Origin of the sequence: Flectobacillus major DSM 103 (assembly GCF_000427405.1) — a bacterium.
Lineage (GTDB): Bacteria > Bacteroidota > Bacteroidia > Cytophagales > Spirosomataceae > Flectobacillus > Flectobacillus major.
The window spans coordinates 4537214-4723332 of sequence record NZ_KE386491.1; the positions used below are offsets into that span (position 1 = coordinate 4537214).

At 37.1% G+C, this 186119-nt stretch carries 159 protein-coding genes, 2 tRNA genes, 2 pseudogenes and 1 riboswitch; of the genes and pseudogenes, 94 read left to right on the forward strand and 69 right to left on the reverse strand.

The genetic code is table 11. The features are described from left to right. Window positions 1–44: 44 nt before the first annotated feature. Window positions 45–899, reverse strand: coding sequence for a carboxylating nicotinate-nucleotide diphosphorylase (gene nadC / locus FLEMA_RS0150940; RefSeq protein WP_044173374.1), 855 nt, complete (start codon window positions 897–899; stop codon window positions 45–47). Window positions 900–1092: 193 nt separating this feature from the next. On the opposite strand from nadC, the gene FLEMA_RS73600 reads away from it, so the two are divergent. The 5 genes from FLEMA_RS73600 (at window position 1093) to FLEMA_RS73620 (ending at window position 8835) form a co-directional block, all read left to right on the forward strand. Next, window positions 1093–1458, forward strand: coding sequence for a hypothetical protein (locus FLEMA_RS73600; RefSeq protein ID WP_144080150.1), 366 nt, complete (start codon window positions 1093–1095; stop codon window positions 1456–1458). 141 nt (window positions 1459–1599) lie between these two features. Then, a complete protein-coding gene (gene secDF / locus FLEMA_RS73605; RefSeq protein ID WP_044173379.1) occupies window positions 1600–4572 on the forward strand; it encodes a protein translocase subunit SecDF in 2973 nt (990 codons plus the stop codon). Between the two features lie 147 nt (window positions 4573–4719). Beyond that, complete coding sequence (locus FLEMA_RS73610; RefSeq protein ID WP_044173381.1) at window positions 4720–6201, forward strand: APC family permease; 1482 nt, start codon at window positions 4720–4722, stop codon at window positions 6199–6201. 249 nt (window positions 6202–6450) lie between these two features. Further along, window positions 6451–8052, forward strand: a complete 1602-nt coding sequence (locus FLEMA_RS73615) for a peptide chain release factor 3 (RefSeq protein ID WP_044173383.1) — start codon at window positions 6451–6453, stop codon at window positions 8050–8052. 324 nt (window positions 8053–8376) lie between these two features. Further along, the gene (locus tag FLEMA_RS73620; RefSeq protein ID WP_044173384.1) at window positions 8377–8835 is read left to right on the forward strand and encodes a TM2 domain-containing protein; all 459 of its coding nucleotides are present in this window, start codon (window positions 8377–8379) and stop codon (window positions 8833–8835) included. 60 nt (window positions 8836–8895) lie between these two features. On the opposite strand, the gene FLEMA_RS0151140 is transcribed toward FLEMA_RS73620, so the two are convergent. The 7 genes from FLEMA_RS0151140 to FLEMA_RS0151185 form a co-directional block, all read right to left on the reverse strand. Then, window positions 8896–9669, reverse strand: a complete 774-nt coding sequence (locus tag FLEMA_RS0151140) for a hypothetical protein (protein ID WP_026997131.1) — start codon at window positions 9667–9669, stop codon at window positions 8896–8898. Between the two features lie 37 nt (window positions 9670–9706). Continuing rightward, window positions 9707–10609, reverse strand: coding sequence for a tetratricopeptide repeat protein (locus FLEMA_RS73625; RefSeq protein ID WP_144080151.1), 903 nt, complete (start codon window positions 10607–10609; stop codon window positions 9707–9709). Window positions 10610–10613: 4 nt separating this feature from the next. Continuing rightward, window positions 10614–11036, reverse strand: a complete 423-nt coding sequence (gene yidD, locus FLEMA_RS76305; RefSeq protein WP_052354242.1) for a membrane protein insertion efficiency factor YidD — start codon at window positions 11034–11036, stop codon at window positions 10614–10616. After that, a complete protein-coding gene (locus tag FLEMA_RS0151155; RefSeq protein WP_044173389.1) occupies window positions 11017–11736 on the reverse strand; it encodes a LolA family protein in 720 nt (239 codons plus the stop codon). The genes yidD and FLEMA_RS0151155 overlap by 20 nt, the downstream gene beginning before the upstream one ends. 229 nt (window positions 11737–11965) lie before the next feature. Further along, window positions 11966–12496, reverse strand: coding sequence for a hypothetical protein (locus FLEMA_RS0151170; protein ID WP_026997134.1), 531 nt, complete (start codon window positions 12494–12496; stop codon window positions 11966–11968). 202 nt (window positions 12497–12698) lie between these two features. After that, complete coding sequence (locus tag FLEMA_RS0151180) at window positions 12699–14453, reverse strand: phospho-sugar mutase (RefSeq protein WP_026997135.1); 1755 nt, start codon at window positions 14451–14453, stop codon at window positions 12699–12701. Between the two features lie 283 nt (window positions 14454–14736). Then, window positions 14737–15681: a 3-oxoacyl-ACP synthase III family protein gene (locus FLEMA_RS0151185; RefSeq protein ID WP_026997969.1), complete on the reverse strand. Its 945-nt coding sequence runs from the start codon at window positions 15679–15681 to the stop codon at window positions 14737–14739. 565 nt (window positions 15682–16246) lie between these two features. Here FLEMA_RS0151185 and FLEMA_RS73635 point away from each other — a divergent pair. Then, window positions 16247–17512, forward strand: a complete 1266-nt coding sequence (locus FLEMA_RS73635) for a glycosyltransferase family 4 protein (RefSeq protein WP_044173391.1) — start codon at window positions 16247–16249, stop codon at window positions 17510–17512. A gap of 6 nt (window positions 17513–17518) precedes the next feature. Then, window positions 17519–18277: a glycosyltransferase family 2 protein gene (locus tag FLEMA_RS73640; RefSeq protein ID WP_044173393.1), complete on the forward strand. Its 759-nt coding sequence runs from the start codon at window positions 17519–17521 to the stop codon at window positions 18275–18277. Here FLEMA_RS73640 and FLEMA_RS73645 read toward each other — a convergent pair. From FLEMA_RS73645 to FLEMA_RS0151320, 9 genes are all read right to left on the reverse strand, one after another. After that, window positions 18252–18686, reverse strand: coding sequence for a hypothetical protein (locus FLEMA_RS73645; RefSeq protein WP_044173395.1), 435 nt, complete (start codon window positions 18684–18686; stop codon window positions 18252–18254). The two genes, FLEMA_RS73640 and FLEMA_RS73645, sit on opposite strands and share 26 nt — an antisense overlap. Before the next feature lie 86 nt (window positions 18687–18772). Next, complete coding sequence (locus FLEMA_RS73650) at window positions 18773–20419, reverse strand: DUF2326 domain-containing protein (protein WP_218918545.1); 1647 nt, start codon at window positions 20417–20419, stop codon at window positions 18773–18775. Window positions 20420–20483: 64 nt separating this feature from the next. Then, complete coding sequence (locus tag FLEMA_RS77380) at window positions 20484–20711, reverse strand: ABC-three component system middle component 6 (RefSeq protein WP_026997970.1); 228 nt, start codon at window positions 20709–20711, stop codon at window positions 20484–20486. Between the two features lie 122 nt (window positions 20712–20833). Continuing rightward, window positions 20834–21652, reverse strand: coding sequence for an ABC-three component system protein (locus tag FLEMA_RS73655; protein ID WP_218918546.1), 819 nt, complete (start codon window positions 21650–21652; stop codon window positions 20834–20836). Window positions 21653–21909: 257 nt separating this feature from the next. After that, a complete protein-coding gene (locus FLEMA_RS0151295; RefSeq protein ID WP_026997137.1) occupies window positions 21910–22962 on the reverse strand; it encodes a sugar phosphate isomerase/epimerase family protein in 1053 nt (350 codons plus the stop codon). Window positions 22963–23046: 84 nt separating this feature from the next. Next, window positions 23047–23439, reverse strand: coding sequence for a four helix bundle protein (locus FLEMA_RS73660; RefSeq protein WP_229359512.1), 393 nt, complete (start codon window positions 23437–23439; stop codon window positions 23047–23049). A 68-nt stretch (window positions 23440–23507) separates the two neighbouring features. Beyond that, the gene (locus FLEMA_RS0151305) at window positions 23508–24653 is read right to left on the reverse strand and encodes a Gfo/Idh/MocA family protein (RefSeq protein ID WP_026997138.1); all 1146 of its coding nucleotides are present in this window, start codon (window positions 24651–24653) and stop codon (window positions 23508–23510) included. A gap of 66 nt (window positions 24654–24719) precedes the next feature. After that, window positions 24720–25703: a polysaccharide deacetylase family protein gene (locus FLEMA_RS0151310; protein WP_052354243.1), complete on the reverse strand. Its 984-nt coding sequence runs from the start codon at window positions 25701–25703 to the stop codon at window positions 24720–24722. A gap of 178 nt (window positions 25704–25881) precedes the next feature. Next, window positions 25882–27069, reverse strand: coding sequence for a Gfo/Idh/MocA family protein (locus FLEMA_RS0151320; RefSeq protein ID WP_026997140.1), 1188 nt, complete (start codon window positions 27067–27069; stop codon window positions 25882–25884). Window positions 27070–27633: 564 nt separating this feature from the next. Here FLEMA_RS0151320 and FLEMA_RS73665 point away from each other — a divergent pair. Continuing rightward, window positions 27634–28854 carry an MFS transporter gene (locus tag FLEMA_RS73665; protein WP_044173397.1) on the forward strand — a complete coding sequence of 407 codons (1221 nt, stop codon included), beginning with the start codon at window positions 27634–27636 and terminating at the stop codon, window positions 28852–28854. Window positions 28855–29064: 210 nt separating this feature from the next. On the opposite strand, the gene nhaA is transcribed toward FLEMA_RS73665, so the two are convergent. The 4 genes from nhaA to FLEMA_RS0151410 all read right to left on the reverse strand — a co-directional run bounded on the left by nhaA (window position 29065) and on the right by FLEMA_RS0151410 (window position 34297). Continuing rightward, window positions 29065–30282 carry a Na+/H+ antiporter NhaA gene (gene nhaA, locus FLEMA_RS73670; protein WP_044173399.1) on the reverse strand — a complete coding sequence of 406 codons (1218 nt, stop codon included), beginning with the start codon at window positions 30280–30282 and terminating at the stop codon, window positions 29065–29067. Between the two features lie 598 nt (window positions 30283–30880). Further along, window positions 30881–32257, reverse strand: coding sequence for a sensor histidine kinase (locus FLEMA_RS0151395; protein WP_026997144.1), 1377 nt, complete (start codon window positions 32255–32257; stop codon window positions 30881–30883). A 5-nt stretch (window positions 32258–32262) separates the two neighbouring features. After that, window positions 32263–32940 carry a response regulator transcription factor gene (locus tag FLEMA_RS0151400; protein WP_026997971.1) on the reverse strand — a complete coding sequence of 226 codons (678 nt, stop codon included), beginning with the start codon at window positions 32938–32940 and terminating at the stop codon, window positions 32263–32265. Window positions 32941–33079: 139 nt separating this feature from the next. Further along, window positions 33080–34297 carry a cation:proton antiporter domain-containing protein gene (locus FLEMA_RS0151410; RefSeq protein ID WP_044173401.1) on the reverse strand — a complete coding sequence of 406 codons (1218 nt, stop codon included), beginning with the start codon at window positions 34295–34297 and terminating at the stop codon, window positions 33080–33082. Window positions 34298–34454: 157 nt separating this feature from the next. On the opposite strand from FLEMA_RS0151410, the gene FLEMA_RS73675 reads away from it, so the two are divergent. Together FLEMA_RS73675 and FLEMA_RS73680 are read left to right on the forward strand one after the other, a co-directional pair. Continuing rightward, on the forward strand, window positions 34455–35330 hold the full coding sequence (locus FLEMA_RS73675) for an alpha/beta fold hydrolase (RefSeq protein ID WP_044173403.1): 876 nt from the start codon (window positions 34455–34457) through the stop codon (window positions 35328–35330). A gap of 23 nt (window positions 35331–35353) precedes the next feature. After that, entirely contained in the window at window positions 35354–35941 is a 588-nt protein-coding gene (locus FLEMA_RS73680) for a peptidylprolyl isomerase (RefSeq protein WP_081681381.1), read from the forward strand. A 285-nt stretch (window positions 35942–36226) separates the two neighbouring features. Here FLEMA_RS73680 and FLEMA_RS0151460 read toward each other — a convergent pair whose 3' ends face one another. From FLEMA_RS0151460 to FLEMA_RS0151485, 5 genes are all read right to left on the reverse strand, one after another. Next, the gene (locus tag FLEMA_RS0151460; protein WP_026997148.1) at window positions 36227–38647 is read right to left on the reverse strand and encodes a TonB-dependent receptor domain-containing protein; all 2421 of its coding nucleotides are present in this window, start codon (window positions 38645–38647) and stop codon (window positions 36227–36229) included. Further along, entirely contained in the window at window positions 38625–39965 is a 1341-nt protein-coding gene (locus tag FLEMA_RS0151465) for an HTTM domain-containing protein (RefSeq protein ID WP_026997972.1), read from the reverse strand. The genes FLEMA_RS0151460 and FLEMA_RS0151465 overlap by 23 nt, the downstream gene beginning before the upstream one ends. A 7-nt stretch (window positions 39966–39972) precedes the next feature. After that, complete coding sequence (locus FLEMA_RS0151470) at window positions 39973–41121, reverse strand: imelysin family protein (protein WP_026997149.1); 1149 nt, start codon at window positions 41119–41121, stop codon at window positions 39973–39975. Window positions 41122–41201: 80 nt separating this feature from the next. Next, on the reverse strand, window positions 41202–42374 hold the full coding sequence (locus FLEMA_RS0151475) for a DUF4856 domain-containing protein (protein ID WP_026997150.1): 1173 nt from the start codon (window positions 42372–42374) through the stop codon (window positions 41202–41204). 288 nt (window positions 42375–42662) lie between these two features. After that, entirely contained in the window at window positions 42663–43199 is a 537-nt protein-coding gene (locus FLEMA_RS0151485; RefSeq protein WP_026997151.1) for an NUDIX hydrolase, read from the reverse strand. A gap of 213 nt (window positions 43200–43412) precedes the next feature. On the opposite strand from FLEMA_RS0151485, the gene FLEMA_RS73685 reads away from it, so the two are divergent. Beyond that, window positions 43413–44276 carry a DUF2911 domain-containing protein gene (locus tag FLEMA_RS73685; protein ID WP_044173405.1) on the forward strand — a complete coding sequence of 288 codons (864 nt, stop codon included), beginning with the start codon at window positions 43413–43415 and terminating at the stop codon, window positions 44274–44276. A 250-nt stretch (window positions 44277–44526) separates the two neighbouring features. On the opposite strand, the gene FLEMA_RS73690 is transcribed toward FLEMA_RS73685, so the two are convergent. The 3 genes from FLEMA_RS73690 to FLEMA_RS0151540 form a co-directional block, all read right to left on the reverse strand. Then, window positions 44527–46062, reverse strand: a complete 1536-nt coding sequence (locus FLEMA_RS73690; RefSeq protein ID WP_052354247.1) for a bifunctional metallophosphatase/5'-nucleotidase — start codon at window positions 46060–46062, stop codon at window positions 44527–44529. A 49-nt stretch (window positions 46063–46111) separates the two neighbouring features. After that, window positions 46112–46981, reverse strand: coding sequence for an aldose 1-epimerase family protein (locus FLEMA_RS0151520; RefSeq protein ID WP_026997973.1), 870 nt, complete (start codon window positions 46979–46981; stop codon window positions 46112–46114). Between the two features lie 316 nt (window positions 46982–47297). Continuing rightward, entirely contained in the window at window positions 47298–48986 is a 1689-nt protein-coding gene (locus tag FLEMA_RS0151540) for a sodium:solute symporter family protein (RefSeq protein WP_026997974.1), read from the reverse strand. A gap of 370 nt (window positions 48987–49356) precedes the next feature. On the opposite strand from FLEMA_RS0151540, the gene FLEMA_RS73695 reads away from it, so the two are divergent. The 4 genes from FLEMA_RS73695 (at window position 49357) to tig (ending at window position 53248) form a co-directional block, all read left to right on the forward strand. Continuing rightward, a complete protein-coding gene (locus FLEMA_RS73695; RefSeq protein WP_044173407.1) occupies window positions 49357–50124 on the forward strand; it encodes an SDR family NAD(P)-dependent oxidoreductase in 768 nt (255 codons plus the stop codon). Window positions 50125–50441: 317 nt separating this feature from the next. After that, window positions 50442–51539, forward strand: a complete 1098-nt coding sequence (locus FLEMA_RS73700) for a sialidase family protein (protein ID WP_044173409.1) — start codon at window positions 50442–50444, stop codon at window positions 51537–51539. 144 nt (window positions 51540–51683) lie between these two features. Then, window positions 51684–51765 (forward strand) — tRNA-Leu (locus tag FLEMA_RS0151630). Between the two features lie 145 nt (window positions 51766–51910). Then, window positions 51911–53248 (forward strand): trigger factor, encoded by a 1338-nt coding sequence (gene tig / locus FLEMA_RS73705; RefSeq protein ID WP_044173411.1) that lies wholly within the window; start codon window positions 51911–51913, stop codon window positions 53246–53248. Between the two features lie 138 nt (window positions 53249–53386). Here tig and FLEMA_RS0151670 read toward each other — a convergent pair whose 3' ends face one another. Further along, the gene (locus tag FLEMA_RS0151670) at window positions 53387–53800 is read right to left on the reverse strand and encodes a helix-turn-helix domain-containing protein (protein WP_026997975.1); all 414 of its coding nucleotides are present in this window, start codon (window positions 53798–53800) and stop codon (window positions 53387–53389) included. A gap of 405 nt (window positions 53801–54205) precedes the next feature. On the opposite strand from FLEMA_RS0151670, the gene FLEMA_RS73710 reads away from it, so the two are divergent. The 3 genes from FLEMA_RS73710 (at window position 54206) to FLEMA_RS73720 (ending at window position 57491) form a co-directional block, all read left to right on the forward strand. After that, window positions 54206–54907, forward strand: a complete 702-nt coding sequence (locus FLEMA_RS73710; RefSeq protein WP_081681382.1) for an ATP-dependent Clp protease proteolytic subunit — start codon at window positions 54206–54208, stop codon at window positions 54905–54907. Between the two features lie 358 nt (window positions 54908–55265). Then, window positions 55266–56519: an ATP-dependent Clp protease ATP-binding subunit ClpX gene (clpX, locus tag FLEMA_RS73715; RefSeq protein WP_044173416.1), complete on the forward strand. Its 1254-nt coding sequence runs from the start codon at window positions 55266–55268 to the stop codon at window positions 56517–56519. A gap of 246 nt (window positions 56520–56765) precedes the next feature. Then, on the forward strand, window positions 56766–57491 hold the full coding sequence (locus tag FLEMA_RS73720; RefSeq protein WP_044173417.1) for an alpha/beta fold hydrolase: 726 nt from the start codon (window positions 56766–56768) through the stop codon (window positions 57489–57491). A 168-nt stretch (window positions 57492–57659) separates the two neighbouring features. On the opposite strand, the gene FLEMA_RS0151780 is transcribed toward FLEMA_RS73720, so the two are convergent. The 3 genes from FLEMA_RS0151780 to ade form a co-directional block, all read right to left on the reverse strand. Continuing rightward, window positions 57660–59099, reverse strand: a complete 1440-nt coding sequence (locus FLEMA_RS0151780; RefSeq protein ID WP_026997976.1) for a SusD/RagB family nutrient-binding outer membrane lipoprotein — start codon at window positions 59097–59099, stop codon at window positions 57660–57662. Window positions 59100–59176: 77 nt separating this feature from the next. Then, window positions 59177–62422, reverse strand: coding sequence for a SusC/RagA family TonB-linked outer membrane protein (locus tag FLEMA_RS0151790; protein WP_026997163.1), 3246 nt, complete (start codon window positions 62420–62422; stop codon window positions 59177–59179). 470 nt (window positions 62423–62892) lie between these two features. Then, window positions 62893–64539 (reverse strand): adenine deaminase, encoded by a 1647-nt coding sequence (gene ade, locus FLEMA_RS0151805; protein ID WP_026997164.1) that lies wholly within the window; start codon window positions 64537–64539, stop codon window positions 62893–62895. A 111-nt stretch (window positions 64540–64650) separates the two neighbouring features. Here ade and cmk point away from each other — a divergent pair, with 111 nt between their 5' ends. From cmk to FLEMA_RS73770, 11 genes are all read left to right on the forward strand, one after another. Further along, window positions 64651–65334, forward strand: a complete 684-nt coding sequence (gene cmk / locus FLEMA_RS73725) for a (d)CMP kinase (RefSeq protein ID WP_044173418.1) — start codon at window positions 64651–64653, stop codon at window positions 65332–65334. 116 nt (window positions 65335–65450) lie between these two features. Beyond that, the gene (locus tag FLEMA_RS73730; protein ID WP_044173419.1) at window positions 65451–66542 is read left to right on the forward strand and encodes an NAD(P)/FAD-dependent oxidoreductase; all 1092 of its coding nucleotides are present in this window, start codon (window positions 65451–65453) and stop codon (window positions 66540–66542) included. A gap of 104 nt (window positions 66543–66646) precedes the next feature. After that, a complete protein-coding gene (locus FLEMA_RS73735) occupies window positions 66647–69898 on the forward strand; it encodes a hypothetical protein (RefSeq protein ID WP_044173421.1) in 3252 nt (1083 codons plus the stop codon). A gap of 150 nt (window positions 69899–70048) precedes the next feature. Continuing rightward, a complete protein-coding gene (locus tag FLEMA_RS73740) occupies window positions 70049–71683 on the forward strand; it encodes a CotH kinase family protein (RefSeq protein WP_044173423.1) in 1635 nt (544 codons plus the stop codon). Between the two features lie 278 nt (window positions 71684–71961). Then, complete coding sequence (locus FLEMA_RS73745; protein ID WP_044173425.1) at window positions 71962–73236, forward strand: glutamate-5-semialdehyde dehydrogenase; 1275 nt, start codon at window positions 71962–71964, stop codon at window positions 73234–73236. A 248-nt stretch (window positions 73237–73484) separates the two neighbouring features. Next, a complete protein-coding gene (locus FLEMA_RS0152015) occupies window positions 73485–75230 on the forward strand; it encodes a DNA polymerase III subunit gamma/tau (protein WP_026997977.1) in 1746 nt (581 codons plus the stop codon). Between the two features lie 347 nt (window positions 75231–75577). Next, window positions 75578–75952: a BlaI/MecI/CopY family transcriptional regulator gene (locus FLEMA_RS73750; RefSeq protein WP_044173428.1), complete on the forward strand. Its 375-nt coding sequence runs from the start codon at window positions 75578–75580 to the stop codon at window positions 75950–75952. 57 nt (window positions 75953–76009) lie between these two features. Beyond that, window positions 76010–76513, forward strand: coding sequence for an ExbD/TolR family protein (locus FLEMA_RS73755; RefSeq protein WP_044173430.1), 504 nt, complete (start codon window positions 76010–76012; stop codon window positions 76511–76513). Window positions 76514–76544: 31 nt separating this feature from the next. Further along, window positions 76545–77870 carry a M56 family metallopeptidase gene (locus FLEMA_RS73760; RefSeq protein ID WP_081681383.1) on the forward strand — a complete coding sequence of 442 codons (1326 nt, stop codon included), beginning with the start codon at window positions 76545–76547 and terminating at the stop codon, window positions 77868–77870. Window positions 77871–78193: 323 nt separating this feature from the next. Continuing rightward, window positions 78194–79018: an energy transducer TonB gene (locus tag FLEMA_RS73765; protein ID WP_044173434.1), complete on the forward strand. Its 825-nt coding sequence runs from the start codon at window positions 78194–78196 to the stop codon at window positions 79016–79018. 465 nt (window positions 79019–79483) lie between these two features. Then, entirely contained in the window at window positions 79484–79792 is a 309-nt protein-coding gene (locus FLEMA_RS73770; protein WP_044173436.1) for an isoamylase early set domain-containing protein, read from the forward strand. A 66-nt stretch (window positions 79793–79858) separates the two neighbouring features. Here the strand turns inward: FLEMA_RS73770 and FLEMA_RS0152145 are convergent, their stop codons facing one another. The 4 genes from FLEMA_RS0152145 to FLEMA_RS0152180 all read right to left on the reverse strand — a co-directional run bounded on the left by FLEMA_RS0152145 (window position 79859) and on the right by FLEMA_RS0152180 (window position 85821). Then, complete coding sequence (locus tag FLEMA_RS0152145; RefSeq protein ID WP_026997978.1) at window positions 79859–80968, reverse strand: acyltransferase family protein; 1110 nt, start codon at window positions 80966–80968, stop codon at window positions 79859–79861. Between the two features lie 132 nt (window positions 80969–81100). Then, window positions 81101–82045 carry an alpha/beta hydrolase gene (locus tag FLEMA_RS0152160; RefSeq protein WP_026997979.1) on the reverse strand — a complete coding sequence of 315 codons (945 nt, stop codon included), beginning with the start codon at window positions 82043–82045 and terminating at the stop codon, window positions 81101–81103. 259 nt (window positions 82046–82304) lie between these two features. Continuing rightward, on the reverse strand, window positions 82305–83222 hold the full coding sequence (locus tag FLEMA_RS0152175; RefSeq protein WP_026997169.1) for a hydroxypyruvate isomerase family protein: 918 nt from the start codon (window positions 83220–83222) through the stop codon (window positions 82305–82307). Window positions 83223–83409: 187 nt separating this feature from the next. Then, window positions 83410–85821 (reverse strand): TonB-dependent receptor, encoded by a 2412-nt coding sequence (locus tag FLEMA_RS0152180; protein ID WP_026997170.1) that lies wholly within the window; start codon window positions 85819–85821, stop codon window positions 83410–83412. A 261-nt stretch (window positions 85822–86082) separates the two neighbouring features. Here FLEMA_RS0152180 and FLEMA_RS73775 point away from each other — a divergent pair, with 261 nt between their 5' ends. After that, window positions 86083–87300 carry a peroxiredoxin family protein gene (locus FLEMA_RS73775; RefSeq protein WP_052354250.1) on the forward strand — a complete coding sequence of 406 codons (1218 nt, stop codon included), beginning with the start codon at window positions 86083–86085 and terminating at the stop codon, window positions 87298–87300. A gap of 60 nt (window positions 87301–87360) precedes the next feature. Here FLEMA_RS73775 and FLEMA_RS0152230 read toward each other — a convergent pair whose 3' ends face one another. From FLEMA_RS0152230 to FLEMA_RS0152260, 3 genes are all read right to left on the reverse strand, one after another. Beyond that, entirely contained in the window at window positions 87361–87861 is a 501-nt protein-coding gene (locus FLEMA_RS0152230; protein ID WP_026997171.1) for a YMGG-like glycine zipper-containing protein, read from the reverse strand. Window positions 87862–88159: 298 nt separating this feature from the next. Further along, window positions 88160–91222, reverse strand: a complete 3063-nt coding sequence (locus tag FLEMA_RS0152245; RefSeq protein WP_044173438.1) for a PVC-type heme-binding CxxCH protein — start codon at window positions 91220–91222, stop codon at window positions 88160–88162. 212 nt (window positions 91223–91434) lie between these two features. Continuing rightward, window positions 91435–92238, reverse strand: a complete 804-nt coding sequence (locus tag FLEMA_RS0152260) for a M48 family metalloprotease (protein ID WP_026997981.1) — start codon at window positions 92236–92238, stop codon at window positions 91435–91437. A gap of 378 nt (window positions 92239–92616) precedes the next feature. Between FLEMA_RS0152260 and FLEMA_RS73780 the strand changes: the two genes are divergently transcribed. From FLEMA_RS73780 to FLEMA_RS73800, 5 genes are all read left to right on the forward strand, one after another. After that, a complete protein-coding gene (locus tag FLEMA_RS73780) occupies window positions 92617–93507 on the forward strand; it encodes an outer membrane protein assembly factor BamD (RefSeq protein WP_044173440.1) in 891 nt (296 codons plus the stop codon). Window positions 93508–93588: 81 nt separating this feature from the next. Then, window positions 93589–93909, forward strand: coding sequence for a DNA-directed RNA polymerase subunit omega (locus FLEMA_RS73785; protein ID WP_044173442.1), 321 nt, complete (start codon window positions 93589–93591; stop codon window positions 93907–93909). A gap of 153 nt (window positions 93910–94062) precedes the next feature. After that, on the forward strand, window positions 94063–95268 hold the full coding sequence (coaBC, locus tag FLEMA_RS73790; RefSeq protein WP_044173444.1) for a bifunctional phosphopantothenoylcysteine decarboxylase/phosphopantothenate--cysteine ligase CoaBC: 1206 nt from the start codon (window positions 94063–94065) through the stop codon (window positions 95266–95268). Between the two features lie 82 nt (window positions 95269–95350). Then, window positions 95351–96268: a type IX secretion system protein PorD gene (porD, locus tag FLEMA_RS73795; protein ID WP_044175196.1), complete on the forward strand. Its 918-nt coding sequence runs from the start codon at window positions 95351–95353 to the stop codon at window positions 96266–96268. Window positions 96269–96561: 293 nt separating this feature from the next. After that, on the forward strand, window positions 96562–97656 hold the full coding sequence (locus tag FLEMA_RS73800; protein WP_052354252.1) for a glycoside hydrolase family 130 protein: 1095 nt from the start codon (window positions 96562–96564) through the stop codon (window positions 97654–97656). Window positions 97657–97731: 75 nt separating this feature from the next. Here FLEMA_RS73800 and FLEMA_RS0152375 read toward each other — a convergent pair whose 3' ends face one another. Further along, complete coding sequence (locus FLEMA_RS0152375) at window positions 97732–98541, reverse strand: ion transporter (protein WP_026997176.1); 810 nt, start codon at window positions 98539–98541, stop codon at window positions 97732–97734. A gap of 145 nt (window positions 98542–98686) precedes the next feature. Further along, a complete protein-coding gene (locus tag FLEMA_RS0152385) occupies window positions 98687–100474 on the reverse strand; it encodes an ABC transporter ATP-binding protein (protein WP_026997982.1) in 1788 nt (595 codons plus the stop codon). 270 nt (window positions 100475–100744) lie between these two features. On the opposite strand from FLEMA_RS0152385, the gene nusB reads away from it, so the two are divergent. The 6 genes from nusB to coaE all read left to right on the forward strand — a co-directional run bounded on the left by nusB (window position 100745) and on the right by coaE (window position 104601). After that, a complete protein-coding gene (gene nusB / locus FLEMA_RS73805; RefSeq protein ID WP_044173445.1) occupies window positions 100745–101902 on the forward strand; it encodes a transcription antitermination factor NusB in 1158 nt (385 codons plus the stop codon). Between the two features lie 34 nt (window positions 101903–101936). Then, on the forward strand, window positions 101937–102236 hold the full coding sequence (locus FLEMA_RS73810) for a YtxH domain-containing protein (RefSeq protein ID WP_044175200.1): 300 nt from the start codon (window positions 101937–101939) through the stop codon (window positions 102234–102236). 98 nt (window positions 102237–102334) lie between these two features. Beyond that, window positions 102335–102772: a DUF1573 domain-containing protein gene (locus tag FLEMA_RS73815; RefSeq protein ID WP_044173447.1), complete on the forward strand. Its 438-nt coding sequence runs from the start codon at window positions 102335–102337 to the stop codon at window positions 102770–102772. Between the two features lie 89 nt (window positions 102773–102861). Next, window positions 102862–103173, forward strand: coding sequence for a preprotein translocase subunit YajC (gene yajC, locus FLEMA_RS0152460; RefSeq protein WP_026997179.1), 312 nt, complete (start codon window positions 102862–102864; stop codon window positions 103171–103173). 108 nt (window positions 103174–103281) lie between these two features. Continuing rightward, window positions 103282–103956 carry a YbbR-like domain-containing protein gene (locus FLEMA_RS73820; protein WP_044173449.1) on the forward strand — a complete coding sequence of 225 codons (675 nt, stop codon included), beginning with the start codon at window positions 103282–103284 and terminating at the stop codon, window positions 103954–103956. A 6-nt stretch (window positions 103957–103962) separates the two neighbouring features. Then, window positions 103963–104601 carry a dephospho-CoA kinase gene (gene coaE / locus FLEMA_RS0152480; protein ID WP_044173451.1) on the forward strand — a complete coding sequence of 213 codons (639 nt, stop codon included), beginning with the start codon at window positions 103963–103965 and terminating at the stop codon, window positions 104599–104601. Between the two features lie 40 nt (window positions 104602–104641). Here the strand turns inward: coaE and FLEMA_RS73825 are convergent, their stop codons facing one another. Further along, on the reverse strand, window positions 104642–105280 hold the full coding sequence (locus FLEMA_RS73825; protein ID WP_052354253.1) for a T9SS type A sorting domain-containing protein: 639 nt from the start codon (window positions 105278–105280) through the stop codon (window positions 104642–104644). Window positions 105281–105565: 285 nt separating this feature from the next. Further along, window positions 105566–107278, reverse strand: coding sequence for an OstA-like protein (locus FLEMA_RS0152500; RefSeq protein WP_229359518.1), 1713 nt, complete (start codon window positions 107276–107278; stop codon window positions 105566–105568). A gap of 33 nt (window positions 107279–107311) precedes the next feature. On the opposite strand from FLEMA_RS0152500, the gene tilS reads away from it, so the two are divergent. The 7 genes from tilS to FLEMA_RS73860 all read left to right on the forward strand — a co-directional run bounded on the left by tilS (window position 107312) and on the right by FLEMA_RS73860 (window position 114022). Beyond that, window positions 107312–108640, forward strand: coding sequence for a tRNA lysidine(34) synthetase TilS (gene tilS / locus FLEMA_RS73830; protein WP_044175205.1), 1329 nt, complete (start codon window positions 107312–107314; stop codon window positions 108638–108640). Window positions 108641–108963: 323 nt separating this feature from the next. Next, on the forward strand, window positions 108964–109455 hold the full coding sequence (locus FLEMA_RS73835; RefSeq protein WP_044173455.1) for an RNA polymerase sigma factor: 492 nt from the start codon (window positions 108964–108966) through the stop codon (window positions 109453–109455). An 85-nt stretch (window positions 109456–109540) separates the two neighbouring features. Then, window positions 109541–110131 (forward strand): hypothetical protein, encoded by a 591-nt coding sequence (locus FLEMA_RS73840; RefSeq protein WP_044173457.1) that lies wholly within the window; start codon window positions 109541–109543, stop codon window positions 110129–110131. Window positions 110132–110185: 54 nt separating this feature from the next. Further along, on the forward strand, window positions 110186–110614 hold the full coding sequence (locus FLEMA_RS73845; protein ID WP_044173459.1) for a hypothetical protein: 429 nt from the start codon (window positions 110186–110188) through the stop codon (window positions 110612–110614). After that, window positions 110607–111482 carry a TraB/GumN family protein gene (locus tag FLEMA_RS73850; RefSeq protein ID WP_044175207.1) on the forward strand — a complete coding sequence of 292 codons (876 nt, stop codon included), beginning with the start codon at window positions 110607–110609 and terminating at the stop codon, window positions 111480–111482. The genes FLEMA_RS73845 and FLEMA_RS73850 overlap by 8 nt, the downstream gene beginning before the upstream one ends. 184 nt (window positions 111483–111666) lie before the next feature. After that, window positions 111667–113067 (forward strand): MBL fold metallo-hydrolase RNA specificity domain-containing protein, encoded by a 1401-nt coding sequence (locus tag FLEMA_RS73855; RefSeq protein ID WP_044173461.1) that lies wholly within the window; start codon window positions 111667–111669, stop codon window positions 113065–113067. A gap of 115 nt (window positions 113068–113182) precedes the next feature. Beyond that, entirely contained in the window at window positions 113183–114022 is an 840-nt protein-coding gene (locus tag FLEMA_RS73860; protein WP_044173464.1) for a universal stress protein, read from the forward strand. A gap of 166 nt (window positions 114023–114188) precedes the next feature. Here FLEMA_RS73860 and FLEMA_RS0152695 read toward each other — a convergent pair whose 3' ends face one another. After that, window positions 114189–115022, reverse strand: a complete 834-nt coding sequence (locus FLEMA_RS0152695) for a universal stress protein (protein WP_044173467.1) — start codon at window positions 115020–115022, stop codon at window positions 114189–114191. Window positions 115023–115222: 200 nt separating this feature from the next. Between FLEMA_RS0152695 and FLEMA_RS73865 the strand changes: the two genes are divergently transcribed. The 5 genes from FLEMA_RS73865 to FLEMA_RS73885 all read left to right on the forward strand — a co-directional run bounded on the left by FLEMA_RS73865 (window position 115223) and on the right by FLEMA_RS73885 (window position 118717). After that, complete coding sequence (locus FLEMA_RS73865) at window positions 115223–115516, forward strand: thioredoxin family protein (protein WP_044173469.1); 294 nt, start codon at window positions 115223–115225, stop codon at window positions 115514–115516. 171 nt (window positions 115517–115687) lie between these two features. Further along, the gene (locus FLEMA_RS76310) at window positions 115688–117187 is read left to right on the forward strand and encodes a L,D-transpeptidase scaffold domain-containing protein (protein WP_052354255.1); all 1500 of its coding nucleotides are present in this window, start codon (window positions 115688–115690) and stop codon (window positions 117185–117187) included. A gap of 130 nt (window positions 117188–117317) precedes the next feature. Continuing rightward, entirely contained in the window at window positions 117318–117725 is a 408-nt protein-coding gene (locus FLEMA_RS73875) for a hypothetical protein (protein ID WP_044173471.1), read from the forward strand. A 170-nt stretch (window positions 117726–117895) separates the two neighbouring features. Beyond that, on the forward strand, window positions 117896–118306 hold the full coding sequence (locus FLEMA_RS73880) for a hypothetical protein (RefSeq protein ID WP_044173473.1): 411 nt from the start codon (window positions 117896–117898) through the stop codon (window positions 118304–118306). Window positions 118307–118336: 30 nt separating this feature from the next. Then, a complete protein-coding gene (locus FLEMA_RS73885) occupies window positions 118337–118717 on the forward strand; it encodes a hypothetical protein (protein WP_144080153.1) in 381 nt (126 codons plus the stop codon). 115 nt (window positions 118718–118832) lie between these two features. Here FLEMA_RS73885 and FLEMA_RS0152825 read toward each other — a convergent pair whose 3' ends face one another. Both FLEMA_RS0152825 and FLEMA_RS0152830 read right to left on the reverse strand, forming a co-directional pair. After that, window positions 118833–121079, reverse strand: coding sequence for a xanthine dehydrogenase family protein molybdopterin-binding subunit (locus FLEMA_RS0152825; protein ID WP_026997192.1), 2247 nt, complete (start codon window positions 121077–121079; stop codon window positions 118833–118835). Between the two features lie 9 nt (window positions 121080–121088). Continuing rightward, window positions 121089–121556, reverse strand: coding sequence for a (2Fe-2S)-binding protein (locus FLEMA_RS0152830; protein ID WP_026997193.1), 468 nt, complete (start codon window positions 121554–121556; stop codon window positions 121089–121091). A 346-nt stretch (window positions 121557–121902) separates the two neighbouring features. On the opposite strand from FLEMA_RS0152830, the gene FLEMA_RS73890 reads away from it, so the two are divergent. After that, window positions 121903–122817, forward strand: a complete 915-nt coding sequence (locus FLEMA_RS73890) for a helix-turn-helix domain-containing protein (RefSeq protein WP_044175211.1) — start codon at window positions 121903–121905, stop codon at window positions 122815–122817. 4 nt (window positions 122818–122821) lie between these two features. After that, window positions 122822–123676, forward strand: a complete 855-nt coding sequence (locus FLEMA_RS73895; protein WP_044173477.1) for an aldo/keto reductase — start codon at window positions 122822–122824, stop codon at window positions 123674–123676. 130 nt (window positions 123677–123806) lie between these two features. Here FLEMA_RS73895 and FLEMA_RS73900 read toward each other — a convergent pair whose 3' ends face one another. From FLEMA_RS73900 to FLEMA_RS73915, 7 genes and pseudogenes are all read right to left on the reverse strand, one after another. Continuing rightward, window positions 123807–124964, reverse strand: a complete 1158-nt coding sequence (locus FLEMA_RS73900; protein WP_044173480.1) for an HlyD family secretion protein — start codon at window positions 124962–124964, stop codon at window positions 123807–123809. 11 nt (window positions 124965–124975) lie between these two features. Next, window positions 124976–127131: pseudogene (locus tag FLEMA_RS73905) on the reverse strand (peptidase domain-containing ABC transporter). 75 nt (window positions 127132–127206) lie between these two features. Next, a complete protein-coding gene (locus tag FLEMA_RS73910) occupies window positions 127207–127452 on the reverse strand; it encodes a YbaB/EbfC family nucleoid-associated protein (protein WP_044173483.1) in 246 nt (81 codons plus the stop codon). 43 nt (window positions 127453–127495) lie between these two features. Next, on the reverse strand, window positions 127496–129895 hold the full coding sequence (locus FLEMA_RS0152905; RefSeq protein ID WP_044173485.1) for a DUF5686 family protein: 2400 nt from the start codon (window positions 129893–129895) through the stop codon (window positions 127496–127498). Between the two features lie 62 nt (window positions 129896–129957). Continuing rightward, entirely contained in the window at window positions 129958–130089 is a 132-nt protein-coding gene (locus tag FLEMA_RS77295) for a hypothetical protein (RefSeq protein WP_262486525.1), read from the reverse strand. Between the two features lie 17 nt (window positions 130090–130106). Beyond that, entirely contained in the window at window positions 130107–130247 is a 141-nt protein-coding gene (locus FLEMA_RS76990) for a hypothetical protein (protein WP_159102725.1), read from the reverse strand. 141 nt (window positions 130248–130388) lie between these two features. Beyond that, window positions 130389–130634 carry a helix-turn-helix transcriptional regulator gene (locus FLEMA_RS73915; RefSeq protein WP_044173489.1) on the reverse strand — a complete coding sequence of 82 codons (246 nt, stop codon included), beginning with the start codon at window positions 130632–130634 and terminating at the stop codon, window positions 130389–130391. Window positions 130635–131018: 384 nt separating this feature from the next. On the opposite strand from FLEMA_RS73915, the gene FLEMA_RS73920 reads away from it, so the two are divergent. Beyond that, window positions 131019–131321, forward strand: coding sequence for a hypothetical protein (locus FLEMA_RS73920; RefSeq protein WP_144080154.1), 303 nt, complete (start codon window positions 131019–131021; stop codon window positions 131319–131321). 95 nt (window positions 131322–131416) lie between these two features. Here FLEMA_RS73920 and FLEMA_RS73925 read toward each other — a convergent pair whose 3' ends face one another. Further along, on the reverse strand, window positions 131417–132454 hold the full coding sequence (locus FLEMA_RS73925; RefSeq protein WP_044173492.1) for a 2-hydroxyacid dehydrogenase: 1038 nt from the start codon (window positions 132452–132454) through the stop codon (window positions 131417–131419). Window positions 132455–132631: 177 nt separating this feature from the next. Next, window positions 132632–132727, forward strand: a riboswitch (TPP riboswitch). 221 nt (window positions 132728–132948) lie between these two features. Between FLEMA_RS73925 and thiS the strand changes: the two genes are divergently transcribed. The 9 genes from thiS to FLEMA_RS73970 all read left to right on the forward strand — a co-directional run bounded on the left by thiS (window position 132949) and on the right by FLEMA_RS73970 (window position 141514). Then, complete coding sequence (thiS, locus tag FLEMA_RS73930) at window positions 132949–133152, forward strand: sulfur carrier protein ThiS (RefSeq protein WP_044173495.1); 204 nt, start codon at window positions 132949–132951, stop codon at window positions 133150–133152. A gap of 57 nt (window positions 133153–133209) precedes the next feature. Beyond that, entirely contained in the window at window positions 133210–135069 is a 1860-nt protein-coding gene (gene thiC, locus FLEMA_RS73935; RefSeq protein ID WP_044173497.1) for a phosphomethylpyrimidine synthase ThiC, read from the forward strand. A 49-nt stretch (window positions 135070–135118) separates the two neighbouring features. Then, window positions 135119–135739: a thiamine phosphate synthase gene (locus FLEMA_RS73940; protein WP_052354257.1), complete on the forward strand. Its 621-nt coding sequence runs from the start codon at window positions 135119–135121 to the stop codon at window positions 135737–135739. Between the two features lie 23 nt (window positions 135740–135762). Next, window positions 135763–136419 (forward strand): thiamine phosphate synthase, encoded by a 657-nt coding sequence (locus tag FLEMA_RS73945; RefSeq protein WP_044173500.1) that lies wholly within the window; start codon window positions 135763–135765, stop codon window positions 136417–136419. 193 nt (window positions 136420–136612) lie between these two features. Next, window positions 136613–137380, forward strand: coding sequence for a thiazole synthase (locus tag FLEMA_RS73950; protein WP_044175217.1), 768 nt, complete (start codon window positions 136613–136615; stop codon window positions 137378–137380). A 39-nt stretch (window positions 137381–137419) separates the two neighbouring features. Then, window positions 137420–138538: a 2-iminoacetate synthase ThiH gene (thiH, locus tag FLEMA_RS73955; RefSeq protein WP_044173502.1), complete on the forward strand. Its 1119-nt coding sequence runs from the start codon at window positions 137420–137422 to the stop codon at window positions 138536–138538. A 96-nt stretch (window positions 138539–138634) separates the two neighbouring features. Further along, the gene (locus FLEMA_RS76315) at window positions 138635–139492 is read left to right on the forward strand and encodes a LytR/AlgR family response regulator transcription factor (RefSeq protein WP_052354258.1); all 858 of its coding nucleotides are present in this window, start codon (window positions 138635–138637) and stop codon (window positions 139490–139492) included. Between the two features lie 190 nt (window positions 139493–139682). Beyond that, window positions 139683–140768 (forward strand): BamA/TamA family outer membrane protein, encoded by a 1086-nt coding sequence (locus FLEMA_RS73965; protein ID WP_159102726.1) that lies wholly within the window; start codon window positions 139683–139685, stop codon window positions 140766–140768. Window positions 140769–140779: 11 nt separating this feature from the next. Beyond that, window positions 140780–141514 (forward strand): CPBP family intramembrane glutamic endopeptidase, encoded by a 735-nt coding sequence (locus tag FLEMA_RS73970; RefSeq protein ID WP_044173504.1) that lies wholly within the window; start codon window positions 140780–140782, stop codon window positions 141512–141514. 54 nt (window positions 141515–141568) lie between these two features. Here the strand turns inward: FLEMA_RS73970 and FLEMA_RS0153205 are convergent, their stop codons facing one another. Together FLEMA_RS0153205 and FLEMA_RS0153210 are read right to left on the reverse strand one after the other, a co-directional pair. Next, window positions 141569–142891 carry a beta-helix domain-containing protein gene (locus FLEMA_RS0153205; protein WP_026997202.1) on the reverse strand — a complete coding sequence of 441 codons (1323 nt, stop codon included), beginning with the start codon at window positions 142889–142891 and terminating at the stop codon, window positions 141569–141571. Between the two features lie 65 nt (window positions 142892–142956). After that, window positions 142957–145773 (reverse strand): TonB-dependent receptor, encoded by a 2817-nt coding sequence (locus FLEMA_RS0153210; RefSeq protein ID WP_026997203.1) that lies wholly within the window; start codon window positions 145771–145773, stop codon window positions 142957–142959. Between the two features lie 379 nt (window positions 145774–146152). Here FLEMA_RS0153210 and FLEMA_RS73975 point away from each other — a divergent pair, with 379 nt between their 5' ends. The 26 genes from FLEMA_RS73975 to FLEMA_RS74080 all read left to right on the forward strand — a co-directional run bounded on the left by FLEMA_RS73975 (window position 146153) and on the right by FLEMA_RS74080 (window position 174248). Then, window positions 146153–146410: a hypothetical protein gene (locus tag FLEMA_RS73975; protein WP_044173506.1), complete on the forward strand. Its 258-nt coding sequence runs from the start codon at window positions 146153–146155 to the stop codon at window positions 146408–146410. Between the two features lie 60 nt (window positions 146411–146470). Beyond that, a complete protein-coding gene (locus FLEMA_RS73980; RefSeq protein WP_159102727.1) occupies window positions 146471–148108 on the forward strand; it encodes a tetratricopeptide repeat protein in 1638 nt (545 codons plus the stop codon). A 190-nt stretch (window positions 148109–148298) separates the two neighbouring features. Continuing rightward, window positions 148299–148372 (forward strand) — tRNA-Asp (locus tag FLEMA_RS0153290). Window positions 148373–148548: 176 nt separating this feature from the next. Then, window positions 148549–149730, forward strand: a complete 1182-nt coding sequence (locus FLEMA_RS73985; protein ID WP_044175221.1) for a site-specific integrase — start codon at window positions 148549–148551, stop codon at window positions 149728–149730. A gap of 7 nt (window positions 149731–149737) precedes the next feature. Next, window positions 149738–150526, forward strand: coding sequence for a hypothetical protein (locus FLEMA_RS73990; RefSeq protein WP_218918547.1), 789 nt, complete (start codon window positions 149738–149740; stop codon window positions 150524–150526). Between the two features lie 714 nt (window positions 150527–151240). Beyond that, window positions 151241–153877 carry a DUF6371 domain-containing protein gene (locus FLEMA_RS74000; protein WP_044173514.1) on the forward strand — a complete coding sequence of 879 codons (2637 nt, stop codon included), beginning with the start codon at window positions 151241–151243 and terminating at the stop codon, window positions 153875–153877. 337 nt (window positions 153878–154214) lie between these two features. Next, entirely contained in the window at window positions 154215–154439 is a 225-nt protein-coding gene (locus FLEMA_RS0153440) for a hypothetical protein (RefSeq protein WP_026997211.1), read from the forward strand. 169 nt (window positions 154440–154608) lie between these two features. Next, window positions 154609–155169: a hypothetical protein gene (locus FLEMA_RS74005; protein WP_044173517.1), complete on the forward strand. Its 561-nt coding sequence runs from the start codon at window positions 154609–154611 to the stop codon at window positions 155167–155169. Then, the gene (locus FLEMA_RS74010; protein WP_044173520.1) at window positions 155162–155596 is read left to right on the forward strand and encodes a hypothetical protein; all 435 of its coding nucleotides are present in this window, start codon (window positions 155162–155164) and stop codon (window positions 155594–155596) included. The genes FLEMA_RS74005 and FLEMA_RS74010 overlap by 8 nt, the downstream gene beginning before the upstream one ends. A gap of 446 nt (window positions 155597–156042) precedes the next feature. Continuing rightward, complete coding sequence (locus FLEMA_RS74015) at window positions 156043–157599, forward strand: type I restriction-modification system subunit M (RefSeq protein WP_044173522.1); 1557 nt, start codon at window positions 156043–156045, stop codon at window positions 157597–157599. After that, the gene (locus tag FLEMA_RS76995; protein WP_044173524.1) at window positions 157589–158788 is read left to right on the forward strand and encodes a restriction endonuclease subunit S; all 1200 of its coding nucleotides are present in this window, start codon (window positions 157589–157591) and stop codon (window positions 158786–158788) included. The genes FLEMA_RS74015 and FLEMA_RS76995 overlap by 11 nt, the downstream gene beginning before the upstream one ends. A gap of 178 nt (window positions 158789–158966) precedes the next feature. Then, window positions 158967–160127: a Thoeris type III anti-phage system protein ThcB4 gene (gene thcB4 / locus FLEMA_RS74025; RefSeq protein WP_044173526.1), complete on the forward strand. Its 1161-nt coding sequence runs from the start codon at window positions 158967–158969 to the stop codon at window positions 160125–160127. An 8-nt stretch (window positions 160128–160135) separates the two neighbouring features. After that, on the forward strand, window positions 160136–160795 hold the full coding sequence (gene thcA, locus FLEMA_RS74030; RefSeq protein WP_044173529.1) for a Thoeris type III anti-phage system protein ThcA: 660 nt from the start codon (window positions 160136–160138) through the stop codon (window positions 160793–160795). Window positions 160796–160799: 4 nt separating this feature from the next. After that, on the forward strand, window positions 160800–161375 hold the full coding sequence (locus FLEMA_RS74035) for a TIR domain-containing protein (protein WP_044173533.1): 576 nt from the start codon (window positions 160800–160802) through the stop codon (window positions 161373–161375). Beyond that, window positions 161375–162067: a TIR domain-containing protein gene (locus FLEMA_RS74040; RefSeq protein ID WP_044173535.1), complete on the forward strand. Its 693-nt coding sequence runs from the start codon at window positions 161375–161377 to the stop codon at window positions 162065–162067. Before FLEMA_RS74035 ends, FLEMA_RS74040 begins: the two co-directional genes overlap by 1 nt. A gap of 1 nt (window position 162068) precedes the next feature. After that, window positions 162069–162650, forward strand: coding sequence for a TIR domain-containing protein (locus FLEMA_RS0153620; protein WP_044173537.1), 582 nt, complete (start codon window positions 162069–162071; stop codon window positions 162648–162650). Window positions 162651–162726: 76 nt separating this feature from the next. Continuing rightward, window positions 162727–163455 carry a DUF6088 family protein gene (locus FLEMA_RS74045; protein ID WP_044173539.1) on the forward strand — a complete coding sequence of 243 codons (729 nt, stop codon included), beginning with the start codon at window positions 162727–162729 and terminating at the stop codon, window positions 163453–163455. Then, the gene (locus tag FLEMA_RS74050; RefSeq protein WP_044173541.1) at window positions 163452–164435 is read left to right on the forward strand and encodes a nucleotidyl transferase AbiEii/AbiGii toxin family protein; all 984 of its coding nucleotides are present in this window, start codon (window positions 163452–163454) and stop codon (window positions 164433–164435) included. Before FLEMA_RS74045 ends, FLEMA_RS74050 begins: the two co-directional genes overlap by 4 nt. Window positions 164436–164437: 2 nt before the next feature. Further along, window positions 164438–167650 carry a type I restriction endonuclease subunit R gene (locus FLEMA_RS74055; RefSeq protein WP_044173544.1) on the forward strand — a complete coding sequence of 1071 codons (3213 nt, stop codon included), beginning with the start codon at window positions 164438–164440 and terminating at the stop codon, window positions 167648–167650. Window positions 167651–167752: 102 nt separating this feature from the next. Then, entirely contained in the window at window positions 167753–168604 is an 852-nt protein-coding gene (locus FLEMA_RS74060) for a hypothetical protein (protein ID WP_044173546.1), read from the forward strand. A 152-nt stretch (window positions 168605–168756) separates the two neighbouring features. Beyond that, on the forward strand, window positions 168757–168999 hold the full coding sequence (locus FLEMA_RS0153755; RefSeq protein ID WP_044173548.1) for a ComEC/Rec2 family competence protein: 243 nt from the start codon (window positions 168757–168759) through the stop codon (window positions 168997–168999). Window positions 169000–169117: 118 nt separating this feature from the next. Continuing rightward, the gene (locus FLEMA_RS0153765) at window positions 169118–169306 is read left to right on the forward strand and encodes a hypothetical protein (RefSeq protein WP_026997225.1); all 189 of its coding nucleotides are present in this window, start codon (window positions 169118–169120) and stop codon (window positions 169304–169306) included. Between the two features lie 361 nt (window positions 169307–169667). Continuing rightward, window positions 169668–170615 carry a vWA domain-containing protein gene (locus tag FLEMA_RS74065; RefSeq protein WP_044173551.1) on the forward strand — a complete coding sequence of 316 codons (948 nt, stop codon included), beginning with the start codon at window positions 169668–169670 and terminating at the stop codon, window positions 170613–170615. A 54-nt stretch (window positions 170616–170669) separates the two neighbouring features. After that, complete coding sequence (locus FLEMA_RS74070) at window positions 170670–173150, forward strand: protein kinase domain-containing protein (RefSeq protein WP_044173554.1); 2481 nt, start codon at window positions 170670–170672, stop codon at window positions 173148–173150. A 219-nt stretch (window positions 173151–173369) separates the two neighbouring features. Further along, window positions 173370–173648, forward strand: a complete 279-nt coding sequence (locus FLEMA_RS74075; protein ID WP_044173555.1) for a hypothetical protein — start codon at window positions 173370–173372, stop codon at window positions 173646–173648. A gap of 15 nt (window positions 173649–173663) precedes the next feature. After that, window positions 173664–174248, forward strand: coding sequence for a hypothetical protein (locus FLEMA_RS74080; protein ID WP_044173557.1), 585 nt, complete (start codon window positions 173664–173666; stop codon window positions 174246–174248). A 50-nt stretch (window positions 174249–174298) separates the two neighbouring features. On the opposite strand, the gene FLEMA_RS74085 is transcribed toward FLEMA_RS74080, so the two are convergent. Next, a complete protein-coding gene (locus tag FLEMA_RS74085; protein WP_026997229.1) occupies window positions 174299–174622 on the reverse strand; it encodes a hypothetical protein in 324 nt (107 codons plus the stop codon). A gap of 85 nt (window positions 174623–174707) precedes the next feature. On the opposite strand from FLEMA_RS74085, the gene FLEMA_RS74090 reads away from it, so the two are divergent. Further along, window positions 174708–175463 carry a protein phosphatase 2C domain-containing protein gene (locus tag FLEMA_RS74090; protein ID WP_044173562.1) on the forward strand — a complete coding sequence of 252 codons (756 nt, stop codon included), beginning with the start codon at window positions 174708–174710 and terminating at the stop codon, window positions 175461–175463. Next, window positions 175460–176638, forward strand: a complete 1179-nt coding sequence (locus FLEMA_RS74095; RefSeq protein WP_044173564.1) for a phospholipase D-like domain-containing protein — start codon at window positions 175460–175462, stop codon at window positions 176636–176638. The genes FLEMA_RS74090 and FLEMA_RS74095 overlap by 4 nt, the downstream gene beginning before the upstream one ends. Window positions 176639–176812: 174 nt before the next feature. Here the strand turns inward: FLEMA_RS74095 and FLEMA_RS0153935 are convergent, their stop codons facing one another. From FLEMA_RS0153935 to FLEMA_RS0154000, 8 genes are all read right to left on the reverse strand, one after another. Further along, window positions 176813–177067: a hypothetical protein gene (locus tag FLEMA_RS0153935; protein WP_026997232.1), complete on the reverse strand. Its 255-nt coding sequence runs from the start codon at window positions 177065–177067 to the stop codon at window positions 176813–176815. 2 nt (window positions 177068–177069) lie between these two features. Next, window positions 177070–177489, reverse strand: a complete 420-nt coding sequence (locus tag FLEMA_RS74100) for a hypothetical protein (RefSeq protein ID WP_044173566.1) — start codon at window positions 177487–177489, stop codon at window positions 177070–177072. Window positions 177490–177880: 391 nt separating this feature from the next. Then, window positions 177881–179023, reverse strand: a complete 1143-nt coding sequence (locus FLEMA_RS74105; protein ID WP_044173568.1) for a hypothetical protein — start codon at window positions 179021–179023, stop codon at window positions 177881–177883. Then, window positions 179001–179288 carry a hypothetical protein gene (locus tag FLEMA_RS0153975; protein ID WP_026997236.1) on the reverse strand — a complete coding sequence of 96 codons (288 nt, stop codon included), beginning with the start codon at window positions 179286–179288 and terminating at the stop codon, window positions 179001–179003. Before FLEMA_RS0153975 ends, FLEMA_RS74105 begins: the two co-directional genes overlap by 23 nt. A 5-nt stretch (window positions 179289–179293) precedes the next feature. Next, the gene (locus FLEMA_RS77300) at window positions 179294–179419 is read right to left on the reverse strand and encodes a hypothetical protein (RefSeq protein WP_262486526.1); all 126 of its coding nucleotides are present in this window, start codon (window positions 179417–179419) and stop codon (window positions 179294–179296) included. Continuing rightward, window positions 179416–179748: a helix-turn-helix domain-containing protein gene (locus FLEMA_RS0153985; RefSeq protein WP_026997237.1), complete on the reverse strand. Its 333-nt coding sequence runs from the start codon at window positions 179746–179748 to the stop codon at window positions 179416–179418. Before FLEMA_RS0153985 ends, FLEMA_RS77300 begins: the two co-directional genes overlap by 4 nt. Before the next feature lie 139 nt (window positions 179749–179887). Continuing rightward, window positions 179888–180901 carry a hypothetical protein gene (locus tag FLEMA_RS0153995; protein WP_026997238.1) on the reverse strand — a complete coding sequence of 338 codons (1014 nt, stop codon included), beginning with the start codon at window positions 180899–180901 and terminating at the stop codon, window positions 179888–179890. 26 nt (window positions 180902–180927) lie between these two features. Continuing rightward, window positions 180928–182517: a reverse transcriptase domain-containing protein gene (locus FLEMA_RS0154000; protein ID WP_052354260.1), complete on the reverse strand. Its 1590-nt coding sequence runs from the start codon at window positions 182515–182517 to the stop codon at window positions 180928–180930. 391 nt (window positions 182518–182908) lie between these two features. Between FLEMA_RS0154000 and FLEMA_RS74110 the strand changes: the two genes are divergently transcribed. Further along, window positions 182909–184087, forward strand: a complete 1179-nt coding sequence (locus FLEMA_RS74110) for a WYL domain-containing protein (protein ID WP_044173573.1) — start codon at window positions 182909–182911, stop codon at window positions 184085–184087. Between the two features lie 60 nt (window positions 184088–184147). Here FLEMA_RS74110 and FLEMA_RS0154030 read toward each other — a convergent pair whose 3' ends face one another. From FLEMA_RS0154030 to FLEMA_RS76325, 3 genes and pseudogenes are all read right to left on the reverse strand, one after another. Next, window positions 184148–185242: a PDDEXK nuclease domain-containing protein gene (locus tag FLEMA_RS0154030; protein ID WP_044173576.1), complete on the reverse strand. Its 1095-nt coding sequence runs from the start codon at window positions 185240–185242 to the stop codon at window positions 184148–184150. 1 nt (window position 185243) lies between these two features. Then, the gene (locus FLEMA_RS74115) at window positions 185244–185897 is read right to left on the reverse strand and encodes a site-specific integrase (RefSeq protein WP_159102729.1); all 654 of its coding nucleotides are present in this window, start codon (window positions 185895–185897) and stop codon (window positions 185244–185246) included. 30 nt (window positions 185898–185927) lie between these two features. Then, window positions 185928–186103: pseudogene (locus FLEMA_RS76325) on the reverse strand (phage integrase SAM-like domain-containing protein); the annotation flags it as partial. Between the last annotated feature and the right edge of the window lie 16 nt (window positions 186104–186119).

The following is a 186119-nucleotide window of genomic DNA, read 5'->3' on the forward strand; positions in this document are numbered from 1 at the left end:
CTACACGCTACATATTTTAGGAATTTAATTCGTTTTCTCATTGACTACATAGCCTTCAAACTTAAATCTAGGCTTTTGATTTGATGTGTCAATGCTCCGCTCGAAATATAATCAACTCCACATTCGGCATATTGCCTGATAGTGGTTTCATCAATTCCTCCAGAGGCTTCGGTGAGGTATTTGCCATCGATAAGCCGAACAGCTTCTTGTAAATCTTCAAAACTAAAATTATCAAGCATAATTCTATGGATTTTACCAATAGCCAAAACCTGCTGTAGCTCGTTGAGGTTACGTACTTCAATTTCTATTTGAAGCTGCCGATCTGTGTGTTGTAGGTATTCGTTGGCCTGCAAAATAGCCTTTTCGATACCCCCAGCATAGTCGACATGGTTATCTTTAATCAAAATCATATCGAACAAAGCATAACGGTGATTTACAGCACCTCCAATTTTGCAAGCCCATTTTTCACACAAACGGAAATTAGGTGTTGTTTTGCGGGTATCCAGTAGCTGGGTTTTTGTTCCTTCCAAAAGCTGTACCATTGAATGCGTATGAGTAGCAATACCCGACATACGTTGCATACAATTCAAAACAAGGCGCTCGGCCTTTAAGATTGACTGCGAAAGCCCCGAAACGGTTAGTACGATTTGTCCTTTTTGAATAGGGGTTCCGTCTTGTAAAAGGAGCTCAACCCTAAGACTAGGGTCAACTTCTGCAAAAATCATAACTGCTAGCTCGGCACCAGCCAAAATACCTGTATCTTTTACCAACAATCGGGCGCTGCCAGTGGCATCTTTAGGAACAGTTGAAAGGGAAGTGTGGTCGCCATCGCCTACATCTTCAGCCAAAGCACTTTGGATGAAATTGTGGATATATGTGGGGTCTAAATAATTAAACATGCTAGATGATGATTGTTTTATGCCTCAAAAGTAAGAAAATAATTCAATTGTACTTTTGAAATTTTTATCAAGCTATTTACGCCTAATGTTATGATATTCCTAAGATTATTGTGTGGAAGTAGGCTATAGGCTTTGAAAATTTGGTATAAAGTTTGCAATACTTCATCAAAACTTGCTACTTTTGCAGTCAACAATGCAGAAAACAACTCATATATCACGTTTATTTAGCACCTTTTTTATGTGCCTGATGCTGATGTTTACCGTTTTTGGTAAAACATTTTCAGCCTCTCAGTTACATTATTCGGTATCTAAGCAAACCAAAACAGAACAATCTGAAAAGCAAAGAAGAGCTGCCAAAGAGTGTTCGGTAAGTGAGTTGTCGGTTATGCAAACGTCGTCGTCGGTAACGATAGATATTTCGCAAGATTTTATTTTTGAATTACCGTCTATTACGATACCCGTTGTGGCTAAGCAAATAGCACCAAAGGCTATTGGTTTATGCCAAAACACATTCTACGAGATTCTATTCGAGCATTTTATATCCACAAACGCTCCCTGATTTATTCCTTTTCCCTTATTGATTTTATCGCGGCAAACCCTGTTTGCTATTTTCTGGATTGAGCTAAATACTTGTAGCCCATGCTATAAGCGGTTTGCTCCCTAGTTTCGTTTCACATTCATTTCTTAATAACTAAAACAAATGCGTTACAAAGGTGCCATTATTTGGCTGACTGGTATCATTTCAGCCTTATGTTTATTCTTTTTATCATTTACATGGAAAGCTAGTTCGGTTCGTGAAGATGCAATTAATTATGCTACTTCAAAAAGTGGTGAATTAGACCCTGCTAAAAAAACTCGTTATATCGACTCTTTGTGGAAACAGCCTATTTATTTGGGCTTTACTCTACAAGAAGTAACGAATTATGCTCTTCACAAAGGCCTCGACTTGGAAGGCGGTTTGCATGCTGTGTTGGAAGTGTCGCCAGTTGAAATCTTGCGTGCTTTGTCAGGCAAAAGCAATGACCCTAATTTTGAGAAAGCTTTAGAGAACGCTTCAAAAGCACAAGTAAACTCAACCAAACCATTCAACGAGATTTTCTATGAGGAATTTGCAAAAATAGCTCCTAATCAAAAATTGGCTACCATTTTTGCCAACTCTGTAAACCGTGAAAAATTAAACTCAAACTCGTCGGATGCACAAGTGAAAAAAGTAATCAACGACGAAGTGGATGGTGCTGTTGACCGTGTTTATAAAATTATTCAGGCTCGTATCGACAAATTTGGTGTTGCCAACCCTAACATCCAACGTTTGCCAGGAACAAACCGTATTCAGGTAGAATTACCAGGTGTAGATAATCCAGATCGTGCTAGAAAATTATTGTCGGGTGCTGCAAAATTGGAATTTGTAGAAGTAGCAGAAATTAATGAGTGGGGACAAGGACTTAACTCTTTGGGAGAATATTTGGCTGCAGAAGAAATTGCGAAAAAAGCTTCTATTGCTTCAGCAGCGGCAGCTCCTGCCAAAACAGATTCGGCAAGTAAAGATGGCGGTTTGGCAAGCCAATTGGCTTCTGCTGGAAAAGCTGCCAAGAAAGATACTGCCAAAAAAGATACTACAGCAGGTGCAGCTTTAACAAAACTATTTTTGCCTCTTGACAACCAAGGTAGAAGCTGGGGTGTTTTCCGTAAAGATACGGCTCGTGTAAACGAATTGTTCCGTCGCCCAGAAGTACGAGTTATGTTTCCTTCAAACCTAACTTTTGTATGGTATGCCAAAGGTATTCCAGCTACAAATGGTGATGAAATTATCCAGATTGAAGCTATCAAGAAAAGTGAAGGACAACCTGCGCCACTAGAAGGAGATGTAATTACAGATGCTGCTCAGGATTTTGACCAAAACGGTCGCCCAGAGGTAACAATGACGATGAACGGAACAGGTGCACGTATCTGGAAAAACTTGACCGCAGCTAGCATAGGTAAAAGAGTTGCTATTGTGCTTGACAACTATGTATATTCTGCCCCAGTAATCAATGGCGAAATTCCAAACGGTCGTTCTTCAATTTCGGGGTCATTTACAGTAGAAGAAGCTAAAGACTTAGCAAATGTATTGAAAGCAGGTAAATTACCTGCACCAACACGTATCGTAGAAGATGCCTTCATTGGGCCATCGTTGGGTCAGGAAGCCATCAACCAAGGTTATACTTCAATGGGCATCGGTTTGTTGTTGGTAATTATCTTCATGATTGGTTACTATGGTAGTCCAGGCTGGATGGCCAACGCCGCATTGTTGTTCAACGTATTCTTTATTGCAGGGGTATTGGTACAAATTCAAGCAGCTTTGACATTGCCAGGTATTGCAGGTATCGTACTAACCTTGGGTATGGCTGTAGATGCCAACGTATTGATTAATGAACGTATCCGAGAGGAATTACACAAAGGTAATAGCTTGTTAGACTCAGTGAAATTGGGTTATGAAAAAGCCTTATCGGCTATTATCGACGGTAACGTTACAACCATTTTGATTGGTGTTATCTTGATTATCTTTGGGTCGGGTTCTGTAAAAGGATTTGGTGTAACACTTTGTATTGGTTTGGTTACTTCAGTATTTACAGCCGTATATGTGTCGCACGTATTTGTTGATTGGATGGTTAGACGTAAAATTGCTGCTGGAAAAGACCACGAAGTAACTTTTGAAACATTTATCTCAAAAGACCTATTCAAAGGATTCAACTTTGACTTTATTGGTAAACGTAAATATTCTTACTGGTTCTCGTGGGGCTTAATTGCTTTTGGTGCAATTGTATTGGTAGCTCAGGGTGGTTTCAACTTAGGAGTAGACTTCAAAGGTGGTCGTTCTTATGTAGTAGAATTTGCAAAACCTGTAGATACTGGCGAAGTAAAAGAAGCTTTGAAAGATGATTTTGAAGATAAAGGTGTAGAAGTAAAGACTTTCAATGGTGATACCAAATTGAAAGTAACAACGGCTTATTTGGTAGATGATGAAACAACAGCCGCTAACCAAAAAGTACGTAAAGCTTTGGAAACTGGCCTAACTAAATTTGCCGATGCAAAACCAGTTATCTTGTCGGAGTCGAAAGTAGGAGCAACAATTGCAGATGATATTTTAAGACAATCATTTGTTTCAATTGCCTATGCTTTGGTTGCTATCTTTATTTATATTTTGTTGCGTTTCCGTAAATGGCAATATTCATTGGGTGGTATAATTGCCTTGTTGCACGATACCCTAGTAGTATTGGGTATGGTAGGTATTACACGTTTGTTTGGTTTTGAGCTAGAAGTTGACCAAATCTTTATTGCTGCTATTTTGACCGTAATTGGTTATTCTATCAACGACACCGTGGTAGTATTTGACCGTATTCGTGAAGAAATCGGTATTGATGCAGATTTATCTAACAAGGAATTGATGATTAAAACCATCAATACGTCAATCAACCATACCATGAGCCGTACTGTAATGACCGCAACAACGGTATTCTTGGTAGTAACAGTATTGTTGTTATTGGGTGGCGACGTATTGAGAGGCTTCTCATTTGCGATGTTTATTGGTGTTGTGTTTGGTGCATATTCATCAATTTTCGTAGCAGCTCCAATTGTTATTGACCTAGGAACAGGTAAAAAGAAAGATACAGTAGCAGGAACAGTTACTAAGTAATTATCCTCAAAGACCTCACAGCCCTAAAAAGCTGTGGGGTCTTTTTTTGTTTAAAGACGAAATATTGACTATCTTGAAACGCGGTTTATGAAATTCTATTCTGTAATTACCTTCAATCACAATAAAATAAACTAAAACCTTTTCTTTATGAGTAACAGTATTTGGCGAAAAAAACCACTAGAAGCGTATGCCGCTGACGTGAAAAACAACCAGTTGAAACGGGTGTTGGGCAAATGGGCATTAACTTCACTTGGTATTGGAGCAGTTATCGGCGGGGGGATTTTTACCTTGACTGGTATTGCTGCACACGACTGGGCAGGGCCAGCACTGGCATTGGCTTTTGTAATGGCGGGTGTAGCATGTACATTTGCAGCACTTTGTTATGCTGAGTTTGCATCTATATTACCTGTTGAAGGCTCGGCTTATGCCTATTCTTATGGTACTGTTGGTGAATTTTTTGCATGGTTTATTGGCTGGAATCTTATTTTGGAATACATGATGGGGGCTACTACAGTAGCGGTAGCTTGGTCAGGTTATTTTGAAAAACTCCTCCATTTATTCAATATTTCATTACCGATATATTTGACAAACGACCCCGTTACGGCTGCCGAAAAAGCTGAAAAATTAAGAGCTGCAGGCGAAGTTGTTCCTGATTTTGCTTTTGCTATTAACTTGCCAGCATTTTTGATTGTATGGGTAGTAACTTATATCTTGGTAAAAGGTATCAAAGAAGCTGCAAGTACCAACAACCTTATTGTAATTATGAAAGTAGCTGCTGTAATCTTTGTGATTGTAGTAGGTGCGTTTTACGTTGATACTGCCAACTGGCATCCATTTATTCCAGAACCAGTAACTGATGCTTCAGGTACAGTACATTATGGTTTCAATGGTGTAGTTACGGCGGCCAGTATTATCTTTTTTGCTTATATTGGTTTTGATGCTGTATCTACTCAAGCTGGTGAAGCAATCAACCCAACCAAAGATATTCCATTTGCTATTATCGCTTCGTTGTTGATTTGTACATTGTTATATATCTTGGTTTCTTTGGTATTGACAGGTATGGTTCGTTACGATACACTTGACTTGAAAGCTCCTGTTGCTTCTGCTTTTGCAGGTGCTGGTTTGCCTATTGCCATGTATATTGTTACTATTGCAGCTACAGCGGGTTTAACTTCTGTAATGTTGGTAATGATGCTTTCTCAAACTCGTATTTTCTTGGGTATGGCCAAAGACGGTTTGTTGCCAAGAGGCTTGTTTGGGGCAATTCACCCAACTTACAAAACACCTTGGAAATCAACCCTTTTTGTAGGTGGAATTGTGTCGGTGGTGGCAGCATTAACCCCAATCGACAAAGTATCTGAAATGTGTAGCTCTGGTACATTATTGGCTTTTGCTATGATTTGTGGGGCTGTTTGGTTATTGCGTGTTCGTGAGCCAAATATTGAGCGTCCATACAAAGCTCCATTTTTACCAGTGGTTGCTACTTGTGGTATTTTGTGTAACCTTTACTTAATGTGGGGTTTGCGTACAGAAACAAAAATTTCATTCTTGATTTGGGGTACACTCGGTATTATAGTATATTTTGCTTATAGCCGTACTCACAGTAATTTGCACAACAAAGGAGAATAGAAGTTGGTAAAAGATATACTAGAAAGTCCTCATGGTGTAATCACCATGAGGACTTTTTGTTGTTAAAAGCCCTATTCTTAGGCGTTCTGTTGTTCATGTTCTCTAAAACCTGTGGCAGTTAATTATTTTTAGCGTAATTTTGTGAGAAATTAATTTCATATCCCCATTAAGTTAGGCTGATACATAGCACAAAAATATATAATTCAACCTTAGCTGAAGGCATCAACCCCAAAGCTACTGAATATTCCGATGGCAAACATACACGAAGAAATACAAAAACGCCGAACCTTTGGCATTATATCGCACCCCGATGCTGGTAAAACAACCCTTACCGAAAAACTACTTTTGTTTGGTGGGGCAATCCAAACGGCAGGGGCTGTAAAATCAAATAAAATTAAAAAAGGAGCTACCTCCGATTTTATGGAAATAGAACGCCAAAGAGGTATTTCGGTAGCCACTTCGGTAATGACTTTTGAGTACAATGGCGTAAAAATTAATATCCTTGATACGCCTGGTCACAAAGATTTTGCCGAGGATACTTACAGAACCCTAACTGCTGTCGATTCGGTGATTTTGGTTATCGACTGTGTAAAAGGGGTTGAGGAACAAACCGAAAAATTGATGGAGGTATGCCGTATGAGGAATACCCCTGTGATTATCTTTATCAATAAAATGGACCGTGAAGGGCAAAACCCTTTTGATTTGTTGGATGAGTTAGAACAAAAACTAAATATCAGTGTTCGCCCGCTTACTTGGCCTATTAATATTGGGTCAAATTTTAAAGGGGTGTATAATCTCTACGACAAATCGTTGAACTTATTTAGTGCCAATAAAACCAAAATAGAAAAAGAAGTTGTAGCAGTAGATATTTGGTCGGAAGAGCTTGATAAAAGAGTAGGTGAAAAAGATGCTAATCAGCTACGTGAAGACGTTGAGTTGATTGAAGGCGTTTATGAAGATTTTGACCGAACAACCTACCTATCGGGCAATGTAGCTCCTGTGTTTTTTGGCTCGGCTGTTAATAACTTTGGGGTACAAGAGCTTTTGGATACTTTCTCAGAAATAGCTCCAAGTACCCAACGCCGTCAAACTGACGTTAGAATTGTAGAGCCTGATGAGAAAAAATTTACAGGTTTTATCTTCAAAATACACGCCAACTTAGACCCCAAACACCGTGATAGAATCGCTTTCTTGCGAATTTGTTCAGGTATTTTTGAACGAAATAAATTCTATAAACACGTTCGGTTAGATAAAAATGTTCGTTTTAATAACCCTTACAATTTCATGGCTCAGGACAAAGAGGTTGTTGATGAAGGTTTTCCGGGTGATGTAATTGGTTTGTACGATACAGGTAACTTCAAAATTGGCGATACGCTCACCGAGGGTGAAAATCTATTCTATCAAGGTATTCCAAGTTTTTCTCCCGAAATATTCAAGGAATTGATTAACCTTGACCCAATGAAGGCAAAGCAGCTCGAAAAAGGGATTGAGCAGCTTACCGATGAAGGGGTAGCCCAATTATTTACTCAAAGCCAGTTAGGTAATCGTAAGATTGTAGGTACAGTAGGAGAGCTTCAGTATGAAGTAATTCAGTACCGCCTTGAGCATGAATACGGAGCCAAATGTCGCTTTGACCATCGTGATATAGCCAAAGCTTGTTGGATAACATCGGAAGACCCCAAGAAATTAGCTGAGTTTATTCGCTTAAAAGGTCAGCAAATAGCTACTGATAAAGATGGTAACAATGTTTTTCTAGCTGAATCTGATTGGATATTGAGAATGAATATCCAAAATAATCCAGATATATTATTCCACTTTACATCCGAGTTTAAGAGAGCCGTAGAAGCCTAATTCATAATATAAAAAAGCCTCTTGAGTAGTTAATATTCAAGGGTTTTTTTTATAACAAAACGATAATGATAAATATCAAGAAGAAGTAATGGGTTTGTAAAATAAAGCTATACTTTGATTTATTATTGTATTCATCTTTTATGTTGATTATTCTGCATTTATTTTGTATTTTTTCCTTAATTTGAGTTATCGGCTCAGTATTTCATCCATTTAGAATGAACCGTTCAAAAGGTATTAAACAATTGTAACAGTATTCTTTGGAAAATAATTATAAATTGCAATTGTTTAGTAAATATTGATCCATTTAATAAGCTCTTTTTGATTATGAAAAAAATTGTTATCCTTTCTTCAATGCTGTTTATGACAGTATGTACAAAATCATTAGCTTCAACTTCTGAGTATTTTGTTGATGATGCCGCTATTGAAACAACGTTAAATCAAGGTGTAGAAGTAAATTACTTGACACCTGTGTCCAACGTAGAATCATCTACGCAAAATAGCCTTATGGCGGTAAGTAATGCTATGGCTTCGACATCGTCGGTAGCTGCTAGCAAAGACCCCGCTGTAGCATTCATTCTTGCTACATTTTTAGGAGGACTCGGTATTCACCGCTTCTATATGGGTACTGCTACACTAACGGGTGTGGGCTATATCTTAACCTTGGGTGGTTGTGGTATCGTAGCGTTTGTTGACTGGGTTGTATTGTTAATTGCCTTGGTAAATAACGAAGGTATCAGCAAATATGAAGATAACCCTAAGTTCTTTATGTGGGGAGGAAAATAATTTGAAAACTTTCAATCAGTAAAAAATTGAAATGCCGAGAATGTGATTTCTTGGCATTTTTTATTTGACTAAAGCATTTTTTACTTGTTGATAATATCGTTGTTTGAGTTGTTCGTTTTTTTGTTGAACCAATACGCCACTTCGCCGAACCCCACCAAAATAAAAGGCTTGGAAGAGACCAAAACCAGTAAAAAATCCTGAAAAATAATAGCCATCAACAACACTATAGATACCAAACCCGAGTGTTGCGGCCTGAAATACTAGCGAAATGACACCTTCGGCGGTATTGCCACTATAAAGCATTCCTGCTCCAGGTATAAAAGTAGCTAAGGTTTCAGCTTTTTTTACACTCCTAAAACGAGGTTTTTGAGCAAATGCAAATACATCATCAACATTTACTATAAGATGATGTTGTTGGGCATATTCTACCAATAAAGGCTTGGCTTCATCGTATCGAGCCAGTTTGGTTAAAGCCAGTATTTCCCAAAGTAAGGCTTTTTGGGTTAGGGTACTGTCTTTTACAAAGTATTTGAGCTGTTGAATATTGGTATAGCAATCTTCATACATATCGGCCAAAAAAGTACAAACAACCGCCTCGTACCGAAATAGAAATTGGCTGGTATCGGAAAGGTTGTTGAAATCAAACCTTTGTACGGTTTTTACAGCTTCATCAAATTGTCCTGCTGCTTTTTGGCCATACACTTTTTTTAGCAAGCATTCATTTTTTTGCCAAGCTTTAATATCGGCCGAAAGGCTGTCTGAATCGTTGTCTATTAATTCAAAATAACATTGTTCGTATGCTAAAATGGCTTCCTCAAATTGCTTATTTTTCAATAAACTATCGGCTTTTTGAAACCTTTGAGCATTTAGTTTAATTGAAAATTGTACGCAAAGGAATATGCATATCAAAAAGAATTTGTTCGTCAACTTTCTCATTAAATTCTTGTCGTTTTATTTTAACACTAAGGGCACTTCCCCAAATATTTCCTAGGTAAAAAAGGCTAAAAAGTCCACCATAAACAATAAACCTTGGGCTAGTAACACCATCTTTTCTAAGCCCTTCATAAGCCTGCAAGCCCAACAAGGTGTTTTGTAAAAAAGTAGAAATCGCTTGCCCAAGTTGCCCACCTGCATATATTTTGCCCGAGCCAGGAATAATAGCCGAAAAAAGAGCCGCCTTTAAAGGTGATTTTTTTTGTTGTTCCCGAATTGTTTTTTGGTAGTCGATAAAATTACCTTGTTGCTTCTGCAAAGGGTAATAGGTTTCGTTAAATTGTTTCTTGAGTGAATCAAATACCGTATGATTGCGTCGTAGCAAAGCTATTCCAGCCAACTCAAAAGTTTTGATAGGAGTACTAAGGCTGTCGGGGGCAATTGCCTGTAAAGTTAGCTCGGCCTCGCTGTAACGCTGTAAATAGCTATAGGAAATACTGGCAAAAAATAACGATTTGGTATAATTAAGACTGCTTTTGGGTACTGCCGAAAAATACTTGGTAGACGAATCTAATTGTCTAAGCGAATAATGCGAAAAACCTTTCCAGTAGTTTAAGTCCAAATCTTGTTGTAGACTTTGAGGGTATTTTCTTTGCCACTGGCTCAGCAACGTGAGGGCTTCCCTATGTTGGTCTTTTTCTAATAGGTATTGTAAAAATAAGCTATCTTTCTTGATTTGAGCCAAAGCAGTATGTCCGAGTATGAGCCAAGCTATCAATAAGCAATTGGGCTTTATACAATAGACAAGAATCGTTTTGAAATTCGATAAAATATACGTCATGCTATCATTTATACATTTTGGGCGTGTCTATTACCTTGCCTTTTTGATTAATTCGGAAAGGATTAATAGTAGTAGCACTAATACGATTACAGCGGGCAAGGCGGTCGGCACTAAGGGCCAACCCTTTGAGAATACCATATTCTTTGATGGCTTCTCGGCTAAATCTTGAGCAAGATAATTCGTAAAGGCAATTGGCCGAAAACTGGGGTGAAATAACCTTTTGATAAACCGTTAAAGAGCCATTGAAAAACCAAAGCAGTGGGTTGTAGCGTTGAGTTTTAGGGCTAGCCTGTGTAACAGTGCTAGATACGCTATCTTTAGTTGACAAGTAAGATAAATCGGTATCAAGGTTCTGAGCCAATAAATAGCCATTGCTCAAGAAGGTTACTATTGCCACGAGTAAGCCTTTATTTAACCACTTTTGCATTGTTAGGAATGGTAAAATTCAACAAATTGTTATTTACGGCCTCGTTCACTTTTACATCTGAATAGGTCGTTTTGGAAATAACAGAGTCTTTTGCTGTGAAAAAATCTATTTGAGTAATAGCCAAAGGAAAGGTTATATCACCGATATTCTGGTAATTATAATAATAAACCTTTTTCATAACTTGCCCATTGGCATCTATATACTTGGTATAGATAGGATTTGAGCCATTATGCACCAATTCTACTTGCTTGATACTTTTGCTGAGTTTGGATGGTGCAAGCCAAGTACTAATCATAAGATTTTTGTCAAACTTGGTGGCTTTATTAACAAAGCCCATGCCTCTAAGCCCTAAATCAGATTTTTGGTTGTTGAGAAAATAGAAAAACTGAGTAGTTTCGGTGCTAAACATATAATTGACCTGTTGCATCACCGTATTTTTGGCAGGGTCATAAATACTAACCTCGCCCTTAGAGTTGTTGATAATATATTGGTCGTTGGGTTGTGTAAAATGGCTTATCATTTTACCACCAGCCAATTGATACCCAATTTCGGCTTTGATGGTAGCAGTTTTCCCTGATTTGCTTGAGCGGGACACCATATTAACGCTAATTTTCTTGACACTATTTGAAGATACAATCAGGGCTGAGGATACAAGCCCAATAAAGCTCAATACAGTAAATAATGATATTTTTTTTGACATAGTTATAGGAAATAAAAAACCAAATTTACTTTCTTGGATACATAAAAGAAAGCAAATTTGGTTTTATGTAATAGTACTTCTTCGGATTAATTAGCAGGGGAGCATTACAATTGCTGGGTTTTGAGCCTAAATGCTTAATTACCAGGCCATTATTGAGGTTGATGATTCAGATTTGTACTACTCCATTACTTGCTGATTAGTATATGATAGTTTTTTGAAAATCAGATTGTTAGAAATTAAAAGATACGCCAGCCTGTATCCATGAGCCTCCCCAACCTACTTCGGCATAACCTCCAAGGTTTTCGGACAGAGGCATTCGTACACCTGCTCTTGGATTAAAAAACGGTAGGGTACGGTTGGCATAGGTAACTTGACCGTTTTGGTTGTTATAAACATAGTTATTTCTATCAAACAACAAGCCCACACTTAGAGCCACGTATGGGTCTATCGAGTTGTCGTTGATTCTGAGGGCATCACCCAAGTGATATGCTCCTCTGGCACCCACCCGCAACTGACCGTAATTGTAGTTGCCACTATACCCTGTCAATAGGCCTGCATTATAGTAAGTATAGCCAATCATGGGGCCAATACCAATGTTGTCTTGAATCCCAAATTCGGCGTTGGCATATCCTCCAAAAGCAAGTAATCCTATGCCTGCATTGATGATTCTGTCGCCTTGTTGCAAAGCTTGTGAAGATGCTAAATAAGGTGTAATCATTAACAAAAATGCCACCAAAAAAGATTGGATGTGTTTTTTCATTGTATAAATTGATTGTAAAGTTTAATAAATGCTTACGTTTATTAAAAACTTGTAGAAAAGATAAATTATTATTGAAAATCGAGTAAACGGCATTGAATAGCAAAAAATAATGCTTTTGACCACCTATTTATACACAAAAAAAGCTACAAAGCCTAACCGACGTTAGAACCTTGTAGCCAATGATACTAGTTGATATAGTATTTTATTTCAATCCTAAATCTTCTTGAATAGCCGTAACTTTTGCTTTTAGGCTTTCTAAGGTTGCATTAAAGTCGTCTGGATTCACCAAAGGAGCATTTACCGAAACATAGAATTTGATTTTGGGTTCTGTACCCGATGGACGAGCAGAAACCTTTGAGCCATCGGCCAAAATCAACTGAATTACGTTTGATGATTCCATTCCCAAACCTTCTGGAATAGCTGTAATATCGCCTGTTTTCAGGTCTTTTGACGTTAAGTTTTTATAGTCCAATACCGTTACAGGTTCAGAGCCAGCTACCGAAGTTGGTAAATTTGCACGAAGGTTAGCCATCATTTGTTGGATTTCTTCGGCACCAGCTTTACCTTTTTTGGTCAACGAAATCAAACCTTCATAGTAAAAGTTGTTTTCTTGGTACATTTCTGTCAAGAAGTCAAACAACGACTTGCCATTATCTTTAGCGTAAGCTGTTAATTCGGCAATCATAGCACACGATGCCACAGCGTCTTTATCGCGTACGGCATCGCCAATTAAATAGCCATACGACTCTTCTCCGCCACCAATGAATTGTTCTTTGCCTTCTAGCTCACGAATAACCGCCGCAATGTATTTAAAGCCAGTAAGGGTATTATAGCATTTTACCCCTTTAGTTTCACACATTTTGTCGATAATATTGGTTGTTACAATGGTTTTGGCCACAAACTCTTTGCCAGTGAGCTTACCTGCTTTTTCCCATGCACCCAACAAATAGTAAATAATCAAGCTTGCCATTTGGTTACCATTGAGCAATACCCATTCACCTTGAGGGTTTTTTACGGCAGCTCCTACACGGTCGGCATCGGGGTCGGTAGCAATTACTAGGTCGGCATCTATATCCTTTGCCAAGTTCATGGCCAAAGTCATGGCTTCGGTTTCTTCGGGGTTTGGATATACCACCGTCGGGAAATCGCCATTAGGTTCTGCCTGAGCTTCTACGATGTTGACATTTTCAAAGCCTAATAAAGCCAAAGCTTTTGGTACTAATGTAATACCAGTACCATGAATAGATGAATAAACAATTTTGAGGTCTTTTTGACGAGCAATTACATCAGGATTAATACTATTGTGCTGAATGGTTTTTAGGTATTCCTTGTCAATTTCTTCGTCGATAAGCGTAATTAAGGCTTCATTCCCAACAAAGTTGATAGCATCAACCGAAGTAATATTGTTTACTTCTGCCACGATATTTTTATCGTGAGGGGCTACTACTTGCGAGCCATCGCTCCAATAAGCTTTATAACCATTGTATTCACGAGGGTTGTGCGAAGCAGTGATTACCAAGCCAGCATCGCAGCCCAAATGGCGTACCGCAAATGATAATTCAGGGGTTGGGCGTAAAGCCGAAAATAAATATACTTTGATGCCATTGGCCGAGAAAATATCGGCACAAATACGGGCAAAATAAGGAGAGTTATTACGAGAGTCGTGGGCAATAGCCACTTTAATTTCTTTGTCGGGCAGGCTTTTTTTAAGGTAATTAGTGAACCCTTGCGTAGCAGCTCCGACAGTATATTTGTTCATTCGGTTTGAACCCACACCCATTTCCCCTCTCATACCACCTGTTCCGAATTCTAATGCTTTGTAAAAAGAGTCAGTAAGTTCTGTTTCTTTTCCTTCGTCCAAAAGCGATTGGATTTTTGCTTTTGTGTCCTCATCATAGTTACCTGATAGCCATGCATCAATATTTTTTTGGGTAAGAGCGTCTAAACCTGTTGACATAGTTTTAAGTTAAATTTGAGAATATTTGAAATAATTATTTTGCACAAAGGTTGTCTATCTTTTTTTCATAATTGACAGTAAAGCAAATATAAAAATTATTCTGAACTTGCTAATTCCCGTTAAATAATTTAGGTCAAAAAGACCAATATGTCTTTCTTTTGTCCAATAAAAAAACCACTAGAGTAGCTAGTGGTTTAGTATTTAGGATAAAATTTTGAAAAAATATAAATGTTTTTAAAAAAACTTTATCACAAAAAAGGCATTAAACTATTAGGAGGCTTGCTTAAATTTCGACAAGCATTGCACCATGCGAATAGCCACCGCCAAAAACAGTAACAATAATTCTTTCTCCTTTTTTGAAAGTACTTTTCTTTTCGTCTAGGGCAATAGCACAACCGGCACAACCTGTATTACCAAGGTATTGAATATTCGATACCATTTTGTCTTCGGTAATTCCCAAAGTACCTGCTACATTTTTGGTAATACGCAAATTGGCCTGATGCGGAATCACATAAGCTATATCATCGACAGTCAGCCCATTTTTTTCCATTACTTGCTTGCTTACTTTTGGCATATAAGTACAAGCATTGATGAACACATCTTTACCATAAGGCATAATCAAGCCTTTTTGAAGGGGCTTGAGGGTTACACCTTCCGATGCCTTACCTACATTGGCAGCACCACCTGTAATAAGGTCTTTGATTTCCCAGTTGACATCGCCAGTTTTGTCTTTAGCAATCGAAATCACCGCAGCACCATCGCCCCATAAGTGGCCAGCTTTGGTGTCGTCTTCGTTGTTGTAGGCTGTATTATGTTCCGAAACCACCACTAGGGCTTTGCTTGCTTTGTTCATGGCAAAATACCCTTGTACAATTTCGATGGCATTAAGCAAAGAAGAACACGCCGACGAAATGGTTACTACAGGTATTTCAGAGATATTCAAAGCGTTTTGAACCGCATGAGCCAAGGTAAATATATTATCGTGTGGTGTATAGGTAGCACCTACAATTAAATCAACTTCAGAAATGTCGTAAGGTAAAGTATCAGTAATTTTTTTTGCTGCTTCCAATGCCATTGTATGGGTGTTTTCTTCAGCAGATGCTTTACGACGCTCACGAATTCCTGTTCTCTCACTTATCCATTCGTCAGTCAAACCATTAAGTTCTTCAAAATAGGCATTTGTAATGACTTGTTCGGGCAGGTAGCTTGCAATTGCGTTAATGAACATTACGTGTTAGTTTAGGATATTGAAATTTGATAATACTACCAACATTTAGTTGCTAGGCCAGCACTACGCTGTTGCCTTTTGCCAAATCTTCAAGATAACTATCCTCTTTAGATTTTGTAAAATATAAGATGCTTCAGTGGTTTTTACCACAAAACATAGATACAATACCTAATAACTATTGGTGGTTTTTATCAATCACAAATCAAAGTTTAATAAAAAACTTATTTTAGGGATTGAAATTTAATACAAAGGAAATTAATGTTTTGGCATAGTACAAGAAAATATTAGAAAAATGTAATTTATACTTTTAAAAGTACTATAGTTTTTTGTATTATTTTGATGTTTTTTGGATAAAACTTATAAATGTCAGAAAGACGGCACAATATTACTAAAATCTTAATAAGAATCAAATTAAAGACTTAAACCCTAGGTAATTAGATAGACCAAATAGGCTTTGTTAATCTTTATTTGACGATATATCCTGATTGACAACGACCGAATATTATCATTTTTGCAATTCTTATGGCATATTTGTGTTCTGAAATCACTATTTCTTCCATATTCTGTGAAAGTAACTATTCTGAGTACCTTCGATACTTTTGGCGGAGCATCCATTGCTGCGTCTCGCTTACATACAGCATTAATGCAGCATGGCGTTGATGCCAAAATGCTTGTACAAGACAAAAAAGGAAAGGAGGATAATGTCTTTTCGATTGCCAATAATTGGTTTACCCAAAAATGGGCTTTAGCTCGTTTTGCAGTCGACCGTTACCAATTTGCCCTATACGAAAAATCAAAAGCTGTTCGATTTGTATTTTCTCAAGCCCAAATAGGTACAGATATAAGCCATGAACCACTTGTTTATCAAAGTGATATTTTACATTTGCATTGGATTAATTTTGGTTTTTTATCCTTACAATCTATCCAGCAATTAGCTCGTTTAAATAAACCTTTTGTCTGGACTTTGCACGATATGTGGGCTTTTACGGGTGGTTGTCATTACAGTGGCGAATGTCACAACTACCAACAAGCTTGCGGCAATTGTGCACTTTTTTTGAAAAACCCAGCCGATACAGATTTATCCAGAAAGGTTTGGGAGCAAAAAGCTCAGCTTTTTCCACAAATGAACCTTACTGTAGTAACCTGTAGCGAATGGTTGGCTCAGAAAGCTCGAACAAGTTCGCTTTTGAAAAACGTAAGAGTATTGTCGATTCCTAACCCAATTAATACCCAATTGTTTTGCCCAATACCCAAGCATGAAGCCAAACAACGCCTTTCATTATTGCCCAATAAGCAATATATTTTGTTTGCAGCCATGAAAATCAGCGATGCCCGAAAAGGGTTTGCCTATTTCGAGAAAGCTATTCAACAGATAATCGAGCATAACCCAGCATGGAAAAATACCGTAGAATTATTGGTTTTTGGGCAAGCCAACGCCGAAGACTTTGAGCATTTGCCATGCGGCGTTAGGGTATTAGGACGACTAACCAGCCTACAGGTAATAGCCGAAGCGTATTCGGCTGCAAGTGTTTTTGTGATTCCATCGTTGGAAGAGAATTTGCCCAATACAATTATGGAGGCAATGGCCTGTGGTACACCTGTGGTAGGTTTTGATACTGGAGGAATTCCCGAAATGATAGAGCATCGGTCAACAGGTTACTTGGCTAATTATCAGTCTGAAAGTGATTTGGCTACAGGAATTGAGTGGGTTTTGAATAACACTGAATACGAAGAACTATGTAAAAATGCCCGCAAAAAAATCGAACAAGAATATGCCCAAGAGGTAATTGCCGCTCGTTATGAGGCATTGTATGATTCATTATTAAAATAATTTTTTGTGAGAAAAATATCTATAATAACCATTACTTACAATGCTGAAAAGTTCTTAGAAAGAACCATTCAGAGTATTTTGGCTCAAACGTGCCAAGATTTTGAATATATTATTGTTGATGGTAAATCGAAAGATGGCACATTGGCAATTGCCCAAAAATACCAAGAGCGAATCAATATTCTGGTTTCAGAACCCGACAAAGGGCTTTATGATGCCATGAACAAAGGGCAACAGCTAGCTAATGGCGATTTTGTATGGTTTATGAATGCTGGCGATGAAATCAACGATATACACGCTGTGGAGCAAATATATCAGCAAATAGATGATGATACTGACGTGTTGTATGGCGATTCTTATTTTGTAGATGATTTGGGAAATATCCAAGGATTACGCTCGGAGGTAACACCTCACCGTTTACCGCATCATCTTACTTGGCAAGATATGAATCTTGGAATGTTAGTTTGTCATCAGGCTTTTATTGCTAGTAAAAGAGTTGCTCCGTTATATTGGCAAGAAAACCTAAGTGCCGACATTGATTGGGAAATCGAATGTTTGAAAAAAGCCAAAGGAATCGTGCTTTTAAATTTTGTGGTGGCTAAATACCTTACTGGAGGGATTTCAAACAAGCAGTTAAAGCGTTCATTGATAGATAGATATAAGGTTTTACAAAAACATTTTGGAGTGTTAGGGGCTATTGGGTCTCATTTGCTTATACTTGTCAGAGGAGTATTCCTGATGCTTAGAAAGGGAGGGAAGTATTGGTAGGCAATACCAAAAAAGCTCTGGCTTCCAAAGACATTAATAGTTCTTTTGAGTAAAATAACAAAGCACGCTCACGTTCAGCAAATTCACTACCCAAAAAGGCATTGCAAGTTTCGAGTAGTGCCTTCTCTCGCCCAAATCTATCCAAGAAAGCGTCTACCGTTTTCAACCAAAACCACGTGAGGGTTTCGTGGTAGCCCCTCTCAAAACTCACAACCCCACCCACCGAGCTATTGAATAAAATAATTCTTTGTCGAACCAACAGCATTGCCTGCGTCAGATTGTACTGACGCAAATACCAAACGCCCATTGCCAAATGAGCCTCGTGTGTCCAAGCCTCAAGAGGTAAGGTACAAGTATTGAATTTTTCGATTAAGGATTCAATTTCGGATTCGGAGTGGAAAAGTCGCATAGGGTTTTGTGATTGAGAAAATCCTAAAGTAAACCTATAAATACAGTAGTTTTCGTTCCAGCTTACAAACTTTTAGATTAATATACCTATTGATTCTCAATCCTAAACAACTTGTCATTTTGAGATAGTTTAAGTATAAAGTATTCTTCTCTATTTAACTCACTTGGTAGCTTATCTTTTAAAATAGATGCGACAAATTGCATGTTTTTTTCATTCACAATTTCAGCAATTTTGGATAATTGATTATTGTGCATCAATTCTTTTTTATCATTGAGCAAAAAATGTAAACAAGAAATATTTTCTGCATCAGCGAAAGAAATATAAGCAATATCAAAAGCTGAAATTTCACCTTGTTTTTTACCTGAACTAAAATTTAGATTAAATGTACTAAACTTGTAGAGTTTCTGGTTGTTCTTATCTGTTGCTTTCTCATATTTTATAGCATATTGCTCCCCGTACATCTGATTAGAAATTGAAGAAAAATGCTTATTAAATTTCAAAATTTGTGTTTTTACAATTTGCTCAAATTCATCAGAAAACAGCACATCGTCGATTATATTTAATTGTTCATTATAATCCTTGACATTTTTTTCAACTTCATTTAACTGCTGTATAATATTCTCGTATTCACCTTTCTGTCGATACTTTTCATTTAGGTCTCCAATCAATTTTTCCAAATCTTCAAATGTATCGCTTTTAGCAATTAAGTTAGTAAGCTCCTTTTCTTGTTTTAAATGTTGCTTTAATTGTTCGCTCTTGATAATTATCTCATTTTCAAGCTGTGGCAATTCGTTTGAGATGAACTTAATTTTTTCATTAAGCATTTGATTGTGGTACTTTACCAAGTCATCAAAGGTTTTTTGAATATTATCTATCAACATTGTGGTTTGTTGATAGATTTGGTATAGTTCGTTCAAGTCTATATTTGAAACAGAAGAAGCCAATTCTTGCTCACTTTCTTTGATTAAATCACGTCTTATTTTAAGTCTGTTTATCTCAGAACTGAGTTTATTTAATTGATACTTAACCAGGTTGAGCTTATCCAAATCTCTTTCAAAGTTATCATTCAAATTTAAGTTGGCCTTTTTTTTATTAAGCACTTTTATATCTTCTTCTATTAAAGAAAGGACTGTTTCATAGGTATTTTTAGTTTGATTTTTCTCTAACCGTTTTTGAAAAGTATGCTCTTGCTTTAGTTTGATTAGAATCTCTTGTTTCTCGCTTCCCTTATTAAAATCACAATCAAATAAAAATAAATACATCGTTTCATACTCTGCATCAGTAGTATATCTATCTAAAGTTTTTAGCGTATTATTGATACTTTCATCTCTATATCTAATATTGTGAGAAATGATCTGCCTTAAACTTGGTTTTTCTACTTGATGTTTGGGGAATAACAATTTTGTCAATTCCAATTCAAAATCCTTATCCTGAATATCTTGTTCATTTATTCGTCTAATAGCATTTTTTCTTGAAAGAAAATTCCTTTCTATTACAATTTGCTTTGCATTTGAATCATCAAGATTTTCAGCAAGAATAAGCGTTATAAGAATTTTATTATTCTCTAAAAATTCTTTTACTAATGGATAGGTTACTTTAGGATTTTCTTGATCAGTATAAATGATTTTGCCGTCCGCACCAAAGCAGAAATCAATCAATTTAAGCACTGTAGTTTTCCCTACATTATTGCCTGTGGACGTATCTTCTAAATTTATTGTTTCATCAACGATCAAATTAATCCCTCTCCGAAAGGGGATTTTCGGATAATTTTTTTCTCACTTGATATGGTCAATGATTTTATGAACATAAATTGACTACTCCCTTATCATTTAATTCTGCAATATTTGTTAGAAACAACCAATCCAAACACAAAACAAAAAGAGAAAATGAAATATTTGTTTTCTTTCTTACATCTTGATATAAATCGATAAAATCCCTACTACCCTTGTTTTGTAAAGATTGCAAAACAAAAGCACTATTGTAATATATAGTATTTTCAGGTCGTATGTTATCAGGAATTAGCATAGTTGTAATTTTCAGGATTTTCAAATATTTTACAACGTATAAAAGCGTCAACAGGCATTATATCTACACCTAGCTCTAACTCGTCCATTGGAATTTTTACAAAATTTGCACTTTGACGTATCTTATCTTTTTACCCTTAGAAATAATTCATCCCCAGAAATATTAATTGTTAACTCTATATATTCTTGCCTAATGCTCTGCAAAACAGAAAAACTTTTATTAACACCTTGTTTGTCAAATTCACTATAAATTCTTTCTAATCTATTGTGGTGTATTTTGTAATCATCTATTGTATATTTTGTTCTTGTCAGACTATTATGAGCGATTTTTCTGTCTATTTCAAAGCTTTTGAGATTCAAATTTGAATTATCGTTTAAATTTTCTTTTGCCAGAATGTTGACAATTGTGGTTAAATTTGAGTCTAGTTTTTCTATATCAGTATCATGTCCTAACTCTTTCTTGATAAACTCCTGAATTTCTCTTTGTTTGTCAATAGTTAACGATATAATAAAGTCTAATATTGATTTAACGTCGTAAATGTCTGTTTGAGGAGCAAATGCAATGTTATATGGATTGTTAAAAGTTTCTTTTCGCCTATTACTCGCATCTTTTGAGATAGAAATAAACTTGAAACTATAATCTGAATAGTCTTTTAGAATATCTTTTGCCAACGTATCCTCAATTTTCTTTTTTGTATTTGTTGCTGAAACCTGAATAAATATCTTATTTGTTTTATCAATCAAATCAATAGACGGGACATTTTGTAAGTTAGCATTTTCGTTTTCAAGTTTCCAGTCAAAAAGCAAATTAAAGAGGTGCAAATAAAAGTTTTCAGAATGAATATGTAAGTCAAGGATATTCAATTTACCACGAAGTTCAATCCTTGTGGCAAGAATATTTAATTTTTCTTCAATATAGTCAAAGTACCAAGACCTATTCATGATTTCTTAATTTTTACAAAAATAATATACAACTTTGGGTTGACCTATTCTGTGTTCAAGTTTATAAAATAATACTTGTAGATTATTTTTTAATAAAAAAGAGATACATCATACTATCAATGTTCCGATTAAGCGGAAATAATTTCATTGTTTCGATAATTCACTACAATTACAACTAAGAACTACCAACGCCTTATAAAAGAAAACCTCATAAGCTTGCTTATGAGGTTTTTATATTTCCGAAATTCCAAATCGAATTAAATTCCCAAGATCTTCTTATTCAATTCAATATCTGCACCACCGCCAGCGAAGTCGTCGAATACTTTTGACGTAGCTTGGATGATGTGTGAATCAATAAATGGAGCTCCTTCTGTTGCACCTTGAACGGGGTCTTTGATAGCACATTCCCACTCTAACACTGCCCAGCCATCGTAGCCGTATTGGGTTAGTTTCGAGAAAATCGAACCAAAATCCACTTGTCCATCGCCCAAAGAACGGAAACGTCCAGCACGATTGACCCACGATTGATACCCACCATAAACGCCTTGTTTGCCCGTAGCATTAAATTCGGCATCTTTTACGTGGAACATTTTGATTCTTTCATGATAAAAATCAATGTACTGTAAATAATCTAAACACTGCAATACAAAGTGCGATGGGTCATAAAGCAAGTTGGCACGTTTGTGTCCGCCTACTTTTTCCAAGAACATTTCAAAAGTAACACCATCGTGCAAATCTTCGCCTGGGTGAATTTCGTAGCAAAGGTCAACACCAGCGTCTTCAAAAGCATCCAAAATAGGCAACCAACGGTTAGCCAACTCAGTGAAGCCTTGTTCTACCAAGCCCGCAGGACGTTGTGGCCAAGGATAAACCGTATGCCACATCAAAGCACCAGAGAAAGTAGCGTGAGCGTTCAAACCTAAGTTTTGAGAAGCTTTAGCCGCCCATTTCAATTGTTGAACTGCCCATTCGGTACGAGCTTTCGGATTTCCTTTTACTGAATCTGGAGCGAATCCATCGAACATTACATCGTAAGCAGGATTTACTGCTACCAATTGTCCTTGCAAGTGTGTCGAAAGTTCGGTGATTTGGATACCTTTATCCGCCAATTTACCTTTCAACTCATCGCAATAAGTTTTTGATTCGGCAGCCAATTGTAAATCAATTGCACGAGCATCCCAAGTAGGGATTTGTACGCCTTTATAGCCTAAGCCAGCTACCCAGTCTGTAATAGAATCAAGGGTATTGAAAGGAGCAACGTTATCTAAAAATTGTGCTAAAAATATAGCAGGGCCTTTGATTGTTTTCATTGTGTTTATTGAATGATTGAGTGAGTTGTGATTGAGTGATTTTAAAATTTCAATCAACAACTCATTTAAACTTTACCAAATTTTCTACTGATTATTTACGCTTGCCGTCTTTCTGGCTTTAGCGAGTATTTTTAAAATTTCGTAACCTTCATTGATGAGACTTCTAACTTTTACATCTTCATAAAACTTGGCATCTATTGAATATTCCAACCAAAATATACTTTCATCCAATTCTTCAATGACTATGCTGATTTTTGCATAAAATTCATTTTTACTTCTCGCCCTTCTTACGGCTCTGTAATTGGCAACAGCCGAAGAGGATGAACGTATCAATTGTCTGGCGATATTCTTAGCAGAAGCAGTCTTTAAAAATAAGTCATCGCACAAGGGCATACAGCGTAAACCGAATGCTTTTATGCGTCCAAACATAAGTTCAGCAAACTCATCTTTTGGAAGATAATTGTTAGTATTCATCATTTTAAGGCGTAAAATAAGATTGGTGATTAAGTCAATCTCTCAATCACCAATCACTCATTCACTAAATACTAAACCTTCACCCAGCTTTGGCTTCTGTGGCTATCGAGGATTCTTTCGCAGATTAATAATTCTCTGTAACCATCCGCAAAAGTTGGATAGGTTGGATTTTCTGGTTGTTTGCCAGCGGCAACGGCAGCATATACTTCTTTGAATAATTGTTTTGAAGTATCAGGGAAGCCTTCGTTGTGTCCACCCGGGAAGGTCATCAATGCACTTGCTTCTGGGTAAGCCAAAGAAGGGTCGCGCATCAACGACTGGTTGTAGCCATCACGATTACCAATCCAGATTTCGTTTGGTGCTTCAGAGTTGAAAGCAAAAGTTTTCTTACCTCCAGAAATTTCTAATTTCAATTGGTTTTTACGACCCGCCGAAACTTGCGAAACCGTTACCGAGCCACGGTTGCCATTATCAAAACGCAATAAAACGTTGGCATGGTCTTCGGTAGTAATAGGTACATCGGCATAATCTTCTGGTTGAAGCATTTTGCCCGAATATGTTTCTACTGGTTTTAGTGGCTTTTTACGAGTTTTGTGAATCGTATTGAAATCGGCCATTACTTCTACCGTTTTTAAGCCAGTGATATATTCGATAATGTCCATCAAGTGTGAACCAATATCAGCAATTGCACGAGAATCGCCCGATTTATCTGGTTCTAAACGCCAGTTATAATCAGTTTCATAGAATAACCAGTCTTGTAGATACGAGCCAATTACTGAATAAACATCACCCAAATCACCTTTTTCACGCATGGTTTTCATTTGACGAACCAATGGATAATAACGCAAGTTGAAGTGAACCGCATTTACCAAACCTGTTTCTTTTGCTAAAGCAACCAATTCTTCGGCTTCGTGCAAATCTTTTGCCAAAGGCTTTTCACAAACCACGTGTTTTCCAGCCAACAAAGCAGCCTTTGATTGTGAATAGTGCAAAAAGTTAGGCGTACAGATATGTACACAAGCAATATCTTCCATTGCCAACAATTGTTCAAACGTACAAGGACGTTCGATACCCAACTGAGCCGCTTTAGCCGTAGCTAGTTCGATATTTACTTCACAAAGAGCAGTTACTTCAACGTTTGGTAGTCTTCTAAGGGCTTCGATGTGTGCAGGACCAATAAATCCAGTACCTACTACACCTACTTTGATTTTTGACATGAGTTAATTGATTTGTTTTTTGGGGGATAAATTTATTTGATTGTTTTAATGTTCTGAATGCTGGGTTTATTTCGATGAGATTAGGTTTGAAATATCCCAAAGTTGCCATTTTTTATGTTTAATCTCATCTTGATTTTTCTGCAGCATCGACAAAAATAGCTCTAAGCCTAAAGGTTCGTTGCCATTGGCATGAACCAGTACCAAGCTCCCCTGATGAATAGCTTGTCCTTTGGCAAGCCAAGCATCGCTACCGAGGGGTAATAGGCCATACGACAAAATTTGGTCGAAAATAACTTTGCTCGATACCAACCCCGGAAATCTGAAATAGATAGAAGGGACAAGGCCATTTTCTAGCATAGCTTGTTCGTTGAGCAATACCTCGTCGGCAATCACTGTTCCCTTTTCTAAAAGAAAATTATCTTTTAGTGGTAGCTTTGGGTCATAATGATGATTATAGCTGTGATTCACCCACGTAATTCTGAGGTTGCCGAGTAACTCCTGTTGTTTTAACCAAGCCAAATCGTCGAGGTGATTTTTCATCCAAATACCAGTTACCGTAATCGTAATTGGCACGGGGCGTTCGCTAACTTCAAAACCTTTGATAACAGCTTCAAAAAAACTTCTAGCAAGCGGTTTGCTAGAAGGGCATAGGTCGACCGTAAGGCTAAAGCCATTTACAGTAGAGTCACTTTTACTGATTCCTGCATCTTGCAAGCTAATATCTTTTTGTTGCTCAAGCTTCCAGTCGTGGATATACCTTGACCCTCGGAAAATGCCTGATATAGCCTCCCAGCTAAGGGCTTTGGTTGCTATATTGCTTAGGATATTGGTTTTTAGGGTACTGGGGTTCAAAACCAAATATTGGGTACTATTGTTTTGTGTCCATTTGCGTACAACTATCTGGTTGTTATAGTTGGCAAAGTACACCTGATAATCTGTAATTTGTGTAAATCCCTGAACAAAGCATACTAATACCAATATGAAAGCGTAATGATATTTTCTCAACATAAACAACTTTTTGTTGTCGAAATAGGGGCTTTTTTTTAGCATTTTTATTTAAGAGTCAGGATACCTTTTGTACAAAAATAATGAAGATTTGGAGAAAAATTGTATTGTATTACCTGTCAAATCTCTGTAATCTTGATTCAAATTTACAGAATAAATAATACCCTGCTAATGGTTTTGTTATTGGCAGGGTAATTATTGTATCATGATGATGAAATACCAACTAGATTTCAAACTTTGTCCATTTTTCTTCAGAAGTAGCCGATTTGATTACGGTGCTGATAAAGCCCATTCCACGTAATCCTTCTTCAACTCCTGGGAAATCATAAATTTCTGGGTCGTAGCCATCAATCCCCGTTCCTTTTCCTAAGCCACCAGTAGCACCAGCTTTGTTTTCGGCACCCCAACGAGCACGCAAAGCATAAGCAAAGTTGCGATAAATACTAGCAAAGGTTTCGATATAGCCTTCTGGGTGGCCTGCTGGCTGGCGAGTATGTGCTTGGGCATGTGGCGAAAGGTTGCCAACACCAGTACGAATAATACGAGAGCCATTTTCTTGATTAGTTAGTACCAAGGTATTTGGGTCCATTTGTCGCCATTTTAAGCCTCCAAACTCACCGTATACTCTAATATTGAGGTCGTTTTCTTCACCATTACAAATTTGACTATTGTGCAAAACGCCCTTTGCTCCGTTGTCAAAACGGAGTAGGATATTGGCATCGTCATCTAACTGGCGACCTTCAACAAAAATAGTAAGGTCGGCACAAAGTTCGGTAATTTTCAAGCCTGTTATATACTCAGCCAAATTTTCGGCATGAGTACCAATGTCGCCTACACCACCAGCAGCACCGCTACGGGCAGGGTCGGTACGCCAAGCGGCTTGTTTTTGTCCAGAGGCTTCTACCAATTGCGACAGCCAGCCCTGAGGGTATTCTACGATAACTTTACGAACCTGACCAATTGCCCCAGATTTGATAATCTGTCGAGCTTCTTTTACCATCGGGTAAGCCGTATAGTTATGGGTAAGGGCAAACAACAGACCTGATTTTTCAATAATAATAGCCAATTCTTTAGCCTCTTCGGTGGTGAGGGTAATGGGTTTGTCCATTACTACATGAAATCCATTTTCAAGAGCAAATTTGGCAGCAGGAAAATGCACGTGATTGGGTGTTACAATCGACACAAAATCCATGCGTTCGCCTTCGGGAAGGTTTTTTTCTGTAAGAATCATTTCTTCAAAAGAGCCATATACTCGTTCTGAAGGAAGGTAAAGGGCTTCGCCAGTTGCTTTTGATTTTTCGGGATTTGAGCTAAAAGCACCACAAACTAGTTCTACTTCACCGTCTAATGCGGCACCTCTGCGGTGAACAGCTCCAATGAAGGCTTCTAAACTGCCTCCAATCATACCCATTCTGATTTTTCTAGCCATTTTTTAAGGGAAATTAGGTATTAAGTTTTATATAAATAATCAAAGGATAATAAGCAATCGTAAAAAATATATAGGTACAAAGTGATTTTTTGGAAAAATAGCTTGATGATTCCTCCTAAATCACTTGTATATTTTGCATGAAATATCTCGATTTTGTGATGTATTTGGCTGATAGTAAGGTTTTTGGTTACTAATTCACAAATACATTAAATTATGTTATTATTGAGTATATTTCAACTAACAAACACTGAATTTACATGATATTCGACTTAAATTTGCTAAGATGAAGTAGTATTTGGGCTAATAGCTGAGCCAATATTGATACTCAAGTACTATTTTGATACAAATATTGGTAAAACAAGTTGAAAAAACACAGCTTTTGACCCGCTTTATACCGTTTGATTGCAAATTTTAATTAAAATTATTACAAAGTCGTCTAGTAAATACGGAAATCTTTTTGTTTTTTTGGCATGGATTTTTTTTAGTCTAAATTATATAAAAATAAGAACACTGTCCCTTTTATTAATCTTAAAACCCTAATTTGTTATGTCCCAAATAGTTAATCGTAATCGATTATTTTTGGCAAGTTGTTTTGCTTTAATCACCACCGCAATGGCATTCGGTATTCGTGCTGGGGTGCTTACACAGTTGGGTGCCGAATTTAACCTTGATGCCGAGCATTTAGGTTATATCAACCAAATGGCTTTTCTTGGATTTCCTATTGCCATGATTATTGGCGGTCCTTTGTATAATGTACTTGGCCCTAAAAAAATTATTTGGGTTGCCTTTGTTACTCACGTATTAGGGTTAGTACTCACCATTTACTCTAGTGGTTTTTGGACTTTATTGATTTCAACATTCTTTGTAGGTTTTGGTAATGGTACTGTCGAAGCAGCCTGTAATCCAATGATTTCGGATATGTTTGAAGGAAACGAAAAAACCAAAATGCTCAACCGTTTCCACATGTGGTTTCCGGGTGGTATCGTAATTGCAAGTCTTTTGTCTGAGTTTATGACTTCGGCAGGTATGGGCTGGCAAATGCAAATTGGAGCTATTTTAATTCCTGCATTTGGGTATGCGTTTTTATTCTTTGGACAAACATTCCCTGAAAGCCAAGATGAAGGAGCTGTATCTACAAGCCAAAACCTCAAGGCTATGCTCTCGCCATTGTATTTATTTATGTTGGCATGTATGGCTATTACAGCTATTTCTGAGTTTGGCCCCGAGCAATGGATCGGTCCAGTATTGGGTAACGCAGGAGCTAGTCCAATGTTGATTTTAGCTTTGGTAACAGGTTTGATGGCCGTAGGTCGTTATTTTGCAGGCCCTATTGTTCATAGCCTAAACCCAACAGGGGTGTTGTTAGCTTCGGCGATTTTTGCTACAATTGGTGTTGTATTGATGAGCCAAGCAACTGGTATTATGGTATATGTATCAGCTATTATTTTTGCTGTTGGGGTATGTTATTTCTGGCCTACTATGATTGGTTTTGTGGCTGAAAACTTGCCTCGTACAGGTGCATTTGGCCTTTCTATTATGGGTGGTATGGGTATGTTTTCTACTTCTATTTTCCAACCAGTAATCGGAAAATGGTTGGACGATGAAAAGGCAGCTGCTGCTGCTAAAGGGTTGTCTGGCCAAGAATTAGACCTAGCCGCTGGCCAAGCTACCCTAGACAACATGGCTGTATTTCCATTTATTCTGATTATTGCATTTACGATTTTATATTTTATCATGCGTAAGCGTGGAACCGTTGCATCTCACTAAGATATTGAGTTGTGAATGGGTGAGTTAGTGACTTGTAAATAATGTTTGATATTGTTATCGACTAATTCACAACCCCTTTTTCACAACTCAATCACAATAAAAAGAAACCCCACCAATAGTATATCGGTGGGGTTTTCTATGCTAACAATCGCAATATTTAAGAGTAGTTTGTATATGTTTAGAAGTAAAATATCTGAATATCGTAATAGCTCAAAGATTGTTTTTGACTAATTTTCTAAATGAAAAATCGGCAAGGTGTGATAATGCTTCACTTTTTGCCAAAATAATTAACCCAATAATACTAGCTCCTGCTGAGGTAAGTAAAACCGCCATTTTTGCCATATTTTTTAACACTACATCGCCCAAAGACAATTCGGTTATAAATATAGACATCGTAAAGCTTGTACCCGCAATAACTCCTATTCCTAGGATTTGAGGCCATTTTACTTTTTCGGGTAAATGTGCTATGCCTAATCGTACACCCAGCCATGTGGCCAACAAAATCCCTAAAGGTTTACCAAGTAGCAGTCCAAACATGATACCCAGCATGTGTGGTTGCTGAAATATTTCCCATCCCTCAAAATCAATTGGGACTGCTACATTAGCAAGGGCAAATAAAGGGACAATCAGATAATTAACAGACTTTTGCATGGCGTGCTCAAAGTTCATTAATTGATTTATAGGGATAGAAAGAGCTGTAATAATACCCGCTACTGTAGGATGAATACCTGCTTTGGGTAAACTCCACCAAATTACCAAACCGATAACTATATAGCAGTATATATATTTCGTATTAACCTTATTAAGCAACCAAATCCCAGCAATGCCAGTCAATGTTATACCTAAGTAAAGCCAATTTAAGGTATTAGAGTAAAAAAAGGTAATGGTCAAAACTGCGAATAAATCGTCGATGATAGCAAGGGCAATAAGAAAAATTTTAAGCTTTAAAGAAACCTTCGACCCCATAAATGTGAGTACTCCTAACGAAAAGGCAATATCTGTTGTCGTTGGAATAGCCCAACCTTTAGCTGTAGGAGTATTGATATTGAAAATCATGAAAATCATCATGGGCATCAATACACTCCCTAAAGCAGCCAATAGAGGCAATGTTGCTTGTTTGAGTGTTTGAAGTTCTCCTTGAATCAGCTCCTTTTTAATTTCTAATCCTATTAGAAAAAAGAAGACCACCATGAGTCCTTCATTAATAATATTTTTTGTGCTAACATTCGGTAAAAAACTGCTTACAGGCTTGTCCCAAAATCCAATATATCCTTCGCCATTGAGGGGAATATTGGATAGTAGCAACGAAATGAAAATAGCATTCAATAAGAGAAATCCCCCAAGCTGTCCAGTTTCGCCAATTTCATTGATGGGGCTAATGAAATCTTTGAAAGGCTGTGTAACTAAGGTATCAATTCTCTTTTTCATTATATACTTGATAAGAGCCAAATAACGTAATCTGGATTACCACGTTTAATTACTGGATTTAATCAATTGAGGTTCAAAGCCCCTGAATACTTGTATTATTATTTGTGCGTAAATACTAGCAAAGTGTTTTAGACACCAGCGTTTTAAAAGAGCTATCTGAGCGTCGCTACAATATTCAATTCCTTTTTGTAGCTCTTTTTTAAACAAGAAAGGGGAAAAACTAACTTTCTTTAAAATAAGTTTGACATAATTGAGACGAGAAATTTTCGTCTTTTTAATTTTTACTTCCATCATTCAAAAATTTAGAGTATATAAAACTTTAGAAGCATTAAGCCTTTTTGAGTTGAGTAAATTTATATATCATAGAGTTCTTGTTTTGATGAAACGGATATGCCGATGAGGAGGGCTTTTAATAGAGTAGCTATGTTTACAAAGAAGTAAGGGGGCAATCGAGCCACAAGATGAAGGCTAGTCAGTGTGCCATTATCTTACAACTACTTGCCCCAGAACTTCGTTAAACTTCAACATATATTTCTCTTTCCGCTACAAATTTGGCTTTGTAAGGTTAAAAGAAACTTAGATAGAGATTAGAAAGTTATTAGAATGTAATACTGTTGGGCAAAATGAGGGTAAAGGTAGTGCCTATATTGGGCTGTGAAGCTACTTCTACATTGCCACCGTGCATCCTTGCAATACGTTCTACCAACGACAGCCCAATACCATAGCCTTTAATATCAGTGGTTTGGCTACTGCGGTAAAAAGGCTGGAATATATACGATAAATCTGCCTCTTTTATTCCTATACCTTTGTCTTCAATAGCAATACGGAGGTCGAGGTCGGAATACCGAAGGCGAATCGTAGCCTTTTTGTCGTACGAAAACTTACAAGCATTTTCTGCCAAGTTGACAATCGCTGTTTTGAGTAGGGCATAATTGCCCAAAATACAAAGGTTGTCAGGGTCTTCGGGTAGTTCGTCGAAAAGAATTTCAATTTGGTATAAGGCATTACTTTTGGTAAGCAAGCTTCTAATTTCCCAAAGTAACTCATCTACCCTAATTTTGTCAACCAAAAGTTCCTGCTTTGCTCCGTCTACTTTGGTCAATTTAAGTAAGTTTTGGGTAAGGGCGATTAGCTCCTGAATATCGTCTAGTACCGAATACATGGTTTTTTGGTATTCGGCGGGGCTTCGTTGTTTGAGTAGGCTAACCTCTAGTTGCGACGACATCTTGGTGAGAGGGTTACGCAATTCGTGCGAAACATTGGATACAAACATCCGCTGTAGCTGGAAGGTTTCTTCAACTCGGTCGAGTAGTTGATTGATAGTATGCGATAGCCTATCTATTTCGTCTTGATTATCGCTCTCAGCTAGGCGTAGGTGCATATTTTTGGGTACAATACTATTGAGTTTTTGCCCCATTTCATCAATTGGAGCAATGGCTTTGCCCGAATAATACCAGCCTGCCACCGATACCCACAATATTACTACCAAAAATAACAATAACATAATGACTCGCATTCGGGTCATAAATTCTCGTCCATAGTCATCAACAGCACTGGCCAATACAATGTGAGGCTCGGTGGTTTGGTCAAAATAAATACCTATAGAATGATACCTTCCATGACGGAAACGGTATTTTTTTTGGATTTGGATTTTGGCCAACAAATCCTCGTCAAGCTGTATGCTTTCTCGCTCGTTGGTGGTAAATTCTTTTTGTTTTTTTTGGTTATAAATCGTAATATTTTCGCTGTGAAGAGCATTCTTACTTTTGTCCGATATTTTGCGGAGTAGGGTAGAATCTACGTCGTCAACTACCAAAAAAAGCTCGGCGGTGGTTTCGGCACGATTTGATAAACGGCGATAAAAACTTTCGCTAAGGTAATATTGAGTGTACAGATAAATCGACAACAATACCGCAAGAAGTATTGATGAAACAATAAGGATAAATCGAATAGTAAGGCTAACCCTGATTTGCATGGAATCTATTCTTTTTTGAGGACATAGCCCATCCCAAATACCGTATGGATAAGCTTATGCTCAAAGTTTTTGTCGATTTTTTTACGAAGATAATTAATATATACTTCTACAAAATTAGTACCAGTATCAAAACCAATATCCCAGACATTTTCGGCTAGTTGCACTTTCGATAATACTCGTCCTTGGTTTCGCATAAGGTATTCGAGCAATGTAAACTCACGAGCGGTAAGTTCTATTATTTGTCCTTCACGAGTTACCACTTTGGTGTCGAGGTTCATTTCTAGGTCTTCAAACTTGAGGGTTTGGTGGGTCATGAGGGTTTTTGAGCCACGTTTGGTAAGCGAGCGTACTCGTGCCAATAACTCAACAAACTGAAATGGTTTTACCAAATATTGGTCAGCACCAGAATCAAAGCCGTTGACTTTGTCTTCGGTTTCGCCCAAAGCTGTAAGCATCAAAATGGGCGTTTGAATACCCGCATCTCTTAACTCTCGACTCAATACGAAACCATTGAGGCCAGGCATTATCACATCGGTGATAATGAGGGTATAGTTGTTGCGAAGGGCCAATTGGCGTGCAATTAGCCCATCATACGCAATATCTACTTCGTAATGGTTTTCTTCTAAACCCTGCTGAATAGCGTGCAGGGTTTTGGGTTCGTCTTCTACAACAAGGATTCTCATAACTTTATAAATTTTAAATATAGCTACAGCTATTTTCTATTAGTCTGTTTTAAAACGTTTTTCTACAGGGTATTATAAAATGTCGGGATAGAGCCTCCTTTTGACAAATAATGAAAACGTTTTTTGATGAACAATCATCCTACACTATTTCGCCAATAGTATCATTACTTAGCGACTGAATACTGTTTTTCTTCTCGGCCGTCATAATACCCAACATCATTAAAATACTAGTAATCAGGATGACAAAAAACAAAATGCCATCGTTAAAGGTGTTGAGTTTGAATTGTGTTGGGATTCCATAAAACAACAAAATGGTAATTAAGCCCCGAGGCATTAATAATAGTTCGGGCATTGTGTTTTTTTGTGATTGTACAAACCGAAGATAGATAAACCGTATTGCCAACAAGGCCAATACCACCAACGACCCCGTTATCCAAACTTCTTCTTGACTAAAAATGTTGATATTCATAGAATAGCCAAAAAGAATAAAAAAGAAGGTTCTAATCAAAAATGCTGTTTCGGCTGTAATAGACTTTAGGTTGTTTTCTACTTCTGTAAATACAGTATTTTGTATGCCTTCAACAATTACCTTGGGTCTAATTAATCTACGATTGTTGATTAATAGACCAAAAAATAAGATAATCAGTAACGAAGGCAAATGTAAAATCTTGCCTGCTGCGTACAAAATTAATAAAACCGCAAATAACAAGAAATACTTTAAATGTAGCGTGATTCGGGATAACAAATATATTAGCCCCAATGCTACCCCCACCGACAACAACAACGACCAAATAATATTGAAGCCATAAACCACTGCCGATTCTATCGAAATACCTTGTTCGGCAATGAGGTAATTGAAAAATAAAATGCCTAAAATGTCAGAAAAAGAGGCTTCATAAATAATAAACTCTCGTTTGTGAGGAATTAGGTTTTCGACACTCGGAATGACAATGGCACTACTAATAATAGACAAAGGCGTAGCATATACCAAACAATTGCGGAACGACTCACCTGTGGTTTGTTCGATAATAAAAGCAATAGAAAATGCCGAACCTAGCAGAATGAAAAGTGCCGCAAAAAATGCCCTAAAGATTAGCCCAGCTTTGTCTCGGCTAAGTTCGAGGTCGAGGCTAGCCTCCAGAATAATCATGATAAGTCCAACAATACCAAGTATTTCTACCGTTTTGTTGATAAATGTAGCGGGCAAAAGTTGTTGCCCAAACAATTGGCCAAGGCCAATACCTGTGCCCAATAGTAATAATACAGAAGGAATAGCAAATTTTTTGGCTATTAAATTAAAAATATAGGATAGAATGACACCACTGGCCAATACTAATACAATAATGTATGTATTCATATTTATATGGATTTTATGAAAAAAGTGAAACTAATACTTATGCAATAAGGTGAATTATAATGGCAAATTGATGATTGGATGTGTAAATGAAGTTAAGAAAAAATTAGAAATTTATTAGAGCCTAATTTTGGGTAACAGTTGTAAATCTATTTTGACAATGTATAGAATCAGAAAAATAACCTTCAGAATACTCATAATCTATGGCATAATATTGGGTTTTTCTCAGTTTTTGTCATCTTGCCTAAGCTTCAGAATGTCGGAAAGTGAAATTCAAAAAGAGTTTTTTACCTTAGCCGAACGCCCTCATGAGCATCAAATAGCAATAGGCAATCGCTCTATTAATTATGCCGAAATAGGAAATGACAGCCTTCCTGTTGTGGTGTTTGTACATGGCTCGCCAGGCTCGTGGTCGGCTTTTGTGGATTTTATGAAAGATACCACTTTACTCAAACAAGTAAAAATGGTTTCGGTAGATAGGCTTGGCTTTGGTAGGTCTCATTTGGGCAAAGCCGAAATATCGCTCGAACAGCAAGCAAGGTATTTGATGCCGATTCTCAAAAAATATAAACAGCAAGGGCAAAAGCTTATTGTGGTGGGGCATTCGTTGGGAGGGCCCGTAATTGCCCGTTTGGCTATGGATTACCCAACGCTAGTCGATGCTTTGGTAATAGTAGCGGGTTCTATAGCTCCCCAATTAGAGCCAAACGAACGCTGGTTTCGTTTGCCACTACATTTTTGGCCTATTCGTTGGCTGATTCCTGCTTCTTTTCGAGCGTCCAATACCGAGATATTATATTTGAAGCCTGAGCTAGAAAAAATGCTGCCACTTTGGAAAAATATTCATCAACCTGTTATTGTTATTCAAGGACAAAAAGATAATCTTGTCGACCCTCTCAATGCCGATTTTGCTCAAAAAATGTTGGTTAATTCGCAAGAGGTAAAAATGGTTATTGTTCCCGATATGAATCATTTTGTACCTTGGGAGCATCCAGAATTAATTAAAAATGCTATTTTGCAAGTTCTAAAGAAATAGTAAAGCTGAAATTGATTTATCCTATGTCCAGATATTGGTTGCTGATATATTGTATCGTTGTGCTAAGTGCTTGTAAAAAAGATATGCGGATGTTTGGGGCTGATGTCAAGCAAACTTTGTTAGAATATGGACAACAAAATCCTGAAAATACTATCGAAGTAAGTACTCGGGTAGGTAACTTTACCATTAGGTTATACCAAGAAACACCCTTGCATCGTGCCAATTTTATTCGTTTGGTAAAAGCAGGCTATTATAACGATTTTTATTTTTATCGAAATATTTATGCAACGGGTATTCAGGGAGGAGCCGAATGGATGGATCGACTCGACTATGATATTCCTACCGAAGTAGATACCAATCGCTTTAAGCACAAGCGAGGGGCTGTAGCAATGGCTCAGTACGACCCCAGTATGAATCCCAACAATGATACCTCAGCCAGTGAGTTTTATATTATTACCAATGCCGAGGAGGCTCGTAAATACGATGGTATTTATACCGTAGTGGGCGAAGTAATACAAGGAATGGACGTAGTCGACAAAATCAAAGATGCTCGTGCATTTAACGAGAAACCTGCCGACCCCGTCAAGTTTTCGATGAAGGTAGTGCCATAAGCACAAGTTATCCTGAATTTAGTGAATGGTGATTCTGAAATTTAACATCAAAACATAAGTCATCCCGATTTTTAGATCAAACAAGGCGGTCGAAATTAGTTTTTCGACCGCCTTGTTTGATTAATAGCCAATAAATACTAACAACAGGTCTCTATTGTAAATTATCCCAAAATCAGGGATAACTCATGTTTATGGAAGCTGTTAAGCAAAATTTAGGTATATTTCCAAAAACATAAAATCCTGATATTGATCCTTGTTGTAGAAATTTTGGGCCTAACTTTAAACTTATATTTTTACTTGTAGGGTCAAATAAAAGCTACGTCCGTCGGATGGTAAAATACCCGGCCCAGGATACCCCGTAGCCCGACGAGTAAAATACATATTATTAGTTAGGTTATTGATATTACCTTCTATTCTAAACTTACTAAATTGGTAAGAAAGGCTAGCATCCATAACGTAATATGCAGGGATTAGCCCCACTACAGCCGAAACGCCTCCTTCACGAGCATTGGTAGCCTCTGAAAACTGGTCGGAAAGATAGGTATATTGTAACGATGCTTTGAAGTTATTATAGCCCCAACGCATACCCGTTTTTAAGTTGACATTGGGTACAAACTCTACCTGATTTCCCACAATTCCCGCAATCTGACTAGCTTTGTAAGATGAATGAATAAGGGCAATATTTGCAAATAATACGCCACTGAGTGCCGTATTGCGTTGATTGAGCAACTTAATGAAATCTCCTTCCGCATACGACTCAATGCCCATAATAACGGCTTGGCCAATGTTTCCACGCCGACGCAACACGCGGTTACTTTCATCATAAAATTGGACTTCCCCAATACGGTTATCATAATTCAAATAGAAAGCACTAATGTCAAAATTGTACAGAGTTGTTTCTTGGGTTCGTACGCCAAGGTCAATGGAATAGCCCCTTTCGTCTTTCATATTGGGGTCAATAACCGACGACGGGTTGGCAATACGCATATCACTAAAGGTAATAGAACGATAATTTTGCGAAATATTTCCATAAATATCGAGGTGTGATGTCGGCTTGTAACTTACGCCAATACCACCCAATACAAACTGACGAGCATTGGTGCGGGTTTCGTTGGTACGGCTCGAACTGATAATATTACCAGCCAAATCAAATAAAATAGACCCATAAAAACCATTGGCTTCGGTATGGATATATTCGTAACGAACCCCAGGCGTAATAGAAAGCTTATCGTTGATATAAAAAATATTCTCGGCAAATACCGAAGCATTTCTATTCGGGAAACGATAATCGTTGGCAATACCCTCTTCGTTGTTGATAAAACTAAAATCAGCGTCCTTACCACGGCTTCCTAAGCCTTGAATACTATGGTTGAAGCCATGATAATAGCGACTTCCTACCAAGAAAACAGCTTGCTTTTTGCCAATAAAATACCTTTTTAGATACCGAGCTTCTGTTCCCCAGTTCTCAAAATCACCCGTAATGAGGTCTCTTTCGCTATTGTCGTCGATACTAGCAACACGGTTGGGGCGAAACCCTAATGAGTTTCGGTATGCCGAAAGGCCAAATACTCGTAAATTAAATTCATTGCTAGTGTTGAACTTATGGTCAAAATGCAAAGCCCACAAATTCCAATTTACCTTAAACCAGTTTCGTTCACGGTTGGTTTGGCGAGGGTTTTCGTTGAACATGGCATCGGTAAGCCCTCCAGGCTGATGAGCCAAATAACTCATGTGGGTAATATCAATACCAATGGTTGATTTTTCGGAAAGGCGATAATCAATATCTGAATAGAAATTATAACTATTAAAATCAGAGTTGGCACGCCAGCCGTCGGCTCGTTTGTACTGAAAAAAAGTATAATAGCTAAGCTTGTTTATAGTGCCGCTAGCACTTGTAAAAGCATTATAAAACCCAAAAGAGCCTACACTTTGTCGAGCTACCAATTCTAGTTTTTTATCGGTAACAGGTTTTTTCATGACAAAATTGATAAGCCCCCCAAACTGAGTACCATATTGTAACGAAGCAGCACCACGCACAATCTGAATCCTACCAACGGCCTCGATAGCAGGCGTATAATAGCTTTCGGGGTATCCGAGGGCATCGGCACTGATGTCGTATCCATTTTGACGAACATTAAAATTGGAGCTTCTGTTGGGGTCGAGTCCACGGCCACCAATACTGAGTTGAAGCCCTGCACCATCGTTTTCCCAAATATTCAAACCCGCCACCCTCGAATATACCTGTCGGGCGTTGTTGGTTGCCAAATTAGCCACCAATTGGTCTGGAATAATTACTTCCGATTTTTTACCTTCATAAATACCCAAACCTTCTACAGCACGCATACGAGTAAAACCAAAATCGCTTTGTTTTTCACGTACTACAACCTCGCCAAGGGTTTCGCTAAGCGAGTCTAGGTAAATAACAAGTTGGATATTTTGATTATCAATTTTTACTTGTTGTTTCACCGACTGAAAATTTGCCAAAGTTGTAAGTACCTGATAAGTACCTTTTGGGAGCTTTTTAAAGCTAAAAAAGCCTTTTTCGTCGGTTATTGTACTAGGTTTTCCTTCGTTAAGAATAATCCTACAAGCAGGAGCTACCGTGCTATCCTTTCTAAAATAAACAGTACCTGTAAGGTTTTGAGCAAACGAGTAAGTACCCATCAAGCAAAGCAAAATGGTACTAAAAGCCTTTAATGGTTTCATTGAGTGGTAAAATCCAAGATTTATGATGAAAAGAGTCATGTTCTTTAGCCAAATTGGTAGTTGGGCTAATGAGAGGTTTTCCCATACGGCCATTAAGGGCAACGTATGAATCTATGTATATTTCGGGCGAAGTAAAGCCATGGTTGGCATAATAGTCTCGCAAAATATGAGCATACTGCAAAATCATGTCGGGCTGAGTCGACATCATTTTTTCTTGTAAAGTTGTTAAAAACAGATTGTTGTTGACAATCATTTGTTTGCCGTGTTGGTCTTTTACCGTGAATTGGGCATAACCTGCTTTTTCCATCAACATTACTCGCCACGAAAAGCGGTATCCTTCTTCTGTCCAAAATAGCTCGTCGGGATACAGCATATACCGAAAAGGAAAGAGCAATTGAAATACAAAAAATACCGTAAATAACCCCTTTACATATTGTGGAGCAGCATACGGCCGAGTGCTTGGCTTGATAAAATCGGTAGGAAACTTAGCCCAAATATTAATGGTGTCAATGATTTTTTGGTGAAAACTGGCCGAGAAAAAAATCAGTGCGGCTACCATCATGATATGTGGGAAAACACCAATTGGAAATAGCAGTGCCGTTAAGACATGAAATACCACTACTGCCCCATAGGCCAAAGGACGTGTACGTGAATACCACAGCAAAAATGGAATACAGAGGTCGTACAAACAGCCAAACCAACTAAATACAAACGGAATCCACGAGTAATTGAACAGAAACCCAATAATTGGCATATCGTTGCGAGCAGGAAGCCATATCCGTAGGGGTAGGGCATGTACAAGCCAGTCGCTATTTATTTTGGCGAGTCCTGCATAAAAATACAGAATACCCATCATGAGTTTTAGTACGTCGATATTCCACTGAGGAATAGCCGATACTAATAGTTTACGGTTATGGTAGGAATCTATCGAAAAATACAAATGAGCTGGCAGAAAAATCAAGATAAAACAAACCAAGCTAACAAAATAATAATGATTGAGATACGTAGCTTTATCAATCAGTTCGATATACGTGAAGCTCAAGAATAAGCCAACAATAGCAATTCGATAAAACCATCCCAAAGCTACCAACAAAGCCGAAATACCGCATACAATAAATAATAGATAGGTATATTGCCCTAAAGGTTTGATAAACTCAAAGCCATAAAAAGGGAAAAAATAGCGAGGCTGGATATAGAGTTGCTCTATCCAGCCTTTGCCCCAGAAACGTAAAATACTTCCTAGCATCATCAGTCCAAAGCATATCCTAAATACGGCTAAGGGAGCGGCTGAGCTAGTTTTCTGGAAATATTTTTGTATCGAATAATTAATCACCGTCGTTGTCTGTATAAGTAATGGTAATACTCATTGCCGAAGTCATATCTACCTTTAGCATTCTTACGGCTTTCTGCATTTCGGTATAAACATCTTTCATGGCTTGATTGTTGGTTTTTACCTCCTCGTAAAGGTTGGGCTTCAAAGCATCAATTTTTGCTTTATTTACCTCAAACTGAGCATTGATTAAATCGGCAAGCGATTTGCCAGTACTACTATCTTTAGCTCCTAAAGCATTCAAATACGTTTTGAAAGAAGCACCTTCTGCACTTGTTTTAACCGATTTGCCATTAAAAAAGTCTACGTATGCTTGATGAGCCGTTTTGGCCAAAGTCTGAGAAATATCTTTTTTATAAAAAGCCTCTACTTTTTCGGCAGCCACTACACCATTCATCATAGCACCCGAAGGAATACCAAATTTGCCCGAACGAATGTAACGTTCATAATGCAAGACAAAGCCATTTACCATCAACGAAGTAGACGAGCCAATATCTAAGCCAGTTTTAGTAATGAATGTTTCACGATAAGCACCATTCCAGTCGCTTATTACTTTTCCCAAAAGAGTTTCCATTCGGGCAGTAAGGCGATTAATATAAGCCAATCGTTTAGCGGCATCGGTAGCTGTAGTATAATAAGCCAAGATAGCGGTATCGTTGCTACCAACACCATTAATTAGGTAGTCGAGTGCAGGAAAGCCCTGTTGTGCATACGATGCAGGTACTTCTAAATTGGCACTTGGGTCGGCAATATTGCTAGCAATACCCGTTTCGCTAGCAGGGTAAATATTATAAAAATTACGTAGGGTTTGTTTTTCGGCAGGGCCAAAATCAAATAACTCTACTTTTTGCCATTCAATATAGGCCTCTGTCCATGCTGTTCTTAGCTCGCTAAGGGTTGTAAGGCTTGGTTTGGCCGTAAAAGCATCCGACTTACTTTTCATTTGGTCAAATTTTACCTTAAAGTTGGCATACGAAGGAATAATAATATTGTCGGCAAGGTTGGTAAGCAAAGCAGTTCTGTCTTTGCCTTGGTCTACAGGATTGGTAGGAGTAGGGTCTGTACCATTTGAGCCACTACAAGCCCACAATAACCCTGTGATTAAACACAAAAAATACGATTTTTTCAACTGAAAAGCTTTCATATTATAAAACATAAATGGTGAGTCAACAAGCGTATCTTGTTAACTCACCTAGATAAAAATGGATATAATTATAAGAGAAACTACAGCTTGAATTTGGCTGTGATAGCATCAGCCGCTGCATTGATTTTATCGTTTGTTAAGTCCCAAAAGCCATTACTTGAATTGATAAGGTTGTTCAAGATGTCGTCTGAAAACTTAGCATCACCACCATTAATAGCACAGTAACGGAGTGAGTAAATGAAGCCAAGCCCTTCGCCAATAGCGTGTACACGAGCGGCATCGGTAGTACTGGTTTTCCATTTTGCCAAATAGCCAACGGCTGCTGCCGCAATAGCTTTTTCAGCTTCTGTTCTGATAAAAGTAGCTTGAGTTTTTAGCTCAGTTTTGTCGTTATTAACAATTGCAGCACGTCCTTTCAAAAAAGCTGGATATATTTTAGCATAGCTAGCTTTGTTGTACTCCCATATATACGAGCCAAGGAATGATTCGGATGTACCACGTGTAGCATCTGTAGAGCCTGCCAAATACACAGGGTTGAGTGTTAGAAAACCGTATGCTTCGTCCCAGTTGTGTTCTAATTGAGAATATTTTTTGCCTGAAACCAATGTTTTGTTATCAGCATCCAAGCCTTTGTCTAACAGATTGTTACAGATATAGTCGATTTGAGCAGCACCAATAAGCGATTTTTGAATAATCTGAGCCACCTCGATACCTTGGGCGTTTACCAAATATGTACCTAATTTGCCAGCCACTCCTTTCGACGCAGTAGCCGAAACGGCATTACTAGCCGAGGCCATTTCGGTAAAAAGACCTTCTATTCTAGTGCGAGTAGCCTCTGCTTCGGCCGAAGCTTTGCTTGTAGCAGTAACACTACGAAGCTGAACGCCCGAAGTATTAAGGGTTGCTCCTGTAATACTTAAAGATGTAATATCGGTGAAAGGACTCCTCGAATTAGCATACATATTTTTCATCAAAGTAGCATCCAATGTCTTGGTATCTCTAACGGCAGCTCCCAAATAGTAGTTCAATGCTTGGAATTGTTTGTAGCGGTTATTTCCTGAAGTGAGGTCAACAGTAGTATCGCCTTTGGCATCTATAAAGAGGCTTTTGTAAGGCGTTGTAGCCGTTAATTTGGCATAATCAATTTTCGTGCGTAAGTCTGGTAGCTCGTCATCGCTCTTATCACAAGACGTAAATGTTACTAAGGCTGTAGCGGCAAGAAAAAATTGAGTTTTTAGCTTGAAATTAAACATCAGATTGATTTTTTAGATAGATATTTTGAGAAATACAAAACGCTGTTATAGTCTTTATATAGACTAATTATAAATAATGGCACAAATGTATAAAACAGATAGGTTCTATACAAGTCTTATTTAGAATTATTTTAAATATAATTAAGCGTTAAAAGAAAATGCCCGAAAGGATAATATAAAATACACTGATAATGAGGTGTTTACGAGGGTATTTGATTTTGCCTGATACCTAGGTAAACAGGCAAAATCAAGTAGAATGAAGGTTTGATACTCAAGGTTGGAAAGGAATTAAGGATTTGTTTTTTTGACCATTCGTATAATCGAATCGCTATTATTGAGAGACTCTACGTCATCCAGCAATACCCATGCTAAATCTTTTGACTCCGAAGTTATGGTAAAAGCTTCGTTTTTGTCGGCTTCAATCAAGAAACGTACATCGTAGTGATAATGAGCGGGTTCGTTTTTTCTTTCTGGTATTAAATGAATATCTATATCAAAAATCTGTGAACTAATAACTTTCAAGTTTTGCAAGCCAGTTTCCTCTTCGGCTTCTTTCAAGGCTACGGCTAGTACATCGGGGTCGCCATCGCAGTGGCCGCCAGTCTGAAACCATTTGTCGAGTTTATGGTGGTGTGTCAGTAGGGTATATTGTCGGGTACTGTCCACAATCCAAGCCGAGCCAGTTATGTGTCCAGTCTGGAGGGTTCTTTCAAAGCAAGCAGGTTGTGCTTCTACAAAGGTTTTGATTTCTTGATGAAACTTCGCTTCTGTGTGGTCGAAGGGTGTATAACTTTCTAGTAGTTCTAAAAGTTGATTTCTGTGCATGAGAGTCCTATTTTAGGATACCACAACAAGTAGTATCTGTTTGAGAAGACAAAGTTCAGAAAAAGGGAATACCTTTAAAAGTGAAAAAAATAAAACTTTTAGGAGGTATCATTCAACCAAAAATAAAAGCATTTCAGCGAAAAACTGAGGTGCTTGTTACTGAGGGTATTAGCTTTGTGGAGTAATTTTAAATTTTTCAATCTCCAAAAACTCATGAAAAAAGTCTTCTTAGCTATTTTGGTAGCTACATCGCTTTCAGTATCGGCTCAGGTACGTTTGCCACAGCCTAGTTCGGCTGCTTCGGTTACACAAACAGTAGGTACAACCGACTTCTCGATTAAATATTCTCGTCCAAATGTAAAAGGCCGTGAAATATTCGGGGCTTTATTACCTTACGACAAAATTTGGCGTACAGGAGCAAATGCTGCTACCCAAATTACTTTGTCAAACGACATCACTGTAAACGGTCAGAAATTGCCGGCGGGCACTTATTCTATCTTTTCGATTCCTACCCAAGGCGAATGGACATTGATTTTCAATAAAGATATTGCTGCTTCCGAGCAGTCGTATAGCCAAGAAAAGGATGCTGCTCGTGTAAAGGTTGTTGCTACGACAACACCAAAGGTAGAATCATTCTCTATAGATTTTTCGGATATTACCGACAGTACAGCGAATTTGAATTTTGCATGGGCCGATAAAAAAGTAGTAGCCAAAATTGGAGTAGAAACTTCTAAGATGATCGAAGCCTCTATTGCAAAAGCAAGTACCGACAACGCCAATGCTATGAACAATGCGGCTTCGTATTTGTTGGGAAAAGGCAAATTAGAACAAGCTTTGAAATTGGCTAATTCATCAGTAAGTAGTATCGAAACATTCCGTAATGTATGGACAAAAGCTCAGATTTTAGCAAAACTAGGCAATTTTGTAGAAGCAGTTCCTTTGGCTCAAAAAGCTTTAGAATTGGGAAAAGCTGATACTGGCGGAGGTTTTGCTTTTACCAAAGATGCTATCGAAAAAGGTTTAGCCGAATGGACTACCAAATTACCAGCAATCACTCCTTTGAAAAAGAAGAAGTAAGGTATTAATAACCCAAATATGAGCCATCTCAAATTTAGTAATGAGTAATTCATAAAAATATAAGTCATCTCAACTAATCAAACAAGGCGGTCGAAATTAGTTTTTCGACCGCCTTGTTTGATTAGTAGTACGATGGTCTACCTCGTGAACCCCAATAAGTACAAACAAGAGGTCTTTATGGTAAATTATCCCACAATTCGGGATGACTCATGTTTGGATTAGCCAAAAGGCTAGACGCTTATTCAATGGCTTATTTTGTACCTTTCAGGTAGGCAATCAAAACCTTTCTAATATCGCTTCTTACATCATTTTGGTTATTGCTGTCGGGTTCAGTTATTTTCAAAACATCAGGATTTTTGTCGGTCAAAAAGCCTAGGTTAGTTTCCTTTCCTTCTATCAAAAATTTAGGCATTACAACATAGTATTCCTGATTAATATCCAATAATTTTCCGTTGATATTCCATTCATTTTTGGCCTCGTTATAGGTGATTTTGTCCCATTGCAAATAACCACCATTACCTTTGTTTTTCAAGCCCGTAATAAGCACTTGTTCAAGTAAGCGACCTTTCATTTGTACTTCCACAATTTTACCTCCAAAAGGCAACACACGCATAATGTCCAACTGGGTGATTTTGCCAAGTAATTGGTCATCAATCCTTACCGAACCACCATTAAAGATAGCACAGTCGTTGGGTTGGCTCGATACCTGCGACATCCCTTTGGCAATAGCTGTACCTAAATTGGTTTGAAAATTCCGAATACTACTTTCACGGCCGTCTAATGGCACTGTTGTTTCGGTTACTATATCGTTTTTGTTCAAACCCATTTTTTTGATACCTGCATCCAAAATTTCTTCCCATTTTTTTACCACAGCAGCTACCGTAGGTTCGTCGGCTATTTGGTTATCTACTTTTTTTAACTCGCTCGAAACACTTACTTTTTTTGTTTTTGTATCGTAGCTAATATGATGGATATATACTGTTTTGGCATTGGCATCGGCTTTGGCAATAGTTACTTTACCAATGGTTTCAATCATATTATCGTGGTCGTGGCCGCCCATTAGTAATTTTATATCAGGAAGCATAGCCGCCAGTTTGGCATCATCAGCTTTGTTGATATGCGTAATAGCAACCACAAAATCGCACTGAGTTCGAAGAGATTCATAGGCTTTTTGGGCTGATTCAAAGAAATCGTCGTACACCACAAAATCCTTTTTGTTGGAAGGAAGCAAAATAGAAAACATTCCCATTTTCACTTCGTTTCCTTGTTGATTTTTGAAAGTCAAAATTGTAGTTTTAGGAAAAGGAACGCCATTTTTGGCAAAAGGCTCAAGATTTCCTTTGTTATTATGAAGGGCATTGGATGCTAGCCAGTTGAATTTTGATAAATTAATACGGTCTTGAAGTTCGGCTTCATCAACATCAAACTCATGATTGCCAAGGCCAACCCAGTCCATTCCCATAGCATTCATAACCTCAACCATTTGCTTCCCTTTAATACTTTTACCTTCGTGTTTGAACGTACCAATCAAAGAAGGGTTAAGAAAATCGCCCGCCAAAATAGTTAGAGTATTGGGGTTTTTGGCCAATAACTCCTGTCTGATAGTAGCAACACGAGCCATACCGCCCATTTTGCCACCTTCCAAAGGCGAAATTTCATAAACATCGTTGAGGTGCAAAAAAGTAATATCAACAGTATTACTTTTTTGAGTACCAACAGATTGCCCACTTTTACAAGCAAAAAATACGGCTTGAATCACAAGCAAATACAGCACTAGTTTTTTCATATTGGTATATTTTATGGGTTGATTACAAAAAAATAGTAGAAATAACAATTTAAGAAATCCTTACCGACCAAGTCCGCTCAAAGGTTTCGGCTGGATTTAGGGCAATAATACCCTCTTTTTGGGTAATATCTTGGTTGTGGTCAACGTGGTCGGCAATACCGCACCATGGTTCAATACAAACAAAATTGGCATTTTTAGCCGCCCAAATACCTAAGAATGGAAAATTAGGAAAATCAAATTGTAGTTGATGAGTGGTTTTGTCAGACTTCAAAACGACGCTATCAGATTGATAGTTTTTGAAAACGATAGCATCTTCATAAAATAGCTCCTTTGTCAAATCCAAGCGGTTGGTATTGGTCAAAAATGGATTTGGAACTGTCAAAATCAGACCTTCGGCCGACAAAGGCCAGCGAGGGAAATCTTCCTGTTGATTAAACTGTAAATAATAGTCTTGGTATTGGGTATCGGGCGTAAGTGGAATCCGAAAAGCGGGGTGTCCACCTACCGAAAACCAGAGAGTGCTATCGGCAGGATTATTGACCAAATAACTTACTTGGAGTGTATTTTTTACTAATTCATAACGCAACCGAAACTCGAAGGCAAAAGGAAAAACTGCCAATGTTGTATCATCGTGGGTCAATAAAAGTGTAACACCTTGTTCATCATGTTGTTCAACTACAAATGTTTTATCACGTGCAAAACCATGACGACTCAATTGGTAGGGCTGATTTTGGTAGAAATAAGTATTGTTTTTGAGGCTACCAACAATTGGGAAAAGTACAGGTGAATATTTGCCCCAAAACTCGGGATTGCCCTCCCACATATATTCAGTTTGGTTTCCGATGTGAAAAAGGCTTACCAATTCAGCACCTTTAGGATTGATACTGGCTTTGATGTGTTCGTTTTGAATTGTCAACATAGATAAAAAGTTTATTTCGGTAAAAACTAAAGCAAATTTAAGGAATAAACTTAATTGACGAATGTTGTACTTGTAATAAGCCAAGAATCAGAGAGAATCGACAAAAAAACGGATATGTTCTACACGATAATGTTTTTTAAAACTGTATAATGCTATTTGAAAAAACAGCAGTTAGCTTGTATTTACAAAAGCAAATAGAAAAAAACTTGAATTATCTATGCGTTACGAAGAAAATGGTAAAAAATGAAGAATAACATACTATTGTGTTCTATTAGGAGGTAAATATAGCTACCTCCTAATAGAGCAATATAAATATTTAAGCCACTTTAGATTTTTTGTGGAAAAGGTTGAACAACGAAGCAAAAATAATCACCAAAACACAACCAATAAGATTGAGCCACAAAAAAGCAGTGAGGTCGATCCACCATGTATAAATTACGATACATTCGGCTACAAGAGCTGCCCAAAAAATAGAACCACCTTTGATATTTTTGAAGTAAAATGCCACCAAAAATACTCCTAGAATAGTACCATAAAACCAAGAGCCTAAGATATTGACTGCCTCTATCAAACTACCAATATTAGCCGTGAATTGAGCGACAATAATACAAAAAATCCCCCAGCCCAATGTAACCAGCCGAGATACGTTTAAATAGTGCTGGTCGGTGTCTTCTGGATGAATCAAGCGTTTATAAACATCAATAATAGTACAAGACGTAAGCGAACTAAAAGCAGAGGCCATAGAACCCATAGAAGCCAATAGAATTACAGCGATAAGCAACCCCACCATACCAACAGGCAAGTATTTGGTAACAAAAGACAAAAAGATATAATTAGTATCGTTTATGTCAGCTTTAGGGCTTTTTTGCTTAATCAAGTCTTTGACTTCAGTTCTCAGCTCGCTACTGGCTTTGTCAGCGGCCAATACTTGGGTTTTACTTAATTCAATTTGTGCAGTATTATCTTGTTTTAGGGCATCAAACAATTGATTTACAGCTATTTTTTTTTGCTCAAAAACCTGCTGATGCTTAGCCGTAATATTTTGGTATTGTGTAGTATTTTCTACCTTGGCAAGTTCTGTTTTATTGAAAAATAAAGGAGGTTGATGAAACTGGTAAAAAACAAATACCAAAGCCCCCACAAGTAAAATCAAAAATTGCATAGGTATTTTGAGCATCCCATTCATTAGTAGCCCAAGGCGGCTTTCACCTACCGACTCGCCCGAAAGATAACGTCCTACCTGCGATTGGTCTGTACCAAAATACGAAAGTTGTAAGAAGAACCCACCAATCAGCCCCGACCAAACGTTGTATCGGTTATTGAGGTCAAATTTCCAGTCAATAACATTGAGCTTGCCCATTTTGCCTGCTACCTTGAGCGTATCTACAAAGCCTATTTGTTCGGGAAGTAAGTGTACAACCATATAACCCGCCAAAAACATACCTATTAGTACCACAAACATTTGTTGCATTTGGGTATAAGAAATCGTTTTTGAACCCCCATACATACAATATACCGTTACTACCGAACCCGTCATAATATTGGTCCAGTACAAATCCCAGCCCAAAATCGTAGACAAAATAATAGATGGTGCAGCAATAGTAACACCTGTAGATAAGGCACGAGGAATCAGAAATAACAACGACGTAAGAACGCGTGTTTTGAGGTCAAAACGATTTTCAAGAAATTCGTAAGCAGTATAGACATTCAATTTTTTGAACATCGGAATAAACGTAACCGACAATACAATCATGGCCAGAGGCAAGCCAAAATAAAACTGTACAAAACGCATACCATCGGTGTAGGCTTGCCCAGGAGCCGACAAAAAGGTAATTGCACTTGCCTGAGTAGCCATTACCGATAAGGTTACATGATACCAAGGTAGCTGCCTATCGGCTAGTAAAAAGCCTTCAATATTTTGTTTAGACGCACGCCCTTTCCACATGCCAAAGCCCACGATTCCGCCAAGCGTGAGTACAAGCACAAGCCAATCTATATTATTCATCTATTTAATCAATTGAGTGTTTAAAATGAGCGATTTAGAGGTACAAAATTCAGAAAGAATAACTGGAAATTTGTATGCTCTATTTCAAGCTAGTTGAAATATTCGCTGAATAGGTGGAATAAACATATCATCAGTACAAGGTTGCCGACAACAATCCAATAGAGCTGTCGCCAAGATTTTACAAATGGAGGAAGTGCTTTGTCTTTTTTCATAAAATCAATGCTAGTTTGGTCAAAATAAAACAATACAAAGTATTATTTGTCTTTTATGGGTAAATAACTTAGTTTTGTTATGCAAGCAGAGCTTTTTTTAAGGGGGCTTTTCACTGCTAATTCACATAACTTTATTCAAATATATACTATTGACCTCAATGAATGCCAACCAAATATTTAACTTAGAAAATAAAGTAGCCCTAATCACTGGGGCTAGCAAAGGAATAGGAGAGGCGATTGCTCGGCATTTGGCTGCATGTGGGGCAAAGGTGGTCATTAATTCTCGTAAACAAGAGGATTTAGACCAAGTAGCCGAAAGTATTGTAGCCTCAGGAGGGCAGTGTATTGGCTTGGCTGCCAATGCAGGTGATACCCAAGGATGTAAAGAGTTGATAGAAAAAGCGGTTGCTCATTTTGGTGGTATCGATATTTTGGTAAATAATGCTGCCACAAACCCTGTTTATGGCCCCGTTTTAAATAGTGAAGAATGGGCATTCGACAAAATTATGAATATCAATGTTAAAGCTCCTTTTGAAATTAGTAAACTGGTACATCCTATTATGAAACAACGTGGCGGAGGCTCTATTATTAACATTAGTTCTATTGCAGGTATAACACCCGACCCAGGATTAGGGTTATATTCAGTATCGAAGGCGGCTTTGAATATGCTAACCAAGGTTACTGCCAAAGAATGGGGAGTTGACGGCATACGGGTCAACGCTATTTGTCCGGGACTTATCAAAACCAAGTTTTCGGAGACTTTATGGCAAAATGAACAAATATTGAATCATTTTGTAAAAAAACTACCCATCGCCCGCATGGGAACAGTCGATGAAATAGCTGGGTTGGCTTTGTTTTTGGCCTCGGATGCTGCTGGATATTGTACAGGTGGTATTTACTCGGCCGATGGCGGTACTACTATTTAAGGTTATAGGTTGAGAGTGGCCGCAATTGAATATTGATAAATATAAGTCACCCCAAATTTTAGGATAATTTAAAATAGAGACCGCTTATTTGTATTTATTGGAAAAACCATAACTGTAAGGCATTTATTGACTATTTATCAAACAAGGCGGTCGAAATTAGTTTTTCGACCGCCTTGTTTGATAATTCGGGATGACTTATGTTTTCATGTTAAATTTCAGAATTACTCATGTTTGTATTGAAAACCCAATGAGTATTTCTTCAAAACGCGTACTTATATTTGTGTTTTTAGTATTCAAATTATCGCTCTCAATTTTCTATGAAATCATTCATTCGTTTAGGAGTCACAACTATTGGGCTTCTTGTAGGCACAAGCCTGTTGGCTGTAAGCCAAACAGCTACCTTACCTCAAGGGATTACTTTGTCAGAAAACATTTTTCCAACTACTACTTTTCCCGAATGCCACGCTTCAAGTATTGTAGCAACCCCCAAGGGTTTAGTAGCAACATGGTTTGCAGGTACAGAAGAAAAACACCCCGATGTGTCGATTTATGTAAGCCAACAAATAAAAGGACAATGGACCAAGCCCGTTGAAGTAGCCAATGGTATTCAGTCAGAAAAACTACGTTATCCTTGTTGGAATCCAGTTTTGTTTCAGATTCCGAAAGGAGATTTATTATTGTTTTATAAAGTAGGCCCCGACCCTATCAACTGGTGGGGTATGCTAAAGCGGTCGAAAGATGGAGGTAAAACATGGTCGAAACCCGAAAAACTCCCCGATGGAATTTTGGGGCCAATCAAAAATAAACCAGTACTCTTGGCCGATGGTACAATATTGTGCCCAACCAGTACCGAGCAAGATGGTTGGAAGGTGTATTTTGAATATAGCAAAGACCAAGGCCGTACGTGGCAGAAAACAGATTTTATCAATGATGGGAAAGAATGGATAGCGATTCAGCCAAGTGTGCTATTTCATAAAGACGGCCGATTGCAGATTTTGTGCCGAAGTCAAAACAACGCAGTTTTGAAAGCTTATTCGAGCGACAACGGACAACACTGGACTGCCCTGAGCAAAACATCATTGCCTAATCCTAACTCAGGTACAGATGCCGTTACGCTAAAAGATGGCAGTCATATTATTATCTATAATCATACCATTCGTTACGAAGGCAAATGGGGCGGGCCACGCTCACCTATCAATGTGGCAATATCGCCTGATGGAGAAAAATGGTATGCTTTGGCAACGCTCGAAACCGAGCCAGGAGAGTTTTCGTACCCAGCGGTTATCCAAACCAACGATGGCCTTGTGCATATTACTTATACTTGGAAACGCAAAACAGTGAAACATTTGGTATTAGATTTGAAAAAAATCAATAAAAAAGAAATCATAAATGGCAACTGGCCAAGTGGGGTGTAATATCCATAAAATGAGGGGGTTATAGTTTGAAAAAAGCCTATTGGAGCTTGTGAGAATACTTTTTGGGAAAAATATTTTAATTTTTTTTCGTAAAAAGTTTGGAGTGAAAAAACTTTTTACTAATTTTGCAACTCCAAAACGCAAGCGGGCGTGGTGGAATTGGTAGACATACCAGACTTAGGATCTGGCGCCGCGAGGCATGGGGGTTCGAGTCCCTCCGCCCGTACTATCTCAAAGCCCTCTCAACCGACAAGGTTTTGAGGGCTTTTTTGATTGTGGATTCAGGGTTGTCGCTGATTTTCTAAAAGTATCCACCTTCAACAATCAAACAAACCGCAATCCAATATAGCAAAATCAGAAATCACAAGAAAATGAACATTACGCTCGAAAAAAGTAGCAACGTAAATGCCAAGCTTATCGTAGCTGTGGCTGAGGAAGATTACAAATCACAAGTTGAGAAAACACTAAAAGACTACCGTAAACGTGCAAATATCAAAGGTTTCCGTCCTGGTATGGTGCCAGCATCGGTGGTTCAAAAAATGTTTGGTAAATCAGTCTTGATTGACGAAATCAATAACTTGTTGGGTAGTTCTGTTCAGGAATATATCAAAGAGAACAAATTGAATATCGTTGGCGACCCAATGCCTATTCAAGAAGACCAAGACGCTATCGATTGGAATACTCAAAAAGAGTTTACATTCTCTTATGAATTAGGTTTGGCAGGTGATTTTACTGTTGATTTTGATGCTCTTCCTGCTGTAGCTTCTTACGAAATTCAAGCTACTGAAAAAGAATTAGAAGAAACAATTGAAAACCTTAAAAAGCAATTTGCTGAACAAATCCACCCAGATTCTGTAGAAGACGGCGATATGCTTTTCGGAACGTTCTCTCAGGGCGAATGGTCTGAAAAATCGGCAATCCCTGCAAAAGCTATCAAAGACGAAGCAAAGGCTATATTTGTAGGTGCTACTAAAGGAGCTACTTTGACTTTTGATGTTGACTCGGTATTTGTTGACGAAAAATCAAAAGGATTAGCTACAGCTAAAAAAGGCGATGATATTGCCGCTTTGACAGGTGAAGTTTCATTTACTATCGAAGACATCACTCGTGCTGGTGTAGCTGAATTGAACCAAGAGTTTTTTGATAAAGTATTAGGTGCTGGTAAAGTAGCTAACGAAGAAGAATTCAGAAAAGAACTTTCTGTAATTATTGAAGCTAATTACAAGCGTGAATCAGCTTATTTGTTGAGAATCGACGCTGAGAAATCACTTGTTGAAAATATCAATATCGAACTTCCTGAAGAATTTTTGAAACAGTGGTTGGTAAAAGTAAACGAAGGTAAATTTACGTTAGAAGAAATCGAAGCTGATTTTGATGCAGTAAAACGTGATATTCGTTGGAACTTGATTAAAAACGAAATCGCTGACAAAAACGAAATCAAAGTTGACTATCCAGAGGTAGTTGAAAAAACTAAAGAGATGGTACGTGGTCAGTTTGGTATGTACGGAAACGCTGCCGACCCTCAAATGGAAGAAATGATTGAGCGTATCGCAACAGGTTATTTGACTGACAAGAGCAAGAAAGATAACTTCATGAATATGTTCAACCAAGTATATGCAGACAAAATCGCTGCTGTTATTGTTGACAAAGTAAAAGTTGAGAATAAAGCAATTGATGTTGAAGAATTCAAAAAATTGGCTGGAGCATAATCCTCCTTTTTAGCATAATACAGATGAGTTATTCTTAATCTTAAGGTTGGGATTATTCGTCAAGTTTTCATCAAAAAAGCGGTCGGAAAACAATTTCAGACCGCTTTTTTGATATTACTATACTGGATGACCTATGTTTTAGAAACCTATTGGTTCACGTTGCTGATGCTTGAGCATACGGTAGGCCTCAATCAGTACTCTTTCCTCAAACTTTTCTCGCCAATAGTTCGCTTCTAATTGTAGTTTAAAAACCTTTTCTTGTAGCTGTTCATTTTCATTTTGTAGCCTTATAAGTTCGTTGTCGAGCACAGGAGGTTCAATCACCGTTGTAATAGCAGGCAAGGTTACAGTGTCGGCCAAAAGTGTTTGTAGGGGTAAGTCCAAAATTTTGGCCAAATCATTGGCTCGCTGAATGGTAAGAGCTGTTTTATTCCTTTCTATATCGCCATAAGCTGTAGTAGATATGCCTAACATATCAGCTACATTTTCTTGCGAATACCCTTTTAGCAGTCGAGCTTTTCTAATGTTTTCGGCGATGTTAGCATTTCCCATATAAAAGAATTTTAAGTAATTCACAATAGATACTCCAGATAAAGCTTTTTATATTAGCTTCACTACCAAGTATCACACCTAGTATTAATGTTTTACCGTAAAATATAGAGAATAATTGAAAAAAAAGAATCTTAGATATACTTTATATAAAATATTGATTTACAGATGTATATCTGAACAAGAACAGCTGTATGATTTGTTCTACTCAAGAATACCTCGTTTTTTCCGAGAATTTATCTGTAAATCTGATTAGGTTTTTTTCATAGATTTTGCATCTTTGCTTTCCAGAGAATAGTAAGACAAAAGATTAACGTATCTTGAGGTGTTCAAAGTTCATCGAGAATCAGATAGACGAACCATTTTATCAGAATAGAAGTTTAAAGATTAAAAACCGATTATAAAATTATGTTTCACAAAGATTTAAGTTCAGAAGAGTTTAGAAAATACGCTGTTCACCACAGAGGTTTGAACGGCTTGGCAGTAGACCAGTACATGAACCAAATTGGCGGTACAAGTCGTCCATTTATTGAAGATATGACTCAATATATCATTGAAGAGCGTCCAATGCGTTTTGCTCAAATTGATGTATTCTCTCGTTTGATTATGGATCGTATTATCTTTATGGGCGTGCCTGTAGACGACTATATGGCCAATATCATTGTGGCTCAAATGTTGTTTATGGAGTCGACCGACCCTAAGAAAGACATCATGATGTATATCAATAGCCCTGGGGGGTCGGTATATGCAGGTTTAGGGATTTATGATACCATGAACTATATCCGTCCAGAAGTTGCTACTATTTGTACTTCATTGGCAGCCTCAATGGGAGCGGTATTGTTGGCAGGTGGTGCAGCAGGCAAGCGTTCGGCTTTACCTCACGCACGTATCATGATTCACCAGCCGTCGGGTGGTGCTCAAGGCCAATCACGTGATATTGAGATTACAGCTCGTGAAATTGTAAAAATTCGTAAAGAATTGTACGAAATCTTGGCTCAACACTCAGGAAAATCATTTGAAGAAATTGAACGCGATTCTGACCGTGACTACTGGATGCGTGCCGAAGAAGCGAAAGAATATGGATTGATAGACGAGATTCTTACTCGTTAATCAAAGAAATATTATTTTCTCTACAAAAATGCTTACTGCTTCTTTTGAAGTGGTAAGCATTTTCATTATAAATTAAGTATTTTTGTAAATACATTAATGGCATAAGCAAGCGTATAGCATTCTGAACGGCCCGCTGTAGCGGTGCAGTGTTTTGAGATTAAGAAATGGTTATGATGTAATTGTTGAAATAAAAAACACAAACACATTTTACATAATTACTTAATGATTGCGTATACTTGATAGATTTATGAGCTGCCAATAAGATTATTTTCAAATTAGTGATGTTTGAATACTGACTAATAAATGAATACAACCCGTTATTAGGCTCAGATTCAATCTCAATTACCGAATATACAGGATGAAACAACAACAACAACCTCATTGTACATTGTGTGGCAGAGGCCAGAAAGATGTGCCGTTATTGCTACAAGGTATGGAGGGTCATGTGTGTAGTGAGTGTATCACTCAGGCATATCAGGTAGTTCAACAGGAGGTTAACCCAACCAAGGCAAGAGGAGGTGATAAAAAAAGAGGTCCCAAATTTGAACTCATTAAGCCAATCGAAATGAAGAAATATCTTGACCAATACGTAATTGGACAAGATGAGGCCAAAAAACACCTTTGTGTAGCTGTTTATAATCACTACAAAAGATTAATGCAGCCCCAAAGTGACGATGAAGTACAGATTGAAAAATCTAATATTATCATGGTAGGCGAAACTGGTACAGGAAAAACGTATATGGCTCGTACAATTGCCAAAATGTTACAAGTACCTTTCTGTATTGCCGATGCTACTGTTATTACTGAAGCGGGGTATGTCGGCGAAGACGTTGAGAGTATTTTGACTCGCCTTTTGCAGGCGGCTGATTATGATGTTGCCAAAGCCGAAATGGGTATTGTGTTTATTGACGAAATAGACAAAATTGCCCGAAAGTCAGACAACCCATCAATTACTCGTGATGTTTCGGGCGAGGGGGTTCAGCAGGCTTTACTCAAGCTGTTGGAAGGTGCTGTAGTGAACTGCCCACCGCAAGGTGGCCGTAAGCACCCCGATCAAAAAATGATTGCTGTCAATACCGAAAATATCTTATTTGTGTGTGGTGGTGCTTTTGACGGTATCGACCGCCATATTGCCAAACGCCTCAATACACAGCCTATTGGTTTTACTAAGGATTCGACTTTCCACGACGAATTCGATGAAAATCATGTAATGCGTTATGTTACGTCACAAGATTTAAAATCGTTTGGTTTAATCCCTGAGTTGTTGGGTCGTTTGCCAGTGGTTACATATTTGAACCCACTTGACAAAGAAACGCTTCTGTCGATTTTAAAAACACCGAAAAATGCCATAACTAAACAATACCAAAAGTTGTTTAAGATGGAGGGAATAGATATAACTTTTGACGACGAAGCATTGGTATATATTGTAGATCAAGCTATGCAATATAAGCTTGGGGCTCGTGGGCTACGTTCTATCTGCGAGTCTATTATTACAGATGCTATGTTTGAGTTACCGTCGCAGGAGGAAATAAAAGAGTTCCATGTAACCATTGATTATGCTCGTGCTAAGTTTGAAAAAACGGTTATGCATAAAATGAAAAAAGCAGCCTAAATTTGCTAGAATGGTTATTTTGAAAATCCTCTTGAGTACCTCAAGGGGATTTTTTATACTTACTCTGCCAGTATAACGTTTTGTAAAAAAAGACATAAATAGGTAATTGAACGATAAGGCTGTTGAGTAGTGAACTACTTGAATACAATACTTAGCCTTCCACCGTTCATTTACTTAATATTAGGCTATCTTTATATGGGTAGAAATACATTCAATTTTTAGTGTACCTATAATTCCAACAGACAAATGATACAGAAAAAAGCAGTTGTTTTATTACATGGGTTTGGTGAAGACGCATCTGTTTGGTCTGGATTTGTTCCTTTCCTACAAAAGAGTTTCTTGATTTTTACACCAGACTATGCAAGGCTCAGCGATCTTACAACGATGGACGATTACGCCGAGTTTGTTCATACCTTGTTGGTAACCGAAGGGGTAGAGCGTTGTACCGTTATTGGGCATTCAATGGGCGGATATATCGCTTTGGCTTTTGCCGAGAAATATCCTGAAATGATAACTGGGTTAGGATTGTTTCATTCTACGGCCTATCAGGACTCTGACGAAAGAAAAGCATTAAGAACTAAAAATGTAGAATTTTTAGGGAAGTTTGGTACAGAGTTTTTTATCAAAAACTTTACCCCTAATCTTTATGCCGAAGAATTTGTCAATAGTAATCCAGAAGTTATCAAGAAACATATTGCCTATTCGTCAAATTTACCCATAGATGCACTTATAGTAGCTATGGAGGCAATGCGTGTTCGTCCCGATAGGCAACATATTATCAAAGATGCTACTTATCCAGTGATGTATATTGTGGGTAAAAAAGACAAAAGTATTTCGCCCGAAGATGCTTTGGCACAGATAGCTCTCAGGAAAAATGTGGCATCGCTAATCCTAGATAACGTTGGCCACATGGGTATGGTAGAAGAACCAGAAGAATGTATTCGATTTGTCAAGAAATTTTTGTTGGTATAGAAGCTCAATTATTTCCTGAAATCAGGAATTTTTAGGGGCAAAGATTGTCTACTAGCTTTTTCAATAAGTGTTTTCTTATTAGCCGTCAAATAATTGATTAGGCTGTAACAAAAAACGGGCTTCAAATCAATGAAGCCCGTTTTTGTTATTGTTGAGGAATTACTATAATTAGAATTTATCCCAGAACAATTTAGTAGTAACCTTGTCAGCACCGATTGCTTTTGATGCCGCCGACCAGTTTGTCTGATTAAGTGTTTGTTCACCTACAGGGTAAGTAAATCTAACAGGGATATCAGCGTATGTTTTGTTGGCAGGAAGGTTAAAGATAGGATAATCTAAACGTCTCCATTCAGTCCAAGCTTCAAAGCCACGGTTATACAAAGCAATATACTTTTGCAAGGCAATTTTTTGCTTGAATGTACCAGATGCAGTAGCGTAAGCTACGTCTGGTGTTGCCAAGTAAGCAGAAGCATCAGCTTCTGAGCCACCCCAATAAGTAATAGAAGCAGTAACCCCTTTTTTGTAGAAATCTTCGGCAGTACCACCAACACTAAAGCCACGAGCTGCCGCTTCGGCCAAGCCAAAAGCTATTTCAGGATAATCCATAATAACCCCTTCGTTGGTAGGAGTAAAGAAGATGTCACCAATTTGAGAGAAGTTGGTGTAGTTACCACCAGCCGCATACGGAGCACCTACATATTTGCCACCCAATAGCGTAAAGAATGTAGCTCTACGAGGGTCATTTAGCTTATTCATGATGTCAACAACTGTATTAGCAGGAACATAGTCGTGACGACCACTTTGTACTAAATCTAACCATACAGGGTTGGTATTTGGTACAGAACCATAATAGCCAAGTCTGAAGTTATCACTATTAGAAGTGAAAACCCCTTTAGCAGCAGCCTCAATCAATGTTTTAGCAGTAGTAGCATCAACGTCAACTAAGTTCAAGCCAATTTTCAATTTTAAACCATTCGCAAACTTTTTCCATTTGGTCATGTCTCCGCCATATACTAAATCAGCCGAGCCAAATGAACCACTCGAAGTATTGATTGCATTGATAGCCACGTCCAATCTTTTTGCTAAATCTAAATAAATTGTTTTAGCATCGTCATATTTAGGGTTTACATTGCTAGGGTTCAATGCCTCAGTATAAGGGATATCGCCAAATGTATCAACCAAAACTTGGTAAGAATAGATATTCAATAACTCAATAACCAAAAGTTTGTTGGCTTTTGCTACAGTTTCATCAGCTCCGATAGGAGTTTCGGCTGTAACCAAAATTTTAGCTTCTTTAAGGTTATTCAAAATATTGAAGTAAAAACGCAACCAAACTGCATCAGGGATTTTACGAGTAGTAATATCGTAGTTACTTTCGTCAGTGTAGGTAGTTTCAGTCCATTGTTGGGCAAACAAACGGAATACGTTGCGGTTTACGCTAGTATTTACCATTTGTTCAAAAAGGTTAGTTTGAGCGGCTGCAAAAACCGTAGCCGATGGCACCGAGCCCGAGCTAGGGTGCTTGGTATCTGTATTCAACTCTTCAAGATTGCTCTCACAAGACGTTGCCAGAAGTGCTATTGTTAAAAATGATATGATTCTTTTCATTTGAGTAATATTTATTTTTTCGCTAGATAAAATTGTCTCTTGTACTAAAGCATAAAAGCTTGTTGAGAGAAATTAAATTAGAACGAGAATTTAAGACTTGCACCAACTTCTCTTACTGCAGGATAAACACCCGACTGCCATCCAGAAAGGTTACCAGAGGTTAAGCCATCTTCTGGGTCAGCATAAGGCAAGTTTTTGTGGATAATCCAAAGGTTACGTCCTACCAAAGAGAATGAAGCTCCTTTGATAAATTTATCTCCACCAAACAATGAAGAAGGTAATTTATACGAAACGGTTACTTCTCTTAATTTTACGTAGCTAGCATCATAAACAAATGCTCCAGCAGGGTTTCTTCTATAACCAAAGATACCGTAGTTTTCGCCACTAACACGCTTTGTATTAGCTGAACCATCGGCCAAAACGCCTGGGTAAATATAACCACCACCATCAGCAATAGAGCTTCTTACAGGCTTACCATTGTCATTCAAAGGTACTGTTTCAGCATACAAACCTGTAGCCAAACCATAATATTGGTCTAACGAGAATACACTACCGCCTTTTTGAATATCAATCAAGAAACTAAATGATAAGTTTTTGTAGTTCAAAGTATTGGTAATACCCATTTTCCAATCTGGTGTTACATTTCCGATAACACTTGTTGCATCGCTTTGAGCATAATAACCTGTTGAAGCAACTACTTTTTGTCCATTAAGGTAAACAAAGTTTGTTCCTTTCAATACACCGTAAGGCTGGCCAATTGTAGCATTCAAGGTTACACCACCACCAAATGAACCTAATTGTAGGTTATCAACACCATCGTACAATTCAACTACCTTGTTGCGGTTCATTGTGTAGTTTACACCGATTCTCCAAGACAAGTTGGTGATTTGAACAGGAATAGCAAAAGCCGAAAGTTCGATACCTTTGTTTTCGATAGTACCAGCATTTACATATTTTCGGTCATAACCTGTTGCTTTCGAAATCGCTACTGGCATGATTTGGTCTACAGAAAGAGTGCGGTATACTGTTGCATCGAATCCGATTCTGTTTTTCATGAACTTCATTTCTAAACCAATTTCAGTACTTTTTGTACGTTCAGGTTTCAAGTTCGGGTTATTCAACGTTGAGCTAAGAGCAAACAAAGTTTGTCCACCAAAAGCATCTCTGTTATCAGCATTCAAGTTGGTTGGTTTTACATAAGTATTCAACAAACTCAAAGCAGGAGCCGTATTACCTACCTCAGCGTAGTTAGCTCTGATTTTACCGAAGCTCAATGCAGGCCAGCTTTCTCCTAATTTATTGGAGAAAATATAGCTCAAAGAAGCAGATGGATAGAAGTATGTGTTGTTAGCAACAGGAAGTGTTGAAGAAACATCTCTACGAGCGGTAACGTCCAAGAACAATTCGTTTTTATAACCCAATGAAGCACTAGCAAAAATACCTTCTTGGTAAATTTCATAAGCACTTTCAGTTGGAGCACTTACTGCTGAAGCAGAGTTGGCCAAAGCATAAATACCAGGAACTACCAAACCACCTTGTGTACTTGCATAAACACTGTTTACTTGAGTTCTACGAAGGTTGGCACCAATCATACCTTTTACGTTGAAATCTTCAGAAAGGTCTTTGTGGATATTAGCAAAAAGGTCATAGTTCAATTCTCTGAAAGTACGGTCATAACGAGAGTATTTTGCAGTACCGTCGTTGTTGATAGAACCTACAGCAACACGTTCTTCTTGAGATTCTGTATAGGTATCCATCGAAATACGACCCAATACATCAATATCATTAGTGATTTTGTAGTTCAATGCCACATTACCAAACAAACGGTTTCTCCAGTCAGTTTCGTAGTTGTTGGCACGTTGCCAGTAAGGGTTATCCCAATAAATTGGTTTCAAATCTGTAGGGTCAGCCCAGTTCCAAGTAATGTTTTTGCCAGTTCTGTCAAATGCCGATTTCAAATCCAAGATGTCAACGTTTGTTTGATACCATTGACGGAAGCTAGACATAATGTTGTCTGAATAACCATTGCTATAACGACCTTTAGCATCTTGACGAGCAAAGTTGATATTAGTAGTAACCGTCAATTTTTTGTTGAAATCATGTGAACCAGAGAACGAGAAATTGTTTTTCTGGATACTACTGTTTGGCATAATACCTTTTTGATCGAAACGTGTGTAAGAAACACGGAAAGTACCGTTTTCGCCACCGCCGTCGATAGAGATGTTACCATTGAAGGTTTGAGCATCATTGAAGAACTTAGCAGGGGTATTTTGAGCGGCAGTCCAAGGGCTAGACTTGCCATATAAAGGAGAAGATGGGTCAAAAGAACGCCAGTCATAAACTTGTTTTGAAGCATCGAATTTAGCACCCCAAGACGCATCCTCAGACGTAGGAACTACCAAGTCATCTTTACCGTCGCCGTTGATGTCACGATACAAAAATTGTCCTGTAGGGTCTTCATAATACAAACCATAACCACCACCATATTGGTTTTGGTATTTAGGGAAAGTACTTTTGTCGATAGAACCTACCGTGTAACCCATACCCACCGAAACACCTAATCCTTGATTTTTTCTACCTTTTTTAGTAGTAATCATAACTACACCATTGGCAGCTCTTGAACCGTAAAGTGCAGTTGAAGCAGCACCTTTCAATACGTTGATAGACTCAATGTCGTCTGGGTTAATATCTGAAGCAGCATTACCGTAGTCATAACCACCACCACCTTGGGCTGTCGACGAGCTTGTCGTGTTTGAGTTGTCGATAGGTACACCATCCACTACAAACAAAGCTTGGTTGTTACCAGTCAAAGATTTGAAACCACGTACAACAATGTTTGTTGAAGCACCCATGTTGTTATTACGTTTGATTTCAACCCCCGATACTTTACCCGACAATGAGTTGATAAAGTTACTTTCTTTGGCAGTACTCACTTGGTCTCCTTTTACTTCTTGTGAGGCATAACCCAATGATTTTTTATCACGAGAAATACCCAAAGCTGTTACTACTACCTCCGAAAGAGTAGATGTACTAGGTACAAGTTTAATATCAATTACTGTTTGGTTACCAATACTTACTGTTTGAGGAGTGAAACCAACCGAAGAAAATATTAATGATACGCCATTAGCAACCGATAAGCGGTAAGAACCATCGGCCGAAGAAGTTGTTCCTTTTGAAGTTCCTTTTACCGAAATACTTACACCTGGGATAGGAGTGCCATCGTCAGACGATGTAACTTTCCCTGTAATTTGCCTGTCTTGAGCAAATGTGTTACCAAACTGAGCCAATAAAAGCAAAGTGGTAAGCAGTAGGAGTTTTCTCATATTTGTATTGATTTATATTGATTATGAAATTAAAAAATGCACAAGTATATATCTCCAAATAATACAGTGGAGACGATCAATCATTATATTCTTGAATTCTAAAGTATATACTAGAGCCATTGGGTTTTATACAACTCAATGTCCTTGACTTCTGTATTATACTGTTATATGTGGTGGTTAAGAGGAAAACCTAAGAAATCGCTAGGTTAGGCTTTCTGACATGTAATAAAATAAATAGTTAATTAAACTATGCAATCGAGCATAGCAAAGCGATTGAATGTACTTCTGGTAAAAAATGAGAGGTTAGTTATAGTGTTGTTAGAAAAAGAATGTACAACTCTTTTGGAAAAAATAGTAAGAACGTTAATAAAAGTATCTAGATTTATCATAATTGGATATTAAATTTTACAAATGAAAATAGTACGTTTTCATTTGTAAAATAGATTGTTTTAAGTTTTATCGACGAAGTATTATACTATCAAATCTGTAATTTCAAACTTCTCGCCATCGAATAATCCGAGGTCGGAAAGCTTTAAATTAGGAATCACCAAAAGGGCCATAAACGAAAGACTCATAAAGGGAGATTTCAGTTTTGTTCCTAATTCTTTTGCAAATTTATCAATTTCCGAATAATTATTTGCTATATCATAGCCATTTTCTCCAGACATTAATCCTGCTATTGGTAAAGGTAGTACCCTCGATACACCATCACTTGACACCGCCGATACCCCTCCTTGTACTTCAATTATTAGGTTTACGGCATCACAAATTGCCTTTTCGTCGATACCAACAGCTACAATATTATGCGAATCATGAGCCACAGATGAGGCAATTGCTCCATTTTTTAGGCCGAAATTTTTTATAAAACCAATAGCTGGTTGGGCATTTTTATAGCGATTTACTACTACAATTTTCAAAATATCGTGTTCAAGGTCTGATATAATACGTCCATTTTCTACTTTTGCCTCATGTTCTGATTTCAAAGTTATTAACTGTCCGTCCAAAACTTCTATGACTTTAATCAGGTTTTTTGAAGATTCTGGTGCTGCAACTTCAAATTCTTGTGGCTCTTTGAGATTGCAACAAAATTGATTAACAATTTTGCTTGATAGGTTCGGAATAAAGGTTTGTCCAGCCTCGGCTATTTTCTCGCCATTGAGGTAAGTACTCAATACATTAAAGTCTTCCAAATTATCAATCATAATAAAATCGGCAGGGTCATTTTTTCTGAGTAAACCTACGGGCAAATTGTAATGTACAATAGGGTTTACACTGGCTACTTGTAAGATTTCAAATAGCAAATCAGGAAACAGTGCCAAAGCTCTTTTTACCAGCTGATTGATGTGTCCTTCTACCAAATTATCGGGGTGTTTGTCGTCTGAACAAAACATCATATTTGGATAATGTTCAGGCAAAAGGCCAATCAGAGCATCGAAATTTTTGGCAGCCGAGCCTTCTCGAATCAAAATTTTCATACCAAAATGTAGCTTATCCAAAGCCTCTTCGGCCGTAAAACACTCGTGGTCGGTTTGGCAACCCGCCTGAATATAGCGGAAAGCCTGTTCGCCTCGTAGGCCAGGTGCATGGCCATCTACAGGTTTATTAAACTGCTGTGCTAAGGCAATTTTGGCCAACATATCGGGGTCGCCGTTCAATACCCCTGGAAAATTCATCACTTCGGCCAGATAGCCTACTTCGGGGTATTGTTCAAAAAGATATTGTATATCGTTGGGAGTAATAACCGCCCCTGCTGTTTCAAAAGTAGTAGCAGGTACACACGAAGGGGCCCCAAAACAAAACTTAAATGGTGTTTTTCGAGCATTTTCGATCATGTATTCTACCCCTTGTACACCCAAAACATTACCAATTTCATGAGGGTCCGACACCGTTGCTACAGTTCCGTGTACAACCGCCAATCTGGCAAATTGTACAGGCGTAAGCATCGAGCTTTCAATATGTACGTGAGCATCTACAAAACCCGACAAAATATAAGGGGTATTGTTCTGAGGTGTTTCTGACAAAATGGTTATATCGGTAATAATTCCTGCATCAATGGTAATTTGACCAAAATTGATTTTTTTTTCGAGAATGTTGATGATGTTTGCTAAAACCTGCATAAAAGTACTTGTTTGATTGTCAGATATTTGTTTTCTTTAACTACTGAATCCTATTTGATTGACTCTTAACTCTGCCTCAAGTTACTTATCTTTGCACAAAATATCTATTCAATGAAGAAAATCATTATTGCTCTCGACGGTTATTCTAGTTGTGGAAAAAGCACAACAGCCAAACGTGTTGCCGCTAAATTAGGTTATGCTTTTATAGACACAGGTGCTATGTATAGGGCTGTGAGCCTGTACTTTCATGAACACCATATCACCCTAACGAATCCTAAAGAAGTAGAAAAAGCTTTGTCCGAGATTCATATTACGTTCCATTTCAACGAGCAGCGGGGGGCAAGCGATGTTTACCTCAATGGCCTGAATGTAGAGGAGGAAATCCGTAAAATGTATATTTCGCAAATGGTGAGCGAGGTGAGTGCTATTACCGTTGTAAGAAAAGCAATGGTAGCCCAACAACAAAAAATGGCCAAAAACCGTGGTGTGGTAATGGACGGACGCGATATTGGAACAAAGGTGTTTCCTGATGCCGAAGTAAAAGTATTCATGACTGCCGACCCCGTAATCAGAGCCGAACGTCGCCAATTGGAGCTTTTGCAAAAAGGTGAAATGGTAGATTTGAACGAAATTCTCGAAAACCTCAAAAAAAGAGATATTATCGATTCTACCCGTGAGGAAGGCCCATTGGTACAGGCCGAAGACGCTGTATTGATGGATACCTCTTTTATGACCCTAGAAGAGCAAGTGGCTTTTGTAGTACAGTTGCACGATGCCAAAATAGCTTTACTATAGTATAAAGCAGGTTACTGGATATTTTACAAAACAGGTATACCTAGTGGGTTATATCCTTTGTGTAATTGTCCAGTAATCAGTGTTGGCTTATTAACTTAAATCAGTAACATAGTTGAATGATTGAGAAAAAAACGGATTATCTTATTGTTGGACAAGGCTTGGCTGGTTCTGTACTGGCGTATGCCTTGATGCAAGCCAAGCAAAGCGTATATGTACTAGATGCCCATTTGTTGCCATCGTCATCGAAGGTGGCTGCAGGTATTTATAATCCCGTAACAGGGCGTAAATTAGTAAAAACATGGAAGGCCGATACGCTTTTCCCTTTTCTCGAAACCTATTACGCTGCTCTCGAAAAAGAATTAGGTGCGTCGTTTTTTCATCCAACCCCCATGTATCGCCCCTTTCCTAATCAGGCTATCAAAGATTTCTTGACTCAGCCCGAAGCCCAAAATACTTTTGGCGATTTTGGTACGGTGAGCTTGCCCAGCCAAATGCACCAAGGTATTGTAAAAAACGAATTAGGAGGTATTACAACAAAACATTCTGGATGGGTTAATTTACCTGTTTTGCTAGAAGCTTTCCAAGCTTTTTTTACTCAAAAAGAAGTTTTACTTCAACATTCTTTCAACATTGCTGGTTTAGATATAAATCATCAGCAATATAGGATTGATGAAAACCAATCTATCAACTTTCAAAAAATTATTTTTTGTGAAGGTTTTTACGGAAAAGATAATCCTTTCTTTGCTTGGTTGCCATTTAGCCCTGTAAAAGGAGAGGTTTTAACCATTCAATTTAACGAAACCATAGGGCTAAAAGAAATTATCAATCAAGGTGCTTTTGTGGTGCCTCTAACCAGCCATACTTGTCGGCTAGGGGCTACCTACAGCTGGCATCAGCTAGACTGGACCCCAACAGAAAAAGGGCGAGAAGAATTGCTAGACAAATATGATAAACTGATGATTCCGAGGGTATCGGTGCTGAATCATTTGGCTGGGGTACGTCCTGCTACACAAGACCGCCGCCCCTTTCTAGGCGTTCATCCATCAGTGGGTAGTGTCGGTATTTTTAATGGCTTAGGCTCAAAAGGCGTTTCTTTAGCACCCTATTTAGCCCAACATTTTGTAGATTTCCTTGTGAATGAAAAAGAACTTGACAACGAAGTCAATATAAATCGTTTCGCTTCGTTATATTTAGGCCGTGAGAAATAAGATATGAGTTTCTGGCTCGCTCGCTAACTTATATATAGCTTGTCTTGAGGCTTTTTAGCACCTTGTTTATATCTTATGGCTCTTCGCTCAAAGCTTAAAGAACAATGAAAAAACTCTTACTGATACTATTTTTGGTAGCGTCTTATTTCGCCAAAGCTCAAACTACGTTTCCGACCCAAGAGCCTTTTGGTAAAAACCGAATTCAATATAGACCATTTAATTGGAGGGTATTGAGTACCCAAAACTTTGAGGTGTATTATTATGAAGGCGGCCAACAAACTGCTACTTTGGCGATTCAAATGGCCGAATCGGAGTTTGATAAAATTACCGATATATTGGGCTATTCTCCTTTTGGACGTACCAAAATTTTTGTCTATAATGCCACTCAAGACCTCAACCAAAGCAATGTTGGTTTGAATCTTTCAAGCGAAAAAGAAATTCGGGACGAAAATCTTTCTAAATCAAGAATAGAAATAGCCTATTCGGGCAATGCTACGGCTTTTAGAAAAGACCTCACCCGCGAAATTGCAAGGGTATTTGTGCATGATATGTTGTATGGTGGTAGTATTAAAGAATCTCTCCAAAACTCATTGCTATTGAGTGTACCCGAATGGTTTGTTAATGGTATTACCAATTATATTGCAGAGGGCTGGAGTACCGAAATGGATTCTTATATGACCGATGCCCTACTCAATAAATACCTCAAACGACCGAATCAGGTAGCAGGTCAAGAAGCTGCATTGGTTGGACAAGCTATCTGGAATTATATTGCCGAAAGATACGGTCGAGACAATATTTCTAATATCCTTAATCTTACTCGTATTATCAGAAATGAACAAACGTCTATTTCAAGTACTTTAGGAATGCCTTTTAGTAGATTTTTGAAAGAGTGGCGTGAGTTTTACTTAACCAATACTGAACAAATCAATTCGGCATATACTATTCCGAAGTTTGATTTTAAAATTGCAGAATCGAAAATCAATAGCACTTCTCGTGTCAATAAGTTTAGAATTAGTCCAGATGGTGCATTTGTGGCTTATTCTAGAAATGAGCTAGGACGTGCCAGTGTTGAAATTGTAAACCTAAAAACGAAGGCTTCTGAAACACTGCTTATTTCGGGCTATAGAACACTCAACCAATCTGTTGATAACAATACACCGCTGGTTTCTTGGACAAAGGGAGGCTCGTTGGCGGTTATTTTTGAAGACAGAGGTGATGTTATGTTATATCTTTTCTCGAATATTACCGAAAAAGATTTGACGGGGTCTCTCCAAACCAAGCGGATCCTCAAAAACTTTGATCAAATCAATGACTTTGATATTTCTGACAGTGGTACAAGTATTGTATTCAGTGCTCAAAGCAAAGGACAAAATGATTTATTCCTTTTCGATATTTCAAGAGCCGCTCTAACACAACTTACCAATGACTATTACGACGACCTAAGTCCACAGTTTGTAGGCTCGGCAGGTAAGGTGATTTTTGTTTCTAATAGATTAAAAGACTCATTAGAAACCGATAAAGGAAGCTACAAAACGCTAAATAATACTTTCAATCTGTTTTTGCACGAAGGAAAGCCTAAATCAGAAACTGTAAAACGCTTGGTAGACTCGTTGGGTAGTATATCGCGGCCAATCGTTGCCGATGCCAATACCGTTTATTTTATTAGCGACGAAAAAGGAATCAAGAATATTTATAAACTCAATGCTGGAGACAATTCGGCTAATCAGGTTACTAATTTTAGGGGCGATATTGCAGATTTTGATTATAGTATAGCTACCAATAGTTTGGTATACCGTTTTTTTGAAAATAACAATGACATTTTGGTATATCAGAAAAATGCTGATTTGAGTATCAAAGGTAATGTGCCTTATACCAATAGAAATGTCAAATTGTTTGGGGTTCAGCAAATACAAAATAAAGAAAGCCATAAAGAAGCAAAAGCACCTGTCAAAGAAGCTCCTAAAGAAGTGGCTGCTGCTCCTTCAATAGTATTAGAGCCTGGCGAAGTAGATACTGAAAATTATCAGTTTGAAGAAGGTGCAACAGCCAAAAGCTCGACCACCGATAAAAAGAACGAAAAAAGAACAAGAGCCGATAAAATTATTTTGTCGAAACAATCTCGAAAAGATAATATCAAAATCAAAGGGCCTACCGATTACAATAATGCTTTTGTGGTAAATGGTACCGAAACCGACTTTGTTGTAGACCCACTACCCCAACGTGGATTTGGCTTGAAGGCAAGTTTGAATATGAATGATTTGTTAGAAAATCATTTATTAAAAACAGGTATTTTTATTACCCCGAATCTCAAGAACTCAGATTTGTGGGCTGAGTATTCGTATTTGGCCAAAAAAATAGACTACTCTGTTCGATTCGACAGAAGGTCGGTAAGTGAAGATGGCGAGATTATAGATACCAAGTACCGCTTGAATAAATTGTCATTTACGGCTTCATATCCGTTCAACGCCAATGCCCGACTAACGGTAACACCATCGTTTACCACAACCCGCTATTATGAGTTTAATCTCAATCAGAGTACAACAGCTCCTTATCTGCCTACCATCAATGCTGATTATCTAGGAGCTCGTGCCGAATTTGTTTACGATAACACGATTAGTCATGGTATCAATCAACTCGAAGGTACACGTTTCAAAGTACGTTTTGACCATTATACGGGTGTTACTTCAGCCTCTGATGGCTTTGAAAAAGTAAGCATTGATTTTCGCCATTATATCCGATTGGGGAAAGGTACTATTCTTGCATTTAGAGGAGCAGGAGGGCATTCGTTTGGCAATGCACCCAAAGCCACTATTATGGGAGGTATGGACAACTGGCTAGATTGTAAGTATGAAGAAACCAATAGCAAAAGTAATCCATTTACATCGTCGTCGATTACTCGTGATTTGTTGTTCTTAGACTATGCTACGCCTTTGCGTGGGTTCAATATCAATAAAATATCAGGAACATCTTATATGTCGTTTAATGCCGAGGTTCGCTTCCCGATTGCTAAGTATTTATATTCAGGGCCGATTTATTCTAATTTCTTTAAAAACTTACAGCTAACAGGCTTTACCGATATTGGTACAGCTTGGACAGGCACTGGCCCTTTTTCAAGAAGAAATGCTTTTAATACCTATGTTTTACCTAACCTGACAGAAGAACAGATAGCCAAAGGAGAAAATATTCCTTTCAAAGCTACCATTACCGACTTCCGAAGCCCATTCTTATTGGGTTATGGAGCTGGTGTTAGAACCACAATTTTAGGTTATTTTGTGAAGTTTGATATAGCTTGGGGGCTAGAAAACAAAGAAATCAAGAGTCCTATTTCTTACCTAACCTTAGGGTATGATTTTTAGGGTTATCGTTATAGGTACAATCCCTTTCAGGTTACTGAAAGGGATTTTTTTTGTACTATAAATAACTCAATACCCCTTTTCTTAGTAGCGGTATATTTCATCAATATTATAATTTTCAGCTACCTTTGTCTATACTTATTTCTAAAAACTATGAAAAAAATACTATTAATAACCTGTGCGTTTGTTATGATGGGGCATATTATATATGCACAAACATTTCAGGAATCGAACCTGCCCATTCTAAAAATTACTACCCAGTACAATAGGTATATTCCTGATGAGCCCAAAATATTAGCTACTTTAGAGCTTATTAATAATGGTAGTAATCAGGTAAACAAACTTCAAGATAGCCCCAAAGATTATAATGGATTTATTGGAATAGAACTGCGGGGGTCTTCGTCCAAAGACCTTTTCCCTAAAAAGCCCTATGGCTTTGAAACATGGATAGATACCACCCAAAAAAGTCAGAAAGTGAGTCTATTGGGTATGCCCGAAGAATCGGACTGGGTACTGAACGCTACCTACAACGATAAGACACTCATGCGAGATGTATTGGCCTATCGGTTAGCCAATCAGATGGGGCGATACGCTACCAAAACACGCTACTGTGAATTGGTATTGAATAATAGCTATCAGGGCGTATATATTTTGATGGAAAAAATAAAAAGAGACAAAAATAGGGTAGATGTTACAAGCTTAAAGAAAACCGATAATTCGGGCGATGCTCTAACAGGCGGTTATATCTTGAAATTTGACAAAACAAGTGGCTCGCCTTCTCGGTTTTGGACCAATACTAGTATACCTCAACTATTGTATCAGGTAGAATACCCCAAATATGCCGATTTAACCAACGAGCAATTGAATTATATCAAGCAATATATTACTCAATTTGAGCAGTCGCTTAATGATTCAGGTTACCAAAGCCCCGATGCCGAATGGCGTAAAATGATAGACTTAGACGCTTTTGTTGATTATTTTATTTTAACAGAATTTACCAAAAATGTAGACGGGTATCGCTTGAGTACGTATTTCTACAAAGACCGAAATAGTAAAGATGGTAGGCTAAAAATGGGGCCTGCTTGGGACTACAACCTTGCCTTTGGCAATGCTGATTATTATGATGGATATAAAGTAATGGGTTGGCAATATGAGGTCAATAATATCGCGATTCCTCAGGGCGATATTTATCCTGCTCCTACATGGTGGAGTACAATGGCCAACGATTCTATTTTTATGAAAAAAGCGGCTATGCGTTGGAAAAGCCTTCGGAAATCTATTTTGAATAACGAAAATATCAGTCAGTGGGTAGACTCAACAGCTACAGTGATTCAGCCAGCGATGAAACGTAATTTTGAACTTTGGACTGGGGTATTAGGAAAAAAAATTTGGCCAAATTATTATGTTGGTGCTACCTATCAAGACGAAGTGAATTGGATGAAAGATTGGATTCGTTTACGAGGTTTCTGGCTCGATGACCAATTTGCTAAGGTAGGCTTGGTATTGGGCAATGAACCCACTTTAGAAAGCAACAAAAGCTTGAATATTGTGCCTAACCCCATCAACGACAATGCTATTTTGACCTATCATGTACTGCAAAAAGGGCATGTCCAAATTGGTATTTACGATTTGACAGGAAGGCAAATAGCCAATATTATCGACCAAAACCAAGACAAAGGAAGTTATCATATTCCTTTTGGGGTGGCACAGTCATTGCCTTCAGGTATGTATCTGCTAAATTTTCAGTTAAATGATTTACCTATCGAGCGAATCAAAATTATAAAATAATAAAAAGACCTTCGATTGTAAAAAACTATTCCCAACATAATTGTTTTTTTTTAAAATGGATATTTTGCTAACAAGGAAAAATTCATTCTGGATACAATTTTTGTTGTTTTTCAGCAGCCTTATACCCAATCCAGATTTGTTTAAATAGATTCAGCAAGAACTATTTTGAGATAACTGTGTTTAAAAATAAAAAGATTACAGAAGATAAAATAAAAAAATCAACCTATAGATAAAAATGTTTGCGAAATTTGTAGACTAAATGAAATGTTAACCAGATTATGGAACTTGAAACAATTGATGTAACTACCACCATTGTGCCACTTTTGGCTCAAACACATGCGGCTTCAGCAGCCGTAAGGCGTTTGACAGACGAACAAAAGAAAGCCGTTTTGTATCGTTTGGCCGAAACTTTAGTTGCCAACACTGCTCAGATTGTTGTCGAAAATCAAAAAGATTTAGACCGTATGGACAAAGCAGACCCCAAATATGACCGTTTGATGCTTACTGAAAAACGCATTGCCGATTTGGCAGAAAGCATCAAAGATGTAGCTAACTTAACAGATCCCTCAGGACAAGTATTGTTAGCAAAAGAATTGGGAAATGGCCTGAAAATCAAAAAAGTAGCAGTTCCCATGGGTGTAGTAGGTGTTATTTTCGAGGCCAGACCCAATGTAACGGTTGATGTAACAGCTTTGTGTATTCGTTCGGGCAATGCTGTGGTACTTAGAGGAGGCTCAGATGCCTTCGATACCAATACCTACTTGGTAAGTTTGATTCATGATGTATTACGAGAGTTTGATATAAATACCGATTGTATTCGTTTGTTGCCTACCGACCGTGCTTTTGTCAAAGAGCTACTGACAGCGGTAAGATATGTCGATTTGATTATTCCACGTGGTTCTGAATCGCTGATTCAGTTTGTTCGTAAGCACTCGTTAGTGCCAACCATCGAAACAGGGGCAGGGGTATGTCATACCTATGTTGAACAAACCGCCGATTTGGCCAAAGCTACCGAAATTGTAGTAAACGCAAAGGTGTCTCGTCCATCGGTTTGTAATTCATTAGACACCGTTTTGGTAGATGACGTAATTGCCGAGGAATTTTTACCAACCTTAATCGAAGGTTTTACTCAATGGAATGTAGAAGTATTTGCCGATGAAACAGCCTACAAAATTTTTGAAGAAGCAGGTTACAGCAATTTACAATTAGCCGAAGAGTCGGATTTTGGTAGGGAGTTTCTAGATTATAAATGCTCGGTAAAAGTTGTGACGGGTATAGATGAAGCTTTGGCACATATTAGTCAACATTCATCTCGTCATTCGGAGGCTATTTTGTCAAATAATGAAGCTTACTGTAAGCAATTTATTCAGGAAGTAGATGCCGCTGCAGTTTATACCAATGCCTCAACTCGCTTTACCGATGGTGGACAATTTGGCCTAGGAGCCGAAATTGGTATTTCTACCCAAAAACTTCACGCCAGAGGGCCTTTTGCTTTAGAAAAACTTGTTACCGAAAAGTGGATTGTAGAAGGCGATGGGCAGGTAAGATGGTAATACCCTAATTCGTATAGCATATTTTGTAGATCAAAAGGCAGCTCCCCAAGGGCCGCCTTTTGATTTTATAACCTCAGGGTACTCCTCAAGCACAGATAGATTTCAACATATCTATTTTTACAAACTGTAATGGGTATTTATATAGAACATGCTGTTATTCTTATCAGAACAGTCGTATAACCGTTACCTCGATAGCTATTCTAAAGCCTTTTCTTCTCTGTTTGCCGACTATTTGCTAACTTGCAACTATGGAAAACTTCGTAGTCTCGGCTCGGAAATATCGCCCTGCTTTGTTTGATTCTGTAGTGGGTCAATCACATATTACCACAACTCTCAAAAATGCTATTCGTACCAATCACTTGGCACAGGCTTTTTTGTTTTGTGGGCCACGTGGTGTTGGAAAAACCACGTGTGCCAGAATTCTTGCTAAAACAATCAACTGTCAGAACCTTACCCATGAGGCCGAAGCCTGTGGTGAGTGCGATTCGTGTAAGAGCTTTCAAAATAATGCTTCATTCAATATTCATGAATTGGATGCAGCTTCTAATAACTCGGTAGATGACATTCGGAACTTGATAGACCAAGTACGGTATCCCCCTCAGTCGGGTAAATACAAAATTTATATTATCGATGAGGTTCACATGCTTTCGACGAGTGCCTTCAATGCTTTTTTGAAAACACTCGAAGAACCACCAGCTTATGCCATTTTTATTTTGGCAACTACCGAAAAGCATAAAATCCTCCCTACTATTTTGTCGAGATGTCAGATTTTTGATTTCAACAGAATTCAAATTGCCGATATGACTCAGCACTTGGCCTTTATTGCTGCTAAAGAGGGGATTTTTGCCGAATTAGATGCTTTAGAATTAATTGCTCAAAAAGCTGATGGGGGCTTGCGTGATGCCCTTTCGATGTTTGACCTCAATGTGACCTTTTCAAAAGATAATACCCTGCATTATGCCGAGGTATTAGAAAATCTACACATTCTGGATTATGATTATTATTTCAGAATGACCGAAGCTTTGATGGCTTCCAAAGTGGCAGAGGCTTATTTGCTCTTTGACGAAATTTTGAAAAAAGGCTTTGACGGACATCAATTTATTGTAGGCTTACTCGAACACTTCAGAAATTTGTTGGTTTGTAAAGACCCCTCTACCATAAAGTTATTACAAGTGTCGGAAAGTGTACAGCAGAAATATTTGCAACAATCGGCCGAAGCGTCCTTTTCTTTCTTGGCATCGGCCTTGAGCTTGGGTGCTCAGTGCGACTTGACTTATAAGGCAGCCAAAAATCAGAAATTACATATTGAGATTTGTTTACTCAAAATGGCCAATATAGCTCATGTAATTAATCTTGCGTCTTTGCCCGCTGTGGAGGGTGGAGGAGTGGGAAAGTTGCAGGTTGAAAATACCAAAGTGACTACGCCAGCTGAAACACCCGTAGCTACAGCCGTTGCCAATACTACTACCGTATCAGGCGGCAATACGGGTTCGGCTGCCACAGGTATGTCGATTCCTAAAACGCCTATTGGAGGGCTAAAAACAACCGCCAACCTAGGCAAGAGTACTACTAATACAGCCCAGCAGCCTACTGTTGCTCGTGTCGAAGAGCCTGTTATTACCCAAAATAAACCCTTTACACACGACCAACTCAAAGTAAAGTGGGATGCTTTTGTAAAATGGCTAGAATCTCGTGAGCGATTTAGCGAATATGTAATCCTCAATCGTGATTTTAGTTTGAAAGGAACAACTATTCTTTTGGCCGTCGACAACGAAATCCAAGTAGAGTTGCTTACAACTGCTTTGCGTACAGAAGTGTTGACGCATTTGAGGCGTGAAATGCAAAATGCTACGATACATTTAGAAGTGAGTATTTTGAAGGAAGACGAGAAACCTATGATTTATACGCAGGCCGAAAAATTTAAGTTTTTAGCAAATAAAAATCCTGCCTTAAATGACCTTCGTAATGCCTTTGGTTTAGACTATGACTATTAAGTTGGGTTATCAATCATGGGCAAACTTTTGGTAGCAAGTAATACAAACGTCATTTTATTTCAGGCAAGGTTCATACTCTTGTAACATTGCTGACAACAGGATTAAAGGGCTTATAGGGCTGTTTTTTGCAGTATTATCTTTATAACTGGCGAAGCTATTCGCCAGTTATAAAGGTTGAATAGCCTCATTTTTAAGCCTTCAGTCACTTATTCACTAAGTAAGTATTATTCTTTTTTGAAAAAAAACTAAGTAAATAGTTGTATAACTAAAAAATTAGTTTTAGTTTTAGGTCACCAAAATATAATTCCCTCAAACAACAGGTATCTCATAAAGAAAACACGAAAGTTATGCAATCCATTGATAAAGAACTAACCAGAGCCGAAGAGCAGATTATGCAAGTGCTTTGGCAGATTGAAAAAGGTTTTGTGAAGGATATACTAGACTACTTGCCCGAACCCAAACCTGCTTACAATACTGTATCAACAATTGTGAGAATTTTGCAAGAAAAAGGATTTGTTAGTCATAAAGCTTACGGCAAGTCGCACGAGTATTTTCCTATAATCAGCAAAGAGCAATATAGTACATTTGCAACCGAAAAGCTGGTAGAAGGATATTTTGAAAATTCGTTTTCAAGCTTATTTTCATTTTTCTCAAAAAAAGGAAAAATAGATATGAAAGAAGCCGATGAGATTTTGAATCTTATCAATAGTATGAAAAAATAGATAGGGTAGTGGGCTGGGCAGTACAAAGATTTTGTTCCTCTAAAAATAACTATCAAAATGGCTGAAATTTCCACCTCCGACAAAAGCCGCACACGGGGCGGTCGCAAATCTACTAGTGTAGACATGACCCCGATGGTTGACTTAGGTTTTCTTTTGATAACCTTTTTCATGCTTACTACCACGCTCTTAAAGCCCGTTACCATGCAATTGAGCATGCCTGTAAAGGAAAACGGCACATCGCCTATTAGGAAGAGTGATGCTCTTACCTTGATTCTGGACAAAAACAACAAGATTTTTTATTATCAAGGGCTAGCCGACGACCCTTCTATCAAGATTCAGCAAACAAATTTTTCTATCAACGGTATTCGGAAAATATTATTTGGGTATCGTGGGCGTATTGGCGATATGTTTTCGGTAGTAATAAAATCTACCGACCAAGCCAAATACAAAAATATGGTAGATCTCCTAGACGAACTTACGATTACCAATAATAAACGTTATGCTATCGTTAATGAATTGACTGATAATGAATTAAATAGAATAGCTTTCCAAGCTCGATAATATTATTCTAAATGCTTAAATCTTGACGCTGATGAACTGGTTGCACTATCTCTTACAAGTGAATCTCTACATGATTCTATTTTATGGATTTTATCATTTTCTATTAAGAAAAGAAACTTTCTTTCACCTCAATCGTGCTTATTTGTTGGCTGCGGCAGCTTTATCATTCTTTATCCCTTCTATTCAGCTAGAAAGCCTTAAAGACTGGTTTGTTACCGAGCAGGTATATCAGACTATCAGTGTTATTTATGACCCAAGTGTATATTATGATAAATCGGAGGCTTTTAGCTTACCAACTTGGAATATTGGTGATTTAATTTCCTTTGCGTATATCATAGGCGTTCTTGTGGGTGTTGGGCGTTTGGGGCTTCAAATGGCCTATTTGGGTAACTTGCTAAGAGATAAAAATCATAAGGGAATCAAAAGTGCTTTTTCATTTTTTAATTTCTTGTTTGTCAGCAAAGATTTAAAAATGCGTGATGTTATTGTCGAGCATGAGTATGTACACATTCGCCAGATTCATTCGGCCGATGTACTTTTTTTTGAGCTAATTGCCATTTTCAACTGGTTTAATCCTGTGGTATTTTTATACAAAAAATCTATTCGTCATATTCATGAATTTATTGCCGACGAAATAGCTAGCCGACGAAAATTGTCGAAAGAGGAATATGCAATGTTGTTATTTAATGAGCAATTTGGCGTAAATATGATTCCTTTAACCAACAATTTTTTCAATGAATCTCTTTTAAAAATTCGGGTTAAAATGTTGTTACAAGAACGTTCCGACGATAAGTCGATGCTGAAATATGGCTTAGTGATTCCGTTATTTTTGTTGATGGTGGTAATGTCATCAGCAACAGTAATTGAAACAGAGCAGCTTTCGCAGGAATTGGATAGAATTACAGAAAAGCGAACCGACGAAGCGACCTCCCCAGAGCCTAAAAATACTGGTAGTCAGGTGATTAGCGAAGCAGAGATAGATATTTCGCAGGCTAGTATTATTAGTCCAGCATTGGCTCAGGAGCTAAAACAAGAGAAAGAAAAAGTGTTTTTTGCAGTAGAACGGCAACCCTTATTTAAGGGTGGTATGCCAATGTTTGTCAAATACCTTCAAAAAAACCTAAAGTATCCTCCAAGTGCCGTAAGGGCTAATATTTCTGGTAAAGTGTATGTACAGTTCACGGTAAATCAAGATGGAGGAACAGAAGATTATGGTATTTTGAAGGGTGTTGGGTTTGGCCTCGACGAAGAAGCTATTCGTGTGCTAAAATCCGCTCCAAAATGGATTCCAGGCGTACACAAAGGCAAGACTGTTCGCTGTAGATTTACAGTTCCTATTAATTTTGTTTTATCATAGAAAATAGATTTTTATAGCACCTCAAAATGACTCAGAGCTATACGGATTTTTACAAAAAAGAATAAAATTCTTCGTGAAATCTAGTAGACTGATTAGTATAACTCTGGGTCGTATAATTCCTAGTAATTAGTTCTCGACTGTACAATCAATTCTACCTATTGGGATCATTATAGCTGCTTACTCCATTATTAATCGAATCAACTACTGAGTATACTATCAATAAAACCTTTTCTTCCAAGCCACAAACCTATTTGTCCTCAGCAGAGGATTTTTTTTCAAGTATTATAACTAAAAAATTAGTTAAACTTTTAATTAAATATTTTATGGAAAATCAAACAACATCATTCGACACGTTGGATGAAATCATTTTTGAGCATCGCAACAAACAGTACGGAGCGTATTTACTTCGTACTGAGTATACCAAAATTGTAAAACGAGCTACTATGATAGGCGTATTGACGTTTGGATTGACTTTGGCAACACCTTTGCTATGGGCAATAGAAAAAGAGGGAGGTAAGCAAACCGTAGAAATAGCCCTCACAGATGTAAAACTACCTCCTCCTCCCGAAAAACTACCGATTCCAGAGCCTCCAATGACACCACCAGAGGCTGTGCCTGTAAAAACGATTAAATACAATGTTTTTGAAATTGTACCCGACAACCAAGTCATAGACCTCCCCCCGACACAAGACGAATTGGCTGAAAGCAAGGCCTTTATAGGATCAGAAAATATAGCAGGGGCAGAGGTAGATACGCCTCCTGTAGATATTGATTTGGCCACAACCACACCTATTGCAGAACCCGTAACAGTAGAAAAAACGGTAGAACAACCCTTTTTATCGGCCGAGGTTATGCCAGAGTTTCGTGGTGGTATGAATGCTTTGATAAACTATCTTCAAAAAAACCTTCGCTTTCCAGAGCAAGCCCAACAAGTGGGAGTTAGCGGAAAGGTATATTTACAGTTTGTAGTGGCTACCGATGGGAGTATCTCGCAGTTGAAAGTGATACGAGGCATTGGCTTTGGATGCGACGAAGAAGCTCTGCGAGTAGTGAGTAAAATGCCCAAATGGTTGCCCGGAAAACAGTCGGGGCGAGCCGTGCCAGTTCGTTTTACCTTACCTATTGCATTTCAGGTAGTAGAAGAATAATACTATCATAAAAATAATAGATTCTGATAAACAGCGAGTTGAGTTCTATACTGTTTTTAGTAGTAAGAAAAGTTAGTATATAATTATTTTAATATTATTAATAATTAATAACTTGGTTATTAGGAAATTATGGGAATAATTTTTGAATATTTGCATTAAGTTTATAACTTGAAAGATAAATAAAGTACAATTTATCAAGGTAGCATTCGGAAGGTTATATAGTTTTTTCGATAAAAGAAACAATAAGAATGATTCAGTTGATAGTGTTTTGTCACCTAATTAGGCTTTGTAGTCCTTTAGAAAAACTATGAATAACCCTCCTTGCTTCATACTAAGTTGTGGTGTATCGAAAAACGAGTGTACGGTATTGATTACTTCATAGCCAACTCGTGATTGGTACATAAGCTTACTTCACAAATAGACAATTATTTAGTAGAAATAAATCCTAAAAACTCATTATCAATTATGGCAATTACAAAACAGTATTTGAAATCGAAACCAGTTTGTAAAGTTACGTTTGCAGTTCCTGCTGAGGAAGTAAATGGTGCAAAAGCAGTGAATGTAGTAGGAGAGTTCAATAATTGGGATGCGTCGGCTACTGCCTTGAAAAAACAAAAGGACGGTACATTTAAAGGAACATTAGAGCTTGAAGCAGGTAAAGAATTTCAATTCCGTTATTTGTTAGATAATACGACTTGGACTAACGAGTCGGGTGCTGATAAATTTGTACCGAATGGTATTACAGCCGACGAAAATTCGGTAGTAGTATTGTAAGTAACATTGGAGACACAACTAGCCTTGTATCGTGGTATTATTACTTACAAGGCTAGTAGCTTTTGATTATACCTTTACGATGATTTTTTTGTTGTACATAATCCAAAGAATACCACACCAAAGGCTTACAAGTATAATAGCTCCTGCCAAAGAAGCATTATAAGGGCTTTGGAACAAAGGTACAATCCATGATTTGTACAAATAGACTTGAAGATTTACTTCTTCGCCATCGGCTGTATGTACCTTTATCATTCTAAGAATACGAGGAATCAGGCCCGATAAGAAGAATACTGTGATAGCGTTGACCCCATATACCACAAAGGGTTTTGTCCATTGTTGGTAGCCTTTGATGTCAATAAGCCAATAGAATCCTGCCCAAAAGCAAGTTGCCATACCAGCAGTCCAACACACGTATGAGCTTGTCCACAAGGCTTTATTGATAGGAAACCCTGCACTATCCCAAGCCCATCCTATTAGCATGCCCGTGCATCCAACAAGGAAAAGATTAAGAAGTTTTACAGAAGCTTCTTGGTCTTTTCTTTGCATATATTGCCCTGCCAGCATTCCCCAAATACCATTGCCAATAGCAGGTAAAGTACTGAGCAAGCCTTCAGGATCCCAGACTTTCGCAGCTTTATACAAGTGTGGAATGCCTAAAATAAGTCTGTCGAAATAAGCTCCCAAATTGGTTTCGGCATTTAGATTAGCCGCTCCAGCATCGGGTACTGGCACAAAAGTCATGAGAATATAGTAGAGTATCAAAATACCTATCAGTATCCAGTATTGAACATTTCGTTTAGTAAAAATAAATAGTAAAGAACAACATAAGAAAACAATACTGATACGTTGCAAAACACCCATAATACGTACTACCGATATATCGAATTTGGGGAAAAGCGATAAAAATAAACCTAACCCAAATAGCTTGAGGCTACGTTCAATAATTTTGAGAATGGTTTTAGTATCAGGTTCTTTTCCTTGAAATGCAAATGAAACAGATACCCCCACAATGAATAAGAAGAAAGGAAAAACGAGGTCTGTTGGCGTACAACCATTCCATTCGGCATGCTCTAAAGGCCAATAAATATGCCCCCAGTCGCCAGGATTATTAACCAAAATCATCATGGCAACAGTAATGCCTCTAAAGACATCTAATGATAGTAGTCGTTGTTTCATTATGCTTGTTGTTGAAGTTTTCAAAATAAATCAAATAGCCTTATTACCTAAAGTTTTTTGATATAAAAAAGTAATAGTTTGTGGGTAAATATAATAATTGTAAACAAAACCATAATTCACGAAAAAGCCCACCTAGAGCCACTTAACAATACCCTCCGTAAGGCCTTTTATTAAAGGTAAATCAGGATTTTGGTAGTTTTTCATGGTTTCGGTTCTATCTAACGAGCCTTCTTTCAAAGCATGATTCATCTTCGGAATCATCAGATATTGAGCTTTTGGTGCAGCCTTTTTTAAATTTTGTCCTTCCTGTTCGGCTACTTGAATGTCGGCATCACCTTGAATTATCAAGATTTTGGTTTTGAGTTTGGCTATTTCCTTACTAGGGTCATATTGAAGCCAAGAAATCATATAAGGCTGAACACTCGCTCGAAATAGTTGGGCAATCACCAAGTGCGGCATAAGCTTAGGAATAGTTTGCCCTTTTTTCAAAATACTGAGATACTCAGAAACGGTATTTTTGACCGAATCTGGAAAAGGTTGTGCTTTGATTTGTTGATTGATAACTTCGTCGATACCCTGCGACAAGCCCGCCACTGAAATATAACCGTTTACAGTTACTTTTTGAGCCAATAGCATCCCGATTAATGAGCCTTCTGAGTGTCCCAATATATAGATTTTGCCAAAGCGTTTATCTTTTTTGAGGGTATCCAAAAACTGAGCTGCATCATTGACGCTATCTTCAAACCGCATATCTATTTCTTTAGAAGCCGCCTTCATACTTTTTCCGATACCTCGTTTATCATAGCGTAAGCTAGCAATACCATTTTGGGCAAGAGCCTCGGCTAATAGTTGATACGATTTGGCTTTTACTCCCAAAGGATTGTTTCCGTTGCGGTCGGTTGGCCCTGAGCCTGCTATTATCAAAATTACAGGAATTGGTTTGTGGCTTGGAGGTAACAGTAATGTACCTTCTAAAACACCTCTGGTTTGTGGTAATACAATGATTTGTTCGGTTGCCTGAGCAAAACCATACCAACCTACCAAACATAATATGAATAGTAATAGGTTTTTTTTCATTGGAATAATAGGGGGGCTTACAAAACGGTTAGGTATCTGCATAAGTAGACACAAAGGAACAACGTAATTTTGTGTTAATATTGGCGAAAAAATATACCTATAGAGGATACATATTTCCCCAAAACAGATGGTAGTTTTTGTTAAACAACCTTTTGTTCCTTTGTGCTTTTGGGTAAGTGGGCAAATTACTGATTAAAGGTATGATAACCAATAAAATATAATACTTGACTGATATTTTTTGCTATTTACATCACCAACGTTAAATGTCGCTAGCACGATAGGCTTCAATCAGCTTGAGTTCGCCGTCTTTTCCTTTGATAGAATTGCCGTGTTCCATACCTAGTACAAAGTCACGTCCAGAGGCTTTGGCTTTTTCGTTGATATGTTTGAAAATATTTTTGTAATTCATTTCACCTGTTGTAGGCTCATTGCGGCCTGGTTCATCGCCAATTTGGAAATACCCGATTTCGTCCCAAGTTTGGTTGATGTTATAAATGATATGGCCTTCGTTGCGTTGCATGTGCCACATATCGAACAAGAATTTGCAAGAAGGGCTATTTACAGCTTTACAAATCATAAATGTTTGGTCGGAGTTACGCAAGAATAAGTCAGGGGTATCGCTGAGGGCTTCCAAAACCATGACCAATCCATGAGGCTCGAAAATATCGCAAGCTCGGCGTAAAGATTCAATAACATGGGCTGTTTGGATACCTATTGGTAGGTTTCTTTCAAAATTGCCAGGTACTACAGTCATCCATTTGGCATTACAGCGTTTGGCAACTTCTACGGCTTCTTTACAGGTGGCCAAAAATTTATCTCTCCATTCTTTGCTACCACTCGTAAGACTTGTTTTAAGTGGCCAATTGTCAAAATTCACCACAAATACTCCCATAGTCATGTCGAGTTTACTGAGGGTATCGCCAATTTTTTTTTGCAATTCAGGCGATTTACCCATCATGCCATTGTCTTCTAATGCTCTAAAACCTATTTCGTGCATAAATTTGAGCTGGTCGATAGGGTCTTTTCCTGCCGAGTTCTCGAACATTCCAAAATGAGGAGCATACTTGAGTTTGAAGGGGGCTTGTGGGATATTAGGTTGGGCATGTACCAATGAGCCACTTAGGGCCGAAACACTTGCACCAACCATAAGGTTTTTTGCAAAATCTCTTCTTTGCATTGTATTGAGGTAGTTAAATGGTTGAATATTTAATGCCCCAATATACATATTTTCAGCTTGATAATAGAGTGGTTTTGTAGGGGAATAATAAAACATGAGCCATCCCAAATTGAGTAAATGAGTAATTATTTTAAAATCATATTCAAAAATAATCACTCATTTGCTCCATCACTAAATGAAGAAGGGTTTAGTTTGTTTTTACACGATTGGCTTCTGATTCAGAGCCTGTGCTTCTATTGCGGCTAGCTTTGAGCTTTTGGTTGCCAAATGAATAGCTAAATGATAATCGAACATTTCGCGACCCTTCACGGTTCGAGTATCCTAAATCAATATCTTGGTATTTAATAAATCCTTTGGCTTTTTCGGTATAAAAGATATCGCTAAAATTAAGGGAAATCTTGCCTTTGCCATCAAGCACTTTTTGTTGAAGGCCAAGGGTTAAAGCTCCCATTGGATTGATTGTCCAGAACTGTTGTTGCGAGCGAGTAATATACCAGCCGTTGAGTTCGACACTCAGGTTTTTTACCATTTTGATATTTACATTGAAATATGCCAGCCAGTTTACCCTCGATTCATCAAAAACGCCACCCAAGTAATTAGCATTATAGGCATTGTAAATCAATTGATTACCGCCATATCCAGAAATATTTTTGCCAAATTTAATCGGAAAATTAAGCTCTACAAAATAGTTTTTGTAAGTGGCTAAGTTCTCGACAGTGGTAAAAGTTTGTTTGGTTTCTAGGTTTTGTTGTGGTGCATTTTCAATAATAACATCGGTGGTTTTGTTGTAGCCCAATGCAAAAAACGGCTGACCATCATAAGTTACTTGTAATTTTATTTCATTGGTTAATTGTGGTCTTAGCAAGGGGTTGCCTCGTGTAAAAGTTAGTGAGTCTAACTGAAACTCAAACGGGTTTTGTTGTTGATAGCTTGGACGGTCGATTCTTCGGGTAAAAGAAGTTGTAACCGATATGTTCTTATTGATTTTTCGGGTCAGAAATACACTTGGAAAATATTGCCAGTAGTTTCTGTCCAATACATTTTTGTTTTCGGCCTGACTAAATCCAGTCGCAACAGTTTGTTCTGCCCTCAACCCAGCCTGTATTTCCCAGCTAATACCTAGCTTGTTATTGTAGTTCATATACAAAGCATTGATATTTTCTTTATAGTTAAAAATATTGCTACGTTTGTTGTCCAAAACATTGGCTCTAAAAAAGCGGAGGTCGTTATCAATGGTTGCAAAACTAACCTTTCCACCTGCTTCAAACTTGCTATTCGGGTTGATTGGATGTGTATAGTCTACCTTGCTAGTAAAAAAATGAACAGGGTTATTCACACTCTGTAGGTTGCTTCGTTCTACCCCGTTGTCGATAGTTGTAATTGTACTTTGGTTATTCAAGCGGTAATTTACGTAGTCAAAGTCTACATTGAGTTCACGGCCAGTTGTATCAAAAGTATGCTTCCAGTTGATATTGTACCCTACATTCGAGCGTTTGATAGGTTGAGTAATAAGGGTATTGAATCGGTTAATGATTTCGCCACTGGCTACCGAAGTTACATCGGTAGTACCGTTGCTAGTACCATTACCATTGCGGTCGAATCCAGTAATAAGTAGCCCAAACGTATTTTTTTTATCGGCATAAAAATCTATCCCGGCTCTTGCATTATGCACTTCAGCCCATTCTGGATTCATGGTTGTATTGACAAAAAAGTCAGAGCCGAGGGTTCTTGAAATTTTGCTAATCTGGAAAAACGTTCTTTTTGAATAGGTATAACTTCCAAAAATATTGAGTTTTCCCTTGCGGTGGTTGATAGAAATATTGGGCGAAATCCCCCCGAAAGCATCGTTGGCACTGCGGTTTACTTCAGTATTATTATAGAGTCCTCCACGCAAATTAAGTGAAATAGAGCCATTTGTACCCAAATTGGCATTGCGTTTCATGATAATATTGATGATTGCTCCGCCCGAAGCATCGTATCGAGCCGAAGGGTTTTTAATAACTTCAATTTTCTCGATATTGTTGCTAGGCATATCCTTTAGTACTTGGTTCATATCGGTATACTGCGAAGGCTTTCCATCTATCATAATCGACACCGAAGCCTTGCCTGCAATAGCAATACGGTCTTGGGTCATAATCAAGCCTGGTACTTTTTGTAGCACCTCCAAAGCCGTACTTCCTGCCGAAGCAGGGCTATTGGCCACGTTTACAATTAATTTGTCTACTCGTTGTTCTAAAAATGGTTTTTGTGCAGTAACAGTAACTTCATCGAGTTGTTTGGTGTTGGTGGTTAAAATAATCGTAGGAACAACAACATCTTCATTTTGTAGAGCAAAAGGCTGCGAAAAAGTTCTGCTATAACCCACCATCGAAATAGCAATAAGATATTGTCCTTTGGCAATTTTCTCGAAGGTGTATTCTCCCGAAACATTGGTAAGATTGGCTTTTACCATAGATGAATCTTTGGCGTGTAGTAGCGCTACAGTGGCAAATTCGGCAGCTTGATTTTTTTCGTCAATGGCTTTACCAGTAATGCTGTGTTGGGCTGTTATTTGCCAGCTAATAAAAAGGCTAGATAGTAAGATAATGAATGTTTTCATAAATGAGGTAGAATCCAGATGTGGATTGGTTTATTATTGATAATGGGCAGATGCCTATTTGAGGTGTGAAGTTGCACAGGAAAGGGTATTTTTTTTTCTGAAAATCGGTGAGCGGTGAATCAAAAAGGATAAAAGGCTATTTTGGGCAGAAAATTAAAGCATTTCGGCGAACAGAATTAAATAAAAGTCTGTTACCCTATAGAACTTGTAGAATGAATATTTATCTTTGTCGCTATTACACGACAACAAAATGCTAAAATCATGAATTTAAAAAGAATATATGCTGTTGCGGCCTCTGTTTTACTAGGTTTTGGAGTGAATGCTCAGACATCGACCCCGCAGTCGGGAGTATGGCGAGGAACTTTTGCTGTTTTTGGAGGGCAAGAGTCGCCTTTTAATTTCGAGCTTAAAGGCAAAAATGCCTATTTACTCAATGCTTCAGAAAGGTTTGAAATTAAGGGTGTTACCCAAAAGGGAGATTCATTGTTTTTTCCTATAGAAATATACGATGCTGTTTTGGCTGCCAAAATAGAAAGCCCTACTAGCCTTTCGGGGGTATTAAAGAAAGCCAATTCGCCAGTGGTGATTCCTTTTAAGGCAAAACATGGTAGCCGTTATCGCTTTTTTGAAAAACCTGCACCAGCTCAAGTAAACTTGGGAGGTAAATGGGAGGTATATATGGGCAATTCTACCAATCCAGTGATTGGTGTTTTTGAACAAAACGGGCAAAAAGTAACAGGTACATTTCTTTCAAAAACAGGCGACTACCGTTATTATGAAGGTAATGTTCAAGGCAATGAATTCTATCTGTCGGCATTTAGTGGTTCTAGCCCTGCTTTGATAAAGGGTAAAATAGAAGGTGACCAATTAGTAGGTGAAACCATCAGCTTTGGTGGCTCGCGACCTGTCAAGGCTACACGCAACGAAAAAATAGAGTTGCCAGATGCCTATTCGTTGACCAAAATTAAGGATGGAACAAAGTTTGACTTTACTTTTCCAGATGCCTTTACAGGAAAAAATGTTTCTTTGCAAGACGACAAATACAAAGGTAAAGTGGTGATTGTAACCATTTTGGGTAGTTGGTGTCCAAACTGTATCGACGAAGCGTCCTATTTGTCGCCTTGGTACAAAGCCAACAAAAACCGTGGTGTCGAAATCATAGGACTATCGTTTGAAAGAAAAAATGATCCTGCTTTTGCCAAAACAAGATTAGAGGCACTCAAAAAACGATTTGGAATAGAATATGATATATTGTTTGCAGGTTTGGCCGATACAAAATATGCGTCATCGGTATTGCCAGCCTTATCGGAAGTAATGTCGTTTCCGACTACTATTATTGTAGATAAAAGTGGTAATGTTGCCAAAATTCATACAGGTTATTCTGGCCCAGCTACAGGTAAATACTATGATGAGTTTGTGAAAGAATTTAATCACGATATTGACGAGCTTGTAAAAGCCAACCTTCCTACAGGAAAATAAGTAGTATCAGCAGGCACAAAGTAGCAAAGGATTTACTTTGTGCCTGTAAATATTCAGCGGTTAGTTTTGTTTCTTTTTATCAATAATAGCACCAGTAGCAGCACCTGCCCCAGCCCCTAGTACACCACCGATTACAGCACCTGCACCACGGTTACGCTTATTTACAATAGCACCCGTTACAGCACCCACACCTGCACCAATGATTGCCCCTTTGGCAACAGTACTCATTTTCTTCTTTTTAGCTTTTGCTGGCGTATTGGCTACTGGAGTAGACGTAGCAGCTTTTTCATCGCTTTTATAACCAACAGCATTTGCTCCTGTGACTTTTGACGATGTACTAGCCTGCTCTGTAATAGCTTTCTCCGACGATTCTTGTTGAATAAGAGCTTGATTTTTCATCGAGTCGATTACTGCCTGTTTGGTAGCTTGCAATTGACTTTGCATTTTCATCGAATCGATTACGGCTTGTTTAGCCAATTGAATATCAGCTTCCGAATTGGATTTGTTTTGGCATGCAGCCAGATAAAACATGGCTGTAAATAATATCAACAACTTTTTCATATTTGTAAGGGATTTAATAAAGCGTACAAAGATACGTCCGATAGATTACTAAAAGAACGAAAATAGCTGGGGTTTGGGTTTTTAAATATTGAACTTTTGAGTAAACGGTTGGATAAATATTGTACTAATAGTGCCATTGAAGTTATTGATGACAAAATATTGTGCTGTATTTGAGGTAGTTAATGTTGTGTTGAAAAAGTGTGTGTAAGAAAAATAATCACGAAACTAGATATTATAGCGAAAGAATTTACCGCCACCCCAATAACATGATCGGATGGCGGTAAAGAATATACTCCTCTTATTTTCGCTTGAGTGTCATCAAATATTCAACAAGGTCGACCAACTCTTGTTGGGTCATACCGTCGGCTAGTCCTGTTGGCATCATCGAATTGGTTTGCATTTTCATCGATTTTACGGCACTGGTTTTTAGATTTTGAACAATACCTCCAGGCATTTTCAAAATAATATCCGTTTCGGTTTTTGAAGAGATAATCCCATTTAGTACTGTTCCATCTTTCATTTTGAGTTCCCAACCTTCGTAGCCAAAGCTGATACCAGCATCTGGATGAAGAATGGCTAAATACTGTCCTTCTTTCGGAAACTTATTGCCTATTTCTGAAAGTTTAGGGCCAAAGTCCATGCCTTCACCATTGACCTGATGACATACCGAACAGTTATTAGCAAATACCTGAAGCCCATTTTTGGCATCGCCCTTCAGGGTAATAAGTTCAGAAACAGGAGCCAGCTTTTTGTTGCTGCCCGAAGCCGTATTGCCTAAATATTGGGCAGCTTCCAAGCGAACGGAACGTCGCCAAGCTTTGCTAACACCCTCGACAGCTACGGGAATAAGGTCTTTTTTGATTTTACCTTCTTTTAAAAGTTTCAAAACAAGGTCTTCGCCACTACCACTACCACCTAAAAAACGTGTAGCTTCACGACGAATATTACTTGTGTATTGTTTGCCAAATATTACCTCTTGAAGTAAATCCAACTGTGTTTTTCCACCCGACCAACGAATCGAACCTAATACTTTGATAGCCAATTCTTCTTGTTTAGGGTTGTTAACAATGCTTTTAGCTAAGGCAATACCTGCTGGCGATTTGAATAGGACATTACCAGCATCACGGCTATTTTCTCCTTTTTCGATAATTTTGATAAGCCGAGCGTTTTCCTCGGGTAATAAATATTTCTCTTGGAGCTGAATAAACTCTTTATCGCTGAGCCCTGCCAATAGTTTTTTCAAAGCATCCTTTGCTAGGGCAGAGGTTTTTACAAAATCAGCATCTAAGTGGCTCAAAGCTAGTTTGTTGATTTGGGTTTGTTCGGTACTATTACCTTTTAGCATATCGAGCAAAGCATCCGATTTGTTTTTACCTTTTACAAAATCAAATGCACGGAAATACCTCAAACGGTTTTTCAAATCTACAGAAGCATCAGTGGCCAATGAAGCCAAAAGACGCACAGAACTTTCTCCACGAGAACGCCAAACAATATCTCTGCCTGCCAAACTAGCATTGGGGTTTTGGACTAATCCCAAATAAGCCTTAAAGCAAGCATCCCAGTTTTCGTCGGCACCAATACCCAACGCCTCCAAATACCAACGGTCTTTGCCATCGTGCCGACTGGCCAACTGAGCCCAAAGAGCAGGAGCTTCTGGCGATTTGCTGAGATGCAAAGCAATAGCACATTCACGACGAACCTGTGGGTCGGTATCATTGACAAGGTTTTTGACATAGCCAATAACATCTAGTTTGAGTTGTCTTGCAGCACGCAAAGCTGTAATACGAATATCTGGATTAGCATCTTTGATGGCAATATCGACATACTTTTTGCCATCAAAGATTTTACTCAAAGCCCAAAAAGCTCTAGCCTTCATGCGTGGGTTGGGGCTATTCCATAATTGGAGTAAGGCAGGCTCGGCTGTTTTTCCTAATTTTTCGAGGGCTTGCCATGCCAAATAGCGTGTAGCTAAATTGGGGTTTTGTAAAGCTGTAACAGCACCTTCGGGTGTTGTCAGGTTCTGAGATAGAATATTATAGGCTGTTTTTGGCGGAGCAATACGGTAAATACGCCCCCGTGTTTGGTCGCCCGATTGGTGGCCACCTACGCCTGGGTCGTACCAATCAGCCACAATCAGCGAACCGTCTGGTGCTACACAAACATCGGCAGGACGAAACCATTGGTCTTTTTCATTTTTCATGATATTGACAATTTCGGCCGAATAGCCAGCACCCTCTTTTTTGACAGGATATGAACGCACAACATTATGCCCAGGCTCGCAGTGAATCATCTGGCCTTGAAAAGCCGCAGGAAGTAAGTGTCCTTCGTACACAATCATACCCGTAGGCGAACCCGAGCCAGTTTGCAAAAGATTAGGAATTGTGCCTGGGTCGTTCAAATGCCAGTGTCTTCTGGGAATGTCTTCTTCCATATTGGTACGTGGATAGCTCCAATAAGCCCTACTAAGTTGGTCTTTGTAGCCATAATTGCCGTATTCCATCACAAAATTGATACGAACACCCTTATTGCCATCGTCATCGTTGTCTGACTGCCAAAGTGTACCATACGAATCAACGGCTACTTCATAGTTATTTCTAAAATTTTGTCCTAAGCATTCTACCTCCGAGCCATCAATATTACAGCGAAAAACCATGCCTTCTTGGTAGTTTTTAGGTGAAATTTCTCTACCAAACTGGTCTTTAATAATATTACCAGCTGCATCTTTGAGTTGTCGACCTTCGTTACCAAAATTGAAATACAGCTTTCCATCAGGCCCAAAAACGAAAGTGTGCATACCGTGGTCGTGCTGTTCGCCTTCTATGCCTTGAAATAGGATTTCCTTTTTATCGGCTTTATCGTCGCCATTGGTATCTGTAAATTTCCAGACATAAGGGCTTTGCGATACTAATACTACATTGCCCAATACCGCAATTCCTAGCGGAGCATTGATTTCGGGGCCTTGATAAAACACCTTACTTTCGTCGGCTTTCCCATCTCCATTTTTATCTTCAAGAATAACAATGCGGTCGCCTTCTTTGTGTGTAGGGTTTCCGTTGATAGATGGGCGATAATTATAGGCTTCCAAAACCCAAACACGTCCACGAGCATCAACATCTATATCGGTAGGGTTAATAAGCATTGGCTCAGTAGCAAATGTAGTTACTTCAAGGCCGTCGGCCATTTTTAGCCCTGCCAAAGCATTTTGAGGTAATCTTTTTTGTTCTTCAGTAATAAGAGAATCAACATAGTTATTGATAAATCGACTGCTTGGTGTGTATTGGTATGCTGTTGTAAGCAACGCAGCACCCAATAAAACCGCAGGAATAGCAAGGCGAGCCTTGTTGGAAAGTCGGTTAATCATAAGGATATTAAAGGGTTTGTAATTAATTAGAGGGAACTCGTACGTTATTTAGGTTAAAGCGTTTGTTGAAGGATATGTACTCGTTTTCTATGGAAAAGATTTTATAGAAAAGTACTATTCAAAGATAGATAGGAGGGTGTAAAAATGTATGAGTCTTTATCATGCTATTACTTGTTGAGGTAGTAATACAACAACAAGTAATAGCGATAGTGTTACCAGTCGAGATGGCCTGTACTTTTGTATTGTTCCAATGCTTTTTTGATTTCAGCAATTCGGTGGTCGGGGTCGGGGTGGCTACTCTGAAATTCGGAGGTGCGGTTAGAGCCGGCCGCTTCTTTCAACACCTCCATAACATCTATCATCTGCTGAGGGGCGTAACCTGCCTCAATCATGTATTTCACCCCAAATTTATCGGCTTCTAATTCGTCGCTTCTCCCGTATTTGAGGGTTATCATTTTGCCAACATATTGGGCAATAGCCGCAGCGTTGTTTTGGTTGTAAGGGTCTGAAGTAGCTGTTACTGCAGCCGACAATAGGCCGTTGGTAAGTTCATCTTTGGCCATTTGTTGTGCCGAATGACGACCAATCACATGACCCACTTCATGTCCTAATACACCCGCGAGTTGGTCTTCAGTAGTGAGTTTTTTTAGTAAACCATAAGTAATAAAAATTTGGCCACCAGGCAAAGCAAAGGCATTGATGGTATTTGGGTCGGCCAGTAGGTAAAAGTTAAACTGATAGGGCGATTTGGCGGCCTCCGAGTTGCTGACTACCTTGAGCCCCACTGTTTTTACCAAATCTTGTAACTTTTGGTTCTGGTATAGTCCACCAAATTCTGCTGCCATCTGAGGTGCCGATTGCAAGCCCATCGACACTTCCTGTTGTGGAGTCATAGTAACGGCTTGTTTTTTGCCCGTAACGGGATTTACCTGCATTTTTGAAAAATACGAAAAAACGGAAACCACAGCCAAAACAAGCCCCACCAATAACCTAGAGCGAAAACTTCCTTGATTCATAAAGCTTTAATAATGAAAAATGAATAACCAAAAAAAGAAAAGTAAACTTCTTCACGGATTTGAGACTGAAATAGGTTTGAACAGCTACAAGGATAAGCGTTGAAAAATAACTGAGCCTCCCTATTATCTTACAAAATCCTGATACCAAATTCCTTGGCAGAAGAAATTTAGTAAACTCTTTACATCTTTCAAAATACAATCATAAAGCTAGCCGATGTTAAATTATGTTAAATCTTGTACTAGCTAATGGTTTTAGCCGTTGAAAGTGAGAAATTTGGAATATTGGTTGCCAAAAACTGAAAAATACCTTCCGAAGCTCAACTAATAACCAAGAACTTAACTTTCAAACTCAAAACTTTTTCGTAAATTTGCATCCTTATGCGAAAACAATTTTTATTATTCATATTTTTTGCCTTTGCCCTTACAGCTTGTAGCAAATTTGAAAAAGTCAGAAAGCTTACTGACGAAAAGAAAAAGTATGCAGCAGCTATAGAGTTTTATAAAAAAGGTGAATACGATAAGGCAGGGATTCTTTTTGAAGAACTTCTCCCTTCGCTTACAGGAACCGACCAACAAGAGCTTGTGACTTTTTATCAGGCTTATTGCGACTACCATACAGGTAATTTTGAAATGGCTAATTTCCGTTTCAAAAGGTTTGCCGAAACCTTTGCTCGTAGCGAATACGTAGAAGAAGCGGTGTATATGTCGGCTTATTCGTTGTATAAAAATTCGCCTAATTATAACCTCGATCAAAGTGGTACTTTGACGGCTATCAACGAGTTACAGAGCTTTATCAATAATTATCCAGATAGTAAATTTCGTACAGAAACATCGGATTTGATTAAAGATTTGCGTAAGAAATTAGAACGTAAAGCTTACGAAAAAGCCAAATTATATTACAAAACAAGTCCATTCAATATAGCTTCTCTAAAATCGTCGGTAATTGAAATTGGAAACTTCCAAAAAGATTATCCCGATTCTGATTACAGCGAAGAAATGGCCTACTTAAAAGTTTTGGCTCAGTATGATTTAGCTGTAAGTACTATCGAATCAAAGCAAAGAGAACGCTACGACGATGCTATTAAGTTTTATCAAGAGTTTGTAGACAAATATCCGAAAAGTGATTTCTTGAAAAAAGCGGAGAAATTCTACGATACAAGTATCAAAGAAAGCGAGCGTTTGGCTAAATTAGAAGAAGAATACAAAAAAGCTCTAGAAAAGCAAAAATCAAATACATCAAAAGTGGGTGCTGCTGAAAATCAGAAATAAACTTTTGAACCCTTTTTATCATTGTATAGTTAAGTTTGAATTACAATCCGATTCATTCAGTATATAAATAGAATCAAAAATATGGCAACCAATCCATCAATTATTACCAGAGACGTAGATAAACTTGCTATCAAAGCAGGTGGTAACACATACGAAGCCGTAGCGATTATCTCGAAGCGTGCTAGACAAATTGCTCTTAAAACAAAAGAAGAATTAAATGCTAAATTGGCAGATTTCGCTTCTTCTGTTGATAACTTGGAGGAAATTTTCGAAAACCGTGAGCAAATCGAAATTTCAAAATTCTATGAAAGACTCCCTAAGCCAACTTCTTTGGCTATCGACGAGTTTACAGAAGATAAGTTTACTTACCGTCTTCCAGGTCAAAATGCTAACGAAGAATAGTTTTGACTATTCATGTTGATATTTCTTTTAAAAGGGTCAGATGTATTACATTTGACCCTTTTATTTTTTGTTAATTTGTGCTGAATTTAAAAGTATCAGAGCTATCAAAAGCTTATTGTTGAAAAAGACTATCAAATTTTGAATCATCTAGGAATGCTAGAAAATAAAAAAATCTTATTGGGCGTATCAGGAAGTATTGCTGCTTATAAAATTGCTACGCTGACCCGCTTATTGGTCAAATCAGGTGCAGAAGTAAAAATTGTAATGACTCCTGCGGCTACCGAATTTATTACCCCACTAACCTTGGCAACATTGTCGAAAAACCCCGTTTTGAGTCAGTTTGTAAAAGACCAAACAGGAACTTGGAACAATCATGTAGAGCTAGGCTTATGGGCAGATATTATGCTGATTGCTCCAGCTACAGCTCATACTTTGGCCAAATGTGCCAACGGTATTTGTGACGATTTGCTAACAGCCGTGTATCTTTCGGCCAAATGCCCAGTGATGTTTGCCCCAGCCATGGACTTAGATATGTACAAACATCCAAGTATAATCGAGAATATGGCTAAATTACAGCAATTTGGCAATCAAATACTTCAGGCTGGATATGGCGAATTGGCTAGTGGCTTGGTAGGCGAAGGCCGTATGGCCGAACCCGAAGATCTGCTAGATACCTTGACAAAATATTTTTCCTATAACTCTATCTTAGCTAATAAGAATATCATTATTACGGCAGGGCCAACCCAAGAGGCTATTGACCCCGTTCGGTTTATTAGTAATCATTCGACAGGTAAAATGGGTTATGCAATAGCTAATGTATTGGCCAAAGCAGGTGCAAACGTAACCCTAATTACAGGGCCTACTCACCTAACTAAACCCGATAGCTCAATCAATCTGGTAGGGGTACGGTCTGCACACGAAATGTTTGAGGCTACAAAAGGGTATTTTAGTCAGGCCGATATTATTATTTTGGCTGCCGCTGTTGCCGACTATACACCAACAATCGTGGCTGACAAAAAAATAAAAAAGAAAGAGAGTACGTTTAACATAGAGTTGATAAAAACCGTTGATATTGCCAAAACCTTAGGGCAACAAAAAACACCTACACAAATTATGGTGGGTTTTGCCCTCGAAACCGACAATGAGCTAACTAATGCCTTAGGAAAATTAGAATCGAAGAATCTGGATATGATTGTATTAAATTCGCTGAATGATAAAGGAGCAGGTTTTGGGCATGATACCAATAAAATCAGTATTATCAATAAAGATGGAACAATTATTGATTTTGATTTGAAAAGAAAATCGGATGTAGCCCTCGACATTGTTAAGGCTATCGAACAAGAAATTCAATCAAGGTAAAGTTTGAACCTCAATGGGTATTGGTGATGATATATCGTTATATGATATGCCAATTTTGGCTTATTTAGTTAATACAAATACAATGAAAAAAACAAAACGTGTACTTTTCTTACTATTGTTTATGGCCTCGGGGTGGTTTTATAAGGCTACAGGACAAGAACTTAGCTGCAATGTGTCAATCAATATTGACCAAATTCAGGTAAATGAACAAAGAGGAGCTACCCAAATCTACACAGAAATTCAAAATGTAGTACAGGAGTTTTTGAATAACAGACGTTGGACAAATGATAATTATTCGGCTGAGGAAAAAATTAAATGTTCGTTGGCTATCATTATTACAAAAGCGTCGGCTTCGGGCGACTACGAGGCTAATGCCCGTTTTCAGGTAACTAGGCCAGTTTATGGTACTGCTTACGAAAGCGTATTACTTAATTATGTAGATAAAGGATTTAATTTTAAGTATTTGGCAGGTACGCCGCTCAATTATAACGACAATAACTACTCTGATAATCTTACCCAAATTTTGGCATTTTATGCCTATGTAGCTTTGGCTTTCGACTATGATTCTTTTGCGAAATTAGGAGGTAATAATTTTGCCCAAAAAGCTTTGAATGTTGTAAATGTGGCTCAGAATGCAGGTGGTTCGTGGACAGCTTCTTCCGACATCAGAAGCCGATATTGGTTGGCCGAAAACCTTCTCAACCAACAGCTTCAGGCAATCCGTGAAGGTTCTTATAGTTATCATCGTTTGGCTATGGATACTTTTGTTACTAATGCCGTAGAAAGCAGAAAGCAGATATTGAACTGTTTGAATATAATAAAACAAACCAATGCTAATCGCCCTGGCCAATTGTTGGTACGTTTATTTTTTGAAGCCAAATCGCAAGAATTAGTCAATGTGTTTTCAGATGCTTCACCCGACGAACGCAAAAAGGTGTCGGCTCTGCTATCATCGCTAGACCCCACTAACTCAGAAGCATATCGAAAATTAAGTAAGTAGAAGTTTTAAATAAATACAAGTTAACTTGTTGATAAATAATCACATAATTCATTGGGTAGGCCATATTTCATCAATGTAAAACTTCTTTTGTGAGCCTAACTTGACATAGCTTCAATATAAAACCTATAAGAGTGGATGTAAGTCTGCTCTTTTTTTGTTAAATCGAATAGTAAATACAAAAATGTTTTGGCTCAACTTTCTTTAGTTTATACTATTGTAGCGTATTTTCTACTTGAGAATCAAAGCTAAGACAGACATCGTATTAAGATTTTACAAAAAACAATCTAATTTCTATGAAAAAAATAATTTCTGTAATCGGATTATTAGGTATTTCGGCAGGGCTATTTTGTAGTTTTGATACCCCTAATAAGCAAGCAAAAAATGATTGGGCTTTGCTCCCTTTTACCAAAGTTGACAAAGTGAACCCCGTTTTGACACCTTCCAACCAGCAGGTTTTTCAATGTCCAATTCTCAAAAAAGAAGTTAAATGGGAAGAAAAAGATGTATTTAACCCTGCAGCTGTTGTTAGAAATGGAAAAGTGTATATGGTATATCGTGCCGAAGACAAAATCGGTAAGTATGCAGGTACGTCTCGCCTTGGTTTGGCTATTAGCGACGACGGCCTTCACTTTAAAAAGCAACCTCAGCCCATTTTTTACCCTAGCAACGACACTCAAAAAAAATATGAATGGGAGGGAGGCTGCGAAGACCCTCGTATTGTAGAAAGTCAAGATGGTCGATATATCATGACTTATACTTCTTACGACGGCAAAACTGCTCGGTTACTGTTGGCTACATCAACCGACTTATTGCACTGGCAAAAACACGGTTTAGTATTGGGCGAAGGCAAACACAAAAATACGTGGTCAAAGTCGGGTGCTATTGTAGCCGAACGAAAAGGTAGTAAGATTGTCGCCAAAAAAATCAATGAGCTGTACTGGATGTACTGGGGCGATACCAATTTGTACATGGCTACGTCGCCCGACCTTATTCATTGGACAGCCTTAGAAGATGCCAAAGGAAAGTTGGTAGAGGTACTAAAACCCCGAAAAGGAAAATTTGATAGCCAATTGGTAGAACCTGGCCCATTTGCCCTTTCAACCCCCAAGGGAATAGTGTTGATTTATAATAGTGCCAACAATGGAAAAGATGGGGATAAAAAACTACCTAATATGACTTATAGTGCTGGACAAGCTTTGTTTAATACCCAAAACCCAGCATCATTAAAAGACCGAACTGATACCTACTTTATGACACCCGACAAACCCTACGAAAAAACAGGACAGGTAAATAATGTATGCTTTGTAGAGGGTTTGGTGTATTTCAAGAATCAATGGTTTTTGTATTATGGAACAGCCGATTCAAAAATAGCAGTTGCCGTAAAATAATATTAACCTTCAAACGGAGTTTCGCTGTGGGTAATCATTCTCAAAAACACGCTGAAACTCCGTTTAAATAATAAATCAAGGTAGTTCTTTGCCACAATGTGGACAAAACTTATGACGAGTATGCTGTTTGGTATGAATAGTAATATGCTCGGCAAAACCAGAGGCCAAAATACCCGTAGGCAAAGCAACAATAGCAATCCCCGAAATAGCAATAATACCCCCAAAAAACTTTCCTAAAAGCGTTACAGGATAAATATCGCCATAGCCAATAGACGTAATCGTGGTAACACCCCACCACAAAGTAGCAGGAATACTAGAGAAAACACGAGGCTGAGCAGGGTTTTCTAAATAGAACATTACCGAAGACGAAATCAGAAGCAGAAATAAAATAAACACAAAGCTTAAAATAAGTTCTTCACGTTTTTCTTTTACCACCCCCTCAATAACCCTAAGGGCATGTACATACCTCGAAAACTTAAATAAACGGAATATTCTAAATAATCTTAAAATCCTAATAAGGCCAGTGTCGGAGGTAAAATGAGATAAATAGAATGGTAGAATTGCCAACAAATCAATAATTGCTCCTGCCGAAAGCATATATTTTAGCCTTCCCCAAATAGGGTGTTTGTAACGCTCATTTTCGGTACAAACCCATAGCCTTATGACATATTCAATTGTAAAAAAAACTACTGAAAAATATTCAAAATCAACGAAAATGGTATCAAATTCATGACGGATACTTTTAACAGAATGTAGTACAATCGCTAAGGTATTGAGCGAAATAATACTAAGTAGCAATAGATTGAAAAACCAAGTAATACCACTTTTTTTGCCCCGAGTAACCTCCAGAATCCTATAAATCTTTTGCTTAACAGTATGTTGCATACAATGATTAGGTTTTTAGAAAATATATGTAGTTGGCTATAAATATACCTAATTTACCTTTTTCATCTATCTGTATTATATGAACTGACCAATCTAAAAAGGATACGTCTTTCGAAATATCCTCTTTAGATTCAATTCATATTCTTTATAAGCTCGTTTCTTCGGTCTGAAGTTGTTTTTCGTACAACTCTTTATAAGCACCTTCTTGGGCCATTAGCTCGTTGTGTGTGCCTTGTTCTATGATGTAGCCTTTGTCGAGCATGATAATTTTATCGGCCAATTTTGCCGAAGAAACCCTATGCGAAATAATAACCGAAGTACGACCTTTCATAATATGTTGTAAATTATTCAAAATCTGGTTTTCGGTTTTGGTATCTACCGCCGACAAGCAGTCGTCCAAAATAATAATTTTAGGTTCTTTGGCAATTGCTCTGGCAATCGACAAACGTTGTTTTTGTCCACCCGAAAGGGTAACACCTCTTTCGCCAAGAACAGTATCCATTTGTTCAGGAAAATCCATGATATTTTGGTACAAATCAGCATCTTTGGTAGCCTTAATGATTTGTTCTTCCGACATCTCGGCTGTACCAAAACGCACATTGTTGCGGATACTGTCCGAAAACAAGAAAACATCTTGTGGCACATAGCCAATCTGCCCTCTAAGGCTGTTGACATTCCAGTCTTTAATCGAAATACCATCAACCCAAATACCACCTTTGTTGACATCGTACATACGGCAAAGCAAATTGGCTACCGTACTTTTTCCTGACCCCGTTGTACCTAAGATAGCCACAGATTCGCCCGATTTGATTTGCATATTGAAATCATGCAAAGCCACAATTCCCGAATCGGGATAAGTAAAACGAACATTTTTTATCGTTATATCACCTCGAATATCTTGGGCAATATTTTTTTCAGAAACAATCTCCGATTTAATATTCAAAAACTCATTGATACGTTGTTGAGAAGCCGCCGCACGTTGGATTTGCGAGGTTGTCCAGCCCAAGGCAATCATGGGCCAAGTGAGCATATATACATACATAATAAACTCGGTAATACTTCCAGGCGTAAGTCGGCCTGCCATTACTTCTTGCCCTCCTATATATACAACCAAAACCGAACTAAGACCCGCCAAGATCGAAACCAGAGGCGTAAACAATGAATCCACCTTAACCAAATCGAGTGATTTTTCACGATAAAGGTTTGACTGTTTGGTAAATGCTACTGTTGAAGGTTCTTCTTGTACAAAAGCCTTTAATACCCGAATACCCGAAAAGGCTTCTTGAACAAACGTAGAGATTTTAGACAAATTAGCCTGTATTTCCTCTGATTTTTTGATAATAATTGTATTAACAAAATAGATGCTTCCCGACAAAAAAGGCACAGGCAGCAGTACATACCAAGTAAGTTTGGCATTGACAGAAAGCATGTACCAAATCACCAAAATAAAGACCGAAATAAGGTTGAGGCCATACATCAAGCTTGGCCCAACGTACATCCGTACCTTGCCCACGTCTTCAGAAATACGAGCCATCAAATCGCCAGTATTATTTTTTCGATAAAAGCTCAAAGGTAGAGATTGATAATGGTGATAAATCTCGTTTTTGAGGTCATATTCGATATGCCGAGACATCACAATGAGGGTTTGGCGTACAAAAAATAAAAATACCCCCTTGAGCAAAGCCAAAATCAAAATCAAAGACCCATACAGTAAAATAGAAAAAGCAAAAGTTTCATATACAATAGTTTGTGAACCAAAGCCATCGTACAGAAAATAAAGAGAAATGGTTTCTTTGACTAAATCAAGAGCATATCGCACAATTTGGGCTGGTACAACGCCAAAAAGATTAGAAATAAAAGTAAATAATGTACCTAAGATTAAATACCATTTATATTTGAGAAAATACTTATTGAGATGTTGTAATGCTTTCATGTAAAATAAACCAAAGTAGGATGGCATTAGTTTCACACAAAGGTAATGTATTGCTCAAGATGTATAGGATTTTAGCCTTGATAGGATCAGAAGTATTATGACAAATACGCATCTTCTCAATTTTAGTAAGAAGAAGATTTATCATAAAAAAACAAGGTTTTTTTGAAACAAGACTGAGAATTTCTTAAAAAAGTACTAATTTTGCATTCTGATTATCGAGGCTAAGTAGCCCGATGTTTATTAACAAAAAAAACGTTCTTTGCATTTCCAATGGTCAACCGACGCTTACTCCGCACAAAAGCATTCCAAACTGTATATGCCTTCCGTACATCGGAAAGAGCCAATTATCAATTAGCCTTCGATTATATAGCCGAACAATTTTTGCCCAACCTTGATTTAATGATTCCCAAAGAAGAACAGATGCCCAAGCTAGAAGGCTTGCGTAAGCTGGCTGATTTGCATTTTGAAGAATTATTTAAAGGAGAAGTCTCAGAGGAAGATATTCCTGCCGATGCCAAAAATGCAGCAAAAAGAGCCTTAGCACTTTACCGTGACGCTGTAAAGCGTGACCGTGCTCGTATTACGCACAAAATGGTAGAAGAAGTAGAAGGGCTTTATGATGATTACTTGAAGCTATTATTGTTGTTAGTAGAAATTACAGATGTGTCTGTTTGGGACGAGCAACGACGTTTGTTGGAAAGTGAGCACAAAACTTCTCGTTTTGGCCAAAACCAAGTAATCAGAGCACTTCGCAACCTTCCTACCCTAGAAACAGAGGTGATTCGTCGCAACTTAAAATGGACCGACGACGACCAAAATCTTATTCGCAAACTTTTCTTAGACGCAATTTTACCAGATAATCAATTCCAGTCGTACCTTCGCACCACAAAGCATACTTTTGAGGAAGATTTGGCCATTGTAGTCTATATTCTCAAAACTTTCATCCTCAAACATCACTTAGTGGTTGAGTATTTTGAAGAAAAAGACTTAAATTGGGGCGAAAATAAAGATGTACTCAAAAGTCTTACCACCAAGACCTTCAAGATTAATAGCCTCGAAGAGCTCGAATTACAACCTTTGGCATTGAACTGGGACGAAGATAAATATTACTTTGTTGACCTTTTTAATCAGACCTTAGAAAATGACGACGAGTATGAGAACATGGTAATGGAGCAAACCAAAAACTGGGAAGCTGACCGTTTGGCAATGACAGATATGATTATTTTGAAAATGGGCTTGGCCGAACTAATTCATTTTTCGAGTATTCCCGTAAAAGTATCTATCAATGAATATATTGAACTAGCCAAAAATTATTCAACCCCAAAATCTGGGCAGTTTGTCAATGGTTTGTTAGATGTACTTTCTCAAAAACTTCAAGAGGAACAAATTATTCGTAAGTCGGGACGTGGTTTGATTGATAATAAATAAGCTGGTTAATCTAAACAACGAAAGAAACAAACTCATGAGCAAATCATCTAAAACCTTTTGGGCATTTATGACGGGGGCCGCCGTAGGTGCTGCTTTGGGCATTTTGTATGCTCCAGACAAAGGAGAAAATACCCGTAGTAAACTATTATTTCAATTACAGAAATATCGTGACCAACTGCAAAATCTGATTACAGATTTGATTGAGGGCAAGGAAATTCCTGAAACTATGGCAAAATCGGAGGGAAAGAAAGTAGTAAACGAGGCTCGTGAAAAGGCTGAACGCTTACTCGAAGATGTGGAAAATATGATGAGCCAAATCAAAGCAAAGGCTTAGTAGATACTAATAATACAGACAGTTGGTCGATAGTAAATATTCTTTAATATGCTATTAGCCAACTGTTTGTCTTTCTAACTACGTATTCTTTAACAACCATGAAAAAGATAATTATTGTTGCTTTGGCTTCGTTGGCATTGGTAGCTTGCCAAAACAAACAAAAAAACAATGCCCAAGCTTTGTCAGATTCAGCTGCTGCTCTACAGCCTACAGCCGATAGATTTCCTGTAATGAAGGTCGATACACAGTTTGTAGATTTGGGTACTATTACCGAGGGCGATTCGGTGTTTCATACTTATAAGTTCAGAAACACAGGTAATATGCCATTGGTTATTAGCAATGTAAGTACCTCGTGTGGCTGTACAACCCCGTCGTATTCAACAGAGCCCGTAATGCCAGGCGATCAAGGGTTTATTAAGGTAAAATTTAATAGCAAAAATAAAGAAGGAAAGGTAAATAAAACCATTACGGCTTATGCCAATACCACTCCATCCGACAATACTTTTAGTTTTAAGGTAGAAGTAATCAAGCGTTAAGCCGCTTACAAATTAAACATTTGTACCAACCCTAAAACATTATTTATCAGTAAATTATAATATTTATTATTTAAAACGAAAAAACTATTATGTTCAATTACATTTTTTTACAGGCTGGAGCAGGCGGAATGTCTTCTTTATTTTTGATTGGTGGTATGTTTGTTATCATGTATTTCTTTATGATTCGTCCACAACAAAAAAAGCAAAAGGATCAGCAAAATTATGTTGATAACCTAAAAGCAGGTGATAAAGTAGTAACTATCGGAGGTTTGCATGGTACAATTGTAACGGTTCGTGACAAAACAGTTATCCTTGAAGTTGATTCAAGCAAAGGTGTTCGTATGGTATTCCTCAAAACGGCTATTTCAAAAGATGCGTCTTCACAGTTAAGTGCTGAATAAGCATCGCTATTTTGAGTGCTATGAGGCTTTTGAGCTTTAGGCTAAGCTAGTCTAAAGCTCAATTTTTGGAATAAAGTCTCGATATTACTGACATTCAACATATTCAAAATGAAACCCAATACTTTCAAAACTGATTTTAATGCGGTATTTCTGAGTATTATAGCCGCCATGATTTTTTGGGTGATGAATGCTCTTAATAAAGAAGGGTACACACAAAAAATTTCTTTTCCACTTCGTTTTACCTACAACGACTCGCTGTATATTCCTATTCAACCTCTTCCTGAGAAAATTTCGGTGAATGTTTCGGGCAATGGATGGAATTTGCTTCGTAAAGCCTTGGCATTGGATGTAACCCCCATTTATTATGCTATCAACAAGCCGCTTCAAACCAAGTTTTTAAATACTGGCTCGCTTACCGATTCGCTTGCCGAATATATCAAAGATGTAAAGGTGAATTACGTAGTAGCCGACCGCTTTGAAATCGAATTTGATAAACGTGTAAAACGTAACCTTATTCTCAAGGTAGATAGCCTCAATATTCCTTTAAAAGAGGGCTACGTGGTATCGAGTGTTATCAATGTCAATCCCAGAACTATTGCTGTTGAGGGCCCCGAAGGTACGCTCAACGAACTTGGCGATTACCTGTATGTCAAAGTTCCTGGTCGTAGAATTCAAGAAAACTTTGATGATGAAATAAGAATTCCGCTTCCCAAAAATGCCAATATAAAGTCTAATAAAGAAAGAGTTACAGTAAGTTTTGAGGTTTCTGAATTGTTAAAATAAATAGCTATGCTAGACAACAATACCCTTGGGACTCCTCAAGTAATAGGTATTACAGGGGGCATTGGTTCGGGAAAAAGCATTGTATGCAAAGTGTTTGCCTTATTGGGTATCCCCGTTTATGATGCCGACACAAGAGCTAAATTACTTGTTAATGAAAGCGATACCCTCAAACAGGCCATTACAGCTCTGTTAGGAACAGATGCCTACACCAGCTCTGGAGTTTACAATCGCTCGTGGGTAGCTTCGCAGGTATTCGGTAATCCCGACTTATTACAACAACTCAATGCCTTAATTCATCCTGCTGTAAGGCAAGATGCCCGTAATTGGATAGCCCAAAATAGCCAAGCACCTTATTTATTATACGAAGCTGCTTTATTGAAGGGAGCAGGCAATGGCAATAATTTTCAAAAAGTTATTGTAGTAATAGCCCCAACCGCCCTGCGTATCAAAAGGGTTTTACAGCGAGACCGACGCTCGGAAGAAGAAATCAAAAATATCATTAATAGGCAATCATCGGATGAAGAGCGTAAGGCTTTTGCCGATATCATTATTCAAAACGATGATGCTACTCCTCTTATTCCTCAGATTTTACAAATCCATCAGGCATTAATCAATACAGGTACAAAAAAAGAGGTTGCCTTATAAAGACAACCTCTTTTCAAACCCTTAACACTTTTTAATATTATTATTGATGTCTTACCAATAACTTTTTGGTTACCAATGATTTACCGTCGGCGGTAAGCTGGTAGAGGTAAATTCCATTAGGCCATTCTTTGGTAGAAATCCTTGCTCTTCTTTGGTCTTTTTCCAGAAATGATTCTTTAATTTCACTTCCTAAAATATTATAGAATGTAATTTTTACTTCGCTAACTTGCGAGGAAATGCTGTATTCGACATCTGCATGTTCATCGGCTGGATTAGGGTAAATATTAGAAACCCATAGTTTGTCGCTCGTAAAAAGTTTATCCTCTATATTAATAAATTCTTCAGCTCTACTATTTTCTACCATACTATTAGCGGTAATGGCTACTTCTGGTTTGTTGGTATTTTTATTATTGTTATACTGCAACAACGACGACGCAAAATACTGATTAATAGCAGTTGCACGTTGTACATTTATACCTCTGTCGAGGGCATTATGATAAGGTTGAAAATAACTAAATGTAGATTTTCGTAACGACGATACCGACGTAGTAGTTTTTTGCTTGGGCTTAATATCCAAGCGACTTTTATATTTGTTTTCTGTTTGGGCAAACGCACCAATTGTCGACAACAAGGTTGTCACAATTACGAATGCCTGTATGTATTTTGGTAGAGGTCTCATTCCATTTAAAATCAAAATATTGTTTGAACATTTATTGAGCTATACCAGCATATTATGGTGTTGGTATGATTGAATCGAAAAGCCTAAGTAGGTCAGATAAATTTATATGCTCAACTTAGCTTGTACTAATTAACAGCAATAATCATGCGAACTTTTATATAAAGACTCTAAAACATGACAAAAGGTTGCTTCATTTTGAATTTTTTTTTCAGTTTTACACAATAAATCTGAAAACTTGCTTTTTGACAAAAATATAGTAAAATATTTCAAATTTGAAAGTTTTACCTATTTTTTAATGATTTTTTTAGCCAAAGGTTTTTTTGTACTTGTTTCTACCTTTTTTGTTGCTGAGACAGAGTCTTTGGCAGTTGGTTTAATTTCAGGAGGAATTACTGCTGCCACTCTTTTCAAAATACTTTCTTTGGTTGGTTTTTCGGTGATTTTCCACTTAAAGCCATCCAATTCTTTGTCGTCTTCTTTGAGTTCTTTGGGAGGCATAAATTTGCCATCGGGCTTGCCCAAAAAAGCAATTCTTGCAATTTTATTTTTGGCAAAAAGCATATTCATTTTGCTACACTGCACCCTATTCATACCTGTAAGGGTATTTTTTTCATCAATAGCAAAATAGATACTCTCGCCATTGCCATCTACGCTTACTTTTTCAAGCTTGGCATCGTTATTGAAATTAACAACAATTTTTCGCCCTTTTACTTGGTTAAAGTTGGTAAGGGTATCTACCGAAATCACGAAAGATTTACCTTTCATATTCATTAAATGAATTTTGTTGTTTTTCAACAAAACATTGATAGAATCGGCCTCAGATTGATTCTTGTTGTTCCACAGAATTGGTTTCTGATAAAAATAAATTGTCGAATCAGATACATTATAGCTCAGCGAGTCGCACCGTGCCGACAAATCTGTTTTATAAATAAATACCTTTTTATAGGCATACAACTTTTTGGTTTTTGTTTCCTTATTATCCAGCGATACCAAGGTATCGGCTGTTAGGAAAAGGGTATCGTTTTCAAAAATATTTTTCAATAATGCTCTTCCGAAAACCCTTGTAACACCTGTCCGCTTAGAATAACGCCCATGTTCGCCTGTAAGGATGGCTTTATCTTTTTTAGAAACAAATACAATATTGCCATTGGCTACCCCAATTTCGGTTGGAGGGTCATAAATCATTGTATCGGCTGTCATGACATAATCGTCAGTTTTTACCGTAGAACGCCCCTTCAAATTGGCAATCTTATTCACCGTATTATATTGGCTACCTGGGTTGGCGTAGGTGGTGTCTTGCTTGTTTACAACAAGGGTAGGGGCTATAAAAAAAGCCTCTTTCGACAAGCTACTGTACCGTAGCGAATCGGCTGTTAGTGAACCATCCTTATCAACCACCTTAACATTGTACTTAAAATCGAAAAGCTTGGTGACAGTATTATAATAGCCTTCTCGGCTAGTTAGGGTACTTTTTTTATCAATAATCTTGCCATTGGTATTATAAAAAGCAAGATGGCTGTTGAGGTCGTAATCTAATTTTTTGGTTGTTAAAATAATCGTACCGTCGTCGAGTTTGACACGTCCGTTCATTTTGGCCAAGCGATTGTTCCCAAAATAATAAGCGGTATCGCCTGTAATGGTTACTGTATCGGCTTGTACAATTTTTACTTTGCCATAAGCTTCCAAAATATTGGTAGTTTCGTTCAAAACAGCCTGTGTACAGTACAAAAGGGTAGTGCCTTGTCGTAGAGCAACATTTCCAAGTAGTTTTTTTACCTGCATAAAAGGCTGATTTTGCCCAACCAAACTGTCTGCTTTGATGATTTCTACCTGATTTTGAGCCAGTACCGAATGGCTACCAAGTAAGGTGTACATTATAAAGAATGCACCCAAGAAGACATACGAATCGGAGGCAAGTTTAGATTTCTTTGCTACGATTTGTTTTATCCTACGGATATTTGTCCCGATTTGCTTTATTTTAGAGTAACTTTGTCGCATAATTTTAGTGCTACAAAATTAGCCAATAAAACCATGCTTGACGAGTTTTTAACGTTTATTAACAAACAAAATCTGATTAATTCTTCCGATAAAGTTATCTTGGCTGTAAGCGGCGGAATGGACTCAGTTGTAATGTGTGATTTATTTAGCAAAGCCAAATTAGATTTTGCTATTGCACACTGTAATTTTGGACTAAGAGGAGAGGAGTCCAATGAAGACGAAACTTTTGTAAAAAAGTTGTCTATCAAATACAAAGTACCTTTTTTTGTAACGACTTTTCAAACAGCCGAATTTGCTGAAAATGAGAAGATTTCTATTCAAATGGCGGCTCGTTTGTTGCGTTATCAGTGGTTTGAAAAGCTCAGAGCCGAACACGGATACGATTATATTGCAACGGCACATCACCAAAATGACGTTTTAGAAACCGTTTTGTTGAATCTAACCAAAGGAACTGGTATTGCGGGTTTGCATGGTATTCAAATTAAAAATGGTGCTATTATCCGCCCGATTTGGTTTGCCGAAAAAGAAGAAATATTTGATTATGTTGTTGAAAACCAAATTATTTGGCGTGAAGATTCTTCTAACGAATCTAATAAATACCAACGTAATTTGATTCGTAATGAGGTTGTGCCTTTGCTCAAACAGATTAACCCAAATTTGGAGCAAACCATTCAGCAGACTGTCGAGCGGATTCAGGCGGTAGAAGAAATTTTTTACCAAGAAATAGAACTCCTCCGCAAGCAAATTGTGTGGTCGGATGGCCGTGTGCAGTTTGTGAATTATAAGGCTATCCAAACCCTTTCGCAGCCTGTCATTAAACTGGCCGAATTACTAAAACCTTTTCATTTTACTTATCAGCAATGTCAAGAAATTTTTGGTGCTTTTGATAAAGAACCAGGACGTAGCTTTCTTTCACCAACACACGAGTTGGTCAAAGACCGTACCGAGCTGGTGATTACGCCCAAAAATCTCAAGGTATTTGAAAGTTTGGTGATAGAAGCTGGTGCAACAAAAGCAAATACCGAAAATTTCCAGTTGGTATTTCAGGCTTTTGACAAACCCGAAGGTTACAAAGTCCCTGTGGCCAAAAAATATGCTTGTTTGGATGCCGATAAGGTGCGTTTTCCGTTACAATTGCGTAAATACAAAGAAGGCGACTGGTTTTGCCCATTAGGAATGAACAAAAAGAAATTAATAAGTGATTTTTTGACCGACTTAAAAGTGCCATTAAATCTTAAAAAAGAAACCTTTTTGTTGACTTCCAACGGTTCGGTAATGTGGGTTGTTGGCCAGCGAGTAGACGACCGCTTTAAGGTAACCGACAAAACCGAACGTATTTTGTTGATAGAGTATTTTAGTTAATAGCTATCTATAACTGAGTATTTTCCTATTGGTAAATGTATTTGTTTCTTACAAAAGTTAAAATATCTTGGGAATAAGGTTAGGCAAAATCCTCGGTGTAAGCTGAGGATTTTGTTTTCTGAAGCTATATTTTTTATTGGTTACTGAATAAAAACCTCTGAAACACGGCTCGGAATAAGGATTTTTTTAATATAGGCTTCTAGCTTCGATATAGTCATGCAGTTGGTTATAGAAATAGATTCTTTGTCATAATTTTTTGATAAAAATGCTGTTCCTTGTAATTCTACCAAAACAATAACGACCTATTATAAAAATACTAGCCAGTGACGCTCGAAAAACAGTTTGCTACATATCTCAAGGAACATCAGGGTATTGTCCACAAAGTTTGTGGTATGTATCGTCGTGACCCCGACGATAAAAAAGACCTGTTTCAGGAAATAGTGGTACAATTGTGGCGGGCATTTCCAAAGTTTAGGCACGAGTCAAAGGTTTCGACATGGATTTATCAAATAGCCCTTAATGTGGCGATTTCAGACCTGAGAAAAGAAAGCCGAAAACCAAGCCAAACATCAATAGATGAGTTTAGTGGGCAATTGGCCGACAACGAACCCGATACCGAATTAGAAGAAAAGTTAGCGTTGCTCAATCGTGCCATTGTCGAGTTGTCGGATATAGAAAAAGCGATTTTGATGTTATATTTTGAAGAAAAAAGTAACGATGAAATTGCCGAAATCATGGGTATTACAATCAATAATGTACGAGTCAAGATGACCAGAATTAGGGAAAAACTAAGGGTTTTGATGAAAAAAAACTAAAATAGTAGACAATTTTGCCAAAATCATCCAATCTATCATTATCGATGAGAAACAGACATATCCAATTATTTTACAGCAACAAAAAATGGAATTAGATGACCTGAAAAATATCTGGCAACAAGCCCAGAACAGTCCTCAAACCTCGTTTGATGCTGAGCAGATTATGCTAATGGCTCGTCAAAAATCACTCAATATAGTGGACAAGCTCAAACGGAATATCATGATAGAAATATGGGTAGGGCTGGTGTGTATTCCCTTTTTAGGATATTATATTTTTCAAGCAAACGAACCGTCGCAGTTTCGGCTATATGCAGGTATTGGCTTGATTCTGATTGTAACTTTGTTGTTTTCTTTTTATGGTGTATTAAAAAAACTTAATGCTTTTGGTCAGTCGGATTTATCGTTGAAAGTATCACTTCAAAACCTGATACTTCAGTTCAAGCAGTTTATCAAACTTTATTACTATGTCAACTTACTGCTAACGCCAATCTCCTTTTTTTTAGGGGCTTATTATGGTTTGCACACCTTAGTAAACGGCCTGAAAATAGCAAGTATCATTGCCCTGATAGGTTTGCCTTTTGTCTATTTTTTTGTAAAAAGCTATATTCGTAAATTGTACGGCAAGCACCTTGATAGGCTACAAATATTACTTGAAGAATTGGACGAACAAGGATAACGTCGGTTTACTAATTACCTTTGTGTTTTTATGTAACTGTTGCCCTTAAATACCATGAATATTGATATGCTCAAAGGTCTTTTGACCAGTAAATCCGAACATTTTTCTAATACTGAAAAGAAAAAGTATAAAATTGTACAGTTGTTTAAAGTTATTAATAAAGTGAATCAATCGATTCTGAATCAGTCTATTAAAAAAGAAACAATGGGCTTGATTCGCCAAACCATCGAGGCTATTCCGGCTACACCTTCGGCCGATAGCAGCTTGTTCGATAAACATTATTTGGCTCTCAGAAATCATACCGTGATACACTATAAGTTTGACCCCGATGCACAGGCTTCGGTTTATTTATTGGTAGGTTTGGTGTTTGGGGCAGTGCTAGGTTGGATTATCAAAAGCTATTGGATGGGTTTACCTATTGGTTTTTTGGTTGCTTTTGTGTTCTATTATGTATCACTTAATAATGTTAAAAATCATGATTAATTCTGTAAAATTTCTCTGTTTAGGTTTAGTAATCAGCTCGTTATTGTTAACCAAAATTTATGCACAAAAAGCCTCTAATTCATTGCTTTGGGAAATATCAGGCAATGGACTAACACAGCCGTCGTATTTGTATGGTACGATTCACGCTATTTGTTCACAGGATTTTATGCTGTCGGATGTGGCCAAACAGAAATTTGAACAGAGTCAACAAGTATATCTTGAATTAGACATGGACGACCCGTCGATGATGGTAGAAATGCAAAAAAGAATGTTTATGCAAGATGGTGTTACCTTAACAAGTATTTTATCGGCTAGCAACTATACCAAAGTAGCTAAGTTTTTTAAAGATTCGATGCAGATAAACATTGATAAAATTCCCAAAATGAAGCCTTTTGTTCTCAGCTCAATGACAATTCCCAAGCTACTAGGATGTCCAATACAAAGCTATGAGTCTACGTTTACATCAATGGCTCAAAAACAAAAAAAGGAATTATTGGGCTTAGAAACAGTACAAGAGCAGTTTGATGCACTGGATAAATTGAGTTACGCAGAACAAGCCGACTTAATGTTGGTGAAAATGGTAGATGATTGGCAAAACAATAAGTCCGAGTTTCAGCGGATGCTTCAGGATTACAAAAAACAGGATGTGGAAGCTTTACACAATGATCTATTAAGTTCGTCTTCGATGAATAAAGAATTTGAGCAAAATTTATTAATTACTCGTAACCTCAATTGGATACCTAGAATAACCAAAGTAGTTCGGGAAAAGCCAACGTTTATTGCTGTTGGTGCAGGACATTTGGGCGGTACACAAGGGCTAATAGCACTGCTAAAGAAACAAGGGTTTTCGGTAAAAGCTCTGAGATAAGCTTAGCTTGACAATTATCCGATTGTGAAATGATCAGAAGAATCATGACTTTTATAAAATATATACAGAGAAATAGTTCTTAATAAAGAAAAAATAGAAATATATTAATCATTGTCATGTTTTTTATTGATTATGAAAAGGATGCTTTTTGAAGTAAGCCCTTATATTTACTTCAAAAAAGGCTATGAAAATCTCATTTCACGGAGCTGCTCAAACGGTTACAGGAAGTAAACATTTGATTACGCTCAAAAATGGCAAAAAGCTATTACTCGACTGTGGTATGTTTCAGGGGCGTGGTGTCGAAACCGAGAGCTTGAACAAAGAATGGGGCTTTGTACCTGCCGAAATAGACTATATGGTATTGTCGCACGCCCATATCGACCACTCGGGATTGATTCCGAAGCTGGTAAAGGAAGGATACAAAGGCAAAATATATTGTACTAACCCTACCAAAGATTTAGCCCAAATTCTATTGCTCGACTCAGCTCATATTCAGGAATCAGATGCTAAATTTTTGAACAAAAAGCGTCGAGACCAAAATAAATCGGCTATTAGCCCACTCTACGATACCCACGACGTAATGTGCTGTTTGATGCGTTTTACGACTGTCGACCTAGATGAATGGATTCAAATAACCGATGATATTCAGTTGAAATTTACCGAAGCAGGTCATATTTTGGGTGCGGCCGTAGTCAATCTTCGTATCAAAGAAGACGATGAAATAAAAAGAATCACGTTTTCGGGCGATATAGGCCGTTATAACGATGCAATTCTCAAATCACCGGCCGAATTTCCGCAAGCCGATGTGATTATTTGTGAATCCACCTATGGCGATTCGCTACACGATGAGGTGCAGATTTCGGAAACGGAGGTCATAAAACTGATTTATAAAACCTGTGTTGAGCAAGACGGCAAACTTATCATTCCAGCCTTTAGTGTAGGGCGTACCCAAGAGCTAGTGTACATGTTGAATCGGCTTATTGAAAGTGCAACGATTCCGGCCCTCAATGTATATGTCGATAGCCCACTTTCTACCGAAGCCACCCGAATCACCTACAATCACCCCGAATGTTTTAACAAAAAGTTACTTAGGTATATGGAACGAGACGAAAATCCTTTTGATTTTCCGACGCTACGATATATTACCGAAAAGGAAGTATCGCAAGAACTCAACCAGAAAAAAGAGTCATGTATCATTATTTCGGCGTCGGGGATGGCCGAAGCAGGGCGTGTCAAACACCATATAGCCAACAATATTCAAAATCCCAAAAACACAATTTTACTGGCAGGGTATTGTGAACCCAATTCGCTGGGTGGCCGCCTAAAATTAAGACCCGACGTAGTGAAAATATTTGGGGAAGAATACCGTGTAAATGCCACCATTGCCGAAATCAAAAGCTTGTCGGCTCATGCCGATTATGAAGATATTTCACAGTTTTTGGCTTGCCAAGACCCCAAGCAAGTACAGCAGTTTTTTGTGGTACATGGCGAACCCCAAGTACAAGAACATTTTAAAAGAAAACTCATAAAAAAGGGCTTCAACGAAGTATATATTCCTGCTCAGCATCAGGTATTTAATATCTGATATTTCTCATAGATTTATATAATTACTGTTTTGTAATGGTGTGATTATCATCATTTTAATGGATGGCCGAAAGGCGTAGCTTTGGGTATTGATTAAACCTAAACAATAATCTATTATGAAAAAAGTGATAGTCGCATTCGATGGGATGAACTTTTCTAAAGGAGCTGTAAATTATGCCATCCAATTGGCCAAAGATAGTGGTTCAGTTATTACGGGGGTATTTTTACATGATTTGTATTATCGCTACGGAGCATCTGCTACGATTTTGGAAGGGCAGCCTTATTTTGATATTAGCCCAATGTTAAAATTGGCTAAGGAAGAAGAAGAGCAACTCGACCAAAGCATACAGCAATTTGAATGGTATTGTAAAGAGTTTTATCCACATTACGAAGTGGTAAAAGATATGGGTATTCCTGATTATGACCTCGTCCAAGAAAGTAGATTTGCCGATATTATTGTGGTTGGGGGTGAAGTATCTTTTACAGAAGACAAAGAAAAAGCCAATAATAGATTTATCAAAGAATTGCTGAAAGGTACAGAATGTCCCGTTATGATTGTACCCGAAGACCCCGACCCGATTCATCACATTACCTTGACTTACGATGGTTCGGCTTCGTCGGTATTTGCTATCAAACAGTTTTTGTACTTGTTTCCTGCCAAAAGGTACAATGACTTTACGGTGGTATCGGTGGCCGAAAGCGATGATTCTTTGGCTATCCCCAAACAAGAAGCTTTTACAGACTTTATCAAAAAGCAGGCCGAACGTGTTTCTTTCGAGATTTTACCTCATGGAAATGCGGGCGAACAATTAGCCGATTATATCAATACGCACCGAACTTCTATTGTGGTAATGGGAGCGTATGGACGTAATGTTTTATCCAGACTATTGCATAAAAGTGCCTCCGAAGAGTTGCTGAAAAACTTGAAAGTTCCCGTGTTTATTACCCATATTTAGGCTAAACAATTAGTAGATAGAGAGCCACAAAAAAAGCATCGGTTTATAACTGATGTTTTTTTATACCTTTTCAGCTATGTCTATCTCTGTGGGCTATAACAAAAGCCGAAATATTGATTATAACAAACATGGTTGACGAAAACTTCGTCAACCATGTTTGTTATAATCAATATTTTTTCTGTAAAACCAACAACGGAATTTGACTGGTAAGAGTTAAGTGTTTCAAAACACTTTCACGAAAAAGCCTTTCTAGCAATCCTTTGGGGCGTTGGGCAACCACCACCGCATCGGGTTTTTGATTTTTGATATAGGTATCTATACCCGTAATGGTATCGTCTCGGTGCAAATTCCTGAACACAATACGTTCGCCCTGATACTCTTCTTCTAGCATAGCAATAATGTCGCTAGACGGGAATACCTCGGGTGTTAAATACTCTTTGACGTGTACGGCTTTGGTTTGCTCGATACCCAGTAGTTCGCTAATTTTTATCAATTTATTGATACAGCTTATTTCATCACCTTCCAAATCGGTGGTATATAATACATTTTTGATATTTTGAATTTTGGCATTTTGTGGTACTACCCATACAGGTATTTGTGCTTTCTGGACAACACTCAGGGCAGTAGACCCAAAAATATTAGACAAAATACCCCCCGTACCAATACTTCCTATTACAACAAAATCCACTTCTAGTTTTTCGGTAGCTTCTATAATATTATCTACGGCATTGCCAAATACCAGTTTGGTTTCAATTTCGGCAGAGGTTTGTTGGGTCACAAATTGCTTAAATTCTTCCAAGGCATCTTTGGTTTCTTCGAGGGCTTCCTGCATAAGTCCTTGTTGTGGTAAAGGAATCACAAACGGAGTGGTAGATACAGGTGGAGCATACGCATGAAGTATGACAATTTTGGCATTGATAAGCTCGGCCAATGATACAGCAAAGTTGGCGGCGTGTTTGGCATTGGCACTAAAGTCGGTAGGCAGAAGGATTATTTTCATGGTTTCCAAAGTTTTATGTAATCAAAGGTGGCTGAAAAAACACACTTGATAGGTGAGTCTGCTCATACCTTTTTCTGACTTTAATCAGCAATAAGTCAACTGATTAAAGTCATGCTTTTGACCTGCTAAACTCATTCTGATAGCCTTCAATAACTATCATCTTTGCTGATAAAACAGGGGATAAATAAAATAATTATGTTATGGCAAATCACGTACAAATACCAGTCTTGATGCTATTCTATGAATCGCAAAAAGATGGGCTGGACGTTTTTGAACAATTGAAGAAAGACAGCCCAAGCATTGCCAGCTACCTTTCTGTAAATGTGAAGAATAATCCAGAGGTAGCAAAAACTTTTAAGGTAGTACAAATTCCGACATTCTTGATTTTGAAGAATGGGAAAGAATGTTGGCGACACAGCGGCGGTACATCCATAGAGCTAATAAAAAATAATTTAGCTTTGATAGAACCTATCAACAACGAAGCCTTTATTTAAAGGGAAAGTACAAGGTTTGGGTTTTGTAGTGTGTGTACAAAAGCCAAACCCTCATATTATCAAAATAAAAGCCTACTAAACTCTATATCAATAATGTTGTTGAGATACTCCTTACTACGCAAACAAACTTTTGTTGCGTCGATACTATGGCTTATAGTATTACTACCGACGGTGTTTTCTGTAAATGGGCAAACAGAGAAACAGCCCAACGAAACGCTCAAAACGCTTGTCAATCGGCTTTGTTCTGACAAAACTTTTGCAGAACAATGGCAAATCGAAAACCCCGAAGATATTAGGTATTTCTATGAAAAAATCAATTATCAACAGGCTTGGCAAGAAACCAACAATCATTATAAAGATGAGTTTTTGTCGGTACTAATCAAGGCTTCTGATTATGGACTCAACAAAGATAATTACCATTTTGCTTATCTGACAGGGCAAAGCTACCCTACCCTTGAATACGAAGTAGTGCTTACGCATGCCATGCTGTCTTTTTATCGTGATATTGCCAATGGTATAGGAAATATAGATTTATCGTACAATGGCTTGGGCTATCAGAATCATTGTTTGACCCCGCCGTTGGTATTGGCCAATACTTACCAGACAGGAAGCGTGTTGGATGTGCTGTCTTATTTGCAACCACAGTCGTATGGGTATCAATCTACCCAAAAGCTGTTGGTAAGGTTGAATCAATTTTTAGAAAAAGACGACTTTCGTGAGCCAGCTATTTTCTACACAAAAAACCTCGCTGAAAACCAAGAACTCATCAGAAAACTAATGTATCTGGGTTTTTTGCCTAATGTAGATTTGGCCGAAAAACAACGAGAAGGAATAGTCTTGAATGCCCTTAAAGGCTATCAATCTTTGTACGACTTGGTGCCAGATGGTATTTTGGGGCCTGCCACAATGGGCAAATTGTCTATTCCACTCAGCCGTTTAAGAAAACAACTGATTATCAATCTGAACCGTTGGAGAGTACTAAATTGCCTTGATAATCAGCGGTATATCATGATTAATATTCCTTCGGCATCGTTGTCGATGTACGACCGTGACAGCTTGCTAATTCGGATGAAAACGGTGGTCGGAAAACCCGCCACACCCACACCAACCCTTTGTACACAAATCGACCAGATTACCTTTTTCCCTTACTTTTATGTACCTCAAGATATGGCCATCAACGAGCTGTTGCCTGTACAACAGCGAGACCCTACTTTTTTTGAAAATAATGGTTATCAGTTATTAAGCACCAAAGGAGAAGTGATAGAACCTAGTACCGTAAACTGGGCAGAGCTATCCAAAACGAAATTTCCTTATTCGGTAAGGCAAGTGGCAGGTTGTGATAACTCATTAGGAATTGTCAAATTCGATTTCAAAAGCCCTTATCCTTTGTATTTGCACGATACCAATCGAAAAGACTTATTTCGGAAAAATAAACGCTATTTGAGCAATGCTTGTATTCGGATAGAAAAACCTTATGAATTGGCTACTATTTTGTTTCAAGACCGCAATTTGGTAGACGAATTTGTTCAAAAGCGATTTGATACCAATGTGAGTTCAACGGCCCTTGATGTGGATAAACCCACCAAATTGTTTATTACTTACATTACTGTCGATGTCGACGAATTTGGGAGTTTGGTGATTTATGATGATATCTATCAAAAAGATTTGTAGGGCAACAAAAGTCATGATTTTAGCTGATATTCATCCTGTTTGAACTTACAACAACCATATACCTTTGTAGAGTAATCAATTGATTTACAGAGCTTATAACAAAACATTTTAACATAAGAAAACCAATAAGATGACAACTACCACCAACCTCGAAGTTGACCGTACTTTCAAATATCAATTTTACCATCGTGAAAATAGTACTTGGTTAACGTCTTTAAGTTTTTATAAAGATGAAATTACGTATTTCTCTGGCCTATTGAGCAACGTAAAAGAAAAGAATACAAGCTTAGAAATAAGTAATGAAATATTTATTTTTGAACGTGAGCTTAGCAACCTACAAAGCACTATCGAAGGTGTAACACAGTCGATTATTGAGGAGGAGTGGGGTTTTGACGACGACGCTACAGGCAAAGACTTTTTGTTGGGCGAAGAAATTTATAGCCGCCATGTGGGCATTAGAGAACGTTTTCAAGAGACTGAAAAAACCTTTTTAGATACAAAACATCGTTTATATCGCTTTTTGTGCAAAGCACTTTAAGCCAAAATTTTTACTTGTTAGTTTGGGGTATAGAACGGTTTTCTTGCTATAGAAAACCGTTTTTCATCAACCTCATAAGATTTGATTTTTATCAGTTGTTGTTATGATGAATGTTATAACAAGTATCAAAGAAAAAAAGGAACTTTGAATTAGTAAAAAACATAAAAGACATGCAAACTGCTCAATACATACAAGCGGAAGGTTCGTTGAAATTTCAACTGTATCATCGAGAAAACCAACAATGGTTATCAAGTTTAGTGTTTTTTAAAGAGGAAATTCAATATTTCGATAGCTGGCTCGAACGCCTCCAAGCCCTCAATTTGTCGAAAGTATTACAAGATGAATGGATTGTGCTGGAAGAGCGACTTGGACAGCAACGTTTAGAAACCCTCGAATTATTGAAAGCAATAGAACATGAGGAGTTTTTGTTTGGCCTTGAAAGTCAGCAAAAGGATTTTCAATTAGGGGAAGAACACTTTTTGAAACATCGTAATTTTAGAATTAGGTACCATGCTTTAGAGCGCGATTTTCTGACAACTAAGCATGATTTCTATGAGTTTATGACACATATTATGGATTAAAACGATTTAGTTTACCAATAATCTAAGGCTATGGAAACGATGAAATTTGAATTATGCCATCACGAAAATACCAAGTGGGCTGAGTCTTTGACGTTTTACGCCGATGAGATAAAGTTTTTTGTAAAAACTTTACGGGAGGTTTTGGATAGAAATACCAATAGTGAGGTGACTCTACAAGCCAATCATTACCTGACACTTTTTACCAAAGCAGAACAAGAAATAGAAGATCTTGCTATTGGAATTCTTCATCAAGAAGCTGAATTTGCTGAATATGCACAAGGAAAAGCTTTTTTGTTTGACCAAAAAGTAGCGATGATTCATGAGCGACGACGCTCGGCGTTTGAAACCCTCGAAAAGGATTTTACCATTCATAAGCACGAATTGTATAAGTTTTTGACTAAAGTGCTATGATGATAATGGTGTACTGAAGAAGAAATAACAAGTGGTTTAGAGATAGATTTGAATGGCTTCCTTAGTTGAGGAAGCCATTTTTGTTGAATAAATTAAGGTAACACCCACTAACAGACTACAATTTTGTAGCATCAGTACCAAAAGGCTGATTGTAATACCTTTTACCAGTAGATTTATACAAAGCATTGGCAACAGCTCCGAACACAGGAGGGAAAGGCGGCTCGCCAAGACCCGTTGGGTCGATGTTGTTTTGTACAAAATGAACGTCTATTTCTTTGGGTGCTTCGTTATGACGAATGATGCGGTAATTATGGAAATTACTTTGTTCGGCTGCTCCGTTTTTGTGGGTCAATGCCCCGTAAAACGCATTACCGATGCCATCCACAACTGCTCCTTGTACCATGTTTTTGGCGGCATCGGGGTTTACGACAATACCGCAATCAATGGCACTGGTCACTTTTTCAACATAAGGCTGACCGTCACGCATGACTATATCCACCACATGACCAGCGTAAGAATTATGACAGAAATAAGCGGCTACACCACGCTTTTTACCCTTATTTTCGGGTTTGTCCCAGCCCGATTTTTCTCTAAGCAATTCCAATACGCCAGCGTATCGGTCGGCATCGTATTCGTTGTTTTTACCTACTGGATTTTCTTTGGCACGTTTCAATAAATCCAGACGAAAGGCGATTGGGTCTTTGCCCATCGCTTCGGCTACTTCGTCTAAAAATGACTGTTCGGCCGCAGCGTTGAAGTTTGAGCGAGGTGCTCGGAAAGCCCCAATGGTAATATTAGAAGGAATTTCCCAAGCCTCAGCCAAATAATTATCCACCGCACCAGCAGGGAAACGATTGGCATGAATAGGATTTTCGGGAATACCGCCCCCTTTTACGTGAAAAGCAATCAGGTTTTTGTTTGCGTCTAAAGCCGCACGGTAAGTAGCCGTGTACATCGGGCGATAGATGCCGTAAGTCATATCGTCTTCACGGGTATAAATCAATTTGACAGGAGCTTTCAGGCGTTGAGAGATGCGAGCCGCTTCGTACACATATTGCCCATAAGCTCTACGACCAAAACCACCGCCCATACGGGTCATCTGAATCTCTATTTTATCGGCAGGTAAATTCAAGATTTTTGAAAGTGTTGGCTCCATCCAGCCCGGTGCTTGTAAAGGCCCAGCTACCAAAGCTTTATCTTCTGAAACATGGGCGAAGAAGTTCATCGGCTCCATGGTATTATGGGCCAAAAACGGAGCGTTATAAGTCCGTTCAATCACCAGAGCGGCATTTTTGAAAGCCGTTTCTGGGTCGCCATCTTTTCTTAATTGCTGTGCTGGTTTTTTAGCATATTCAGCCATTAATGCCAATTGGTCGCTTGTGGTTTCTAACCTTCCTGGAATGGTTACTTCTCTTTTTCCCCCTCGTCCCATCATGGTTTCTTTGATGTCGCCAGTGGGTTCCCATTGGGCTTTGATTTTTTTACGAGCGTTCATTACTTCCCAAGTAGATTTACCCACAATGGCAATCATTTCGTTGGAAGTACGGGTATCAAAACCACCTTGTTCAAAACCATCGTCATAGAGTTTGAAGCTAAAAATATCCTTGATTCCCGGCATTTTTAAAGCTTGGGAAGCATCAAAGGATTTGAGTTTCATCCCAAAAGCAGGCGGATGCTGAATCATGGCAATGAGCATTCCGTCAACTTTATAATCTATGCCAAAAAGCGGTTTTCCCGTAACTACTTTTACTCCTTCTGTATTTTTCTTTGAATGACTAACGATAGAAAAATCTTTTGGCGTTTTTAGTTGTACTTCTTTCGGAACGGGAATAGTAGCCGCCTTGCTCGCCATTTCGCCATACTTTGCCGATTTTCCGCTTGAATGCGACAAAACACCTGCTTGGGTTGTAATTTCACTGGCTGGTACGCCCCACGTCTGAGCCGCCGCCTCAATAAGCATTTGTCTTGCCGAAGCTCCTGCGTTTCTCAAAGGTTTCCAGTACATTCTTACAGAATTACTACCGCCTGTGAATTGCATTCCTAATTTTACGTTATCGTGTGGTCCCATTTCTACGACCACGTTTTTCCAATCTACGTCCAATTCTTCGGCTACCATCATCGGGAGCGAAGTCATGACATTTTGACCAAATTCGGGATTTGGACAAATAATTTTGATAACATTATCGGGTGTAATTTTGATATAACCGTTGAGTTCATTCCATTGGTCTGGCAAATTCATTGTAGCCATTTTGTCGGCAGCTTGAGCATTGACTAACCAACTAAAACTCAGCATGAGCCCACCACCTGCCAATGCAGAAGACCGTAAGAAATCTCTTCTACTGTGTGATTTTATATTTTTCATAGTCTTTTCCTATTTAGCGTTTGATGTTTTAGCTGCCGTTTTGATTGCTTCTTTAATTCTGAGATAAGTACCACAACGGCAAATATTTCCACTCATAGCGTTGTCAATATCTTCATCGGTTGGCTTAGGATTACTTTTCAGTAAGGCTGATGCCGACATTATTTGCCCACTTTGGCAATAACCACACTGAGCAACATCGTGTTCGAGCCATGCTTGTTGAACAGGATGCGTACCTGTTTCAGATAAGCCTTCAATTGTGGTAATGGCAGATTTACCAATAGCTGACACAGGCAATACACATGAACGAGTTGCATTTCCATCTACATGAATGGTACAAGCACCACATTGAGCCATACCACAGCCAAACTTAGTGCCAGGCATATTAAGGTAGTCACGTAAAACCCATAAAACTGGGGTTGACGAATCAACATCTACGTGCTTTGTTTTTCCGTTTATTTTTAGCGAATATTTTGCCATCTTATTAAGTTTGCTTTTTAGAATCTAACAAAAATATAGGAATAAATATATAAAAAATAATGATTTTCAAATGAAAGCTTACGAAAATCAAATAAGCACTTTAGTTGGAGTAAAAGAGGAATTATGATTTTAGATAGCCTCAGTACTCTGTTGAGCAAAGATGAATGGTACATTAATGATTAAAAGTATGAGACTAGAAAAGATGATTCTATAATACAAAAGTAGAGACTTTACTACCAGAGGATAGTATAAAAATTACTGCTTTTTCTACCATTTTCACTGATTGAAATCTATGCTTTAAGATAGTCCTAAGAGAATGAGTACTTTTGTTTCAAATACTAAAAAAATGGAAATTTTATATCCAATAAACAATATCAGTAGCTACAATGCTGACAATAATCACAAAACACTACACCCTTTGGTGAGTGTGATAGATTTTTCAAAAGCTACTAAAAGAAATTGGGGTACAGAAGCCAAAACTATTAAGTTTCAGTACGGATTATATTGTATTTACCTGAAAGATGTGAAGTGTGGCGATATTCGCTATGGGCGAGATTATTACGACTATCAGGCGGGTACTTTGGTGTTTTTTGCTCCAGGGCAAGTGATGGAAGTAGAGAATCAGGGGATAACTTATCAGCCTATGGGTTATGGTTTGGTTTTTCATCCTGACTTAATACACGGAACAATTCTTGCCAAAACTATCAACGACTATAATTTTTTTAGCTATAAAACCAACGAAGCATTACATATTTCAGACGATGAACGCCAATTGGTTTTAGACCTTTTAGCCAAAATTGAATTAGAACTAAAACAGCCCGTTGACAAGCATAGCAAGAAACTCATAACCTCTAATATAGAATTGTTTCTCAACTATTGTGAACGATTTTACGACCGTCAGTTTATTACTAGGGATAATGTTAATAGAGGAATTTTAACAAAATTTGAAGACTTGCTGAATAACTATTTTCTATCTGAAAAACCGCAAAGTATTGGTGTGCCTTCAGTGGCTTATTGTGCCGATGAACTTCATTTATCTGCTAACTATTTTGGTGATTTAATTAAAAAAGAAACAGGACAAACCGCAAAAGAATATATCCTGAACAAAACGATTGAAATAGCTAAAAATAAAGTGTATGCAGGCGATAAAACCGTGAATGAAATTGCCTACGAATTGGGCTTTAAGTACCCACAGCATTTTACCAGATTGTTTAAACAACGAGTAGGATGTACGCCAAATGAATATAAGCATTTAAACTAAAATCATGCAATCAGTAAAACTAAACAACGGAATCGCAATGCCAATATTAGGCTTTGGTGTGTTCCAAATTCCAGATGCTAATGAATGTGAAAAGACGGTGATTGATGCCATAGAAACGGGTTATCGCCTAATCGACACTGCTGCATCTTACATGAACGAACAAGCGGTAGGAACGGCTATCAAAAACTGTGGCGTAGCCAGAGAAGAACTTTTTATTACGACCAAACTTTGGGTTCAAGATACAGGCTACGAAAAAACAAAATTGGCTTTTCATAAATCTTTAGAGCGATTACAATTAGAGTATTTAGATTTATACTTGATTCACCAACCTTACGGCGATGTTTTTGGCTCGTGGCGAGCGATGGAAGAACTTTATAAAGAAGGTAAAATCAGAGCCATTGGCGTTTCTAATTTCCAGCCCGACAGAATTATGGATTTATTAATGTTTGGAGGAGAAACGCCACCAGCAGTAAACCAAGTAGAAACACATCCTTTCTGCCAGCAAGTAGATAACCAAACGTTTTTAAAAGAAAATAATGTTCAGATAGAATCTTGGGGGCCTTTTGCAGAAGGGAAAAACAATATTTTCCAGAATGAATTATTACGTTCTTTTTCAGCAAAATATAATAAGAGTGTGGCTCAAATCATTCTGAGATGGCTAACCCAAAGGAACGTCGTTGTTATTCCAAAGTCGGTTCGTAAAGAAAGAATGGCGGAAAACTTTAATAGCTTAGATTTTGAACTTGATGAAGCCGACATGGAAAGTATCAAAAATTTAGATACCAAAACAAGTCTCTTTTTCGACCATCGCAACCCCGAAATTATTAAGTGGATGGGCAATAGAAAATTGGATATTTAGAGGAGGGGGTTTAACAAGGGCTTTGACTCAAAAAATAGTGTGTAAAGGTAAAATAATTAAATCCTCATTTACTATTCTCTTAACTAGGTTCATGATAGTGAAAATATATGTCTTAAATACCTCAAACAGATTAAATTTTAGGATTTACCCAATCATCCACTTTATCATACATTAATTGATAAAGACTTCTTTGTGTAATTATAAATCGTGCTCTAAGGTTCATTCCTTTTTTGAATTGACCAATATATCCATTTTTTAATTTAAGGAACGTATTATCTAATGAACATTGAACTTTGAAAACGGGCTGTTGGCTCTGGATAACAAAATCGTTGGCGATACTTATAATCTTTCCACCTGCCAAACCCCATTGATTGTAATTAAAGCTATTTATTTGAAAATTAGCTTGCATCCCTTTTCTCAGGAAACCAATATCCTGTGGATTCACATAGCACTCAACTAGTAAATTTGAATCAGGGGAAATAATACCTAAATTTTCTCCTGCCTGTACACTACTCCCTATATACTTACCTGTCAACTGTTGGATAGTACCAGTAGCAGATGCTTTAATTACATACTGTTCCTTTTCTTCTAATAATTGTTTTTGGATTGCTTGCAATTCTGTAAGCTCAATCTGATAGTGGCTCAAATCAGATTGCCAAAGCGTAATTTGCTTTTCAGTACTTGAACGGAACTCCGCAAGTAGTTGATTATAAGCATATTCTTTTTCGTCAAATTCACGCATCGCAATCACTTTTTCTCTATATAGAGTTCGGTCAGTATCTAACTCCTTCTTGACTTTGCGTTGGTGTTGGATATTTTCTTGAAGTGTGTATTTAAACTGATTATACTGTTGAGTGTATAATGGAGACGTTAAACCTTTTATCTTTAGAATCGAAGATGAATCAATTTTTACTAATAAGAATAGGTCTTGGATTAGTTGTGTTTTTTCATGTTGTTGGTGAGTGTTCAATCGAATTTTTGTATCCAAAACATCTGTTTTAAGAACAAAAAGGGGCTGTCCCTGAACGATTAGTGTATTTTCTTTTGCCCTTACATCAGCAATTAAACCCGAAACTAAGGAATGTATTTCGGTCTTATCGGCTACTGTTCTGATAATCCCATTACTTTGGACTGATACATCAACGAAAATGAATGGAGTAGCAGCAAAAGCTCCAATAATGGCTAACAAAACAAGCATAAAAATAGACTGACTTCTTATCGAAACACTTGGCAAATAAGATTCGATAGTATTTTCAATAATTTCAGGTGGGAAAAGCTGAGATTGCATAGGACTAATATTTAAACTAATTCAAATTGTTGTTTCCATAGACGACTATATGCAGAATTGTTCTGTAAAATTTCTTCATGTGAACCTTCTTCTACAAGTTTCCCATTTTCAAGAACAATAATTTTATCTGCATTTTTGATAGTACTGAGACGATGAGCAATAATTATTATAGTCTTTTGTTGGTTTCGTAGTCGTTGAATGACTCTTTGGACGTATTGTTCCGAAATACTATCTAAAGCAGATGTGGCTTCATCTAACATCAAAATCTCAGGGTCTCGGTATAAAGCTCTGGCGATAGCAATTCGTTGGCGTTGACCACCTGAAAGGCTCGTTCCGTTCTCTCCAATATAAGTCCCAAAACCTTGTGGGAGTTTTTGGACAAACTCCGTAATGCCCAATTCTTCGCAAATTTGTAGGATTTTAGGCATATTAGGAGCATAATCTCCAAGGGCTATGTTATCAATAAAATTTCCAGAAAATAGGTCGGTTTGTTGAGGAACAACTGCCACTTTCTGACGGAGACTTTCATTTTTTACATGACGAATATCAAAATTTCCAATCATCACGCTACCTGACTGTAAAGGGTAAAGATTTTGAAGTAGAGAAATCAAGGTGGACTTACCCGAACCACTTTCACCCACAATGGCGGTGATTCTCCCTTTGGGAATGGTAATAGTCAAATCATTGAATACTTGTACCCTTGAACCATAACGAAATGATACGTTTTTAAACAAAATATCGCCTATCAAATCGGACATTAAACTTACTTTTTCAGAGGTTTCTTCTCGTTCCAAATCCATGATTTCAAATAAACGGTCTGCTGCAATTAATGCCTCTTGAATGGTTCGATTGGCGGTAATTAATTGTCCTGCTGGCCCCGTAAAATAGCCAATTAGAGCGTAGAAAGATAATAATTCGCCAGCTGTAATTTCATTTTGAATGACAAAATAACCTCCTGCCCACAATAAAATAATGGTGAATAATCGGGATATAACTTCATTAGCTGTACCCGCATAAATGCTACTCATGCTTACTTCAAGGATGGTACGAAGCATGGTAATAAAACGAGTTTCAGTCTTGATATTGGCAAACTGCTCTACTCCAAAACGTTTAATGGTAGCTACAGAGGTAATAGATTCGACCAATTGGGATTCTAAATCAGCTGATTTTTCCATTAATTTTCGTTGCTGACGACGATTTATTTTATTGACTATCACATAAATACTCACATACAAAGGGATAATAGCCAACATAATCAAAGCCAATTTCCAATAATAAGTGAACATCAATCCAAACGAAAATAGTACAATAAAAATATTGACAATCAGACTAAGAGCTACATCGTTAATAAAAACTCGAATCTTGACCGCATCATTTATCCGAGAGATAATTTCCCCTACTCGCATAGTATCAAAAAACTGTTGGGGCAATTGTAGAAGATGTTTGTAATACCCCAAAATAAGCCTTGCATCAATCTGCTGACCTGTTTTTAATGCAAAAACAGATTTGATTGTACCAACTAGTATTTGTAATAAGAGTATCAAAATCATTCCAATACTGAGTAAATTCAATAAGTTTTGATTACTCTCTGGAATGACATAATCCGTAATTTTTTGAATATAAATAGAGGTAGAAAGCCCTAAAGTTGTATAAATCACAGCTCCAAAAAGGGCTTGAAGCATGACAGTTTTGTGAGGTTGTAGCAAAAACCAAAATCTCCGAAGCGAAGAAATTTTTTCATTGCCCGTTTTGAATTGTTCATCGGGCAAAAGCAATACCAAAACGCCCGTCCATTCTTTGGTGAACTCCTCAATGGTCTTTTTGTGCATACGTCCATCGCCTGGATCCATTACGCTTATGTGAGTAGATGAAACCTCATAAATAATCACAAAATGGTGCAGCGTTTCCTTTATGATTACATGAGCAATAGCAGGTTTGGGAATTTTGCTTAAACTCTCCAGTGTACCTCTAACACCTTTTGCTTGAAACCCCAATTGCTGAGCTGCCTCAATCATCCCCAAAACATTTGTACCTTTTTTATCGGTACTAGCATACTGACGAATACGAGCAATTGGCAGTTGTAGCTTATAAAAAGCTGCTACCGAAGCCAACAGGCAGCACCACAATCGGTAATGTCGTGTTGTTTTATGAGGATTTTCTTGTTCATGGTGTTTTCAGAATAACCAACCGTGTAGGCTGTGGAGGAGTAATAGGATTAAGGTGAACTTTAGGATTTAGACAGTTAAACGATTTGTTTATGTATCATCAATAATTGTTGAACTTTTTGTCCCATTTGTGTTAAACCTTGATTAATAACAGAAGGGAGTGTAGATTTTATCTCTGCAATAGTTATATTTTCAGCAAAATTGATGTTTTGGATTCTACATTGACCATTGATAGAAATAGTAATTTTATTATCATTGGAGGTAACCACTTCTTCCATCGAAAGAAGTTGATTTTGAAATTGAGCGATTTGTTGTGGGGTCATGTTAGAAAAGTTTAAATTGATTGAAATATTTTAAAAAACTAACTCAAAAAGATGCTCCAAAACTCCATCTAAAAGTTAGATTATCATTCATTTTTGAAAACGAATTATTTCCATATCTGATAAATGCACCGATACCAAAATCTAAATAGATTACTTGTAAATATTTGATTCTAAGTAGTTTATTTAATGATAGACCTGATTCAAAATAGCCCTTGTCCAAACTTTTAGTGTCCAATCCTTGATGATTTTGTGGATTTCTAAGACTGCCATAACTTACGCCTTGTGAGATAATTAATTCGGGCTGGAAAGATGCTTTCTTGCTCAGAAATAGCCTTCCTATATTTTGTTGAATTAATAAACTGGCTTGTTGGTCAGATGTAAATTCATACAAGCCCATCGTTTGAAAAGTATTAGGAATCATTAGATAACCTAATCTATTAGAACTCCCCGCACCATTTATTAGATATGAATAGGGCAAATCTCCCCAAATTTTTGAGAATTTCAATTGATAAAAGGTCTTTCCCAAAATTCGATGAACTAACTGTTGTTGAAAACTGAGATTTATTTTAGTATAATCAAATTGAGAATTTAGAACTCTGTTTAAGCCTTTCTCGAAAGAGCATTGCAAAATTGCTTTGGCAGGTTCAGATTGATAGATTACTTGACTTAACTGAGCAAATTTCTCACCCCAAGCCCAACGAAACCCTACTTGTAAAGCACTTATTTTGAATGATTCAGTAGAAAATTTACTAGCATTTTCCTTAAATTGATAAGGATATGCAGGATTTCGGGTTTCATTAGTAAAACTCATTTGTACTAATCCATTTCTTGAAATGGGCGTTTGAAATGATATTTTAGCTTGCTGAACACTGTCCATACGCTCAATCAAAAAATTACGAAAACCAAAATCCAATAGATTATTTTTTCTTCCAAAATCTAACTCATTACCACAAGGTTCAACAACATCTTGCTTGAAAGAGGCTTGCAAAAATGTATTTGTGTTCTTAACATTTAAACGAGTCGAAAAGCCATATTTAAAGGCTTTATCCTTAAAACCATACCCCAAATACCCTTCGGCAGATAATCTTTCAGATAATATTTTTCCAGTATTCAGTCCAAATCCAATCCTTATCCCTTCATAATTATTTTGGTCGAATAAAGTATTTAGAGGAATTTGAAACTTATGAAAAGGAATATATCCCGAAATAAACGTTTCCATTAAATCAAACATTCTATCCATCTTTTCTAATTTATTAGCTGGCAGGGATTCATAAAATTTATAGGTATTTTGCTCTTTTAAATTAAGACTGTCTGACCTGTATTTATTCCAAAAACTTTCATCCGCTTGATAGCTTTTGGAATTAATAACCCTACTTAATCCAGAAAAATCTGTTTTTTTAATCGGGTTATTTATTTGTATATCAGACATATAGGTTTTATGAGTATATTTAATCACTCTTCGCACATACATTTGTTTCGCATTTTTCGCAGCTTTATTTGGTACAGATACATTTACAATTAATTCCGTATTTTGTTGTTTAGGAAACCAGTGGTTTTCAACTTTCTCATAATGTTGTTGCATTCTGAAAATCATGGTTGAATTTATATTCGCTGTTTCAGCACTAATATTTTCAATGGCATAGCCATCAGTATTGATATGAAGTAATCCTTTAAATCCTTCAAAAGTAGTCGAGGTTTTTGGCGAAAATGCAATTACAAAAGTCGTATCGTTGGCATTAACGATTGTGTCTGACAATACAAAATCATATTTCTTCCAACTATTCTGACTAATTGGGTTTAGATAATATTTATTGTCAATCTTTAAATGAATAAGCTCATCATAAAAACTAAATGGCTGAAAATCGGTAAGTATAGAGGAAAATAAAGGGTTTTTTATTCCAGATGTTTTATGTGAAATGATAGTTTCTTCTTCAAAATTTGGTTGTAGAAATTGATGCTTAGTTCGAGATTCACTCATTAAAAAATACTGGTCTTTCCGTTTTTGTAGAGAATCAGCAGATACCAATTCCGTAGAAAGTTTAGAATAAGCATAATGGCTAAATGAATTTAACTTCTTAGGGTTATTATTGTCTCTATTTGAAACCGCTTTTTTAATAATGCTAAAAGCAGGATTAAAATTATTGACTATAATTTCAGACAAAATATTCTCTTTGGAAACAAGTTTTATGACAGACGGATAAGGACTTGACAAACGCAGTGTTTGGTAACTGACATGACTAATCAGAATGCCACCTTTAAATTTATTATCTAATAAAATTACACCATCAATATTTGAAGAAAGCCCATTTTTAGTACCTAATGCTTGAATATTAACAAAAGGAATGGCTTGTTGAGTATTTTGGTCTATGATTTTGATTTTTTGTGCAATTGCCTGATTTAAAAATAGGGTTAGCACAAGAAAAACGGTGTTTTTAAATTTCATTAGTATCTTATTTTTTAAAACCAATGACTACTTAAATCAAGCAGCCACTGGTTAAGAAATTATTAATCATTCCAATGGTCAGCGACATAAATGATTGCTCCTATAAGAATCAGCCACCAAAAGCCGCCAGTTGTCTCCACCATTTCAGTATGAGAAAGTTCTGTTGTTTCGTATTGTTCAAAATTTAATTTCATATTTTTTTAGTTTTAAATTACAATAAAATACAAAGAATAATTCCCACGACCATTAAAACTTCTCCGAGTTTTCCCCACCAGCTACCGCCATCAATACATAACATTTCATCAAAATTTAGTGTATCTACACCATAATTTTCTAATGCCAAATTTTTCATGTTTTTAAATCTTAAAAAATAAAAATGCCTACTCAATCAAAGGTCTTTTCGGCTTCCACCTGTCGTTGCAACTAACAGTACGAAGTTCTGACAGTTTGGCTTAAAAGTAAATCCTACCAAAGTAGGATTTTAGTAGTAATTTTATAGAGCTTTGGTAGTCGATTCCATATTTATCTTTAATAAAAACTTCATCATTTTACTTTTTCCTTTGATTCCCGCTTTTTGCATAATATTTTTTCGATGGCATTTTACAGTACTTTCAGCTATGCAAAGCATAGCACCAATCTCATTATTGGTAATTCCTTCAGAAGCAAGTTTAAGAACTTTTATTTCCTGTCGAGTGAAATGTATATCCGATTCAATGGTGTTTAAAAGTTTTAGATTCATATAGTTTACAAATTATGTAGGGTTATAGATAGCTGAGCTTATTGCTAAGCGTTACTGAAAAGGCTGTTGAAAGCTCAACTTTGTGTACAAACCTATAAAAAGTCACTGAACTGAGAGTTCAGTAGGAAGATTTTATAAAAAAACAATTAGGGGTTGATATATTGAGGGTGAAAAATGGATATAAATATGTGATTGGTATATGGAAATTCGACTAAATATTTTAAATAAATACGCTGAAAATTTGTAACAGGCTATCTTGGGAAATATATTTGAAGTACATTTGGGAGTGGTAAAAGATAGGAATAACTAAATAATATGAATACCTATTGGCTATAGACTGCCTGTAAAAAATAGTACTCTTCACTTAAAAATACACTTATGATTTTGAAAATTTGCCAACGTCTTATCTACTTAGATAGGCTTATAAAGTTAAAAGCAACAGGAACACCTAAGGAACTCTCTCAAAAACTGGGCGTTACCGAGCGTGCATGGTACAAATATCGAGACGAGTTAATCAATGGCTTAAATTTGCCTATTGTTTATTGCTCCTTTTGTAGAAGTTATATTTATACTGAAGAAGGTAGCTTTGAAATAGGTTTTCGGAAAATAAACGATGATGAAAATGAAGATTTGAATACAGTAGAAATAATAACTGTGGAGGAGGTAGATATCATTAATAGGTTATAATAAATTCAGTTCAGACTTTCTTGATGAGTATATTCCTCTTAGTCGCTGAGCTAGTGGTTTTGCAACTAAGAGGATTTTACCTTGTTCTTCTTCCCCTAAAGTAATTCATTGTGAATAAGTGCATCTAAATCTAAGATACGACCTATTTTGGCATTGCATTCTTCTGGTGTGGCCATTTCCCATTCGTTTAGGTTTTGAATAGTTTTGTCTGCTATATTGGTGAGAGCCTCGTTGGTCAAAAATGCCTGATGCCCTGTAACAAGTACATTATTAAAGTTCATCAAATCGGTTAAGAGTTTGTCCTTCCCTTCAGTTGGAAAATGGTTTTTGAAGAAAATACCTCGCTCATTTTCATAAACATCGAGTCCTAAGTAGCCGATTTTCCTGTCTCGTAAGGCTTCTAATACATCAACCGTATTGAGTAGCCCTCCACGGCTAGTGTTGATAAGCATTACATTTTTTTTCATCAGTTCAAGCTGAGGCTTGCTAATCAAATGCTTGGTTTCGTCGGTAAGTGGGGCATGTAATGTAATAATATCGGAAGCCGCCAGAAGTTCGTCCAATTCTACAAATTTCATTTGCTCGGTCGATGTACGGTAGTTTTTCACATAGTTGTCGTACACCAATAATTTACAGCCAAAGCCTTTCAGAATATCAGCTACAACGCCACCAATAGTACCCAAGCCAATAATACCTACTGTTTTTTGGTACATATCAAAGCCAATCAAACTACTTAGTTCAAACTGATAAGCGTGCGATTTGGCGTTGGCTATAATTAATTTCCTGTTCAACGCCAGCATTAATGCCACCGTATGTTCGGCTACTGAATTGGGCGAATAATGTGGAACATTGGCAATTCTGATACCTAATTCACTGGCTACCTTTAAGTCAATGTGGTCGATACCTACCGAACGTGTGGCTACGTATTGGACACCCACTTGATGTAATTTGCGAAGTACATCACCAGAAGCATCGTCATTGGTAAATAGTACCACAGCATCGTATCCTTTGGCCATACTAGCAGTATCAAGATTGAGCGGTTTGCTGGTTACCGTTAAATCATGTTTTTGTTGATTGGCATCTAACAAATACGATTTTTCAAATTCTTTGGTACTATAAATTAAAGCTTTCATACGCAGGGATATTTTGAATGATTACCCAAAGATACAGGTATTCTGGGGGGGTGTTCCATGATAATAATCAGCTACCTAGCAAGCAATCGTCAGATACCCCAAAAATATAACACAGGCTTATTCTATAATAAAAAATACCAATTGCTTTTATCTTTCAGAATACTACAGTAAGTTTGTCGCAGACTTTAGGGGTGCCTTAATATACGGGCTGAGATTATACCCTTTGAACCTGAACAACGTAATGGTTGCGAAGGAAAAAGCAGAGCCGATTACCTTTTTGAGAATAACTGGGTTATTTTTCAGAAAAGCTCAACACAAGCTGTTTTTCATCAAGTCATATTGCTGGTAGATTTTATGACCCTTTGCTGGGGGTATTTACGGTATATGTTATGTATGGCTGTGTCGATGGGCTTACTCTTTTCTATCTTTTTTAGATTCAAGGATTATTTCACTTGCTCCTAGAGGTCTGTTGTTGTTTTAAACCCTAAACAATTATGACCCTTTTTGTCAATAATCAAGCATTAGATTTTCCAGAAGAAGTTACCGTGGCAATGCTCTTAAACGAGCAGCAACTCACACATCTCAAAGGTTTGGCCATTGCTGTCAATGATTGGGTTTTGCCCAAAACTGCCTGGGCAAATTATCGTTTTTCGCACAACGACCATATTACCATAATTAGGGCCAGTCAAGGTGGGTAATAATAGGGCATTTTTCCGACACTATCTTATTTCGTTTTACTCAACCTCAATATTTTCATGAAAAAATACCAAGAAAGTCAGCCAAGCGAACAGGCCATTAGCAGAACTCCGTTTCCCAACTCAAAGAAAATTTATGTAAAAGGACAAATCCATGACATAGAAGTGGCTATGCGTGAAATATCCCTTACCGACACCAAAATCAATGGAAGGGTTTTTACGAAAAATCCTTCTGTAACGGTTTATGATACCTCTGGGCCTTATACCGATAGCAATATCGAGATAGACGTAAGAAAAGGATTGCCCAAACTTCGTGAAAATTGGATTATCAATAGAAACGATACCGAACAGCTTACAGGTATTTCGTCGGAATATGGACAAGCACGCTTGGCTATGCAATCGCTAGATGAGCTACGGTTTAACTACCTATCGAATCCACGTCGTGCTCAAAAAGGCAAAAATGTTACACAGCTACATTATGCCCGCAAAGGAATTATTACGCACGAAATGGAATATATTGCCATTCGTGAAAACCAAAAAATTGAAGAAATACAACAACTAGGACATCAACATGCAGGATACAGCTTTGGAGCAAATACACCAAAGGGAGCTATTACACCCGAATTTGTCCGACAAGAAATAGCCGCAGGGCGAGCCATTATTCCTACGAATATTAACCACCCCGAAAGCGAACCCATGATTATTGGACGTAACTTTTTGGTAAAAATCAATGCCAATATAGGTAACTCGGCGGTTAGCTCAAGTATAGAAGAAGAAGTAGAAAAAGCCGTTTGGGCTTGCCGTTGGGGTGCCGACACCATCATGGATTTATCGACAGGGAAAAATATCCATGAAACACGAGAGTGGATTATTCGCAATTCGCCTGTGCCTATTGGTACAGTACCCATTTATCAGGCTTTAGAAAAAGTAGGAGGAAAAGCCGAAGCCCTAACATGGGAGCTATTCAGAGATACCCTTATTGAGCAAGCCGAACAAGGTGTCGATTATTTTACGATTCATGCTGGAGTACTACTTCGTTATGTACCACTTACGGCCAAGCGAGTTACAGGGATTGTGTCCAGAGGAGGGAGTATTATGGCCAAATGGTGTTTGGCACATCACAAAGAAAACTTTTTGTATACTCACTTTGAAGAAATTTGTGAAATTATGAAAGCCTACGATGTGAGCTTTTCGTTGGGCGATGGCCTACGCCCTGGTAGTATTGCCGATGCCAACGACGAAGCTCAATTTGGCGAGTTGGAAACTTTGGGCGAGCTTACCAAAATTGCATGGAAGCACGATATTCAGGTAATGATAGAAGGCCCTGGGCATGTGCCTATGCACTTGATTAAGGAAAATATGGACAAGCAACTCAAAGCGTGCGACGAAGCTCCATTTTATACTTTGGGGCCATTAACCACCGATATTGCACCTGGCTACGACCATATTACGTCGGGTATTGGGGCGGCTATGATTGGGTGGTTTGGCTGTGCCATGCTTTGTTATGTTACACCCAAAGAGCACTTGGGGCTACCCAACAAAAAAGACGTAAAAGATGGGGTGATTACTTACAAAATTGCAGCTCATGCTGCCGATTTGGCCAAAGGACACGTGGGGGCTCAGGTACGTGACAATGCTCTTAGCAAAGCCCGCTTTGAGTTTCGTTGGGACGACCAGTTTAACCTTTCACTCGACCCCGACACCGCTCGTGAATACCACGACGAAACCCTTCCAGCCGAAGGAGCTAAAATCGCCCATTTTTGCTCTATGTGTGGCCCCAACTTTTGTTCTATGAAAATAACCCAAGAGGTAAGAGAATATGCCCAAAGCCAAGGAATTAGTGATGAAGAAGCTTTAGGCTTAGGAATGCAAGAACAAGCCAAAATCTTCGTTGAAAAAGGAGCGAAGGTATATTGGTAAACCAACGTATAAACCAATTTTGGCCATAGAGACCTGAACAACTAGTATTATGAAGAAAATTATCGTTATCACCGAACCTCAGTTTATCGAAAACGAGGTAACTGTTGTTGAATCCTTGTTTGAGGCAGGGCTAGAGATTCTGCATATTCGTAAACCATCGGCTTCGTTGGCCGAGCTAGAAAGTTTTCTTCGGGCTATTGCTCCTCAATATCTCAAAAGGGTTGTTTTGCATAGTCATTATCAACTAATGGCCAAATACAACATTAGGGGGATTCACCTCACTAGCCATGTTTGGGAAGAATTACAAGAACAAGGTACACTAAAAGAGTATATCAGGCCTCTCCAAAAAAGAGGTCTGAGTATCAGTGCTTCTACACATAGTTTTGCCGAAATACAGCGTCTTCCCAGTACATTGGACTATGTATTTCTTAGCCCTTTTTTCGACAGTATTTCAAAACCAAGCTATTTTGGCTCAATCAATGTGAGTGAGGTGGAGGACTTTATTTTTCACCAAGCCAAAATACCACCCATTGTTGCTTTGGGGGGTATCCAAATCAATGCTATTGCTGCCCTGAAAAATATAGGGCTTCACGGCGTGGCTTTATTAGGTACGATTTGGCAAGCCGATAACCCTACAGCAGCATTTCAGGCATTTTGTCGTGCTTTTTAAGCTTACTTTTACTATTATATCAAATGAATATCGCCAAACTCCATTATATCACACAAGATTTAGTACATATACCCCATTGGGAACAAGCAAGAAAAGCCTGTGAAGGTGGGGCTAATTGGGTACAACTTCGGGTCAAGAATCAAACGGCCGAGGAATGGTACAATACTGCTTTGAAAACACAGGAAGTTTGTAAGCATTTTGGTACAAAATTGATTATCAACGATAATCCAGCATTAGCCCTAAAAATTCAGGCCGATGGGGTACATTTAGGAAAAACAGATATGCCTCCGTTAAAGGCTCGTGCTATTTTGGGTAATGAGTTTATTATTGGAGGAACTGCCAATACACTCGAAGATATCAACGAATTACTAAAAACGGGTACAGTACAGTATATTGGGCTAGGGCCTTATCGGTTTACCAAAACCAAAAAGAATTTAAGCCCTATTTTAGGACTACAAGGCTATCAATCCATTTTTAAAGAATATCAAACATGGCCATTCCAAGTGCCGATTGTGGGTATTGGAGGCGTTTTGCTCAACGATATTCCCGATTTGCTTGCTGTTGGGCTTCATGGTGTGGCGGTGTCATCGGTCATCAACTTGTCTGAAAACCCAGTATCAACCACACAGGATTTTCTTGAAACACTGTACAATACGCACAAAATAACAAGGCATTCATAACAATTATGGGATTTGTTTTAAGATAAGCTCATACCAGAAGTTTTAAGATGAAAGAATATGAGGGATTGTTCTTGAATAAATCAAACCTTCCTCAATAATTATTTTCCCATTAACTGGCAAATAGATGTGCCAGTTACAAAAGTTAAAGCTGTTTTTGGAGGCTTTATCATTTAACACAAAGATTTTAACAAAAATGGCTTTAACAATAGCAGATAAAGTATTTGAGTCTAGGCTTTTTACAGGTACAGGAAAGTTTAGCTCTTCGGCCCTGATGGAAGAAAGCCTTTTGGCTTCGGGTTCAGAATTGGTAACAGTGGCCTTGAAAAGGGTAAATTTACAGGAAAAAGAAGACGATATTTTGTCGTACTTACACCATTCACAGTTCAATCTGTTGCCCAATACCTCTGGTGTTAGAAATGCCAAAGAGGCTATTTTTGCTGCTCAGCTAGCCCGTGAGGCTCTCGAAACCAATTGGCTCAAGCTAGAAATTCACCCCGATCCTAAATATTTGATGCCCGACCCTATCGAAACACTGCAAGCCGCCGAAGCGTTGGTGAAATTGGGTTTTGTGGTAATGCCCTATATTCATGCCGACCCCGTTTTGTGTAAGCGACTAGAAGACGTTGGGGTAGCCGCCGTAATGCCTTTGGGGTCGCCTATTGGGAGTAACAAAGGACTGAAAACGATTGATTTTCTTGATATTATTATAGAGCAAAGTCGTGTGCCAGTGGTGGTGGATGCTGGTATAGGCTCGCCTTCCGATGCCGCCAAGGCTATGGAAATAGGGGCCGATGCCGTGTTGGTTAATACGGCTATTGCGGTTTCGCATAATCCTGTTCAGATGGCAAAGGCCTTTAAAATGGCTGTAGAGGCTGGCCGAATGGCCTATGAGGCTAAGTTAGCTCCTATATCGGCACAGGCTATTGCAAGTAGTCCGCTTACCAGCTTTTTGAATTGGTAATACCAAGGGGTTGCCCCGATTAATCAAATAGGAACAAGTATGGATTTTTATCAAATATTTCAGCAATATTCTTGGGAGGCAGTCAAGAAAAGTATTTACCAAAAAACGGCCAAGGATGTACAAAAGGCTTTGCAAAAAGCTGGTCGTCGTGATTTAGAAGATTTTAAAGCCTTAATTTCACCTGCGGCAGCTCCCTTTTTGGAGGAAATGGCACAGCTTAGTCATAGGCTTACCCAAAAGCGTTTTGGCAAAACCATTCAGATGTATGTTCCGCTGTACTTATCTAACGAATGCCAGAATATTTGTACTTATTGTGGCTTTAGTTTTGATAACAAAATCAGAAGGAAAACGCTGAACGACTCAGAAATTTTACAAGAAATAGCGGTGCTAAAAAGGATGGGCTATGAACATATTTTATTGGTAACAGGCGAGGCCAATCAAACTGTCGGTGTCGACTATTTGCAAAGGGTAGTACGGTTGATAAAACCTTACTTTGCCCAAATTTCGATAGAAGTACAGCCACTCGACCAAGATGAATATGAGCTACTAAAAGCCGAGGGCGTGCACACGGTACTGGTGTATCAGGAAACTTACCACGAAGATGATTATAAAAAGCACCATCCAAAAGGTAAAAAGTCAAATTTTCAGTACCGAATCCAAACGCCCGATAGACTTGGAAAGGCAGGAATACACAAAATGGGTTTGGGAGTATTGATTGGTTTGGAGGATTGGCGAGTAGATTGTTTTTATACAGCCTTGCATCTGGATTACCTCGAAAAATACTACTGGCAGAGTACCTATTCCATTTCATTTCCACGTCTACGGCCGTTTTCGGGAGGTTTAGAACCCAAAGTAGAAATGCCTGACCGTGAGTTGGTTCAACTGATATGTGCCTACCGTATTTTGAACGAAGAGGTAGAGCTATCTATTTCGACCCGAGAAAATGAGATTTTTAGAAATAATATAATCAAGCTTGGTATTACTTCGATAAGTGCTGGCTCTAAAACCAACCCAGGAGGCTATGTTGTCGAACCAGAATCTTTGGAGCAATTTGAAATCAGCGATGAGCGAACACCCCACGAAATAGCCCAAATGATTCAGCAACAAGGCTATGAGGCCGTTTGGAAAAATTGGGATATAGCTTTGTACAAAAAGTAGCGATGTATTGTTGGTTATTATTACAAGTGTATCTTGCCATAGAAGTTGAATTCTTTGTAGAAAAAGTTAATTTCGCATAGAATTCAACTTTTATATATGTCGTTTTTAGCCAATTTTCATCAACCATACCCTCTTTTGCCTTTCAAAGAGGTATTGTTTCGTGATTTTCTATTTTTTGTTTTTATTACCATTTTCTTGCTAATTTTTCAGCCTTTTGGTTTAGACGTATATGCCTACAACCGAGTGTATTTGATTGTAGGATATGCCGTAGTAACGTTTTTGGGGGTATTACTCAACGATTGTGTAGGATATATTTTTTTTAAAGATATATTTTCAGAAAAAAACTGGACGGTATCAACCCAAATCGTTTGGGCGATATGGGTGATTTTTTCGTTGGGTATAATCAATTTTTTATACGGAGTGTGGATTGAAGCTTTTCCATGGAGTTTATGGGGGTTTCTTAAAGTACAAACGTATGTAGTATTGTGTTCGTCTGTGCCTATTGCGTTGGTGGTTTTATTTCGACAGAATTATTTGTTACGGCAAAATTTATATGAAGCCCGAGCTATGACAGAGGTGATAGCTCAACATAATGATCAACCTGTGGATGGAGAGGTTATCTTTTTTGCCGAGAACCAAAAGGATTCTATTTCGCTCAATAGCGAAGCCATATTGTATATAGAGTCGATTGATAATTATGTCGAGCTTGTATGGCACGAATCTTCAAGTATCAAAAAGACATTGCTTAGAAGTACGCTTACCAAAATAGAAGAGACCTTGCAGTACAACCCTGCTTTTTTTAGATGTCACCGAGCTTATATTGTCAATAGTAGACATATTGAACACGTAGAAGGTAATTCTCAGGGTTATAAACTTAGTTTGAAATACCTCCAGAATAACATTCCAGTAGCACGTGCAAAAGGCAAATTGTTAAAAGAAATTCTCGAAAAATAATATAATATTATTAGCATTTTGTCCCCAAAACTGTACGATTTATCCCACGTCAAAGCAGGTTATCCCTCAAATTAGCTTAATACCCCTATTTTTTGTTTTATACAGACAGGCTAGACTAAGTTTGTTGGCTACTTCCTCAGTAGGGAAGGCGACAACCAACATGTACACTCAGCTATTTGTATTAACCAACATGATACCCCGATTCCTTTTCTGCTTTTTATGTTTTATAAAAACGTCTTTGGTAAGTTTTGAAGCCCTCTCATACAAGCTTCAAGATAGCCTAAAGCAATACCCTAAGAATATTATCTTGCCAGCCATAGCTTATACTCCCGAAACTAGCGTTTCTTTGGGTATTTCGGGCGTTCGGGTGTACTATACCGATACTGTTTCTAGGGCTTCACAATGGTCTACTACAATGTTGTACACCTTCAAGAACCAATTATTGATAGAATTGGCAGCTCAGTTGTTTTTTCGGGAAAACCAGTATTTGCTGAAAAGTAAATTCAATTTCAATCAGTTTCCAGAATATTACTATGGAATTGGCAATAACACCCAAGAGCATGACAAAACAATAGTACAATATAATGTGGTAAAATGGGAGGGAAGTATTACTAGACGTTTGGCTAAGCGGTGGTATGGAGGGCCTAAAATGTATATCAGCAAGTATTTTAATATGATTACCGAAAAAAGCTATGTCGATAATCATCGTTTGTATGGGCTTAATGGGGGCTTAACTACAGGGGTTGGTTTTGCGAGTATTTATGACAGCCGAGACAACATCATGAATGCAAGGAAAGGGTGGTATTGGGAAACCTCCGCTGTTTGGAATAGGAAAGAGCTTGGTGGCGATTATCAGTATTTTATGTTTATGACCGACCTAAGAAAATACATAGCATTAAGTACTAAGACTATTTTGGCATGGCAGGGTGTTGGTCAAATCGAAAGTGGACAAGTACCTTTTTTACAGCTTTCGTACCTTGGCGGTAATACCATAATGCGGGGCTTTTACAGTGGGCGTTATCGAGACAATAATCTGATAGCCACTCAAGCTGAAATACGCCAAGAGCTTACGCCAAAGTGGGGAGTCGTAGCTTTTGCAGGGCTTGGTCAGGTTTTTAACCAATGGCTAGAGGTATCTATACCAGCTTTACAGCATTCATTGGGTTTGGGTTTGAGAAGAGTTTTAAATAAAAGCCAAGGTATCAACCTACGCCTTGATGTAGGTTTTGGTAATGGACAAAGTAATTTTTATATCAATATCGCAGAAGCGTTTTAACCTTAATTTGTATGAAATATATTGGGTTTGTTATTTTATGGAGTTGTTATCATTTGGCCGAGTCATCAATGTATTATGCCAATAATGCCATAGGGTTTCTTTTGGGAATGGCTTTGTTTTTTGTGTGTGCTTGGCAATTGCCCAAGCACAGAGGCTTGAGTAGTTGGGGGTTAGGATTGCATAAAGGCTGGTGGAAAATGCTGCTGAGTGGTATGTTGATAGGCTTTGTACTGTATGGACTACAGTTTACTCTTGCTATTTATTGGCGAAGCGAACAGCTCGTTAAAGTACCTAGCTGGGAGGTAATAGTGCCACAGTTGGCTTATTGGAGCTTAGGAACAGCCTTATCTTCATTTTCAGAAGATATTTTGACACGAGGATACGTATATCACTATTATAAAAATACGCTGTCGCCTACTTGGCTGGTGATAGCTTCGGCTTTATTATACTGGTTCAATCATATACATCGGCTTACCGATGGCTGGGTTACGTTTGGGTATCTTTTTGTTTTGGGGATTTTACTGATGATACCTTTAGTAAAAACCCAAAGCCTTTGGGTTACAGGTGGTATTCATTGGGCGGGTAATATCTTTTTTCACCTAAGCCATTCTATAGCTCGTACCCAAGAGGTACCCCATAGTCGTTATAGCTCCAATATATTGCTGATATTTTGTATAATAGTATTGATACCGATAGTGGGTGTTTTACCATTTTCGCCAGTAAAAAAGCCTAAAGCAATGCCTTAGGCTTTTCATTATTACACCAATATAAAAAATCCTAATGGACTTCTTGTTTTTTTGTTAGTACTCAGTAGTTTGAGGGTTGAAGTTTGTCCATTTTTTTGTCCAATCATTCGAGCCATCAAATGCTCCTCGGTAACTAGCAGATTCAAAGCCAGCAGGCAATGTAACGCCGTCAGCTAATATTTTCGAGCCTTTTTGAGGCGTAAATTTCGGTGAATTGAGTAGGTTAAAATCGGTATCTAGCCCTAAGTCTTCGAGTTTCCAATTGATGGTGTTTTTACGGTTGGCATCATTAAATAAAGCTGTTTCAACGCCTGAAATAGGAACAGCCATACCTGTAATAATCAATCCCTTGTATTCTGATTTGCCAGCTTTAAAGTTATCTTGTGAGGCCGTTCCTTCCAATTCTAAGCCTGCTTTCGGATATGCACCATTTACTACAGTATTATAGATACTCAAGGCCGAGTTACGTCTAATACGGAAGGCTGAGCGGTATTTCTTGTCGACAGCCCCCGAAGCAATATACAAACTGATATTAGCAAATTTGGCAGATGTTTGTGGCAAAGCCGTTGAGCCAGAGCCATCGTTATCAGATTCAAAACCATTCGAGTCAGAGCAACTGCATTGGTCAGCTACCAATGGGTCACGCAATGAAACGGCATATTGTACTTTTCCCGAAAAACCATTGTCTGTATCAAAATCATCGTCGAGTGTGCGGTAGGCAATTAAGTGCTTGGCATTGACAGCCCCGCCAAACCATTCAAAAGCGTCATCGCCAGAGTGCGAAATCTGTACATAATCGATTTTTGTACCATTACCTACACCACCCAAAGTTAAGCCATTGATTTCTTTGTCTGTTTCAAAAGCAACGCCAGCAAACTCAATACGCACGTATTTCAAAATACCTGAGTTATCGTTATCGTTATCGCCACCAAAAGTAGTAACGTTTTCGCCTTCAATTGTAATAGGATTTTTGTTGACTTTGGCTTTTCCCAAAAGAATCAGACCACCCCAGTCGCCTGGTTTACGTTGTCCAATAGCCTGATTAGAAGTAAATACAATTGGTTGGTCTTCAGTGCCTTCGGCCAATATTTTTGCTCCAGGTTTAATAATCAAAGTACCCTTAGTAGGCAAATCACCCTTGATAATAGTACCAGGCTGAATAGTAAGAGTAACACCCGCTTCAACATATACAAAGCCATTGAGAAGATACTTTTTGTCGGCAGTCCAAGTGGTATTGCTTGTAATAGACCCCCTTACAACAACCGATTCACGGCTGGCAATAGGAGCGGGTTCTTGAAAATCGTTTTCTAATTGACCACACGACGTTGTGCCTAAGGCAATGGCTGCGATAAAAAGAAGTTTATGAATATTTTTCATGATTGCTATTGAAAAGGCTTTCGGCTTAGGCTAGTGGCACAAGGCCGAAAGCTGTTGATATTTTGTTAGAATTTGTAATTGACACCAATCGTTGAAGTAGTACCACGCTTGAATTTTCTAAACACATCGTCTTGGCTGGTATTAATTGTTTTATCGTTGTTGGTATCGTTATAAAATCTGAATGGTTGGTTCAACAAATCTTGAATACCCACCTTTACTTCGATATGCTTGCCAAAGCCTTTGGTAAGATTTAGGTCGATTACATTTCTTGGCATTTCGTATACAGTAGGGAACACCACGCCATCGCCTACTAAAAAGATTCTTGAACCTACTACGTTATAAAGGATATTGGCAGAGAAATCACGGTCGGTATCGTTATAATAAATACCTGCATTAATCAAATAAGGTGATTGTCCTTGAAGAAAACGACTGTCAGATGATTGTCCGCTAAAGCCTGTTTTTACGTCCGAATCAATAATTGAAGCATTCAACAAAAGCGTGAGGTTATCAACAACCGACGAACCTGTAAGCCCTTTTAGCGATTTACGCATTTCTAATTCAAAACCCCTACTGAATGCTTTTTCGGCATTTCCAACCCCAAAAGCAATACCCGAACCAGCATTCAAAATTCTAGCTTCGATAGGGTTGGTAAATTGTTTGTAAAAACCTGCAATCGAAATTACTTCTCCTTCCGATGGATAGAACTCATAACGGAGGTCATAGTTAGAAATCGTCGCTGTTTTTAATGCTGCATTACCAACACGTGTTACATCAAAGTTGAAGTCGTAATAAGGAAAAGGAGCTAATTCACGGAACTCAGGACGGTTTACTGTTTGGCTAAATGCTGCACGAATTTGGTTTTTCTCGTTCAGCTTGTAAGAGAATGTAGCCGAAGGCAACCAGCTTAATAAAGGGCGGTCAACATTGAGTTTTTCGCCACTACCACGTTTTAGAGTTACTAATTGTTGGCGGTTTTGCTCGGCTCTAACACCCAACGATACATTGAATTTTGGTGTTAATGGAATATAAGCATTTACATAACCAGCGTACAATTCGTTGCGAGCTTTGTAGGCATCTTCATAGCCAGTACCTTCGTTGTAAAACAAGCCTGTAGGCGAAAGGTTAGCAGGGTTAAAGAACTGAGCAGGCGATTGAGTCAAAACGGCATCTCCTACATTATTGGCATTGACAATACCAAACCAACGAGCAGCAAAGCTACGGTCTTTTTTCTCTAAATAAGTACCAGCACGCAATTTGATAAACTCATTTTCGGCAGCATCAGCCTTGCCAATTTTATGTTCTACATCAACACGGCCAGAGATTACATTTTCGGTTAAAGAAGAGTAAAAACGAGCTGCCTGCTGTAATGTAGGGCTTTGCGATTGCTGAATATTAATGGTAAAAGGGTCGTTGCTACCAAGTGTACGGCTAGAAGTAAAGCGGCGGTTGTCGGGTTCTTGTCGATTGGTATAGCCATAGCCACCAGTCCATGTCAATTTTGTTATATCCGACAATTCGTGTGTACCACTCAACTGTCCCGAATAAATACTCTTTTGCTCGTAAGTCATCGAGTAGTTTTGCAGTTCAATATTGTTGTTGTTATAGCCATTTCTCAAAACAGTTTCTTTTGAGCCTAATTGGTTAAACAAGTTACGGAATTCAATTTTGTTGGCTGGGTTGATAATCAAAGCCCAGTTTGACATAGCACCTACTCTTACGTTTTCAGAATAAGCGTTATCGTTGTAGGCAAACTCTTTTTCGCTGGCTTTTGTACCAGCATTTTCGTTGTAAGCATAACGATAAAACTCGATGTTTGGGGTTCTTTGGTGAGTAAAGCTATAGTTCAATGAGTTGATAGTAGCAAGCTCTACATTACCAACTGCAAAGCGGCGAGTTAAACCTATGTTACCTCTGAAATCGGGCAAAACACTCAACGAACTTTGGTTGAAATATGTAGGTAATGCCTTGAATGCATCAATAACAGGTTGAGTATTAGCTCCTGCCAAGATTGTACCTGTACTAGGTAAAGAAGAAGGCAAAGAACGAAGACCGCTGTCAAAGCCTAGGAAGTCTGTACCGCTTCCTTTATACGTAGTAGCTGTTTGGAATGTTGTATTGCTACGGTGTCCTAGCGAAAAGCCTGCAGTAATAGTATTGCCATCTGGAATAGTCTTGGTATAGATTTTGATAACCCCTCCACCAAACTCACCAGGGAGGTCGGCCGAACCCGATTTGAAAATCAACATACGGTCGATTGCCGATGAAGGAATCAAATCGAAAGAAAAAGCCTTGGTATCTACCTCGGTAGAAGGTGTAATGGCATCGTTGAGCATAACGGTATTGTAACGTTCGTTCAAGCCACGTACAATCACGAAGCGGTCGTCTTGAATAGATACCCCTGGCACACGACGTACCACCGCCGAAGCGTCACGGTCTTGTGTTTTTTGGATTTGTTGTGCCGAAATCCCTACTGCGATTTGTTCTATTTTTTTAATTTCAGTAATTACCGAAACCTCTGTGCCTTTATTTTTAGTACCTCTTACTACCACAGCGTCGAGGGTGGTATTGGCTTCTGCAATACTGGTATTGATGACGGTAGTTTTGCCAGCTTCAACCCTAACATTTGAGATAACTTTGTTGGTATAGCCAACAAACGAGAAAATAACAGTGTGAACCCCAGCAGGTACACGAGCCAATTCAAAATTACCTTGGAGGTCTGTTTGAGTACCGATTTGAGTACCTTCTACTCTAACGGCTGTACCTAACATAGCCTCGTTAGTTTTGGCATCGGTGAGTGTTCCTTTGATGCTTCCTGTTTGAGCAAAAGAAACCAATGAAACCAATAAAAGGATAATTGAGCTGAGTAAAAATTTACGTTGCATGTGCGTTGTTTTTTAATTCGGGTGTCTCGAAAAACTTGACGCTACAAAAGTATTATTAGAATATTACCTCATTATTGGTGAATTTTAAACAAACTGTTAAGGATTCTATAGTTTTGATAACATATAGTTAACATTAGAAATATAGAAGTAATATTTGCCATTATTTGGGTATTTTATTGCATAAAATGATGATAGACTGAGTTTTGAAATATATTTCGCCAATAATATTACCACAATAACAGTAAAATGGAATTAAAGATATTTTAATGAAAAACATTAAATAAAGGCACAAAATCATTGTAAGTTTTCTTGATGCCCCCCAAATAAGTTTGGTATCATTATTGAAATGTTTTGTCAATATCAAGTATCTCTAAAAATTATGTCTAAGAAGAATAAAACGCCAAAAACAGAGCCGACCATCGCCAAGTCGGTTTCCTTTAAAGTAGTACCGCCCGCACAAGTACCCTCACAGCCCTTGCCTTTTCCTATCAAGATAGGAGTCAACCCAAGTGTTGTTATCTTGGTAATAGCCGTTTTTCTGGCCTTTGGAGGAGGTTTTGGTAACAAATTTGTTGAATGGGACGACCCTATTTATATTCTGGACAATACCTTAGTGAAAAACCCTTCAGGCCGTTAGTTAGAGGCTTGGCAAACCCATGTAGCCAATAACTATCATCCACTTGCTATGTGGTCGCTGATGCTAAATTCATCCTTGTCGGGCATAACTTCGGCCAAAGCGTTTATTATTACCAACACGATTTTACATCTTGGCAATGTTTTGCTGGTATTTTGGCTAACAAGATTGTTGTTGAAAAAACCAGAAGATAAAATATTGCCTACTACAGGTAAATCCATTTTTATTGCTTTTGTAACAGCATTACTATTTGCTATTCATCCAATGCGAGTAGAGTCGGTTACGTGGGTATCCGAGCGGAAAGATGTATTGTATGCCTTTTTCTTTTTAGGAGCATTGATCAGCTATCTCAAGTACCAGTATACCACTACCCCCCCATATTTGTTTTATTGTTTTTTATTATTTGTGGCATCTTGTTTTTCCAAAGGGCAAGCCGTGATATTACCAGTAGTATTATTACTTTTTGACTATTGGAACAACAGAACCATCCAGCTTAAAGTATTACTCGAAAAACTTCCTTTCTTGGTGGTAGCTATAGTGTTTGGCCTTATCGCCATTGATATTCAAGGCGGAGGCAATCTAGGCGGGCTATTACACCCTGTAGCAGGCAGTGGTGTAGCTTTAAAGCCCGAAGGAATTAATTTTTCCAAACAAATTACTTATGCAGGTTACGGTTTTATGATGTATTGGGTACATCTGTTTTTCCCCGTAAACCTTAGTCCAATGTATATGTTTTCGTCACCCAAAGCCTTTCATCCCGAATATATCCTTGGATTAGTAGTGATGTTAGTAATTGTGGCTTGGGGAATATACTCGCTCAAACGCAATAAAGTCATAAGTTTTGGAATAGGCTTTTTTGTGATTACGATATTGTTGGTATTACAATTTTTACAAGTAGGAGGGGCTATCATGGCCGATCGATATACCTATTTGCCTTATTTTGGGCTATTTTTTATGATAGCCTTTGGAATAGCCCATTGGTCAGAACAACAAGATTTTCGACAAAAACTAGCAATAGGCTTGCTGGTAGTATGGTTAGCATTCTTTTTTGTGATGACCCGCAAGCAAGTAAGCATTTGGCAAAATACAGGAACATTGTTTACCAGAAGAATAGAGTTATTTCCAGAAGATGACTATCGGGCATATTCGGTGGTAGCCAAATACATGGGCGAAGTAGACAATAACATAGAAGCCGTAATAGCATATAGTGAAAAAGCCATTGCTTTAGGTTACAAAGAAGATGCCGTACCGTGGGCAAACTTGGCTACAGCTTACGAAAAGAAAGGTGATTACGCCAAGTCGATTCAGTATCATAATGATGTAGTACGGCTGTACCCTTCGGCCGACGCTTACCTGAACAGAGGTAATACATACCTCAACGCCCAGTTACCAGCCCAAGCATTGCCCGACCTTAGAAAGGCGTTAGCCATGCCCAATAATGCTCGAAAAGCCCTAACTATTGGCTCATTAGCAACAGCCCAGCTCAATGCTGGTCTGACAAACGAAGCTTTGGCCAATTATAACATTGCTATAAACCAATATGGCAGCACCAATGCCGAATACTACTATAATCGAGGGGTAGCACTCAACCAACTAGGAAAGGTAGATGCCGCCATAGCAGACATCCAAAAGTGTGTACAACTTCAGCCAAGCCATATCAAAGGCAATCAAGCCTTAGTATTATTGGGGGTAAAAAAATAGAATAAGCTTATGATGAAAAAATAATAAGATTTTTTTTATTTTTTTTCAATGCTTACTAGTTGTTATTTTACACTGATAATGAATAGTTTACTGAACTATTACATAGCCATAATTATTTTTTCTTGTATCAGTGATAGTAAAAGCCCTTGCATTATCAAAAAAAAGCAGTAGTTTTGCATCATAGAAACACGGTTTGGTAGTTCAGCTGGTTAGAATACATGCCTGTCACGCATGGGGTCGCGGGTTCGAGTCCCGTCCAGACCGCAAAAGCACTCAGAAATGAGTGCTTTTTTGGTTTTACAGCCATTTTAAGCGGTTTATGTCATGGTTCGTTTAGTATGTTTTAGCAAATCATAGCAGATTTTTTGCTACCAGTTGTGATACCAAGTTTTTTCAAATAAATGACAGTAGGTTTACGGCATCAACTTAAACACATTGTCATGAAAGTTCAATACACACTGGTTTTCAATCGTAAAAAAGACCTAGCAGCTAAAGGCAAAAGCCTAGTGCAAATTCAAGCTTATTTGGAAGGTGGTCGTAGATATTTTAGCACAAAACTATACCTTACCCAAAAAGAATGGGACTCCAAAAAGGCTACTTGTAAAGACCCGTATTTAGCAAAAGCGCTCAGAGACAGAGTTAGCGAGTTTGAGCAATTTGAAGTTGAATTTAGGGCTCTCAATAAACGATTTTCTTTATCAGATTTTGATTTCTTTTTGAATCCTTCCAAAAAACAAGTTCCAATTTCATTTACTCAGTTTTTTAAAAAGCAGCTTCAGAAGGAATCACATCTCAAAAAAGGAACGCTCGTAAATCAGGAAAATACGCTAAAAAAGCTCATTGAGTTTCAACATAATATTGCTTTTGAGGATTTAGACTACTGTTTCTTACAAGACTTTGAAATTTTTCTTAGAAATGAAAAGAAACTAAAAACGAATACAATTGAGAAGTATCATCGCCAGCTACGCAAGTACATTAATCTGGCTATTAAACAAGATCTACTTCCTATTGAGAAAAATCCTTATAGGCTGTTTAAGCTATCGAAAGAGGAGACCGACACACTTTTTCTTTTACCTGAAGAAAGAGATAAGATAGAGCAATTGAACTTCGATAGTACACCTGAAGAAAAAGACCAACTAGAAATGGCAAGGGATATGTTCCTTTTTGCATGTTATACAGGTCTACGTTTTTCAGATTGTTACAACATGAAGAACTCTAGTATTAGCAAAACTAATCAAGGGTTATTACTAAAGTACAAGGCGCAAAAAACTGAGAAAATTGGTTACAAACCTCTGTACCTGCTTTTTGATGGAAAGCCACAAAAAATCATTTTGAAGTACTACTCTGGGAGTTCCGAAAAACGTGTTTTTAAGGGAATGACGAATACCAAAGTAAATAAATGCCTCAAGGTAATAGCCAAATTGGCTAGAATACCCAAAAAACTATATTTCAAGGCTTCAAGAGATACTTTTGGCACCTCTCTGTATATGTTATCTGGTGATGATAAACTCGTACAAAAGCAGTTGCAACATACAAAAAGAGAGCAAACTGATAAATACGTTCATCTAGTAGAACAAATTCAACATGAAGGACTACAAAAAATATTTAAACCCTGCAAATAACGTTCCCATGATAGAAATTCTTGAAGGGAATAGATACAGTCCAGATCTTAACAAAACAGGTAAAAAGATTAGTATCAAACACTATCTTAATACCTACCTTTTTCCTATTGGAGAAAACCATGAGAATAAGCCTCTATATCCCTTGTATTACCGAGTTATCTTTAACAGGCAATCTGTTAAAATCAAAAGCAATATAAATTTAGCATTACCTACAGATAGCTTTGATATAGAAAGCTTATCCGAGGAAAATAGCACTCTTATCTATCGTGAAGCACTTACACTTGTAAATATTATTAGTAAGATATATTGTAAGGTGAATGAAGAAACATTGAATCCATATTTTGCTTCAATGAAACTAAAGAGTAAGCTTGAGTTTGATATTAATCAAATATTTAACGATTTTGACTATACCCAATACGAACTCCCTAATTTGGTAAAGCAGTTACTAATGAATGAAATTACCAAGTTTGCTGAAGCGAATGGTCAATCCAAATTAATTGAAGAGCTCAAGCAGTTTATCAAAATACCCTCCCCTTATCAACTTGTACAGTATCTTAAATCTCAAGACAAGATTTGGAAAAAAATTGAGGATAAAGTACCTATTCATATCTGGTTCTTCGATATTCATTATGCTAAATTTCTTATGTCAAACGAGAGCTACCAGAAACTAGGCGCCACTTTTACAGACCTAAAACATGATTTGCACTTCAGAGAATGTTTTATGAAGTTTTGTCATGAAGAGTCAATCGAAATTGATCTTTATGACTTAACACAATCACTTGAAGATATTATGTAGATTTTCATACATCCACAGAAAGCCCTTAGAATACTGATTCTAAGGGCTTTTCATTTGATAGCAAATCATAGCAAAAAATATATCCAAATATGTTGTAATACTTACAACATATTTTATTAGTATTGCATTGTATTTAAAAACAATGTTACCATGCCTAGAACAAGTCGTACAAAAGTTCATCTAAGCGATGACACAATTTACATTCTGAAAGAATTTGAAAAGAAGATTTCGCACCTTGAATCAATTATCACAGCGCAAACAAAACAACCTTCTTCTATTCCTGAAGTACTTCAACCATCAGAGGTTTGTACCAAAATGGGATGGTCGAGATCTAAGTTTGAACAATTTAAACGGGAGGGACTATTCAGAACATTTAAGATAGGTGGTAAAGTCTACGTCTATACTTCAGATATTCTAGCTCTTTTTCCTGAAGGATTCTTTCATTGAAGTATTTGACTTTAGGCATAAAAAAACCGATATGCGTGAACATATCGGCTTTGATAACTTAAAGCAAATTGAATTTTAAATTCCCACACAAAATTATGTATTTTTTGCTAATTACGACACTCCATACAATTATGGAGCAGCTATTCTTTTGCCTTAACATTAGGCGCTTACTTCTAATTTCCTACAGCTCCTATGTAGGTCAATATCTTCTAAATGCTCCATACTCAAGAGTATATCAAACTTTATTTCCCTAACCTCTAAGAACTTATGACGGAATATAATTTTCGATTCGAAAAAAGCCCTAAAAAGAAAGGGAAATGTCCTAAGTGTGGACAAGCCAATACATTTCGCTATTACGAGGATCAGGAGGGAAACCGTCTTGATGAATCTCTTGGTAAATGTGAACGTATAAACCATTGTGGTTACCATCAAATACCTAACTTAATGCCGCATTCAACTAAAGATATAGTTTCATTAATCCCTAATAATCAGAGCATTATAAATCCAAGTAAAAGCTGGATAGAACGCTTTGATAAATGGACACTCGACTTGTCAAGTAATTTCCATACGTTTTGCTTGTCAAAAGGTATCTCAAAGGAACATCTTATCAAACATGGTGTAGCAACTGATGATAAAGGAAAAACTGTCTTTGTTTTCCGTAATGATAAATCACAAGTAGTTAATGCAAAATGGTTTGTCTACGATGAACAAGGTAAAAGAGCTAAAGATGGATATAATAGTCACTCGATGGTTCAACCTAAAAACAAAAATGTTCGATATGGCATGTGTTTGTTTGGTGAAGAGCAACTAAGTAGTGACAAAGAGAAAACAGTCATTATTGTAGAGTCAGAGAAAACAAAGGTTATAGCCTCATTCTTTTACCCTGAGTATTTATGGCTCGCTTGTGGTTCAAACAATGGTTTAACCTCCGAAAAACTCATGGTTTTATCTGGTAGAAATGTAATCTGGTTATGTGATGCCGATGCCGCAGGGAGGATGAATTCTAGTATTAAAAACCTAGAGAAAGCACAAATTAAACACACTGTCATAGACCTATTCCCTGAGCGTTCGGATGGCTATGATATTGCAGATGCCATACTAGAAGGGAAAAAGCCTGAGATAGCTCAAAAACAGCCTTCTGAGGAGAAGAAAATATCATCTGATATTTATATCAAGACACCAACAGTCATGTATAAAAATGACTATACTATCTGGGTCAAAACACGTAATAACTGGGAGGTAGTGGCCAATAACTTTTTGGTTTATGTAAAGTATAAAACTCAAGATGAGAATCAAAACTGTACATGGATTTTAGAGATTAGAATCAAGAATAAGGAGGCTATCTATATTGAAATGTCACATGAGGATTTTTGTTCGGCAAAGAGGATGAAAATGGAGCTATCAAACAATCTACTAAGCTTCAAAATCAACGATGTGCAACTAACAGAAATACAGGAACTCATTTACTCCAAAACGCAATTTGGTCAAGCTTCAAAGGTGACTCGATATGGATTCCATAGCGAGTCAAAAACCTATGTCTTTTCAAACAAAGTACTCCTACCAAATGGGACTCTTGTAGAGCCAGACAAATTTGGCGTTGTTACAGACAATAAAAGTTGTATTTCGCTACCACAAACCAAGGATAAAATGAAGAACAGATTTTTTATTTCTGATTCGGATGTATCTTTCAATCAATGGTACCAAATCTACATACAAACTCATACTTATGAGAAAGCATTCGTTCCAGCGTGCTTCTACATCATGTCCTTGTTTAGAGATATTGTGATTTCTCACAAAGGATCATCTCCTATCCTTTATTTGAAAGGTTCGGCTGGTACTGGCAAAAGTAGTGTTGTAAGAAACCTTACATGTCTTTTTGGCTATGAACAACCACAAATTAACCTTAAGACAAAAAACACAGAAGCTGCTCTGGTTAAATTGATGAGTCAGCTATCTAATGGACTTATTTGGATGGATGAATTTCATAATGATTTCTCCCATGAAGGTTTGTTGCAAGCAGCTTATGATAATGCTGGTTATCACAAAACTCCTGAAGCTTCAAGGAGTAATAACGAAACTGATAGTATTGACATTTACAGTGCTTTAGCCCTTACTAGCAATTATATCCCTAATAACCCTATTTTCTTCTCTCGTTGCATATTAATTCAAATAGAAAATAAGGAGAAAGAGGCATCCCAACGAAAGGCTTTTTTCAATTTAATTGATTTAGAAAAACGTGGTTTAGGAAATATTACGGTAGAGCTCTGCAAGTATCGTAAGCTTATAGACGAAAATTACAACACAGCCTTTAGTAAAATCTTTAACCGAGTAGAACAAGCTACGCAAAACGAATCAATGCCTGAGCGATTACTTAGTAATATTTGCCAAGCCCTGACGTGTGCTTACATTTTACAGGTAAATGATAAAATTCAAGTATGCGAATACACCGAAGAATCGGACATTCTGGATGAATTTGTAGCAATAGCTTTGAAAACGATACACCTGCAACATAGAATACAGAATGAAACCTCTGTTCTGGCTGAATTCTTTAGCATTCTCCAATATTTGTATGACTCTTCACAAATCCATGAAGGGGTTCATTTTAGGTTTGAAGGAAACTTCCTGCTTTTGCGTATGCCTTCGATTTATCCAATTTTTATACATAGATACCGCAATGTATATTACAAAGAGGCACATGATAAGGAATCTATCATCCAAGAGGTAGTGAAAATGGAGGCACCACGCAATTTTAAGGAAATTGTGAAGACAATTCGCTTCAAAAGTGCAGAAAACACACTTGAACAAGCTTTTAAAAATACCGTAACAAATTCTTTATCAATTACATACGAGACATTACAGTCAAGTTTTGGGGTGGATTTAAAGGCTAGACGGCTAGATGGCTAGAACGCTTTTTGAAACTTTTTTTTAAGCATTTTTTCTACAACGCTACAACGAAAATACTAGATACCTGATAATCAATATATTATATAAATTTTTATTAATTTTTTCGTTGTAAAATCGTTGTAAAATCGTTGTAACCGTTGTAAACATAAAAAATCGTTGTAGCCGTTGTAAACGATTACAACGATTTTACAACGACGAAAAAGAGATAAATAATTGATTATTAATATTTTACATTACCGTTGTAACGTTGTAGAAAACAAACACGTTTTTTTGAGTGCAAAAGTGTTCTAGCCATCTAGCCTTTTTTTAGCCTTATTAATAAAATACAATTCGAATCATGGTATATCAACTAGTATTAAGAGCCCAAGATGTACAAATAATCCTCAATCTTTGTAGAACGGATAGCTATCGGGTCATTCAAGAAATAAAAGAGGAATACGCCTTCTCAAAAAAGCTAAAAGGAAGTAAAATTCGCACCGTAGACCTAGCAGAAGCGTATGATTTATCGTTCGAGGATATACAACAGGTTTTAAATCAAAATAAATTTTGTAGTGACCTTTAATAAAAATCCCCTCGCTATACCAGCGAGGGGATTTTTATTAGCTCAATTCATCAATTTCACCTATTACATATCGTTTGTCCCTATTGAAAGTTATACCCTATTGTTGCATTCAGTTTTACCAAATAACACATTTGAGTAGAGCTGCATATAACAACTAAAACACCGTAAAATGGAAAAACTAACTCAAAACATTAACATCCGTACAAACCTGAACATTAAAAAGAGATTGATGGATGAAGCCAGTTCGCTAGATATGAATATGTCAGAATATGTCTTATTAATTCTACAAAGTCATTGGGATAAAAAAGACCAATCACTTGCTACGACCCATCAAGAATCTACTCTTTCCAGTCAGCATCAACTTTCAGAATCTGAACTTATCATTAGTCAATTAATTGCTGAAAAAAGTGAGCTTCAAGAAAAGCTCCAAGCTCAGAATAAGTCGGTTTGGCAAGAGGCCATGAGTACCGCCGAAAAACTATCTGAAGAAAGGATTAGACGTGAACGAGAAGCTGCCATATATGAATACCAAAGAAGTGGTGGGGCAACGATAGAATCAGCGACAATCACTAGTCTTCAGGCTCGTTTGGCTGCTTATGAAACAGACCTTCTCAAACAGGTTTTCAATGTAGTGAGACAAAACCCTAAAGTCTCAGATTTGCCAGACGTTGTTCAAATTTTGACCTATCAGTATTTTCAACAATTTATCAAACCATCTATCCATGACTAACAATATTTTTTTCTCTGAAGACCCGTTTGAAATTTTTAGTAGAAGTACCCCTAGCTCTCTGGGGTCAACATCCTCATCCTCTAAAAGTGGTTCTTCATTCTGGACGATTATCTTGATTGTATTGCTAATCGTAGGAATGGCAATCATCTATTTGTACAGACACACTATCCTTAAATTCTTTTTGGGGAGTTCTACGCCACCAAACGAAGTATCACCGAGTGTTACGGATACAGTCGCTGAAGAAAACAATGAAATCAAGGCAAGCCCTGTAGAGAGGCAGCCGTTCAAATTACTACCCGAACACAAGGTCATCCGACGTTTCGACCTCAGCGACCAAGATAATTGGGATAAAGCGCTCATTGTTCTAAAAGAAAAGGAAGGAAAGGCTGTTTTCGTAGCTGGTAAAGGCTGGTTGATTTATGAATAAGCATACCCTCTCTCATTTACGTAACACTTAGTAACACACAGTTTTACGCTGTTTTCCAGCGTGTTACCATGCTCTATAAGGTTTTACTTTGTAGAGCATTTTGTTTTACAATTTGATTATATGGCTTTTCTATTTTGATGGATTTAAGTATCTTCGTATTTCTCAACTTGCTCGTAAAAACAAGAGGTTTTCTCCTCCAAAAATATATCTGGAGATAAGTAAACATTTTTGGATATGCGATTAGACTTCTAGCTACTGTGGTCACAGCAATCAAGTAGAACCTTGGAACTATACCTTTTACATTTTACCATAGCTCAATTTGAAATTGCCTATCCACAAGCCTGCTTATTGCTTCTATTCTCCATCCATTTTTGTCTATGACTCTCTATTCTAGTAAGCTGGTTTTTAAAATCTATTAGATAAGTTATAATTACCCACACCATAAAATGGCGAAACAAAACAAAGAAGTAAAGGAAAAGGCAATTGAAGTAACCCTTTGGGATGCCGCTAATAAGCTCAGAGGTAGTGTAGAACCCGCAGAATACAAACACGTAGTACTAAGTCTCATCTTTTTGAAATTTGCTAGCGATAAGTTTGAGCAACATCGAGCTAAAATGATTGCTGAAGGCAAAGAAAAATACCTCGAAATGGAAGCGTTCTATTCCAAAGATAACGTATTCTTTTTGGAGGAAACTAGCCGTTGGAGCTACCTTATTCAAAAGTCAAAACAGAATGATATTGCTTTGTTGATTGATACGGCATTGCATACAATCGAAAAAAATAACAAGGCACTTAAAGGTGCTTTACCCGATAATTACTTCTCTCGTTTGGGCTTAGATGTTACCAAACTATCTTCCTTACTAGATACTATCAACGATATTGATACTACCAAAGATCCAAAACAAGATGTGGTAGGTAAAGTTTATGAATATTTCCTTTCAAAATTTGCTTTGGCAGAAGGCAAAGGGAAAGGCGAATTCTATACACCTAAAAGTATTGTAAACTTGATTGCCGAAATGATAGAGCCTTATAAAGGCATTATCTATGACCCTGCTTGTGGTTCTGGTGGTATGTTTGTACAAAGTATCAAGTTTATTGAAGCACATCATGGTAACAAGAAGGAGATTTCTATCTACGGACAGGAATATACTAATACTACCTACAAACTGGCAAAAATGAACCTTGCTATTAGAGGTATTAGTGGTAATCTTGGTGAGAAAGCTGCCAACACTTTTCTGGACGACCAACACAAAGACCTTAAAGCCGATTTTATTATGGCAAACCCTCCTTTTAACCAAAAGGACTGGCGTGCCGATAACGAGCTGACTGACGACTCTCGTTGGTTAGGTTATGATGTACCACCCAAAAGTAATGCCAATTACGGTTGGATTCTGAACATGGTAAGTAAACTCAGCGACAACGGCGTAGCAGGCTTTATTTTGGCTAATGGTGCTTTGAGTGGCGGTGGAGAAGAATATAAAATCCGTAGAAAATTGATTGAGAATAAGTTGATTGAAGCCATCTTAGTTTTACCACAAGATATGTTTTATACAACTAATATCAGCGTAACACTTTGGATAGTAAACAAAAACAAAAAGGCTCATAGCAAGCAAGTGGGTGATCAAACTCGAAATTACCGTAATAGAGAAGATGAAATTCTCTTTATGGATTTGAGACAGATGGGAGAACCTTTTGAAAAGAAATATATCCAATTTTCGGAAGAGGATATCAAAAAAATAACTGGAACTTATCATCAATGGCAAACGCAGGAGATAGAAAATATTCCAGAGTTTTGTTATGCTGCTTCTTTGGATGAAATAACTAAAAAAGATTTTTCACTTGTCCCTAGTAAATATATTGAGTTTGTAAACCGTGATGAAAACATTGACTTTGACGAGAAAATGCGCACACTTCAAACAGAGTTTACAGAATTATTAAAGGCTGAAAATGCCTCCAAAAATGATTTATTAACAGTGTTTAAAGGGTTGGGATATGAATTATAAGCAAAACATTGATAAATCTCATTACGGACGTATTGGCGACTATATTAAACTTATTGATGAGCGAAACAAAGGTCTACGTGTACAACAACTTTTAGGACTAAGTATTTCAAAACAGTTTATTCCATCTGTTGCTAACATCATTGGAACCGACATGGAAAACTATAAAATCATTCGCAAAAATCAATTTGCTTGTAGTACGATGCAAGTACGAAGAGACAAGAAAATGCCCGTAGCTTTATTACAGGAAGTTGACGAAGCCATTATCTCTCAAGCATACCCAATTTTTGAAGTAAAAGACGAAACAAAACTTTTACCTGAATATTTAATGATGTGGTTTACTCGCTCCGAATTTGACCGTGAAGCATGCTTTCATGCAGTTGGTGGTGTAAGAGGTAGTTTAGAATGGGAAGATTTTGAAAATATGCAATTACCTGTCCCACACATAGACAAACAGCGAGAAATTGTAAAAGAATACAACGTTATCCAAAACCGTATCGCCCTCAACCAACAGCTTATCCAAAAACTCGAAGAAACCGCTCAGGCTGTTTATAAACAGTGGTTTGGAGAAGGTGTTGATTTGGAGAATTTGCCAGAGGGATGGAGAGTTGACAAAATTAAAAATATTTGTAGTAAAATCGGAAGTGGCTCTACCCCGACAGGGGGCAAAGAAAGTTATTTTGAGACAGGTATTTCTTTGATAAGAAGTACAAACGTTTTTGATTACAATTTTTCAGTAGAAGACTTAGCTTTCATCAATGACGAGCAAGCAAACAAGTTAAAGAATGTAACTGTTGAAAAAAATGACATTTTGTTTAATATCACAGGTGTTTCGGTAGCCAGATGCTGTATGGTACCTCAAAATATTTTACCTGCAAGAGTAAACCAACATGTTATGATTATAAGACCTTTCAGTCATTTAAGTATTTCATTCTATTTACTTTTAAACCTTTGTTCTACAGATAGCAAAAATATTTTATTAGGAATTAGTCAATCAGGGTCAACAAGAGAAGCTATTACAAAATCTGAAATTGAAGAGTTTGAAATTATAATTCCTCAAACTAGTTTGTTAGAACGATTTGAAGGTTTAATACAAAAAATATTTAGTGCCAAAGATTTAAAATCTTTAGAGAACCAAAAACTAACGGAGTTAAAAGACTTATTACTATCTAAATTGGCAACGGTAAAATGATACTAGCTATGAGCACAATCTATAAATTAACGAACTGTGAATTCTTTAAAAGATACGCCTTATAATTCTTGAGCTAACTTTCACAATTAAGCATTTTATAAGTACAACGTCCTTATTATCCTGACTTTGTATGAAAGATTAAGAATTTGACCTACATAAACACAACCATGAATAAATTATGAAATGTAAGTATCAATTAATTCTTCTAGGCGAGAATACAGAGTTTTTCAAAGCACTTGAGCTTGAACTATCTAAAAAGTTCGATGAGTTAAAATTGATTCAAGGTCTACTTAAAGTAATTACTAAAGATAATATAGCTGAATACAAAGGAGGCGAACCCGCTTATGTAATTTACTCAGGGCATAAAAATAATCTTGACACTATTACTGAACAGATAATAGAAAAGCAAAAGCTTGATGGTAATATTATTCTACCAGTTTTCGAGAATGACTTTTCAAATGAAATGCCATCAATTGTAACTAACCTAAATGGATTACCTATTGCGAATAATATTTCTAAAATCTGCAATTTAATACTTGAAGGCTTTGAGTTATTAAGAAAAACTAGAAAGATATTCATTTCATATAAAAGAAGTGAGTCAAGCAATATTGCTATTCAACTGTATGAAGCATTAGAAGCAAATAATTTCGACGTTTTTTTGGATACTCATTCTGTTGACAAAGGAGAAGAATTTCAAGAAGAGCTATGGCACCGAATGACAGATTGTGATGTAATATTAATGCTAAACACTAAAGGCTTTTTAAAAAGTGAGTGGTGTAACAAAGAGCTCGAAAAGGCACATTTAAAAAGAATTGGAATAGTCCATCTTTTGTGGCCAGATTGTGATTTTGAAAAATTCGCTCAGTTAGCACATTCTATGAAACTAACCAATTCCAATTTTGATAAACCCCTATTTTCAGATATATCAACAGGAAGACTTATTAAGCCTGTTGTTACAGAAGTAATAAATCTCGTTGAAGGTGCAAGAGCACGAAACCTTGCTTCTCGTCAGGATGCGTTAATTACTGAATTTATGCAAGCTGGTCATAACAATCATATCGAATTGAACTTGCAGTTTAGCAGATATATCACCCAACAATTAGATAATAGCAAAAGAATTGTTTACATACCAACAGTCGGTATTCCACAGTCGATAAATTGTCATAACTCACAAAAGCTTATTAGTAGGATTGAGCAAAATGAAATTGAGTCTATTCACTTAATATATGATGATTTATCTATTCGTAATTATTGGCTAGAACATCTAGAATGGCTTAATAAGAGATTAGAAATAAAAACGATTAAAAAACAAAATTTCAATTCTTGGTTTAAAAAATAGCAAATATTATGAAGAATATATTTCTATCTGCTAGTATTCCACTACCCGACAGACACCCCAAATATTATGAAACAGCTGATATTATCGCTATTAGAGATTCAGTTATTGCACTAGCAAGCATTGCTCTAACTGAGCATAGAATTATTTGGGGAGGACATCCGTCTATAACACCTTTAATTTATTATGTTATTGAACTAATGTTGATAAATAAGCTTGAGCGTGATGATTGGGATTTGCCATTAACTGATGAAGAAAAGGATAAAATTCAATCAGAGCTAAAAAGTAAAATTCAGAAACATGTACTTCTTTATCAATCACTTTTTTTTGAAAAAGACTTTCCTCCAGAAAATGAGTATTTTCAAAACATTGCTCTTACAGGAAATTTAGGAGATATTCATTCAAGTGTCCAACACATGAGACATAAAATATTCTCTGACAATCACTTTTCAGCTGCTGTTTTCATTGGGGGAATGGATGGTATTGAAGTAGAGTATAAAATGTTTCGTCAATATCATCCTGAGGCAGTAATAATACCAGTTGCAAGTACAGGAGCTGCGACCAAAATTGTTTACGATAACCTTTTCCCTGAAGAGCTGAAAAATGAAAGGTTTTTAAAAGATTATGGTTATATGTCGTTGTTTCAGAAATTTTTAATGGATAAAATATAAACTTATGGCCAAAAGAGTATTCTTTAGTTTCCATTATCAAGATGTCATAGATTTTAGAGCTAATGTAGTTCGCAATCATTGGTTGACTAAGTCTGATAGACAAGCTGCTGGATTTTTTGATTCCTCCATTTGGGAGACCGCTAAAAAGACAAATGATCTAGCTCTAAAAAGATTAATCAATAGTGGATTAGATCATACAAGTAACACTTGTGTGCTTGTTGGAACAGACACTTTTAACAGGAGATGGGTCTCATACGAAATTATGAAAAGCCTACAACGAGGAAGTAATATATTTTGCGTTCATATAAACTCCATTAAAGGAAAGGATGAAAAAACTAAACCCAAAGGAAGTAATCCCCTGTACTTTCTTGGATACTCATTTAGTGATGATGGGAAAAAGCTAAATCTACATGACTACATAAATGGTCAGTGGATTAAATATCCTGATTTAGAAGGTTGGAATGTAAAAGAGGTAGAAAGAAAATATCGTAACAAAATTTATCGACTATCTGAAGACTATGAAATTTATGATTGGGTTGATGATAATGGTTATACTAACTTTATTAACTGGGTAAAATAATGGGAAGAAAGGTTTTTGTTTCGTATAAATATGGTGATACTCTTGTGCAAGACTTGAATATTTATGATGTTAATTGGCTTGGACAAAGAACTAAAATCAAAACTAAAGCTCGACATTACGTTAATTTATTAACTGAGATTTTAGAAGATGATGATAATATATACAAAGGAGAAGATGATGGACAAAGCTTAGTGGATTTCTCCGAAGGTTATATTGAATCTTCTCTTAGAGATAAAATATATGATAGTAGTATTACAATTGTACTAGTATCAAAAGGAATGAAAGATCCACTTAAAACAGAAAAAGATCAATGGATACCATGGGAGATATCTTACTCTTTAAAGGAATATACAAGAAATGGGCGTACGAGTCTATCAAATGGTATTATAGCTGTAGTTCTTCCAGATGAAAACAATAGTTATGACTATTATATCACTTATGATAATGTATGTGAGTGTCGCTCCTTAAACACGCCATTTTTATTTCAAATACTTAAAGATAACATGTTTAATCAAAAATCTCCGAGTATCAGCCAATGTTCTAATGGGAGTACGGTATATCACGGAGACTATAGCTATATCCAAACTGTCAAATGGATTGATTTCAAGAGTAACCCTAATCAGTATTTAGACAAATCAATTGAACTAAGAGATAATAAGGAACTATATAGTTTAACCAAAAATGTAAAATAGTATGAGCAGTAATATCACAGAAACACAACTCTCAAGTTATCGTTCTAGTTGGCAAACCTTTTCTAAAAATGATTTTGTTACTTTAAATGAAAGTTTATCTAGAGATAGTACCAAACCTATGATTTTTCTCTCCCATAAACACGATGAATTAACTATTCTTCAAAACGTCATCTCATTTTTAATTGCTGAAGGTGTGGATATCTACGTTGACTGGATGGATGATGAAATGCCTGCTTATACAAATGCAAGAACAGCAATAAGATTAAAGGAAAAAATCAAAATAGCTAATAAATTCATACTAGTGGCCACTCCTAATGCTATAAACTCCAAATGGTGCAATTGGGAATTAGGACTAGGAGATGCTGCAAAATACATAGAACATATAGCTTTATTACCAATAAACAGAACTTATCAATCTTTTAATGGTTCAGAATATTTAAAAATCTACCCATTCATCCAATATGAAGATGGTAACGGTAAATATTCTAGTGGCACATACATACCAAAAGGCTACTATGTTTTCACACCGTTAGAAAATGGGAATCTTAAGGTTGTACCGCTAAAGGAATGGCTGTTATCTTAATTCATCTAGCCTTTCTAAATGTCAAGTTTTTGACGCCAAAAACTTGACATTTGATTATTATTATTAACTTTGTGTTATGGCACTTACAACATCCATACGCAAGCAAATCAACCAATTAACTGAAGGTAAAACCTTTGGTTATAATGATTTGGCTATTGTCAAAGAAAACTTTAGCACAGCCGCCAAAGCATTAGAGCGCCTCCAAAAAGAGGGTCTAATCAAAAAAGTATCAAAGGGTTTATTCTATAAACCTAAACGAACAATATTCGGAGAGCTACAGCCCGACTATGAAGAACTATTACGCCCCTATCTTTTTGAAAATGGCAAACGAGTAGCCTATGAAACAGGTACATCGCTTTACAAGCGCTTAGGGTTAACTACGCAAATGGCGTTCCGTATCAAGATTGCCAGCCGTGGCAAAAGTATCAAGATCAATCGAGGAGTATTACAAGCCACTGCCGTCAAAAGTTATGCTGAGGTCACCAGTACCAACTATAAGATTTTAGGCTTATTAGATGCCTTCAAAGACATCAAACAAATTCCTGATTGTTCGGTAGCTCAAGCTGTAAATAGGCTAAGCGCCATTCTTAAAGAGCTAGACGAGCAACAAACAGACTCACTAATTCGATATGCGTTACTCTACCCACCCAGAGTAAGGGCATTGGTAGGTGCGGTTTTAACCTACAACGGCTATAACGGAGCAGCCATCGAACAGTTAAAAGAAAGCTTAAACCCTTTATCTATCATCAAGTTGGGTCTTAATGAAATGGATTTACCTACAAAATCTAATTGGTATATTGAATGAAACTACACGAAAATAAAGCATTATTTAAAGACGCTATTCTGTTTACGGCACAGCAAGTGAACCTCAAACCCGAATATATAGAAAAGGACTATTGGGTAACTTACGCATTGTTTACCATTTTTAATAGTGCTATAGGTGAAGACACAGTATTTAAAGGAGGAACAGCATTAAGTAAATGCTACAATGTAATAGAGCGCTTTTCGGAAGATATAGACTTAGTAGTATTACGGAGAGCAGACGAAACGGATAGTAGGTTAAAAACAAAGTTAAAAGCCATAAGCTCGGAGGTAGAAGCTGTATTACCCGAAATAGCAGTAGAGGGAATTACTCAAAAAATGGGAATGAATCGCAAAACGGCGCACTCCTACACCAAAGAATTTAGCGGAGACTACGGCCAAGTAAGAGATGCCATTATCGTAGAAGCAACATGGTTAGGCTATTATGAACCATACACCAAAAAAAGTATAGTTTCATTCATAGGGCAAATGATGTTGGATAATAGTCAGGCTGACCTTGCCGAAAAATATGACTTACTCCCTTTTAATTTACAAGTCTTGGAACCCATCCGAACGATATGCGAAAAAATCATGAGCTTAGTTCGATTTTCGTATAGTTCAAACCCTTTGGATGATTTAAAGAAAAAGATAAGACATACTTACGATTTACATCAATTACTCCAACAAAAAGAGTTCCTAGACTTTTTCAATTCATCCGAGTTTGAAACTATGCTTTTAAAAGTAGCCAATGACGACATTGCTAGTTTTAAAAACAATAATCAATGGTTGGTAAATCATCCCAGTGAAGCACTGATTTTTAAGCACCTAGACGAAGTTTGGAAGGAGTTACAACCAATTTACACAAATGCCTTTAGAAATCTCGTATTCGGGACTTTACCTCAAGGAGACGCGGTTCTAAAAACCTTAAAAATGATTCAAGAAAGACTAAACCCAATTTCTTGGTCAATAACACTTGAAAACTAGAAATGAAATTCACTGAAGCACAACTAGAAAAAGCCTTTATCGAATTACTAGAACAAGAGGGCTTTACACACCAACTGGGACTTAGTATCTCACGCAAACCAGAAGACGTTTTAATAGAAGAAGATCTAAGAAGTTTTCTTCTGAAGAAATATGCAAACGAGGGTATTACTCACAATGAAATAAACACCATCGTTCTACAGCTCAAATCGCTACCATCTTCAGACCTATACGAAAGTAATAAATCATTTTTAAGAATTCTCTCAGATGGGTTGATTCTCAGAAGAGAAGACCGCAATGAAAAAGATCTTTATATCCAACTCATTGACTACACGGGATTAGATACCCAACGCCAACCGAATGAAGAGCAACTGTTGATGTTAGCAGCAGACACAGTTGAAACATACCAGAAGGATGCCAATATCTACAAGATTGTCAACCAATTAGAAATTATTGGTACAGAAAAGCGTATTCCTGATGGTATCCTATACATCAATGGAATACCATTAGTAGTATTCGAATTTAAAAGTGCTATTCGAGAAGAAGCAACGATACATGATGCGTATAAGCAACTAACGGTGCGTTACCGTCGTGATATTCCAGAACTATTAAAATACAATGCTTTTTGTGTTATTAGCGACGGTGTAAATAACAAAGCAGGTTCTTTATTTGCACCGTACGAGTTCTTTTACGCCTGGCGTAGAATCGCAGGGTTAGCCAAAGACGTGGATGGTATAGACAGTATGTTTACCCTAGTTCAGGGAATGTTTCATAAAAACCGACTGCGTGATATTCTTCGCAACTTTATTTATATCCCTGATAGCTCAAAGAAGAACGAAAAGATTGTTTGTCGTTATCCACAATACTATGCAGCAAGAGCACTATTCAACAATATCAAAAATGCTCAAAAGCCAGAAGGAAATGGAAAAGGGGGTACATACTTCGGTGCAACAGGTTGTGGAAAAAGCTATACAATGTTATATCTGACAAGGTTATTGATGAAGAGTGAGTACTTTTTAAGTCCCACAATTGTATTAATTACCGACCGTACGGATTTGGATGACCAACTTTCATCACAGTTTATTAATGCCAAAACATTCATCGGTGACAGCAACATTGAAAGTGTAGAAAGCCGTGCAGACCTCAGAGCCAAACTCCAAGGTAGACAAAGTGGTGGGGTGTTTTTAACTACAATTCACAAGTTTACAGAAGACACAGAACTGTTATCGGAAAGAACTAACATCATTTGTATTTCGGACGAGGCACATCGTAGTCAAACAAATCTTGATCAAAAAGTCAGAGTAACCAAAGAAGGGGTAACCAAAACCTTCGGATTTGCCAAATACCTCCATGATTCATTTCCCAATGCAACATTTGTAGGGTTTACAGGAACGCCAATAGATGCAACACTAGATGTTTTCGGTAAAATAGTAGACACCTATACCATGACAGAATCTGTAAAGGATGAAATCACGGTAAGAATTGTATATGAAGGTAGAGCTGCCAAAGTAGCACTAAAGAATGGCGAACTAGAGAAAATCGAACAATACTATTCGGAAGTTGCCGAACAAGGAGCAAACGAATATCAGATAGATAAGAGTAAGCAAGAAACCACGAAATTATCAATCATACTAGGTGATCCTGACCGACTTCGTGAAGTTGCTAATGACTTCGTAAATCATTACGAAAGTAGAATAGCAGAAGGTGCTACTGTGAAAGGCAAAGCTCTATTTGTCAGTAGTGGACGTGAGATAGCTTATGAACTTTACAAAAATATCATAGCGCTTCGTCCAGAATGGGCAGAAATTCGGGAAGCAGAGGAAGGAGCAGAATTAAGTGAAAAAGATAGAAGAGAGCTCAAGCCAATAGAACGTATCAAACTGGTTATGACTAGAAATCAAGATGACGAAGAAAGTCTCTGGAAATTACTGGGTACAAAAGACGACAGAAAAGAGTTTGACCGTCAATTCAAAAACCCGAAATCCAATTTCAAGATAGCAATCGTAGTAGACATGTGGTTGACTGGTTTTGACGTACCATTCTTGGACAGTATATACATCGATAAACCAATTCAGCAGCATAATTTAATTCAGACTATTTCAAGAGTTAATCGAAAATTTGAAGGTAAACACAAAGGTTTGGTAGTAGACTACATTGGTATTAAAAAGCAAATGAATCTAGCACTTGCCAAATATAACAATGGCGATGGAGAAAACTTTGAGGACTTAGAGCAGTCATTAGTTGTTGTGAGAAACCATTTGGATTTGTTGGCCAGACTAATGCACAAGTTTGATAACACTAAGTACTTTACGGGAACAACCCTAGAGCAACTAAATAACCTAAACTATGCAGTGGAGTTTATCCAACAAACTAAAGAATTAGAAACTAGATTTGTAGGCTTAGTAAAACGACTAAAAGCAGCTTATGATTTATGCTCGGGCAGTGAGAAACTAAGTCAAGCAGAAAGAGACTATACTCATTTTTACTTGGCTGTACGCTCTATTCTGTTCAAACTAACCAGAGGAGATGCTCCAGATACTGAGCAAATGAATGCAAAAGTTAGAGAGATGATTAAAGATGCTCTTCAGAGTGATGGTGTGGAAGAAATATTTAAACTAGGGGAAGGAAACGAAAAAGAACAAGATATTTTTGATGAAGATTATCTAGCCAAAATTGATAAAATTAAGCTCCCCAATACTAAAATTAAACTACTTCAACAGCTATTAGCAAAAGCTATTGGAGAAATGAGGAAAGTAAACCGTGTTAGAGGGATTGATTTTACTAAAAAAATGCAGGCAATTGTAGAACGGTACAATAACCGTGATGCTAATGACATCTTCAGAAGTGAAGTATATGAAGAAATGGCGGAAGCATTAACAAATCTGATTTGGGAGGTTCGTAATGAATTCAGAGCTGGGGATGAGTTTGGAATTGATTTTGAGGAAAAAGCTTTTTATGATATTCTAAAGGAACTCTGTAGAAAATATGAATTCAATTATCCTGACGACCAATTAGTAGCCTTATCACAGGCGGTTAAAAGCATTGTTGATAGTCAAGCTAAATTTCCAGATTGGAACAAACGTGACGACATTAAATCGGCTCTAAAAGTTGATTTAATACTACTATTAGACGAATTTGGTTATCCACCAGTTGAAAGAGATGAAGTATATATTGAAATTTTCGAACAAGCCGAGAATTTCAAGAAGAATCGTGGGTAAGGTTAAAGAGGTTAATTTAACTCCTTCAACGGTATAGCTTCTCCTCTTTAATTCTGAATATTCACATTAACTAAATTACAGTTAAAAGAAAACCATTTTGAAATGGATATTTGGCAATACAAATCTAAGTACCCTAATGATGTTCTAATAATCATAGAAGAGTTTAATAAAAAGGATAAATATGTAATTTTTGATTTTCTTAACAGTGATGAATTGGCGGACTTTATCACCCTCACCGAAATAGAAATTTATGAATCAAAAGGAACAATGATTCTATTTAGAAATTATAATGGCAAAACCCTCACTGAAAATACTGTTTATCCATTTAAACAACTACAGGTTGAGTTCCTTAAGTCACAGTTCTCAAGTAATAATTTAATGAGTGACTCATTCTTAATAAGCTATTCTATAGACCTACAAGGTATTACAAACCAGTTCTTTGGAGATTCATTAACGAATGATAAACCTGAAATGGTTAACCTTGACAATGACTTTATAAGATCTTCCTTATTAAAGAAAGTGCCGTTCCCTTCTCTGAATAAAAGTAAATTAGTAGTACGAAATGTGAAGCAAGGTAATTGGAATGAAATTTGGACAAATAACAATGTAGAGATTGTTTTTGACATTGGTACATCAACCAACGCAGATAAACAAGAAGTCCGAAATCTCATTAACACTAGAACTGAAGAATATTCTAAAAGTAAACCTATACTGATAATTTCACATTGGGATAAAGATCATTATCACTCACTACTAGGGTTTACTGACGAAAAATTAAGCAACAGTTTTAAAAGTATTCTATGTAGGAAAAACCCACCTAACCTAACAAGTCAAAATCTTTTTTCAAGACTGATTAAGACCCTTGGTAACAACCATGTAGAAGCAATTCCACCATTTGAGAGTCCAAGTAAAGAGGAGAAGAAAAAAAGAAAAAGAAATATTTACCACTCTTAAGGCTTATTAACTCTCCAATAAGCTCAATTCTAATCTATAATGCTCAATTTCATAAAAATAGAAATATTTCTGGTATTCTTATCTCTATACAAACTGAAACCCAAACTGCAATTTTATCAGCAGATTTTCACTACGAACAAATTTCTACCTATGTGATACCAGATCTTGTACAAAGTAAAAAACATTCCTTGGTTGTCCCACATCATGGGGGAGAAGCTGGCAGTCTTGTTTATAACTATCAAAAAACTGTTTATCTTGAAAATGCAGTTATTTCAATAGGTAAGAATGGATATAAGCATCCTCTACCACGAGTAACCGATTTTCTAAGAAAAAAAGGCTTTAAACTACATCAAACAAATATCAAAAACGAAGATATTATTATTGAGCTTTCGTAAGCAAAATAAAATGTGTACATAAAAGTATCATTTTCTATACATGAACTTTTAACGTGTATAGAAAACAGCAATTTTATATACACGTTAGACTAAAAACTCACATTTAAAGTTCACTACAATGCCTAGAAAAAAACGCCCACTTATAGATTTTGACCTTCTAAACAAAAGCGACCTTTACATTAACTCAGCAGAAGCAGCGAAAGCCTGTGGACTTGGTGATAAGCTATTTGATAGAGAGGAGTTTTTAGCCTTTAAAGCAGCACGAATGGCTAGTCAAGAAAAGGTGAAGAAAAAGCCCAAAGAGTGAGTCAAATAGAACGCCGTTTATACTATATCGGGGCTCTTTTTACTCAAACTTTGATACCCCGTATGCTACCCAAAATAGAAATAGAATTTAATACCCTGTTAATCAGAAGGTTTGCATAATCCCGTCCAGACCGCCGAGTAAAAGTCTCATAATCAATAGATTGTGAGACTTTTTTGTTTATATTGGTTTAAACCATAATTTTCGGTTTAAACATAGTTTAAACTTTTATAAATAGTCAAACTGATTCATAGAATTGAATATCATATCACTAAAAACCCTATTTCTTAAAAATCATCTTCTATTTTAAACAAACCTACTTCCTATTTCGATATATTGCATCTCAATTAAACTGTTGGTTTCTATGCAATCTATTCAACCGAGCACCTCTCAAACGCTTTCCTCTTTAGGAAAAAGCCTTACACAAGATTCGTCTTTTACCCCTTATGAAACACGCATTCATCGTGACCGCCCTGCTTGTGTTGTTTTTTTAGTTGACCAAAGCGGAAGTATGAAAAATGCTTGGGGAAGCGATAGTGGTAAGTCTAAAGCAGAAATGGTGGCTTTGTATGTCAATAACGCCATTCATGAAATTATTAATATTTGCCAGAAGACAGAATCTGAACCTCGTCACTATTTTGATATTGCCGTGATTGGCTATGGAAAAGAAGCTGAGAATGCTCAACTTTTGTGGGAAGGCAACTTGGCTGAAAAAACTTTTGTCTCTCCTGCCGAGCTCAAACAAAACCCTACTGGCAACCAAGGTGAAATAGAAGTTGTTCGTCGGACTTTTAAGGGTGAAATTCTCGTGAAAATTCCTGTTGTGTATTGGTTTTCTCCTGTAGCCGAATCGCTTACACCTATGGGAAGTGCTTTTGATAAATGTACCAAACTATTGGAGGATTGGACAGTCCAACATCCCAATAGCTTTCCTCCTATTGTGATTAATATTACGGATGGAGAACAAACCGACTGTAAAGACCATGAACTGCTAGACAAAGCTTATCAATTACGCCAAATACAAACGCTCTACGGCAAGACACTGTTGTTTAACGTGCATATTTCTTCTTCTTCCGAACAAAGCGTTGTTTTTCCCGAAAACGCCAACGAAATACCTTCAAACAAACAATCACAGCTTTTGTACGAAATGAGTAGCGTATTACCAATGGCTTTTAACCAACGTATTGCGACAGAGGTGAAAAAAACAGATTTATCAGAAAATACAACCTATGTTGCTATGACTTTCCAAGCTTCGGTTAGTGATATGATTAAATGTTTAGATATTGGTACAAAAACTATTAAAACCGCCTAATAAATATCCGTTGATAAAATGCTACCCACCACCCAAGAATACAAAATATCCATCATGATTGGAGAAGATTCTTTCAGAACGTTGAAAGATATAGAAATCATTTCCAACCCCAATTATCCAAACGAGCCTTGGTACAGTACTGGTGGTTTGGCTATTGTGTTTAAAATAAAAATGAAGGAGAAATTTTATGCCTTAAAATGTTTTTACGTCGAAACAAACGAACGTCAAGAGCGTTTGGAGCATATTGCTACTTACCTCAAACAAAACCCTTCTCCGTATTTTGTAGATTTTACCTATCTCGATAACGAACTTTGGGTAGAAACCGCCCAAGGAGGTAATGGCTACCCAGTAATTTTGATGGAATGGGTAGAAGGTAAAACGCTAGATAATTATTTGGCAGAGGTTTGTAAAATACAAGACAAAGCCCGTCTGCAAAATCTCTATTTTCAGTTTTGTAACCTAGCTTGGTGGCTACAACAACAGCCTATCGCTCATGGTGATTTGAAGCATGACAATCTTATTGTTACGACAGAAGGAAAACTAAAACTGATAGATTATGATGGGATGTTTGTACCTGCATTGAGTAGCAGAAAAGCTAGCGAATTGGGAAGTCCTTGCTACCAACATCCTCAGAGAGATACTCATTTTTTCAACAAAGATTTGGATGATTTTAGTTTGTTGATACTCCAAATTACGCTTTTAGCCTTACAACATGAGCCTAACCTTTTTGCCAAGCATTATAATGGGGATGGTATTTTATTGAAGGACACAGATTACAGAAACTTTTCAGGAAGTAGTATCAAGACTACCTTATGGCAATTGCCAGAAGTAAAATTACCATTATTGTTAAGCCAAGTACAAGCTAATCTTAATCAGTTAAGAGCGATTGATTTAATGCCGTTAATACAGGATGTGGAGTGGATTAATTGGTTGGTTGATAGCCAAGAAAGGAACTATAAAATTCAGATAAGCCAGAATACTTTTGTTCGTGAGGATGATTTTTATGAAAAATTATTGGATAGAAGTAATATAAGGCAAGCAATAGATTTGGCATTAAATGCAAGGATGGAATATGATATGTATTATGACCCATTCGATATAGATATATTAAATATTTTTAAGGATGAAGACTCCAGAGAGATATGGGCTGAAAATATAGTAAATAAAATATATAATAAGATTAGATTTAAAGATTTAACTTTTGATAAATGTACGACCTATGAATTCCCTAAAAATGAAAAAGAAAATAGAGTAACTTATTACATGAAATTTGAAGATTATGTAACAAGATATTTATTAGGTTTGGTAATCTATGAGTTTAAGAGCCAATTAGTAACTACAAATTCATTTAATTACAATAATGATATTTTTAGTTTGGTGAAAATGCCAGAAATAGACCGTCCGCCTACAAAATGGATAAAGTGGATTGAGTATAATTTTTTTAATGGCAGTCATAGATATATGGCTCATTTTGATGTGAAAAACTTCTTTGATAACGTTAATCATAAAATATTATTAGCCACAATATCGGATGAACTAAAAATAGCTAAAAGTTCATTTTTTTACCTGTTACTAAAATCGAGCTTATCATCTATTAACGAATGTAAAGCTAATCAAGATGAAAGTGGGTTAATTGTTCAATCTTTAGACCGTTTTTTCGCAGATATTTATTTGAAAACCATTGATGACATATTTTTGAAGGAAAATCGTGTGCTATATAACCGTAAAGTAGATGATATTGTAATACTCTTTAATGATTACTCAATTTATAATGAGATTGTTGAATTGATAGACGAAAAAATGAATAGCATTAATCTTAGATTGAATACAGAAAAAACAGAATTGATTGATTTACTAACATTAGACAACAAAGAGGATAAGTTTTTTGATATGGTGTCAAATTCTTATACCGATGGTGCTTCATACAGTGCAATATTATTGAAAATTAAGACAAATTTTAATAGTGGAAAAGCTAAACGGGTTTTTAACTGGGAAATAGATAGCTCTTTTGGTTTTCAAAAATACATCAACCAAAGAATATTAGATGGGTTTTGGTGGGAAGATGGAGAGAATCTTGGTATAATTGATTTTAAAACAAGAGATATTTATGGTGAAGAAATAAGTACCATTAGAGATGACTTTTCAATTATTACATTGCCTGATAATTGGGATTCAGAATTAGGTAGTGATCATTATACTGAATTTATTTACTTTATGTTGGAATCTAAGCTTTCTGTTGCAATGAAAGTTAGAATATTAAAAGAAAATTTCACTACAATTAATGTTTCTAAAAAAGAAGTTTTTTTTAGAACAAATCCTTATTATTTGTATGTACTGATGAATTGTATGATTCAAGATTTTGCCATATTTAAACCAAAGTATTTTTCAAGCAACCAAAAGTATTTCAAACTTAGGCAACTTCTTTTTGATAATAATGTCCTAAGCCTTGTAACAAGGAGAAATATAATTATTAAAACAACTTTAGATTATTTACAAGCAAATAAAAATAGTTTTGAAAATACTAATACCATATGATTTTTTACTATTAAATTTTATTGATGAGATAATGGCTGAAATTTGAGATGTTTTAACTTAAAGTAATTATAAATACTAATTAATCTTAGTTAAAAAGAGTATAAGTAATTGAATTTTAGTGGATTGTTATTTTTGGGGCAAAATAATAGAAATTAGTTATTTTTTGGAGATTTGGTATTTGTTTTGAAATATTTGGTGAAAAATAAAACCATAAACAGTATGAATATAGCACCATTTATAAGTTCATTAGGATTGATTTTTGATATTACGGGGTTTATCCTAATTTCACTTACTATCATTTGTCCCAAAAAACCGAATAATTTAGAAACAGTTGATTTGGTTGACGCATCAGGGAAGCCATTAATTGATAATATTATCACTCTTGAATATCTAAAAAGTGATTGTAAAGCCAAATGGGGGTTTTGGTTAATAATAATAGGATTTTTGTTGCAACTAATGGGCAACCTATACCCAATGATGTCATATTGTAAACAGTAATTAACGACTAATATAATGGAAATTATACAAAGAGTCTTCTTTCATGAACTGGGGCATTTTATAGCACATGAGTTGAATCATAAACATTACAATGGGACAGGTGTGGAAGAAATGGCTCTATTTCCTTGCAAAGAAAACACTAATGAATTTTGTGGTCATTGTAAGCCCATAAACAATAGCGAAGAAAACAATCCAGTACTAATTGAAAGGCTTCCCGAATATTTAGCAGTCTTAGTCCATGGTTGTCTATTTCAAGCATATTTTATGAAACAAAATTTCACTGAATGTTTATGTTGCCAAGGAAATGGTTTGAAAGATTTGACGGGTTGGACTGCTATTTTGAGCTCTTTTAAGCAAAATACTTCTAATTTCTCTTCAATTGAAGATGAATTTTTCAAAAGAATAACTACGGAAAATGCCCTTGAAAGGTTTAGAAAACTAAATATCTGGGATTATTTAACAAATACAGATAATCAGAGATATTTAGTTAATATAGAAAAACTCAGAGACGATATTTCGGTAGGAATTGTAGAATATTTGCCATACTACAATGAATTGATAACGCAATACAAACTCAAAGTTCGGCATCCTATGACATAACAAATTGATGTTAGTAAGTACATCAAAAAGAATATTACGTTCTTGCTAAATTATGATTTTATAGCTGATTGATAATTAAGCAAATTAATGTTTTCATTATTTATTTTATCTATAAGTTCTTGCTCGGTAAGTAAATAATAGATAGAATCTCCATCCGTAAATACTTTTTGTGTAGTATTATAAAAATCATCATTTTGATAAGCTCCTATTTTTTGTAAATATCTTAGTGCTGAAAACCTGTTAGGGAACAAAGTGGATTTATCTGGAGAGTATAATTTGTCTGCCATGATAAATTCTGAACCTCGTACACAGATAAATTCTGTTTCGCCCTCACAGACGAATTCATTTAAAATTGCATAAGTATTATTAGCCATTTTTTTAGTATTAAAGAGGTGATTATACCTCTGGTCTTTAAAATTTCCATAAATGTATAAACAATAACATAACTTTGACCGAACTATGCTCATTGTTATAGCTAAACCAAATATTCAAAAAGTCGTGTCAACAGAATATTCTAAAGCCCAAACCCTCTCCAAAACCCACAACAACCCATCACCCTTACCCAACGAAGACCGTATTTCGTTTACTCTACCAAACATTTGGGCTGTAGCTGATGGTGCTGGTGGTACGGGTATCTTGTGTGGTGAATGGGCGGAGTTTCTGTTAGCACATTTACCGTCAGTGTATATCAATTCTTGGGAGGCATTTATTGCATGGATAGAGCCTTTGGCTGAAGCCTTCATACAAGAATATGAACCATTGATACAACATGACTCATTTCAACTCAAACGCTTTTACCAAGAAGGCAGTGCCTGTACTTTGGCGGTAGTCTGGCAAGTAGATAGTATTTTTCATTGGCTTACTTTTGGCGATAGTCATGTGTTTTTTTATGCCAACAATCAATTGCAAAGTTACCCTTTTCAATCAACCGAGGAACTTTCGGGAGGTACACATCTGCTCAATTGTTCAATATTTCCTAATGAATTAGGTTTTCGTTGTGGTAGCTTTGAAGGGATATATAATACTTGTTTATTAGCTACTGATGCTATCAGTAAACATATCTTACTGCAATATCAAACTCAAGCAGAAGCTTTTGATATTTTCATCGAAACCCTCACCCACTCGCTAGAAAGCCCCGAAAGCTTTTGGCAGTATATACAACACAATCCAACCATCGAAGAAGACGATTATAGTCTAATTATCATAAGACCATGATTAAAGCCTATTTTAAAGGATTAAAACCTTTAGTACTTGAGCAAATCCAAGAAGCGAAAGAGAGTATTCAAATTGCAGTAGCATGGTTTACAGACCAAGATGTTTTGGATATATTGGTAGAAAAACGCAAACAAGGCATACAAGTTCAGGTATTAATTTCTAACGACCGTAAAAATTTTGAAGAAGCCTATTCTTTAGACTTTACCAAACTCCAACAAATAGGAGGAAAATTAATCGTAGTCGAAACCAGTTTTATGCACCATAAGTTTTGTATTGTTGACCAACAAGTATTGCTAACGGGTTCGGCAAATTATACTTACAGTGGTTTCCATAAAAACAACGAATCTATCATTATTACCGACGAACAGGAAAGTATAAAAGACTTTTTATTAGAATTTGAGCGGTTTATAGAACAAGCCATAGAGGAAGAAGGCTTAGTAGTATCTCCATTGGTACAAGCACTTCATCATCAAATTAAGCTGTACAACTCACAAATTAGTTGGTTAGAAGTAGCCTTAGCAGAAGCAGAAAAGCAGTTAGAGTGCTACGAAGCAGGTTATCGAGTACGATTCCAGCAAATCATAGAAGAGATTTTATTACTCCAGCGGGATATTTTGGCGTATAAAGCCCAGAGAACTGAAAAACAAGAAGCAAAAAAGCAATACCAAGAAGCAAAAGTCAGGTGGGAATCCTTTCAAAATATCATTGCCGAAGATACCCAAACGATAACAAAAGCAAAAGACGATATTTTACAAGAAAGTCTGAAACAACTCTATCGTGAAGGGGTAAAGCTTTGTCATCCAGATAGTCCTTTGGTTGAAGAAGCCCATAAAGCGCAGGCACAACAGATATTCTTGAAACTGAAACAAGCTTATGACCAAAACGATTTAAAGGCACTCCAAACGATTGTAGCTGAACTGAAATTAGGAATTGCATTTGGCGATAGCAACGTTTCGGGAGCATCTATTAATGATTTGGAAGCATTTGCACAACAACTTGCAGAACAGGTTCAACAATTAGCCGAGCGACTCTCCACTTTACAGAACGATTATCGTTATATATTACAAATGGGTGAGGAGGCTGTGTTAGAAAAGCATTTTGACAGAGAGGAGATGATTTTGAAGGAAAAAAGAAGGACTTTAGTAGAAGAAATAGGGAGGATATCTAAGATATGAGTGTGTTGGCTCAGGGTTCTATAAGATTGAAACTTCATACATTTGTATCATGATATTCTTACTTTATCAAACAACATCCTAGTAATGTTAAGCTTCTTTTAAGGGATTAGGAATTCTCTTTGCCCTAATCCCTATACATCACTTATGATTTACCGAATGTTATTGATATTCTTTTCATTTTTCAATCCTATAATTAACTCCTTCTTCCTCTATCATCATCGCATTTTCCTCATGTCTTTTTTTAGGCAAATAGTGGAAGATTATATATAGACAAGCCCCAAACACTAGAAGCAAAATAAAGAAGAGAAATCTCCACCAACTAAAACCTTTACTGGTAGATGGTGTGACTACTTCAATAGCTTTCTCAATAGCTAAACCTGATAGACTTTCGCCCACATTTTCAAACGGATTAGAAATTATTTCGAACATGATTACGAGAGTTTAACGGTGTCTAATAAGATGGTGTAAATATCCTCAATCTGGGTAATCGTTTTACTTACGGTCTCTCCATAGATATTTCTGTATTCGAGAGTCTGACCTTTACGCAGTTGAAATGCGTTTTGCAATAACTCATTTTCATAAAAATCGACTTTCCTTTTAAAATGATGAAGGTCGGCTTTTTGTTGAGATAACAATGTCTCCAACTCAGAGTTGTTGTCTGATTTTGTTTGCTGCTTTCGGGTTGATATGATAGTGTCTACATACTCACTCAAAGTCATTCCCATTTGCTGAGCCTCTTGTGCCAATTCTATTTTAGTTCGAGCTTCACACTTGAAGCCTAAGGTTACTTTGTTGGTAGCATATTGGAGTCCTTCCAACTGTAATGCTCTCCCTGTTCTAATTTCGTTCATTGCTTAATATTAGATTAATCGTTATTAACTTACTGGTTTAAAAATAATTAACCCTCGAAAACCACCTTTGGGTTAACGAGGGTTAATATGCGTTAATTCGAATTAATTGAAGTTAATTCATGCTGTTTACATGAGTCAGTCAGGGGGCTCTCCTAGATGGTTTATGATTAACTCCACTTGCTTAGGAGTGAATATCCTTTGATTTTCAATCAGAACAAGATTCGAGATTAATCCAAGCCATTTATTAAAAGTAGGTAGGCTTACCTTATATTTTCGAGCTAACTCCGTTCTATTCATCGGAGGAAACTTATTTGTATCAGACATAATATTGAGAGCTTTTATACGCTCGCATTCGCAGACCCATATATATGACTTTGCGAGTGCGAACATGTTAAAATGGAATAATTAATTTGTAATGTGCACTCTTCCCCACCGTAAATCGTTCAATAAATCCCTTGTCATCTAGCTCCTTGAGCCTATCCTCAACTATCCTCGAACCACAATCAAAAGCCTCCGTAATCAACTCAATCAACTCTTTTTTACTTTTGGGTTCCTTCATATTATCTGTAAGCCAATTTTGAATGTCTGCTATCTGTGCCTTACTTTTCTTCATGGCTAGCTTTTCATTAATAAAGTCACTGCTAGCAAGGACTAACCCTTTTGTTTCTTCTGAATACTGTACGTAAATTGGGTCTAATCTCTTAGTATTTCTTGAGTGTAAGAACTTTAAACGTATCAAGTCTGTATCGTTTCCTTGATTATCCTTTTCAAAGCCTATCTGTATAACTTGTGAAGCCTTATTATTTAATTCCGTACCAAGGTGTCCACGACCTTTGTCGTTACCTGCTGAAGGATTTTCATGAATTACACAAAGAAAAGTAACATTATAGGTGTTAATGGTTTCATTGAGCATATCAACAAGTCTAAGGCTTTCTCTTACATCATTAAAGTTCTCAACGCAGTCAGTCACGACATCGAACACAATGAAGAGATTATATATATCATATCGTGTTCTAAACCTTTTGATATACTCATTTAACGTATCAAACCTTTCACTTCGAGGAATATCAATTAACGATATGTAATCTAAATTTTCGGGTTTATCTTCTATCGAATAGCCTGAAAGTAGCTTGATTTTTTGAATAGCATAAGGAAATTGGTCATTGATATTACGTTCTGTATCGACATATAGCACAACTGATTTCTGCATTGCATTTCGTTTCATGCCTAGAAACCGATGACTTGATTGTGTAATATCTCTTTGCAACATCAATCCACAAAAAATCTCCGTTAACCTTGATTTGTGTACACCCTTTTTACCTTGAATAATATTTATCGTGTTAGGAAAAATAATACCTGTTTCATTATACGTAATGATGGGAGAACTAAATGCAATCGTTTTACAGCTATTAGATTGTATCTTTTCCTGTGTTGCCAGAATCTTTGCAAGGTTATCTTTTTCATAAACTACTCCGCTAATCTGTTCAGGATTGAGGCATTGCTTATATTTATCAATATTCATTATTTTCTTCATTTAGGGTTGTAAAACATCGACTTAGAAGTAGATTAATGACATTATCTTGTAAATCATTACGCTCCTTTAATTCCTGATTTTGAAGTAGTAGCACTTGTTTTTCACACGTTAGTTTCGATAAAAGTGAAGCGATTTGTGCCGTTTCTTCAAGATACGTCCTCTTTAGAAGTTGTACCATATCCAATAGACCAATGATTTGATTGATTTCTGTCTCTAAATTTTTAATTCTCACAGAAACATCTTCCTTCATTTCATCAAAAAGCATTTTTCTTAGCTTTTCCAGATATTTACATTTAGCATCAAGTAGTTTTCTACATGAAAAAAGCTTTGAGCAAATGCTTCCTCCCAATACAAAACAAAAGCTTTAGTATCGGCTTGTTTATGAGGATTATTCATCGTAAGCCTCCTTTCTTACCAAAACCTTCTTCTTCGATTTCCTTTCGAGTTTTCTTTTTACCAGACTCGACCCACTGAATAAGGTCTGCTTTGAAGAAAAGAATCTTCTTACCAATTTTTTGAAAAGGAATCTTCCTAGCGGAAGTAAATTGATACAGTGTTGATTTCGGAATATTTAAAAATGAAGAAGCTTCATCTATCGACAAAGGCTTGTCGACTGTTCCTAAAGATTTTGGTGTTTGCTCAGCAATGACTTGGCGAACGGAATGCTGAATTAGTGATACTAATTCTTCTGGAGTTACTAAGATTAATTTGGATGATATTTCCATTTGTGTCATCTACTCAGGGGGATTGTTCGTTGTCCCTTTCGATGACACAAAGTTTTATTGGTTTTTTGTGGTTGTTTATAGAGTTGTAGGGCTACTTTCTAAAGTTGTAACCCCCTAAGTCACTCTATCTAACTGTTTATCAATACATTAATCTTTTCAGAATTTTTTGGGTTACAACTTTGTCGGAATCTTCATATTCCTTCAAATTCATCTTTACTTTTAAGTTTTGTTTGCTATAGCCAGTAAGTACTTGAATAGCTTTATAGATATTTTCTTTAGACTGATAACTCTCATCCTTAAAAATCACCCTTTCTTTTCTCAGCAAATTAAACAGTAGCGCTGTTTGAGTTAGAGAAAGACTTGTGATATTATCACCTGCAATTCGTTCCTTAATTTTCGGCAATACAATTTCAACTTTTTTCCCATCCTTTTCATCCTCATCTTGTGTGGCTCCAATTAATTGGTATTCAGATTGAGGTATTAACTTCAAATACTCCTGTCTTAAAATATGATTTAACTTAATTGCATAGTAAATAGAGAATATATCGCTGACAATCTTAATAATAATTTGAGCAACTGGTACTTCTCCTCTTTTCACACGCATGAATCTATTAAAAAGCTCATGAAGCCTTGGTCGAGAAACAATAAAGTTTCTCACTTTTTGGGGAGTCAAATTTTCGAATACATCAAAAGAAGGAAATGTATCAGGTATTTCGTTGACTAATGATAGATAAAACTTATCCGTTTCATTTAATTCTATCCATCTTGAGGTATTCTCAAATCCAAATCTAAGTTTATCAAGTTTCATTATAAGTCCCCCAAAAGTCTCATCACCTAACTCTTCAAGTATATCGAAATACTCATGTTCACTAAAAAGAATCTCATGTTCATCAAGCTTTGATTCGATAAACTTTTTCTTTTGCTCGATAGTAACACAACGCTCCAATCTTCTAATTAATTGATTTTTATCTTGCTCAAACCATAACTCTTGTAACTTGAATTCAGCCTTGAAAAAAACTTGAAAGAACTCGATTAATTTGATAGATGCTAATGTATCTATAGCCTGCTCTGGAGAGGCTACCCCTTCAAACTTATTAGTAAAGTACGACTGTACATATTCTGCATCAAATACCTTTGCAATTTGTGTAATCATTTTTCTTCTTTATTTGGTCGATATTTTTAGTACTTCAAATGTCTTGACATAGCTAGATTAAAAAGGGGTCTATGCTTGCGAATTTGATTCTTGATGGCATCTTCTCCCATTATCTTGCTTGCTCTTCTGATATATGATAGATAATTACTCCGAAAATCCTTTTCTTTTTCAACCGATTCTATTCTATACTCACCAACCTCATTCACTTTAAGCGTTTTGAAGCGTCTTTTAATAATAGTTTTATTAAGGTTTGTATTGATATATAGCTTGTATAATCGTTTCCTAAAAACAACGGGATTCCTTCCTTCGTTCTCTGCGATTTTAATGGCTAATCTACTCTTCCTTTTCACTGTTGAAATCATTCTTCTATAAAATTTAGCCAGATTAGTTGATTTTATAAGTGTTTGATTTCCGTAAAATTCAAAACCTAAATAAACAAATGGAGCTTCCATTGTACAGACATGCTTTGATAATTTGATGGCAGTAAGACGTGGGGCTTGTTTCCCAAAGGCTCTGTGAGTGAACAAAAACTTTTCGGTTTTTTCAGTGCTAATTTTAACCAAACTATCTTTGATTGATTCAGTTACAAAATGTTCAATCTCATCTACATTTTCTTTTTTACATATCACTACAATGTCATCAGAATACCGTCTGTAATAGCCACCTAACTCTCTGGTTACTTTTTGTAAGACTAATTTATCAAACTCAAGAAGATATAAATTTGCTAAAATTGCACTAATGGGTAATCCTTGAGGAATCCCTGTTGGAGTGTTATCTTCACCTTTTCTAAATGGGAAACGATGAAGTCTAATTTCCTTATTCTTTACCTTATTTCTAAATTCTTCTGGAGATTCAAAAAAGGCATTAAAACCTTGTTTATTCCTAATCTTTGCCAGCTTTTTTTCATCAAAAGGAGCTTTTCGCCCTCCCGAATTATTACGGATACGGAGGTCATCTAACATGATGTAAGAAAATCGAGTCGAGGCTTTAAAGACGTTGTAATGGTCTTTAGGAAGTGTAGTTTCATTAATTAATTTAGCCCAAGCTTCTTTTAGTTTTACATGATTAAGACTTGAAAAAAAACTTTTTATATCAAAGGTTAAAACCATACAATCTTCATTCTTACTTCGTGTTTTTATTTCTTCAAAAACTTCATGAGCAAAGTGAATAGTACTTTTATGCTTACTATCTTTTTCTTCTGAAATCTTAATTTTTCGATATGCCAAAACACATTTTGAAAGCTCTTCATCTTTGGCTAACTCTTCCTCATATTTATCTTGTAATAAATGTGCATAATAACCAAAAATTAGTGCATCCATGTGGGTTGCGTAGTGCAATGGGCGGCTTTTGATATGCTTTTGATACTTACCCTTGCTATCCTGATAGCTATGACATTTTTCCTTTTGTCGTTGGTCTAATACCGTTAGTTCAGGATTGGGCTTATATCTCCTTTCATCTATAGATGCATGGATAAGGGGAAAGAAAGCATACTTTGCAATATAGCTAGGATTACAAATTTTTGATAGGAGCTTTTGGGTATTACTATGTACATCTATTTGACGTGTAATATGTAAATATCCTCTGTTTTTAAGCCAATCGGGAGTTTTTATTCGCATCTTATAGATAGGGTATTACTAATAGAAAATTAAACCTTAATAGTTAACAAGAGAGGTGTAACAGATAATTTTCAGACATAACACTCCGAAGAGTAAGACCAGTACCCAAATTCTTGAGTCACACTAAATGTCAATATGATTATAAATTCTCTTAATCTTATCATATTTGTACAAGGGTTAGATATACTACCCTCCCTACAAATAGGAATGAATGTAAAATTTAATACTAATCCATTTCCTGCATAATCTACATATACAGTGAGTTTAAACTACATTAGATAGCTTAATCTTTATAGTCCATTCCAGTTGTCTGAATCTTTCAAGTTTTCCTATCAAGGCTTGTGCAAATATACATATTTTCAGTATGTTTGTGCACAACTTATACTACCTTATGGAACACCTTTTCAATCTCGGTGACATTGTTGCCCTAAAGTCACACCCTTATACTTCTGAACTACAAAATATCCTTATTTCAGGAGAACCTCAACTTGTTTCGCCGTTAATGATAATTGTCGAAATTATTAAAGATTCTCAAGATGTATTTGATGAATTTACAGGAGTCAACCTTCAATTGAAGGGTAAAACGGCTAACTGTAAATGTGTTTGGTATTCATCTAAATCAGCACAATTTGAGGAAGCATGGCTCTCCTCAAAGCTTTTAAAATTAGTAAAACGAAGAGGTAAAGCTATTGCAAAAAGCGATGTCATTGATTCAATAGTAACGCTTTCTACTGCACAAATGGAATTGGCAAAAGTAAAAAGCTCTCTAAATATTGAAAATGAAAATAAAAGAACTAATCTTAACCCACTTCTAAGTTTTGTTAGTCCGTTGATGCAAGTTATCGGTGTTCCTAAAAATGATAAAAAAGAAGCTTTGTATGACGTTAAAACAGGAAATAAGAAAAGAGAAATTTCTAAGCAATTGGTAAAATGTAAATGGTTCAATCCTGCTTCAGATAAAATGTCTGAAGTATTGATACCCATTGAAGCCCTTAGTATAGTTCCCTCTATCAGCGAAGCTATGCTTAATGAGTATGCCAAATATGCTAGAAGTAAGCAACATCTCACATTAACAATCGAAGGTAGTTCATATCAAACAATATTTTTACCACAAAAAATTAAATGTTCACATGGTATCTATTTTATTGTTGGATATGACTATATCAAAAATAAAACCCGTGAATTTCCTATTTTGAAACTTAGTAATATTACTCTAGTTAGTCCATTTGTAGTACAAGCTCCCAATTTTAAAGATACTGAGCTGAATACATTGGGATTTGAGGAGCAAAACAAAAGGGTTATTACAAAGGGAATACAAGAGAAAAAATATTTAAGAATTCGATACAAGGATAAGAACAATAACTTAACAATACGTACTATCAAAAATTACGAAATAAAAGAAATCCCTCCGCTAGGAACTCTCACTAATGTTAAACCAATAGAGTATTTAACTGGTTTTTGTGAGTTAAGAAAAGATGAAAGACATTTCCAACTTGAAAGAATACAATCAGTAGAAATCTTAAATATTAGCTATCCAACACCTGATAATAACCAGAATGAACAACTCTAATCTAATTTTGTAATTCTACCTTGTATCTCATAACTTAGTAGGATTACAAAATTTATCTATTTACTTCTTCATATCTTCTTCAATCAACCGTTTTAGTTCATCCACTTTAGGAAGCTCAATTAGGTATTTTGATACAAATATTTCATTATCTAACCCACCAATAGTATATTCTACAAATGTATCATTTTTGTTTGCACATAAGATGATGCCAATAGGAGGATTGTCGTATTCTCCCATTTCATTATTTTTATAGTAGTTCAAATAAAAATTCATTTGCCCACCATCCGCATGACTGAATTTTCCTACTTTCAAATCTACCAAAATATGACATCGTAGGATACGGTGATAAAAAACTAGGTCGATGTAATAATGTTCATTATCAAAAGTGATGCGTTTTTGTCGTGCTTCAAAACAGAAACCTCTTCCCATTTCAATCAAAAAATCTTGTAAATGGTTAATAATAGCTGTTTCCAACTGATTCTCAGAAATCTTTTTAGATTGATTTAACCCCATAAACTCTAAAATAAATGGGCTTCTGATTAAATCTCCTGCTGTCTCTGTCTTGGGATTTTTATGACTTTCAATCATACCTCTTTTATCTGACGACAATCCCGTTCTTTCAAACAGAAGAGTATTGATTGCTCTTTCGAGGGTTCTAACTGACCATGAGTTTTGAATAACTTGTACTTCGTAAAAGCGTCTTTTAATATCAGAATCTAACTGAATTAGTGCTACAAAATGAGAAAAGCTCAAGTGGGAAAGTAACGTTTCTGGAGGATAAGACTCTATGGACTCCAATTGTCCAGACAGTGTCTGGACAATTGGAGGAGTGAATTGAATAGGAGAGTTTTCTAATTGTGTAGATAATATCTGTACAATTTGTGGATAGGTCTGGTAAAAACTTTTAAACATCAGCAAGTTACTTCTTGAAAACCCTTTAATATGCTTCATTTTTTTCACTAATGTCGGAACAGTTTTATTGCCGTAAATAGCCCTATCTTGACCTCTCTGTTCAAATTCTACCAGATAATAGCCAATTAACCAATTCCGAAGACTAAGATTTAAGTCAATTTGCTTACTAGCACGTAATTGAAAGTAATTATGGGTGTTTTCTATATTGAGAACCAGTTGTTCAAAATCAATTATATTCATCATGTTACAGTAAATTTAAAGTAGCCTCATACAGCTCGTCATTTTCGAATGAATCGAGGTAAACCTTTGTCACTTTCTCTGATTCATGCCCCATCAGTTCACTAATTTTACTAATTTCGACCCCGCTTCTCTTCAAAACCGTTGCGAACGTGTGTCTCGCTACGTAGGTTGTTAAGTTAGCTTCAATTCCTGCCATTTCTGCTAGCACTTTCAAATCTTGGTTTATCTGCTTTGTGACTTTCTTAATACGATTAGTAATTTGAGGAATTGTTTTATGTTTCGACTTATCAAGATACGGGAATATATAGTCTCCTAAGCTATATTTTTGATAGTATGCGAGTATTTCTTTAGCGGGTGGTAAGAGTTGCACCACTTGACGTTGGTGTGTTTTGTTTCGCTCGTACTCCATCAAACCATCTGGGGATATATTCGTCCACTCAAGTTCGATAATGTCACTAATGTTGATTCCAGAACAATAATAGCTAAAAAGAAAAGTGTTTTGAGAATCATAAAGTCTAGTTCCTTTTTCAATTTTGAGAGAAGCTATTTTAACAATATCCTCTTTTTTAATAGCTCTTTTCTGCGTTTTAGTGTTGAATTTAGAGATTTTGTAATCAACAAAAGGGTCTGCTTCCTTCTTGGCAAAATCTTCTACCACTGCTCTATTGTACAAGGCTCTCAAAGTACGAAAGTGTACACTCATAGAAACCTCAGAAACACCTCTTTCTCTGAAATCTTGCTCAAACCTTCGCAAAAAGAACCGTCCAATTCGGAAAAAGTGAAGTCTTTTTGATTTCTAAAACGCTCAAGTACTTTCTTTAAATTTTTATGAACGTTTGCATTGCCTACCTTATCCGCTTTCATCAGGTCAGTTATTACC

Coding starts and splice junctions, on each gene's coding strand:
- FLEMA_RS74050 (WP_044173541.1), top strand. CDS start 163,452: ATGAAACTACACGAAAATAAAGCATTATTTAAAGACGCTATTCTGTTT.
- FLEMA_RS73850 (WP_044175207.1), top strand. CDS start 110,607: ATGATTAATTCTGTAAAATTTCTCTGTTTAGGTTTAGTAATCAGCTCG.
- FLEMA_RS0152145 (WP_026997978.1), bottom strand. CDS start 80,968: ATGAAACAACGACTACTATCATTAGATGTCTTTAGAGGCATTACTGTT.
- FLEMA_RS73845 (WP_044173459.1), top strand. CDS start 110,186: ATGAATATTGATATGCTCAAAGGTCTTTTGACCAGTAAATCCGAACAT.
- FLEMA_RS73735 (WP_044173421.1), top strand. CDS start 66,647: ATGAAAAAACTCTTACTGATACTATTTTTGGTAGCGTCTTATTTCGCC.
- FLEMA_RS0151400 (WP_026997971.1), bottom strand. CDS start 32,940: ATGAGAATCCTTGTTGTAGAAGACGAACCCAAAACCCTGCACGCTATT.
- tilS (WP_044175205.1), top strand. CDS start 107,312: ATGCTTGACGAGTTTTTAACGTTTATTAACAAACAAAATCTGATTAAT.
- coaBC (WP_044173444.1), top strand. CDS start 94,063: ATGCTAGAAAATAAAAAAATCTTATTGGGCGTATCAGGAAGTATTGCT.
- FLEMA_RS0151295 (WP_026997137.1), bottom strand. CDS start 22,962: ATGAAAACAATCAAAGGCCCTGCTATATTTTTAGCACAATTTTTAGAT.
- FLEMA_RS73890 (WP_044175211.1), top strand. CDS start 121,903: ATGGAAATTTTATATCCAATAAACAATATCAGTAGCTACAATGCTGAC.
- clpX (WP_044173416.1), top strand. CDS start 55,266: ATGAAACAACAACAACAACCTCATTGTACATTGTGTGGCAGAGGCCAG.
- FLEMA_RS73750 (WP_044173428.1), top strand. CDS start 75,578: ATGCAATCCATTGATAAAGAACTAACCAGAGCCGAAGAGCAGATTATG.
- FLEMA_RS73895 (WP_044173477.1), top strand. CDS start 122,822: ATGCAATCAGTAAAACTAAACAACGGAATCGCAATGCCAATATTAGGC.
- FLEMA_RS74085 (WP_026997229.1), bottom strand. CDS start 174,622: ATGGCTAATAATACTTATGCAATTTTAAATGAATTCGTCTGTGAGGGC.
- thiH (WP_044173502.1), top strand. CDS start 137,420: ATGGATTTTTATCAAATATTTCAGCAATATTCTTGGGAGGCAGTCAAG.
- FLEMA_RS0152905 (WP_044173485.1), bottom strand. CDS start 129,895: ATGAAATTTAAAAACACCGTTTTTCTTGTGCTAACCCTATTTTTAAAT.
- FLEMA_RS73680 (WP_081681381.1), top strand. CDS start 35,354: ATGTCCAGATATTGGTTGCTGATATATTGTATCGTTGTGCTAAGTGCT.
- FLEMA_RS0152825 (WP_026997192.1), bottom strand. CDS start 121,079: ATGAAAAATATAAAATCACACAGTAGAAGAGATTTCTTACGGTCTTCT.
- FLEMA_RS77300 (WP_262486526.1), bottom strand. CDS start 179,419: ATGAATAATCCTCATAAACAAGCCGATACTAAAGCTTTTGTTTTGTAT.
- FLEMA_RS0151475 (WP_026997150.1), bottom strand. CDS start 42,374: ATGTTTAATTTCAAGCTAAAAACTCAATTTTTTCTTGCCGCTACAGCC.
- FLEMA_RS73695 (WP_044173407.1), top strand. CDS start 49,357: ATGAATGCCAACCAAATATTTAACTTAGAAAATAAAGTAGCCCTAATC.
- FLEMA_RS76315 (WP_052354258.1), top strand. CDS start 138,635: ATGTCGTTTTTAGCCAATTTTCATCAACCATACCCTCTTTTGCCTTTC.
- FLEMA_RS0151470 (WP_026997149.1), bottom strand. CDS start 41,121: ATGAAAGCTTTTCAGTTGAAAAAATCGTATTTTTTGTGTTTAATCACA.
- FLEMA_RS73985 (WP_044175221.1), top strand. CDS start 148,549: ATGAAAGTTCAATACACACTGGTTTTCAATCGTAAAAAAGACCTAGCA.
- FLEMA_RS73875 (WP_044173471.1), top strand. CDS start 117,318: ATGACAACTACCACCAACCTCGAAGTTGACCGTACTTTCAAATATCAA.
- FLEMA_RS73800 (WP_052354252.1), top strand. CDS start 96,562: ATGAAAAAAATAATTTCTGTAATCGGATTATTAGGTATTTCGGCAGGG.
- FLEMA_RS73900 (WP_044173480.1), bottom strand. CDS start 124,964: ATGCAATCTCAGCTTTTCCCACCTGAAATTATTGAAAATACTATCGAA.
- FLEMA_RS73990 (WP_218918547.1), top strand. CDS start 149,738: ATGATAGAAATTCTTGAAGGGAATAGATACAGTCCAGATCTTAACAAA.
- FLEMA_RS74075 (WP_044173555.1), top strand. CDS start 173,370: ATGAATATAGCACCATTTATAAGTTCATTAGGATTGATTTTTGATATT.
- FLEMA_RS0152830 (WP_026997193.1), bottom strand. CDS start 121,556: ATGGCAAAATATTCGCTAAAAATAAACGGAAAAACAAAGCACGTAGAT.
- FLEMA_RS0151395 (WP_026997144.1), bottom strand. CDS start 32,257: ATGCAAATCAGGGTTAGCCTTACTATTCGATTTATCCTTATTGTTTCA.
- FLEMA_RS0153205 (WP_026997202.1), bottom strand. CDS start 142,891: ATGAAAAATATTCATAAACTTCTTTTTATCGCAGCCATTGCCTTAGGC.
- FLEMA_RS73710 (WP_081681382.1), top strand. CDS start 54,206: ATGTTTCACAAAGATTTAAGTTCAGAAGAGTTTAGAAAATACGCTGTT.
- FLEMA_RS0153985 (WP_026997237.1), bottom strand. CDS start 179,748: ATGGAAATATCATCCAAATTAATCTTAGTAACTCCAGAAGAATTAGTA.
- FLEMA_RS0151310 (WP_052354243.1), bottom strand. CDS start 25,703: ATGCTAAAAAAAAGCCCCTATTTCGACAACAAAAAGTTGTTTATGTTG.
- FLEMA_RS74110 (WP_044173573.1), top strand. CDS start 182,909: ATGGAACACCTTTTCAATCTCGGTGACATTGTTGCCCTAAAGTCACAC.
- FLEMA_RS0151170 (WP_026997134.1), bottom strand. CDS start 12,496: ATGAAAAAACACATCCAATCTTTTTTGGTGGCATTTTTGTTAATGATT.
- secDF (WP_044173379.1), top strand. CDS start 1,600: ATGCGTTACAAAGGTGCCATTATTTGGCTGACTGGTATCATTTCAGCC.
- FLEMA_RS73620 (WP_044173384.1), top strand. CDS start 8,377: ATGAAAAAAATTGTTATCCTTTCTTCAATGCTGTTTATGACAGTATGT.
- FLEMA_RS73760 (WP_081681383.1), top strand. CDS start 76,545: ATGAACTGGTTGCACTATCTCTTACAAGTGAATCTCTACATGATTCTA.
- thiC (WP_044173497.1), top strand. CDS start 133,210: ATGAAAAAATACCAAGAAAGTCAGCCAAGCGAACAGGCCATTAGCAGA.
- FLEMA_RS73945 (WP_044173500.1), top strand. CDS start 135,763: ATGAATATCGCCAAACTCCATTATATCACACAAGATTTAGTACATATA.
- FLEMA_RS74035 (WP_044173533.1), top strand. CDS start 160,800: ATGGCCAAAAGAGTATTCTTTAGTTTCCATTATCAAGATGTCATAGAT.
- FLEMA_RS73860 (WP_044173464.1), top strand. CDS start 113,183: ATGAAAAAAGTGATAGTCGCATTCGATGGGATGAACTTTTCTAAAGGA.
- FLEMA_RS74005 (WP_044173517.1), top strand. CDS start 154,609: ATGGAAAAACTAACTCAAAACATTAACATCCGTACAAACCTGAACATT.
- FLEMA_RS73910 (WP_044173483.1), bottom strand. CDS start 127,452: ATGACCCCACAACAAATCGCTCAATTTCAAAATCAACTTCTTTCGATG.
- FLEMA_RS73980 (WP_159102727.1), top strand. CDS start 146,471: ATGCTAAATTCATCCTTGTCGGGCATAACTTCGGCCAAAGCGTTTATT.
- FLEMA_RS73925 (WP_044173492.1), bottom strand. CDS start 132,454: ATGAAAGCTTTAATTTATAGTACCAAAGAATTTGAAAAATCGTATTTG.
- FLEMA_RS73685 (WP_044173405.1), top strand. CDS start 43,413: ATGAAAAAAGTCTTCTTAGCTATTTTGGTAGCTACATCGCTTTCAGTA.
- FLEMA_RS73700 (WP_044173409.1), top strand. CDS start 50,442: ATGAAATCATTCATTCGTTTAGGAGTCACAACTATTGGGCTTCTTGTA.
- FLEMA_RS0151305 (WP_026997138.1), bottom strand. CDS start 24,653: ATGTCAAAAATCAAAGTAGGTGTAGTAGGTACTGGATTTATTGGTCCT.
- FLEMA_RS0152260 (WP_026997981.1), bottom strand. CDS start 92,238: ATGAATCAAGGAAGTTTTCGCTCTAGGTTATTGGTGGGGCTTGTTTTG.
- FLEMA_RS73625 (WP_144080151.1), bottom strand. CDS start 10,609: ATGACGTATATTTTATCGAATTTCAAAACGATTCTTGTCTATTGTATA.
- FLEMA_RS76990 (WP_159102725.1), bottom strand. CDS start 130,247: ATGAAAAATTTGGCATTAGAAAATTATGGTGTAGATACACTAAATTTT.
- FLEMA_RS73855 (WP_044173461.1), top strand. CDS start 111,667: ATGAAAATCTCATTTCACGGAGCTGCTCAAACGGTTACAGGAAGTAAA.
- FLEMA_RS0151520 (WP_026997973.1), bottom strand. CDS start 46,981: ATGTTGACAATTCAAAACGAACACATCAAAGCCAGTATCAATCCTAAA.
- FLEMA_RS73765 (WP_044173434.1), top strand. CDS start 78,194: ATGGAAAATCAAACAACATCATTCGACACGTTGGATGAAATCATTTTT.
- FLEMA_RS74100 (WP_044173566.1), bottom strand. CDS start 177,489: ATGAACGAAATTAGAACAGGGAGAGCATTACAGTTGGAAGGACTCCAA.
- FLEMA_RS73880 (WP_044173473.1), top strand. CDS start 117,896: ATGCAAACTGCTCAATACATACAAGCGGAAGGTTCGTTGAAATTTCAA.
- FLEMA_RS0151540 (WP_026997974.1), bottom strand. CDS start 48,986: ATGAATAATATAGATTGGCTTGTGCTTGTACTCACGCTTGGCGGAATC.
- FLEMA_RS0152245 (WP_044173438.1), bottom strand. CDS start 91,222: ATGATTAACCGACTTTCCAACAAGGCTCGCCTTGCTATTCCTGCGGTT.
- FLEMA_RS0152385 (WP_026997982.1), bottom strand. CDS start 100,474: ATGAAAGCATTACAACATCTCAATAAGTATTTTCTCAAATATAAATGG.
- yajC (WP_026997179.1), top strand. CDS start 102,862: ATGTTCAATTACATTTTTTTACAGGCTGGAGCAGGCGGAATGTCTTCT.
- thcA (WP_044173529.1), top strand. CDS start 160,136: ATGAAGAATATATTTCTATCTGCTAGTATTCCACTACCCGACAGACAC.
- FLEMA_RS73660 (WP_229359512.1), bottom strand. CDS start 23,439: ATGATGAATACTAACAATTATCTTCCAAAAGATGAGTTTGCTGAACTT.
- FLEMA_RS73780 (WP_044173440.1), top strand. CDS start 92,617: ATGCGAAAACAATTTTTATTATTCATATTTTTTGCCTTTGCCCTTACA.
- FLEMA_RS0153935 (WP_026997232.1), bottom strand. CDS start 177,067: ATGTTCGAAATAATTTCTAATCCGTTTGAAAATGTGGGCGAAAGTCTA.
- FLEMA_RS73755 (WP_044173430.1), top strand. CDS start 76,010: ATGGCTGAAATTTCCACCTCCGACAAAAGCCGCACACGGGGCGGTCGC.
- FLEMA_RS74095 (WP_044173564.1), top strand. CDS start 175,460: ATGATTAAAGCCTATTTTAAAGGATTAAAACCTTTAGTACTTGAGCAA.
- thiS (WP_044173495.1), top strand. CDS start 132,949: ATGACCCTTTTTGTCAATAATCAAGCATTAGATTTTCCAGAAGAAGTT.
- FLEMA_RS73810 (WP_044175200.1), top strand. CDS start 101,937: ATGAGCAAATCATCTAAAACCTTTTGGGCATTTATGACGGGGGCCGCC.
- FLEMA_RS0152375 (WP_026997176.1), bottom strand. CDS start 98,541: ATGCAACATACTGTTAAGCAAAAGATTTATAGGATTCTGGAGGTTACT.
- FLEMA_RS0151180 (WP_026997135.1), bottom strand. CDS start 14,453: ATGTCAACAGGTTTAGACGCTCTTACCCAAAAAAATATTGATGCATGG.
- FLEMA_RS0151410 (WP_044173401.1), bottom strand. CDS start 34,297: ATGAATACATACATTATTGTATTAGTATTGGCCAGTGGTGTCATTCTA.
- FLEMA_RS74105 (WP_044173568.1), bottom strand. CDS start 179,023: ATGAAGAAAATAATGAATATTGATAAATATAAGCAATGCCTCAATCCT.
- FLEMA_RS73745 (WP_044173425.1), top strand. CDS start 71,962: ATGGAACTTGAAACAATTGATGTAACTACCACCATTGTGCCACTTTTG.
- FLEMA_RS0152695 (WP_044173467.1), bottom strand. CDS start 115,022: ATGAAAATAATCCTTCTGCCTACCGACTTTAGTGCCAATGCCAAACAC.
- FLEMA_RS73825 (WP_052354253.1), bottom strand. CDS start 105,280: ATGAGACCTCTACCAAAATACATACAGGCATTCGTAATTGTGACAACC.
- FLEMA_RS74065 (WP_044173551.1), top strand. CDS start 169,668: ATGCAATCTATTCAACCGAGCACCTCTCAAACGCTTTCCTCTTTAGGA.
- FLEMA_RS74040 (WP_044173535.1), top strand. CDS start 161,375: ATGGGAAGAAAGGTTTTTGTTTCGTATAAATATGGTGATACTCTTGTG.
- FLEMA_RS73970 (WP_044173504.1), top strand. CDS start 140,780: ATGAAATATATTGGGTTTGTTATTTTATGGAGTTGTTATCATTTGGCC.
- FLEMA_RS73965 (WP_159102726.1), top strand. CDS start 139,683: ATGATACCCCGATTCCTTTTCTGCTTTTTATGTTTTATAAAAACGTCT.
- FLEMA_RS77295 (WP_262486525.1), bottom strand. CDS start 130,089: ATGAAATTAAATTTTGAACAATACGAAACAACAGAACTTTCTCATACT.
- FLEMA_RS74045 (WP_044173539.1), top strand. CDS start 162,727: ATGGCACTTACAACATCCATACGCAAGCAAATCAACCAATTAACTGAA.
- FLEMA_RS73885 (WP_144080153.1), top strand. CDS start 118,337: ATGGAAACGATGAAATTTGAATTATGCCATCACGAAAATACCAAGTGG.
- cmk (WP_044173418.1), top strand. CDS start 64,651: ATGAAGAAAATCATTATTGCTCTCGACGGTTATTCTAGTTGTGGAAAA.
- FLEMA_RS0151485 (WP_026997151.1), bottom strand. CDS start 43,199: ATGCACAGAAATCAACTTTTAGAACTACTAGAAAGTTATACACCCTTC.
- FLEMA_RS74015 (WP_044173522.1), top strand. CDS start 156,043: ATGGCGAAACAAAACAAAGAAGTAAAGGAAAAGGCAATTGAAGTAACC.
- FLEMA_RS73775 (WP_052354250.1), top strand. CDS start 86,083: ATGAATTTAAAAAGAATATATGCTGTTGCGGCCTCTGTTTTACTAGGT.
- FLEMA_RS0151790 (WP_026997163.1), bottom strand. CDS start 62,422: ATGAGAAAACTCCTACTGCTTACCACTTTGCTTTTATTGGCTCAGTTT.
- FLEMA_RS74010 (WP_044173520.1), top strand. CDS start 155,162: ATGACTAACAATATTTTTTTCTCTGAAGACCCGTTTGAAATTTTTAGT.
- FLEMA_RS73690 (WP_052354247.1), bottom strand. CDS start 46,062: ATGAAAAAACTAGTGCTGTATTTGCTTGTGATTCAAGCCGTATTTTTT.
- FLEMA_RS73975 (WP_044173506.1), top strand. CDS start 146,153: ATGTCTAAGAAGAATAAAACGCCAAAAACAGAGCCGACCATCGCCAAG.
- FLEMA_RS0153210 (WP_026997203.1), bottom strand. CDS start 145,773: ATGCAACGTAAATTTTTACTCAGCTCAATTATCCTTTTATTGGTTTCA.
- FLEMA_RS77380 (WP_026997970.1), bottom strand. CDS start 20,711: ATGCTAATTCCTGATAACATACGACCTGAAAATACTATATATTACAAT.
- FLEMA_RS0153620 (WP_044173537.1), top strand. CDS start 162,069: ATGAGCAGTAATATCACAGAAACACAACTCTCAAGTTATCGTTCTAGT.
- FLEMA_RS73615 (WP_044173383.1), top strand. CDS start 6,451: ATGGCAAACATACACGAAGAAATACAAAAACGCCGAACCTTTGGCATT.
- yidD (WP_052354242.1), bottom strand. CDS start 11,036: ATGCAAAAGTGGTTAAATAAAGGCTTACTCGTGGCAATAGTAACCTTC.
- FLEMA_RS73940 (WP_052354257.1), top strand. CDS start 135,119: ATGAAGAAAATTATCGTTATCACCGAACCTCAGTTTATCGAAAACGAG.
- FLEMA_RS73665 (WP_044173397.1), top strand. CDS start 27,634: ATGTCCCAAATAGTTAATCGTAATCGATTATTTTTGGCAAGTTGTTTT.
- FLEMA_RS73840 (WP_044173457.1), top strand. CDS start 109,541: ATGGAATTAGATGACCTGAAAAATATCTGGCAACAAGCCCAGAACAGT.
- tig (WP_044173411.1), top strand. CDS start 51,911: ATGAACATTACGCTCGAAAAAAGTAGCAACGTAAATGCCAAGCTTATC.
- FLEMA_RS74060 (WP_044173546.1), top strand. CDS start 167,753: ATGGATATTTGGCAATACAAATCTAAGTACCCTAATGATGTTCTAATA.
- nusB (WP_044173445.1), top strand. CDS start 100,745: ATGGTCAACCGACGCTTACTCCGCACAAAAGCATTCCAAACTGTATAT.
- FLEMA_RS73785 (WP_044173442.1), top strand. CDS start 93,589: ATGGCAACCAATCCATCAATTATTACCAGAGACGTAGATAAACTTGCT.
- FLEMA_RS74000 (WP_044173514.1), top strand. CDS start 151,241: ATGACGGAATATAATTTTCGATTCGAAAAAAGCCCTAAAAAGAAAGGG.
- FLEMA_RS0153440 (WP_026997211.1), top strand. CDS start 154,215: ATGGTATATCAACTAGTATTAAGAGCCCAAGATGTACAAATAATCCTC.
- FLEMA_RS0151460 (WP_026997148.1), bottom strand. CDS start 38,647: ATGAAACCATTAAAGGCTTTTAGTACCATTTTGCTTTGCTTGATGGGT.
- FLEMA_RS0151185 (WP_026997969.1), bottom strand. CDS start 15,681: ATGTTCATTAACGCAATTGCAAGCTACCTGCCCGAACAAGTCATTACA.
- FLEMA_RS0151320 (WP_026997140.1), bottom strand. CDS start 27,069: ATGGGTATGATTGGAGGCAGTTTAGAAGCCTTCATTGGAGCTGTTCAC.
- FLEMA_RS73720 (WP_044173417.1), top strand. CDS start 56,766: ATGATACAGAAAAAAGCAGTTGTTTTATTACATGGGTTTGGTGAAGAC.
- FLEMA_RS73610 (WP_044173381.1), top strand. CDS start 4,720: ATGAGTAACAGTATTTGGCGAAAAAAACCACTAGAAGCGTATGCCGCT.
- FLEMA_RS73730 (WP_044173419.1), top strand. CDS start 65,451: ATGATTGAGAAAAAAACGGATTATCTTATTGTTGGACAAGGCTTGGCT.
- FLEMA_RS73600 (WP_144080150.1), top strand. CDS start 1,093: ATGCAGAAAACAACTCATATATCACGTTTATTTAGCACCTTTTTTATG.
- FLEMA_RS0151670 (WP_026997975.1), bottom strand. CDS start 53,800: ATGGGAAATGCTAACATCGCCGAAAACATTAGAAAAGCTCGACTGCTA.
- FLEMA_RS73645 (WP_044173395.1), bottom strand. CDS start 18,686: ATGCGACTTTTCCACTCCGAATCCGAAATTGAATCCTTAATCGAAAAA.
- FLEMA_RS0152230 (WP_026997171.1), bottom strand. CDS start 87,861: ATGAAAAAGTTGTTGATATTATTTACAGCCATGTTTTATCTGGCTGCA.
- FLEMA_RS0151155 (WP_044173389.1), bottom strand. CDS start 11,736: ATGTCAAAAAAAATATCATTATTTACTGTATTGAGCTTTATTGGGCTT.
- ade (WP_026997164.1), bottom strand. CDS start 64,539: ATGCAGGTTTTAGCAAACATCATCAACATTCTCGAAAAAAAAATCAAT.
- FLEMA_RS0152015 (WP_026997977.1), top strand. CDS start 73,485: ATGGAAAACTTCGTAGTCTCGGCTCGGAAATATCGCCCTGCTTTGTTT.
- FLEMA_RS73770 (WP_044173436.1), top strand. CDS start 79,484: ATGGCAATTACAAAACAGTATTTGAAATCGAAACCAGTTTGTAAAGTT.
- FLEMA_RS0152175 (WP_026997169.1), bottom strand. CDS start 83,222: ATGCAAAGAAGAGATTTTGCAAAAAACCTTATGGTTGGTGCAAGTGTT.
- FLEMA_RS74070 (WP_044173554.1), top strand. CDS start 170,670: ATGATTGGAGAAGATTCTTTCAGAACGTTGAAAGATATAGAAATCATT.
- FLEMA_RS73865 (WP_044173469.1), top strand. CDS start 115,223: ATGGCAAATCACGTACAAATACCAGTCTTGATGCTATTCTATGAATCG.
- FLEMA_RS73675 (WP_044173403.1), top strand. CDS start 34,455: ATGTATAGAATCAGAAAAATAACCTTCAGAATACTCATAATCTATGGC.
- FLEMA_RS0154000 (WP_052354260.1), bottom strand. CDS start 182,517: ATGCGAATAAAAACTCCCGATTGGCTTAAAAACAGAGGATATTTACAT.
- nhaA (WP_044173399.1), bottom strand. CDS start 30,282: ATGAAAAAGAGAATTGATACCTTAGTTACACAGCCTTTCAAAGATTTC.
- FLEMA_RS73655 (WP_218918546.1), bottom strand. CDS start 21,652: ATGAATAGGTCTTGGTACTTTGACTATATTGAAGAAAAATTAAATATT.
- nadC (WP_044173374.1), bottom strand. CDS start 899: ATGTTTAATTATTTAGACCCCACATATATCCACAATTTCATCCAAAGT.
- coaE (WP_044173451.1), top strand. CDS start 103,963: ATGCTAGACAACAATACCCTTGGGACTCCTCAAGTAATAGGTATTACA.
- FLEMA_RS0153975 (WP_026997236.1), bottom strand. CDS start 179,288: ATGCTTTTTGATGAAATGAAGGAAGATGTTTCTGTGAGAATTAAAAAT.
- FLEMA_RS73820 (WP_044173449.1), top strand. CDS start 103,282: ATGAAACCCAATACTTTCAAAACTGATTTTAATGCGGTATTTCTGAGT.
- thcB4 (WP_044173526.1), top strand. CDS start 158,967: ATGAAATGTAAGTATCAATTAATTCTTCTAGGCGAGAATACAGAGTTT.
- FLEMA_RS0151780 (WP_026997976.1), bottom strand. CDS start 59,099: ATGAAAAGAATCATATCATTTTTAACAATAGCACTTCTGGCAACGTCT.
- FLEMA_RS73815 (WP_044173447.1), top strand. CDS start 102,335: ATGAAAAAGATAATTATTGTTGCTTTGGCTTCGTTGGCATTGGTAGCT.
- FLEMA_RS74080 (WP_044173557.1), top strand. CDS start 173,664: ATGGAAATTATACAAAGAGTCTTCTTTCATGAACTGGGGCATTTTATA.
- FLEMA_RS0153995 (WP_026997238.1), bottom strand. CDS start 180,901: ATGATTACACAAATTGCAAAGGTATTTGATGCAGAATATGTACAGTCG.
- FLEMA_RS73950 (WP_044175217.1), top strand. CDS start 136,613: ATGGCTTTAACAATAGCAGATAAAGTATTTGAGTCTAGGCTTTTTACA.
- FLEMA_RS74055 (WP_044173544.1), top strand. CDS start 164,438: ATGAAATTCACTGAAGCACAACTAGAAAAAGCCTTTATCGAATTACTA.
- FLEMA_RS0152180 (WP_026997170.1), bottom strand. CDS start 85,821: ATGAAAACATTCATTATCTTACTATCTAGCCTTTTTATTAGCTGGCAA.
- FLEMA_RS0154030 (WP_044173576.1), bottom strand. CDS start 185,242: ATGATGAATATAATTGATTTTGAACAACTGGTTCTCAATATAGAAAAC.
- FLEMA_RS76995 (WP_044173524.1), top strand. CDS start 157,589: ATGAATTATAAGCAAAACATTGATAAATCTCATTACGGACGTATTGGC.
- FLEMA_RS0152500 (WP_229359518.1), bottom strand. CDS start 107,278: ATGCGACAAAGTTACTCTAAAATAAAGCAAATCGGGACAAATATCCGT.
- FLEMA_RS0152160 (WP_026997979.1), bottom strand. CDS start 82,045: ATGAAAAAAAACCTATTACTATTCATATTATGTTTGGTAGGTTGGTAT.
- FLEMA_RS73915 (WP_044173489.1), bottom strand. CDS start 130,634: ATGAATCTAAAACTTTTAAACACCATTGAATCGGATATACATTTCACT.
- FLEMA_RS74090 (WP_044173562.1), top strand. CDS start 174,708: ATGCTCATTGTTATAGCTAAACCAAATATTCAAAAAGTCGTGTCAACA.
- FLEMA_RS73740 (WP_044173423.1), top strand. CDS start 70,049: ATGAAAAAAATACTATTAATAACCTGTGCGTTTGTTATGATGGGGCAT.
- FLEMA_RS0153765 (WP_026997225.1), top strand. CDS start 169,118: ATGCCTAGAAAAAAACGCCCACTTATAGATTTTGACCTTCTAAACAAA.
- porD (WP_044175196.1), top strand. CDS start 95,351: ATGAAAAAAACAAAACGTGTACTTTTCTTACTATTGTTTATGGCCTCG.